Origin of the sequence: Vibrio artabrorum (genome assembly GCF_024347295.1) — a bacterium.
Lineage (GTDB): Bacteria > Pseudomonadota > Gammaproteobacteria > Enterobacterales > Vibrionaceae > Vibrio > Vibrio artabrorum.
On sequence record NZ_AP025458.1, the window covers coordinates 1,670,040 to 1,900,725 of the forward strand.

Sequence of the window (230,686 nt, forward strand, 5' to 3'; positions counted from 1 at the left end):
AAGCTGTTTTCACTCTTATGTTTTACTGGTTACCCCCTTTTGAATACCCGTTTTTGTAACCTTGTATTTTGGAGTTTGAATGAGTGTATTTCTCCGTACGACGGCCCTAATGCTTTTGGTATTGAGCCGAGCGCCTGCATTCGCAGCCGCACCAGTTTCAACGAATTCAACAGTTCAATCGCGCACTCCAGCGCAAAACCAAGTGTCATCAAACGTATTTCGCCACAGCCTGAGTGGCTTATACGGTATCAAAGCATTCGACTCACGTCCGACGCAACCCTATTCTGATTTCGATATCCTTTACAGCAAAGCACACCAAGCACAAGCTGAATTGGAAACTATCTGTAGAAGTACCGCCCTACTGACTCACTCTGAAGCACTATTCGCAGGGGTGAAATCTCAATCTCGTGCAAAAGAGAAGATCGACTTAGAGTTGGATGGCAATGTCACAAGAATTACCGACTTAGCCCGCGCAACCATTATTGCCAATGATGTGGAAAGTTTGGTTGAAGTTTACGAAGCACTAAGCCGTGAAGCGGATGTCGTAAAAGTAAAAAACAAGTTTAAGTCCCCAGCGGATTCAGGCTACCGTGACCTTAACCTATTGGTTCGTTTGCCAAAAACCAACATCATCGCAGAGGTTCAACTTCACTTGAAAGCGATTGCTGATGTAAAAAGTGGCCCAGAGCATGAGCTATACGAAATCATTCAAGGTATTGAACGCCACGCTATTGCAGAAAAACGCCCGGTTAACGACATAGAAGCCGCGCAAATTAATAGCTTGAGACGTCAATCTCTTGAACTTTACCAACAAGCATGGCAACCCTACATTACAACGCACATTAAAGCCGCGTGATACATTGAGGCCGACGAGGGTACCCATCGTATACGTCTCTGTTGTAAAAAATTTAAACTTGAAGGGCTGCATGAATCGCAGCTCTTTTTTTTGATTCTTCAGATATAAAAAGACCACGCTAGGCGTGGTCTATTGCTTGGCTATTTCTCGATTTTAATATTTTCGACTCGAGCCTTCAGTTTCTGACCCGGTCTAAAAGTCACAACACGTCGAGCAGAAATGGGAATGTCTTCACCCGTTTTTGGGTTACGACCCGGTCGCTCGTTTTTCTCGCGAAGATCAAAGTTACCAAAGCCAGACAGTTTTACCTGTTCGCCATTTTCAAGTGCTTTACGAACTTCCTCGAAAAACACTTCAACCGTTTCCTTGGCATCCCGCTTGCTATATCCGAGTGTATCAAACAGGTTCTCAGCCAAATCGGCCTTCGTGAGTGCCATAAAACTTTCCTCAAAGCTATGTTAAACATTGCTACTATCGCAGTAGCGCCAAAGCATTTACCCTATTCAATCAATGAGATAAGGTCGTTCACAACGAAAGTGTATGCCAAGCTTCTGATTTTCGCCAACTTTTTTATCTTAACTATTAAATTATTATTTATAATCAGCAAGATAACCCACTCCCAATTTCACATATATAGCGAAATAAGCTCCACACAAACACCCCAAAAAGAGTTATATACCAGTAATGTTAAAAAATACAGAATTTAGAACTTTAAGTGCTCGATGTTAAATTTTTAATCTTTAATTCTATATCTAATAAAATCAGTCACTTGATTTGATGTCAAACTCAACAGAGGTTACTTAACCACCAGCACAAGCAAGCATCTCCGTCTCATTTTAGTATTTAGTTCTAATGAAAAGCTAACCGTCAGCGACACCGAAACCACGCATTGTCTCGTGACTATCGCAACTAAGGTTTGTGTATACACTCCTCTTATTAAGAGGATACAAAAAAGCGACGTAATTTACGTCGCTTTGGGTGTTGCTAGCCACTAACTCGCCGATCAAACATCAACGAACAATGCCTTTAAGCAAGCTTAAACGTTGCAACTTTGTCACTCAGACCTGCCGCTTGGTTCTTAAGCTCATTCGACTCAGTTAGGCTTTCTTGTGACCCGGCCACCAACTGATCAGTCACATCTTTAATCGATGTAATGTTTTGAGTAATTTCACCCGTCACATGAGTTTGCTCTTCAGCTGCGGTAGCGATTTGTGTCGCCATATCGCTGATCAATGCAACCGCGGTATTGATCTCTTCTAATGCGTGTGAAGCTCGGTCTGCATCTTCTACGGAATGTACAGCAAGCTTAGAGCTACTTTCCATGAGTTCAACCGCTTGACCCGTTGTTTTCTGCAGAATATCAATCGTCGACTTAATCTCCTCAGTTGAGGAGTGAGTACGCTGAGAAAGAACGCGAACCTCATCGGCTACGACGGCGAAGCCACGTCCTTGTTCACCCGCACGAGCCGCTTCTATTGCAGCATTAAGAGCAAGTAAGTTCGTCTGTTCAGCAATACCTTGAATCGTCGCTAACACTGTTGAGATCTCTTGAGCGTGTTTATTCAGTTCACTGATCACTTTACCCGCTTCATTCACTTCATTTGCTAGGTTATTGATCGAACCTTTTGTATCGACAACTAACGCATGACCGCTATTGGTACTCGACGCGGAATCTTGCGCAGCCTTTGCCGTTTGCTCGGCATGGGATGCGATTTCTTGCGTTGCACAGGCCATTTCAGTGACAGCTGTCGCGACCATCGTGATTTCTTGCTGCTGATGGTTAAGTTCATCAACAGAGCGGTTCGCACGCTGAGTCGTTTGCTCTGATTGGCTATTTAACTGTTCAGACTGACCACGAATATGACTAATCAATTGCTGTAAGCTGTCAACAAACGTATTGAAGTTATGCGCTAGCTCCCCTACTTCATCTTGGTTTTCAACACGAATACGTTGAGTTAGGTCACCACTGCCATTGGCAATTTGAGCCAACGCTTTCGAAACATGATTAAGCGGGCGGAATAGCATAGTACACAACAGGTTAAACAGCACGATACAGACAAGTACAACAAGTAACGTCGCTAACACTTGGCCGGCTACCGCATCAAATAACGGTGCTACCAAAGAGTCATGATTGACCACGCTTACCGAAATTAGATTCGTTCCCTTTATCGCGCTCGCATAAAGAATATAGTCATCACCATTTAACTCGATGGTTATCTCTGTTTTGCTCGCGAGCGCCTTTTGAACATCAGCAAAATCTAGCCCTAAAGAGCTAATATTCTTATTCAATAACTTAGTATCTGGATGCGTGTAAACGGTGCCTTTATTGGTCGCGATAAACATATAGCCTTCACCAGGAAGAACCACTTTTGTCAGGCTATCAATAATGTCGGTAATCTCGACATCCGCACCCAAAACAACTTGCTCACCATGCAACTGCATTGCGCTACCTAGTGAAACAACATTCGCCCCAGTCGCCGCAGCAACCGTTGGGTTATCCATGAACACTTTACTTGGATTCGCTACGGCATTGGTGTACCAACCCCATTGTCGAGGGTCATCATTACCCGGTGGTAACACGACGCCATTTGCGTTTTGCTGAGAACCATCAGCAAATGCTAAGAACACATTATCAAAAGAGGCAGAATCACGAACTTGTTTAAGGTGAGTCACTAAACTCTCTTGCTTTAATTCCTGCGGAAGCGATGTCAGCGCGCGCTCTTTAGATAATATCCAGTCCGCTACGTATTGATTGTAAGAAGCAGACGTGCCTTCTAAGCGTTGTGCAACATCAGTATCAAGGCGTTCCAATGATGAACGAAAAGAAAGAGCTTCGACCAAAATCCCCCCGAGGATGATGGCTATACTAGCTGATATCGCCAGCTTATTTTTAAGCGAGAGTTTCTTTAACATGAGGAAACCTATAATTGAGAAGTAATGACCATGGCATAACGATTTCGTTGCCAATATGACTGAACGTTGTATATATTTTATGTTTTAAAAGAAATGAATAAACTAGTCAACCCGTTGTATTATCAATATCTGTATTCAGAACACGTACAACCGTTCATTCATCGATCACATTGTCATACTAAATCGGTAAACGAACGCTTAAATCGGGCATGATATATATTCAAAGATGTCGTTAGTGTCACATGTCGTTACACAGCACGATACCTTAAGGCTTTACATCTTGGGCGAGGTAAACAACAATCCCTGAGAATAAACCCATAACACAATGTATTTAGAAATTATGAGTAATACAGAACAAAAAAAATCGAGTCCTCTTTTCGAAATCATTTTTAACGTCTTTCTCCCTTCATTTATCTTAATGAAATTCAGCGGAGAAGAGCATCTCGGGACAGGATTAGCACTGCTTGTCGCCCTTGCCTTCCCTATAGCTTACGGTGGCATGGAGTTAATACGCAACAAGAAGTTCAACTTCATCGCAGCGCTTGGCTTTGTGAGTGTGTTATTGACGGGCGGGATTGGCTTCTTCGAGTTAGATACGCGTTGGTTAGCTCTAAAAGAAGCATTAATACCTGGCCTAATTGGCTTAGCGGTTCTTGGCTCAACCTTCACTCGCTACCCGTTTATCCAAAAAGTTATCTTCACCCCCGCTCTGTTAAACATCTCTCTTATTGAAGAGCGCTTAAGAGAGTTCGGTAACCAAGCAAAATTTGATCGTTGCTTAATGACTTCAAACTATTTATTCGCGAGTACTTTTGCGTTCTCTTCTGCGATGAACTACTTCCTCGCGACTTGGATCGTAACAAGCCCTGCTGGCACCGCGGCCTTCAATGAAGAACTTGGTAAATTGACGCTTTACAGCTATCCGGCAATCGCTATCCCAAGCATGTTGATGATGCTCGGCATTTTCTACTATATTTGGCGTCAAGTCCGCGCGATGACATCACTAGAAACAGAGAAAATATTCATCACGAGATAACACTCTACCTACGCATCTCCCATTACCATCAAGCCCAGTTCAATACTGGGCTTTTTTGCTTCAACTTTCTCGTTAAATCAAGCGATGAAATACCAACTTATCATTGGTGATACCAATAGACTCAATCATTCAAATTATCGCTCTCATGTTCTCAGAAATAACCCCCCTCAAAATAACCAATAGCTAAAGAATTGCATTCGGTTATAATAACTGGTGAGTTCACGCTCAATTTTGTTGATTAATTGACAAAGTTTTATCCAGATATTAACACTATTTCAGCTCTTATTGATAAGATGAAACACGCTCGGACGTGAAGCAAGCACTATCTGCGACTGTTGAGGGTGTTTTTTCGATTTAGCAAAGAGGCATGAGGCCGCTATCCTTGGGTTTAGCCACTTCAAAAGTAAATTCCCGTGCTGATCGTACTGACCATCACCCAAGAACTGGAGAAAAAATTCAAGTTTCAACATTATAAACACCCGCGTTTATAAAGCACTAAAAGTGTCATGTAACACATCGTGCAATGACGAACTCAACGTAGAATCCAAGGAAGATTACAATGTCTATAACGAAAGCAAAAACTTCAGCTAGCCGCAGTAAAAAAGCGGCTAAGCCCACGAAAACAATGGTCGAAGCGCCTAAGACTCGTCAACGTATTGAAGAGATCCTTGAACAGCGCGAATTGGCCAAACTGTTAGAGTTATAGTTTGTTATCGTTCGAATGCCACTACACCCTGTAGTGGCATTTTCGATTTAGAGAATAAAATCTAGCAGAAATTTCATCCAACACCTTTCAATCAAACATCATTCCAGCTCTAGCAGTAAGTAACGGACTTGCTTACATACCCATACATACCCATACATATCCAAATTGCGCTTTTCGCTATCATCAGCAGCACTAATATTGATGAAATAGAAGAAGCGATTCGCAGCATATATCTGCCCGTGTAACGCTTCTTGTTTTGAGGTGATTATGAATGTAATTCGTATGGGGATTGACGCGAATATCCACAAGAATAAAGGCAAATACAAAGCAATAGCTAAGTTTACTGTTCGTGCGCTGTTTTATTATTCAGAAACAAAAAAAATGAGTGAGAACTTCAGTTCTAGTGAGAGAAAACTTTTATTTAAAAAACAGCCTAACTTTCTGTCTAAATTTATCACCCCTTATTTGTGTGTCGATTTTAAAAAAAATGAAAAAATCGATATACTATCAAAGCATTACGATTGGTTTGAAGATAAGTTCACCCAAGTCGCTCGCCATCAAATAGTTAATGAGACACTCAATCTTTTAACGTTAGAGATAAATGAAGACACCTATTTATTGAATCTGAGTTTCGAGCGAAATGCGAGAAAAGAAGGTGAGCTGACCCTTTCCCTAACTGACGCGATGTTGAATAAAATGTACACCATCTCATTTACTGTGTTTAACAATGATATCTATATTGGTGGGGTGCAAGGAGCAGCCAATGACAATGGTTTCAGCCGAACATTCACAAAGGCCTTTTATGGGTTGAGACCAAAATCATTCATGGTTGAAAGTCTGCGATTGATCGCCTCCAGCTTGAGCATCAACCATATTTACGCAGTTAACGAATCTGGACATATATACAATGCTTTGCGCTATGGTAAGAAAGCAAAAACAATCAGTCTTCGTTATAATGAATTGTGGGAAGAGCACGAGGGACAACAACATACCAAGTGTTTCTATATTCTCCCCCTCAAGTCCACAAGAAAAGATCTTGAACCACTTAAGCGCCAGAAACGAAAATTGTATCGTGAACGCTATGCTTGGTTGGATCAATACGAGCAAAATCTACATATCGCGATCAGTCGTCACATCAATGCCTCTTTTGATATAGCGAAAGCTTGCTAATTACGCGAGCGCGTGCGGACGAATTATGCCCAAAGGTTTAACACTCAACACAAGATAACCTCTGCGATTCAAACCGACGCCCTCGCCTATCAAAATGCCTCTCCATTGAGGCATTTTCGACATTCAGCACTGCACTTTGACTCATTTTCTTGCAACAACGGACCTTCCAATCAAAAACACAACCAAAATCACAACGTGTTGATCCATACAATTAATATTAGACAAAGCTAATATTCAACTTTATAATCAATGGGTACTTTAGAAACCACTTAATGGTCGGCGACTAGACAGCAACAACACAAGATAAAGCTCTATGCTCGGCAATGGGTATCGTTAAACTTAGAGACAACAATAGGTAAACAAATGACTAAAATTGTAATCATCGGAGGCGTAGCTGGAGGTGCATCAACGGCTGCACGTGCACGCCGCCTTAGCGAAAATGCAGACATCATCATGTTCGAACGAGGTCCCTTTGTTTCTTTTGCCAACTGCGGATTGCCGTATCATATTGGTGGTGATATTCAGGATAGAAGTAAGCTCCTCCTGCAAACGCCAGAAAGCTTCTTAGCTCGCTTTAACGTTGATGTTCGTGTTATGAACGAAGTCATATCTATCGACCGACACAATAAGCAGGTTATGGTTAAGAACCTACTGGATAATAGTGAGTATACGGAAAGCTACGACTTCTTGCTCCTTAGCCCTGGCGCTGGCCCTATCGTTCCGCCAATCCCTGGTATCGATAACCCGCTGACGCACTCGCTACGTAACATTCCTGATATGGATCGCATCATTCAAACCATCCAGATGAACAAGCCAGAACACGCAACCGTTGTTGGCGGCGGGTTCATTGGCCTAGAAATGATGGAAGCCTTCCATCAGTTGGGAATTAAAACCACGCTTATTGAGATGGCTGACCAAGTGATGACCCCTGTTGACCGAGAAATGGCGGGGGTTGCTCACGCTGAAATTCGCGAGAAAGGCATTGACCTTAAACTAGGCGTTGCGCTTCAAGCGGTTGAGTACGTTCCAAACGAACATATTGCCAACATTGGCTCTGGTGAAGATACCGAACACCAGCATATTGAAGGTGAGTTAAATCTGACTCTCAACAATGGCGAGTCGTTAACCACCGACATCTTAATCATGGCTATCGGTGTACGTCCTGAGACTAAGTTAGCAAAAGAAGCAGGACTACAAATTGGTGCACTAGGTGGTATTTACACCAATGAAATGATGCAGACGAGCGATCCTAGTATCTACGCCGTCGGTGATGCAGTGGAAGAAAAAGACTTTGTCACAAGTGCACAAACTCTGGTTCCGCTTGCTGGCCCTGCCAACCGTCAAGGTCGTATGGCTGCCGACAACATGTTCGGACGCAATGAAACCTATCAAGGTACACAAGGCACCGCTATCTGTAAGATCTTCGACCTAGCAGTAGCCTCAACGGGTAAGAACGAGAAGCAACTTAAACGTGATGGTATAAACTATGAAAAAGTTTACGTTCACACCGCTAGCCACGCGAGCTACTACCCTGGCGCTGAGATTGTCTCGTTCAAAATGTTGTTCGATCCAAAAACAGGCAAGATCCTAGGTGCGCAAGCGGTGGGCAAAGATGGCGTCGATAAGCGAATTGATGTAATGGCGGTAGCCCAACGCGCGGGCATGACCGTCGAGCAACTTCAACACCTAGAACTGACCTACGCGCCGCCATATGGCAGTGCCAAAGATGTGATCAACCAAGCGGCCTTTGTAGCAAACAACATCATCAAGGGTGACTCAACTCCGATTCACTTTGATGAAATGGACTCTTTGACTGACGAGCAAGTGCTGCTTGATGTACGTAACCCTGGCGAGCTTGAAAATGTTGGCTTTATCAAAGATGCCATTAACATCCCTGTCGACCAACTGCGTCAACGAATGAACGAACTGCCAAAAGACAAAGAGATTGTGATTTATTGTCAAGTTGGCTTACGTGGCAACGTGGCATACCGTCAGTTAGTCAACCACGGCTTCAAAGCCCGTAACCTGATTGGCGGATACCGCACTTACAAGTTCGCCACTGCTTAAGGTAAGCCAAACACTGCCCTTTTTCTTTGGAGCACTCTATAGTGCTCCTTTTTTTTGGTTATCACTATGTAAGTGGTCAATGAAAGGTTTAAAAAGGGATTTAGACAAAGTCATTCCTCTTAATGTCTTGAGAGGGATACTAACAAATCCGCTGTATTACATTGATAACAACAAAGACCAATAATATTTGTTAAAATTGCAACAGTCTAAACATGATCCCGTCATGGTCTGGTTAGATGTCGATGTATCATCGACTTTTATAGGTCTCTGTTTTGTCCAAGATGTTCGAAGAAATAGGCCAAGCGAGGTAAGAAGTTACCTCGCTTTAAACGAACTACAGATCCAGATTCGGCTGAATAAAATCAATGAAAGCAGAGATCCTCTTGGCAACGGAGGAGGACTTATAGTAAACCGCATTAATTTGCTCTCGGCCAAAATGACTGATTTTTTCGCCTTCTAATAATGGAATTAATCGCCCTTCGGCAATGTCTTTCTTCACCATGAAACCGGATAGACAGGCGATACCATTTCCCATCAAAGCAAGCTGTCTCACCGTTTCACCGTTACTTGAGGTCAGTGTTGGTATCAGCCCGGAGAATCCTTTCAGAGGCCATTCATTAAGTGTTTTTGGTGTTGAAAACCCGATGGTATCGTGATGTTCCAAATCACGACTTTTACTCGGAAAGCCACGCTTTGCTAAATAATCAGGTGAAGCCACAATGTAAAGTAAACTTCTGCCCAGAGGCTTCGCATGTAATGTTGAGTCACTCAAAGCACCGATACGAATAGCGATATCGGTTTTCTTTTCTAGTAAATCAACAAAACCTTCATTAGAGGTCAACTCCAACTCAATATCAGGATAGGCTTGATTAAATGGCTGAACGAGTGGGACTAACTGATGAAACACAAACGGACTAGCGGCATCAACACGCAGCCGCCCTTTGGGTAATTCTCCACGGGATATGAGCTCATCTTCCGCTTGCTGTAGTTGCATCAGCCCTATTCGCACCGTATCAACGAATTGCCGCCCCTCATCCGTTAATTCAATCCGTCTTGTGGTTCGGTTTAATATTGTCACGCCAAGTTGGCTCTCAACCTTACTCACCGCTCGCGATACCCGCGCCACCTGTATATCTAAACTCTCTGCTGCCGCTGTAAATCCGCCGGTATCGACCACGGTAAGCAGAATTTCTAAATCATCCGATTTTGTACGCATAACGCCTTACCATCTTTCTATCCGCTCACGTTTAATTATTGCATTTATAACAAATATCATTTGTTAAATAACCTATTTTTTGCAAAGTAATTTTCACGCAGAATACTCTCAACAAATCACGACACAGCAACACCTTGATAAGCACATTCGCTGCTGTGTCGTTGAACCTAACAAACAAGAGAGTAAATGATATGCCATTAGCACTTCTCGCATTGACGCTCAGCGCCTTTGCTATCGGAACAACAGAGTTTGTGATCGTGGGGCTACTCCCAACCATGGCTTCTGACTTAAATGTCTCACTACCATCAGCAGGACTGTTGGTCAGCCTTTATGCATTGGGTGTTGCGATTGGCGCACCTGTTTTAACCGCACTAACTGGAAAATGGAACCGCAAACATGTCCTGTTGAGTATCATGGCGCTGTTTGTCGCTGGCAACTTATTGGCATGGCAAGCACCCGGTTACAACACCCTGATTATCGCTCGTATTTTGACTGGTTTAGCTCATGGTGTGTTTTTCTCCATAGGTTCAACCATTGCGACAGGACTGGTCGCCAAAGAAAAAGCCGCCAGTGCGATTGCGATTATGTTCACAGGATTAACCGTTGCGCTAGTGACCGGCGTGCCACTCGGCACTTACATCGGTCAAACCTTTGGTTGGCAATCGACTTTTCTGATTGTGGCGCTGTTGGGACTGATTGCGTTGATCGGTAGTGCTTTCTTAGTGCCAAATAACCTGAAACAACCCGCCGCAGCTAAACTATCATCACAGTTAAAAGTGTTAACCCAACCAAGGCTACTACTGGTTTATGCGATCACGGCACTGGGCTACGGTGGTACATTTACCGCTTTCACTTTCCTTGCGCCAATTTTGCAACAAGAAACAGGATTTAGCGCGAATGCCATTAGCCTAATCATGCTGGTATACGGTGTATCTGTTGCGATTGGTAATATTTTAGGTGGCAAAATGGCTGACAAAATGGGGCCAATTAAAGCGCTGACGATTATTTTTGCAGGACTCGCGACAGTATTAGTGGTATTTAACTTTACGGCTGTGAATCCTATCGCAGCGGTGGCGACCATCTTAGTTTGGGGGGCTTTTGCATTCGGGAATGTTCCTGGCTTGCAAGTTTATGTAGTGAAGCTCGCTGAAAAATACACCCCTGATGCTGTTGATGTGGCATCGGGTCTAAACATTGCGGCGTTTAACGTTGGTATTGCTCTTGGTTCTTGGGGTGGCGGTATGATTGTGTCTGAAATGGGATTGATGCATACCCCTTGGATTGGTGCCGTAGTCGTACTTGTTGCGCTGGCTCTAACTCGAATAAGTGGACGCTTTGATAAACGTGCAGAAAGTCAGGGTTTAAAACAAACTGTACTGGTAAAAGAAGCCTCTTAATTTCTATTCGAACGGGTCAATACTCAACATTGACCCGTGCATTCTTATTTAGCATCAACTTAGGCACTACACTATGAAAACGGTTTTTATCACTGGAGCAAATCGAGGTTTAGGACTTGAGCTTATTAAACAATACGCTCAGCGTGGCTGGAATGTCATTGCCTGCTGTCGTGAGATTAACACCGATCACGCATTGACCCTCTTGGTACAAAATTATCCAACGGTTGGCATTTATTCGTTGGACGTTCTCACCCAAAGTTAAGGGGCTATCTCCATCTGAACGATAACCTGCGCTCTTAAACGAAGCTGCTTCATCAACAGAGGATAATGGTACATAAACCACACTCTCACTCAAAAGCATAATTGAAACTAATAATGAAAATATTTTTGCTCTGGCTAATACGTTATCACTAATATAAAAAATACAACATCGTTGAGATAACACGTACTACAAAGGTTTTTCCAGTCGCGGCATTATCAGTAAACTCTTTTTGCTATTCGTATGAATCAATGAAGGCTTGCAGTGCATGTCGGTCGATAACTTCTAACCCCTGTAGGCCCTTTCTAATAAAGCCTTTATCGAGTAGATCTTTGACGGCTCTTCGATACACTCTGCTCGATGTACCAAACCGTTCAGCTTCTTGATTCACTTTATCGAAACCGCCTAACACCGTATTAGCCTGGTTTTGGACCAGTAAATCGTAAGCAATGTTGTAGGTAATTGAGTGTAAAAGACGGTTCGTATAAATACCCATCGAGTCTTGATAATCTTCCGCCAATCCCGAAGCAAAGAAAAACATCATCTCTGGATTTTGATGCAGTGCTTCTGCTAGTTTCTGAATGCAAATGACATCAACCTGCATGTGTTCATCAGCCACTACGTTCCACTGGCAAGAAGTCTGAGTGAAAAATTCCATCTCACCGAAAATATGATAATCACAATTCACCTCACCCAATTGAAATCGTCGCCCATTAGCGGCTGAGATACTCATCGAGACTCGGCCAGCCGGTACGACATACAGAAATGGGAGCTGTTCTCCTTGACGCAGAATTTCATCATTTTTATCAAAATAACGCGAGCTCACTTGATGTTGGTAGATAAGGTCCTTAAATTCTGAGCTTTTTTGTTCTAGATAGTTTTTAAAGCGTCCGCTTGAGTATGGTGCGATCTTCATACCGGTAGTCTCTCATTGCATTAACTTCGGTTGATGTTACCTGCGATTGTAACGACTTAAACCACAGGAGAGAACCCAATAAAAAAGCGACGGTCTCCCATCGCTTCTACTTTCTATCCTTATTCAGGATCTCATTGAGCAATTAGTGCTTCCAGTGCCGCTAATGATGCTAACCGTTCTCCTTGCATCATTGCCTCTGCCTCATCAACATACTGCCCAACCCCCTCTTTAACATCTTGTTCGTACAAGACAACGTTATTCAAGATGGAAGCAACGTTAAGCCCTCTCAAGCGGCCCACGGTAAACAGTGCCGATGTTTCCATGTCTGCACCCAAAATACCTTTACCATTCCAGTACTGACAAAGTGCCTGTTCGTCATCGGTATAAAAACTGTCGTGTGAACGTACAGTGCCTAAATAATAAGGTGTTGTTTGCTTCTGCAAGAACTTATCTAGCTCTTTCAGTAAACAGAAACTCGCATAAGCCGGATACGAAGATCTAACGTAAGCCGCAGAGCCACCTTCATCGCGAACCGCGCCCTCTGCGACAATAAGCTCACCAAGCTCGATATGAGATTGCATCGCACCTGCTGACCCAACTCTGACAATATGAGTCACACCACAAAACTTAAGCTCTTCTATCGCAATAATCATTGAAGGAGCACCAATGCCGGTACTGCAAACCGATATCGCTTTCCCTTGATAGCTACCAGTGAAAATTCGATACTCTCGGTTCTCAGAAACCAGTTCAGCGTGCTCAAGCAAACTTGCTATCCGATTTGCTCTATCAGGCTCACCACAAACAATAGTTAACGGAGCAATTTGCGTTTCATCAACGCCGATATGAGGTTGCTTTACCATCTTCACTCCTAAGACACTGTTGCTTGAGTCAGTGATTTATCACTGTTTCGTTTTGCAGTTCTCGCCCACTCACGAGTACCGTTTGCCGCAATAAACATTAAGATTGCGTATTGAACAGACATTGCGTAAACGCCCTGCGTCGCATAAATACCAACGCTGATAATATTAATCACAATCCAAAGTATCCAGTTTTCAACATATTTACGTGTCATCAGAACTTGAGCAACAATAGATAAAACGGTCATCGTTGCATCCCAAAATGGGAACGCATCCGGCTCAAGTACAGGCTCAGCTAAATCCGAACCAAAAAGATTCAAACTATCAACCGCGATGTGTGCCAATGCAAAAAAGAACGGGTCGATATACATAGTAAGTAGTGCAATCGAAATCACACTTGCAGCGGCGGTTGCCACAAGTTTATTTTGGCTCAACCAACGAACTTCTAGTGTTTCACCTTGCTCATTAGGGCGTGTCCATGCGTACCAACCGTATATGTTGGCGCAAAAGAAAAAGAGTTGAAGAAGTAACAATCCATATAACTGAATTTGGAAAAAAATAACCGCAAATAGGGTGACATTCAGCAATCCAAATAAGTAGTTTATGGTTTTTTCTTGGCTCGCAAACCAAATACAAAGCAAGCCAAACACAGTTCCGAAAGCTTCAATCCAACTCATTGCATAGCCATCCCCTATTGGGATATTGACTAAGGTGTTATTAATATCAAGTAGGGCGAATAGGTCCATAAGGGAGTCCTTTATTATTTGTTTTTTGTAGCGCCTATCTTATTGCGCTACTAGAAACAAAAAGGAGGACATTTGTCCTCCCTAGATTGCATGCGATCATAAATCAGAATAATAATTCTGGAAAATCAAATTCACTGGACGATGTCATCCCCTCCCAGCGCTCTTGAGAGCGAAACGCCACCATCAGAGTAAACTACTTTCAAAAACGAAACTTTAGCTTACTGGCTTAAAGAGAATATCGCGTTGACGAGCACGTTCGAGAAGCGCATGCTTTTCCTTCCGAGCAGAATCCCTCCTGGCGACACGATTAAAGTAAGCGACCATGAATTCGTTCTGTAAAATACAACTCATTGAAAGGCCAATCGTATGAATAAAGTTATCATCTTTGTAATGGGGCTGTTTTTTACCAGTCGATTATTTGCGAGTATTGTGCCGCACGTTAATAAACTAGAACATGACGCACCCATTCTCATTCGCTCCGCATTGATTGTTGGTGTAGCCGCTTATGTAATTTGGACTGTCATCAAATACTTTAAAAAGAACAAGGCTACGGATTCCGATCAGCTCTAGGGACGGGCTTATGAATAAGCCTCTCATTTCGATTACTGATCAGCGAAATAATCGGCCAATATTTTACGCCACTTTCGTGACTCTCGAATCTTCAACAGTGCGCGGTTAATCTCTTCTTCGTACTCGTTATTTTCAGTGATAATAAAGCCATAGTTCTGCTTTTCTAGCTGATACGGCAGTACCTCCAGATCTTCAAACTGCCCGCTTATTCTGCCATTACCAATCATATATTTGAGCACCACATCATCAGCAACAATCGCTTCTACTTCACCATCTTCTAAAGCCGCTAGAAGCCTTGGCATATCGACATAACTCTTGTGTCGAATACCGAAGCTTGTGAGCATCAAAGAAGACGTCGTTGCAACTTTTGCGCCTACCTCCACATCCGCAAGATCATTGATGCCTTCAATATGGGATGAGCCTTGGCTGAGAGTCAGTTTGCTGGCTAATACAGCGGTTATACTGGCGATAAAAAGCATACTAAACACACCAATGAACACCGTAGCAATTCGGCGTTGTTGCGTAATTCAATGGAACTAAATCAAGAACCTACGATCTGAGCAGCTACGTCCACTCTATCTCGTAGCCCTATGCCTAAACCACGTTACAAAACAACTAACTGGAAGCAATACAACCAATCACTCATTAACCGTGGTTCTCTGACCTTTTGGATTGATGAAGAAGCAATAAGCGGATGGGCGCAAAGCAAACAGAATAAGCGCGGGAGGCCGCGTCGGTTCAGTGATTTAGCTATCACGACAGCACTCATGGTCAAACGAGTTTTTTCTATGCCATTGAGAGCGCTGCAAGGATTTATCGACTCGATATTTAGGTTAGCCCATGTACCGTTAAGTTGTCCGCATTACACCTGCATCAGTCGTAGAGCCAAGCAAGTTGAGGTTTCATTTAAGACTAAAACGAGAGGAGCGATACAGCACCTAGCTATTGATGCTACTGGCCTTAAGGTTTATGGCGAAGGTGAATGGAAAGTCAAAAAACATGGGACGGATGGCAAGCGTAGAGTCTGGCGAAAGCTGCATATTGCAGTCGATACCAACACTCATGAGATCATTGCCGCCGAGCTAAGTTTATCGACGGTTACAGATGGAGAAGTACTCCCGAACTTACTGAAACAAACACGCCGAAGTATCCTTAAGGTGTCTGGTGATGGCGCTTACGACACGAGAGCGTGTCACGCTGCTATTAAGATTAAGGGAGCTATTGCGCTTATTCCCCCAAGAGAAGGGGCTGCCTTTTGGGAGCGTGGTCACCCTCGAAATCTCGCCGTGGGTTGCCAGAAATTATACGGCTCAAATAAGTATTGGAAAGAGCGGTATGGATACCACAAACGTTCACTCTCAGAAACAGCGATGTATCGAGTTAAACAGTTGCTAGGAGGGAAACTGAGCTTAAGAAATTACAATGCCCAGGTGGGTGAAACTTACGCGATGATAAAAGCGTTGAACAAGCTTACTGGGTTAGGTATGCCTGAAACTTGTCGCATTGACTAAGAAACAAGCGAAACGGGTTGGCTCTATCTCTAAATTTAATTACGCAACAAAGCCTAGCAATTCGTCCAGTTAAACTATTAAACTCAAAGTAATTAAATGGGCCGCGTGTGATGAAAAGTAAACCCATAATAAAGCTTTCCAGCCAACGTCCCGTTCGGCTTTTCATCGAGTAGAGTTTTTCATTCTTACCATGCTCCAATAGATAGAAAAACGCGCCTATTACGCCAGAGATAAAGACGACGGCACCAATGATCAGCCACAGCGCGGGATTGAAAAAAATGGCATGTAAGGTTTGAAGATAGCCTTGTTTTTTAACTGCAACGGCGAGGTGAGTTTCATAAAACGAATGAGAAAAGTCAGCAAACAGTTCTCGCTCTGGAGTGATTGAAATGCAAGACACTCCGACGTCGATCTGCTCGGCTTCAATCGAATTGAGTAAGTCATCTAAGCGGTGAGTCTCGAGCGTGTACTCAATGTTCATCTCTTTGGCGATTTGCCCCCACAGCTCGACACTCAGGCCACTCCACTCGCCTTCCATAGAGCTGATGACAAAAGGAGGACATGGATAAACACCGACTTTAAGCGGGGCGGAAGAAGCATCGCTACTGAAGAGTGGAAAAAGTAAAAGGATTGATAGAAAACAATATTGGAATGTCGATTTGAAGAATTTTGGCATCAGCAGCCCTCCGGAAAAAGGCAGAGATGAATTGAGTACGGAAAAACTCCCTCAAACGAACGGGGTCAAGCGTTGTCTGGCGCTAAAAGGTGGATAAGAAACTCAATACTGCCCTACTCGTTTTATTCGTAATTATATTAACTATAGAAAACCTCTATTTATTGTGCAAAACAGCGGAATCAACAAACTAGCACCACCTAGGCTACCGCTCGATAGCTAGGGTGATGACATAAACTGGCTTTGTGCCGACGAACTTAACTTTCCGCACTGCGTAATTTGGCTTTCTAGGAAGTAGATATTACGTTTCGTTTTGACCCATTGAGCGCAAACTTCCAGTTCTTGACCAATCAAAATCGGATGATGAAAACGAGACGTTAAACTCACCGTCATCGCCTTGATACTGTTCTGAAATAAGCAATGCAGCATCGCACTGTCATGTAATGCGGTAACAATGCCACCCTGCATGATGCCATCGTAGCCCTCGGCTTTATCTGTTGGTACAATCTTGGCGCTGGTTTTATATTTAGCTACTGCCTCATGCTTAGTTAAAGTCTCATGCTCGGCAACCGCTTCAAAACGAATGGGACTGCCTGTGAATAAACCTTGGCTGCACACTTGGCAACGCCGATGATTGTGTGGAATGAAAACCTTCATACTTACCTTTACCCTTAGATTCCTAGAGATTGATATGGCTCGACCAAAAAAACATCGCCAGTTATGCACCCGTGCGGCTTACTCTTGTTTTAAGCCTAATGGTGTTCCTATGGACGAGCTTCACCAAGAAGAACTGCTATTGGAAGAGCTCGAAGCCTTACGCTTGGCTGATCAAGAAGGGCTGAGCCAACTTGAAGCGGCTGAACAAATGCAGGTGTCTCGCCAAACATTTGGCAATATCATCAAGCGTGCTCGAACTAAAGTCGCCAAGTGCATCGTCAACGGCCACGCATTGGTGATTCAAAGCCGTTAATTCACGTGTTCGCCCGACGTTATTTAACTCAGCGAGCGTGAGTTCTTGATGCTTAGATTGATACTGAGTTCGATACTTAGCTTGATGGCTCTGTAATCTGATACAACTTTCGGCTTTGCCCTTCACACAAGTCCTTGCAATTGCATTCACGCTCAATATTTAACTGCGCCAGTCCGCCACAGCTGCCTTTGATTGGCTTGTGCGAAAAAATCACGCCTATCGCCATCAGTGTCACGACTCCGACAAATCCCAATAGCGTCAACAAGAAAGTCATTTTCGAAAACCTCGAATAGCGCCTAGCTGATTAGGCTGTGGCATTAGAATCGAAGTTTGTTTTTTGTGCCCTTTCGCGCCGCACGTTTTATTGCCACACCCGCTATTTCGCGGCTCGCGGCCATAATCGAGATCGGTCACTTCGCGTAGATTGTCGAAATCCAAAGTCCCGATTTCTGCCTTACCTGTCGATGCCAAGACTCGAATATCGTTATTAAACAAATGCGCCAACATCTTCTTCCCGATGTGACGAACCACCACAGCCTCTACATCGTAAGAACGGAGAACAGAGATCCATTGCTTCTTTTTATTACAAGAAGTGTCGGACTCAACCAAAGGAACAATCTGCTTTATTTGTCGTTGTTGATCGACAATCGCGATCTCAGGAGAACGAGCAAAATGGTTGCCGACATGAAGGTCGCGGCAAGGTACTGCGTATAACATAGTAACGTCCTGTTATTGATGATCAGGAGTTCAGCATACGCCTCATTATTGGCATATGCCAATAATCATCTTATGAAAAATAAGATTTACTGGATCGATAGATAAGATCAAAAACCACCAAACTGACCATAATGTCCAACCAATCCCACCTGTCTTCTCAATAACCACATAGACTAACGGATAGTTTTTTAGCATCGATATAGTCTGTTGACACAAGCCAAGGTCAGACACCATAAAAAAGCTGGGTTCACTCGTTCCGCATACATCAAAATCTCGCAATCACGAAACCTTCATTTCAGTCACCATTTAATCTCAATTCAGGTAACAAGTGGACTACGCTAAGCGCAAACCCCGTTAGTATTATTGGTTTACAAAAGAGCATCGAAACCGCTAAAGAAAAGCGCTGAGAAGCGATACAATGCTCAAGTTGCGAGATCGCAGCATGGAATACCCATTCACAGAAAGCTCACTCACAGAAAAGATTAAAGTAATCACCTATGACTAAAGATTTCGATTTCACCACTGAGTACACCCTCGACAAGCCTTTTTTTGCTGAGTGTTATGATCAAACTAGCCTGCCAGCGCCATTTCCAAAACCTTACCTAAAAGGCCTATTTTTTCTTGTTTTTGGTGTAGTTTTATTAAAGTTAGAGCTGTTACCTAGCGGATATGTTGGTTGGTTCTTTATTGTTTTGAGTGTGATTGAAGCACTCAGTGTTTACTTTAAGAGAAGCTGGTGGTTGTGGCGACAAACAACCAGTACAAGCTTTGGTAGCAAGGTGGGATTTCAGGTGGACTCTAGCGGAGTGAGTTATAAAAATGGTAACAACAGCCGAAATATCACTTGGAATGAGATCGACCAACTTCAACAAACCGATCTAGGCCTTATCTTTCATATAGGTAAACAACGCCAATATGTGAGTCAATCTTGTTTAAGTGATGCAGCAATCGCATTCATTGTCGAACAGCACGCCGCATCAAAAACGAACTAACGTCCAGAATGAAAAAGGCCTCGTAAACACGAAGCCTTTTCATCATGGCTCACTAAAAGCATACAACTTCAGTTGAACACAAGCGATAGCTCGAAAACTGGAAACTTATCGGCGTGTTACTTACATAATTAACACAATTAGCGGCGAGATAAGAACAGTAACCACACCTGAAAACAGCATAATCAGACTTGCAATGGTGCCCGCCTTGGTGTGAATGCCATAAGCAATAGCCGTACCTGAACCATGCGCAGAAGCACCAAGCCCCGCTCCTTTACCGTGCCGAGAACGAATTCGAAATAAGTTCAACATCGTATTGCCGACGACAATACCAAAAACACCGGTCATGACTACGAATATTGAGGTGAGATCCGGTTCACCGCCAATCGCTTTGGAAGCCACTACCGCAAAAGGTGTTGTGATTGAGCGAACGGCTAAACTTTTCTGTAAAAGATCGGATAAGTGGAGACCTTTACTCAGCAAAATAGTACTGAATAACGCTGTAACAACCGCGACCAAAACCCCAATTGAAATAGACAACCAATGATTTTTCAGAAGTTTTTGGTTTTCATAAACGGGTATCGCAAACGCGACCGTAGCGGGACCTAACATCCAAATTAGCCAATGTGATTCTTCGATATAATCTTGATAGCTAATATTCAGCAGCAACAACGCAGCCACAATCAGCACGGGTACAGAAACTAAAGGGATCAACCAAATTTTGTTAAACCGACGGTACAGTGATTTAGCACTGTAATAACCCAAGATCGTAAAAACTAAACATGAGATAGATAAATAAGTGTGCATTATCGGCGAGCTCTCAGTTTTTTAATCTCGTAACCATAGACGATATCGACCACCAATGCTGTCATAGATAAAACGAACATTGTGCTCAAACCAATCACCAACATAATCTTTAACCCTTGCTGTTGAAAAAGGCTTTGATAATTAACGATGGCAATGACTGCCGGAATAAAAAATAACAGCATCTCCGCAATCAACCAGTTAGAACCAGCTTTAAGCCAGTGCACCTTGACGACCTTAGTCAGCAATAGTATCAACAGAAAAAACATTCCAAACACATTCGACGGTAACGGTATATGCAAAGCCGATACAAGCTTGTCGGAAAATAGCCATACAAGGCACAAAAATGACACTTGCGCGATGGTCATGCCAATATGTTTAAAGTTTAGGGGTTTCATTAAAAAAGGGCCATTAAGTCAATTATGATTTAAATTATCAGACATTGAACAACCAACATCAAATGAATAAAATGAACACTAAGTATTCCAAAAGTGAATGTAGAAAATGACCATGAAAGAGCTTCAGTATTTTGTCACTTTGATCCGCAGCAATAGCTTCACAAAGGCTTCAGAGCAACTTTATGTCACTCAACCAACGATCAGCAAAGCGCTTAAATCCTTAGAAACTACTTATGGGCAAGCACTCATCTATCGTAATGGACGCGACATCTCCTTGACAGAAGCTGGTGAAATTGTTTTTGAATATGCGCAATCAATACTCTTTCAACAGCAAGAACTTGAGGTCCGCCTCAATGATCTTCAACAGCTTAAAAGTGGCAAAATCACTCTAGGAATTCCACCTATGGTGGGGCATTTATACGCTCACCTTATCCAGCGCTTTGCTTTGCAGTACCCTGATATTGAAGTGTCTATCGTAGAAAGCGGTAGTCGTAAGTTGGAGGCGGCCGTACTGGAAGGCAAAATCGACATATCAATAACCATGCTCTACGAGCCAAAACCCAAGTTCAACACATGGGCCATCGGAAGCTATCCGATTTTTGCGGTGCTGCCCAAAACCGAACAATGGCTGAATGTCAAAGAGCTGGACATTGCTGAGCTCCGCCAGTTTACATTTTATCTATATAGCCCTGAATTTATTCTCTCAGAAGCCATCACTGAGATGTGTTTGGCACACGGCTTCTCGCCAAAGATAGGTGTAAGAAGCAGTCAATGGGATTTTCTTGCCGCGATGGTAAAAAGCGGTTTAGGAGTGAGTTTTATGCCTGAACCAATATGTAACAAGCTCAACCCCAACGACTATTGTTTTATTCCCATGAAGCAACATATACGCTGGGAACTGGCGGCAATTTGGAGTAAAGAGCATTATGTATCAAGAGCCTGTCAAGCCATGCTCGACGTGATTCATAGCTCGGAACACAAAGACACCAAGTAAACGCGGTTACATGAAAACTACGAGGCTAGAGGTAGAGGTCGCTAGTTAAAAAAAGCGCCAATGCAAATCATTGGCGCTTTATCTTTATTTTACAAATTGTTATCCATTAGAACACTGGTGTTCACTAACGAAACTTAGCTTCTAGAGGAACTTCTGCGTCTGGTTCGCGAGTCCAACGGTTACGAAGGTCTCTTCGAATAATTTCAATCGACCAGAACCAAATTAGATGCCCAACAATTTCAGAAATCCATTCGTAAGCAGGAAGGTCAAGTAGCGAAGGAGTCAAATTCATTAATGGGAATGTCACCATATGTACAAAGAATTGAGCCAACGCACCGGCTAATAAACCCTGCCATAACTTAAATTTTGGAAAGACTTCAACAACAACACAGTAACCCACACCAAAAACAATAGAGAATAGAATATGAGTAACACCAACCCAGTTGAAAGCGTGTCCCGCAAAAGTGTAAACAACTGAATTTGGATCAGCGATGTGTAACCAATCGCGAAGAAATACATATGGAGGGTTCAAAAAGTTGCGAGAGCAATCAATTTGACCGGCTGCGCGAATAAGATGTTCATTAACACAACCCGCCTGCCACATGTCCATCGGGCTACGAGGTGCCAACGGTACTTCAGCTCCCCATTTTACAAATGCAGAAACAACGCCTGTAATCAGACCAATAAGTCCAGCTAATCCATAACGTCTACGTTTAGGATCAGTTTGAACGAAAAACCACTTTAAAAATGCCATCAAGGTTTCACTCTATTATTTAAATAAGGCGTGCAGTATAAATTTAGATTTTTTAATGAAAAGCGCCAAAAATGAGAACTAACATTGAATTTTGACAAAGATAGCTTCACTATTTGCTCTATTTAGTATCTACATTTATCACTTTATCAAACAAGACTGTATAAAAACCAACCAAACAAACTCAAAGAAAACGATTGCTTACCCACAATCCTGCATCTCACTTCGCAATAGATTTTGTTATTAATCATTTGCTCATTTACAAAGCCCACACACAAATTGCTGTCCAAAAAAGGGAGAGTGATCGATTCTGTGTCAGAACCTGCACACAAAAAGGCCTCACAATCGCGAGGCCTTAGTTTTTCTATCAAGGGTTAATAGCCCTACTTCACTGGCTTTAATTCATTCGGGTAATGAAGGTTTGCTCGTCATCGACAAAAGCCACGTAGCCGCCGTGATAGATGTTCTGCTAATAACAAAAATTTATCAATATAACATTTTATGTAATAAAAACATTAATTTACCGTATATCAACTCAGCAATATTAATTAATAATTTTTTAATCACTAACTATGGTTGATATTAGTGTATTTTTAAGGATGTTATCAATGAGGTCAGACTGGCTAACAAATTTCTCCCTGTTATCAAATGTGATTGCCCACCCTCTTAGAGTGCGATTGTTCATCCTTATTGAAACGCATTGCTCTGATTATTCACTTTTCCAGTAGAATGTATCAATACCCTCAACGATGATAAATTGGTCTTGCTCTCTAATTTTATGTAAGAGATTGAAAAGTGATAGCTAACCTTAGTTCAAAATTCAATATGTACCCTATCAATAAACTAAATTATGCAACAAAGCCCCCAAACCGATTTCCCCCTCTCAACATTTGATGTAAGTACACAAAAATATTCGCAGAGAAAATCACATAATCAGCTGAAATCATTGTCCATACAGGAGTGAGTGAGGGGAGCCTAATCGAAAAATAATTGGCGAATTAGCAAATTTAGAAATAATTACGATACTGTTTTTATATCTATTTTTTATATCTATTTTTTATATAACCGTACTTATGAAAATTATTTTACTTTGTCTTTTAATCGTTACCCCATATGCCATATCAAGTTAAAACCTTTGACTAGCTACGTACAACTAAAAATTCCTATCTGCTTGTATGAACAAGGTACATGTCATTAGTTATCAAAGCGTTATAAACAATCTGAACGCTGATGTTGTGGCACTGCAGGAAGTTAGAGATCGGTACTCTGTAGAGCGATATTTCCCCGCAACAGATTGGAACATAATTATCGATGATGACAGCACAGATGATATGAATTTAGCGTTCGCCATCCGAAAAGGTTTTCAATATAGATTGGATTCTGGGAATTTGAAGTGCGTGGATAAAAACATAGACTTTGCCTTTCTTAAGTCGAACCCAAAGTTTATTGATGAAAGAAAAGTTTTAAATTATTTATCTCGTATAAAAGTAAAGAAATTTTATTGTTAAATCATCATGCAAAATCTCGTTATAACGGTCGAATGATTACGGATGAGCAGAGGACAAATGCAGCATTAGACCTTATTGATTATATATATCAAGCTCCTACTGAATATGTTGCTCTTTTAGGTGACTTCAACGACACACCAGACGATAGATCGCTTAACACATTAGAACGTGGCATCACCTCCCCTATACTAATAGAGAATGTTAATGGCAGTTTTCTTATTAACATTACCGAGCCATTAACGTTAAAAGCACATGTTTCATTTGGTCTAAAAAGCCTCGATAAGACAGATTCTATCGTAAGATTAGTCAATCCATCGATACCAGGTTCAAGAAAAGAAAATATTGATAATTTCTTAAACGACATACCAGCAAGAAAGGCTTTGTACTACCCAATCTTAGTTTCACCCGCTTTAATTACTCTTTTCAGTCAACCTACCGCAGCCAAAATATTTGATGAAGTCGTTGGTATTGATGGAAATGATGACACGCAAGCTTCAGACCACCTTCCTGTTTATGTGGATTTTCACTGCTCTGATTCTGATGCACCTAAGTTAAGAATCACAGCGTTGCTCTCTAACCCTTTAGGCTCAGACTCGGGTAACGAATTAATCCAAATCCAAAATTTCGGTATAGTTTTCAAGGAAAAATTATTATCCAAGATGCTTCACTTAAAAATGAAGTAATTGAAATCGCTCTAGCTAAACAACAAACAATTATTCATAAAATTCAATCAGGAGTAACACTAAACAACAATGCTGACACTATAAGAATACTAAATAAATATGAATAATTATTGGATGAAGTAACTTATTCATCTTCTAAGGAACAAATGGAAATTTTCTTTTAAGGACATAGTGGTTTATGAAAAACAAGTTTATTCAGTTCGGCATTCTACTTTCGATTTTTAGTTTGCCTAACGTCGCCCTTTCAGCCGAAGAGTGGGATGAAAAGAAAGTATACAATTCTGGTGATGTTGTTCAGTGGAAAGACTTGACATATATATCGTCGCACTGGACTCAAGGCACTGAACCTTTAAATAACAAAGTAAACTGGGACGGTTGGATAACAATCAATACTGAGGAGATTGAAAGTTGGCAACAATCAACCCCGTACAATGGTGGTACTGTTGTTGAATATAATGTTGGGTATTATATTGCAAAATGGTGGAATAATAATTCGATTCCTAGTGATTCAGCAGAGTGGCAAAGATTGGATCTCGATGTTGGGGGAAAACCTAGCCCAGACCCTACTCCTGACGACGGAAATGTAATTGGTAAAGATAGCGATGGCGATGGCTTACGTGACGACTATGCAGTTACCGTCGAAGAGACTTATACAAATACACAAGAAGTTGCACTAGCTACTCAGGCTGGTAAAGAGTTCGGAAAACTTCTCGAATTTAGTGAAAATAACATTGAAATTACGGTAGAAGATGCTCAGTTAATGGCAATTGATGGTATTACAATTCAATACTGTATTGATATTTACAAGCAAACCAACCCTGACTTTGTAAACCCTATCGACTTATATTACGACACAATCGAACGTGCAATTGCAAGTAACGAAGCATCAACTCAGCTGTATAAAGCTTTACAAGGAAACGAGCCTGATATTTATGATATTGATTGTAATGTGTTCTTAGAAGGGGTTTCAAAATGAATAAAGTATTAGCATCAATATTTATCACACTTTTTTCTATTAGCTCTTCTTACGCAGCATCTTGTGAGGAAAACGTAGATAAAGTTAAAATATTCTACGTGAACGGGATGTTTACCAATTATCAAAAATTCGGTGCGAATAAAGCCCATTTGATGGGCTTTCAAAAGAAGTACTTAAAAAGTGATTTTGATTTATATCCATTTGTAGATGGTAGTTATAACAATACAGAGGTTTTCTACCAACAGTTTCAGCAAGTGGCTTTGCAGAAATATGAAGAAGCTGGACCGATCGAGAAAGAGATCATCAAAAAATTACTTCGTGGCACTGTCGATGCTTTTAATGACCAAGATAGTGAAGTATCAAAGTTACTAATCACTAAAATATTTAGCGAGCTAGATAGATAGATAGATAGATATGTAATCGTTGGCGATAGTGATTTTTCCACCGCTAAAGTAAGGCTGACTTCAAATCTAAACCAATGTGCTCGAGTGATCCTTGTTGGTCACTCACAAGGTAATTTCTACTCAAACGGTTTACTCGAAAGTTTATACAATGAATATATGCATAAAGATGGAAGTAGCATTTCAACCTATCCGATGCTTTCATATATGGGAATTGCCTTACCGACAAGCGTAGCTGGCGGTTCAGTTGGTGTTGCACGACCAGACCTAATCGGGCACATCACAAACGATAATGACTACATAATGAGTGCAGTCCGAAACAACATCGGAGCTGTTCCGGCAAACTATGACGCTTCATTCAACTTCAGCGATTGGACGGGGCATGGGCTTACGGAATCATACTTAATTCCATCAGGACAAGCAGCTGTGATTTCGAATCACATGAAGCGAATTGCTTCGAACTTAGTTCCGCCTTCATTACATAAGCAAGTGTCGGTAAGCAGCTCAGCAATCAACAGCATGGGGTATTCGAAAATCAGTCAGGTACTGGATGTAGAGTTTTCTGATAATGATGTGTATCGGTATGAAGGTGTGCCTGAAAATGTTTGGAACAATTTTCAGTCTGCTTCGTCAAAAGGTAAATTCTTTAATATAAATATCAAAAACTCATACTCTTTTACCAAATTGAATTAAAGAATGAAGTAGTAACTGATAGTACCACTAATGCAACTTAGCGATACACATGAGTAATGACTGTTGTCATTATCGGAGCTTGGGTTTAAATGGGAATGATGTCGAGAATTAAACGCTTACACTCGACTAAAAGGTTTAAAGAATTGGTCGAGAGATTGCTGGCCTTGTCGTATCTCATGAAAATGCCAGCATTGTTAGGGTGTGCCTCAGTGATCTGCACCTGAGAAATTGGACACTGAACAAACGACTTTTCCATATTTAAAGTTATCCGCATTTCCCTAGTTTACGTGATTACCCTTAGTAGCTTTTGTCCAATTTCGTGTTAAATAGAGAGCTAACCACCGCGATGTCAATTCCGTAATTTCAATGAACTGATCAAAGCTCAATCCATTCGGGTAATGAAGATTTGCTCGTCATCGACAAAAGCCACGTAGCCGCCGTGATAGATGAACACCCGACCTCGTCCTTCTACGATACACGCAAGCTGCGGGTTCAAATCTTCTTCAAGGTCTTTACTTTGGTACGTGCCAGTATCGGTGATCACGCCGCGAAGTGTCGGCAAAAATCCACAGCGGCGCTTGGCTTGATCAATCAGGCTTAATTCACTGTTAATAGAGAAGTAAGACGGGATAGGGCCAGCATCTTCGATAAACATCGGTTTCAGTTCTTCAAAAGCTGTAATCACCAGCCAGTCGATGCCGTTCACATGATGGATAAACATTGTTTGTAAATACCTAGATTCTCGATAGTTCTGATGCGGGGATTCTATCACTATCAAGTGTAGAACGTGGGAGAAATTGAGTTTTGCTCGGAACACAAGAAGGCCCCGTATTCACTAGGCCTTGGTTTTATCTTCTAATGGCTATAACTATCTTTTAATAACTACAGAGCCCGACTTCACCTGCTTCAAAGCTTTCACCAGAGTAATGTTGAATTGCTGAGTTGTGCTAACAATGGGAAATGATCAGTGAGATAAATGAGTGTCACTATTGTTTCTGTAGCCTATCGAATCCATTAATCCACTGATGAAGCTGCGTACCCATAGTCAACGACACAAACAGGCTAATCAAAGCAATCACAGATCCTGTAACAAACACCCATTGATAACCAGACATCCAGATGATTCCCAACAAAAATGGTAAGAACACCGCTGCAATATGGTTGATAGTGAATGACAAACTCGCCGTTGAAGCCACTTCATCTTCCCGAATTGTCTTTTTAAAGTAAGTGTTTAAAGCTAACGCAAAACTAAAAATGATACTGTCGATAACATACAGCCCCGCTGCCGCATAATGATCGTCCACAAATGCGTAAGATAGGAACACCAACACTAACGCGGCATACTCAATGATCAAAGCAAGCCTCTCTCCTACTCGATCGATAAACCTCCCAACATACGGTAGAGCAAGCGTCGCAGCTAAGCTGGAGACCATAAACAGAGCGGCCATCATCGAGATCGAATACTGAAATTTGGTCACCATCAGTAAGCCAGCAAATGCCACAAAGATCTGTCTTCTTGCCCCACTCAAAAAGGTAAGAATGTAATAGGTGGTGTACTCGCGTCGTATAATGAGTTTGGTGTGTTGCTTCACCTCTGTGGAAGTATCTTGAAACGTGACTAAGTAAGCCGCCAGCGAGAAACATATTAGTCCACAAGTAAAGAAAATGACCTTATCTGAAACATCAAACAGATAGCTAGCAACCATAATGCCAAGAAAAGTCACCATCGAGAAGAAAGAGGCAGCAGATCGAATTTTCCCCATTGATTCACTGAAGTTCTCAGTCGCTAACAACTGTGTTGAGAGTGATTTGTTCACCGCTTCTAAATAATGGAAACCAATAGACATGATCGTCGTGCTGAAATAGAAGCCATAAATCGAAGGCAAATACCCAGTCACGGCAACACCTAGCCCTAATGTTGCAACCGAAAGTACCGCGACTCTTTGTTCTGAAGCGATGAACAACAGAAACAAAACAGTAAATGAGAGTAAGCCTGGGATTTCCCTAACACTCTGCAATGCACCCACATCAGCACCGGTCATACCAACAGTATCGACAGCAAAGTTATTCATCACAACTCGCCATCCAGTATTCGCTATCACTGACGCGATCGCGATAATAACCAACATCGCGAATGAGCTTCGCGATGTTAAAAACCTAAGCCAAAGAGTCATTTAAGCCGCCGATTTTAAAAGAAAATCTTGAATATGATCGCGCATAAATAAAGCCGTTATGAGTTTTCCGTTCATATTCAAATCCTCAAAAATAATGGTGTATTCTGAACTTGGTAACTATATGTATGCTACTGAGACAAAGAACACAGAGACAATACAACTCGCCAATAAATTGTTACATGATCGTTTTTAGAATGTTACTTCTTGAGATTGGTAAGCATTCAGAGAGATTTTACTTATTTGAGACATTCATTGGATATTGTTATTTATCAATGAACATACAGCCGCATTGGCAAAGAGCGGTATGCAGTCCCCCCCCCTTTTTCCGTTACCAATAAGAGATTGGAGGTGTCAACCAAGGGGCGGTTAGGAGGGTATTGGTTATCTATTCTCACATGTATCTACGACTTTGTTTCGCTCGATCTACAAAATACAAAAAGGCCTCGCACACACGAGGGCCTGTTTTGCTGAATTTCAACGAACGAGCAGCTAGCAATTTACGATGGTAAACCAAATTAACTGGAGAGCCATTCGTCCAATACTGTGATGAATTTAGGGTTGATGAGATAACCGATGGAAGCGTGCGGATTGCTTTTTCCGTTGCGAATATTGAGATTGTAAATCGGGTGGATGTCTTTCATTCCGCCGGGTATCAGATCCAGTTTGAGCATATCCTTAAAGTCATTTCTAATTTTGCTGTCATGAGAGATAAAATCATCTTCTGCCGATATGTTTATCCATTGCTGAATGTTTAAAGGGTACTTCTTCTTGATCCGCACCAAAAGTTTTGGACACTGAGTTAAGTGAGTACAATCACTAACGAGGTGAACAATGACAACTAAGAAAATACGAATCAAACATGCTCCTGAATTTAAAGCTGAAGCACTTAAGTTAGCAGAGAAAGTGGGGGTCGCTGCGGCTGCACGGCAGCTATCGTTATATGAATCCCAGATCTATGGATGGCGTAAAGCCGTCAAAAAAGACGCGAAAGTCAGTGATAGAGAAAGAGAGCTCGCCACCGAAAATGCCAAACTCAAACGATTATTGGCAGAGCAAGCTGAAGAGCTAGATATCGTAAAAAAGGCCGCCACCTACTTCGCGAAAAATCTAAAGTAGATTGCTATGAGTTTATGCTCAAACACCTTATGCAATATAGGATTGTCCGTATGGCTAAGGTGTTTGGGGTTTCTCGAAGTGGGTTTTATTACTGGATTGATAATCGCAATAAAGTCACTCAACGAAACGAGCACCGCAAGCAACTTGATATCAAAGTTCGCGAAGTCTTTGATGATAAAAAGGAACGTGATGGTGCAAGGCGTATTCAAAAAGAACTTGAAGAAAATGGTAATAAGCACGATGTAAAAACCATCGCCGCGAGCATGAAGCGTCAGGGACTCGTTGCGAAGGCCGCCCGTAAGTTCAAAAGCACGACAGACAGTAAGCATAGGCTTCCCGTTGCCCCGAACTTGCTTGACCAAGACTTTAATGCGACAGCCCCAAATCAAAAATGGGCTGGAGATATCACCTATCTCGCGACTAGCGAAGGCTGGATGTATTTAGCTGTTATTATCGACCTGTATTCACGGCAAGTCGTTGGTTGGTCAATGAGTACAAGAATGACCGCAACTCTTGTCTGTGATGCGCTATCAATGGCTTTGTTCCGCAGAGGCATGCCAGAAGGAATGATTATCCATAGTGATAGAGGCAGCCAATATTGCTCAAAAGACTACCGAGACTTAATCGCAGCTCATAATTTAAAACAAAGTATGAGTAGGAAGGGAAATTGCTGGGATAACGCCTGTGTTGAAAGCTTTTTCCACACAATGAAAGTAGAAGCCATCCAATACGAGCCGATAATGACGCGAGAAGAGATGCGCCAAGCGCTTTTTGAATATATCGAAGTTGATTATAATCGAACAAGAAGGCACAGTGCTCTTGGGTATCTAAGCCCAGTTAACTTTGAAAAACAATATGTCGCTTAATGCGGTGTCCAGTCTGACTGGAGCAGATCATCTCACCTTTCAAGCGACTCCCCTTTAGCCTATCTTTTACGTTTTCGTCTCCTAACGGTGATCCAAGCGTCAGCAATAAGTTGACCTTCTTATCCGCACCATAGTCGTGTCTATACTCTCCGTAATGAGACAACTTCCATAACACGTCATAACTGATCATCGACCCTAGACTGTGCGACACAATCATCACATCATCCTGATTAGCAAGCGCTTCCTTCAGCTCAACCATTAGCCTATGCCTGACATCGCTACCAAAATAGGTATCTTCATACCAATAATGCGCCATATCCGGCGCGACCTTGGTTATGAGTGTCTCAGCCACTCCCAGCTTTCCAAATAGCGATGAAAAAGTATCTGCTAACACCTCTTTTAGAAAACCAATTTTAGATACCTTGTTATACGTTGTTTTATTGAACTGGCTTGTCTTGTACTTTTTGAGTTCAGACAGCGCTTGTTGTCGACTTGCAGGGTCTTCCGTTGGTTTCTCTAATAATGTGTTTGATAGTTCACCGTAATAGACAAACCGTTTATCGACATCTTTAAAAGCTTGTAACGAACTTGAGTCTCCACAATCCCGCTGCAAGCCATGCTCGATAGCCTCGTACCAGAGTACTTGAAGGGAATCTTTATCGGGCTTTTGATCGCGACCATGAATAAATATTATTTTCTTAGCCATAGCAGGACGTCCTAAACACATAGTTAAAGTGATTATCAGTAGAAAGCACCACTAGATTTGGTCAGCTATTACTAATAACAGTTGTGCTAATTACTTATCTAGGGGGGGTGATAGAGCATTTATATAACTATGAGGCCGTCGTTTAAGGACCATAAACGAATGAACGATGCGATCATTACTCGCACATTGGGAATGAAATTAGCTAGCAAAACCTCCAACTAACAAAAAGACCCCGCAATCGCGAGGCCTTAGTTCTTCTATCAACGGTTACCACTATCATTTAACAACGACAGCGCCCTACTTCACTGACTTAACCGCTTTCATCAACATTGTGTTGAACTGCTGTGGTTGTTCAAGCATTGGGAAATGACCTGAGTCTTCAATGTAGTAAATGCTGTAATCCTAATGTGTTGCTTGTTCACTTCTGAATCCGTTGGCCATAGGAGAGCGTTCACTAAAATTACTGGTACATTCACGTTCTCATACACGCGGTGTGCTTCGCCTGTTACATATTGACTTAGATAATGGCGGAACTGGTTTATCGCGATAGCTGGCGGTGCTGATGCCATGTCTTGTGTTACCCAGTAGAGTAAATCTGTGTCTACGTCTTTTGGTAGCGAGTCTTTCACGAACATGGTAATGCCGGCTTGGAAGTCTGTTTCAAAGGGTTTGGTCATTGCATCTAGGTCGCTTTGTGAAACGGCTAGTGAGACGTTTTGCGATGTGTCGACACCAATAATGCCCTCCACTCTTTTTGGCATCAGTTTAGCGGCTTCTGCAATAACACCACCTGCCATCGAATGACCAACTAAGATGACGGATTCGAGTTGTTCTTTTTCGATGACTGTTTTGATGTCTTCAGCGAACGCAACCATGGTGTACTCTTCGCGATTAAACGACGAGTTACCGTGCCCAGCTAAGTCCATAGTGATCACTTGATACTGCTTTGAAAACTCACTCACTTGGTTTTGCCACAGCCTGCTGTCTAAGCTCCAACCGTGAATGAAGATCAGTGCCGTATTCCCGCTCCCACTTTTGCCATACGCAATTTGCTCACTATCGTGAGATATTGCAATACCGTACTTAAGCGTTGAATCATGAGCCATGGCACTAATGCTTCCAAGCGTCATGAATACCAAGAGTGTGATGTTTAGAATTAAACGTTTCATAGTGCCTCTCTACTTACTTTAGAGGGAACACAGAAAGCGCCCCTCTCACTCAATGTAGCCACTATAAAGTGTGAAGTTGTAGACAGGTCAAGGGGAATTTAGAACATAAATGACCCTTCACAATACACGTAAGCTGTGGGTTTAAATCTTCTTCAAGATCTTTACTTTGATAGGTGCCTGTATCGATGATCACACCGCGAAGTGTCGGCAAAAAACCATAGTTGTACTTGGCTTGCTCAATCAGACTCAACTCACTGTTGCTAGAGAAGTAAGATGGGATTGGGCCAGCATCTTCGATAAACATCGGCTTCAGTTCTTCAAAGGCGGTAATCACCAGCAGTCGATGCCATTTACATGATGGATAAACATTGTTTATAAATACCTAGGTTTTCGATATTTCTGATGCGAGGATTCTACCACTATCAAGGGTGAACGCAGTAGAAATTGAGTTACTAAAGGCTATAGTTCAGTGGCATTAGCTAAGCTGACTTAAAACACGAGTTTGACCCAAACGCATTGCACCCCAAGACCAGCGTTCCAATAATCAGCTAGCGTTTAAATTACAAAGTCACCCTTGCTACATGCGGATTCGTCAACTGAAATTGCTTGTTTGCCTGCTCCAAGTTTAAAACTTTTTGATATTTTCCGCTTCCAGCTCGAAGAAATAGTTCAGTGTCTTGACTTTCAGTTCCTGGGTGGCTGACGCATCGCAGACGATCACTGTTTTAGGGTGTAATTGCAACGCCGATACCGTCCATAGATGGTTTACCGGCCCTTCCACGGCAGCTTCCAATGCCAACGCCTTGTTATGACCGGTGATAAGAAGCAGGATTTCCTCGGCGTCCAACAAGGTGCCGACACCAATTGTCAAGGCTGATTTTGGCACTTGATTGATATCCGAATCGAAGAATCGCGAGTTAGCGATGCGGGTCTCTTCAGTAAGAGTTTTCACCCGTGTCCGCGAAGCAAGTGAAGACGCCGGCTCATTAAAAGCAATGTGACCATCGGTACCTACCCCGCCCATGAACAAGTTAATCTTGCCGTAGGACTTAATCTTAGCTTCATAACGCCGGCATTCTGCATCGTTGTCACCGGTATTACCGCCGAGTAAGTTAATATTTTCTAGTTGAATATCAATATGATTAAAGAAATTGTCAAACATGAAAGTGCGGTATGACCGCGGGTGAGACGTGGAGATCCCCACGTACTCATCCATATTGAAGGTAACGACATGCTTGAAGCTAACATCCCCTTTTCGGTTCATTTGAATCAGCTCACGGTAAGTCGCCAGCGGCGTACCGCCAGTCGGTAGACCGAGTACAAATGGACAGTCTGCCGTTGGTTGAAACTCATTGATGCACTGAGCAATGTATCTTGCCGCCCACTTGCTAACTTGGCTGGCGTTTTGTAGTGGTATCAATCGCATTGTACTCTCCTAGTATAATTTTCTGGCATGGTTTTCTCGACCATTCCCTAATAATTGATGGAAATAAATCGTTATTGCGGCAATAAGAGGTGGTGACGGTTCAAAACTGTTCTAGCGATAACCTTAAGCAATATCAAAAATGTTATTACTAATAGACTGTGTCCGAACCAGAGCGGAGCACCGGTTAAATAAGCATACTTGTAGGTTGCCGTCGTGAACGCTGCCATTGGAAAGGTAAGGGCCCAATAAGCCATACTAAAGTTGGTTGTAATAATTTTTCTTATATTGAAAAATAGCGCTATCGATGCGATAACTGCCCAAGCATAGTAACCCACACCTACGACCGATAATCGAATCGCGTAAGTTTGCAGCCCCAAGAAAAACATTGACGGTGTTGCCATCATGATAAAGTAAGTCGGATATAACGGTTTGGCGATGAATACTTTTTTAACTAAATGTAAAAATAACATCAAATAAATCCCTCCCCCAACCAATGTACCGACTAAATACATAAAGTAACCGAATCCTTTCAACCACTCAGGTACAAAGATGGCACAGACCACATTTGCCAATGGCGGGATCAAGAATGTTGGATTGAAGTTAGTTAGTAGGTTTTTATAATTGTATATCCAACATGTAAGGATAATAATAAATAGTGGGACTTGAATTGCCACGCCAAGCACCCAAAGAGTTGTGCTATTAAACAGCCCAGAAAGTAAGAACAGGGAAATCGTTCCACATGATAGAAAATGGCGACTAACCACACTCGCCATTTCATCAAAATATTGTGTCGATTTTTTCATATACCTTGCACAAAAGCTCAAGGTAAAGATCAGCAACATGACCATGGCACCTGTCGCTACCAAAGTGACGGTAGGGGCGAGAAAGCTGATTCCAGATGCTTTAGCAGCGTTAGCCAGCCCTGCAACCCCCATCACTGATGACATCAGAATTACTGGTAAACGTAAAAGTGCGTTACTAGTCATCATCTTCCTTAAGCTTTTTTCATTAGTAGGCTGATAGACTCAGCTTGAGTGCCAACAATAATCTGTAGGTTCTTCTCACCCACATGGACGATACCCAGTGAACCAAGCGCCTTGATTTTGTTGTCACAAACCAGCGACTTGTCTTTAACAGAAAGACGCAGACGGGTGATACAAGCATTGATTTCCGTTAGGTTATCCTTACCTCCAAGAGCTTCAACATACGAGTTAGCAAGCTCGTCCAAATTGGATACCGCCATCGCTTCAGCCTGCAATTCAGACTCGTCTTCGCGGCCCAGCGTCTTCAAGTTGAACTTAAGAATCGCAAAGCGGAAAGTGATAAAATAAATAAAACCGAACATCAAGCCCTGCGGTACTAGCATATACCAGTTGGTTGCCAGCGGATTTCGTGCTTGAAGCACTAGATCTACCAAGCCAGCAGAGAAACCAAAGCCCGAAATCCACTCCATTGACGACGCGATATACATCGACAGCCCCATCAATAATGCATGCAGAACAAACAGCATCGGTGCTGTGAACATGAACGCAAACTCAAGCGGTTCGCTCACACCAGTGAAGAAAGAAGCAAAAGACGCCGCAATAACCAGTGAAGCAACACGAGTTTTATTCTTCTTATGGGCTGTGACATACATCGCCAGACCTGCAGCAGGTAGACCGAACATCAATATAGGAAAGAAGCCGGCCATATAACGCCCTGTCACACCCGGTTGCGCCGTTCCATCAGCAATAGATTGGGCACCACCAAGAAAGGTTGGCATATCATTGATACCGGCAACGTCATACCAGAATACTGGATTGATGGCATGGTGAAGGCCAGTTGGGATCAGCAAGCGGTTGAAAAAGCCAAACAGGCCTGCACCGATAGAATCCTGAGCATACATCCAAACACCGAAGTTGGTCATCGCAGTGAACATACCATTCCAGATTTCAATCAAGACTCCCGAGATAAAGATACCCGCAACAGCCGATAGGATAGGTACTAGTCGCTTACCGCTGAAAAACGAGAGCGCTTTTGGCAATTGTGTCTCGGAGAAGCGGTTATAAATAGCAGCAACAACTACACCGACAATGATCGCCACAAACTGGTTGTCGACCTTATTAAATGCCTCTGGAATATCAGCAACATCCATACCTTTGATCATTGCCATGGTTGTGGGTTCAAGCAACGCCATCACCACCAGCCAACAGACCAGTCCGGAAAGTGCCGCCGCGCCGTCACGGTCTTTCGACATACCAAAAGCAATACCGACAGCAAACAAAATAGGTATATTCTTAAGAATTGCACCGCCGGATTTAATTAAGAAGGCCGCGATTTGGCTATCATGACCCCAACTGACGGGATCAATCCAGTAGCCGATACCCATTAGAATCGCCGCAGCAGGAAGGGCTGCAATCGGGATCATCAAGGCTTGTCCAATTTTTTGCAGGTACCCAAAAACGTTGATTTTCATTATTTGATTCCTTTGAAGTCGATGAGTTCTATTTCTTGCACCTGTAACCAGATTTTGATTTCTTCTGATAACAAGACTCTCAGTTCATGTTCACGTTGTGTTGTATATGATGACAGGTAGTTAAGCTCATAGTCTGAATAGCCTGGATGAGCCATAATTTCGATGGTAGTCTTGTTGTCGCTATCTTTTAATACGCGAATGGTCTCTTTTAAACCTTCGATATTGGCTCGATCGCCGTAAAACTGGGCACTGAATTTATCCGTTGTTTTCACTTCAAGTGCCTGAAGATCATCGATATAGTAATCGGCTCTGCGAGACGCCAAACCTATTTCATTAGCAAACTTAATAAAGCCATCTCTCAAGTTAGGTAAAAAAGCGGCAAAGTGATGGGAATCGAAGTGATCAATTTCGACACCATAAAACTTAGCTTTCAGATATTGATTCATGGCCTCAATATATACGTGCTCTGCATTGACTTGCTCAGCATTATTCGCTAGGTAATTGCGGCTATGAAATTCACCGTTACCATCAACTAGACTTGGAATGTCTTCCGGTTTAGAAATCGACTTTCCCAACGTCAAATTAACGTGCAACCCGATATTTTCCAGCTTGTGTTTATGGATCAAATCAATAGCATCAGCAGTGCCTAACTGATTCACCATTAGCGTCGTAGATGTCACGACCCCATTTTTTATAGCTTCGACTATGCCGGCATTGACTCCTTTAGTCAGGCCAAAGTCATCGGCATTAATGATCAGTTTCATGATTACCCCTGTAAAATTTCAAAGCTTTCAGGTTTGAATTGAGGGAGCTGATGGGCATTTTGGATAAGCATATCTTTAAGCGCACGCTCAAGCTTCACACCAGTCCCAACAATCGGGTTGATCGTAAGAGCACGTAAGCCGGTTTCGACATCGCCTTTCATTGCCGATTCAATTGTCAGTCTTTCAAAGGTCTTCATGGTCTGAAGCAAGCGAAGCGTATCTTCAGGGAACGCCGAGACACTAAGCGGGTGCGCGCCCGACGAGCGGATAATCGCGCTGACTTCGACCGCACAATCGTCCGGCAGGCCATCGATCGCACCGTTGTTAACGGTGTTGACATGCATGATCTCACCAGTGTTGTTATGGATGGCATTCATAATTTTGCACGCCGACTCTGAATAGTACTGACCACCACGAAGCTCAAGCTCTTTCGGTTTTTCGTTCAAGTTTTCGTCTTTGTAAACATTAAATAGCCTTTCTTCGATCGCTTTTACGACATCAGCCCGGTTTACCGCTTCGCTATTTTTAGCAATCTCCTTTTCGAGGATATCTTCGCTTGCATAGTAGTAACGCAAGTACGAGCAAGGCAACATATTCATATTCTTCAGCAGGGCTTCTGACCAGGTGAACTGCGCGATATTTTGTGGACGCATCTTGTCGTTTCCCGCCAACACCTCGTTGATAACAAACTGCATTTTGTCCTGTTTTTTATGGATGATTTGACGCGCCCACACCAAGTGGTTCAAACCAGCAATCTGAATAAAAAAATCATCATTGTCAGCGTCCAACAACTCCTTCGCACCGCGTTCCATATTGACCGGCACATTACACAGTCCTATAGTTTTAGTCGTGCTGTTACGCAAAATGGCCTCTGTCACCATACCCGATGGATTGGTGAAGTTAAGAAGCCATGCGTTCGGGCAGAGCTCTTCCATCTCGTAGGCAATTTCTAGCGCTACAGGAATAGTGCGACAAGCATTGGCATAACCAACAATGCCGTTGGTTTCCTGGGCTATCATGCCATGCTCGGCTGCAATGCGTTCGTCTCGGATGCGGCTTTCTAGACAGCCAGCTCTAAACTGCGAGCAGACAAAATCCGCATCTTTCAACGCATCCGCGCGATTGGTGGTCAAGTGGATCTGCATCTTACTTCCGACTTTGTCAGCCATACGCTTGGTCAGACCGTAGATAATTTCCGCTTTCCACCAGCTATCTTCAATATCAACTAGCCACAACTCGCCGATTGGCATCGTTTTAACGCGTTTTAGCAGACCTTCTACTAATTCAGGTGTGTAACTCGAACCAGCACCGATTACGGCAACTTTCAATAACTTTTTCATGTTTGATTACCATTTAGTGATTAGATGCATTAGTTTTTCACATTCAAATTGGGTTAACAAATCATAAAAAATACGCTATAAATTAACTGAGTTAATCCATAACGGTATCGTAATATGCTCCGTACCAGTGCCAACCACAATAATATTTACCTATTCCTCGCTACAGCAGAAACCCTGAGTTTTACCGAAGCAGGGAAAAAATTCGGTATAACTCAAGGAGCTGTGAGTTATAGAATAAAACAGCTCGAAGATGAAATCGGCAGTAAGCTTTTTATCCGTCAGATCCGACGAATAGTATTAACCCCTGAAGGCAAACAGCTATATGTTGCAGTCAAGCACTCCTACAAAGTCATTGATAATGTGATCTCTGATCTGAAAGACCCAACGCCTACCGGTGAATTGCGCATTGGCGCATCCCCGTCGTTTGCATCGCGCGTGCTCATTCCCGCACTGCCGAGCTTTCTTGAACAATATCCGCAAATGAATGTTCGCGTGGTCACGTCGAGCGTTTCGCAGACCTTCAACGACGAGTCGATGGATTTGGCGATTGTCTATGCCGACAGGGTTAGTGAGTTTCATACCGAGCCAGTGATACGCGAGAGTATTGTACCCATCTGCAGTCCAGCCTATGCTCGCAAACACAAGCTCTTATTCACGAACCAAACTTTATCGGAACTAACCTTAATAGATAACGTCAACTCGTCGAACTGGATGCAGTGGCTAAACAATAGCGACTACGTTGCGAGCAACAACAACCGGTTCCTAGTCGATAACTTTCACAGCACACTCTCTGCCGCGACGTCGGGGATTGGTCTAGCCATCGGGCGTTGGACCCTTGTCAAGGATCTTATCCTGTCAGGCGAGCTAGTCGCACCTTATCAAGCAGTACTGACAAACAAGCACTATTGGTTGGTTTCGGTAAGGGGAATGGAACACAGGGCCAGCTACAAACTGTTTGCTAGCTGGGTCAACAGTAAGGTGTTTGGAAAAAATGCGGAAGCTACGAGCAAGATACCTCACCGCTAACGCCATCACTTTTCCACGAGATAACAAAATTGATTCTTATTAGTATAATGGAGCCATAAATTTAGCCGACCACATGCAGGCAGGACGCAAATCCGAAAAGTCAAAGTACTCTATGGATCGTAACTCAACATTGTCCAATTCTCAGTTAGCCCCCGACTCTACCGATAAAAACAAAAAAGGCCTCGCAATGCGAGGCCTTTGGTTTTTCTATCTATCAGAAGAGATTAGTCGCGAAGTGCTGCGCCGAATTTCTCTGAGATTGAAGCTACGATAGCATCTACTGAACCAGCGATGTCTGCATCTTCAAGTGTGCGCTCTACAGACTGTAGGCTAAGTGCGATTGCTAGGCTCTTCTTACCTTCTTCAACGCCTTGACCAACGTAAACGTCGAACAGTTTAGCGCCTGTTAGGAATTCGCCACCCGCTGCGATACACGCTTCTACGATGTCGCCAGAAGCGACTGCTTCGTCAACAACAACTGCGATATCACGACGGTTTGCAGGGAACTTAGATACGGCTACGGCTTCTGGAAGCACGCGAGTGTTGATAGCTGCCCATTCGATTTCGAATACGATAGTACGGCCGTTAAGACCAAACTTACGCTCTAGCTCTGGGTGAACAGTACCAATGATACCCACTTCTTTGCCGTTAGCCATAATCATTGCTGACTGACCTGGGTGAAGTGCTGGGTTGCGCTCTTTTGCTTCTGAAGAAAGAGCTTTGAAGCTGTATGCGATTTCGTTTGCAGAAAGCTCAAGAACGGCTTCTAGGTCACCTTTAAGATCGAAGAAATCGACAGTGTTCGTTGCCATGTCCCAGTGCTCTTCACTACGAGCACCAGAGATAACGCCCGCAAGCATCATTTCTTGACGCATGCCGTTTTCAGCCGTTGCTTCAGGGATGAAACGTAGGCCTGATTCGAACAGACGAACACGTGGCTGTTGACGCTTCTGATTGTGAACAACAGTGTTTAGAAGACCTTGGATTAGGCCAAGACGCATTGCTGACATGTCCGCAGAGATTGGGAATGGCAGGATCAGCGGCTCAACATCTGGAACGATCAGTTTTTGCTGCTCTGGCTCAACGAAGCTGTATGTGATTGCTTCGTGGTAGCCACGGTCTACAAGAAGGTCACGAACGCGCTTAAGCGGTTGGTTAGCTTCTTTGTGGTCATTCATTTTAAGTGCCGCTTTAGGCGCTTGGTTTGGAATGTTATCGTAACCGTAGATACGACCTACTTCTTCAATTAGGTCTTGCTCGATTGCGATATCAAAACGCCAAGATGGAGACGTTGCCGTCCAACCTGCATCAGTGCTTTCAACTTCACAACCTAGGCGAGTAAGAATTTCCACTACGTCTGTAGATGGGATTTCGTGACCGAGTAGGCTGTCTAGCTTAGCGCGACGTAGAGCAACTACGTTTGCTTTAGGAAGATCAGCTTCAGATTCGCTGCCGTTTACTGGCGCAACTTCACCACCACAGATTTCAACGAGAAGCTGTGTTGCACGCTCCATTGCTGCTGCTTGAAGTGTTGAATCAACACCACGTTCGAAACGTAGAGAAGAATCTGTGTGAAGGCCGTAAGCACGTGCGCGACCACGGATGTGATCCGGTGCGAAGAATGCTGCTTCAAGAAGTACGTCTGTCGTTTCAGTCGTAACACCTGAATCTTGACCGCCAAAGATACCAGCGATAGCTAGTGCTTTGTTGTGGTCTGCGATAACAAGTGTGTTGCTGTTAAGTTCAGCTTCGTTGCCATCGAGAAGTGTTAGTTTTTCGCCCTGCTCTGCTAGACGAACCACGATACCGCCTTCGATCTTAGCCAGATCAAATGCGTGCATTGGTTGGCCTTGCTCTAGCATCACGTAGTTTGTGATGTCTACCACTGGGTCGATTGAACGGATACCACAACGGCGCAGTTTTTCTTGCATCCAGATTGGAGATTCCGCTTTCACGTTTACGTTCTTAACCACACGGCCAAGGTAACGTGGACAAGCATCCGTTGCTTTGATTTCAACAGAGACTGTGTCTTCAATGCTTGTTGCAACAGCTTCAACTGCTGGCTCTGTAACGTCTGCGCGGTTGAGTACGCCAACTTCACGAGCAAGGCCACGGATGCTGAAGCAGTCTGCGCGGTTTGCTGTTAGGTCTACGTCGATAGTGACGTCGTTAAGCTCAAGAAGCTCACGTACGTCCAACCCTAGCGTTGTGCCTTCAGGCAGCTCAAGGATGCCGTCAGACTCTACGTCGATGCCTAGCTCAGAGAAAGAACAAAGCATGCCGTGCGATGGAACGCCACGTAGTTTTGCTTTCTTGATTTTGAAGTCACCAGGCAATACTGCGCCAACGGTTGCTACTGCGACAGTTAGGCCAAGACGACAGTTAGATGCACCACAAACGATATCTAGCAGCTCTTCTTCGCCGATATCAATTTTTGTAACTTGTAGTTTGTCTGCGTCTGGGTGCTGACCGCACTCAACCACTTTACCTACTTTAACGCCGGTGAAAACACCCGCTACAGGTTCTACATCGTCAACTTCCAAACCAGCCATAGTGATTTGGTGAGCTAGCTCTTCGCTGTTAATTGCAGGTTTAACCCACTCGCGTAGCCAAGATTCACTGAATTTCATAGTTTTGACTGCCCCGGATTACTTGAATTGTTTAAGGAAACGAAGATCGTTCTCGAAGAACGCACGAAGGTCATTTACGCCGTAACGAAGCATCGTTAGACGCTCTACACCCATACCGAATGCAAAACCAGAGTATTTCTCAGGGTCGATGCCAACAGCGCGAAGTACGTTAGGGTGAACCATGCCACAGCCTAGAACTTCTAGCCATTTGCCATCTTTACGTTTCACGTCAACTTCAGCTGAAGGCTCTGTGAACGGGAAGAATGAAGGACGGAAACGCACTTCAACTTCTTCTTCAAAGAAGTTACAAAGGAAGTCGTTAAGAATGCCTTTAAGTTGTGCGAAGTTTACGTTCTCATCCACTAACATACCTTCCACTTGGTGGAACATTGGCGTGTGAGTTTGATCGTAGTCGTTACGGTAAACACGACCCGGAGCAATGAAGCGGAATGGCGGTTTGCCGTTTTCCATCGTACGGATTTGAACACCAGAAGTGTGCGTACGTAGCATGAGATCAGGGTTGAAGAAGAAAGTATCGTGATCAGTACGAGCTGGGTGATCGTCTGCGATGTTTAGTGCATCAAAGTTGTGGAATGCATCTTCGATCTCAGGGCCAGACTCAGTGCTAAAGCCAAGCTCACCAAAGAACTGTTCGATACGCTCAACGGTGCGAGTCACTGGGTGAAGACCACCGTTCTCAATGCGACGACCTGGTAGGCTCACATCGATGGTTTCTTCAGCGAGTTTCGCTTCAAGCTCTGCACGTTGTAGTGCGTCTTTACGAGCTGCGATCGCTTGTTGAACAGCACCTTTCGCTTTGTTGATCTCTTGACCAGCAGTGCGACGCTCTTCAGGTGGAAGTTTACCTAGGCTTTGTAGTTGAAGAGTTAATTCACCCTTCTTACCTAAATACTGAACTCGCACTTCATCAAGTGCGACTAACGAATCTGCTGTATCAATAGCAGTCGTTGCATTAGCAATGATCTCTTCTAGATGTTGCATCATTTCCTCATCTACCAGTTGGTAGTGTCCGTATCGGATGATTAGTTTTTTTAGATAGCTACACATACTAATCAAACACGCTAACAATGCCAAATTGAATCGTTAAAAGAGACTGTTATTGGCTAAAAACACGGCAATTTTAATGCTAGAAAACCCAAAATCATTCAAATGGGTGATGCCAATAGTCAAAAGACCCAACTGACCTTTAGCCATTAAAGCTAACTTTCTCTGTTTGGCCTCTGGTTACGGCTAATATTTGCCTAACCGACCCCGTTTTCTGTTAAGTTGCTATAAATTCAGTAAGGGGTGACTTACAATAGTGACAACGACTTACCTTTTTTTGAGAACACAACATTGAGCGCCAAATATTCTTATTTAGCCTGGCAAGTGCAGACGTCTAGCCCGGCAGAAAAGCTGGTTTTATTGATGCTTGCAGACGGTGCTGACGAGTTCGGTTACACCAATGTGTGCTTGCAAACAGCAGGTGAACTGTGTGCTCTCTCTACATTTGGTTTAGCAGACTGCTTGAAATGCTTAGTCGACCAAGGTTTACTCGATAAGGTGAAAGTGGATTATCGAGATAAAAAAGAGATTCACGTTTTCAAAATGCTGATTGAACAAAAGCAAGCGGTGGAGCACGTTGAGGCTCAACCGGTCAATAGTATACCGGTCTACTCGACTGCACCTGCGCCTGCGCCTAAGTTTCAACCCGCGCCGCCGGCAATGCAAAATATGCAGCCGCCCCCTCGCCCTCAAGGTCGAGGTTCAACCAACAGTAATACCGTTTCGACGCATGACCTGAACGAAGAAGAGATACCATCATGGGCAGAGCGTGCGTTTAAATTCTCCGGCCTCGCCGGTGACCATAATTTAGTATGGAAGAAATTTGTCCTCTGGTATAAAGCCAAAGCCAATGAATTAATGCCACTATCTAGAATTGAATCCAAGCTACAATACTGGCTAGTTAACGAGAAACAAAATGAAAGACAACACCAGAAAACCTCTCAATATTCAGGAAATGCAGGACAAGCTCAAGGAAATGGGTATCGACAAAAGCTTAGCCCATCTGAACGCTTCAGGCAGCAGCTCATTCAAAAAGGCAAAAAGCCAACCTTCTGAGCCAGCGCCAATGGTTGAGTCCCATGCGCCAATACAGAGTGAAGTGATTGCCGCACAAACAACCGAAGTCAGAGTGACAACACCTAACGCGACTGACTCTGGTAAGTCTCAGCAAGTGCCTGTCGTTGATCAAGATCCGGCAGAGCTCGAGCTGACAGATTGGTGTATCCATGTGTTCGGTTCTTTCCTGAGCGTGTACGAAACACAATGGGAATACCAATACGGCAGTGAGCCAAGTGGTAAGTTCATTGAGTTTGCCCACTCTGTCGATTCTGATGGCCTCAATCGAGTGCTAATGCACTGTCATGAGCGAATTCAACTCGGTAACAGTTGGCCGCCTCAAATGGGTGAACTTTGGATTCTGAAAGACTCTTTAACTGAAGAAGAGTTATTAGATAGCCGCATTCGTGTATTGTCGCGCACAGCGGTGAACAAAATCGAAAAATGGCTGATTCAAAACAAACTGTATGACTTGAAACGCACAGCAGAGAACAAACTTGATGGGCTATTTAAAAAGTATTACTTGGAAGCGAAACGTTTAGAAGAGAAAGGGATGCTTGAAACTGAATTACCACAATTCTTGCTTGCCGCTAACTCGGTGAAGAACCTAAACGATTTAAAACGTGAAGAGTACGAAAGCCAACACGGTAAAGCGATTAATCCAAGAATTCAGCGTATTCTAAACAGCAAGAAGTAATACTAATGGTGATACATAACCGGCCATCCTAGCTTGTTAAAAACCTCGATAACTTCGTTAGACTGTTTGCTTGTAAAATAACGACTTATCGAAGCTGCTTGTCGAAAAGAGCGGCCTTGTTCTCAAGCTTTTTTCCTGCGCTATTTCTGAACAATTACTGACTGTGATTTTGGTATAACCGTCCCTCTTTAGATATTACCCGAACATCAGAGACAAAAATGCCAGCTATCAAGCTGGCATTTTTTATCAATTCTAACGAACTCTTTAACGACTATCCGATCGTTACTTACGATCGCCTGACTGATTAATTACAGTAGGTGAATAGTGGCATTTAGCGTAAATACGTCTGAGTCGTCATCTTTCATTTTAAATTTTTGGTAGCTAGCACCAACAGAGACAGGGCCAAATACGAAGTATTCTGCGCCGACACCGTACATAATATCAACTTCGTCTTGCTTGAAGCTGTCTGCCTTTAGCTGGTAAGAGTGAAGACCACCCTTCGCGTATATGTGCAGAGGACCGATGTCGATACTTGGCTTAATTGCTGCGTATACGGTGCTTGCATCCATGTTAGTTAGGTTACGATTACCGTATTTGATGTTATCAAAAGAACCAAGATTCCAGTAACCCGCTTCAACACCGATCAATGGAAGAATACCGGTACCTGCATGAATCCCCACCGCCATTTCATTTTCGCCGGCAAATGAGTTTTGACCACCCATAACACCACCGTATATCCATGAATCAGCCATTGCTGTTGAAGATGCACCTAACAGTGCGAGTGCCAATAACGTTTTTTTCATATTCAACCTTTTTATCCTAATAGCCGACCTTGTGTGGTAATAAATTGCCACCAAGTCGCCCGGTATGTAATCACTATTCAATTAATCATTATACTAGCAAGATTTATACCCAAATCATGCCACTACGTCTAGTTTTATTCCCTTAACAAGCATCAATTGCATTTTTAACTCGCTTGTCTGAAACAGGATAAGGTGTACCAAGTTGCTGTGCGAAGAAGCTTACACGAAGCTCTTCTATCATCCAACGCACCTCTTTTACGTTTTCTGGAACCGCGATCCCTTTTGGAATTTTATTCAGCAGCTCTTTGTAATCATTCATTACGGACTCAACTTTGATCATGTGCAATCGATCTTTATTTGGGTCAATCGGTAGTTTTTCCATACGACGCTCAATCGCTTTCATATAGCGTAGAATATCTGGCAGGCGTTTCCAACCACATTCCGTGGCAAACCCTTTAAAAATCAAGCCTTCTACTTGAGCTTTGATGTCTGAAAGCGCAAAAGCCATGGAAAGGTCAACTCGCCCTTTTAACTTCTTACTGATATTGAATGCCGTGGTTAATATGGTTTCAACCTGTTGAGCTATTTCAACAACCGTATCACCCAACTCTGCACGTACGTGTTCTTTCAATGCTTCAAACTGCTCAGGTTCCCAAACTAAACCGCCCTTCTCTTCGATCAGCTTATCAATACCACAAGCGATACAGTCATCGATAAGATCGAGAACCTTGCCATATGGGTTGAAGTACAAGCCAAGCTTGGATTTGTTCGGCAAATTCGAGTGCAAGTATTTGATTGGCGACGGCACGTTCAACAAGATTAAACGACGCTGACCCGATTTCATCGCAGAGATCTGCTCTTGCTCGGTTTCGAACAGTTTGATCTCTACGCTGTCTTTGGTATCCACCAGCGCTGGGAAAGCTTTAACATCGTAGCCACCACGCTTCTGCTGGTAGACTTTGGGTAATTCGCCAAAACTCCACGTATGCAGGTTCTGCTGTTCAATATCATCGTCAGCAACCTTAGAAAGCGTTTCTTGAACCTTGTCTTTTAGGCTCTCTTTCAGCTCATAGAGGTCTTTCTGTTCCTTGAGCTTACGCTTGCGATGATCCACAGCACGGAATGTTACCTTTAAGTGCTCTGGTATCTGGTCTAACTTCCAATCATCACGCACCACTTCAACACCCGTCATGCGGCGTAGCTCTTTTTCAAGAGAGTCCAATAGCGGCGTTTCTAACGGAGTGACGCGAGCTAAAAACGCATCAGCGTAGTTCGGCGCAGGAACAAAGTTACGACGCAGTGTTTTCGGCAGCGACTTAATTAGGCTAATCACCAGTTCCTGACGAAGGCCCGGGATCTGCCAATCAAACCCGTTTTGATCAATCTGATTCAAGATAGGCAGCGGAATGTGTACCGTGACACCATCGTTGTCGTCGCCCGGTTCAAATTGGTAACTCAGCTTGAGCTTGATACCGTTTTGGTGCCAGAAGTTCGGGTAATCCAGATCGGTAACGTGGCTGGCATCGCCTCGGAACAGCATCGATTTTTCAAAGTTAAGCAGCTCAGGGGTTTTCTGACTGGTCTTCTTCCACCAAGTATCAAAGTGACGACCAGAAACCGCCTCTTCGCCCACACGCTGGTCATAGAAATCGAACAGTTCGTCATCATCGATCAAGATGTCACGACGACGCGATTTATGCTCTAACTCTTCGACTTCTTGCAGCAGCTTACGGTTCTGCTTGAAGAAAGCGTGTTTGGTTTCCCACTCACCTTCAACAAGCGCGCTGCGTACAAACAACTCACGGCTGACGGTGGCATCAATCGCGCCGTAGTTCACAAGGCGTTTAGGTACGATTGGGATCCCGTAAAGCATCACTTTTTCGTGCGCCATGACCGCCGCTTGTTTCTTCGACCAATGCGGTTCGCTGTAGCTGCGCTTAATCAGGTGTTTCGCTAGCGGTTCAATCCATTCAGGTTGAATTTTAGCAATTACACGGCCCCACAGTTTTGAGGTTTCCACCAGCTCAGCAGACATGATCCACTTAGGCTGTTTCTTAAATAGGCCAGACGCAGGGAAGATATGGAAGCGCGCATTACGTGCACCCTGATATTCATTCTTCTCTTGGTCTTTCATACCGATGTGCGACAACAGGCCTGATAACAGGGACATGTGAATGCCATCGTAGCTGCCCGGTTCCGTATTCAGCTTAGTATCCAGTTCACGCATTGCTTGGTGAATTTGGAAGTACACATCTTGCCATTCACGGATACGCAAATAGTTGAGGTAATCTTGCTTACACTGTTTGCGGAACTGATTACTCGACAACGCTTTTTGTTGCTGCTTAACGTAATCCCACAAGTTCACAAACGTGATGAAGTCAGATTCTTTATCGAAGAAACGCTTGTGCTTGTCATCAGATGATTGTTGCTTATCTGATGGACGCTCACGCGGGTCTTGAATCGACAGCGCAGACGCAATCACCATCACTTCGTGTAGGCATCGGTTACGTGGCGCTTCAATCACCATACGCGCTAAACGTGGATCAATCGGCAGCTTCGCCAGCTTACGACCAATCGCGGTTAGCTTCTTCTTATCATCGCCGTGGTTGTTGTTTTTGTTCGCTGACGGTTCGACTGTCGCGATCGCACCCAACTCTTCAAGCAATCTGACACCATCTTGAATGTTGCGCTTATCGGGTGCTTCAACAAATGGGAACGCTTGAATGTCGCCTAGGCCTAGCGCTGTCATCTGCAAGATTACCGATGCTAGGTTAGTACGAAGGATTTCTGGGTCAGTAAACTCTGGACGTGATTCGAAATCTTCCTCGGAGTAGAGACGAATACAGATACCTTCCGCAACACGACCACAACGACCTTTACGCTGATTGGCACTCGCTTGAGACACGGGCTCAATCGGTAGGCGCTGTACCTTGGTACGGTAACTGTAGCGACTGATACGCGCCGTACCCGGGTCGATAACATACTTGATGCCCGGAACCGTTAACGAGGTTTCTGCCACGTTGGTTGCCAGAACGATGCGTCGACCAGTATGAGACTGGAAGATACGGTTCTGCTCACCCGCCGATAGACGTGCGTAAAGCGGCACAATTTCAGTATCACGCAGGTTACGTTTACTTAATGCATCGGCGGTATCACGAATCTCTCGCTCACCGTTCATGAAGATCAAGATATCGCCAAGGCCTTCATCACACAGCTCATCAACCGCGTCGAAGATGCCTTCAATTTGGTCGCGGTCTGAATCACTTTCATCACCACCTAATGGGCGGTAACGTGTATCCACAGGGTAAGTACGGCCAGAGACTTCAATGATTGGTGCATTGTTAAAGTGCTTCGAGAAACGCTCTGGGTCGATGGTTGCCGACGTGATGATCACTTTCAGATCAGGACGCTTTGGCAGCAACTCTTTCAGGTAGCCCATGATGAAATCGATGTTCAGGCTACGTTCGTGCGCTTCATCGATGATGATGGTGTCGTACTGATTTAAGAATCGGTCGTGCTGAATTTCCGCCAGTAGAATACCGTCGGTCATCAATTTGATTTGGGTGTTATCAGAAATTTGGTCGTTGAATCGAACCTTATAACCAACGAACTCACCCAGCTGTGTTTCCATCTCTTCAGCAATACGGTTGGCAACCGAACGCGCCGCAAGACGACGCGGCTGAGTGTGACCAATTAAGCCAAAGCGGCCGCGGCCAAGTTCAGAACAGATTTTGGGTAACTGAGTGGTTTTACCCGAACCCGTTTCACCCGCGACGATAACCACTTGGTTTTCAGCGATGGCTTTCGCGATGTCTTCGCGCTTTTGGCTAACCGGTAGAATTTCTGGGTATTCAATCGTCGGTTTCTGTGCCGCACGCTGTGTGGCTGTCATCATCGACTTAGCTATGTCTAACGCAATCTCATCAAAGACAGCGTGCTTAGCTTGTTCATTCTTAATTTTGCTCGCACCCGCAATTCGCTTACTCAAACGGAAGCGATCGCGCATCATACATTCATTGAGCGCTTTACGAAGAGAGGCTGGGCTATTCTGAGATGATTTGTTGTTTGTCGCTGATTGTTCAGCTTGTTTGTTCTTTGATTGTTCAACAGATTTTTTCGATGCAGCTTGATTGGGTTTCGCTTGGCTCTGTGAAGAACTTGGCTGTGCTGCATTCTTGTTGTTGTCTGCTTTTTCCGGAGACGAAGTCAAAGCGTGTCCTATTGTTGTACTTATTAAACTCGCGCGATTATATCACAAGTCTCAAACAAAAAAGCCTGACAGCAAAGGGAAAACCTTTTGCTATCAGGCTGATTAATCACGCTAGCACTCTCAAGAGCGATGAAAGCGCGGTCAAATATAAGTTGTACTGAGTAAACTCTGGTTTAAAGATAACGTTAAAAACTGCGCTTAAAACTCATATTGGAAGTAAACCGTGTTGTAGTTACTGCCGCCTTTGATTCGTCCAAACTGAGAGGCTTTTTCAAAGATCGCAGAACGGTGATGCAATGAATAACCCAACCATAAGTTGTTCAAGTCATTCTTACCGATCAAGTCGCCCACATTCACATCAAATGAGAAATCTAAGTAGTTCAAAAGATGGCTTGCTGTATACCCTTTACGATCCATTTCAGTACCTTCAATGTAGGTAATCGAATCGATGTAAGACATCCCTTCCGCAACACCAAATCGCCACTGTGCTGGCCAATTGAACGTGTAATAAGCTTTGATCGCAACAATGTATTCTGTGCTGCTTGATTGAACATCGGAACGCCAGTGATGGGCAATACCCGGCGTAAGATACAGGTCCAATGGCAAACCAAAAAGCTCATCGGTTAACGGATGGCCGTAGAACAATGAGGTCAATTGATTGTTGTATTCATCTTTCTCGGTATTGAACTTCATGATGTCGCCAATGTTCGATGGCGTTGCCCAACCATGTGCGACCCGTAAATAGGGGGCATTACTCAGTTTCGGTTTCGGTGCTTTTTCTTTGTCGTTGAAGAAACCAAAACCCAGGTACAACTCACCTTGATAACGGTCTTCGACAATCGACGAATCATAAGCATTGTCGTCCAATCGAGTCACACTGGTTGAACCCAACAAGTACAAGTTTGAAATCACGTGGTAACGCGCTTCAACACCGACGTTCAGATCGACTCCCGCCCCTATCGACTCGCCAGCGGCAGCATAATAGGCGCTATTAAAATCGGCACTTTTGTAACGAAGTGTCGCTGTCGGAGTAAATTCCCAATCGCCGATATCATACTTTGTTTTAGCATGCAGATTACCGTGAAAATTGTACTCACTGTCGCTCATGATCTCGGTTTCGAACGTCCACTGTTCATTCCATTGATAACGGATTTGCGCACCAAAATCGGCGGTATCGCCCTCAATCGCATTTTGCTCCGAAGCGGGAATATCAATAAATCGCGTCCGAGAAATCGCGTTTAAAGACCATTTGTCATCGTCAGTTTGATAGAGATAAGCCCCCATTTCAGTGCCATCAATGAATACATAGTCGTTCTTGAAAAATAGCATAGGAACAAAAGAGCTAACCGTTTGATCGCCACCAGACGTGTCATAAGGGATGCTGGCAGTTCGGTACATTGCGGCGATACCCCACTCTTGTTCTTCCGCGGCCAACACATTCGTGCCTAGGAAAGCGCTGCTGAGTAAAATCACGCCAGAGGCAGTGAGAGTCGATAAATATTTGCGCTTCATTCTTATGTTATTACTCTTTGTCATGAATATGGTGTTACTGGATAGACAGTTTTAGGCTATTTCAGAAAACTAATTTTAGGTTTGATCTGCATTGGCCGTTACAATGAAGAATATTATCAGTGAAATAGAAGCATTGTGAAAGTCTCAGAATTACAATCCATTATAGACCACTTACCCAGTGATTCCGACCCAGATGTTGTTATGGGTGAAGCGTGGTTGCCCGAGCGTTTGGTGAATACTAACCTAGACGGTGACCTGTTTTTTCTTGAGTTTGATAACGTCCCCGACGACCATCAAGGGGACGAGGAAGGAAGAGGTTTTGTTGAGCACGAGATTACGATGATTCGCGAAAAGCTTGAACAAGTGTTAGACGACCCTTCCGACACCAAAACCAAAGCCGATGCCCTATTAGCAATATTTTTAATGGGTCATGAACTGTCTAGCTCTGAAGTTATCGAAATACTTGAGGCTACTGAGTCTGAACACGCTGCGCTCGAAACAAAAACACTCGACAACTAACCCCACCGCTGATGATCTCGCCCGCGCTCAATGTTGAACGACTTCGCCATACATAAGCGCGCGAATCGAGAAGCGACGTCCTAGCAATCAAAACTTCTATCGCCTTGCAAAGCGAAGTGGGATTGGTGAACGAAAATTAGGTAGCGATGGCCAAACTACAAGCAATTGCAACGCTAAGGGATAATGGAGAAGTCACGCACTTTCCAAAACCCGATTTAAAAGTGCTCCTTTCTGCTCGCCTATTCGTAATGTCAGTTTTAAGTAAAGAGGCTTGCGATCACACTCTGTAGGCCTAATAGTAATAATATTCACCATAACTGGAATGCTCTTATGTTTAACTCACTTACCTCGTTATTTAAACAATTAGTCGAAGGCTCTGATCTAGGCAAAACGTCCATCGCCTCTCCGAATTTAGCGATTGCCAGCTTGTTATGCGAAGTCGCTGGTGCAGACCACGCGATAAATGACTCAGAACAAGAGGCTAAGATACAATTACTTCAACGTTTATTGGACATAACCGAAGAAGAATCAAAAGCTTTATTGGCGCAAGCTGAGCCTCAAGTTGAACAATCTGTTTCTCTGTACGACTTTACCTCTCAACTACGCGAGCTTTCACAGCCGGTTCGCATAGACTTGATTAAAGCAATGTGGGAAGTCGCGCATGCTGATGGAGAGATTGATCCACTTGAAGATTCCGTGATCCGAAAAACCGCAGAATTACTTTATGTTGACCACAAAGATTTTATCAAAAGTAAGCTAAATGTGTTGGGCGAAGATTAAACGCTGAATAGGATCAACAGCGACAGTTCACATACTCATCGCTGTCGATTAAATAACAGTGAAGCCCATTGCCCATCAGGTTGGAATGGACTTTGATTACGAGCACTGGTCATTCGCCGGTTTGATTGCGGAAAAGATAAGCCTCTAAAGCATGGTCAAAGTAAGCTTTGCCAAGTTATAAGCATCGACATAACCTGAATGCTGACGACCTTCCCACTCAATATTTTTCGCTTCTTGAGCGGCGCGATGGCCTATGCGCTTGTCTTTCAATCGATTCTGAACCCGATAAAGTGTTGCGATATTGATAAACTCGCTAAAAGGAGGCTCGATGCCTTTCTCGATACACTCTTTGCGTAAGATAAGGTCGTCACGCCCCCACGCTGCGTAGATTTTTTTAGGGCCGCCAAAGTTTTTAATCATCGACTTAATCACAGATTCTAATGAACGCCCCTGCTTTTCGATTTTACGTGGTGTAATACCCGTTAGCTCTGCACAAAAAGGAGATATCTCATCTTTCTCCGGCTTAACGTAGTATTGTGCTCGCTTCACGATAGTCCCAGAGAGAAGATCAATCTCAGCAAGCCCCACTTCGATGATCTCGCCCGTTGTTCCTACACCATCTTCACTCCAACAGCACATTTCCAAATCGAAACACACCACTCGATTGTGATTCATACGTCGCCTAATTATCTCTTTAAATATTTTGTAAAATTGTACATGAGCCCAATAAAGAACTCGACCTTAGTTGTATCAAGTGTTCATTTAGGCTGCAATTGTGACTCTATTTCGACCATTGATCTTACTTTGATAGAGCATACTGTCCGCTTTTTGCATCAGTTCTTCGCTGTTCTCATTATCACGAATAACCGCACCAATACTCAAGGTGCAGTTAAGGTCTCGGTCTTTATGTTTACAATGAGAGTGGCTCACCGAATTTAAAATACACTCTAAGTAAGTCTTCAACGCCTCATGATTTGTGACATTAGAAATAATACAGAACTCATCGCCACCGACACGAAACACGTCATCCCCTTCTTCTAAATTCATCGAGATCACTTTGATGACATGTATCAGCAAACTGTCGCCAGCAGGATGGCCAAATTGGTCGTTAATACCTTTGAACTCATCGATATCAAACCCGATGAGACTGAAAGGTTTGTTTGTCTTAATGGCGCTATCGATGCTTTTATTGAAAGCACGTCGGTTATAAACTTCGGTTAAGCTATCGTGGTCAGCTAAAAAACGAAGTTCTTCTGTCCTTTTATCCAGCATTCTATACAAGCGTTCTTTTTCACGAATTTGTAGGTTTGCGATATAGGCCAGCAAGAATGATATGGTGGTGCCAACCAAAGCAATACCCACTAATACAAGGTAACCATTAAATGTGATGTATGAATCTATCTGGTAATCGATCTGCCAATTTCGGTTAACCAAGTTAATCATTTTGGTCGAATGGTGTCCCGACACGTTTCCAAAACCGTCGCTTTCAAACAAAATAGGCGCGTCTTCTGCTTCAAAACCTATATCAGTAACACGGATATAAACGTCAATATCATTGATAGCCGACGCAAAGAGGTTGTCAAAGTAATCAGCAGTATGAACCACACCAATCACTATCCCGAGTAAATTATCACTTTCACCTTCAAAAACAGGGTGATAGACCAATATCCCCTTTTTAGGAATGCTGGGTTCTAATCCATCTTGTATTAAACGAACGTTGTCTGAAACATTCGCTCGACGTGTTTGATAAATATTGTCTAAAACTCGCCTAAATCGCTCTCGAGACGAATAAAAGCCAAGTACTCTGTTATTCTCTTCCGTGTTTGGATAAACATCTGTCGCGATAAAAGCAGGCTCACCATCTAAGATGTAACCCGTGGTTTTAGGTTCGTGCTTCGGTATGGTGTACACCTCATAGGATGGGTACACCTCTTTCATCTTCGCCATATGTTCCGCCACTTCATCGGCCGGCACTTTTTGCATCCACTGTAAGCTGATTAAGCTTTTTGAATCTTTAATAGTTTGTTCTGCAAATCGATCGAATCCAACCCAATGTTTAAAATCGTTAGCATAAAAATAATTGGCACCAGATCCGATATAAGCGATGTCATTGTCAATAAAGGCTTTCAGACTTAAGGTTCGATTTTTAGCAAAGTGCTCCAAATTTGTGCTCAAGGCACGATTTTGGTTGAGGGCGACTAACGCAAAGCACAATGCCGTAATCAGAAAGAAGGCAAAAAAAACAACTAATGGTAAAGTTTTTCTCTTCAACCCTGTATACGAGTCGATAATATGAGGCATACATATCCCATGTTGAATTCTGTAGACAATTAAGTATATAACGTAAACGAAATAGGCTCCATGCGTCTTTATAACTAAAACTGATACAAAATAGGCACTCGTTTACCTTCCCAGCATACCAATGGTTGTTATTCAATCAAATCTCGACGAATTTTTACAAAACACACCAAAATCCCACTTGATTAAAAACATTAAATACTGCTCTACGCCTTGAATATGCTAGTATTCATCCATATTTATAGCTTGAAAGAACCCGTATTGCCTGAGGGTTTCAGAGTTTTCTTTCCAACCCGTATATTCAACGTAACCAATGAATATACTGTTAAGTCATTTTAAAGAGAAAATCACTATGATCGTTGATTTGAACCTAATCCCACAGACGTTTGATATGCTTCACGCAGGCCTCACTGCATCAAGCGTTTTACTACTGCTTATCGCCATTTCTCGTAAAACCAAAGTGGTTGAGAAAGTCGTTGAAAAACCAGTAGAGAAGATAGTTGAAGTTGAAAAGCCAGTTGAGAAGATTGTCGAAGTTGAGAAAGTGATTGAAGTTGAGAAAGTGATCGAAAAAGTCGTAGAAGTTGAATCAAAACTAGCAACAGCAACGACCGATTCGGCAATGCAACTTCTGTCTATCATGCAACAAGAAGCGCGCCTAATTGATTTCCTAAAAGAAGATCTAACGTCATTCTCTGATGAAGAAGTTGGCGCAGCAGCACGTGTGATTCACACTGGCGGTCAAAAAGTATTGACAGACTACGTAACGCTGTCTCACATCCGCACTGAAGATGAAGAAACACGTATCACGGTTGTTGAAGGCTTCAATCCACAAGAAATTCGCCTAACAGGCAATGTAACGGGTAACGCGCCATTCAACGGTACACTGGTTCACAAAGGTTGGAAAGCCACTGACATGAACCTGCCTAAGCTTGCTGAAAACTACGATGCATCTGTGATTGCACCGGCAGAGGTGGAGCTATAATGGAACACCAAAGTCATTCAGCTCAAGAGCTATCTTCTCAAGACCGAGAGCATTCACAACAGCAGCAAGCACCTAAGTTCAGTGTTGGCATCGATTTAGGCACCACTCACTGCGTGTTGTCTTACATCGACACAAGCAATGAAGACGCCCGCGTAGAGGTGATGCCAATCCCTCAACTGACCGCGCCAGGTACAGTAGAAACTCGCAGCCAACTGGGCTCGTTCCTATACCAACCGCACGAACATGAAATGAATGCCGGCTCTCGCGTTCTGCCTTGGTCTTCAGAGCCAAAAGCGCTAGTGGGTGCGATTGCTCGTAACCTGGGTTCTAAAACCCCTATCCGTTTGGTAGCAAGTGCAAAATCTTGGTTATGCCACGGTGGTGTTAACCGTCGTGATGCTTTCCTTCCTGCGGGCAGCCCTGAAGAAGTTGAAAAAGTCTCTCCGCTTAAGACAACTGAATTGTACCTTGAGCACCTTAAAGACGCATGGAACCACGCAAACCCAGAACACAAACTGGCAGACCAAGATGTAACGATCACGGTTCCAGCTTCGTTTGATCCTGCGGCTCGTGACCTAACAGCAGAAGCGGCACGTAATGTTGGTTTCACTCACCTAACGCTTCTAGAAGAGCCACAAGCTGCGCTTTACAGCTGGATTGATAACAGCAACGACACATGGCGTGATGAAGTCAACGTTGGTGACATCGTTCTTGTTGTCGATATCGGTGGTGGTACAACCGACCTTTCGTTAGTTGAAGTAACACAAGATGACGGTAACCTAAGCCTGAATCGTATCGCAGTAGGTGAACACATCCTACTTGGCGGCGACAACATGGACTTAGCACTGGCTTACCGCCTGAAAATGAAACTGGCTCAAGAAGGTAAAGAGTTGGCGCCTTGGCAGGTTCAAGCAATGACTCACGCCTGTCGTGATGCGAAAGAAGCACTGCTTAACGATGCTGAATTGCAATGTGTGCCTATCGTTGTACCTAGCCGTGGTTCTAAGCTACTGGGCGCAACACTGAAAACAGAACTGACTCAGCAAGAAGTACAACAAACATTGGTTGATGGCTTCTTCCCGAAAGTCGCCGTGACTGAGCACCCAGTTCAAAAGACGCGTGGCGCACTGACTCAAATGGGTCTGCCTTACGCTCAAGATGCAGGTATCACTCGTCACATTGCCGCATTCCTTTCGAAGCAAGCAAACGCGCTTTCTGGAAATAGCGAAACGGCTCAGCAAGATTTCAACCCGTTTGCAAACATGCCGGGTATGCCGGGTGCAGAAGCGCCAGCGGCTGACTTCATCAAACCAACCGCAATTCTGTTCAATGGTGGTGTTCTAAAATCGAACCTACTTGCGGATCGTCTTTCAGATACCATCAACGAATGGCTGATCAATGCGGATGCAGAGTTTGCAAAACAACTTTCAGGGTTAGACTTAGACCTCGCTGTGGCGAGCGGCGCTTCTTACTACGGCGCCGTTCGTCGTGGCCAAGGCGTTCGTATTCGTGGTGGTATCGCTTCTTCTTACTACGTAGGAATTGAAAGCGCGATGCCAGCAATCCCAGGTATGGCTCCTCCAATGGAAGCACTGTGTGTTGCACCATTTGGTATGGAAGAAGGTTCAAGTGTACAAGTTCCTAGCCAAGAGTTCGGCCTAGTGATTGGTCAGCCAGTCCACTTCCAGTTCTTCGGTTCAACCACTCGTCGTGAAGACGTAGCGGGCACGCATTTAGATCACTGGGCACCCGAAGATCTGGATGAACTTCCAGAGATTCAAGTGACGCTGCCTGTTTCTGAAGGCCGTCGCGAAGGTGAAGTGGTTCCTGTCACTTTGGCTTCTCGTGTTACTGAGCTTGGTACCTTATACCTAGAAGCGATTGCCACTGACAACGGTCAGAAGTGGCACGTTGAGTTCGACGTTCGTGAAGATTCGAACAACGACTCAAACGACGAAGCATAATGAATCAACGGCACCTTAGCGGGTGCCGTTATTTTATCAATACCGCTCCCAATTCAGTCCTACCTGTTTCTCAGGAACGACGTATACGAATAACAACAATAAGACCAAAACTATCAACAAACTGGTCATCACTTTGTCAGAATAAGGTTTTGTATGGCATCTCCTCGTTTTTTAGTCGGCATTGACTTAGGCACAACCAATACTGTGGTTGCCTACTGTGAAATTAACGACGACCTACAACACGCTCCCGTTTCCCTTTTCGAAATCGATCAGCTTATCGGCCCTGGTGAAGTGGTTCGTAAGCCTCTACTCCCATCGTTTCGTTACCACCCTGCACAAGGTCAAATCTCCCCTTCAGACCTAACTATGCCGTGGGAACCAAACCCAGTTGAAGGCGATATAAAGAATGTTATCGTCGGTGAGTGGGCGCGTGAATTGGGTGCTAAGGTTGAAGGTCGCCAAGTATCGAGTGCTAAAAGCTGGCTGTCACACCAAGCGGTGGATCGTAACTCCGACATTCTGCCTTGGGCTGGCGCAACTGACGTCGATAAAGTGTCCCCTGTTGTGGCAAGTGCAAGCTACCTCAACCACATTCGCCAAGCATGGAACTACCGTAACCCGAGCAACAAGCTAGAAGACCAAGATGTTGTGGTTACCGTTCCTGCTTCTTTCGATGAGACCGCACGTAAGCTAACACTCGAAGCCGCAGAACTGGCGGGCTTAGGTAATATTCTATTACTCGAAGAGCCTCAAGCGGTATGTTATGACTGGTATGCCCGTCACCAACAAACTGCAGCAGATGAACTTCAACAGATCCCGCTGATTCTAGTATGTGATGTTGGCGGTGGTACCACCGACTTGAGCTTAATTGAAGCCAAATTCGATGCGAATAGCGACGGAAATACCGAGCTCGCACTTGACCGTATCGGCGTCGGCGAACACTTGATGTTAGGTGGTGATAACCTCGATTTAGCACTCGCTCACCTTGCTGAGCAACGCTTCAATCAAAACAAAAAGCTCAATGCCTCTAGCCTAACTAAACTGATTCAACAAACTCGCGCCGCCAAAGAGAACCTGCTTTCAAGCAATGCACCCGATGATGTGAAGATCACCATGCTGGGCAGCGGTTCAAAACTGCTTGGCGGTACTAAGAGTATTGGCTTAACCAAAAAAGAAGTTCATCAAATCGCATTGGAAGGTTTCTTCCCGCTTTCTGAGTTTACGGAAGTGCCAGACAAACGCCGCAGTGCTGTGGTTGAGTTTGGTCTGCCTTACGTAGCTGACCCTGCGGTGAGTAAGCACATTGCAGAATTCCTAGCAACACATCAACAAGTGTCTAAAGCGGCATTGGAAAATTCAGACTCGATTGAGTTCGATGACACCAAACCTGCCATTCCAGTTGGCGTGCTACTCAATGGTGGTGTGTTTAACAGTGAATTGGTCACTGAGCGAATCACTCAGCTACTGGGCAACTGGAACGGTTCTCCAATCACAGTGCTTGATAACCCTCATCCAGATTGGTCTGTTGCATTGGGTGCGGTGGCCTTTGGTAAAGCTCGCCGTGGCGCACAACTGAAAATTGGTGGCGGTGCCGCTCGTTCTTACTTCTTACATTTGCAAGAAAAGAACAAGATGGGTAAAGCACTTTGCCTACTCGCGAAAGGGACTGAAGAAGGCCAAGAGATACGCTTAAACAGCCGTCGTTTCTCACTGACTTTAGGTGAGCCGGTACGATTTAATCTACTGACTTCCACTCACGATCAAATCGCTCACGATACCGTTATCCAAAACGGCATGATGGTCAATGTCGATGCAGACTTGTTCTCCCCTCTTCCACCGTATATTTCTACACTGGAAAGTTCCGGTACTACAGAACTTCAAGCCAACCAAAAAGAGCGTGTTGAAGTACTGCTAGCCTGCCAGCTAACCGAAGTCGGCACCCTAAAAATGGAGTGCGTAAGTACTGAAGATGACGCTAAGCGTTGGTTGTTGGAGTTTGAAGTCAGAAACAAGCAAAGCGATGAATCTGATACCTCCACACTTCATCCAAGATTGAGCGAATGCAAGGAACTGATTTCTCGCCTGTATAGCGGTAACAAGAAGAGTGCAGAGTCGAAAGAGATCAAAACACTTGCCAAAGATCTTGAGAAACGACTTGGCAAACGTGACGAATGGGATTTCACAACCCTTCGTCACCTGTTTGATACCTTCTCTTTAGGCCGCAAGCGTCGTCGTCGATCAGAAGCACACGAGAAGAACTGGCTGCGTTTAGCGGGATACTCGCTACGTCCTGGGTTTGGTGATCCGACAGACTCATGGCGTATCGAACAGATTTGGGGCCTTTACCAACAGAACATTCAGTTCAAGAACCACCAAGGCTGGACAGACTGGTGGGTATTCTGGCGCCGTGTCGCTGGCGGGCTTAACCAAGAGCAACAAGAAAGTATCTTAGCGGACATCGCTAAGTACCTTCACCCAGGCGCAATGAAGAACCCTAAGACAGCCAAAGATGCACAAGACAATGGTTATGAAGCCATGGTTCGTTTAGCAGCGTCACTTGAGCAACTTGAGGTGGAAGACAAAGTGCTGCTGGCAAGTTGGTTCTTAAGCAAAGCGATCAACCATAACCAATTTGAACAAGCGCACTGGTGGGCGCTAGGTCGACTGGCTTCAAGAACGCCTTTGTATGGTAGCCAACACAGCGTGATTCCTAGAGAGCAAGCTGAACAGTGGTTACCGAAACTGCTTGATCAGAACTGGCATAAAGAGCAGATGATCGCCTTTGCAGCGGTGATGATTTGTCGTAAAACCGGTGACCGTCAGTTTGATATCTCTGACGACTATCGCAATCAAGTGATTGAGAAGCTTAAACAAAGCAAGGTCCCTGATTCATGGTTAACATTAGTGAGTGAAGTGACTGAGCTTTCTGAAAGTGAGTCTAAACGCGTGTTTGGCGATGCATTACCAAGCGGATTGAGCCTAATTAATAGCTAGTTTTAAAAGCGGTGAGTTTGACAGACGATCCATTTTAGTCACCAATTAGAAAAGAAAAAGCCACTTTCGATTTGTTGAAAGTGGCTTTTTTATTGGTGGCTTAAGGCTGGTAGGTTTAATCGACTTATCGCTGTTTGGTTAATAGCCTCAGCCGTGTTGCTGTTGATCATGGTTAATGTTTGGTTCCAGTTGGGTTGATAGGGAAATCCGTATTTTCATAAATATCAGATAGTTTTTTCGGTTTCTTCTCTTTTGCTCCTTTATTTGGTTGATTATGAGTTTCGCTTAAAAGCCATTGCTCATGCATTTTTGCTGAATCCAAAAATTCTGGATCCTCCATTGCTTCCTTGCGAAGTTTATTTACACGTTCGAGAGTCTCCCAAATCATAATACTTCACCTCCACTAAGGCAGTATTATTAATATAGCTAAAACTCAAAAAACTTCAAGTAAGCCAATGAGATAGCGATCTCAATTTAGTAAACTATCAGTATTTAACAGCCTGAAATTTTCATCAACCATCGAAGCCAAATACCAGTCACTCCTTATGCATCTCGAAGATCATCACGTACAAAAAAAGCGAGCTAAATACTCGCTTCCTATCGATACCGTCAACACGCTACCCGTTTCATTCCCTCACGCTTGACTTGGTTATATCACGCTTAACTTATGCACGGTTGCCAATTTTCACCGTGCCGTTGGTAGCGAACCAAAGCGCTTCAGAACGACGGCGCCCCAACAAAATAGGACCATCATCATAGAACAAAAAATTCTTCCAATGTTTTTTAAACACTGACCACTTCGTTTCAAGGATGTTGTATTTTTCGTAACAAAAATAAACCGTTACGTCATCTTGCCAATCGATAAAGTTAAGGATCTCTTCTGGCATGTCCGGTTCGTCGGCTTCCCAATTTGCCATCCAGCTGATCTCTTCTTTCCAGTTAGACGCTTTGCGTGGCCAGTCTTGTGAACTGAGTCTCTCTGCGTCTGGGCTTTGAGGGCTTACGTTCTCTTTCCAAAACTGAGACGCTCTTGCCTGTGTCATTGGCTTAATTTTTTCCAAGTCCTCTATTGGCAAAGGCATCGACTGGTGAGTAAAAATCCATTTTCTTTGGTATTCGTCCAAAGTGGTGTATGACATCAAATTTCCTCAAATATCTTCTCAGGCGAATGGATAACCATGCCTATCTGTTCTTTTTGGTGCAGCGGCGACTTGAGCATCGTTTAGATATTCGCTGCCGCTAAACCTGTATTTCGGTTGAACGGGTATTTACGTCTAATGACGCTTTATGTCTAAAGAACGCGCTTGTCTTGCCAATTTGGGTTAACTAACGCCGTCAATATATGGTCTTCCCATTTACCGTTAATCTGCAAATAATCTTTAGCAAATCCCTCACGGACAAAACCTAAATGTGCCAACACACCTGCACTGCGCTCATTATGAGGCATGTAAGTTGCAATAAGGCGATGCATATTCTGCACATTAAACATGTAGTCTTTTGCCATTCTCAAGCCTCTGCGCATGTACCCTTGGCCCTGTGCGCGTTCAGCCAGTGAGTAACCCACACTACACGCATAGAACGGGAATCGAGACAAATTGCCTAAAGATATTGTGCCAAGCATCTCATTAGAGTCAGCATTGATCAGTAAACAGTAATAACCGAGCCCCATTTTATGAAGCTCGCTTAACTTAATCAGTCGTTGCGCCCAACCTTCTCTTTTGAAGAACGCCTCTTCACGAGTAGGCTCCCATGCTTTAAGGTGCTCTTTATTTATCTGAAAGTACTCACTGATCATACTTGCGTCTTCGATTTCCGCAGTACGTAGAATGAGGTTCCCATCGCGCATGTAAACGCGTTCTGGTGTACTTAAATCTTCCATTTGTTGTTTCTTAACCCGTTAACTTGTTCGGTTTCATCCGTTCTTTCTGATCCCATAATCACGAAGCTTGTTCGCAATTGAGGTATGAGAGACGTTCAAACGTTTTGCCAATTTACGGCTCGATGGGAACGACTGATAAAGCTTCTCGAGTATCTGCGATTCGTAATCCTTCATGATCTCGTCAAGCGAGCCGTTTAAGCTTAAGTTCGCCATTCCAGCCGTCATGGTATCAAGCTGTGGCAAATGAAACTGCTCAACGGTTAACGTATCTGAATCCAACTCGGTGAGTGCACGTAAGACCATGTTGTCCAACTGACGGATGTTACCCGGCCATTGATAATTACTGAGCTGGTCGATCAACTCTTGAGTGAGTTTAGGCTTAAGCATGCCGAGCTGCTGCGAGTATTTCGCAACAAAAAGTTCCAACAATGGCGCGACATCATTAGAGCGTTCACGCAAAGCGGGGATCGATAGAGTCAATACATTCAAGCGGTAGAACAGATCTTCACGAAACGAACCTGAATCTGCGAGTTCAGAAAGGCGGTGACGCGTTGATGCGATAATACGAACATCTGCGTGCATCTCTTCTTCTTCCCCTACACGACGGAATGAACCATCTTGCAGAAAGCGCAGTAATTTGATTTGTAGATGTGGGCTCATTTCACCAATTTCATCTAAAAATACTGTACCGCCATTGGCTTGTTCAAAGATGCCTTTGTGGCCTTGTTCATGATTGAACGAACCCGGAGCATGACCAAATAATTCCGTTTCAGCGACGTCATCCGGCATCGACGCACAGCTTAGAATCAGAAAAGGGAATGAAGATCGATTTGAACGGTTATGACACGCTTTCGCCAACATCTCTTTACCGGTTCCGGTATCCCCTTCAATAAGCAGAGGCTGATCTAGCATGGATAGCTTTTTCGCTTGACTGATCAAGACCTTATGACGATTAGAGACACCAACAAAATGTTCAAACCCTAGATTATTCTGTTCTGGGATAACATCTGTCGCGTTCATCTCTTGGTTGCAAGAGCGAATCGTCATGACGGCACTCGCTAGCACCGCTTCGTTGACGTCGCCGCCAAGATAAATCGGCAATATCTCTATAGAAAAATCTAAGCCGTTTAGCACCACAACTTCTCGATGGCGTGCTACATTGCCTTCGATCCAGCGAGCAAAATTAAAGCTAGGAACGAACGTTGCCAATGGTTCGCCGATCACTTCCTCTTCTTGCTTACCAAAGAGGTTCAGTGCCGCGTGGTTTGCCATATCGACAGAACCCTTCAGGTCAATCGCAATCACGGGATCAGGTAAATTTGCGAGCAGTGCAATCAGTTCGGTGTTATGCCTTTCACTCGGCATAAATTGGATTTTACGCACATCCTTAACACCTGAAATTCGGCGGATCTCAGCCATAAGTTCACTAAAAGCATCAAAATGAATATCTGGGCAGTTAAGATAAATAATGCCTTTAATATCAATCTCAATGCCTCTTAAATCGATGCTTTTTGAGGCCAAGATATCGAGCAACTCACGTGTTAAGCCGAGTCTGTCTTCACACAATACTTCAAGACGCACAGATAGTCCTATTATAGGTGTCAGGATAAGTTGACAGTAGTGTGGATTAAGCTCTAAGTTCAGTCAAGAAGAAGAGTAAACATATGTTTACTCTTGCTGATTAAACGGCTTAAGTCTCATACACTTATTTCAACGCTATGCACTTTTATTTCAAAGTAATACGCTTTATTTCAGAAAGGACAGCTCTGCGGAGGTCTGATAACTTTACTTTTCGATCCTTATGCCAAGGTATCGGACGAAGTAACGTCATGGCTTTTAAACCTAATCGTGCAGTTAGAATACCGACACCTAAGCCCTGTCCAGCCCTTGCAGAGACTTTACCGGCAAGGTCCATTGAGACCAGGTCCATGCTTGCATCTATCGCCAATTCACTGGCACCCGCAGCGGCCATGTTGATCAAGACCAACTTGAACAACTTAATGCGCGACCAGTAACCAAGCTCAATACCATAGACATCAGCAAGCTTGTCTATCATCGTAAAGTTGCGCCACGCCACCAGCAACATGTCGGCCGCCGCTAACGGGCTAACCGCAACCAAAGCCGCAGATTCCGTTGAGAATTTAGTGACGATTTGAGTCGCGAGCTTATCTTGCTGACTCACAACGAGCGCATCATACATATCCAACACTTCCGCATCGCTATGTGCAGGATTGATACTGTTTCGCCATTTATCATACGCTGGAGACTCGGCAACAATACCGCCCTGTTTAGCGATATTTTCACAAAATGCTTTGCCTTTACCGACACTTTGACTTCGTAATAGCTCTTCGCTCTGTTGTTGCACAGTGAAGTGGTCTTTCAGTGAACGCAGCTTCCACAATTCTTTGCCTATTGCGCCCAAGCCCAACGAAGCCATCGCAGCAATGAAACCAGCCCAACCGAGCGCAAGCCAGTCTGCTGATTGAATCGCGGTGATGACTGAGTCAATCGCTTGCCAGCCAACTAAGCCTGAAAACGCGATCAACAAACCAGAAACAAAGCGCTTTTTCTTCTTACTTGGACGAATCACTTGTTCCAGTTGTTGTTCGGCTTCACCATCGAGTTCCGTTTCAACTTGTGGTGCAACTGGTACGAATTTTTCTTGTTCGGAGAATAGCTGCTGAGCGCCCAATTCCGGGCTAACTGTGCTCTTGTCTTGCTCATCAAAAGAGGCCTTCAACGGTTCATCAAAGACCTGTTTCGTTTTTAATTCACTCATATTGATTACCTCGTTTACTTCAACTTATCGCCAATGAGATACTCTATAACTTTGTCGACTCTTAGATGCTGGCAAGGTTCATCAGAGTGTTGTTCCATCGGCCTAAAGCTTGTGAAATCAAATTGGTTGGTTTCCCAATACTGTTTATTCGGCAGTTTGCGTGGCACCTCACCGGGATACATGGTTTGAGGGACATTATCTAAAGTCACACCTTGCAGCGCAGGGACGTTTGACGCACCTGATGAAATATACCCTGCACTTGTCGCTTGAATAGATGCGATGCTCATGCAACTCATATCGATGTGCTCGAACGCAGCCTGTTGCCAAGCCGGATGCACCATCTGTTGTAACAGTGACACCAAGTTCGGATGTTGATCCGGTGTCACGTGATCGGCTTTGGTCGCGGCAAACAAGATCTTGTCGATCTTCGGCGCAAATAGACGTCTTAATATATTGCTTCGACCATATTTAAAGCTCTTCAATAACTGTTCTAACGCACCACGCATGTCCATGAAAGAGTCATAGCCCGCGTTGAGTGGTTGCAAACAGTCCACGAGTACGATTTGTCTGTCAAAGGTCGCAAAGTGATTCTTGTAGAACGCTTTGACGACCTTCTGTTGGTACTCTTCATAACGCGCTTTCAGTACCGCATAGTTGCTGGTTTTAGAAAATCGCTCCTCAGGCGCCACACACGGGAAAAATTGCAGCACAGGCGCACCTTCAAGCTCACCCGGTAATACGAAGCGCCCTGGTTGTACCCAATGCAAACCATGGCGCTTGCACGCATGAAGATACTGAGTGTAGCGATCCGCAATGGCGGCTAATTTCTTTTCGTCGACTTCTGCCAATAAATCAATCTCACCGCGCAGGGTATTCCAGTCTCGCGAATAAGTTTCTCTATCGCCTTTCAATGCCGCAAACTGAGATTGGCTCCAAGTATCAAAATCCATATCCAACAGAGGCAAGTCAAGCAGCCACTCGCCCGGATAATCAACAATATCGAGATACAACGTTCTGTTTTTAACCAGTAGCTTCTTGGCACCTTTCGCTGGCTTATATTTGATGGCTAAACGAATTTCACTGACATCACGCGTTGGCACGGGCCACTCTGGAGGCTGCGTGTTTAATGACTCCATGGCTTCGTCATAAGAGAAGCGTGGGATCATCATATTATGTTGTGGTACACGCTTTGCTCCAATAATCCGGCCATCTCTAGCCGATGCAAGAAGCGGCAAATTTTTGTGAGTAGAAGTATGAAGAAGCTGATTAACCAACGAAGTAATAAACGCTGTTTTACCCGCACGAGAGAGCCCCGTAACCGCGACTCTAAGGTGAGAATCCGTTCCTCTACTGATAAAGTCACTCATTTCTTGAGCTAGGTGTTTCATTTGAACGACTCCGTAATAGTTCAGTTAACGAGTATTAAAAGTTGCAGCGTTAACCGACTGACTGCTCCCTCAAGGGATTGTTGAATATTGGTGGTTTTGCTGATTAGTATGCAATACACATTCTTAATGTTAGATGAATAAAAGCCCCCGACTACATTCATAATCAGGGGCTTTAGAATTTCTTACGATATCCGACTTTTAATCGTCTTCAATCAACTTGTAGATAACAAATAGTGCTATCTCTGCAATTAACCACAGCGCACAAGTAATTGTCACGTATTTATTATCAAAGATACTGATCCCTTTCAAGATCAGGTCGTAACCAATAAAAGCACCTATCACCACTGCCAAGATAATCTGTAGGATCCGAATAAAACGAGGCATTCCTCTCTCCTATGTTCTTATATCAAACGATGTGTTTATCACTATATCATTGATAATATGACAAAAGTGCAGATAATGCTGCATTTTTATTCTTCACTTTCAGTCCTGTTTTACAATTCAAACACTCAAAACAGGATAATTTGCATGTTTTCGGCGTTCGTTAATTACGCTTTCTCAGCTTCTGCAATTTTCACTTTCCAAGTGTCAGGGCCAATTTGGTGTGCGTTCACACCATGAGAATCAACTGCCACGGTGACTGGCATGTCTTCAACTTCAAACTCGTAGATAGCTTCCATACCGAGATCTTCAAACGCGACAACACGGGCTTTTTTAATGGCTTTTGCAACAAGATACGCAGCGCCACCAACCGCCATTAGATACACCGCTTTGTGCTCTTTGATTGATTCAACGGTTGCAGGGCCTCGCTCTGCTTTACCGATCATGCCCATGATGCCGGTTTCGTTCAGCATCATATCCGTGAACTTATCCATACGTGTTGACGTGGTTGGACCCGCAGGACCGACCGCTTCATCACCGACGGCATCTACAGGACCCACGTAGTAGATAAATTTGCCTTTGAAATCAACGCCAGCGGGTAAGCCTTCGCCATTTTCAAGCATGCCTTGAATACGCTTATGAGCGGCATCACGACCCGTTAAGATCTTACCCGACAGAAGAACCGTTTCACCGGTCTTCCACTCTTGTACGTCTTCTTTCGTCACTTCATCAAGATTCACACGACGTGTATTTTCGCCCGCTTCCCAAGTGATGTCTGGCCACTCTTCTAGCTTAGGTGGTGTGAGTTCGGCTGGGCCGCTACCGTCTAATGTGAAGTGGATATGACGCGTTGCCGCACAATTCGGGATCAAACATACTGGTTTAGAGGCTGCGTGCGTTGGTGCTGTTTTGATTTTCACGTCAACAACCGTTGTTAGGCCACCAAGACCTTGTGCACCAATACCCAGCTTATTGACACGGTTGAAGATATCTAAACGAAGCTCTTCTTCTGCGTTTTCAGGGCCTTTCTCGATAAGCTCTTGGATATCGATATGTTCCATAAGAGACTCTTTTGCAAGCACTGCGGCTTTCTCCGCTGTACCGCCAATACCGATACCTAGCATACCCGGAGGACACCAGCCAGCCCCCATTGTTGGTAACGTCTTCTCAACCCATTCTGCAATATCATCAGAAGGGTTGAGCATCACCATTTTAGTTTTATTTTCTGAACCACCACCTTTAGCGGCGATTTGAATCTCAACTTTGTTACCTGGCACCATATTAATGTGCACAACCGCGGGTGTGTTGTCTTTGGTATTAATGCGTTTACCTGCAGGGTCCATTAAGACAGATGCACGCAATGGGTTATCTGGGTTGTTGTAAGCTTGACGAACGCCTTCATCAATCATCTGTTGTACTGTTTGATCCGTTTCCCACCGAACATCCATACCAATATTCACGAAACAAGTAACAATTCCTGTATCCTGACAAATGGGACGATGACCTTCAGCAGACATGCGAGAGTTGATCAGAATCTGAGCGATTGCATCTTTTGCTGCTTGGCTCTCTTCTTTCTCATACGCTTTGCCTAGGGCTTGGACAAAGTCTAAAGGGTGATAATAAGAAATGTATTGAAGTGCATCAGCGACACTGCTGATCACATCTTGCTTACGAATAACCGTCATTGCATGCCTCTTTATTGTTCTGGTTCCATGTGAGCTCTTAAGTTGACGGCTTTGTTTTGCCAGAGTCGTCCACTTGGCTTTTTATTCTATTGAGCTGTATTTCGTTGCCTTTGCAATGACTTGCATAGCTTTAAACGAAATCATAAGCTGACGCCGTTCTGATCAAGAGCCCATTTTATTTCCAATTTATGATACTCTTGCTTCCTCCCACACGCCATGCAGTGATCGAACTCTTTGTCACAAATTAAACAAATGAATAACAACGAATTTCGCTCTATCCAAATCAAGCCGCTTGAATATCAATCAACTTTATCTAAACAGTTGTTTTCTCATATTGAAAACCTACCGTGGGCAATGTTATTACGCTCTGCCTCAGAATGCCATGTAGACAGTCGATACGACATTTTGGTGGCTCAACCTATCGCCACCTTCGAGACAGTCGGCATCAAAACGACCATCACGGTTAACGGAAAAAGCGAAATATCAAGCGCAGATCCTTTTGATCTGCTCAATGAATATCAACAACAGTTACTGCCATCAATCAAAGCGCACCCTGAATTACCGTTCATTGGCGGGGCTTTAGGGTATTTGGGTTACGATTTAGGGCGCAGAGTTGAAAAGCTCCCAGCCCTTGCTGTGCGCGATATTGACGCCCCTGATATGGCAATAGGCTTATATGAATGGGCGATTGTAGTCGATCACAAACGACGTACTGCATGTATCGTTGGACAAAATATTGATTCCCATTGGGCTTGGCTATCTCAACAGCAAGAGAAAAATAGTGAAGAGATAACCGCCAACCATCAAGCTTTTGGATTAACCACGCCATGGCAGTCCAACATGAGTCAACCGAACTACGCCGACAAATTCGATAGTGTTCAAGAGTATTTGTTGTCGGGAGACTGTTACCAAATCAATTTAGCGCAACGTTTTCATGCTCAATACAAAGGCAGCGAGTGGCTAGCATACGAGAAATTAGAGCAAGATAACTCGGCGCCATTTTCTAGCTTCATCCGTTTGGCTAACTGCGCAATCATCAGTGTTTCGCCAGAACGTTTCTTAGAGCTTAAAGATAATCTCATTGAAACAAAGCCAATTAAAGGAACGCGCCCACGTTCAGACGATCCTGAGATTGATGATGCCTACGCTCAAGATTTGACTTGTGCAGAGAAGGACTTAGCAGAAAACCTGATGATCGTTGACCTACTGCGCAACGATATTGGGCGAGTGGCGAAACCGGGAACCGTTCACGTGCCGAAACTCTTTGAAGTCGAAAGCTTTCCAGCCGTCCATCACTTGGTGAGTACCATCCGGGCTGACCTTGATCATCGATATTCGGCAACCGATTTGTTAAAAGCTTGCTTCCCTGGCGGTTCGATTACGGGCGCACCAAAAATTCGTGCGATGCAGATCATTGAAGAGTTGGAACCACACCGACGTTCAGCGTATTGCGGCAGTATTGGTTACATCAGTCGAAATAATAGAATGGACACTAGCATTACCATTCGTACATTAGTCGCAGAGAACAACACGCTTTATGCTTGGGCTGGCGGTGGTGTGGTATTTGACAGTGATTGCGCTTCTGAATATCAAGAAACACTGGATAAGCTGAGCCGTATTTTACCGGTACTTGAAAACAGCTAAGTACCACAGCTTAACGACTGGCAAAAACACGGTATGAAAAGAAACCGAAGGATCGCAAGAGCCTTCGGTTTTTGAGCTTTAATTAAGAGTATTTAACTGACAACGCTTTGTTCACGTGTTTAAGCGACCTTAACAGCAGAGACACCCCATTTAATAAGTGCCTCTTTAAGATCGATGGCGGTATAAGGCTTACTAAGAATGTCATCCATTCCACACTGAATACAACGTTCCCGTTCCTCAAGTGTCGTTCCGGCAGTCAAAGCGACTATAGACTTGGAATAGCCTTCCTTTCTTAGCTTCTCTGTGGCTTCAAATCCGTCCATGATAGGCATTCTGCAATCCATAAATACAATGTCGAACTCATTGTGTGACGCGAGCTCAACCCCTTCGACACCATTACTTGCAATGGCGGGTTCAATCTCATGTTTGCGTAACATTTGTTGGATGATGATCTGGTTCATCTTAATATCATCAACTACCAGTACTTTAAGCTGTGACAATTCAGCCTCTGACTCGAAGTCTTTGCCTACACGATCACTCTCAACGGGGACGTCGACAACTTGTAGAGGCATCGAGATAGTAAATTTGGTGCCTGAACCAACGACACTGGTCACGCCAATATCGCCATTCATCAGCGCCACCAGCTTGCGACAAATCGCTAATCCCAGCCCTGTGCCTTCATAATTTCGACTACTTGAATTATCCGCTTGCGTAAAAGGTTCAAACAGCGTTTTATGCGCCGATTCTGCAATCCCGACCCCGGTATCTTCCACAGAGAAAACAAACTGGTTTTTGTGCCACTTGATATCAACGTTCACATACCCTTTTTCTGTAAATTTAATCGCATTACCGATTAGATTCACAAACACCTGGGTGATGCGTTCCAAATCGCCTTGAAAATGTGAGGGAACGTTTGCTGCAACACTGATATTAAATTCCAGCTGCTTCTCTATTGCGCGATTAACGAAGATACTTTCAATTGTATTTCTTAAATCACCCAACGCAAATTTCTTTGGAATAAGCTCCAACATCCCTGCATTGATTTTACTGAAATCAAGTAAGTCATTAATGATGGTTCTAAGAAACTCTCCAGATTGACTTAAGTTATTCACTATCTCACGTTGAGAGCTGTTCAGTTCGGTATCACTGAGCAATTCTGCACTGCCGAGTAAACCATTAAGTGGCGTTCTTAACTCATGGTTAATCATGGCCACAAAGTCACGCGTAGCCCTTTCAGACTCTTCCGCTCGTTGACGTGATTCAATATTGCGGTTAATCGCAAGTTGATGGGTTAAAGCACTGCAGATGAGGTCCGTGACTAACAACAATTGGCTTTCGATAAACTCGTAGTCTTGGTCTAATAACCTGACTTTCACGATTAACGCGCCGACGATTACTTTTTCAACCTCTAAAGGCACGGTCAGTAGATTGGCTTGCCAATGCGGCTCTTGAATGTCTTGCTCTAACACTTCAACGGTTTCGTCGCCATAATCATAGGTGTGTAACTGAGGGATGAGCTTGGGGGGTAAAATTAAACGACTGGCTTCGATCAAATAGCTATTGGTCACATTCGTTGTTAACTCAGAGAGCATGACATCATCCAGATCATTTCTTAGAAACGCGCGTCCAAAATCAATCAACAGGTTGTCGATTTGTTCTTGGAATTCAATACGGCGTATATTCGCATTGGAGCGCTTTTCTAACTGACGCAAAGCAAGCTCAAGCTGTTGGTTAGCCTCAAACAGTTCGAGGCTCTTCTGTTCCAACAATCCTTCAGCCGCTTTCCTTGCCGCGATTTGACGCTTAAGCTTCTTCTCTAGGGCAGATGCCAGATCCATATTACTTTTCTACTTTGAGATGAAACCTAACCACGCTTTGGTCATCATTTTGCGGTGTCATCTCCACTGCGATAGATTCACCGTGGTATTCAGCGCACCCTTCTATAAGTCCTAAGCAGACATGAGACATACACCTTGCGCTTTTATAGTCAAAAACAAGTTGTGCTTCGGTCGTGGTGATAAAACTGAATTCAGGTGGCTCAGCATCCGGATAGAGCTTCTTCACTTCCACGTGAATGTAGCGCTCTACGTGCTGAATAAATTGAAAGGTGGTATTGCTGTGAGCAAGGCTCGCTTTATTCGGTAAAGAGGCCAGTAAGTTCTTAAATACAGACTGGCCAAACACCCGTTGCAAGCTTGCCGCATCAATATCGGTTTTCTTACTCAAGTTGATAATCAACCTAACAAGATCTTTGTGGTCGTAACTGCCAACCGACGTATAAATGCCTTCATCTTCTGACATTTCTAGAACTTCTTCCAAAAGCTCTAACCCAAACTTGTCTTCGACAAGATCTAAAAACTCGGTGAATATGATTCCTTTCATCGCATACCTTTCCTGTTATTTCTTTTTAGAATGGTCCACTAAGTTGTTGTTATCAAATTCTTAAACAAAAAATCGACGTTTCGTCACCCAATTTTATGACCTAGATAACGCTACTTGCCTATATGCAGATAATTAAATAGAGAAAAAATCACCCTTTTGAGGAGGTTGATCGATAAAGTGGCACTCATGACGCTCCATTCATGGCGAAAGAGACAAAGTAAATGAAGAAAAACTCAATATTGGTAATCAGCTCACGGTTATGTCTATACTTAAAATCAAAATAATCAATATATTGGATTGATATGAATAAAGAAAACTTCCTTCAACAATTCCAACTCATCCCTACGGTTGGCTATCATCCCGAGTCAATAGAACGTGTTTCGCATATCAGTGGCGATCAATTGCGTAAAGCGGCTGTGGTGGTCGGTTTAGTGGAACGAGAAGATGGTTTACATGTTATTTTTACGAAAAGAGCTGCTCATTTAAAGCATCACCCCGGTCAAGTCAGCTTTCCCGGAGGTAAACATGAACTCTCTGACCCTTCTTTGCAATTCACTGCTCTCAGAGAGCTCCACGAAGAGGTCGGAATTCGTTCGGATCAAGTTGAGATTGTAGGACAATTACCCGCTTTGAGTACCATAAGTAAATTCTCAGTGACCCCCATTGTTGTAATGGTCGATCCTGATTACCAAGCGATTATTGATGAGAACGAAGTTGCCTCTATTTTTGAAGTACCTGCCTCTTATGTTTTAGACCAAGCCAAGCTTCATAGCCATACCGTCAATTTTAAGAAAATCAAACATCGTGTTTTTGCAATGCCCTTCCAAGAGCACCTCATTTGGGGCGTTACGGCGCAAATTATTCAATCTATGCAGCAGCACGTATTGCAACCAACCACATAGCAACTACATTTTGTTTGATATCTGTTAACAAAACCCAGACTTTCTATAGAACAAATTTATTAATGCCATTTTACGCAACCGTTTCCTTCTTATAAAGCCACTCAATTTCATCTCTCACATAAATAAAACTAATAACAAGCATTAACATAAATCACCTGTGGCACGCTATTTTCGTGATCAAAAATCCGTTTTTCGCATATCATGTGACACGCCATTTCATTACATGATTTAGATCTATTTTTTGTAGAAGAAAATTCTGCAAAATCAGCGCCAACTTATTTCCTGTTCCCAAAAAATGAGTAATTTAACATGAACACAACAACTTCTTCGGCAAATGCCGTTAATGATTCAAGCAAGTTTAACTATAAAGATTTTACCTGGTGTTTATCACTATTCGGTACAGCCGTTGGTGCTGGCGTACTATTCCTTCCAATCAAAGCAGGTGCGGGTGGTTTTTGGCCATTAGTTATCCTAGCGCTAATCGCGGCACCAATGACTTGGTTCGCACACAAATCTCTGGCTCGTTTTGTCTTGTCTTCTAAGAACCCAGAAGCCGACATTACAGATACAGTTGAAGAACACTTTGGTAAGACTGGCGCCAACCTTATTACTTTTGCATACTTTTTTGCCATCTACCCAATCGTTCTTATTTACGGTGTTGGTATCACCAACACCGTTGACTCTTTCCTAGTAAACCAAATAGGGATGGCAGCCATTCCACGCCCTCTTCTTTCTGGTGCACTTATCTTGGCGATGACAGCCGGTGTTGTCTTCGGCAAAGAGTTGATGTTGAAAGCAACTTCCGCGATGGTTTACCCACTGGTATTCATCCTACTCGCCCTGTCTTTTTACCTAATCCCTGATTGGAACACTTCAATGATGGAAACAAGTCCTGAATGGTCAGCAATGCCTTCTATTATTTGGCTTGCTATTCCAATCATCGTGTTCTCTTTCAACCACAGCCCAATCATTTCACAATTCTCTAAAGAGCAACGTCGTGTATACGGTGAAGACGCAGTTAAGAAAACGGACGCGATCACTGGTGGTGCGGCAATGATGCTGATGGGCTTTGTCATGTTCTTTGTGTTCTCTGTCGTACTTTCTCTATCTCCAGAGCAACTCGCTACAGCACAAGCGCAAAATATCTCTGTTCTTTCGTACCTAGCTAACGTTCATGAGTCGCCACTTATCTCTTACATGGGGCCTCTAGTCGCGTTTGCAGCCATTACTTCTAGCTACTTCGGTCACTTCCTAGGCGCTCATGAAGGTCTTGTTGGCCTCGTCAAGTCTCGCTCAGGTTCATCAATCAGCACGATTGAAAAAGCGTCTCTTGCGTTCATCGTTGTTACTACTTGGATTGTTGCTGTCGTTAACCCAAGCATCTTAGGCATGATTGAAACCATGGGTGCACCAATGATTGCCGCTATCCTGTTCCTAATGCCGATTTTCGCGATGCAAAAAGTCCCAGCGATGGCTAAGTACAAAACATCAGCTCCTGTACAAATCTTTACAGCTTTATGTGGTTTAGCCGCTATTAGTTCTGTAATCTACGGCGCGCTTTGATCTCAAGCCTTTTATAAGATGACACCCATCTTATATCGCGAGATTAGACAAAAAATATAATGATAATAAATGAGCCTCCCTACTCCCCTTGGGAGGTTCTCTTTTGAGGTAATCGCTATGATTAGTGTATTTGATATCTATAAAATCGGTGTTGGTCCATCGAGCTCACACACAGTTGGACCAATGAAAGCGGGTAAAGAATTTATTGATGACCTACGTTCAATGGGAAAATTGCGCGACATCACTAAAATCACCGTGGACGTATATGGATCATTATCACTGACAGGGAAAGGTCACCACACAGATATCGCAATCATCATGGGTCTTGCTGGCAACACCCCAGAGAAAGTCGATATCGATTCGATTGCGGGCTTCATTGCTCGCGTAGAAGAAACTGAACGCCTTCCTGTTGGCATGCACTGTCATACCGTATCGTTCCCACGCGATGGCGGTATGAACTTCCATACCAGCAACCTTTCTCTACACGAGAATGGTATGAGCATTCATGCTTGGGTTGACGACGAAGTTTCATACTCAAAGACTTACTACTCGATTGGTGGCGGCTTCATCGTTGACGAAGAGAACTTCGGCAAAGAAGAACAAAATCCAATCAAAGCGCCTTACGAATTTACCACAGCGGAAGAGCTGGTTAATCAATGTAAGGAGAGCGGGCTTTCAATTAGTACATTGGTGATGAAAAACCAAGCGGCTTACCATTCAGACGAAGAGTCTCGTACTTACTTCGCGAACATCTGGAAAACGATGCGTGAATGTATGGATCGAGGTATGAATACTGAAGGCATCCTGCCGGGTCCACTGCGTGTACCTCGTCGTGCCGCTTCACTGCGCCAACTTCTGATCACTTCAGAAAAAACAACCAATGATCCAATGACGGTTGTTGATTGGGTGAACATGTTTGCGTTCGCAGTAAACGAAGAAAATGCAGCAGGTGGTCGTGTCGTCACCGCTCCAACAAACGGTGCATGTGGCATCATCCCTGCAGTATTGGCTTATTACGATAAGTTCATCCAAACGGTCACAGAGAAGGACTACATCCGTTACTTCGCTGCTTCTGGCGCGATCGGGGGTCTTTACAAGCGGAACGCTTCTATCTCTGGTGCTGAAGTGGGTTGTCAGGGAGAAGTAGGCGTGGCATGTTCTATGGCTGCGGCAGGCCTTGCAGAGCTGATGGGTGGTAGCCCTGAACAAGTCTGTATGGCGGCAGAAATCGCAATGGAGCACAACTTAGGCCTGACCTGTGACCCTGTTGCTGGCCAAGTACAAGTACCATGCATCGAGCGTAACGGTATTGCCGCAGTAAAAGCCATTAACTCAACGCGTATGGCACTGCGACGCTCTTCTGCTCCTACTGTTTCTTTAGATAAAGTGATCGAAACAATGCTAGAAACAGGCAAAGACATGAACGCTAAATACCGAGAGACTTCTCAAGGTGGATTAGCGATCAAGGTTGTTTGTTAATCGCTTAACGGTAAATCTCTATTTAAAAGTCTAAGGGACACCTTAGACTTTTCTTCCAAAAAAGCGTGAGCAGAACGAATTGTGGCAGTCAAATTCGATAAGTGTGGAGCACAAGTAAGAATAGCACTTTGTTTGCTCAGATCGGAGGGAAACTATTTACAATTGTATAACTAAACCGTTATCATTTTTCAGTTACCCTTTCTCCCATATTAGGCATCTAATGAACAACGATAAACGCCCTCTGTATATCCCTTATGCAGGTCCTGCACTATTAAGCACCCCTCTTCTGAATAAAGGCAGCGCATTCACTGCTGAAGAGCGTAGCTCTTTTAACCTTGAAGGTTTGTTACCGGAAACAACCGAAACAATCCAAGAACAAGTAGGACGAGCATACAAACAATATTGTAATTTCGAAAATGATATGGATAAGCATATCTACCTTCGTAATATTCAGGATACCAATGAAACCCTTTTTTATCGTTTAGTTCAAAACCACATCTCTGAAATGATGCCTATCATTTACACGCCAACGGTTGGCGCAGCATGCGAGAACTTCTCAAATATTTATCGTCGTGGTCGGGGGCTATTTATTTCGTACCCGAACCGCGAACGTATCGATGACCTACTGAATAATGCGACAAACCACAACGTTAAAGTTATCGTGGTTACGGACGGTGAGCGCATTCTTGGTTTGGGCGATCAAGGCATCGGCGGCATGGGGATTCCAATTGGTAAGCTAGCTCTTTACACCGCTTGTGGTGGTATCAGTCCTGCCTACATGCTGCCAATTGTACTCGATGTGGGTACTAACAACCCTCAACGTCTTGCTGACCCAATGTACATGGGCTGGCGTCACCCTCGTATTACAGGTGCTGACTACGATGCGTTCGTTGAAGAGTTCATCCAAGCCGTTCAACGCCGCTGGCCCGATGCTCTGGTTCAGTTCGAAGATTTCGCACAAAAGAACGCCATGCCGTTGCTTGAGCGTTACAAAGATCGCATCTGTTGTTTTAATGATGACATCCAAGGCACGGCTGCTGTGACGGTTGGTTCTCTGCTCGCAGCATGTAAAGCTGCAAACAGCAAACTTTCACAACAGCGCATTACCTTCTTAGGTGCAGGCTCTGCGGGTTGTGGTATTGCAGAAGCTATCATCGCACAAATGGTGTCAGAAGGAATCAGTGACGCACAAGCTCGTTCTCAAGTTTACATGGTTGACCGTTGGGGTCTGCTACAGGAAGGCATGCAGAACCTGCTCGATTTCCAGCAACGCTTAGTACAAACCAACGCAAACACCCAAAATTGGGAAAGCGACGGCTCAGGTTTCTCTCTACTAGACGTTGTTCGTCATGCTAAACCAACGGTATTAGTGGGTGTTTCAGGTGCGCCAGGTCTATTCAGCAAAGAAGTCATCAAAGAGATGCATCTGCACTGTAAGCGCCCTATCGTATTCCCACTGTCTAACCCAACGAGCCGTGTTGAAGCGACACCAAACGATATTATTCGTTGGACGGATGGCCAAGCGCTGGTTGCGACAGGCAGCCCATTTGAACCAGTCACTCATAACGGTACGACTTACCCAATCGCTCAGTGTAACAACAGCTACATCTTCCCAGGCATCGGCCTAGGTGTGCTGGCTGTGAACGCTTCACGCATCACGGATGAAATGCTGATGGAATCAAGCCGTGCATTGGCCACGTGTTCTCCACTCGCCATCAATGGTTCAGGCGCACTACTGCCGCCGTTGGAAGAGATCCACACCGTATCGAAGAAGATTGCGCTTGCCGTTGGTAAGAAAGCGATTGAACAAGGTGTTGCACTAGAGATCACAGAAGAAGCATTGCAACAAGCGATTGACCAGCACTTCTGGCAGCCGGTTTACCGTCGCTACAAGCGTACTGCATTCTAATTAATCGGACGAACCTTTCTTAACCTGAGCCTCTGCAATTGCAGGGGCTTTTTTCTTTCTGCTGTCTGTCTTTTTAACTGATTTTTCTCATTTTTATTTGGTATTATCGAACCCTCAAAAATTAATGCTCAGCCAAAAGGTCATGCCGAGAGTGAAATCTGATTCTCATAGTTACCGTAAATACTTACTAAAAACTTATCCAAAGCTAAAAACGTGTCTGTTTGGCGCTTTTCTGGTGTTCTTAGTTGGCTGCGCGTCGGTTATTGCCATTGATTACTGGGTTTCATGGCAGGCAAAAGATCGTATTATCTATGATATTGATGACGTGCCTAAGGTGGAAGTTGCTGTCGTATTAGGCACCAGTAAATATTTAGGGAGAACACTCAACGACTATTATAAATACCGAATTGAGTCCGCGATTGAGTTGTTTGAACATAAGAAGGTCAATCAGTTCCTACTCAGTGGTGACAACGCCCATCGTTCTTACAATGAACCTTGGACAATGAAACGTGATCTCTTGAGAGCGGGAGTTCCTGAGGAGCGCATCAACCTCGATTATGCGGGCTTTCGAACTTTGGATTCAATTGTTCGAGCTAAGAAGATATTTGATACCGATAACTTCCTGATCATTACTCAGAAGTTCCATTGTGAAAGAGCCCTGCTCATCGCAAGCTCTTACGATATTCATGCTCAATGTTTAGCCGTTTCAGGGCCGACTCATCATTCAGGATCAACCATACGTTTACGTGAAGTCTTTGCGCGCACCAAAGCGTTTCTTGATCTGTATATTATGGGGACGACACCAAAGTTTCTTGGTCCTAAAGAGCCCATCCAACCAAATCCAAAGCAGGAGCCGTTGCCAATTCCTAATCCTATTGCTGACCCCACTGCAAACCCTATTGCACACCCAGCCGAGACCGATATATAGAAAAAGACCTATGTGGAATTTGTTGCCCCACACTTCCCCCATTGTTAAGCAAAAATATACCAATACGCCTTAATTAACTTGGGTAACATTCTTCTAATAAAGTCTGACCCGGCATCAAATCAATATACCTCGTACCGAATAAGCACCACTCTTGATGTTAGGGCACCAATAAAACGAGGCTCTCAAATCGTACTTGGCATCAAACGCGTCCAACCTAGCAGCAACATTGAAGCACACAATATCCACACTAAGGTCGCTAACGAAAGTGTCGATACTAAGTTATAGCGATAACTAAACAGATACACAGCGCTAAGATAAGCGGCATAGGGCACTAGCGAAAACAGGCCAAACAGTGCTGTTGTGCGCAACTCCACCATGGTTTGTTCCGTGCCAACAATGTAGTGAGCAATCAGAGCAAAGGTCGGAAACAGCGGTACTAAACCAGAGATGTAAAAGCTCTTACTCTTCGACAGCAACGCAATCAATAAAACCGCGGCCGCACCCAGCAGGCATTTAAAGAACAACGAGATCATTTTTGTACGTTATCCACACAAATAAACAAAGGCGACTCAACCAGTTGCCATAAAAACGCCACACGTCAGATGTGTACGCGTGACTCATAAACGAATCGAAACAATGTTCAGATTAGTGACTCACGAACACCTGATTTCGCCCTGAGCGCTTGGCTTGGTATAGAGCCTCATCAGCGCGCTCAATGGTGTCAGCCACTCTATGGGGCTCCATCTCGGCAACGCCAATGCTGCATGTCAGCGGATCACCGTGTATCCAAAGGTGTTGGCAAATCAACAATCGAATTTTTTCCGCTTTCATCTGCGCTTCATCCACGCCGACTTCAGGGCAAAAAACGATAAACTCTTCCCCCCCCCAACGCACTAACTTGTCTGTTGTGCCAATGGAACGGCCTACCACCATGCTGAACTCGCGTAAAATATCGTCACCCATTTGATGTCCGAATTTGTCATTCACGCTCTTGAAGTAATCGATATCCATATACAACACCGTTAGCTTACTATGACCGAGCTTAACGTATTGCGACTGCACACCTAACCAATCTCGAATTGCATGTCGATTAAGAGTGCCCGTTAATTCATCATAGTGTGCCATTTCAGAAAACTCATCATTCTGATCTCTCAGATATTGATTCACATTTTCCAAATGGTGATGCCTTCTCTCAGCGATAATCATACGTTTACGTGCACTGTTCAGCTCTGAAAGTAAAAACACAATACCCGTGCTGACCCAAATGAACAGTAAGCCTAAGAACAGGTTTTCTGCGGTAATGTACGAACCTTCAAACTCAATGCTGTCTATCACAATTCGGTGATGACCAAGTTTAGCTCCAGAGGCTGTAGCGAACTCAACCATGTTAACGTTTGAATATTCAGGGGCTGAATGCTCTAGTGAAATATTATTGTCGGCTAACCACCATGTCATCACCTGAAGATTAGCGATAGGGATTTCAATCACTCCACCATCCCCGTCAACAGAAAACTCTAGCCCATTGTACTTATGCGTGTACTCATCATCAGGAACAGAGTAAGCAGGGTTATAATTACGCAGATAAGTTCGTAAACGGCGACGAGAGTCACCCTCTGCTTGATACTCAATGTTGAATCTAAAGAGGTGGTATTGGGAAAGGTCAAGGCCGCGGGTAATATCAGGATCGATATGAATCGATAGGCCGCAATAAGGCCAAGGATAGTCCGATTTTTTAAGTTCACAATCGAGAACATATTGGCCATTTTCATAGGACAATTCGGACGTGCTGGCTCCGTTATTAACTTGATCGTTGGTCGCCATAAATTTGTAATCATCCGGCGTAATCTCGGTTACCACACGATTCCCGTTCACACGGTAATACTGCACAATGGCAAACGTTGCGATAACTAAAAAGATAACTATCTTATGGGTCCATTTCACGTCTAAACTTCCAGATCAAGGTCCCAAAACCAGGGATTGAACGATATAAAACAAGTCAAGTATGTCGACATTTCTCATACTAATGATTCACTCAATAACGTTATACCATGCTTCAACAAAATGTCATACCTTCATCTAAGGCGAGTGCTTACCATAACAACAATTCGGTAATATAGCGTATTAAATCAGGCTCTATTTGTTATACTCATCGCAAATCATCGTTAACCACAACGCTTGCTTACAACGTATGTTAGTCGACGAAATAATAATCAAAATACAACGAGTAATGTCATGTCTTTATTAGCAAAAGGAACACTCAAGAAAATGAGTGCTTCCCTCGATGGTACGGTTACCTACCGTTTACCAATCGGTGAAGAGTTTGTCGAGCTAAACCCTCTGATGGGTAAAACCATCAACCTCACCCATACCGGCAATATTTTTTGTTGTTCGTGTGGTAAGAAAACCAAGAAAAGCTACTCTCAAGGCCACTGCTTTGTGTGCATGAAAAAGCTAGCAAGCTGCGACATGTGCATCATGAAGCCAGAGACTTGCCACTATGATGAAGGCACTTGTCGTGAGCCTCAATGGGGTGAAGAGAACTGCATGGTTGATCACTTCGTTTACCTATCGAACACATCAAGCCTTAAGGTCGGTATTACTCGTCACACTCAAATCCCTACCCGTTGGATTGACCAAGGCGCGACTCAAGGCTTGCCTATCTTGAAGGTAAAAACACGTCAGATTTCTGGCCTGATCGAAGTAGAGTTGGCAAAGCACATTGCTGACAAAACCAACTGGCGCACGCTGCTTAAAGGCGACGGCGACGATATGGAGTTGGTAGAAAAAGCCAAAGAACTATTGCCGTTGGTTGAGGATAAAATCCAAGAGATCAGAGCGAAGTTTGGCGACGATGCAATCGAGATTCTTAGTGAGAACATCACTTCACTGAGCTACCCAGTTGAGCAGCACCCAGTGAAGATTGTGTCGCATAACTTTGATAAGAACCCTGAAGTGACAGGCGTACTTCAAGGCATTAAAGGCCAATACCTTATCCTAGATACAGGTGTGATTAACATCCGTAAATTTGGTTCTTACGAAGTGGAAGTGTCTGCATAACTTGTAGAACTTAAACGTTTCTTATAGTTAGAAGCGTTTCTTATAGTTAGATGCGTTTAGTGAATAGCCAAAAACTGAAATGCCCTCAAGTGATGACTTGAGGGCATTTTTCGTTGTCGATTCTATTCGCCATTGGATAATGGTTATAAGCATTAAAGCGCAACCACATCTCCGTCTACACAATTCTTGCCGTTGGCTTTCGCGCGATAGAGAGATTGATCGGTTAAATTCACGAGTGCATCGATCGTGACACCGTCTTCACAGGCTTGGCTATCACTGATTCCGATACTGACACTCGAATTAAATCGTAACTGTTCATCGATTTTGAACTCGACTTGATGGAACTGTTGGCGAACCCCTTCTGACACCTCGTGTGCTGTTTCAAGAGACGCATTTGGGATAAATATAATGAACTCTTCACCACCCCAACGGCCTGCGACCCCACCGACTTTCTCGGCATTGCGCTTGGTAATATTAGCCAAAGCACAAATGACCTCATCACCAACCATATGACCGTAAGTGTCATTAATCGACTTAAAATCATCGATATCCAGCAGCATACACACAAGGTAGTTGTTAGATGACATGTGCTCTCTCAACCACTCATAAATCGCTCTGCGGTTAAGTAAGTCGGTCATTTCATCGTAGTTCGCTTGGTGAACCAACTGCTTTTCCAACATCACCTTTTGCGTCACATCTTCGAGTACAACCTGAACGGCTGGCTGACCTTTCCAAGTAATCGCATTGTCGTAAATATTAAAAAATCGATGAATACCATCGAAGCCAATGTTTTCAACAACGGTACTCGTTCCCGATAACTCACCAGAGATAATGGCTTGGTAATGTTTGCGGATGTCATTGGTATTGTTCTGTGGAATAAGATCGAGGATAGAGTCTAGCTGTAAAGCTTGCTCAATAGATTTTCCGCCTTGGAGTTTTACCCATGAGGGATTGGCCATTAACGGCTTGAAATCTCGGTGAACTATGATGCCCTGTGCTGACTGCATGATCATATCGTAGTACATTTGATCTTGCTTACGCACTAAATTTTGCAGCTCAATCGCAGGGGAAAGATCAATGACCGTCACTTGCAGTGCAGGCCGACCTTGCCACTCGGTCAGATGATCGATAGTAAACACCGTGAACTCTCTACCATTGCGATCAACATTGGTGTAAGTATGCCCTCTCGGTTCACGTTGTCCCGACATGGTGTCTCGGTAATTTTGACACGCCGCAACGTGATAATCTTCTGATATCAAATCCAGAAAGCTATTGCTATTGGTAAGCAGATCCTCAGGTGACTGATACCCATAGATGCGAGCATAATTAGCATCAACGCTAACAATATTCATATCTTGAATAATGATGACACCGTACGTGGATTCGAAATCTATTGAAGGCATTGCCAACTCCGCACTCTAACTACACTTCATATACTGGAACGTAACAACACAACCTGCCAACGCTATTACACTACTTCTCATGCGTTAGAGGCATTAATATTGCATGTAGTATATCGTACTGTTGCACACTTCTCTACAACTCAATCGCTATACAATGTATTAAAATCAGACAAGATTTTTATTGCCATTATTCGGCTCACATCTCAAAAATAAAGCATCTGGCGTTAAATGAGATTCCCGAACCAGTCGCAATCAAACGAACGATTCGCTTTCTGCCACTGATCCTAATTCAATAACTGGACCAAAACGGATCCCGAAATCAGCCCACAGATCTGATACATGAACTTTCGTGAAATAGTTGTTTTAATGAGACCACGCTTTTAAAAGGGGCGATTAATAACGGGACGAGCTAGATCGGGGAGTTAAATTAAAAAAGAGCCGACTTCCTACTCAATATTCATGAGAGACGTCTGCTCTTTGTTCGTTTTATTAGTGTAAAGGCGTTAGCGACTTCTTAAAACACTCTCCAGTACATTGAACAATAAGTCGATCTCTTCAATCGAGTTGTAATGCATACAACCAATACGCACCACCCCCTGCTCTTCAATACCCAGCTGTTTCACTAGCCCTAACGCGTAGAAATGCCCATTCCACACACAGATATTATGCTCGCCTAACTTCTTGGCGATGAACTCTGGCGAGTGATCATCAAATGTCACCGCAAAGGTAGGTGTTCTTAGATTCGAGTCAAACTCCGTCTTCCCATAGAGTTTGACCCCTTCGAGATCAGACAAGCGTTTTAGAAAATACGCACTGAGTTGGCTTTCGTGTTGATTGTAAAGCGCGTAGCTTTGCTCTAAACGAGCACGTAATGAATCCGTTGGTTCGCCTAATTGGGCCAAGTAATCCACTGCAGCAATCACGCCAGCAAGACCTTCGAAGCTTTGGGTTCCCGTCTCAAATCGGCCTGGGCCAATATTGGTCGCAGGCTCTACCTTGTAAGGCTTTAACGTTTGCAGCCATTGAGGCGCAACATACGCGATGCCCACATGCGGGCCGAAGAACTTATACGCCGAACACGCTAAAAAGTCGCACTTCAGTTGTTGGACATCGATCAGATGGTGTGGAGCGTAATGCACGGCATCGACATACACCAGCGCGCCATGTTGGTGTGCAAGCTCAATAACTTTATCCATGTCGACAATCGAGCCTGTCGTATTCGAAGCAAACGTGACTGCGACAAGTTTGGTTTTCTCGTTAAGTAGTGACTCAAAATGCGCCATATCCAAACTGCAATCCGACTCGTCTACGCGAACTTGGCGAACAATCGCGCCTTTATCGTCTGCCGCTTGCTGCCAACTCGATACATTTGAGTAATGGTCTAACGCGGTGACGATAACTTCATCACCCTCTTGCCAATCGCGACTGATCGCTCGACTCAGTTGGAAAGTCAGCGAGGTCATGTTCGCGCCGAACACAACGTTGTCAGAAGATTCCGCATTCAGTAGCGCTTGAACCGACTCTCGAGCTTGCTGCATCAAACCTGTCGTTTTCTGGCTAGAAAAATAGTGACCGCCTAAGTTGGAATTAAAATGCCCTAGGTATTCGCTCATTGAAGCTAAAACATTCTCAGGCACTTGAGCACCGCCTGGGCCATCAAAGAAAGTAACTGGCTTGCCATTGTGATATTGGCCTAACGCGCTAAATTGCTGGCGTACATTATTAAGAATGAAGGACATTGCGCGCATCCTTAGCCGTTAGTACAAACACATCCATGTAACCCATCTCATCGTGGTCTATGGTGCGAATCGGTTGTGCGTTGTGCCACAGCTTACTGTCAGCAAGCATCGCCACTTCGCCATCTTCAAGTACTTTTCTAAAAAATGGCGCTTCGTGGCTATCTTGGTACAGCATCACTTCACCACCAACGATGTTGTGGCGAGTAACACCAATGATCGCGATGTGGTCAAAACCATCTTGATGGACACCTTCGGGTGCAACCTGTGTCTCTTCAAAAATAGCGGCAATACGAATTTGATGAATTTCGATTTCTTGCCCGTCTTCAAGCCCATTGGTTTCAATAAAAAGCTCACACATCTCTTGCATACCTTCGCTGCTGAGAATTTGTGCTTCAATCGGCTCGAACTGGCGAACAACGTCACCTTGAAAGTGATTAATGTCTTCAGACTGAACAAAGTTATGTTTGTCTAGCTCAACGACTTGTCCATGACTGAATTCAACCACTGAGTACCTTCTCAATCTGAACTGGCCATCCGCATGCTCTGTGCTTGGTAGCTTAGAGAATGAAGGTGACAACTCCTTAACCGCGTGGTTACTGAGGTGGGTAATATGTAGGGTATTTTCGTGAGCATGTAACATCATCGACTCCTTAATGATTGTTAATTAACTTTCGATATTTAACATTTTATTTACACTAAGGATACTTAAAGATCTTGCCAAATCAACATAAAACAATCATTTATCCCGTCATAATTAATAATTCAGACACTAAATCCAGTAGATAAATAAAAAGCAGTGTATGACACCAGAATAAAAGATGACCAACTCTTAAAACTAGCACAGTCCACTAGCTAGTTATAAATACCTAAAATTTCAAATATAGCGACATTATTAACTGTATGTCGTGTTTTGTTTTGTCTTCCTGATATCAAAAGCAAACATAACTGATCATCACAACGAGTTAGGACGTAAAGGTGGGTAAAAGGAGAAAACAATATGACCACCGTCTATGTCAGCATCGGAAGCAACATTAACCGTGAACATCACATCACAGAATCTCTCAACGCATTGAATAGTCGCTTTGCACCTCTACACATTTCTAATTTCTACGATTGTGAGCCTGTTGGTTTTGAAGGGGACAACTTTCTGAACCTAGTCGTTGGCTTTGAATGCAATCTCCCTGTCGCAGAGCTGGCGAAGGCTTTACATCAAATCGAACTCGAGAATGGTCGAAAGCGTGAGACCAAAGCGTATGCTTCACGAACCCTAGATATCGATATCCTTCTTTATGGTAATCAAGTGGGTATTGTCGACGGAGTAGAACTGCCTAGAGGTGAAATCACCGAGTACGCTTTTGTGCTTCGACCGTTAGTTGATGTTGCCGCGCACCAACATCATCCCACTCTAGACATCTCTTTTCAGCATCTTTGGAACAACTTCGATCAGCGGAGTCAGAAAACCGAACTTATCCCTGTCAAGATCAGTTTCATTTAGACCCTACAACGGCTTTAAACAGAACGTTTGAGCTTTATTGATCTTTTCCTCTAACAGGCACGTAACTCACTCTACCTTCTAAGGATCGGAAACCGTTATGAATCACAATGCGATTATCACCATCACAAATCTCAGATTAAGAACCTTCATCGGCTTCAACGAAGAAGAAAAAACCAAGCAGCAAGACATCGTTATAAACGCGGAGATCCATTACCCCGCAAACAACCTCTGCCTCTCTGATGATGTGGAGAACGCACTTAACTACAAAAATATCTGCAAAAAAATCATTCAACATGTCGAATCTGGACGGTTTCTACTTTTAGAAAAGTTAACTAGCGACGTGCTCGGCATTTGTATCGACCATTCATGGGTTCGATACGCTCAAGTGAGAATTGACAAGCCTCATGCTCTACGTTTCGCCGATTCCGTCTCGCTCACCCTGAGCTATGAAGCAGAACTCGAAGATTAATTCATAAGGAGCGACTCAATGCTAACCACAGAAGCTGAAAAAGTAAGAGAAGCTTTGCTCGAAAAGGGATTAGAAACCCCGATGACATCGAGCGAAATGAATCCTGACCAGAAGTACAACCGTATTAAAGGACTTTTGACCGAAGTTGTCAGTACGCTTGGCCTGGATTTAACCGATGACAGTCTTGCTGAAACACCTCATCGCATTGCTAAGATGTACGTTCACGAGATATTTTCAGGACTCGACTACAATAACTTCCCCAAAATCAGTGTTATCGACAACAAAATGTCAGTTGATGAAATGGTTAAGGTATCGGATATAGATTTAACGTCGACGTGCGAACATCACTTCATCACCATCGATGGTTTAGCACAAGTGGCTTATATCCCTGAATCCAAGATTCTCGGGCTGTCTAAAATAAACCGTATTGTTCGATTCTTTGCTCAGCGTCCACAGGTTCAAGAGCGCCTTACTCAACAAATCCTGGTCGCGATACAGGCTCTGGTTGAAACCGAAAATGTGGCTGTGACGATTAAAGCAACTCACTACTGCGTTAAATCGAGAGGCGTGATGGACGCTAACTCTGAAACCACAACCACCGCGCTGGGTGGCAGTTTCAAAACTAACCCTCAAACAAGAGCTGAGTTTTTACGATGAGTGAGACGATTCTAATAACCGGTGTGGGAAAGCGTTTAGGATTCGCTCTGGCGCAGCAACTTTTATCGGACGGATACAACGTGGTTGGCACTTACCGAAGTGACTATCCCCAACTGCAATTACTGCGCGACCGTGGAGCCGACTTGCAACAGGTAGACTTTTATCAACAAAGCAGCCTAGAGCGATTTCTTCATTACGTCGGTCAAGAATATAAGACCCTTCGAGCCATCATACATAATGCTTCCGATTGGCAGCCAGAAAACAAGAAAAACCCCAGTGAAAACGCATCGCAAATCATCAATCGAATGATGACGGTTCACGCCTGCGTGCCTTATCTGGTTAATCTGACGTTTAAAGACCAACTAATGTCTGGCGATAAAACGTCGGACATCATCCACATCAGTGATTACGTTGCGGAAAAAGGCAGTAAAAAACACATCGCTTACGCGGCCAGCAAAGCCGCACTCAACAACCTGACGCTATCGTTCTCAGCGATGCTGGCACCCAAAGTGAAAGTCAATACCATCTCTCCAGCTATGATTAAGTTCAATGAACATGACGACGAAGCGTACAAAACCAAAGCTTTGCAAAAAGCCCTGATTCCCACAGAGGCGGGCTATGATGAAGTGATCGATGGCATCAAGTTTGTTTTGGCTAGTCACTACATGACAGGAAGGACCCTGCACCTTGATGGGGGCAGACATTTGAAATGACGCTCACTGGATGCACTGACCGTAATCTAACCGCCACTCCAAAGCACCATGATCCTTTGGAGTTTTGACTGTTCTTTCAGCCAAGAAAACGTTTGTCTTCATTAAGTTCTAACCTATAACGATTAATTACACTTCTCCCCTTGTTTACACTTTTATTGCCTCCATATTTTCCATACAATCCTAAGCGATTATAAATAAAAACAATTTCAATTTCGGAGTCCTCATGAGCGACGTAAAGCACTGTAATTTATTGATTCTTGGTTCTGGCCCTGCTGGCTATACAGCTGCAGTTTACGCTGCTCGTGCAAATCTAAATCCAGTACTGGTTACCGGTATGCAGCAAGGTGGTCAGCTTACCACCACAACAGAAGTAGAAAACTGGCCGGGTGATGCTGAAGGTTTAACGGGTCCAGCACTGATGGATCGCATGAAAGAGCACGCAGAGCGCTTTGAAACAGAGATCCTGTTCGACCACATTAACGATGTCGACCTATCAAACCGCCCTTTCCGTTTGAAAGGCGATTCTGGCGAGTACACGTGTGATGCTTTGATCATCTCCACGGGAGCATCAGCTAAGTACCTCGGTTTAGAGTCTGAAGAGGCATTCAAAGGCCGTGGTGTTTCGGCTTGTGCAACGTGTGATGGTTTCTTCTACCGAAACCAGAAAGTGGCGGTTGTTGGTGGAGGTAACACGGCGGTTGAAGAAGCGCTTTACCTGTCTAACATCGCATCTGAAGTTCACCTAGTTCACCGCCGCGACACGTTCCGCGCTGAAAAGATTCTAGTGAAACGTTTAATGGACAAAGTAGAGAACGGCAACATTGTTCTTCACACTGATCGCACGCTAGACGAAGTTTTAGGCGACGACATGGGCGTAACGGGCGTTCGTATTAAAGATACTCAGTCTGATAAGACAGAAGACATCGAAGTAATGGGCGCATTCATTGCTATCGGTCACCAACCAAACACTGAAATCTTCAAAGGCCAAGTCGACATGAAAGATGACTACATCATCGTACAATCTGGTCTTGAAGGTAACGCAACACAAACCAGCATCCCTGGCGTGTTCGCGGCTGGTGATGTAATGGATCACAATTACCGCCAAGCCATTACTTCAGCGGGGACAGGTTGTATGGCTGCACTGGATGCTGAGCGCTACCTAGATAGCCTAAACGATAAGTAAATCTGAGATTGCAGATTTAAATATCGAAGCTCTCGCCTCAGTAGATGCCGGGCGTCATAATAGTTTATTGTAAATCCCTAGAGCCCGGTGGTATATCCATTGGGCTTTCTTTTGTATACTAGCCGCCCTCAACGAATAATAATTATCATTAAGCCTTCATAATGGATAAGAAAAAACAACGCAGCTTGAACAAGTGGCTCAAGCAACAAAGTAAGTTAGCAAAACGCTGGCTTATGATTGCGATTAGCCTTGGTGTACTTTCAAGCGTGTTCTTAATTGCTCAAGCAGCGCTTCTCGCCTCTATTCTTCACCAGTTGATCATCGAGAATGTCGATAAATCTGAACTGGTTGGTCATTTCATAGGTTTGGCATTCTCGGTTGTTGGCCGTGCTGGATGTACATGGGGACGTGAAATCGCGGGTTACCGATGCGGTGAACAGGTTCGTATATACATCAGGCAGCTAATTCTCAATAAATTACGTGAGCTTGGCCCGGCTTATATCAAAGGTAAACCTGCCGGTACGTGGGCAACCTTGCTGTTAGAACAAGTAGAAGACATGCAAGATTTCTTCTCTCGCTACTTACCTCAGATGTCTCTATCGGTGATGGTTCCATTTATCATCCTTGTGGTTGTATTCCCTGTAAACTGGGCGGCAGGTTTAATCTTCTTGATTACCGCACCACTGGTGCCGCTGTTTATGGCACTTGTTGGCATGAAAGCCGCAGACGCCAACCGTAAAAACTTTAAAGCGCTTCAACGCCTATCTGGTCACTTTTACGACCGTCTTCAGTCCATGACAACCATTCGTTTATTCGATAGAACAAGCTCAGAAACGGAGGTACTTAAAGGTGCATCGGAAGTATTCAGAACGCGCACTATGGATGTATTGAAAATCGCTTTCTTATCGTCTGCGGTGCTTGAATTTTTCACTTCAATCTCAATTGCAATGACGGCGGTTTACTTCGGTTTTACTTATATTGGCGAACTGAACTTTGGTCATTACGGCGCTGGCATTACACTATTCGCCGGTCTATTTATTCTTATCTTAGCGCCTGAATTTTACCAGCCTCTGCGTGACCTAGGTACTTTTTACCATGCCAAGCAACAAGCCGTCGGGGCTGCTGAAAGTATTGTTGAGTTCTTAGAAACGGATATTACCAAAGTAAAATCGGGCAATACTCCACTCGATTCCGATCAAGGTGTCGGTATTGTGGCTCAAGATCTCAAGGTGATCAGTCCGGAAGGCATTCAACTGGTTGGCCCTGTTTCGTTTGCATTGAACACCCACCAGTCGACGGCACTGGTCGGGCCAAGTGGCGCAGGTAAAACGAGTTTGATCAACGCTATTCTTGGTTTCATGCCTTATGAAGGAAGCTTGAAAATCAATGGCATTGAATTGCGTGACCTCGATTTAGCCTCTTGGCGTAAAACCATTAGTTGGGTTGGGCAAAACCCCTTGCTACTGCATGGCACAATTCGTGACAACGTCACCCTAGGTAAGCACAATATCACCGACCAAGTTGTTGAGAATGCACTTGAGCAATCTTTTGCTAACGAATTCGTAAACGAGCACGGCTTGAATTATATGATTTCTGATCGTTCTGGCGGCCTGTCTGTTGGTCAATCTCAACGTTTGGCACTGGCTCGCGCCATGATTCAAGATGGCCAGTTCTGGTTACTCGATGAACCCACTGCCAGCCTAGATACTCGTAGTGAGCAGCTAGTAATGAGAGGCATCAACAGCAACATTGAAAACCGTACTGCCCTGCTTGTGACGCACCAACTGGCTCCTCTTCAATCGGTCGATAACATTATGGTTATGCGCGATGGTGGTCTTGTGGAACAAGGTCATTACTCTCAGCTTTCAACTGCAGGTGGTTTATTTGAAGAGATGCTAAACGCGAACTTAGCTCAACAAGACAATAAGGGTAATTTAGATGCGTGATTTACTGCCTTACCTGAAACTCTATAAAAAGCATTGGTTTGGCCTATCGCTAGGCATGCTATTGGCTTTTGCTACTCTGTCGGCTTCTATTGGCTTGCTAACGCTATCGGGTTGGTTCATTTCAGCTTCTGCGGTTGCTGGCCTAACGATTGCCCGCGAAACGTTCAACTACATGTTGCCGGGCGGCGGTGTCCGTGGTTTGGCGATGGGGCGCACTGCTGGGCGTTGGGGTGAGCGTGTCGTTAGCCATAATGCAACCTTTAAATTATTAACGGATTTACGGATTTTCTTTTTCAAGAAACTGGCTCCGCTCATTCCTGGACGCATTTCAAACCTTCGTGACGCGGATCTACTGAACCGTTTGGTTGCCGATGTCGACGCAATGGATCACGTATACTTGCGTTTAGTCAGCCCTGTCACGGTTGGTGTGCTTGGGATTGTCTTCCTAACACTATTCTTGATGTGGTTCGATACTTCGCTCGGTTTGATCTTAGGCTCTATTCTTCTGATTATGCTGTTGGTTTGGCCGATCTTGTTCTACAAACTGGGCAAGCGTAACGGTGGCGAGCTGACACAGAACAAAGCGGATCTTCGTGTGACGACACTGGATTGGATTGAAGGCTACAGTGAGCTGACTCTGTTCGGTGCTGAAGAGCGTTATCGCAATGCCATACTAGAGACTCAACAAAAACTGATGGCGAATCAGTTTGTGAATGCCAACCTAACCGGTATGGCGTCAGCTGTGCTAATGCTATTCAACGGTTTGACACTGGTTCTTATGCTTTGGCTTGCGGCTGACGGCGTGGGTGGTAATGCACCGGACCCGTTCATCGCACTCATGGCCTTCGCAACCATGGCAAGCTTCGAGCTATTAATGCCAATTGCAGGCGCGTTCCAGTATTTAGGTCAAACTCTGTCTTCTGCTCGTCGCTTGAACGAAGTGATTCTGTCGGAGCCTGAAGTCCAGTTCTCCGAAGAGAAGCTCGACATCAATAAGCCGCTTGATATTACGTTCTCGAATGTGACCTTCAGCTACCCTGATTCAGAGCGCAGTGTTCTTAACGCAATTGACCTGACTATCTCTGCTACGAATAAAGTCGCAATTGTGGGTCAAACAGGTTCTGGTAAATCGACTCTGATTCAGCTTCTGACTCGCTACTGGGATCCTAAGAAAGGTTCTATCTCCATCGCAGGCATTGAACTGACTCAGTGGAATGAATCACAGCTTCGCGAATCAATCAGTGTCGTAAGCCAACGTGTCGATATTCTAAATGGTACTTTGCGTGACAACTTGCTGATTGCAAGACCAGAGGCAACCGATGATCACTTAGCAAATATCCTAAGAGACGTAGGCCTAGAAAAGCTGCTTGAGAACAACGCGCTTGATAGCTGGTTAGGTGATGGTGGTCGTCAACTGTCTGGTGGTGAGAAGCGCCGTATTGGCATCGCACGAGCCATTCTTCATGATGCCCCTATCCAGCTTCTCGATGAGCCAACAGAAGGCTTAGATAAGCAAACTGAGCAAAGCATCATGACACTGTTCGAGAAGCACTTCGAAGGCAAGACGGTCATCTTCATCACGCACCGTTTGATTGGTCTGGAGTCGATGGATTCCATCGTTCTAATTGAACAAGGCGAGATTGTTGAAAACGGTTCTCATGAGAAGCTGTTAAATCAACAAGGACGTTACTTCCAACTTCGTCAGGCCATTTAATTCGCCTACTTTCACTGTCATCAGTAACACCATTATCAGCCCGAGTTTGTACTCGGGCTTTTTGTTGCTAACGCCCGAACTAATCCGCCACGTCCGGATAGAATACGGATATTGCCTCAATAGCGACTCTCTACTCTCTACTCTCTACTCTCTACTCTCTACTCTCTACTCTCTACTCTCTACTCTCTACTCTCTACTCTCTACGAGCATGTTATGATCAAATGGATGAAGCAACCCTCTTCTTCTCATACTGATTTAAAAGCCAAATGTCCTGACTCAGACAAGCACACCGCCTAGCGCAACGGTCCAATCTCAGTTGGTTGGCTTTATAAGCCTCTGGGTGACAGACACAAAAAAGCCGAATGTAATCACATTCGGCTTTTGTTTACGCTTTAGCGTATTAACAGCTTAATACGTCTAGCACTATTTGATAGCTATTCGCTTATGCTTAAAGCTTGAAGCGGCTAATTTCATTTTCTAGCTCATTAGATAGCTCAGAAAGCTGAGCAGCTTGTTCTGCGGCTTGATTCGCTTCGTCTGCTAGCTCGTTAGATACGTCACGGATTCCCTCAGTATTGCGAGTAATCTCAGACGTTACCGACGCTTGCTCTTCTGCAGCAGAAGCAATCTGTGTCGCCATGTCGCTAATACGCTCAACAGCAGCATGAATTTGCGTTAGGCTCGCCGCCGCTGAGTTCGCATCATCAACACTGGTCTCAGCAAGCGTACGGCTATCATTCATAATGCTAACCGCTTTACCCGTTGTACCTTGTAGCAACTCAATCGTTTGTTGAATCTCTTGTGTTGAACCATGTGTACGTTGGCTCAGGACGCGAACTTCATCTGCAACAACAGCAAAGCCACGGCCTTGTTCGCCCGCTCGTGCCGCTTCAATAGCCGCATTCAGTGCAAGTAAGTTTGTTTGCTCAGCAATGCCTTGAATGTTAGACAAAATAGCATTGATACTATTACCATGCTCTTCAAGCTCTAGAATCACATTCGTTGCGATTTGAACTTCTTGCGCAAGGTTTTGAATTGAACTCTGAGTCTGTGTTACTTGACCCGCTCCATGCTCGCAAGCGCCAACGGCTTCAGAAGAGTTCTGTGCGGTATGGTCAGCGTTACCAGCAATCTCTTGTGTTGCTGCCGCCATTTCGTTAACGGCTGTTGCTACCATGTTGATCTCATCTTGTTGCATCTGGATTCGAGCGCTACGTTCTTCAGCTTGTGAAGCCGTTTGACGAGCTTGATTACCCAATGCAGCAGACACATCACTTAGCTTAATAACCATAGTATGCATATTGCCTACAAAACGGTTGAAGTTTTCAGCAAGCTTACCAATTTCGTCGTTACTCTTAGGCTCAAGGCGTTGAGTAAGATCCCCTTCTCCTGATGCAATTTCTTCAAGTGCGGCAGAGACACGATTTAGATCGCGGAATAGGAAGCTAACCAACCAAGATACCAACAAGATTACGATTAACGTAATTACAACCGCTGTTGTGATCAACTGAGTGAGCAACGCAGAGTGATTCGCTTCTTCTGTCGCTTTGTCCATATGAATCGCGAAGATCCAGTTAGTATTTGGCACTTTCGTAAAGTAAAGTAGTTTCTCAGCACCTTGCTCATTGATCGTCTCGATGCTGCCAGTGCGTAACGCATTTTCAATAGTCGACATTGAAATATCGTTTGAAAGCTGGCTAACAGGCTTGAGACTTAATGCTGAATTAGGATGTGCTAGAAATGTCCCGTCTGAGCTATCGATGAGCATTGCGTATGCATTGTCACCAACGTCTAAGCTGATTACATCATTAACTAATTGATCGATAAGTACATCAGCTCCGACAACACCAACGAGTTTACCATTATGATGTACAGGTTCTGCAATCGTAACGAGCAATGCTTTCGTGATCGCGTCTTGGTAAGCCGTTGTGATAATTTGCTTACCCGCTGCATTTGCTTCTTGATACCAAGGACGTTGACGAGGATCGTAATCTGCACGATTACGTTCAGGGTGTGAACGGTACATTCCACCTTCTGGAGTACCTAAAAAGATATCGTCAAAGCCACCCGCTATACGAGCCTGCTTAAGGAAAGGTACAACATCATCCTCTCTTGAAAAGTCATTAAATGCTGACGCGATATTGGTGCGAATATCGACCCAGTTTTTAATACCTTCAGACGCGGCTTCTGATACGCTTTCTGCTCGCAGGTAGACACCATTGCGAGTTTGTTCAAATAATTGGTTGGCGGATAACCAAGTCAAGGCTGTTGCCATAACAACAACAGCAGATAAGCTTGCACCTATCAACTTCTGTTTGAGTGTTAGTTTCATTTTAGTATCACGAGTGGTGGAAAACTTGTGCACACTACCCTATAACCACTTTAAATTCGAGAAATTTCATAGCTTAACACCAGAATAGAATATCAAATTAACCATAAGTTCAAGTTATGCCAATTTATTGTCACTCCGCCAAATTTAAGGCCACCATTAACATAAAACTATTACGCTATATTTTGGGTTTCACACCGTCAATGAACAAAAAAAAGCAGGTGAGTTACCTCACCTGCTTTAGCATTATTGACCACTCGACCTCATCTATAACGCCGTCGACGTCATTTAGAGATGCTAGCGTTTTTCTGTACGCATCCCCATTAACAAACTCACGCACATCAGTAATAGAATGATGGTAAATGGCAACGCCGTTGAGATTGCACCGGCTTGCAAAGCTTGCACCGCTTGAGTACCACCAACCCACAATAACGCAACAGCGATCGCACCTTCAAGAAAAGCCCAAAATACACGTTGAGGTACTGGAGTATCCACTTTACCACCAGCAGTAATACTATCGATTACTAATGAACCAGAATCAGAAGACGTAATAAAGAATACGAGAACTAAAACAACTGCAATCACAGATAACAGGGTGCCAAATGGTAGCGCATCAAACATTTGGAACATCGCTAACGACACATCAGTAAGACCATCTTGACCAAGCATACCAACATTATTCACAATTTGATCAATCGCCATACCACCAAATACCGACATCCAAATGATAGTTACTGTTGTAGGAACAATTAGCACAGCAGTAATAAACTCACGAACAGTACGACCTCTAGAAACACGAGCGATAAACATCCCCACAAATGGCGACCATGAAATCCACCAAGCCCAGTAGAATACCGTCCAGCCGTGCATCCAAACTTCATCTTCACGACCATAAGGATTGCTCAAAGGAATGATATTCTCGATGTAAGCCATCACCGTTGTAGGGATTGTACCCAAAGTAACAGCATAACCAATAAGCGCGACTAGAATCAGTAGCAAGAAAGCCACGAGCATGTTGATATTACTGATAACTTTAACGCCACCATCAATACCACGCATAACGGATACCACGGCAAGCAAAGTAACAACGACGATAACAATAATTTGCAGCCCTAGTCCCGCTTCAATGCCGAATACATGATGAATACCACTTGCTGCTTGTTGCGCCCCTAAGCCCAGCGAGGTAGCCAAACCAAAGAGGGTCGCCAATACCGCTAAAATATCCACGATATGCCCAGCCCAACCCCAAGCTCTATCACCTAAGATAGGGTAAAAGATAGAACGAATCGAAAGAGGTAAACCTTTATTATAAGAGAAGAACGCAAGCGAAAGTGCGACTACGCCATAAATAGCCCAAGGATGTAAACCCCAGTGATACATAGTTGCACCCAATGCTACTTTGGCCGCTTCCGGAGTGAACGCTTCCACATTTAGTGGCGTCTCATACCAACCGGTGTAGTATGCAGCGGGCTCTGCAACACTCCAAAACATCAAGCCAATACCCATCCCTGCGGCAAACAGCATCGATAGCCAAGATATGTATGAGTAATCTGCCGTCGCATCAACACCACCAAGGCGGATTTTACCATACGGAGAAACAATCAAACCTAAGGAGAAAATAACGAAGATATTTCCTGACCAAATAAAAAGCCAATCAAATGAATTGATAATCTGACCTTTCACACTATCAAGAGCTGCTTTTGCTGAGGCGGTATCTGTAATCAGAACACCGATCAAAAATAGAGCAATGAGTCCTGCACTAATTCCAAATACTGGGTTATGAACATCGAACCCCCACTTCTGGACGTTATCTTGACCAACAGTGTAATCTGTACTGTCAATACTGTATTTATCTATACCTTTAGTCATTATCCCTCTCTATGGAATATTACTAATATCCCTGACTGACTTGTGACGAAATCACAAACTCTAACGTACTACTCAAGCAGTACAAGCTGTTGTCACTATAATTCAAACACTTGAATGCATGAAGTTTAGCAGGTTAACTTATTACTTTCAGTAACCTCGAATCAGTTCGCTGAATTTTCAAACAAAAACAACCAAACCACCCAAATGAACGTACAAAAAACCATCATCTCAATAAATTCATCATCCAATATTACTTTCAGCTCAAAGCATTTTACTATTTGATCTTCGAGCGTTGTTTATAATTCAACATAAGAGTGCACTGTAATGAAGCAGCAAGATATTAGGGAGAGCACGCACACTTCTGGGGCCGAATGTGAGTATGGATTAGCGGTCGCATGATCCGTCAGATACAAAAAAGCCTCGAAAATCGAGGCTTAAAACTTAACAAAGCGAATGTCATTCCACAGGACTAGATCGCTTTGTAGATAACCTTGTTACCGGTAAGCTGCTCTTTCGCTACCAAGTTTTCTTCAAGAAGTTTTTTCAATGCGCCTGTTGCCCATGAAGCGGCTTTCGCGTCTTCTTGACCAGCTGCTAGGCCAATACCTTTAGGGTTAATGCCTTCAGCATTGCTAACAACGATGTCTAGAACTTGTTGTTGCTTAGGAGTCAGTGCGACGGCAACTTCTTTCGTTGCGGCTACTGTTTTCTCTACCGCTGGCTTTGCTGCTACAGTTTTTTCTGCTACAACTTTCTCTGCGACAGGCTTCGCTTTTTTCGGCGTTGCCACGGCTTTAACAACAGTCGCTTTCGTGCGTTTCTGCAGTTTAGCCTGCACCTTACGCTTATGAGCAAGTCTCATTGAATATTTCTCCAGTTCACTGCTCTTTTCGCAGTGGTGAAAATTTGAAGCGCGATTTATACCAAAAAACAGGAGCTATTTGTAGAGTGAAGCGCCGAAAGTCGACGAAAAATACTGATATTGTCTACTAGCGTCTATTATTTAGGCATCAACTTATTAATTTAGGGTCATATATACTGGTTATCCATCCAGAAAGAAATATGAAAAATTGGTGTTGCCTATGGACACTCGTCACCTAACAAATATCTCTGTGCCTATCTTCACACGCTCGTTTCGAATGGTCGCCGTCATTTTAGGGTTTATTGTCTTGCTTATTGCCCTCTATAGCGACAACGCAAAATTACTGATCGTGGGTGCATTTTGCAGTATAGCTCTTCTGGGGGCGGGGTACTATTTAGTGTTGCGCAGCAGAGTCATGTTCACTCTCACTCCCACTCATTTTCAACAACATTTCTACAAAGGCGGTTGGGTTTTAAAATGGAGCAACATCCAGAAAATTGGCCTGTGTACTTACCAGCAAGAGGGATGGCATCAGCCGCTCCCTTGGGTGGGTATTAAAATCAAAGATTACTCACCTTACCTCGATGCTATCTGTCCCAAAATTACTTGTGAATTATTACTGAGCCAACGCGCCCTTTTGTATCTAGGAGCCAAGCAAGCTGGCAAAGAGTCTCACTTCGAAGATATGGTCCTCGATTCATCGCATTACCATGCGCGTTGCACTGACAGCGGATGTGTGGAGCTGAGCCAGCACAAAGAGTCGAATATCAAGGACGTTGATGTCAATAATAACCAATCACAGGATAACCTTGATTCACCGAATGAAACGAACAGTCAAAACGCGGTGATTAAAGACTATTCAGGGCTGCAGGCGATGCTTGCCAACAGGATGAAGTATCAACGGGGCTTCCACGGTTATGACATTTTCATATCAACTCATGACTTGAATATGAGTGGGGAAGAATTTGTTGGACTGGCGCGACGCTACTTGGCTGCGGCTGAACATCTATCTGATTAAAGCCAACACGTTTAAAATTAAAGCGTTAGGTTTAAATAAACGAAAACTTGAGATTAAAACAAACACGCAATAAAAAAGCTTAACTTTCAGAACACAAGCTAAGCTTCATTTCAATTAATCACAACACGAATAATCGTATGTCAATCAAAGGCTTAATCAGTATAGAGGCATTTCGTCCGCTACGAACGGATTTGATGCGCGCTCGCGACCAAATGTCGATTCAGGACCATGGCCAGGAACAAAGGTTACGTCATTGCCTAGTGGCCAAAGCTTAGTTTTGATTGAATCGATCAGCGTGTTGAAATCACCTTGAGGGAAGTCAGCACGACCAATTGCGCCGTTAAACAGTACATCACCGACAAAAGCGAGACGTGCTTGCTCACTGTAAAGCACAACGTGACCTGGAGTATGGCCCGGAGTGTGAATCACATCGATGACTTGATTACCAAACGTCACTTTGTCACCTTCTTCTAACCAAGTATTCGGTTCGAAAGCTTTACACAGTGGGAACCCAAACATTTGGCTTTGATTCTCTAGACCTTGAAGCCAAAAGTTATCCGCCTTATGGGGACCAACAATATTGACTTTCAAGATCTCAGCAAGTGGTACCGTGCCGCCAACGTGATCTAGGTGACCGTGCGTCAATACCAAGTCCACCACTTTAACACCTAGCTCTTCAATGATCGCGGCTAGTTGCTGAATATCACCACCGGGATCGACAACAATGCCTTCCATGGTTTCATCACACCACACAATCGAGCAGTTTTGAGAAAATGACGTTACAGGTACAACTTGATACTTAAGAGACATACACAAACCTTAGAGAGCGAATCTGGTTTACAACATAGAATATCACTTTGCTATTGGAAACAAGCCAAGCTATTGGTGATAAATCAGATTATTAAAGCAAACCGAATTATTAGGACAAACTGAAATTGGAGCAAACTATGACATTGGATGTCTACTTTGACAAGTGCCTACCGATTTGTATAGGAACCCGGCCCTGATCTACCAGCTGCGAACTGGACCAGTATCAATATGGATAAAGTTGCTACGCGCATAATAGCCCACACCGCCTGCGTTCAAGCTTTTGGCTACGTCTCTTAATTCCTTTAGATTAACGCCATCAATACGGAAATCGATCGCTCTACCCAACATATGGTAGCTCTTTTTCGCAACACCATTCGACTTAGCACGTAACGCTTCATTTGTCGCTGGAGAGCGGTAACCTGAAATGATCTGAACTTCTTTTTGAATACCTAAAGCATTTTGAATTTGAGTGATCTGGTCAAACAATTTCTTGTCCATTGGGTGAATTTCATTACGACGGAAATCTCGACACAGTTTGCTTAGTCGAGCCATCTCATCACCCACATAATGAGTGCCATCGAAATAGCAGGTTTCTAATCTTTCACCTGTGTGTAGATTGTTCATACTGATCGTTCTTAGTTTATCTGGGTATGAAGCAAAAGCGATAGAAGGCGTGAATGAGGCGACAACAGCGGTGCCACCAGCGTAAGTCAGAAACTGACGGCGAGAAAATAAACCTTGAGACATACAGCAACAAAACCCGTTAAATCGAACAAAAAATGCACGATACATAATGTCATTTGCTGCGTCAACGTACAAAACATTTCAAAAAGGTTAGTATTTGTAACCTTTACACGGTTAGTTATTGATACACATTATAATTTTATCAATAGAAACTGGAGTGTCATTTTTTGGTCAAGATCACCATTATTGATTATCCCCCCTCTTTATCGTAGTGGTAAATATCGCCACGGTACTGTATCCCTCCTTCTTCAAACAACACCGTTTGATAAATGATGTGTACTGGAATCCGCTCCTTCAGACGAACCTTTGTATTCGGAGCGAGGTCATCATTTGGTTTCGGTACCTTCCTTACTTTGGTGGCAAACAACAACTCAGCCAGCTCTTCTGCATGCTCAACACGTATGCAACCTGAGCTATAAGCACGAAAATCGTCATTAAACAGACCTTTACTGGGAGTATCGTGAAGATAGATCGCACGTGCATTGGGCGTGTTGAATTTATACAGCCCTAATGCATTACCAGAGCCGGCCCTTTGACGCATTCGATACGGGAACGAATTGAAATTGATGGTTTGCCAATTGATCTCTTTCGTGTCGACGGTTTTCGTAGAGCGCCAACCATCTATCACTTGGAAATTATGTGTATCAAGATAGCTTGCATCCTCTTTTACCTTAGGCAAAATGTCCTTGACCATGATTTTCCATGGCACATTCCAAGTCGGGTTTAGAATAACCGAATCGAGTTTAACCTCTAATAGTGGGGTTTTTCGCGACTTTCTGCCTACCACGACTTTGGACTCAAACACCTCTTCACCATCTTCCCAATACTTCAGGTCAAAACCGGGAACGTTGACAACGATCAGAGAATCTCTTTCTCTCGGCCACAAGCGAACACGTTCTGCGTTCAGAGCCAAAGAGCTCAACCGATCATCAAAACCCATATTGATCCATTTGATCGTATCTGGCCCGATGATCCCGTCATCCGTAAGACCATGCATGCGTTGGAAAGATTTAATCGCCGTTTGAAGATCACGATCGAACTCAGGGGAATCGAGCGCGATCATCGAGGTATCAACGCCGACCAAGGCAATACGCTCAACCAAAGTCACTTTGTCTGAAAGCTTATCACCCAAACGTTTTAAGCTTTTCTGCCGATATTGTTCAACATCCATCTTAGACGCGGTGTTTAAAACAGAATAGGTCGCTTTAAATCGGTCAAAGTCTCCAACCGGTGGTGCGTAAGACAGTACCATCTCCAATAGATAATCATTGGCAACACTACTTTTTAGTCTCATGAGAATATGAGGTGAAGGTGCAGGCAGTTTAGAGTGTAACTGACCTGAGAAGTACCACGCCTTACCGGCTATTGGTGCACTCTCAACGTAACTCAGATAATAGATGAAGGTATCGGTGAGTAATATATCCAACTCTTGCCACTGCTTACGAGATTGATACTGACGGATCTGCCTGAGCTGTCGTTCAAAAAGCGGTGCCATCTGCGCTTGTTCTAGAAGCGACAATTGGAATTCAAACGCCTTAACAAGCTCAGGAGAGTCCCACAAAATAGGCAACGAAGAGTCTTGATAAATACTCTGAGTGAGTTCTGGATAAATCAGCATAAAAGAGAGTTCTGAATCAGCCGGAATAAATCGGTCCTTGTCAGAACTCGTGTAGCCCCATGTATGCACAGAAACTAAAACTAGCAATCCACAGAAGTATTTCGCGAACATGCTTAACTCCATCACCAACCATCCAATAAGTATGGCAAAGAAATAGGAGTAAGCGTGTTATTTTTAAGCGGCTTTAAAAATCAGATTGAACTCCAACGGTTAACCCACTGGACCAATAATTGCGGACTGGATTTTTCATAAGGCTTGGGTTGAGCACAACAAAGTAGGCGAATCAAATATCCAGGTTGTGCTTACCGTGTGAGACTTTCGCCCTTAGGTAGCTTTCGTTACCCGACTTAATATGAGCGGAGGTATTCACGACTTCTTCAATCTCAATACCAAAGGATTTCAGCTCGTTGATCTTTTTAGGGTTGTTGGTTACTAAACGAATTTTCGTGGTCCCTAAAGCGCGTAGCATTTCTGCTGCTTCCGTAAAATCACGTAAATCGTCGCCAAAACCAAGATGGTTATTCGCTTCGTAGGTATTCATACCTTCGCTTTGCAGACGGTACGCATCGATTTTATTATACAGACCAATACCACGACCTTCTTGACGCAAGTACAAAATTATCCCACCGGTTTCGCCCATCATTCTAATGGTTTCATCGAGCTGCTCGCCGCAATCGCATCGAGACGAATGGAAAACATCACCAGTAAGGCATTCAGAATGCATACGAACAAGGGGTATGTCTTGTGTCTTATCTGCGGACTTAAATATCACAGCAACATGCTCTTTATCTGTTTTCAACCCACGAAAAGACAGCAGCTCAGCATCAATGCTGCTTGTTGCTCCAACTTTAAAATCTATTCTGGCACGCACTTCCGCCATAGCTATACTCACTTGAAAATTCATTTTATTTAACGATACTACATGATATCTCTAGGCAATATTTTGTAGCAAACTATCTAATGATAGACACTATGAGGCTGTTAACCATTTTTTTCAAGGTTGACCGCGCACAAATTGTTATATTATAACAATAATTTTTCAGGTAAGAAAAAACCCCACATTGAAATAGTCAATATGGGGTTATAAATTAATCATTTACGCTTAAAAGAACACTTGTACAGAACGATTAACTTGTTTGAGTTCGCTTCCAAATCACAAGTTGAACCCAAGCGTTCTCTAATTCTGCCAACTCTTCAGGAGTAAGAGTCGAAATGCTCGACTTAGCACTGTATTTTTCTGCCCAGTTATCAGATTGGACATGAGTATGGAACTCTTTTTTTAAATTTAAGATTACCTTGTCCATAAATACATCCTTATATAACAGTGCTTAGCCTTAACAATCTTTTATATGGTACAAAATACAGGTCAATTGGTAAACAGCAATACGTCATTTTTATGACTTCTTTCCAATATTCTAATGATAAAGATATAAATAGTTGATTCAAGATCAACAGATCAATAATTTGAACTATTTCAATTTTAAGTTGAAGGACGTCGATATATATCTGAATAGAGAATACTGGCTTAATGGGATAGAACAGGATTAAGAAAAGGCCACACCATTCCACCCATTTGATGTTTGCCCTTTTCACCCAACAGCACTTTAAGGAACCACAATGAAAACCTTACCTTCACTCTTAACACTGTGCGTTGCACTATTCTGCTCAGCGCTTCAAGCATCTGAACGCGCTGACATAGGTTGGACATTAATAGAGACTGGCGCGCTAGTGGTTGATGTAAGGACACCCGCAGAGTTTGAAGTTGGGCATCTAAATAATGCCATAAACGTCCCTCTGTCAAAGTTATCACAACATTTTTCTAATAAAGATAAAGATCGAGCGATCGTATTATATTGCCGTAGTGGAAATCGCTCTGAAAAAGCTTATCAATTTCTTAAACATCAGGGATTTACCAACATTCATAATGCCGGTGGTTTTGTGGAAATGCAGGAAAGCCATAAGCCATAAGCCATAAGCCATAAGCCATAAGCCATAAGCCATAAAATTTAATGGCCGTTCAACACATCAAACAAACGCTCAAGTAATAAAAAACCGAGCGCTAAGGCTCGGTTTTTTCAATGGTAAGCTTAATTACTTAGCGTAATCGAGATTACTCTGTATCTTGCTCGCTATCACTTTCAGAGTCAGAAGCATCTGATGCTTGCTCTTCACTTGATTCAGCAACGTCAGCGTTAATAGTTTCAGCTTCAGCTTCGCCTTCTACAATCTCAGCTTCTTCTACTTCGTCGATACGTTGTAGACCTACAACATTCTCGTCTTCAGCAGTACGAATCAGTGTTACACCTTGAGTGTTACGACCAACTTGGCTGACTTCCGCTACGCGAGTACGTACTAGCGTACCTGCGTCGGTGATCATCATCATTTCATCGCCTTCTTCAACTTGAACAGCGCCAACAACTGGGCCATTACGTTCAGAGACTTTGATAGAGACTACACCTTGCGTTGCACGGCCTTTCGTTGGGTATTCTGCTAGCTCAGTACGCTTACCGTAACCGTTTTCAGTCACAGTTAGGATATCACCTTCGTTAGAAGGAACAATCAGTGAAACTACTTGATCGTCTTCTGGAAGCTTCATACCACGAACACCCGCGGCAGTACGGCCCATTGCACGTACTTTGTCCTCGTTAAAGCGAACAACTTTGCCCGATTTAGAGAACAGCATGATATCGCTATCACCGTTAGTGATATCAACGCCAATCAGTGAATCGTCGTCACGTAGGTTAACTGCGATTAGGCCGTTAGCTCGTACGTTTGCGAATTGGTCCAGTGATGTCTTCTTAACTGTACCGTCACCCGTTGCCATGAAGATGAATTTCTCGGCAGAGAACTCAGAAACAGGCAAGATAGCCGTAATACGTTCACCATCTTCTAGAGGAAGAATGTTAACGATAGGCTTACCACGAGCAGTACGACTTGCTAATGGTAGTTGGTAAACTTTCAGACGGTATGTTTTACCACGCGTAGAGAAACATAAGATATTATCGTGAGTATTAGCAACAAGCAGACGCTCAATGTAATCTTCATCTTTCATCTTAGTTGCACTCTTACCTTTACCACCACGACGTTGAGACTCGTAGTCGCTGAGGATTTGGTACTTAACATAACCTGCGTTAGAAAGCGTCACTACAACGTCTTCTTGAGCAATCAGCTCTTCCATGTCGATGTCATGAACTGCCGCTGTGATTTCTGTACGACGCGCGTCGCCATAGATTTCACGTACCGCTTCAAGTTCTTCACGGATAACTTCCATCAAACGCTCAGTGCTTGCAAGAATGTGCATTAGCTCAGCGATTTCTTCTAGCAGTGCTTTGTACTCGTCTAGAATCTTCTCGTGCTCAAGGCCAGTTAGGCGGTGAAGACGAAGTTCTAGAATCGCTTGTGCTTGTGTTTCCGTTAGGAAGTATTGGCCATCGCGGATGCCGTATTGGTCTTCTAACCAATCAGGACGAGCCGCATCAGTACCAGCACGCTCAAGCATTGAAGCAACGTTACCAAGATCCCAACCGCGTGCAACTAGGCCAGCTTTTGCTTCAGCCGGTGTTGGAGCGTTACGGATAAGCTCAATGATTTCGTCGATGTTAGCCAGTGCTAGAGACAGAGCTTCAAGGATGTGTGCACGGTCACGTGCTTTCTTCAGTTCGAAGATAGTACGACGTGTCACAACTTCGCGACGGTGGTCTACGAAGCACTTAAGCATGTCTTTGATGTTGAACAACTGTGGTTGACCGTTGTTCAACGCAACCATGTTGATACCGAAAGTCGTTTGCAGTTGAGTTTGAGCGTATAGGTTGTTTAGAACCACTTCGCCTACTGCATCACGCTTACATTCAATAACAATACGCATACCATCTTTGTCAGATTCGTCACGCAGTGCACTGATGCCTTCTACTTTCTTATCTTTAACCAGTTCAGCAATCTTCTCGATCAAACGAGCTTTGTTTACTTGGTAAGGAATCTCAGTAACGATAATGGTTTCTTTACCATTTTTCTCTACTTCAATATTCGCTTTTGAACGCATGTAAACTTTACCGCGGCCAGTCTTATAAGCATCAACGATGCCTTTACGACCACTGATAAGCGCTGCTGTTGGGAAATCAGGACCAGGAATGTAGTCCATTAGCTCATCAATCGTGATCTCTTCATTATTGATGTAAGCCAAACAGCCATCAACAACTTCACCCAGGTTATGGGGTGGGATGTTGGTAGCCATACCTACTGCGATACCGGAAGCACCGTTTACCAATAGGTTAGGAATTTTGGTAGGAAGTACTGCTGGAATTTGTTCTGTACCATCGTAGTTCGGTACGTAATCCACAGTTTCCTTATCAAGGTCAGCCAGTAGTTCGTGCGCAATTTTCGCCATACGAACTTCGGTATAACGCATTGCAGCCGCGGAGTCGCCATCGATAGAACCAAAGTTACCTTGGCCATCAACTAGCATGTAACGCAGCGAGAACGGTTGAGCCATACGAACAATAGTATCGTATACCGCACTATCACCATGCGGGTGGTATTTACCGATCACATCACCTACTACACGAGCAGATTTTTTATATGGTTTGTTCCAATCATTTCCTAGTACATTCATCGCGAACAAAACGCGGCGGTGTACTGGTTTTAGGCCATCACGCACATCTGGAAGGGCACGACCAACGATGACGGACATCGCGTAGTCTAGGTATGAACCTCTAAGCTCATCTTCAATATTTACGGGCGTGATCTCTTTCGCTAGATCGCTCATAGAGCCATTTTCCCTCTATAGTCAGATCGTATTTTTGAATACGTATAAGACCGAAAAATATAACACAAATTTACCTACGGAGGCATCACTTTCCCTCTCCTTTTACCATCTTGTGACCCTTGTAGCCAATCAATTGATGAGAAATTGCATCTCCGTATCATATCTTGCTGAAACATGGTCACTTTACATCCAATAAACTCGCAAAATTGTAGATCTTCTGGTCAGCAGGAAAAGGCAAGTTATAATGCTTGCCACTTCATGGATGCATTATTTAACTTGGAAATGCCGATTATGACTAAATCACAGAATGTAGACCCAGCAGAAATCAAAAAATTCGAAGACATGGCGTCACGCTGGTGGGATCTTGAGGGTGAGTTTAAACCCCTACATCAAATCAACCCACTGCGACTAAATTACGTGCTAGAAAAAGCCGAAGGTTTATTTGGTAAAAAAGTACTTGATGTTGGTTGCGGTGGCGGCATTTTAGCGGAAAGCATGGCGGTTGAAGGCGCGATAGTGACTGGCCTAGACATGGGTAAAGAACCGCTAGAAGTAGCACGCCTTCACGCATTGGAAACTGGCACCAAACTCGATTACATCCAGAGCACCATTGAAGATCATGCAAAACAAAATCCACACACTTACGATGTAGTGACATGCATGGAAATGTTGGAACACGTTCCTGACCCACAGTCGGTTATCTCGGCTTGTTCAAAATTGGTTAAGCCGGAAGGCCATGTATTCTTCTCTACTTTGAACCGCAACTTTAAGTCTTATCTTTTTGCTATTGTTGGAGCCGAGAAACTACTGAAAATTGTCCCAGAAGGTACTCATGACCACGACAAATTCATTCGACCCGCTGAACTCATCAAGATGATTGATAATACACCTCTACAAGAACTCGGCATCACTGGACTGCACTATAACCCTTTAACGGACACTTATCGCTTAGGGTTAAATGTTGACGTAAACTACATCGTCCATACACAAAATTTCGCAGATTAAACATCGTTATCACTGATGGACGTTTTTTCTAAGAAAGGCCAATAAAAAAGGTTGCAAATAAGATAATTTTGCAACCTTTTTTCAGTCTTAACTTCATTTTCTTGCTTCCTTTTTCGCCATCTGATTTAAATTTAACCGCCTAAAATCCGTCTTCCATTTTGTCCAAAGATCAAGAGATTTTTTTTTATAAGCATGCAAAAATAAAGCATCACCAAAAGCCAACTTTTACACAATCAAGTGACATCTATCTTCCTCAGTTAGTGATTACTTACAGTTTTTTTCAATCCACCACTTATCCACAAGCACTCCCCCTTTCTTTACCTTGAAAAAATTCGCTTGTAGCACTATCTTGTAACCCAACAAACAAATGACCCCTATATGTTGTGTTTGAACTACAATATATAGGTAGACCAAGATCACAAAGCCGACCTGTAATTTACAAGAATTACATCTAAATACACAAAAACACGGCCTTGTTCAGTTTTGTTAGGGAAATTAAGCAGAATGAACCAACAACTTACTGTTACCAAGCGTAACGGGCGCAAAGAAACGATCGATTTAGAGAAAATCCATCGCGTGATCACATGGGCAGCTGAAGGCTTGCACAATGTTTCTGTATCACAAGTCGAATTGAAAGCTCACATTCAATTTTACGATGGCATCACCACGACTGACATTCATGAAACTATCATCAAGTCAGCTGCGGATTTAATCTCTGAAGAGACTCCGGATTACCAATATCTAGCAGCACGTCTATCTGTATTCCACCTACGTAAAAAAGCGTACGGCGAATACGAGCCGCCAGCACTGTATGACCACGTAGCAAAACTGGTTGATATGGGTAAATACGATAGCCACCTAATGGAAGACTACACGAAAGCGGAATTCGAAGAGCTTGACGCGTACATCGACCATAAGCGTGACTTAAACTTTTCTTACGCAGCGGTTAAGCAACTTGAAGGTAAATACTTCGTGCAAAACCGTGTAACAAAAGAGATCTACGAGAGTGCTCAGTTCCTTTACATTTTAGTTGCTGCGTGTCTGTTCGCGAAGTACCCGAAATCGACTCGTCTTGATTACATCAAACGTTTTTACGACGCATCGTCTACGTTTAAGATTTCTCTGCCTACACCGATCATGTCTGGTGTACGTACGCCTACTCGTCAATTCAGTTCTTGTGTACTGATCGAGTGTGGTGACAGCCTTGATTCAATCAACGCAACGGCAAGCTCAATTGTTCGTTACGTGTCTCAACGTGCTGGTATTGGTATCAACGCAGGTCGTATCCGTGCGCTAGGTTCTGAAATCCGTAATGGTGAAGCGTTCCACACGGGCTGTATCCCTTTCTACAAATACTTCCAAACAGCCGTAAAATGTTGTTCTCAAGGCGGTGTTCGTGGTGGTGCTGCAACCGTGTTCTACCCACTATGGCACGGTGAAGTTCAGTCTCTGCTCGTTCTGAAAAACAACCGCGGCGTTGAGGAGAACCGTGTTCGTCACATGGATTACGGCGTACAGCTGAACAAGCTTATGTACTCTCGCCTAGTTCAAGGTGGTAACATCAGCCTGTTCTCACCTTCAGACGTACCAGGCCTTTATGATGCGTTCTTCGAAAACCAAGATCGTTTTGAAGCGCTATACGTTAAGTACGAAAACGATCCTTCAGTGAAGCGTGAAACAGTTAAAGCGGTTGAGCTTTTCTCTCTGCTAATGCAAGAGCGCGCTTCTACTGGCCGTATCTACATTCAGAACGTTGACCACTGTAATACGCACAGCCCGTTTGACTCTGAAGTCGCACCTGTTCGTCAATCGAACCTGTGTCTAGAAATCGCGCTTCCTACTAAGCCGCTTTCTAACGTAGAAGATGACGAAGGCGAAATTGCACTGTGTACGCTTTCAGCATTCAACCTTGGCGCAATCAATGAACTGGACGACCTAGCAGAGCTTTCTGAACTGGTTGTTCGTGCGCTAGATGCACTGCTGGATTACCAAGACTACCCGCTTCCAGCAGCCTACAAATCGACCATGAACCGTCGTACTTTAGGTGTCGGTGTAATCAACTACGCATACTACCTAGCGAAGAATGGTGTTAAGTACTCTGATGGCAGCGCGAATGGCCTGACTCACCGTACTTTTGAAGCAATTCAATACCACTTGCTAAAAGCATCTGTTGAACTCGCGAAAGAGCAAGGTCGTTGCCCATCTTTCCACGAGACCAACTACGCGAAAGGCCTACTGCCAATCGATACTTATAAAAAAGATATCGACTTAGTATGTGAAGAGCCACTGCATTACGATTGGGATTCTCTACGTGAAGAGATCATGGAGCACGGTCTGCGTAACTCTACGCTAACAGCGCTTATGCCTTCTGAGACTTCGTCTCAAATCTCGAACGCGACTAACGGTATCGAGCCACCACGTGGTTACGTATCAGTGAAAGCATCGAAAGACGGTATCCTAAAGCAAGTAGTTCCAGATTTCCTAAATCTTAAAGAGAACTACGAACTGCTTTGGAACATTGGTACGAACGACGGTTACTTGCACTTAGTGGGTATCATGCAAAAATTCGTTGACCAAGCTATCTCTGCAAACACTAACTATGATCCAAGTGTTTACGACAGCGGTAAAGTACCAATGAAACAGCTGCTTCAAGATCTACTCACCGCGTACAAGTACGGTGTTAAAACGCTTTACTATCATAACACTCGCGATGGTGCTAAAGACGACCAAGGCGATGCCGTTCAAGTGCCGGAAGAAGATTGTGAAGGCGGCGGTTGTAAGATCTAAACCACAATCAACATTAAGACCCCAGAGAAGTTATCTTCTCTGGGTTTAAAGCATTAACAGGGTTCGTTTTATTACGGGTCTTTAAAAGATTTGAGGCATTTATGGCTTACAGTACTTTTTCTCAGCAAAAAAATGACCAACTAAAAGAACCAATGTTCTTGGGTCAGTCGGTAAACGTTGCACGTTACGACCAACAAAAATTCGAAATCTTCGAAAAGCTAATCGAGAAGCAGCTTTCTTTCTTCTGGCGTCCAGAAGAAGTAGACGTGTCTAGCGACCGTATCGACTACAACAAGCTTCCTGAGCATGAAAAGCACATCTTCATCTCTAACTTGAAGTACCAAACGCTTCTAGATTCTATCCAAGGCCGCAGCCCTAACGTTGCCCTACTTCCATTGGTATCTCTACCAGAAGTAGAAACTTGGATTGAGACTTGGTCTTTCTCTGAAACGATTCACTCTCGTTCTTACACGCACATCATCCGTAACATCGTGAATGATCCAGGCGTAGTATTCGACGACATCGTTGAAAACGAAGAGATCCTGAAGCGCGCGAAAGACATTGCTTTCTACTACGACGATCTCATCAAGCTCACGGCTGACTACCACCGCTACGGTGAAGGCAACCACAACATCAACGGCGAAGACGTTAAGATTTCACTTCATGATCTGAAGAAGAAACTTTACCTATGTCTAATGTCTGTAAACGCTCTAGAAGCGATTCGTTTCTACGTAAGTTTTGCATGTTCATTTGCATTCGCTGAGCGTGAGCTAATGGAAGGTAACGCGAAGATCATCAAGCTAATCGCTCGTGATGAAGCACTCCACCTTACAGGCACTCAGCACATGATCAACTTACTGCGTAACGGCCAAGACGACTTCGCATTCATGCAGATTGCAGAAGAGTGCAAGCAAGAGTGTTTCGACTTATTCAAGCAAGCGGCTGAGCAAGAGAAAGAGTGGGCAGAATACCTATTCAAAGATGGCTCAATGATTGGTTTGAACAAAGACATTCTTTGCCAATACGTAGAATACATTACCAACATCCGTATGCAGGCGGTTGGCTTAGGGACGGCTTATCCAGAAGCAACGTCGAACCCAATTCCATGGATCAACGCTTGGTTGTCTTCAGACAACGTTCAAGTTGCTCCACAAGAAGCAGAAATCAGTTCTTACCTAGTTGGCCAAATCGACAACGAAGTAAAAGCTGACGACTTTGAAGGATTTGAGCTGTAATGCCAACAATCAAAATCAACAAGCTGACTTCAATTGAATCTAACCCTTCAAACACTCTGTTGGAAACAATGGAACAAGCGGGCTTAGAGCCAGAATACAACTGCCGAGATGGTCACTGTGGCGCTTGCCGCTGCACGTTGGATTCTGGTGAGGTCGAGTACGTTGGTTTTGCTATGGCTTACACCCAAGTCGATGAGATTTTGCCATGCATCTGCAAAGCAAAAACTGACTTATCGCTGAGCAATGTGATTCATCGGAGTAAGCAGAAGCGCGCCTAGCTTACTTTTTCTTTGATATCTCGGCTCTTTAACGTTGTTGTTATTCAAAGCTGCTGAAAATGAAAAAGGCCTCACAATCATATTGATGTGAGGCCTTTTTATTTATTCCGTTGAAGCTGAATCGTTTAGTGAGCCCAAAGAGACATTTACTTAATATTAGCCGAAGGAATAAACATATCTTTCACTCGTTTTAATGAAGAGTAATCACCAAACATGGGCTTATTGTCTAAGTGTCTTCTTAGCATATCTGCCGCGACCGTTTTAATAATAGTACGTGCATCTTCGCGATTGTATTGGCGGTAAAACTCAAGTACCTGCCCCCACTCGCCCGCTTCGCTCGACAGTGCAACGCTGAACGTACTACCGTCTAACTTACCCGTAACCAACGCTAATTCAGTGCCGCATTTTTCTCTTGTGGCACCGGCCAGTGCAAAAGTAGCGGCCAATGGATCACTCTTTTCTAGTTCCGTCTCTTTTGGCTCGGCCATGACCCAAGAGTGCCCAAAACAATCTTCAATCTGTTCATTCGATTGTAACCAAGCTGATAACGCACCTTTGGTTGACACTTCAGAGACCGATAAGGTATTTTTTCTCACCGCCATAATGTGACCAATACGATCAATCATCGGCTCATCGACACTTACTACATTTTTTTCTAACAGTTTAAACACCATTTGTAATAACTTGACGCGAGTTTCCAAGCCAGACTTAGGTCCAAACAGTTTTACCTCAATGAACGGCAAATAAGAGCGGTAACCCAACTCATACCCTTCAGGCAGCTTCAATTCATCCAACACATCAGAGATTCCCGATTCAGATAAACCAAAGGTAAAGAGACGACTGCACTCAGAAGCAATCACTTGAGGGTAAGTGCGAGCTAAATCAGGAAGGATCTCAAACGTTATCATACGCTTAAATTCGCTCGGAACACCAGGCGTAAAATAGAACGTTGCATCATTGATTTTCAGCTTAAAGCCACAGGCAGTACCGACTGGATTATCAACGATCTCAGCACTTGCCGGCAACAAGGCCTGTTTGAGGTTACTATCAGGCATCGGCACGCCACGACCCGAGAACATCTCTTCCATACGAGCCAACCATTGAGGGAACATGACCAATTTCTGATCGGAAGCAGCAGCAGCGGCGGCAGCGCTCATGTCATCCGTGGTCGGCCCCAACCCTCCATTGACGATAATCACATCGTAGTTAAAGCTCAGCATTAACAGCTCTTCAACCAGGGTATTCATTTGATCACCGACCGTAGAACGCTTAGCAAGAGCAAAACCATTCTGGTAAAACTCAGCAGACATCCAAGCCGCGTTTGTGTCGACAATGTCTCCATGAAGAACTTCTTCACCAGTACTTAACATTGCGATTTTTGTCATATTTATATCCCTTGCTGCCCTTTAAGACACGGCGTTATAAGTAAACTGGTCTACGGTAAAATTAGAGATATGTTACCTTTTCACCAATATTAATAATTTTAAACCTAAGATTTTCTTAAAAGAATGGGGTAATTATTAGTTCCCTAAATTAGGTATTTAATAGATAATTGTGATTCTGATCAATTATTAACATATCATGGAGACCCTTGTGGCCAAATCACCGTTACTAACAAAGGTTACTGCTGCACTTTCAATACTGCTCTCAGTTAACTCGGTTGCAAGTCAATATGACTTCGACCAACCAATCAACCTTTCTTACACGGATGAATGTACTCAAGATTACTGTGTTAATCAAAACTTGTACACCTACAAGCCAAACAATAACTATGCTCTAAGTGAATCAAGTGATCAGTACGACCTAACGATTGACAAACAACCAATCTATCTTACGGTGAGTGATGATAGAGATTGGGATTACCTTATGGGTCAAACCTACACGATCCTTGGCTTAAGTGTCGCAACCGTAGGTCTAATGACTCTGTTGCCTGAAAGTATCACTAAATGGGATGATGACCAACGTGATATCAGTGCTCTAGGTAAAAAATGGAAGGATAACGTTTCCAAAGGCCCGGTATGGGATCGCGATGAGCACTTCCTAAACTACGTTATGCACCCATATTTTGGCGGTATTTACTACACCGCAGCTCGACATGCTGGTTACGATGAATTTGAATCTTTCTTATACTCTTGGACAATGTCAACATTCTTTTGGGAATACGGCGTAGAAGCCTTTGCTGAAGTGCCATCATGGCAAGATCTGTTTGTCACACCTTTCTTCGGCGCGGTTGTTGGTGAGCTAATGTTAGACGCAGAGCAAGATATCGTTGCTTCTGGCGGCGAAGTGATGGGCTCAGAGATAATGGGTGATGTTTCGCTATTTTTCCTTAACCCCGTAGGCCACATCCACTACTGGGTTAGTGATGCTTGGGGCGGCGACGCAGAAGTTAACCTGAATACTAACCCTTGGTGGGATAATCAAGACGCCGCTAAGTTCGCTTACGACGCTGGCGCAAAATACGATTCTCAGTTTGTTGGTATGAACTTCAAGGTAACATTCTAAACCCGCTTGCGAATCCCCTAACAATTTTTCTAAAAAGCGGCTTTCGGGCCGTTTTTTTGTACCCAGCGCTTTATTCTCCTTTTTTCGTCGTATCTTAGTTTCAAAAATTGATGTAGGTCAAACATTGTTTGATGTAACGTTCTACACTGAAACAAAAGAACTTTATTGCATAATATCAAACATTTATTGAACAATGATTAATTGAAACTTTTGGGGGGCTGATATGAACAGTACATTTATCGTAAACTTTATTGGGAAAGCGTCACCAGCAACAATCAAACAACTTGCTGCGGTGACTCATGAAAACAACGGCAAATGGCTCATCAGTAAAGTAAACTTTATTGAAGACCAAGTCGCAGGCGTACTTAAGGTTCAGCTTCCAGCCATTAACGAATCCATTGTTAAAGAGGCCTTCAACGCTAACCCTGATCTCATCGTTCAGTTTGTCGATTCAGACCAAACTCACAATGTTCAAGAGACGATCCATCACCTAAGGCTCGACTCGAATGATCGAGCAGGGATCGTTAACGAAATAACCCATGTGCTAGATAGACAAGGGATCAGTATTCTAGATATGGATTGCAATCGAGTCTTCATCGCTGGCGGCGGCGGTGTTAGCTCAAGCTTATTCACCTCTAAGATTGCTATTAAACTGCCCGTCGAAGTAAAAATTGACGATGTAGTAAACGAGCTAGAAACACTAAGCGAAGATACTCGCGTGGTGATTGAGGGGTAACTCAGTTATCACTTAGTTGAGCAAGATCCAACGATACAAAAAGAGCAGCTCATTCGCTGCTCTTTTTATTATTTTTCATAATCAATTCAGCTATTTGACCGACCATTGTGACAATGAGCGTTTAAAATCTTCATAGCCAAATTCGTTCAGCTTTTGAATTTCGCCAGTACTGCGCTCGCAATAGATAGATGGCATTTTTAAGCCATTAAACCAATTCAGTTTCACCATGGTGTAACCCGCACTGTCTAACAGGTGCAGCTTTTGACCCATCTTAAGTGGCTCATCAAACCTTGCTTCGCAGAACTGATCGCCTGCAAGGCATGAACACGAACCAATCACGTAGTTATGGCGACCATTTTCAGACGCTTCCAACACCGATGCTGGCTCGTTGTAGATAAGCGTATCAAGGCGGTGTGCTTCTGTTGCCGAATCTACAATCGCTGTTTTCTTCACGTTCTCAACAATATCGACCACAGTCACAACTAGGTCTGTTGTTTTCGTGATAATGGCTTCACCCGGTTCCAAATACATTTGAACGCCGTGTTTTTCAGAGAAGGCTTTCAGCGCAAGGCCAAGTTTTTCGATGTCATAGCCAGGCCATGTGAAGAACACACCGCCACCCATACTTACCCAATCTAGCTTGTCGAGATATTCACCAAACTGCTCAGAGATAGAATCTAGCAAGCCAATAAACGCATCCACATCTTTGTTTTCACAGTTCATGTGGAACATCACACCATTAATCTCATCGAAGATTTCTGGTTTGATGTGATCCGCCTGCACACCCAAACGCGAGAATTGACGTGCTGGATTAGCCAAGTCTTGTCCTGCATAGCTCACACCAGGATTTAAACGCAAACCCAGTGAAGCCTTACCTTCAACAATATGACGGTAAGCAGCAAGTTGGCTTTGAGAGTTAAAGATCATCTTGTCACAGATGTCAGCAACTTCTCTCACGTCATCTTCGCTGTAGCCGACACTGTAAGCGTGCGTCTCACCACCAAAGGTTTCGTGACCAAGCTTCACTTCGTATGGACCAGAGCTTGTCGTGCCATCGAGGTAAGGTTTGATGATGTCAAACACACCCCAAGTCGAGAAGCACTTGAGTGCCAATACCAGCTTTACACCTGAAATCTCTTTCAGCTGTAAAGCTATCTCTAAATTCGCAATCAACTTATTTTCGTTGATCATAAAGTATGGGGTTTTAAGTTCGCTCTTTTGCATTATCTATTCACCATAAAGTCGAACAAAGCCGACGCTACTGCATCGGCTTGATAAATGTAGATAAACTAAAAATCTCAAAACGCTTTTAGAGATTCCGTATCACGCTCGTACCTCATTGTACGGAATGACGACGCTAACCCGTCATTCCCGATAGGGACGAAGGACCGTAGTTGGGAATCTCATGCGTATTATAGAGATTATTTGTTCAGCTCATGAATTAAAGGTAAACCTTGACCAGCTTCCAGCTCTTGAACGTGCCAATCTAGACCGATTTCCGGCATGGTTGCTAGGAACGGGTCTGGGTTGAGCTGTTCCATGTTGAATACGCCTTTATCCGCCCACTCACCACGGAAGAACTGAAGCGCTGCCGTGATCGCAGGAACACCCGTTGTGTAAGAGATCGCTTGATGCTCTACGTCTTCGTAAGCCACTTCATGGTCGGCATTGTTGTAGATGAATACACTACGATCTTTTCCGTCTTTCTTCCCTTGAACCCAAGTACCAATACACGTTAAACCTGTGTAACCCGGAGCGAGAGATGTCGGGTCTGGCAGCAACGCTTTAAGAACATGAAGCGGCTGAACCACGGTACCATCGTGCAGTGTTAGCGGATCTGGGCTAAGAAGACCGATATCACGCATGCAGTTAAAGTAATTTAGGTACTTATCACCAAAGCCCATCCAGAACTCGATACGTTTCGCAGGGATGAACTCTTTCATTGAACGAACTTCATCGTGCGCCATTGAGTACACCTTGTGAGAACCGCAGTTTGGAAAATCAAACTCAAGCATACGAGAGTGACAAGGCACTTGCTTCCACTCTTCATTTTCCCAGTAGAAAGAATCGCCTTGGATCTCCAACATGTTTGTTTCTGGATCGAAGTTAGTTGCAAACTTCTTACCGTGGTCGCCAGCGTTCACGTCCATTACATCAATGGAATCAATCTCATCGAACAAGTGCTTAACCGCGTATGCCGCAAATACCGAAACCACACCGGGATCAAAACCCGCACCAAGAATACCTGTAATGCCCGCTTCAGCGAACTTCTCACGGTAGCCCCACTGCCAATCATAAGCTTGTGGTACTTGTTGGCCTTCAGAGCATAGGTCAACCGCGACTGATGTATCTAAGTAAGAGACTTTCGCTTGATAACACGCTTCCATGATAGCCATGTTTACCCAAGGAGGACCCGCGTTAATCACGAGATCCGGCTGAACGTCTTTAATCAGAGCAACAAGCGCATCAACATCATCAGCGTCTACTGAACGTGCTTCTAGTTTCTTAGTTGAATCTTTCAGGTTATTTTTACCCTTAATCGATTCGATGATTTTTTCACACTTCGCGATGGTGCGAGAAGCGATGGTAATATCACCCAGTACTTCGTTATTTTGCGCTGCTTTGTGTGCAACAACCCAACCGACGCCGCCTGCACCAATTTGTAGAATAGCCATAGTTTAAATTATCCTTGTTGTTCTGCTAGCTCAATCGCTAAAGTTTGAATTTTGTTAATTAGAGATTTGAAATCTGATGTCGTTAAGCATGGATTCAAGATAGTGAATTTCAGTGCACTTTTACCGTCGACGACCGTTTCGCCAAGTACAGCGATACCACGAGTCAGCGCTTCCAGTCTTAACGTTTGATTCAGTTTATCTAAATCAATAACGCGGTTTGCTGATTGCTCATTACTCGGCCGCGAGCGGAACAGCACAGTAGACAGTGACGGCTCAGCAAGCAGTTCAAAATCGTCATGCTTCTGAATAAGATCGGCGACTTGAAGCGTCTGCTCTAAGAGATGATCGTACATATCACCCAGCTGCTTTGGCCCAACACTTTGCATCGTCATAAAGACTTTCAATGCATCGAAGCGCTTGGTAGTCGCAATAGATTTATCGACTAGATTTGGCAGTTCATCGTGTTCGCGATTTAAGTAGTCCGCGTGATGCAATAGGTACTTAAAGTTCGCTTTGTCTTTGAGAAGCACAGCACCACAGCTGATGGTTTGAAAGAACAACTTGTGGAAATCAACGCTCACTGAGTCCGCTTTCTCGATGCCTTTCAGGCGAGCTTTATGGCTACTTAAAATAAGTGCACCGCCGTATGCACTATCGACATGGAGCCAAAGATCTTGTTGATTTGCGATTTTGGCTATCGCTTCAAGATCATCGATAGCGCCATGATCGGTTGTACCCGCGGTACCAACCACAGCAAAAGGAATCAACCCTTGGGCTTTCAGCGCTTTCACTTCTGCGTCTAACAAATCCACTTTGATGGTACCGTTAGCGTTAGTATCCACACAGCACACGGCGGCTTCGCCGAGCCCCATTAAAGAGGCCGATTTTTGAACCGTGAAGTGAGATTTCTTTGAACATAAGATACGAAGCTTGCTCGCGTATTCTGGTAAGCCAAGCTTTTGGATAGAATGACCATTATGCTTATCGGCAACCCAGTCTCTCGCCAGCAATAAACCCATTAAGTTACTTTGCGTGCCGCCGCTAGTGAAAACACCATCAGCTCGTGCGCCAAGTTGGTATTTGTCGCACATCCAATCCACCACACGCTGCTCGACATACGTCGCCGCAGACGCTTGGTCCCATGAATCCATTGATTGATTCAACGCCGCAATCATCGATTCCGCCGCGACCGAAGCCATAAGAGGAGGCGTGTGAAGGTGTGCAATACAATCTGGGTGTTGCACGAAGATGGAGTTAGCCGCGACAAGGTCTGCTGTGCTATCAACAACATCAACCAAAGCGTGTTGGTTGTTATCGAGGTCAACAGCCTTGATGGCGGCTTCTAGCACTTTAGGGTCTAAACCTGAGTATGGGGTTTCAACCTGTTCAAAAACAGATTTCATCGCTTGCGTCGTTTGGTTCATCACGTTAACGAATTCGTCGCTGCCACCGAAACCTGTCTGGATGAAATGCTTGTTCCATTCATGGTTACCTTGTTCACTTGAAGCTGGAGCTTGTTGCAAACCACCACCGGCTGCGACGATCGCATCTTCCATCACGCGGAGTGCGAAGTCGATCTGCTCAAAAGAGATAATCATTGGTGGAAGGAAACGAATCACCGAACCATCACGACCACCCTTTTCAACCATCAAGCCACGCTCTAATGCGGCTCGTTGAATCGCTAGGGTTAATTCGCCGTCTGATTGTGGTTCGCCAAACTTATTAAGCTCACCATTGGCTTTTTTTATCTCAGCACCAAGCATCAAGCCTTTACCACGCACTTCAGCAATACAGCTCACACGCGATTGAATCTTCTCAAGCCCATGACGTAAATATTGGCCTGCGACGTTCGCGTGCTCAACTAGACCATCACGCTCGATGATTTCCAGAGCTTTAGCACCTGACACCATGGCTAATTGGTTACCACGGAATGTACCGGTGTGCTCACCCGCTTTCCATGTATCAATGCTCTTATCGAACACAAGCAGCGACATAGGCAATCCGCCACCGATCGCTTTAGACAAACATAAGATATCAGGGTTAACGCCTGCTTCTTCAAATGCAAATCGATGACCCGTTTTACCCACACCACACTGAATTTCATCAAAAATCAGTAGGATGCCGTGCTCGTCACAAATACGACGTAGGCCTTGCAACCAAGAGGCTGGAGCAGGAATCACTCCGCCCTCACCTTGCACAGGTTCAACGATCATCGCAGCAGGTTTCATGATGCCCGACTCATCATCATTTAACATACGCTCAATGTAACGAATGCTCGCGTTAGCTCCGGCTTCGCCACCGAGACCAAACGGACAACGAAGGCTGTATGGAAAAGGCATAAAGTGAACGTCTGACATTAAGCCACTACGACGCTCTTTAGTTCCGAGATTACCCATCATGCCCATAGTGCCGTTCGTCATGCCATGGTAAGCACCACGGAAAGCAAACATGGTATTACGACCGGTGGTTTGCTTGGCGAGTTTGATCGCCGCTTCCACAGCGTCAGCGCCCGATGGGCCACAAAATTGAAGCACCGAGTTCGTTGAAAAGTCCTGAGGAAGAAAGGCTTTTACTCGCTTGATAAACGTCTCTTTTGCTTGAGTCGTAATATCAAGAGTTTGATAAGGTAAACCTGAATCGAGTTGATCTTTAAGAGCTTGATTGATTTCAGGATGATTATAGCCCAGAGAAAGAGTCCCCGCCCCGGCTAAGCAATCAAGAAAGAGTTGGCCACGGGTGTCTTCAACTAAAGCACCACATGCACGTTTAATCGCAATCGGTAGGCGTCTTGGGTAAGAGCGAACATCCGACTCATGCTGCTCTTGCTCCAGCAAAATGGCGTCAGGTGTTAGGTCATACGTTCCCTCTAAGATAGGAACCATGGTTGAAAATGAATTTGCGATAGTATTGATATCGACTTCAAAGGCGGTAGTCATAAAAGTCCCCTTGAATGTGTTCATACTCACTTCCATTAGGCGCAATGATCCACTAGCTCCCTCTTTAAATTGGCAGAGAGTTCATCGTGAAGCACAGGTATGTTAGAAATGAGAGATAGCGTTACGCTCGCATAAGTCAAATGACGAATACGAAATTAGGCCGTCTTAGGACAGCAAAAATTAGTTAGCGTGAGCTCAAGGTTCAGTAATGCTACTGTTTTGAAGAATTGGACATTTTTGCAGGATTGGACAGCGATGAGGAGCTGGTCCCTTTGGAAATGCAGAGCTGATTAGCAATGTTGTAATTAGTGTGTTCAATGTTGGGTTTCCCATTAACATGGCGAACTGCGCCATAAGTATCCCGTCTATCAGCTAAAGGAATAGCCGATACCTACCCTACGTAATGTCCCAATCAGCAAGAATGGTCATTACGCGTCTCCCCCAGAAGCAATCGCTGCTCTTTTTAAGCATCGTTCATTCCGAGATTGCGCAGAAAAGTAACATAGAGTGAAATGAACGATCAATAGTTTTTAATCATAGTTTGATAAATAGCAGTGGTGGCTAAGGGATTGCTGAAAATATCGTTAATACTACCGTAGGGGAATGAGACTCCGATTCATGCGTTTCTCCAGCCCAAGGATGATGAGATAGGTATACACGCGGTGTTAGTGATGGCTTTGCGGCTATTGCGCCTTTCCGTCATTCCCTAGCGCGAAGAATGAGTTCATAGGGAGTCTCACTTTTAAAAACTAACTTGATTGCGAAATTTTGAGTGCGGGTTCAAACAAGAAGAGTAATTACACACAAAAGCTAAACGCCAGAAACCAAAAAGCCCGAACATTTCTGTTCGGGCTTCTTAATTTGGAGCGATACATCGGGTTCGAACCGATGACCTCAACCTTGGCAAGGTTGCGCTCTACCAACTGAGCTAGTATCGCATTTGCTTTACCGAAATAAAGACTTAAATAGATGGTGCCCCGGGCCGGACTTGAACCGGCACAGCGCGAACGCCGAGGGATTTTAAATCCCTTGTGTCTACCAATTCCACCACCAGGGCACGCAATTCTTTATTGCGATGCCGATTACTGAAAAGTAAAACACCATCTTAATGCTGATGCCAATCAACATTACAAAATTTGGAGCGATACATCGGGTTCGAACCGATGACCTCAACCTTGGCAAGGTTGCGCTCTACCAACTGAGCTAGTATCGCATTTTCATTCTTATTATCTCTTAACTTATCAAACTAAGAGAAAGAATGGAGGCGCCTCCCGGAGTCGAACCGAGGTCCACGGATTTGCAATCCGCTGCATAGCCACTCTGCCAAGGCGCCTTAGTATCTCCAACAGTATCGCTCAAAGCCATCCTCTTGGGTACGGGATGCATTCTACGGATTAAGACGATTGAGTCAATAATATTTTTTGTATTTTTAATTCGTTTGAATAAATTTCATACGAAACAGGCCAAATAGCTGACTTTATAGGCAAAACATACTGCAAACGTGTTATTCAAAGGAGACCTAAATCACATTAGATACCGATTATTAATCACTTCACCGAAAGTTAAAGATCAAAAAAGCGAGCCTCAGCTCGCTTCTCTATCAATGGTGTTTTTCGTCCAGCAAATCGTCTTTGGCTGCCGTCAAGTATTGCGCCATAGACCAGTAAGTTAGAATTGTTGCAATGTAAAGTGCGATGTAGCCAACCCAAATCATCCAATCGTCATAACGCCAAATCAGCACCCACAACGCGAACATTTGAGAAAGGGTTTTCACTTTTCCAACCCAAGAAACCGCAACACTTGCGCGTTTACCAATCTCAGCCATCCATTCGCGAAGCGCTGAAATGATGATCTCACGAGCTATCATGGTGACCGCTGGGATCGTGATCCAAATCGAGTGGTAATGCTCAGTGATCAAGATAAGAGCCGTAGCAACCAACACTTTGTCAGCGACCGGATCAATAAATGCACCGAAGCGAGAGGTTTGCCCCAACTTACGAGCTAACATGCCATCGAGCCAGTCAGTAAAACCTGCTACCCAAAAAACCATCGCAGCAGCAAAAGGAGCCCATTGATAAGGTAAGTAAAAGACGACAACGAATACTGGGATCAGAAACAGTCTCAGTAAGGACAAAATATTAGGTATATTCAAACGCATATTATTAGGCTCTTATTAATTGCGCTTCAATGGTGCGGGATTTTTACTATTGTTTCAATGCTTGATAAATGTTTTCTGCCAAAGAATGACTAATACCCGGCACTTTGGCTATTTCTTCGACAGTTGCACGCTTAAGTTCTTGTAAGCCACCCATATATTTGAGCAGAGATTGACGACGCTTCGGTCCTACACCTTCAATTCCTTCCAATGCACTGGTTCGACGAGTTTTACCTCGTTTGGCTCTGTGCCCAGCTATCGCATGATTATGGCTCTCATCACGAATGTGTTGGATAAGGTGCAGTGCGGGTGCATCACTTGGTAGATTAAACTCTTCACCTTCAAGGGTCACCAAGGTTTCTAAACCCGGCTTACGTGTTACCCCTTTCGCTATCCCCATCATTCTTGGTCTAAATGGCCAATCCCCCCAATATTGAGAAATGATCTCATGCGCGCGGTTTAACTGACCTTTGCCACCATCGATAAAGATGATGTCTGGAATTTTGTCGACATCGAGTTGCTTCGAGTAACGTCGTTCAAGAACCTGTGCCATCGCCGCATAGTCATCACCACCAGTAATACCCGTGATGTTATACCGGCGGTATTCAGCTTTAACCGGGCCTTCTTGATTGAATACCACACAAGAGGCAATCGTACTTTCACCCATGGTATGACTGATATCAAAACATTCCATCCGCTTGATAGAGTCTATCGATAGCACTTCTTGAAGCGCTTTGAAACGCTGATTAATCGTCATTTTGTGATTAATCTTAGTCGTGATCGCCGTCAATGCATTGGTATTCGACAACTTAAGATAACGGCTTCGGGTGCCTGAAGGGTGCGTATTGAAGTGAATCTTACGCCCGGCGACGTCACACAAAGCTTGTTGAATCGGTGTAACATCTTCCATCAAATCCGCATTCAGAATCAGACGCGTCGGGATGGTTCTGGCTTCATTATGTGCTAGATAATACTGGCTTAAAAAGCTCGAAAAGACCTCTTCTCGCACCGTATTGTTGGGAATTTTCGGGAAATGACTTCGACTGCCTAAAACCTTGCCTTGGCGAATCATCAAGATATGAATACAAGCTACGCCATTCTCTTGAGCGAATCCGAGCACATCCATATCTTCCATTGAATCATCAGATACATACTGTTGCTCTTGTACACGTCGAATCGCTTGAATTTGGTCACGGAAAGCGGCCGCCTGTTCAAAACGCAGCTCTCGACTTGCCTTGTCCATTTTACCGATGAGCGTCTCAAGGACTAATTTGTCTTTCCCTTGTAAGAATAAACGAACGTAGTCGATAAGTTCACGGTACTCTTCATCAGAGATAATAGAGCTGACACATGGCGCTGCACAACGACCAATCTGATACATCAAGCATGGACGGGTTCTGTTGGCATAAATGGTATCTTCACACTGGCGGGCAGGGAAAATCTTTTGGATGAGGTGCAGCGTCTCACGCACAGCACCGGAATCAGGGTAAGGCCCGAAGTATTCGCCCTTTTTCTTCTTAGCACCACGATGCATCGACAAACGAGGATGCTTATGACCACTAATGAAAATATAAGGGTACGACTTATCATCACGCAGAAGTACATTATATTTAGGCAAGTACTGTTTGATGTAATTGTGTTCAAGAATGAGTGCTTCTGTTTCCGTGTGCGTAACGGTGACATCAATTTTATCGATATGACCGACCAAAGCGCGTGTTTTTTCACTGTCGACTTTTTTACGGAAATAACTGGACAAGCGTTTTTTGAGGTTTTTAGCTTTACCGACGTAGATAACAACAGCCTCGGCGTTATACATACGATAAACGCCGGGCTGCTCTGTTACTGTCTTGAGGAATTCAACTGAGTCAAACAAGTTGGTCACGATACGTTAAAGGGTCTCAGTGTCTAACATTCCATGTCTAATCGCTAAGTGAGTCAGTTCCACATCACCACTGATATTCAGTTTGCTAAACAAACGGTAACGGTAACTATTGACGGTCTTAGGACTTAGATTGAGTTGTTCCGAAATATCCGTCACTTTCTGACCCTTCGTAATCATCATCATAATTTGAAGTTCACGTTCAGATAAGTCTGCGAATGGATTTTCAGATGCAGGCGAGAATTGGCTTAAAGCCATCTGCTGCGCAATTTCTGGTGAAATGTATCGCTGGCCACTATTGACCATTCGAATAGCATTGACCATTTCATCCGGACCTGCACCTTTAGTAAGGTAACCCGCAGCCCCAGCTTGCATCACTTTAGTCGGAAATGGATTTTCCGTATGAACCGTTAAAACGATAATTTTAATATCAGGATTGAAACGTAAAATTTTCTTGGTTGCTTCTAAGCCACCAATACCTGGCATATTCATATCCATCAAAATAACGTCAATATTATTAGTACGACACCATTTGACAGCATTTTCACCGCTTTCAGCTTCCCCTGCTACGTTCATTCCACGGACGTCTTCAATAATACGTCGTATCCCTGTGCGAACCAGCTCGTGATCATCTACAAGGAAAACATTTATCAAACTTGTATCTCCACACTATTAATTGGCCCTGCAACCACTGTGTCATTTCGTCTGTTTACAACAATTAAAGAAAAGAGCAGTGGGTCACAGCATTGAGTACATCTTAACTTAATTAGTATAAAAAAGCTTTGTTGAATATGTGCTGAAACAAGAACTTTAGCAAGTACTTATTTATAAACAAGTCAACTAAAACAACAAGCTTTTCGTAAAAATCAAAGAGTTAAAACAGCGCACAATAAAATTACACAAGATAAAGATATTTTCAATACTATTGAATAGCCATTCATGACAATTTCGCTTTTTTGCTTATACCGTCCCGTTATGGGTCACCTTTGACGGCCGTAGGTTGGCTTTATACCGCCATTTTTCACATTCAAGGCCCAAGGTTGCACAGAGCAAACACCTCCCATCGCTTTAAGACGCTGCTATTTAGCTGAACTTTTGAGCTTCCTTTGTTAATGAAGTTCATTACCCTGATATGACTCTTAACACAGAGTAATTCAATCTGATTTTGTAATTTTATTTCACAAATAACGAATCCATAACAAGAATATTCCGAACCGTCTCATCTCAAACTCATACAGGTAATATTTACTTTCAAAATCTAACACTTAAAAACACGGTAAGACATATCGAGACAATTTATCGCGCTCATTTTTTCACTTAAATTGATATAAATCATGGCCACTGTGGACTTGAATGACCTTTCTTTTTAGCAAACCAATCCAAACCACGGAATATTTCGTAATAAGTTTACATAAACTCTATTTACAACATAGCCAACTATTGAGGAACCACGATGTTAGACACCCTCATGCTGTCTCGAATTCAGTTCGCGGCCAATATCAGCTTTCACATTCTTTTTCCTACCATCACGATAGCCCTAGCTTGGATTTTGGTGTTCTTCAAATGGCGCTATAACCGCACACAAGAGACGGTATGGTTAGACCTTTATTATTTCTGGGTCAAGATCTTCGCATTAACTTTTGCTTTAGGCGTTGTATCGGGTATCACCATGAGCTTTCAGTTTGGAACGAACTGGCCAGGCTTTATGGAAAAAGTCGGTAACGTGGCAGGGCCTCTTTTAGGTTATGAAGTGATGACGGCGTTCTTTATGGAAGCGACCTTTCTTGGCGTCATGCTATTTGGACGAGGACGCGTACCGGAATGGTTCCATACATTAGCCACGGTTTTAGTCGCCTTCGGAACCAGTATGTCCGCATTTTGGATTTTGGTGCTTAATAGCTGGATGCATACCCCAAGTGGCTATGAGTTAATCGGAGGCATTGTTCACGTGACCAGTTGGAAAGAGGTCATTTTGAACCCTTCACTGCCTTACCGGCTCGCCCATACATTATTGGCATCAGCATTAACGGCAAGCTTTCTGATTGCGGGAGTATCGGCTTACCAAGTCATCAAACGGCCCACTCATCGTTCAGCTAAACTCGGTTTAAAGGTCGCTCTCCTGACTGCCGCTGGCTTCATCCCTATACAAATTTTTATCGGTGATTTACATGGTTTGAATACCTTAAAACATCAGCCGGCTAAAGTGGCCGCGATGGAAGGAGTTTGGGACACTCAAAAAGGCGCTCCACTACTGCTATTCGCAGTCCCAAACGAAAAAACACGCAGCAATGATTTGGAATTAGGGATCCCTAAACTCGCGAGCCTGATCTTAACGCATGAACTGGATGGCGAAATTGTTGGACTTAATGAATTTGCCCCAAACCATCCTCCCGTAAAACCCTTGTTTTTTGGTTTCAGAGTGATGGTTGGCGTTGGTGTTGTCATGCTAGTGGTCAGTTGGTTTGGAACGGCAAGGTTAGCGCGTAAACAATCACTACCGAAACCTTTTCTATATATCGTATTCGCGATGACCTTTTCCGGTTGGGTCGCAACATTAGCGGGCTGGTATGTGACTGAAATTGGCAGACAGCCTTGGCTCGTAAATGGTGTGTTAAGAACGTCGGAAGCCGTTACTACCGTCGCCAGTAGCAGTGTAATGATATCCCTGACCATGTATTTAGCTATCTACGCCACCTTGTTAGTGGCCTACATTCACACCCTGTTCTATTTAGCACGCAAAGATATTGGCGCGCATCAAGTAACACAGACAAAACACGAGGTTTAACCATGCTTGATTATCTACCCGAAATATATCTCCTGTTACTTGGGTTTACTGTCTTTATGTATGCCATTTTAGACGGCTACGACCTGGGTGTTGGCGTACTGCTGCCGAGAGATAATGAAGCTCAACGCGATAGGATGATTGCCTCGATTGGCCCTTTTTGGGACGCCAATGAGACTTGGTTAGTACTGGCGGTCGGTATTTTGTTGATCGCCTTTCCTACCGCTCACAGCTTGATTCTGACTGAACTCTATATGCCGACAGCAATCATGCTTATCGCTTTGATTATGCGAGGGGTTGCGTTCGATTTTCGCGCTAAAGCGAACGCCGATCACAAGCCTCGTTGGGACTGGTGCTTTAAAATAGGATCTTTAGTAACGGCTTTGACACAAGGTTACATGGTCGGCCGCTACATTATGGGCTTTGAACAGAGCAATCAAGCGTTTGGCTTCGCCTGGTTAAGCGCTCTCTGTGTCACCGCAGCGTACGTTTACATTGGTGGTGCGTGGCTGGTGTTAAAAACCGAAGGTGAATTACAAGCCCGATCTGCGCGCTGGTCACGGAGAGCCGGCTGGTTGGCCGCATTGGGGATTTTAGCTGTCAGCATTGTCAACCCCATCGTAAATCAACAAGTGGCACAGCGTTGGTTTAGCTTTCCAGAGATCTTACTGCTCACTCCGATTCCGTTAGTAGTACTGGCAACGATCTTTTTAGTTGATCGTTATTTGCGTCAGGTTCCCGTGGTGGATGACCTTGGCGCACGTTGGCCATTTTTTGGGGTAACAGTGATTTTTGCACTGAGCTTTTTAGGCCTTGCTTACAGCTTTTTTCCAGAAGTCGTTCCGGGGATCATGACAGCACAAGCCGCCGCCTCTTCGCCTGCAACACTTATCATTGTGGGTTATGGCGTGATGATAGTGATGCCGATGATTTTGCTGTATACCTTTGTCGTGTATCGTATCTTTAAAGGCAAAGCGACTGAATTAAGCTATAAGTAAACCGAATCCAACGCACCGCTCCATGGGCGGTGCGCTAACCATTCAATGGCGAATTCAAACACAACGCGCAACCGAGTGTGCGAAAAAGCACACCAAGTGGTAGAATTCGGCTCCCCTGATCAATAGGTTACCACATTGGATATTCAGCAAGGCTTTGTGCTCACAAGACAATCGAGAGATTTTTCAGGGCGTACACAAATCGATTTATGGCTCAGTACCCCTCAAGGTCCCACTCTACTGAGTATCCAAGATGAGAAACCGGTATTTTTTATCGCCCAATCTGATGTACAAGCCTGTCGAGCCATTGCAGAAAAGGAAGCGATTGACTGTCAATTTAAATCTTTAGAACTTGTCACTTTTGAGCAGACGCCTCTGGCCGCGTGCTACACATCTCTGTCGAGAAGTAGCTTTGGTTTAGCGCAAGCCTTTCACAACCAAGAAATCCAAACCTTTGAAAGCGATATTCGACTCGCCGATCGATTCTTGATGGAACGTTTTATCAAGGGCAGTATTGAGTTCACTGGATCTGCTGTACAAAAAAATCAGCATCGTCGAGTCTCAAAGGTAAAATGCCGAGCGGGTGACTACCTACCCTATCTATCAGTGGTCTCGCTTGATATTGAGTGTTCAGAAAAAGGCGTGCTTTATTCAATTGGCCTAGACAGCCCGATGGATAACCGAGTGATCATGGTCGGCGAAGCACAACCCGCTGAAACGAATATCCAATGGGTTGCCAACGAGAAAGCGCTACTCGAAGCTATGATAGCTTGGTTCTCTGAATTTGATCCTGACATCATCATTGGTTGGAACGTTATCGACTTCGATTTTAGGCTGCTGCACAAACGTTCAGACTGGAACGAAGTGAAGCTCAACATCGGCAGAGACAACCAACCGAGCTTTTTTCGCAGTTCCGCGCAAAATCAGCAAGGCTTTATCACGATTCCGGGGCGCGTTGTCTTGGATGGTATCGATATGCTTAAGACTGCGACCTACCACTTCCGTTCTTGGTCACTTGAATCGGTATCGCAAGAACTGCTTGGTGAAGGCAAAGACATCCATAACGTGCACGACCGTATGGATGAGATAAACCGAATGTTTAAGTTCGACAAACCTTCACTCGCTAAGTACAACCTTCAAGATTGTGTGCTAGTCAACCGCATCTTCGAGCACACTCATCTACTCGACTTCGCGATTGAGCGATCTCGATTAACCGGTGTCGAGCTGGATCGGGTTGGTGGCTCTGTTGCAGCCTTTACGAACTTATATCTGCCCCAAATCCACAGAGCGGGTTATGTCGCACCGAACTTAGAGCCGGAGAATTGGATGGCGAGCCCCGGCGGTTATGTGATGGATTCAATTCCCAACTTATACGACTCGGTGTTGGTACTCGACTTTAAGAGCCTGTACCCATCAATCATTCGCTCGTTTCTCATAGACCCTATGGGACTCATTGAAGGCTTAAAGTTGGAACTGGGGCCAGCAGACAACCAAGCCGTTGAAGGATTTCGAGGGGGGCAGTTTCACCGCACTAAACACTTCTTACCCGAGATGATTGAAAATCTATGGGCTGCACGAGATGTGGCGAAGAAGAACAACGAAAAGGCATTCTCTCAGGCGATTAAGATCATCATGAACTCATTCTATGGTGTGTTAGGTTCGTCTGGCTGTCGTTTCTTTGATACCCGATTGGCGTCTTCGATTACCATGCGCGGGCATGAGATCATGAAACAAACCAAAGTTCTGATAGAAGATAAAGGCTATCAAGTGATTTACGGCGACACCGATTCAACCTTCGTGTCTCTGAACGGCCGTTATGACCAGCAAAAAGCCGATAAGATCGGGAATGAACTGGTCGCTTACATCAACGATTGGTGGGCGAATCACTTAAAAGAGGCCCACAACTTAACTTCTATCCTCGAATTGGAATATGAGACTCACTATCGCAAATTTCTCATGCCGACGATTAGAGGTTCAGAAACAGGTTCAAAGAAACGTTATGCGGGATTAATCAATCAAGGTGACCAAGAGAAGATCATCTTTAAAGGGCTTGAGAGTGCACGCACCGATTGGACCCCTCTCGCCCAGCAATTCCAACAAACCTTGTATGAGATGGTTTTTCACGATCAAGATCCTAGTGATTACGTTAGACGGTTTGTTGATGAAACCTCTGCAGGCAAACATGATGATTTATTGGTGTACCAAAAGCGCTTACGCCGCAAATTACACGAATACCAAAAGAACATTCCGCCGCAGGTTCGCGCAGCTCGTATGGCCGACGAGATAAATACTCAGTTAGGACGCCCTCTTCAATATCAAAACAAAGGACGTATTGAGTATTTGATTACTCTGAGTGGTCCTGAGCCCAAGGAGTATTTAAAGAGTGGTATCGATTATCAGCACTATATCGACAAGCAGATCAAACCGGTCGCAGAGGCAATCCTACCCTTCATCGGTTTAGATTTTGAAAGAGTCAGTGGGCAGCAGTTGGGGCTGTTCTAACACTTTACTCAATATACTCATTAAACAAAAAAGCAGAGACATGCTCCTCCGCACGCTCTGCTTTTTAGTATCAATTGATCGGTTATCAATCTCTATCCGATTCTGAACTCGGTTTTCTGGTACTGCTTAACCAACCATTCGCCAAATCCATCCAGAATGCCAATCACTGAACGTTTAGGAATGGGACGACCTGAAAGTAAAATGCCCAGCCTTTGGATTTCGACTTCTCTGTCCGGGTGATATTTCAAGAACTGCTGACCACATTCGACCGGATCATCAAACCAATATTTATCACGGTACATCACCAACGAGTAGCTCGCTCGCAAAAGCTTCTTAGCGATAATCACCTGTGCAGCGACCTGCTGTTCTGGCGTTGTCGCTCGTGCAATTTTGTTGCGATACACGGCTAACCAGTTTTCCACATCCATATTCCAATGCTTAGCGATTTCCCAACTAGTTTCAAAATCACCATAGCAATCCGATAAGTCTTCACCATATACACACACGGCTAAATGCTTAAGCATAAACCCCCAAGTAAAGATGTTGTCAAAATCGACTATCTCACTCACCAATGTCGTTTTTATTGCAACCTGAGTGACCTGCGGAAAGCTCTTTTGAAAGCGCCACTTAATGGTGTTCAATAATGTGGTGCGTTGGTCGGGGAAAGGACGATGAGTCACCACAATCACATCAAGATTAGAACGAGCGACCACAGCTTGCTTACGTGCCACGCTGCCATAGATATAGACACTGTGCAAATTAGAGCCTAACCCCCCCTTCAGAAAGGTGATCAGATCGTTAACTACAGGTTGAAATTCAGATTGAAAAGGCTGTGTTGGATCAATAATGGGTAACTGCATAGGTCGTTTCGGTAAATAAAATAATGATTTAACTATAACGCTATGATCGCCTAGGTGACTTTATGATTCAAGCTATTCCTATTTATAGCATCTCCGAGATATAATCAGCGGATAGACCCACTAAGGACAAACACAAAATGCCTAGAGCAAGTGAAATTAAAAAAGGTTTTGCGATCGACGTTGATGGTAAAACAGTACTCGTTAAAGATATCGAAGTAACAACACCAGGTGGCCGTGGCGGTCAAAAGATTTACCGTTTCCGTGGTAGCGATGTCGCCACTGGCGTTAAAACAGAAGTTCGCCACAAGGCTGACGAGATCGTTGAAACGATTGAAGTCACTAAGCGCGCTGTCATGTTCTCTTACGTCGATGGCAACGAGTACATCTTTATGGACAACGAAGACTACACACAGTTTATCTTCAACGGTGAAACGATCGAAGACGAACTGCTGTTCATCAACGAAGAGACCCAAGGTGTGTACGCAATTCTTATCGATGGTAACGCGGCAACTCTTGAGCTTCCTTCTTCTGTTGAACTTGTTATCGAAGAAACTGACCCTTCAATCAAAGGTGCATCAGCGTCTGCTCGTACTAAGCCAGCTCGTCTGTCTACAGGCCTTACTGTTCAAGTTCCTGAGTACATCGCAACTGGCGACAAAGTTGTTGTGAACACAGCTGAACGTAAATACATGAACCGCGCAAGCTAAGATATTGATTATGACCGAAGCTAACAACCTAATCTCTTACGACGATGCTATTGATACTGCATACGACATCTTTCTAGAGATGGCGCCTGATAACCTTGAACCTGCAGACGTAATCTTATTTACGGCTCAGTTTGAAGATCGTGGCGCAGCAGAACTTGTTGAAACTGGTGACGATTGGGTTGAACATGTTGGCTTTGACGTCGACAAAACGATCTACGCTGAAGTACGCATTGGTCTTGTCAATGAAGCTGACGATGTCTTAGATGACGTATTCGCTCGTCTGCTGATCAGCCGAGACCCTGAACATAAGTTCTGTCACATGTTGTGGAAACGCGACTAGGCTCTTCTCAAACCAGCTCAGACTACTGAGCTGGTTTTTTTACGACTTGATAGCCTCATCACTTTACCAAACAGTAACTCTACAAAATTATGACCAAAGCAAAAACCGATACCTTATCCAAGGGCTATGCCTGTGTTGGATTAGTCAATCCCAAAACGCCTGAAAATGTTGGCTCAGTAATGCGCGCGGCTGGTTGCTACGGAGTAAACTCTGTATTTTATACGGGTACCCGTTATGATCACGCTCGACAGTTCCATACCGACACCAAAGAAAAGCACCTTGAATTACCATTAATCGGTGTGGAAGACTTGAAAGATATTATTCCGGTTGGCTGTGTACCTATTGCCGTTGACTTGATAGAAGGTGCGAAACCACTGCCTGATTATAAGCACCCACCACGTGCTTTTTATATCTTTGGCCCAGAAGATGGGACGTTGAAAAAAGAGATCACAGATTTCTGTCGTGAAACCATCTACGTCCCAACCAATGGTTGCATGAACCTTGCAGCGGCGGTCAATGTTATTCTGTACGACCGAATGGCAAAAGGTGATAACTTCTCTAATCATTTGAAAGTGACCTAACCTACTCGTTAGGCACTTCCATATGATGTGAATAACACCATATTCTAGATAGAAAAAAACCTGCTCAGTCAGCAGGTTTTTTAGTATTCAGTGCTTTTAGCGAATCAAGCTTTAAGCATAACAACTTAAGTCATTACTGACGTGTTCTTGGCTTAGCCGGTTTAGCTGGACGACCGTTGTTCAGTTTAGGCTTGCTTTTGTTAGCCTGAGGTTTGCCTTTGTTTGCAGCTGGAGCGCTACGACCTGAATCCGGTGTTGTCGTACCGCGAGTTGCAGGCTTCTTGCGTTTAGTTTGGTTGCTACGGCCTTTTGGTGCGTTTGCACGCTCTTCGTGACGCTTAACAGCGCGACGAATTTTTTGGCTACGAGAACGCTCACGCTTACGAGAAGTGTTTGAAGGATCAAGATCCAACAGTGTCTCTTTCTCAGGCTTAAGCTCAACAAGCTCACGCAGGTAGTTAACTTCTTGTAGATCGAGCTCTTTCCAACCGCCACGAGGCAGTTTCTTATCAAGGTAGATATCACCGTAACGGACACGTTTCAGGCGACTTACTGTCGTTTCTTGAGATTCCCAAAGACGACGAACCTCACGGTTACGACCTTCGTTAATCGCTACGTAGAAAGTATGGTTCATACCTTCGCCACCAGCGTAAACCACATCTTCGAAGCGCGCCATGCCGTCTTCCAGTTGCACACCGCGAGTAACGTTTTTAACTTTCTGCTCAGTCACTTCACCGAATACACGTACCAAGTACTCACGCTCAACCTGACGGCTTGGGTGCATTAGACGGTTTGCAAGCTCACCATCAGTCGTGAACAGCAAAAGGCCTGATGTGTTTGCATCAAGACGACCCACTGAAATCCAACGAGAACCACGGATCTTAGGTAGACGATCGAAAACAGTACGGCGACCTTCAGGATCGTGGCGAGTACACAGCTCACCTTCAGGTTTGTAGTAAGCAAGCACACGACAAACCACTTCTTCAGAAGCCTTGCCTGAAACAGTGTGGCCATCGATACGGATCACTGAGTTCTCGTCTTCAAGACGCTCGCCCAGTTTCGCAACTTGACCGTTAACACTTACACGACCAGATTTGATCAAACCTTCTAGTTCACGGCGAGAACCGTGACCAGCTCGCGCTAGAACCTTCTGTAATTTTTCGCTCATTTACTCTTTTCTACCTAATTGTCGTCTTCACAGACGTCGAATGAATTTTTCGCGACCAAATCGCGGTCGCGTATTATGGCAAAAAAAACACCCAAAAGCACTTGTTATTTACCGTGGCAGGTTTGCAGTATCGTTACAGACTGTTAATCAATAAAGCGATTATTCAAACGGTGTTGGATCGCCTGCACCATGACGTAAAACCACGGCATCATCATCACTGAAATCAATAACCGTGGTCGGTTGTTCACCTAAATAGCCACCATTCAAAATGACGTCAACCGCATGCTCTAGGCTGTCACGAATTTCTTCTGGATCCGACTCAGTCGTCTCGTTACCCGGAAGAATCAGTGATGTCGACATCAATGGCTCACCCATCGCTTCCAACAGGTCAAGTGCAATTTTGTTGTCTGGGACACGAATACCAATCGTTTTACGCTTGGCGTTCATTAAACGCTTTGGCACTTCTTTGGTTGCTTTAAAGATAAACGTGTAAGCACCGGGGGTGTGTGCCTTCAGCAGACGAAAAGCGACGTTATCAACGCGTGCATACAGTGATAATTCAGAAAGATCACGACATAATAACGTGAAGTTGTGCTTGTCATCGATGCGACGAATTTTACAGATGCGTTCAAGTGCTTGTTTATTTTCAAGTTGACAGCCCAGCGCATAACCGGAATCTGTTGGATAAACCACAACGCCGCCGTTACGAATAATTGCAACCGCTTGAGTAATTAAGCGCGCTTGTGGGTTATCTGGGTGTACATAAAAAAACTGGCTCATTGTTGATCCTCGTTATCGAATCTCTCGACTCTATCATCAGAAGGAGTTGGTTCACCTAAATACAGTCATCGGTATCAGTTGGTAAAACCGTTTGAAACTCCCAATCTTTCCATACTTCTTCGACCCCAGAAGGTAGCCAGAGATTACGTCCAAGTTCCATCCACGGAGATGGGTAATGGAAATCACTGCCTTGGGAGGCTAATAGTTTGTATTGTATAGCATAATCCGCGAGTGTGCGTCTTTCTTGTTGCGCTTGTTGAGGTTGAGCGACTTCCATCGCATCCCCTTTCGCTTCAACAAATGCGGCTAGCAGGCGCTTAACCCACTTGGCAGTTAGGCCGTATCGCCCAGGATGAGCGAGTACGGCTTGACCACCAGCGGCATGAATGGCGGTGACAGCATCACTCATCGAACACCACGTTGGCGGCACATAGCCTGGGTTATTGCGAGTAAGAAACTTTTTAAACACTTGCTGCAAGGTTTTCGCGTAGCCGTTATCGACTAACCACTTAGCAAAGTGAGCACGAGTAATAGGCGCATCACCCGCAATCAATTTAACTTCTTCTAGCACCCCTTCACGCGTCGCTTTCTCAAGACGTTGAGCAATCATCTCAGCACGTCCAATACGGTGTTGCTTCTGTTGCTCAATGAGCGCTTTAAGCTCGGGTGACTCAGGATCAACGTTTAACCCAACAATATGGATATCTTTGTTTTGCCAAACAGTCGAAATCTCAATGCCGTTGATCAGCTGGATGGGAAGATGGTTATCAGCAATATAGTTGCGTGCTTCAGCAAGCCCATCCGTCGTGTCATGATCTGTAATCGCTAGCGCTTCGATGTTAAAGCCCAGCGCTCGGTCAATTAGCTCAGGTGGAGTAAGTCGGCCATCTGAGGCTGTTGTATGACTATGTAGATCAATTCTCATATATTCTTTTTCATTGTTTTCAATTTTTATCGTTATATTTGTGTCAACACACTTGACCCGCAAGCGGAAAACTAGTTAACTAGTACGCAAATACGAAGTATCACATTTGATAGGTTCACCATGTTACAAGAATTTAACCAAAACCATAAAGATAAAGTTTTAGAACTTTCTTCAGTAGAAGCAAGTTCAGAGCTTAATTGGTGGCGCACTTGGACAAGTTCTTGGTGGGCTAACGTGTACTTCTAGTTAAACAGTTTGTTTATAAAAAAGTCATTACTAAGCCCGCTTTCAAAGCGGGCTTTTTTAATTTGTCGAACATCTCACATTCAACTGGCGAACAAATCAACGAATTGACCACATTCTAGATTGGGTGAACAGTCTCTTTATGCGACTATGTGCGACAGGAAATTTAAAGAATCATAAAGGAGGTCTTGTGAACAAGGCCATTGAAATCAAAAAGCTGGGAACTATTGAGGTTATCAATACTTCCGTTCCTTACTCGCAAGATCCGACCCGTGTTTTTCATAGTTTGTGTGAAAACAAAACGGATAGCTTGCTGTTGGAGTCCGCTGAGATTGAATCCAAGCAGAACCTGACAAGCCTACTCCTTATCGACTCTGCTGTTCGCATCGTATGTCGCGGACATGAAGTCACCTTTCAAGCATTGACTGAAAACGGCCAAGCGCTTATCGAACATCTCACTCAAAACGTGAAAGCAGAAATTCCATCGGATCTTACTGATAACGTTTTGACGCTGACTTTTGTCGAACCAAGCAACGAATTAGATGAAGACTCACGTTTAAAAGAAGCCTCTTCTTTCGATGCGTTGCGTTTGGTTCAACACAGTTTTGAACAAGATGCTAATAATAAGCACGCGTTATTCATGGCAGGCTTATTCGCTTACGACATCGTGGCGAATTTTGAACCGCTAGGAGATGCCCAAGCAACCAATAATTGTCCTGATTTTGTTTTCTACGTCGCTGAAACACTCTTGCGTTTCGATCACCAAGCGAACGAAGGCCTACTTCATGCGAGCGTGTTCGCTCCCGATGACAGTATCAAAGTGCAATTAACGGAGCGTCTAGCGGACATTCAAACACAGTGTCAATCACTGAAAGTTATCACAGAAGTTACGCCGCTCGACAACGTTGAAGCGGTACCCAGCGTTTCAGACGAAGACTTCTGCCAAACGGTTCGTGACTTAAAAGAGTATGTCGTTAAAGGTGATGTATTCCAAGTGGTACCTTCACGCCGCTTCACTCTACCTTGCCCTGCGCCACTGGCGGCTTATAAAGAACTCAAACAAAGTAACCCAAGCCCTTACATGTTCTACATGCAAGATGAGCTATTTACTCTGTTCGGAGCTTCGCCAGAAAGTGCACTGAAATACGAAACTGAAACCAACCAAATTGAGATCTACCCAATTGCGGGTACTCGCCCTCGTGGTAAGCGCCCAAATGGCCAAATCGATTTTGACCTAGATAGCCGCATCGAGCTTGAACTGCGTACCGATAAGAAAGAAAACGCGGAACATATGATGCTCGTCGACCTCGCGCGTAACGATGTGGCACGTATTGCCGAAGCAGGTACTCGCCACGTTGCTGACTTACTGAAAGTTGACCGCTACAGTCATGTAATGCACTTAGTTTCTCGCGTTGTTGGTCAGCTGCGTGAAGATTTGGACGCCCTGCACGCTTATCAAGCTTGTATGAACATGGGCACGCTAACGGGCGCACCAAAAATCCGCGCAATGCAGCTTATTCGTGATGTAGAAAAAACACGTCGTGGTAGCTACGGTGGTGCCGTCGGTTATCTAACCGGTGAAGGGACTCTGGATACGTGTATCGTGATTCGCTCAGCTTACGTTGAAAATGGTGTGGCCCAAGTTCAAGCCGGCGCTGGTGTGGTATTCGACTCCGACCCACAAGCAGAAGCCGATGAAACTCGCGGCAAGGCACAAGCGGTCATCTCTGCGATTCAAGCCGCTCACACTAAGAGCTCTGCTAAAAATCAACACTCATCAAATAAGAAGGAGTCGTAATCATGGCTGATATTGTATTCATCGATAACTTCGACTCATTCACTTACAACCTTGTAGATCAATTCCGCTCATTGGGTCACAACGTAAAGATTTACCGTAACAACATCTCTGCCAAGGTAGTGGAAGCCGCGATCAACGAACTCGACAACCCGGTAGCCCTACTTTCACCAGGCCCAGGAGCTCCAGCGGATGCGGGCTGTATGCCAGAGCTGATTCAGCTGCTCAAAGGCAAAGTACCTATGATTGGTATTTGTTTAGGCCACCAAGCGATCGTTGAAGCTTACGGCGGCACCGTTGCAGGCGCCGGCGAAATCATTCATGGTAAGGTGTCGATGATGGAACACCAAAATCATGCGACTTACCAAGGCTTACCTTCACCACTGGCTATTGCTCGTTATCACTCATTGGTTGCCACGCATGTATCCGATAGTCTGACGGTTACCGCTGAAGTCGATGGTTTGGTGATGTCTGTGGTTCAAGAACAAGACAAGGTTTGTGGATTCCAATTCCACCCTGAATCAATTATGACGACCTACGGTGCAACGCTTCTAGCGAACGCTATCGAATGGGCTCTTGAGAAAAAGACGATATAGGAAACGATCATGGAACAGATTAATAAACTTTACGAACAGCAGTCTCTTACTCAAGAAGAAAGCCAACAGTTGTTTGATGTGATCATCAAGGGCGAACTTGACCCTATCTTGATGGCTTCTGCGCTGACGGCACTGAAAATCAAAGGCGAAACGCCCGATGAGATCGCAGGTGCAGCGAAAGCACTGCTGGCCAATGCAAACCCGTTCCCACGCCCTGATTACGATTTCGCAGACATCGTCGGTACCGGCGGCGACGGTCACAACACCATTAATATCTCGACGACGTCTGCATTTGTTGCCGCAGCGTGTGGCTTAAAAGTCGCCAAGCACGGTAACCGCAGTGTATCGAGCAAATCAGGCTCTTCTGACCTACTGGATTCGTTTGGTATCAATCTAGCGATGACAGCTGAAGATACACGTGCGGCTGTTGATGAGCTTGGCGTCGCTTTCCTATTTGCTCCGCAGTATCACGTTGGTGTACGTCACGCGATGCCGGTACGTCAAACCATGAAAACGCGCACTATCTTCAATATTCTTGGCCCACTGATTAACCCAGCTCGCCCGAACATCGAACTAATGGGGGTTTACAGCAAAGAACTCGTTCGCCCTATCGCAGAAACCATGCTGCAAATGGGCATCAAGCGTGCTGCGGTTGTTCACGGTAGCGGCCTAGATGAAGTGGCGATTCACGGCGAGACTATCGTTGCTGAAATTAAAGATGGCGAGATTCACGAATACACAGTGACACCGGCTGACTTTGGTTTAAACACCCACCCTCTTGAAGCGATTAAGGGCGGCGAGCCAGCAGAGAACAAAGCCATCACAACCGATATCCTGACCGGTAAAGGCAGTGATGCTCAAGTTGGCGCCGTCGCGGTCAACGTTGCGCTACTGATGCGCCTATTTGGTCACGAAGATCTAAAAGCCAATGCACAACAAGCGATTGATGCAATGAACTCAGGCAAAGCATACGAGCTGGTACAAAAGCTTGCTGCACACGCCTAACGAACGACGAGACAAAGAACATGACACAGACTACCGATAAACTGTCGACCCACGTTTCAGTCAAAGATACTGAAATGGCGGAAGTATTAGCCAAAATCGTTCGAGATAAATACCAATGGGTTGAAGCGCGTAAGCAGGCTCAACCATTGGGCGAGTTTAAAGCATCATTAACCACGACAGACCGCAGCTTTTATGATGCTCTGAGCAGCGAACAAACGGTTTTCATCACTGAATGTAAAAAGGCCTCTCCGTCGAAAGGGTTAATCCGTGACGAGTTTGATTTGGACTACATCGCATCGGTGTACAACAACCACGCCAATGCGATTTCAGTGCTGACCGACGAAAAGTACTTCCAAGGTGACTTTGAGTTTTTACCTAAAGTTCGCAGCGTTGCTAAGCAGCCTATCCTGTGTAAAGACTTCATGGTCGATACCTACCAAGTGTACTTAGCCCGTCACTATTCTGCTGACGCCATCTTGCTGATGCTATCGGTATTGAATGACGAAGAGTACCAAGCGCTGGCTGACGTTGCTCACTCACTCAACATGGGGATACTCACCGAGGTCAGCAACGAGCAAGAACTTCACCGTGCTGTCGCTTTAAATGCAAAAGTAATCGGCATTAATAACCGAAACCTTCGTGACCTTTCGACGGATTTAAATCGCACTAAAGCGCTGGCACCGCTGATTCGTGAACTGGCTCCAAACGCAGTGCTGATTTCAGAGTCTGGCATCTACACACATCAACAAGTTCGTGACCTTTCAACGTTTGCAGATGGCTTCCTAATCGGTAGCTCTCTAATGGCGGAGAAGAACCTTGAACTTGCGGTGCGTAAAGTCACGCTGGGCGAGAACAAGGTGTGTGGCCTAACCCACCCAGACGATGCAGCAAAAGCGTATCAAGCTGGTGCGGTATTCGGTGGTCTGATTTTCGTTGAAGCATCTAAGCGTTATGTGGATATCGAAGCGGCTCGTTTAACCATGAGCGGCGCACCCTTAAATTACGTCGGCGTGTTCCAAAATCACAGCGTAGCAGACGTGACGAAAACGGTGTCTGAGCTCGGTCTGTTTGCTGTGCAACTGCACGGTGACGAGTCTCAAGCGTTTGTCGATGAACTAAAACAGTCACTACCTGAATGTGTTGAGATTTGGAAAGCTTACGGTGTTGATGCTGATGCTGATGCTGATGCTGAAGGCTCGCTGCCAGAATTACTGGAAAGCAACGTGACTCGCCACCTGTTAGATACTAAAGTGGGAGCTCAAACGGGTGGTACAGGCCAAGCATTCGACTGGAGCCTCATCAACAATCAAAGTGCAATCATGTTGGCGGGTGGTCTAAACCCAGACAATGCGAACCAAGCGGCTAAATTGGGCTGCTTAGGGTTAGACCTCAACTCTGGCGTTGAATCTGCGCCAGGTAAAAAAGATGCAGACAAGCTGCAACGCGCTTTTGCCGCGATTCGTAATTACTAAGCTTTTATACATTACGAGCCTAATAACTAGAAAACGATTTGTGGGCTTTGCCTTTTGCGAAGCTCAAACCAGATTAAATGACTTGGTGTAAATGCACATCAATAAAATTGAAGGAATAACACAATGGCTAAACTTGATGCCTACTTTGGTGAATACGGTGGTCAATACGTACCGCAGATCCTAGTACCAGCACTAGACCAACTAGAACAAGCGTTTATTGATGCACAAGCCGATCCTGAGTTCCGCAGCGAATTCATGACTCTCCTGCAAGAGTACGCGGGGCGACCAACGGCACTAACGCTCACTCGCAATCTGACTAAAGGTACAAAAACGAAACTGTACCTAAAACGTGAAGATCTCCTTCACGGCGGTGCTCACAAGACAAACCAAGTACTCGGTCAAGCGCTGCTTGCTAAACGTATGGGAAAAAATGAAATCATTGCTGAGACTGGCGCGGGTCAGCACGGCGTTGCAACCGCTCTAGCTTGTGCTCTACTCGGCCTTAAGTGTCGTGTTTACATGGGTGCAAAAGACGTTGAACGTCAAAGCCCAAACGTGTTCCGCATGAAACTCATGGGCGCAGAGGTTATCCCTGTTCATTCTGGCTCTTCAACGCTAAAAGACGCATGTAACGAAGCGCTACGTGACTGGTCTGCAACTTACGAAAAAGCGCACTACCTACTGGGTACTGCGGCTGGCCCTCACCCATTCCCAACGATCGTTCGAGATTTCCAGCGCATGATTGGTGAAGAAACCAAAAACCAGATCCTAGCGCGTGAAGGTCGCCTTCCAGATGCGGTTATCGCTTGTGTCGGTGGTGGTTCAAATGCTATCGGTATGTTCGCTGATTTCATTGAAGAAGAGTCCGTTCGTCTAATCGGCGTAGAGCCTGCTGGTAAAGGTATCGATACCGACCAACACGGTGCGCCACTTAAGCATGGTAAAACAGGCATTTTCTTTGGTATGAAAGCACCACTGATGCAAGATGAAAATGGCCAAGTAGAAGAATCTTACTCAGTCTCCGCAGGGCTTGATTTCCCATCCGTTGGTCCGCAACACGCTCACCTAAATGCCATTGGCCGCGCTGAATACGACAACGTAACCGATGACGAAGCACTGGAAGCGTTCCAATTGATTGCACGTAAAGAAGGTATTATTGCTGCGCTAGAGTCGTCCCATGCAGTGGCTCATGCCGTTAAAATGGCCCACGCTGATCCAGAGAAAGAGCAGCTATTAGTGGTTAACCTATCTGGCCGTGGTGACAAAGACATTTTCTCAGTACATGAGATTCTTAAAGAGAAAGGAGAATTATAATGGATCGCTATCAATCACTCTTCACTCGCTTAGCGGAAAAGAATCAAGGCGCATTCGTACCATTCGTAACGGTTGGCGATCCTAACCCAGAGCAATCACTTAAGATTATGGAAACCTTAGTTGAAGCTGGTGCTGATGCGCTAGAGCTTGGTATTCCATTCTCTGATCCACTGGCTGATGGCCCAACAATCCAAGGCGCAAACATTCGTGCGTTAGAGTCAAAAGTCACACCCAATGTGTGCTTCGATCTTATTGGTCAAATTCGCGCTAAATACCCAGAACTGCCAATCGGCTTACTGATGTACGCAAACTTGGTCTATGCGCGTGGTATCGAGAACTTCTACCAGCGTTGTGCTAATGCAGGTATCGATTCAGTATTGATTGCGGATGTACCCACCAACGAGAGCGGCGAGTTTGTTGCTGCAGCTAACAAGTTTGGCGTTCACCCAATCTTTATTGCTCCACCAACAGCAAGTGATGAGACGCTTCAATCGGTGTCTGAGCTCGGTGGTGGCTACACCTACCTACTTTCTCGTGCTGGCGTAACGGGTGCCGAAACCAAGGCAAACATGCCCGTAACGGCGCTGCTTGACCGCTTAAACCAGTTCGATGCACCACCAGCACTGCTTGGATTCGGTATCTCTGCTCCAGAGCAAGTAAAAGAAGCAATCGAAGCGGGCGCTGCCGGGGCTATCTCTGGCTCAGCAGTTGTGAAAATCATTGAAAACCACATTGAACAACCAGACGCGATGCTTAAAGCATTGGCTGAATTTGTGACGCCAATGAAAGCCGCAACGCAGCAATAAGCAATAAGCAATAAGCAATAAGCTCCCACTCGTGCGACGATTTGCACTGTGGGAGTTTTTCTTTAAACATACGCTCCCCCTATTAATTGTTACAGACTTGATCTAAACAGCACTTCACACAAACCCACGGCACGCCAATAACACCTCATCAAAACATAGTTTCAATTTATAAATCATAATGGTAAATCCACAAGCAAACGTTTGCCTTGAGCAATAAAACACCGGCTCATTTCGGATTATCGACTTTTAATGATATTTCACATTCGCTGATATTGATAAATGTAAAGGATACGTGTAAAACTCTTCGCGAAATATTTATCCAATGCGAAATCATACGTTGGTGAGTAATTCTGGGATTTTTATATTTAGTAGCACGGAGGTTATGGAAGTGTTAAAAGAAAAGAATTTACTAAGCAACATCGGCATTCAAGTCGTGATTGCTATGATCATCGGTACCGCAGTTGGTGCGATGATGGGCCACAACGCAACAATGTTCGCTCCTCTGGGGGCTATCTTTATCAACTTGATCAAGATGCTGGTCATTCCGCTTGTGGCGGTTGCGCTAATTTCAGGTGCCGCAGGTCTAGGCAATAGCTCATCAGCCGGTAAAGTGGGGATCGCAACACTGGGTTACTTTGCACTGACGTCTGCGCTTGCTGTCGCACTAGCGCTAGTCATGGGTGAAGTGTTCGAACCGGGTCATGGTATCGATGTAACGGGTGTTCAAGGCATGTTCTCTTCTGAATACGCTGCGAAAGGTGAACTTCCAACGTTCTGGGCAACCATCACAGGCATGATCCCTACCAACGTTTTTCAATCATTGAATGAAGCAAACATTCTACAAATTCTCGTTTTCTGCTTATTCTTTGGTATCGCAATTTCTAAACAAGCGAAAGAAAAACGTGATCCAATCATCAATGGTGTAAACACGATTGTTGACGCTATGGTTTGGATGATTAACAAAGTTATGATCATCGCTCCACTTGGCGTGTTCGGCCTAATGGCAGAAGCTGTGGGTACATTCGGTTTTGGCGCGCTTATGGTTGTGTTCAAACTGTTCGTTGTCTACATCGCTGCGATTGCGATCTTCGGCTTTGTGGCTTACCCACTGATGATTCAAATCTTCACTAAGACTTCTGCGAAAAAGTTCCTTGTTGCAATGAAGAAACCTCAAGCGGTTGCCCTATCAACAGCTTCTTCAATGGCGACGCTGCCAGTAACAATGGACACCGTTGAAAACGAGCTTGGTGTAAGAAAATCTACGGCTTCATTTGTTCTACCACTTGGTGCAACAATCAACATGAGTGGTAACGCAATTTACTACGGTCTGGTTGCTGTCTTCTTCGCACAACTGTTCAACATCGACCTATCGTTGGGTGCTTACGTTGCTATCATCATAACCTCTACACTGGGTGCGGTTGGCCAAGCCGGTGTTCCTGGTCCTTCATTCTTAGTTGTTGCGGTACTACTTGCAGCCGGTATTCCAATCGAAGGTCTACCTCTTCTATTCGCTCTAGACCGTATTTTCGATATGATCCGTACGGCTCTGAACATCACGGGTGATGCAGCATGTGCAGTGATCGTTGATTCTCTAATCAAAGACGATGTGAAAGAAGCTGAACTGCAAAAACAGCAAGCGTAATAATTAAACGCTAAGTGGGTGGTGGCTTAAATTGGCACCACCAACCATGAATGAAAAATCCGAGAGCTTGACCGCCCTCGGATTTTTTTTATTTTTGGTATTGCCACTGGTTAGGCATTCATCTATAGACCAATCCGCGCCAAAGATATCAAACGTGACGTAATTAGAGATTGTCTTATCATCAATGTACAGTCGATCGTCAGAATGAGAAATTCACTATTCTCAAAATGAAACTATTTTATCTCTGTTACGTATTGATTGTCAGAGAATAGAACCTACCTTCCTTTAACTATATGAAAAGAAATTCAATTTTATTTGGTCGGGAATTTGTTCTGTTCCGTTGGAGAAAATGGCATTCGAATTGCTTTGTCATAGGTAACCCAACCAATCTTAAGCAGGTTGCACCGATATCACTGCAGCTTGTCACGGAGGATAGGCTATGACCTTACAAAGACATACGTATTACGGCTTAATTCACCATGGAATCAAAACCCTGTTAATGGACAGAATTGGCCACTTCACTGAGCGTGAATATCACGAGTATCTTGACCTTACAACCGGTAAATCGACGTGTTTCGCGATGAGTGAGCAAGAGCTTGAAAACACCTTAGACAATTTGAAGAGCGAAGGTTACCTTGAAGATATCAAGAAGCTGATACCTCGTTATCAAACCACATCAATGCGATAACACGTTCCGACACGATAAAGCGGTTAGATGTAATTAATTGGCACCCAATTGTCTCGGGCTATTTTGCATCGAGACAAATTTGGTTAGACTGTCTGCAACTCAACTAACTGGATATTCAGTGCCACATGAAACAAATTCTTGATTTCATACCTCTCATTATTTTCTTTGCGCTTTATAAGATGTACGACATCTATACCGCAACCGGTGCTTTGATCATCGCATCCGCAGTACAAATTGTTTTGATGTACTTAATTTATAGAAAAGTAGAAAAAATGCAGGTGATCACTTTCCTAGTGGTCGCCGTGTTTGGCGGCATGACCATTTCCCTGCATGACGATAACTTCATAAAATGGAAAGTCACCATCGTTTACGCACTGTTTTCTATCGGCCTGACAGTCAGCCATCTTATGGGTAAATCAGCAATTAAAAGGATGTTGGGCAAAGAGATTACACTGCCCGACGTCGTGTGGAGCAAAATTAACTGGGCATGGACCCTATTTTTTGCTGTTTGTGCACTCCTCAATATTTACGTTGCTTTCAACCTTCCTCTCGATGTTTGGGTGAATTTCAAAGTCTTCGGCTTGCTGATCGCGACCTTTGTGTTCACTTTGCTGACGGGAGCTTATATCTATAAGCATGTACCTAAAGATCAGTTTCAGCCCAAAGATCAAGATCAGCACCAAAACGAGCAACAAGCGCTCTCAGATCAAAATACTAAAGAAAAATAGCCGATTGCTAGCAACATTATCAACCGGCTATTTGGCCAATGATGCTCATGTTCATTGGCCCGTGATTTATTTTTGTTCGCAGAAGACATGAAAGGCAAGACCGCTGCAAGTCTGATAAACACCTCTATTTTTAATTGAAAACAATCAATACCATTAAGAGTACAACAATGACTATTCAATCAACTTTAAACCCGATTGGTTCTTTACTTCTTCGCACTTTAGCGATGCCCTCTGATACCAATGCAGCAGGCCAAATATTCGGCGGTTGGATAATGTCTCAACTGGATCTGGCGGGTGGTATACTGGCGAAAGAGATCTCTAACGGCAAGATTGTCACGGTTTCAGTATCGAGTATCGAGTTCAAACAGCCAGTGTTAGTGGGTGACGTTGTGTGTGTTTATGGTGACTGTACTAAGATTGGTCGTAGTTCGATGAATATTGACTTAGAAGTATGGGTTAAACCTGTACTTGACCACGGCATCGGCGATCGTTACAAGGTGTGCGGTGCGACATTCAACTATGTCGCTGTCGATGAAAGTGGTAAGCCTCGTCCAATCAAAAAATAGTGTGTCTCATCGCGCTAGCGCATTCTAAGGTCTTTAGTCATTTTCATTAAAAAACGCTGAAGACCTTGCTCCTCTCCCACCTCATTTCACAATTTCTTCTTATTCCCTCTTCCAATAGCCATTAGTTCGCGTAAATTAACCAGATAGCAAATTTAATCGCTGTCATTCAGTGAAGTAAAATAAGGATATCTCAACATGTGGTACGTAATTTTTTCTCAAGACGTCGAAAACTCATTAGCAAAGCGCCAAAGTGTTCGCCCACAACATTTAGAACGCCTGCAAACACTTCACGATGAAGGTCGACTTCTCACAGCCGGCCCTATGCCTGCTATCGATTCCGATAATCCAGGTGAAATGGGGTTCACTGGCTCGACTGTGATTGCTGAGTTCAATTCTTTAGAAGACGCGCAAACATGGGCTGATGCAGACCCATACGTTGATGCCGGCGTCTACCAAAACGTCATCGTTAAACCATTCAAGAAAGTGTTTTAACGTGAAAAAATGGATTATTGTCTCAGTCGCTGTTGCGCTACTCTCTGGCTGTGCTTCAGCGGAGCGTGAGCAGCAAAGACAGCTGGAAATGATGGCACAAAACCGAGCGGGGGTTCTCTCTGCCGGCTTGCCGATCGAGTATGGTCCATTGTCGATCATGCGCGTGCTAGCCAAAAGCACCGTTATCGAACTTATGATGATCTACAACCAAGATGCCAAAGGGGCGAAACCTTTAAACCAAGTTGTAGAGATGAGTGTGAACAGCTATTGCACTAACTCTGAAGTAAGATCACACCTAGATATGGGACTGGCTTACAACATCAAGATTCGTAACACTCGAGGACAGTTGATGGTTGACAAGCTGATCACTAAACAGACGTGTCAGAGCAGCTAGATTCGAGATTCGAGATTCGAGATTCGAACAAGCATCAATCCCGAAGGCCTCGCATCGCGAGGCCTTTGTTTTTAGGGCGTTACATTCTAACGAAGTTATCGAGGTTTTTAACAAGCTAGGATGACCCGTTATTGACTACGATTAGTATCAAGCTTCTGCGACGGCCCACTCTTTACGTAGCGCTTTAGTGGCTGCAACTAAATTAGCAAGTGCGGCTTCTGTTTCTGCCCAATTCCGGGTTTTAAGGCCGCAATCAGGGTTTGCCCATAAGCGTTCCACCGGAATTTTCTCAGCGGCTTTCTTAAGCAAGTCGATGATCCACTCTTCTGATGGAATGTTTGGTGAGTGAATATCATAAACACCAGGTCCAATCGCATTCGGATAGTTAAACGCTTCAAACGCTTTGAGCAATTCCATATTCGAGCGAGAAGTTTCAATGGTAATCACATCGGCATCTAGCGCGGCCACAGAATCAATGATCTCATTAAACTCGCTGTAACACATGTGGGTATGAATTTGCGTTTCTTGCTTAGCGCTCGCGGCTGAAATTTTAAAGGCATCGACCGCCCACTCTAAGTATTCTGCATGGTCACGCTTTTTCAGCGGCAAGCCTTCACGAATGGCAGGTTCATCAATTTGAATAATGTTGATCCCTGCATCTTGTAGATCAGACACCTCATCACGCAGCGCAAACGCCAGTTGGTTGGTGATCTCTTTGCGAGAAATATCTTCACGTGGGAATGTCCAGCACAAGATAGTCACAGGCCCAGTCAGCATCCCTTTCATCTGCTTAGCTGTTAATGACTGAGCATACGTCGACCACTCTACTGTGATCGGTTTTTCACGTTCGATATCTGCGACCACAATCGCCGGTTTTACGCAGCGTGAACCATAGCTCTGTACCCAACCAAATTGAGTGGTTTGGAAACCAGCTAAGTTTTCTGCAAAGTACTCCACCATGTCATTGCGTTCCGCTTCGCCGTGTACAAGTACATCCAAATCTAACGCTTCTTGGCGCTTAACTGCATCGGCTATGTGACCTTTCAATGCCGTGTTGTATTCCGCTTCACTCAGTTTGCCAGTGCGGTAAGCACTGCGTTGAACACGGATCTCCCCTGTTTGTGGAAACGAACCAATGGTTGTGGTTGGTAACAACGGTAAGCCGAGTACTTCAGACTGATGCGCGGCACGTTCTGCGTATGGAGCACTGCGCTCTGCTAATGCTTTAGTTACGGTATTGATTCGAGCTTGCACTTGCGGCTTGTTCACATGTGTGGCGCTCTTGCGTGCAACAATCGGTTGGCTGTAAGTCTCACACGCCAAAATGGCATTTTGATCGCCATCCAACGCGGCCCCCAATAAACTCACCTCAGTGACTTTCTGTTTTGCAAAGGAAAACCAACTCTTCACTTCTTCGCTGAGTGTATCTTCGAGTTCAAGGTCAACCGGGCTATGCAGCAACGAACATGAACTCGCGACCCACAATTTGTCTCCCAGCTTCTCTTTGACTGGTTGCAGTTTCTCTAGTAATGCCGCTAAATCAGCTCGCCAAACATTGCGCCCGTTGATTGCCCCCGCCGATAGCACCCAACCTTCAGGTAGCTTATTCACCACTTCATCGAGTTGTTGTGGTGCCGCAGCCAAATCAATGTGTACGCCATTCACTGGCAACTTTACGATTTGATCTAACGTATCGGTCACCGAATCAAAGTAAGTAGTAAGCAATAGTTTTACATCGCCTTGAATCACTTGATACGCCAGTTTGAATGAATCGGCCCACCGGCTTTCAAGCTCTAGAGAAAGGATAGGTTCGTCGATTTGCACCCACTCAACGCCCAACTTAGTGAGTTTTGCTAAAATCGCTTGATAAGCGGTGAGAAGACGCGGAAGCAGAGACAAGCGATCAAAACCCGCTTCCACTTCTTTACCTAAGTATAAGTAAGACAGTGGGCCGAGAAGAACTGGCTTCACCTTATGCCCCGCTTTAATCGCTTCACTCACTTCGTCAAACAGTTGTGGCCAGCTCACTTCAAAGGTGTCGTCTTTACTGAACTCAGGAACAATGTAGTGGTAGTTAGTGTTGAACCACTTAGTCATGTCGGAAGCCGCAGCACCATCTTTAGCGCTTTCAGATCCATGTTTACCACCACAACAGGTGGATTGTGTTTGAGATTGTCCACGCCCAACTCGAAATAAAGTATCTAAATCTGGGAAGGCTTTTTCATCTTCTGATCCACCAGCATGACGTTTCGGCACATGACCGAGAAGCAGAGTCGTTGTTAGAACATGGTCGTACCATGCGAAGTCACCCGCCGTTGCAAAACTTAGATTCGCGTCGGCTTGTACCTTCCAGTTACGATTTCTCAATTCGCTGCCGAGCTGCTTGAGCTCAGATTGGTCAATCTCACCGCGCCAGTACTTCTCTAGTGTGAATTTAAGTTCGCGTTTTTCGCCGATACGTGGGTAACCTAAAATATGCGTTGTTGTCGTCATGAACCTGTTCCTTATTCAATAATTTTAATATCCAGTCAGACGGCCTATCCGATTAAATCTTTTCAAAGAAGGCGTCTGGATGGCTAAACTATCTACCTAATCTGAACGATGAACAACGTCCAAATATTCATCTTGTTTATTAATAATTTTCATTTTGAATAATCTTAAGATGAACGATTAGAATTCATTTGGACATCTAGACGTTTACAAGAGAGTGAAAACCCCGTAGGGTGATTATTAAGAAATATTGAATTGGCTTAGGGAATATGAGGAATACTCATGATAGAGCTTAAACACCTTCGAACATTAACCACCTTGAGAGACAGCGGCTCGCTAACGGCGACGGCAACTTCTCTCCATCTGACTCAGTCGGCACTTTCTCATCAATTGAAAGATCTTGAAGCACGTATTGGCGGCCAGCTTTTCCTCCGTAAAACTAGGCCCGTAAAATTCACCTCTGAAGGGGAGATATTGCTTAAGCTGGCAGATGAGATACAACCCAAAGTCGCGAAAGCAGAAAACGAGCTCGCGAGCCTAAAGGAGGATGTGAATGGTCGGTTGCACATGGCGATCGAGTGTCACTCGTGTTTTCAATGGTTGATGCCTGCCCTGAAAGAGTACCAAGTGGCATGGCCAACCGTCACGCTTGACTTTTCATCAGGCTTTGGCTTTGAGCCCCTACCTGCGTTAATGGCTGGCGAATTAGATTTGGTGATTACCTCTGATATCCAGCCGCGTTCTGAGGTGCACTACGAACCGCTGTTCGATTTTGAAATGCGCTTGATTACTGCTATTAACTCACCTTTAGCGGAAAAGCAGATCATTGAGCCGCAAGACCTGAGTGATATCACCATGCTCTCCTACCCTGTTCAAAAGCAGCGGCTCGATGTTGTGAAGCACTTTTTACAACCCGCAGGCGTCGACCCTAAAAAATGGAAACAGGCAGACAACACGTTAATGTTGGTACAAATGGTATCGGCAGGCTTAGGGGTCGCTGCACTACCCAACTGGGCGATCAGTGAGTTTTCAAGGCAAGGGTTGATCGCCAGCAAACCATTGGGCAAAGGGCTATCAAGACGCCTATTTGCAGCAGTCAGAAATTCAGAAAAAGACAAACGTTACCTACAAGCTTTTTTTAGCACCGCAAGGCAGCAAAGTAAGAGTCACTTAGATGGGATTAAGGTTGTTTAACAGATTTCGTGTTGGGCGAGTTTGAGTAGTGTTAGCTTCACTAGGCAGCCGTCAGAAACAAGAAAGTCACAGACCATCTGTGACTTTTTTATTATCAATACAGACAATAGCGACACTTTTTCATTCACGATAGCTGATGCACTCGTCCGCTATTTATCTTGGGTAAGACTTAAACTGATTCGTCAATGGATCGTATTGGTAGCCAAGCATATCAAGCTTACCCACGACACTCTCTATATCCATTTCATACATACTGATCAGTTCTTCAAAGCTATCGCATTCTAAACGAAGTTTTTCATTCACGATGCCCAGCAAAATAATGCTATCGAAACCTTTAACGTTGCTTAAATCCATCTCGAACTCCTTACGAACACACCGACTAGAGTTAAGTTTAGAACGCTTACCCGCGCCACGCTAAAAAACCGATCACACTTCTTGACGAAAGTGAGTGATTAAAGTGCCCAAACTGGCGTTAAACCAACGACGGCCGCCAATAACATCAGCAACGAAATCGTCAACTGTAATTTTTCAGGCGTTTTAACGAACAATAAATGCCAACACCACACCACGATAGACGAGATCAACAAAGCAAAACTAAATAACAATGTTGAAATCACCGGTTCCAGTTGTGCCTCAGGCAGTGAATAAACATTGATCACGGTGGCTAGCACCACCAGCATGCCACTGAGTATACCCACAACAGGGAGAACACGATGAAAGGCTTGTAAGCGCGTTCTTGCAATTGTCAGCAGAAGATGGCTGAACACTGAGCCCAACAATACCACGAGTAACAAGGTCGTGATCATACCAACCGTGGTTGCTTGTTCTGTTGCTTGGATAGCTACGTATGACAGCGCTAAACCACAAGCTAGATACATCACCCAAATGGGGCCAGCGTCGCGTGTTTTGTTAGTCTGAACTTGAGAATAGAAATAGAAGATCGCAAATACGACCAGAAAAGCTTCGATCTTAAGAGAAGAAACGGCGAGCCACAGTACGCCAATCGCGGGTAACATCTTGTGAATGCGGCCACGTTGACCTGGGCAAATGTCCCCCTTCACTAAGATTAAAGTTAACATCAGTTGAGCTCCCAATAACATCGGAGCAAATTGCATTAGTAACGTTTCGACCATTATGGATCTACTTATTCAGAGATATTTTCGCGAATAATATCAAAATCTGCCCTGAACACTAATCAAAATCGCAAATTAGCGGCGTCATTCATGGCTTCAACTCGGCTTTTGTATAGCGATTTTATCCGTAAGATCACCCAAACGTCGAAAGACATCAGTACGAGCAGGGGCATGTTCTACTGGCTAGTCTAGCTTCATGCCGCTATAATTCCCGCCTCAAAAATCAGAGGTTGAAATATGTACAGCGATATCACTCCTATTCACGAACACAAAAAATACTGGGCCGAGTGTTACGGAACAGCACCCTTTCTGCCGACCAGTAGAAAGGAGATGGATGCGCTTGGATGGGATAGCTGTGACATTATTATTGTAACGGGCGATGCCTATGTCGATCACCCGAGCTTTGGTATGGCGATCATCGGCCGTCTGCTTGAAGCTCAAGGTTTCCGCGTGGGCATTATTGCTCAACCAAAGTGGGACAATAAAGATGCCTTCATGAAGCTAGGTAAACCTAACCTATTCTTCGGCATCACAGCGGGTAACATGGACTCCATGATCAACCGCTACACCTCTGATCGAAAATTACGTCACGATGATGCTTACACACCGAACAATGAAGGTGGCAAGCGTCCTGACCGTGCAACTCTGGTTTATTCTCAACGTTGTCGTGAAGCTTACAAAGGCACGCCAATCGTACTTGGTGGTATTGAGGCGAGTTTGCGTCGTGTGGCTCACTACGACTACTGGTCGGATAAAGTTCGTCGCTCTGTATTGTTTGATGCAAAAGCGGACATTCTTCTTTTTGGTAACGCTGAGCGTGCACTGGTTGAAGTGGCACACCGCATTGCCGATGGCGAAGACATGTCTACGCTGACCGATATTCGTGGTACTGCTATCAATCTCCCTGCGGCCCCTGAAGGCTTCAAGATCATTGACTCTTCTCGTATCGAAAAGCCGAACAAAGCGTACGTTCCGGTAAACCCATACGAAGTTGAAACCCAGTGTGATACCAAGAAAGACGAAAAAGAAGAAGTAAAAGCGCAACCTATTACTATTCGCCCTTCTCGTCACGATGCAAAAACAACAGCGGTGCGTATCCCAGGTTACGAAAAGCTAAACAATGACCGTATTCTTTACGCTCACGCTAGCCGTATTCTGCACCTTGAGACAAACCCGTACTCAGGTCGTGCTCTGATTCAACGTCACGGTGATCGCGAGCTTTGGGTTAACCAAGCGCCCATTCCATTGACTACAGAAGAGATGGATTACGTGTTTGGCCTTGCTTACAAGCGTGTTCCGCACCCAATGTACGGCAAAGCGAAAATCCCGGCATACGACATGATCAAAACCTCGGTGAACATCATGCGTGGTTGTTTTGGTGGTTGCTCTTTCTGCTCAATCACAGAGCACGAAGGTCGTATCATTCAGAACCGTTCGAAAGAATCCATCTTGGATGAAATCGAAGAGATTAAAGATAAAGTACCGGGCTTCACAGGCACCATTTCTGACTTGGGCGGCCCAACGGCGAACATGTACCGGTTAGGTTGTTCTGATCCAAAAGCTGAAATTAACTGTCGTCGTCCATCGTGTGTGTTCCCGAAAATCTGTGAAAAGCTAAACACAGACCATCAACACACCATCGACCTGTACCGCTCTGCGAGAAAAGTGCCGGGCGTTAAGAAGATCATGATCGCTTCTGGTGTACGTTACGACTTAGCGATTGAATCTCCAGAATACGTTCGTGAGCTTGTGACTCACCACGTGGGTGGTTACTTGAAGATTGCTCCAGAGCATACTGAAAAAGGCCCACTGGATCTGATGATGAAACCGGGCATGGGCACTTACGATCGTTTCAAAGAGATGTTCGAGAAGTACAGCGCTGAAGCCGGTAAAAAGCAGTACCTAATTCCTTACTTCATCTCTGCTCACCCGGGCACAGAAGATGAAGACATGCTTAACCTTGCAATGTGGCTAAAAAAGCACAACTACGAGTGTGACCAAGTACAAAACTTCTACCCATCGCCAATGTGTAATGCCACGTCGATGTACTACTCAGAGACTAACCCTCTGAAACGCGTGAAATATAAGAAGCGTGAAGATGTTCCTGTACCAAAAGGTGATCGTCAACGTCGTCTGCATAAAGCACTGCTTCGTTATCACGATCCTGAAAACTGGAAACTCATCCGTGAAGCGCTGATCAACATGGGCAAACAGCACTTAATTGGCGACAAAGCAAACTGCCTAGTACCCGCAGAAGACTTTGATGCACAAACGCCAGCACAACGTCGTAAATCTGGTCGTCACGGCTCACAGCGCTTTGCGACGAAACACAGTAAGTCGCAGCCAGGTCTGGGTGGCGAAAGCCCACGTAACCATAAACCCGGTGGCAATAAGCCTAAATCGGGCGGCAAAAAGCCAACGGGTAGCCAAGGTAACGGCAATCAGGGCAACGGAAAGCAGCACGGTAATGGTAACGCGAATAAACCAACGACTGGCTTCATTAAGAAAGGTAGTCAGCAATCGCAAGGTAATGGCAGCGGAAACGGTAAACCAAACCGTAACAAAGCGGGCAACGGCCAAGGTGGCAAACCTGCGAGTAACGGTAAAAACCGCCAGCGTGCAGCACAGCGTTAATCTGTGTTCATTCCAGTAAAAACACAAAGCGCAGCATCTCGCTGCGCTTTTTCCTATTCTGCACTTTTATCTCTCTACTAACGAAAAAGCCAATAGACTCGTAGTACCAAGTTCAATATTCAACGAAAACTTGATTTAGTTGGTTTACAGCGCTTGCAGGCTACTGGATACTTGTGCGTCCTATTTGATATGAAAATGCTGGCTCTTAAGTCAGCATTTTATATAAGTGCGATGAAACTAAATAATAGCCCTGTAACTCAGCATCAATATAACGACCACACCTTTTTCTTAAAGCGTGACGACCAGCTTCACTCTCATTTTTGTGGCAACAAAGCCAGAAAGTTTATGAAGCTACTGGAAGACGAGTACCCAAACACCACCACTCTAATCAGCTATGGTTCCGCTCAAGCTAACTCATTGTTCTCGCTCGCTGCACTGGCAAAAATTAAAGGCTGGACGCTTGAATTTTACGTCGACCACCTACCCCAATGGTTACAAGAACGCCCAATAGGCAACTACCGTGGTGCCATCGAGCTTGGGGCTAAGGTCATTTCAGTCAAAGAAATCGGCTCTGAGCTTCATCCACAAGCGTATATTGAACAAGTAAGACAGCCCAACTCTCAATGCATTGTATTACCTGAAGGTGGACGTTCTCAGCTTTCTGAATATGGTGTGAAACAACTGGCGATGGAAATACTCGGCTGGACACGTTTCCAAAACAAGAACGATTTCGTGGTGGCTCTACCAGCAGGCACCGGCAGTACCGCTCTGTATCTGCACAAACATTTAAAAGTTCACGACATCCCGGTATTGACCTGTGCGTGTGTGGGTGGCAGTGACTACCTAACGCAACAATTTAATGAACTGGGTGAAACCGATCACCCACATATCTTACCGCTTAACGCCAAGCACCACTTTGGTAAACTGTATCAACAGGACTATCAAACTTGGTTGGATCTGCAAGAGCAAACCGACATTGAATTTGACCTACTTTATGATCCATTGATGTGGCAATGCTTAGAACAGTGGCAACAAGACAACCCAGATAAAACCATCATCTACATCCATCAAGGTGGCATCTTAGGTAATGAGTCGATGTTGCCACGCTATCAACGTAAGTACCCAGAACTTCGAAATAGCCACGCCAGTAATAACGCTGCTAACACAACTTGGTAGTAATCCGTTCTTTTCTACTCTAAAACCCCGCATCTCTGAGAACTGAGAATTTCTTAGCGCATAATGAATAGCCATCGCCCTTATCTCGATGGCTGTTTATCAGCTATTCCCCCTCTTGCTATCACACATTTCAAGTAAACAACAGAAACCTGGCGAGGATCATCACGTTATCTATACTTTCATATTGGAACGTCAATAGTCACCGAAAGGAAGAACGCATGCGAAAACTCACAACGCTCGGCCTGTTTTCAGTTTTACTGCCCTTCTCTGCGATTTCAGGGGAAAACGTCACTTACCAAATCGATGGGATGGATTACGAAGGTTATTGGAGTGAAGCCAGTGATCAAGCGCCTTTGGTGCTGCTAATACACGATTGGGATGGCTTAACCGATTACGAAAAGAAACGCTCTGAAATGCTCAACGAACTCGGTTACAACGTATTCGCCATCGATCTATTCGGTAAAGGCATTCGCCCGACGGAGGTGAAAGACAAAAAGCAACACACCGGTGAGCTGTATAAAGATAGAGAGAAAATGCGTGCGCTGCTTAACGCAGGAGCAATGGAAGCGAAACGACTTGGGGGTAACTTAGATAACAACGTGATGATGGGTTACTGCTTTGGCGGAGCCGCCGTACTGGAAGCCGCTCGCGCCGGTATTCCATCGAAAGCTTATGTGACCTTTCATGGTGGTTTATCAACACCCAAAGGGCAAAACTATTCTCAAACCAAAGCGCCCGTTGTTGTATTCCACGGAACGGCTGACGCCATGATCTCTATGCAAGACTTTGGCAACCTCGCAGCTCAACTTGAAGCGACCAAAGTTCCGCATGAAATGATCACTTATAGTGGTGCGCCACATGCCTTTACCGTATTTGGCTCAAACAATTATCAACAACAAGCTGACCAAAAGTCTTGGGAACGCTTTACTCAGTTGTTAAAAACCACCACCAGATAAAAGATTCTTTATCTTCGATGTTGTGCGCACGGGCCATATTTTGATAACGCATTAAGCTATCCCAGTACACCGATATAAAAGCGGGGCATTGAACAATGCTAGGAGTTTGGCTAAAACGAGAAAACCCCAGCATTTCTGCTAGGGTTCTGAATAGTGGTGGAAGGATGGGGATTTGAACCCCAGATACGCTATAAACGTATACTCGCTTTCCAGGCGAGCGCCTTAAGCCACTCAGCCATCCTTCCACAAATTGTGTGTTGAGCTTGTCACTCAACGAGGCGCTACTTTATTGATTATGCTTGCTTTGGTCAAGAGGCATTATCAAAAAAAGTGCCTTTTTCAGTTTGTTCGATTACAAATTAACTCATTAGATCAAAAACAAACCAAATTTTATTCTATCGCTATACTTAAGCTTGCTGATAATAGCCGGGCACTCGAAACCATTTACGACACATGTCGAGAAAGTAACCGTACAGTACGCCCATACCACAAGAGATAACCGCATTACTGGTTACAGCCGTAACGATCTGGTCGCCTGAAGCACCAACCGCCCACAGAATACCGATATAGACAGGTGACTGAAACAACACGTAAGCCATAAGATCGGACAAATTTTTCATCAATGAACTTTGCGAAAGCTTTGCACCGTTGCGCAAGAACCAATCACGAAAGACACCATAAGGCCAAGCAATAGCAATGTTGACCGGAATAGATAATGTTCGAGAAGCAAGAGATTGCTCAAACGTCATACCCGAAATAAACACTTCTACGATCATGCCCGAAATAAAACAAAAAACGACCATAGCAACGGTATCCGCCAATGCGTTTCGAATACAAAATGGACCACGAGTTTTCATTGATGCCTAACCCAAAATATATCACTAACCAATTAGCGACTAGGTAACATATAACCGAGGCATTCTCACACCTCACCAGATAATGTCACCATTAAACCACAACATAAGTAGTCATACATTCCAAATTAAAATTCAAGTGGTAAGTTTACAACCAAAAACCCAATTAAAAACAGTCACTATCACCAAAAAAACACATAGAGGTCAAACATTAAACAGTTCATCCTTTTTATTTAGTAATTAAACAACATCTTAGTCGTGTTTATCCTCTTTCGAGATCTTCGTTTCGTGATACTGATAGAGTTTATTCGAATAGCGAAATAATGCATCATCGAGCTCACGCTCATCAATTGGTTTAGCAATAATGTAATCAACACCGGCACCGAGCAAACGCTCACGAGTCTCTTTAAAAACATCAGCAGTACAACCAAATATCAATATTGATGAAACATCGCCAAGTAAAGCGCGAATCGCGGTGGTTGATTCAACGCCATCCATCACCGGCATATGGTTGTCCATCAACACTAAATCAAAGTGCTCAGCGACGATAGCTTGTATCGCTCGCTCACCATTTTCGACGCTTTTACACACAAACCCTTTACTGCTCATGAAAGTTTCCATGATGACAGTGTTGGTTCGGTTATCCTCAACAATCAACACTTTTAGGCCAGAATAATCCTGCTTTTTATGCGGTAAGGTCTCTATCTTACCCGGCTGACATGGCAGTATCTTTAATTGAACAATGAAGCTGGTACCTATCCCTTCTTCACTGCTCACGGTAATGCTCCCATTCATGAGCTGAGCGATCTTTTTAACGATGGCTAAACCTAACCCTGTACCGCCAAACCGTCTTGTCGTCGAAGATTCCGCTTGTTCAAAAGGTTTAAAAATGCGTTTTTGGGCTTCTCTAGAGATACCAATTCCGGTGTCACGAACCTTAATGCGAAGGTAAGTATTGTCATCTTCTACCACCTCCTTAAAGTAAACCTCGACAAAACCTCTAGCGGTAAACTTCACTGCGTTGTTCAATAAATTGAACAAGATTTGGCGTAAGCGTGCTTTGTCTGAGAAGTACCAACGGCCTGAGGGGACCTCGGAGTAGACTTTGAATTGAAGCCCTTTCTCAGAAGACAGTGTGTAGTAAATACTATTAATACTGCCAATAATCGAATCAAGCGGAAATCGAGTTTCATCGAGATCAAGTCTGCCCTGCTCGATTTTTGAATAGTCCAAGATTTCATTGAGCAATGTCATCATATGATCGCCAGATTCATACAAACTCTTGAGGTGCTTCTCTTGCTCAATGTTTAAAGGGGTTTTCAGTAGGATTTGAGCGGTACCCAGAACCCCATTCATTGGGGTACGAATTTCATGTGATAAAGTCGCTAAGAACGCTGTTTTCGCATTAGTTGACGCTTGAGCTTTGACTTTTTCCGCTTCCAAATAGATCGTCTTTTCATTAAACGTTTTGATCAGATGGCCAATTTCATCATCACTCGAATAATCGACATCAATAATATCCCCAGCTCGAGAACCATCAATTTTTGCCGCGATGGTTGTAATCGGACTGATCAAATAACGATTAAGTAAGTAGTAACCCGCCATCACGCATAACAATAAAAGTGGGACAATACCGCCTTCAATACTCATTACCTGGCGAAATACCTCATCGGATACCAGTGACTTTGAGTTGACGACATCAACTTGCCAACCAAAATCACCAAATTGATTATTGCTGATGTATATCCCTTCAACGAGATTGAAGTTATATGAAATCAACACTTGATTGAACTTATCTCGCAGTACGATACCTAGATCATACTCTTCAGCATGATTCTTAATAAAGCCCAATAACTCTTCAAGAGAAAGGTCCACGGTCACCACACCCGCGAAAGTTCCGTCGTCATAATAAGGCGAAGAGGCGGTGATCATTCTAACGTGCGTGTAGGGATCGATATACACCCCACTCCACTCGACGTCGCCTCGAGCTTGGTTCGCGGCAGCGATGTACCAACTTTCTTGGTGATAAGGTACATTTTTGGGGTTGTTGTAAGAAAAAATCTGATCAATTTTGCCATCGTCAGCTTTATTGAAAAAATAGCTGTTGAGAAGCTTATTGGAGTCCAGTGAATAAGGTTCCGGCCAAATACCAGCACTGACGATCATATCATCACTTGCCGCCAACATAGACTTGCATAGCGGAGTAACGTCATCGCCATGACTATGCGCCTGAGCAAGACCCACTAAACCATCAACAAAACCTTTCGAACTGTTGAACGGTTCGGTAATCAATGCAGACAACAGTTGTGTACGTAAGTCTAGATTCTGTTGCAGTTTGTCGCGTACAGGGGACTCGACAACGTAATAAGTCACACTGCCGATGATGGCAATAAACGTCGCGAGGTATAAACCAAGCGCTACCATGCTTTTTTTCTTTAAAGACGATCGTATCTGCATAATTTATTGTTGTTTTCTTTTCTATTGAACTGAATTTTTATCATTAATGATATCAAGCCTTTTTAGATTGAAGCTTGATTGGTGCAAGTTCATTGGTACTATAAGCGCAAATATATTCCCTTTACGGTACCTCACTTTGACTTTACAAGATATTCTTGCGCTTCCAGAGTTGGAAGGAAAACTAATTACAGAACACAAAACCATGGGATTTGTCACTGCAATGGCAGCAGCCCCTAATGTGTTAACCCCTCATGAGTGGTTACCCTTCCTTTGGGGGGGAGAACACGTTGCTCCGTTTACTGATGGTGAGCAACTTGAAAACTACATTGAAGTTATCATCACACTTTGGAATAAAACTCGTCCCGAACTGATTGAAGGTACTTGGGCTTGGCCTGAAGCTTGCCAATTAGACGATGAAGAAGTCGTCAACTCGGCCGCTCGCGATTTTTGCGAAGGCTTACTTCAAGGTTGGCAGGTTACCCGTGACGACTGGGAAACCTTAATGCCTGAAGAGACTGAAGATAACGCTCTTATTGGAGGCGTACTCCTTTCACTGAGCATGCTTTTTGACCCTGAGACCTCAATTGCGACATTGGCAGAGCAAGGCATTGAAGGACTTGAGCAATTTGAAGAAATCTTTAACGCGGTTCCTGTGATGCTATGTGGCTTAACTCAGCGCGGTATCGCATTGGCCGAAGCGCAATAAACACGGTCCAAATTTTTAGAATAATAAGGCCTCTCTGAGGCCTTATTGATTCACACAAATCCAATCACCTTTCTACAAGTCTTTCCAATCGAAGTCATCAATCCTCTCATCGGCAATATAAAACAACTTAGTACCGCTAGTGACCACTTGATCCAGTTCTGGATTGAGTTCAATACCACGACCTGAATCGATTGCGATCAACGTAGCTTGATACTTCTCTTTAAACGCGGAAAAGATTGGTGCAACGGTGACACTCTCTGCATCTTTGGGGTAATACGTCGAATATTGGGTCATCCCCCTTGTCGAACTCAGCAACTCTTGATGAAGGGCACTTGACCCCGGATCAACTGCCGCTTTCGCGAGCATTTCAGCGCCAACAGCTGGAATGCATTCGGAGTTAGGACAATGCTTATTCAGTAAATCACTCAATGCTTCATCTTTAAAATACACCAAAAGATGCGCCTGGGGATTTCGGCTCGCGCAATAAAGAGCTGCAGATAATGTGATGTCATCTTCAGGAGTATCAATCAGGATGCAACTTGCGGACTCAATGCCCGCCTTTTCCATCTCTTGACCGTCAGTGTAGCTGTTTACTTTGACGAAATTAATTTCGCCAGGTAACGGATTCTCAATATCAGCGCGACAGCACAAAACGATCGGTCGTCTGCCCGTTTCTTCATGTTGCAACATACGAATGAGATGAATGGTTCTTTGCTCATTCCAACCAAGCATCAAAATATGGTTATCCACTCTTATTCTCCTTTTCCCTAGCAAGCCAGCTCGCCAATATTCAACGCCTTCTGTGGCAACTTTACCAAGCAACGCAGCAAAAAGACTGAGTCCACCGGGGATAACAAACAGAATAACAATCCATCGACCGGCTTCGCTCGTAGGTGCTAAATCACCATAACCAACCGTAGAAGCCGTCACAACTAAATAGTAAGCGAACGTGGTGAACGAACTCGTTAAGTGCGTTTCACCCGCCAAATACAATGTCGACCATGAAATAAACACATAGCCTAGGAGAGTAAACAGTAAGTTTTTGCCATTCAGAACAAAGACATTCGCTTTGACCCAACGTTTGAGTTGTAACCAGATTATCATTCAAGCCTCTAATTATTGTCTCTTAGACAAATGCTAGAAAAAATCCAAGATGTCAACAAGGTATATCTTCCATAAGGACATATAATCACAACATAGATATCACGACCTATGTTTAGATATAAAAAAACCAGCGACAGGCTGGTTTCTCTATTAGTGTTCAAAGCACGGCTAGCAAAAAAAGCACAACCACTTGATTAAGCATTGCCTTTCACTTGCAAATTAAGCTGTTCTGCAAAATCGAGCATACGGTTCAATGGGATAAGAGACTTTACACGTAACTCATCAGAAACGAATATCTCGTGCTCATCACCACCATGTTCAAGGGCTTTTTCAATCGCTTGTAGACCATTCATCGCCATCCAAGGGCAGTGTGCACAGCTACGGCACGTTGCACCAGCACCCGCGGTAGGTGCTTCAATCAATTCTTTTTCAGGAACCAATTGCTGCATTTTGAAGAATATGCCCTTATCTGTCGCAACAATCATCTGAGGATGTGGCAACTCTTTCGCTTTCTTGATCAGTTGGCTTGTTGAGCCGACAGCGTCAGCCAGTTCAACCACACTTGCTGGGGATTCTGGGTGCACCAAAATAGCCGCTTCTGGGTATACCGATTTCATTTTCTTCAAAGCATCAGCTGAAAACTCATCATGTACAATACACTCGCCTTGCCAAAGCAACATATCGGCACCGGTTTGGTTCGCAATGTAAGAACCGAGGTGACGATCTGGGCCCCAAATAATAGATTTTCCTTCCGCGTCTAAGCTCTCAACGATTTCTAACGCGATGCTCGACGTCACAACCCAGTCTGCACGAGCTTTAACAGCCGCTGATGTGTTGGCGTATACAACCACTGTATGATCAGGATGAGCGTCACAAAACTCTGTAAATTTATCAGCAGGGCAGCCTAAGTCGAGAGAACATTCAGCTTCCAACGTTGGCATTAGGATGCGCTTTTCCGGAGTAAGAATCTTTGCAGATTCGCCCATAAAACGAACGCCAGCGATGATTAAAGTACTTGCTGAGTGACGGTTACCGAATTTAGCCATTTCTAATGAATCGCCAACGAAACCACCGGTGTCTTCAGCCAGAGCCTGAATTTCAGGGTCTGTGTAGTAATGTGCAATTAGAACTGCATCTTTCTCTTGAAGCAGTTTTTTAATGTTTGCGATGTGAGCCTGTTTCTGAGCATCGCTCAATGGAACTGGCTTAGGCGGAAACGGATAAACTGTATCGATTTTATCTAGTATATGGCTCATTGCTTTTACTCTACGCAACTTCTTCCGAGGATTAGAGTATTCTACACAGGACAGCGATTGGGATCAAAGACGATCGGTTTTAAGTAGGTAAGACTCCGCTGTAAAGCAGATAAAAAAGAGGCGCCTAAGCACCCCTATTGTTATTACAAGTGGGTTTTAGCCACTTTTGCCGAAGCACTGTTTGGGTGTTCGGTGACAACTTGTTGGTAATATTTCTTAGCTTGCGCTGCGTTATTGTTACGCATAGCAATATCACCAAGCTTAACCAGGGCATCTGCTCGTTTGTTCGAGTCTTTATACGACACAACAGCGGCAAAACTCTTCACAGCTTCTTTGTCTTGTTTCTTAGCGAAATAAAGCTGTCCTAACCAATAATGTGAATTAGGGGTAAAGGTAGAGTCTGGAAAGTCTTTTTGAAACTTTTTGAATGCTTCGATAGCACCTTTATAGTCTCGCTGCTTTAGAATCATATCCACAGCGTTTTGATAAGCCGTTTGCTCATCGACATCAGTACTGAACGTACCAGAAGCACTTTTAGAGTCCTCACTCGCGGCCACTGCGACTGTTGCCGTTTCTGCGGCTTTCACCTCACCTCTGATACGATCCAGTTCAATGAACAATTCACGTTGGCGCTCTAGCGTTTGCTTCATATCGTAGCTATTTCGTTCTAGCTCACCACGAAGTTCACTGATTTCTTGTGCCATATCGTCGATTTGCTGCTGCATTTTAAGCTGAACAAGGTTTCGATTTTGAAGCAGGCGCTCTAGACGCTCAATATCTGATTCGCTAGATGCTGATCGAGTGGAAGATGACGAATGAGTTGCGGTGCTATTGAGATCGGATACTGGAGCTGGTGCAGCGAACGAGACGTTCGCTGCACTCGCCAGTAACGAAAGCAAAATCACTCGCTTTGTGTTACTGAACATGAGGTAATTCCTCAACTATATAGTCTACTAAAATTAGTAAACAAGTACTGCACGACGGTTTTTAGCGTACACATCTTCAGATTGACCTAAAAGAAGTGGCTTCTCTTCACCGTAGCTTACGATAGAAATTTGGTCTGCTTGAACACCTAAAGCTTCTAGGTATTTCGCTACAGCTTGTGCACGACGCTCGCCAAGTGCGATGTTGTACTCAGGTGTACCGCGCTCATCAGCGTGACCTTCAATTGTCACTTTCATGTCAGCATTATTGCTTAGGTAAGCAGCGTGAGCAGCTAGAACTTCTTCATAATCGCTAGCGATAGTTGAGTTATCGAATGCAAAGTAGATGGTTTGAGTTTCGCGTAGCGCTTGCTCTTTAAGCTCTTGCTCCGACAGTTGACCATTTGCGTCAATTGGCGTTACAACCGTTGTATCTACATTGCCTTCTGTACCTGACGTTGTTTGGTTGCTTTCAGTACCAGGTGTTGCAGATGTTGCTTCATCAGTTGAGCTACATGCCGTTACTGCCATCACTGGTAGTGCAATCATCAAGCCTTTAAGAACTTTGTTAAGTTGCATCTTTTTTTCCTTACGTTATCAAACTTAGTTTCTATAGCCCGCTAAGTGCTATAGATAGTTAATTGCCACAATAGTAAACACTATCAATGACTAATAAAATGTGAAGCGCTCGCTATAAAAACGGTGACCATGATGGCGCTCTTACACGTCCGTTGGTCGCCGGTAATCTAGCTTTAAAACGACCATCAATGGAAACCATCGATAATACGTTTGTTTTATTGTAAATGGAGCTATAGATAACCATACCTCCATTGGGTGCGATGCTAGGAGATTCATCTAACAGTGTTTTAGTGAGCACCTGAACCGCACCGGTTTCCAAATCTTGCTTAGCTAAGTTAAAGCCTGAATTACTGCGATTCACCATGATCAGGAATCGACCGTCAGGAGTGATTTGACCACCTAAATTTTGACTGCCTTGCCAAGTAATACGAGACGTCGCTTTATTGGACAAATTTACATTATAAATCTGAGGTTTACCACCACGATCCGATGTAAAAATAAGAGACTTGCCATCTGGATGCCAAAACGGTTCGGTATTATTCGAACGACCGTGGGTAATTTGAGTCAGCTTACGGCTTGCTAAATCAAGCGTGTATACCTGAAGACTGCCTGTTTTCGATAATACCAATGCCAATGTTTTACCATCTGGCGAGAATCTTGGCGCACCATTATGACGAGGGTATGACGTCACCTTTTCACGTTTGCCCGTGTAGATATTCATGATGAATATTTCAGCTTGGCCATTTTGAAAGCTTACATAAGCGATTTTTTTACCATCAGGCGACCATGCGGGTGACATAAGAGGCTGCTTAGAACGAAGAACCAGGCGCTCGTTGAAGCCATCATAGTCCGCAACACGAAGTTGGTATGGGTACTTGTCTTTATCATTCACTACCACGTAAGAAATACGAGTAAGAAACGCACCTTTCTCCCCCGTGAGCTGTTCATAAACTAAGTCAGAAATACGGTGCGCATACTCTCTCAAGCGTTTACCTGGAACCGTCGCTTTCTTATTGAACAATACGTGGTCTTTAGAGAGTACCAATTGGCCTTCATCGCTTAGTGCACGGCTTTGTCCTTTAGTCAGTTGACCACGAACAATGTCGATCAATTGGTAATTGACCACATACTGCCCTTCGGCATTCTTAGTGATGGTTCCGGTTAGCAATGAATCAACGCCTAGGTTCGTCCAAGCATCAAAATCCACCTCAGCTTCGCTGTAAGGCGTCTGAGGCATTTTGCTTATCGCAACTGGGCTGAATTTACCACTGCGCTGTAAATCAGAAGCAATCACTGCGGATACATCGTGTGGCAATGGCTCTGCACCTTCCCAACGGAAAGGCACAATCGCGATAGGTCGTGCCGAGTTAATACCGTCTGTAATAACCAGCTCCAGTGCTGCATGTGCAAACTGGCTGCTTGTCGCTATTAAGAAAACAAAACTCAGTAATAGTTTCTTTAACACAAGTTCGTCCTTTTACTCTGGTGATACCGTTAAGTTAATGTTTTTTAGTGATGTCACAATGTCGGGGTCTTTAGGTAAGGGGTAAGACTGTACCTGTGCCACGGCACGCTTCGTTGCTGCGCATAAACGACTATCACCATCCAAAATACTCAAACTGCCCAAAATTGCGTTAGAGCCCGTTGGAATCAGTTTCAGGTTCACTCGGCATGAGCGCCCTCGAAAGCTGTCCTCTAACAATAAATTTTGCTGAATAAGTTGGGTATAAATAGCACCATAACGCTGCACTTCATCACCAATAAATTTTTGCCTTGCTGAAGAGTTTTGAGTCGCTTCCGTTTCAAGCCCAGCAAAGATGTCGTTCAACGCTGCCTCTTGCTGTTTACGCTCTTTTTCGGCCCTTGCTGCTGCCTCTTTCGCCTTACGAGCTTTCTCGGCTGCGACGGCCGCTTCTTTCTCTTTTGCTATACGCTGCTTTTCTGCGCGTTCAGCGGCCTCTTTTTGCTTGCGCGCTTTATCGGCAGCCTCTTTCGCAGCCTCTTTCGCAGCCTTTTCCTTTGCTACGCGCTCTTGTTCCGCTTTAGCGATTGCCGCAGCTTTAGCTTTACGCGCACGCTCTACTTTGGCTAACTCAGCTTCTTTCTGTTTGCGAGCTGCTTCTGCTTTCGCGGCTTTCTTTTTCTCTTGCTGTACACGCGCCTCTTCAGCTTTACGTTGTTGCTCTTTTTGAATTCGACGTTTTTCAGCTTCACGCGCCGCTTTGGCTTCTTTGGCTTGTTTTTCTTTCAGTTTGCGGATGTTTTCTTCTTCCGCTTTACGGTTCTTTTCAAGCCGTTCACTTTCACGACGTAACTTATCTAACCGTTCTTGCTCTTTCTTACTCGCCGCTTCTCTTTGCTGACGGATCTGCTGAGCTTGCTGACGAACTAACTGAGGGTCAATCACAACAGCCTGAACCATTTGACCGGTTGGCTTTTTAGGTTCTGACATCGTGAAATCCGCTCCCCAAATAAGAGCGACGAATAGAATGACATGCAGCCCGATTGAAATTAGAAGCGGCGCTTTCAAACTCTTTGATTTTGTATTATTCGCTTTCATGAATGCTACGGAGCTATTCCCTTATATCCGTTAAAAGGCCAACCTTAGGCACGCCTGCACGGCTTAATTCATCAAGTAATAAAACCACTTTGGCATAAGGCGTTGCGGCATCACCACCAACGGCGACTGGCGAGTTTGGTTTTAAAGACAATTCAGCTTTCACCCGAACGATAATCTCTTCAAGTGACAGGCCATGTTGAACTTCTTCATTGTTAACACTCAAGCCAAGTTCACCATCTTTATTCACTTCAACAATAATAAAGCTCGCGTTATCATCGCCCAATAACTCTTGTGCTGATTTCGCGGTTGAGGCTTTTGGCAATTCAACATCAACACCTTGAGTCACAAACGGTGACGTCACCATAAATATGATCAGTAAAACCAACATAACGTCGATGTAAGGTACAACGTTAATCTCTGCGGTCATTTTGCGTTTTTTAGGTTGGTATCCTGCCATCTATTATTCCCTGCCAGCCATCGCTTGACGGTGAAGAATACTGTGGAACTCTTCTGAGAAAGTCGCATAGTTGTGTTCGAGCTTACCGACTCGACTACTAAAGCGGTTGTACGCCATTACCGCTGGGATAGCAGCAAACAAACCCATTGCAGTTGCAATCAGTGCTTCTGCAATACCAGGAGCAACCATGGCTAAAGTCGCTTGCTTAACTTGCCCTAGGGCTATGAATGAGTGCATGATGCCCCAAACCGTACCAAACAGGCCGATGTATGGGCTTATAGAACCCACTGTCGCTAAAAAAGGCAAACTGGTTTCGAGTTCATCAACTTCACGAGCAACGGCTACACGCATTGCACGGCCAGTACCTTCCATAATAAAGTCCGGAGAGGTTGCATTTGATTTTCTAAGACGTGCGAACTCAGTAAAGCCTGCGTAGAAAATCTCTTCGGTACCAGAAAGCTCCTCTTTTCGCTTATTGCTCTCTTGATACAGTTTTGCAAGGTCAACACCTGACCAAAACTTATCTTCAAACACATCCGTTTGTTTAGAAGCTTGTGAAAGCACTTTGCTTCTTTTAATGATCATTGCCCAAGAAACGACAGACATGCCCATAAGAATTAGCATGACCATTTTAACTAGCAAACTAGCTTCTAAAATTAGGCCTAAAATTGAGATTTCAGCAGTCACTATGCGTTAGCTCCGTAATAATAAATGTTGGCATTGCCGTTGGCTTCATTTTTTGATTATCGATACATGCTACCTTAACCATTGCTTTACACAATGCTTTGCCATCAGGATTTACGATCTCTTGACAGAAGACCAAGGTCGCTCGCTTCAACTCGTAAATGTTTGTAATAACTTGTAAACGTTCATCAAGACGTGCGCCTTGAATAAAATCAATATCAATATGTCGAACGACAAAACCGATGTTTTTTTCGAGTAACAAGTGTTGAGAAACACCTACCGAGCGTAACATCTCCGTTCGAGCACGTTCAAAAAACTTGAGGTAATTGGAATGATACACAAGCCCACCAGCATCGGTATCTTCGTAATAGACAGTTACTGGCCACGTAAACGTTTTAGATAATCCCTGCAAATTGATACCACATCCCAAAATGATAAAGGTCTCACTATAACCTAACTCCTTATCTTAAGTCGTATATCGCGGTTAATTTTTTGAATTTAGAGACAAAAAAAAGGCCATCTGTATAAGATGACCTCTTTTTGACTAAAAACCCTACGACGATAACGGTTTACTTTGTAATAAACCCAAAACCTTACCTTTTAGATAAAGCGCAACGCCGTTAAGTAGAGCAAAATCGTGAGTGAAACGTATGGGCTAAACAGCAATTGCCATACCCAAGCTCTGGGCTTAAACCCAATCCCATAAACCATGCTCGAGCATACTGCCCAAATAAACATAGGTCCAATAATCGAGTTAAAGCCACCAATGCTTGTCGCATACGCATCAGGATCCCACATAACTAAACTTACGTGCACAAAACCCAATATTAGGGATAAAACTCTAAATAGAGTCTTATCCATAGGTTGATGCAGCTTAGCCACTTGCTCTGCGAGGTTATTCACTGTCTTTGTCCATCATTTCTGAATGCTCAAGCCATAGAGCATTGATGATGCCGAATGCACATGCTAGAAGTACACCCAAAATCCATGCGAAATACCACATAAAATTTCTCCTAAGTTATTTAACTTCTAGCTTAGTAAGCTGAAACGTCGTTATCTTCGATATGTTTCTTATCTATACGACCGAACATTTTGTAGTATGTCCAAGTTGTGTAGCCAAGAATCACAGGAACCATTACCGCCGCAACTGCCGTCATCAGGCCAAGCGTAAGTTCGCTTGCTGTTGAATCCCACATAGTCAAACTATGATTTGGGTTTAGGCTTGATGGCATTACGAATGGGAACATCGCAAAACCTGCGGTTAGAATCACACCAGCATTAGACAAACTTGAGAATAAGAAAGCAAAACCACCACGCTCAAAGCGAGATGCAATCACAGCAAGCAGTGGCATTACTACACCTAGAATTGGTGCAGCCCACATTGCTGGATACGTTTCGAAATTTGTCAACCAAGCACCAACTTGAAGTGCAACTTCTTTGTTTAATGGGTTTGAGTCAGCAAAGTTGTCAATCGTACTTGTTAATACGTAACCTTCCATCGATTGAACCCAGAAACCACCAATCACGAACAGTGCAATAGCAACTACGCCAGTAATTTGAGCAACGTTACGAGCCCGAACGTGCAGATCTTCTGTTGTTTTCATTTGAAGCCATGTAGCGCCCTGCATAACAAACAACATCAGAGCCAACACACCACAAAGCAATGCAAACGGGTTAAGCAGCGCAAAGAACGTACCGTGATACTGAGACATCATGAGTTCGTTCAGTTCGAATGGTACACCCTGGAGTAGGTTACCGAATGCAACACCAAAGATAATTGGTGGAACCGCACCGCTAAAGCAGATAGCAAAATCCCAAACTTTACGCCATCTTGGGTCTTCAACCTTAGAACGATAATCTAGGCCAAGTGGACGCATCCATAAGGCAGCCAACGTCACGAACATCGCAAAGTAGAAACCAGAGAAAGACGTTGAGTAAACCAGTGGCCAAGCAGCGAATAGTGCACCACCAGCTGTGATCAACCAAACTTGGTTACCATCCCAGTGCGGCGCAATCGTGTTAATCATGATACGGCGTTCAGTGTCGCTCTTGCCGATAACTGGCACCAGTGCACCAACACCCATATCAAAACCATCAGTTACAGCGAAACCAACCAGCAGAACACCGATTAATACCCACCAAATAAGTCGTAAGCTTTCGTAATCAAACATAATATTCCCTCACTTATACTTCGACTGAACGGCTAACTTTGTCTTCAACAGAGTTATCGTTTTGTTCAAAGTGGTAACGGCCGGTCTTCAAGCTACTTGGACCTTTACGTGCAAATTTCAGCATTAAGTAAACTTCAGCAATCAAGAATACGGTGTACAATCCCAGAATCGTGAATAGAGAAGCCCAAAGCTGTCCAGTCGTCAGTGCTGATGCTGCAACATTAACCGGTAGGATTTCACCCACAGCCCAAGGTTGACGACCAAATTCAGCAACGAACCAACCCGCTTCGATCGCAATCCAAGGCAGTGGGATTGAGAATAGCGCAGCTTTAAGAATCCACGGTTTTTGTTCGATCTTCTGACGACACGTCTGAATAAATGCAGCTCCGAATACGAATAGCATAATGAAGCCACACACAACCATGATACGGAATGAGAAGAATAGTGGCAGAACGGTTGGGATAGAATCGTCCGCAGCCATTTGGATTTGGTCTTCTGTTGCGTCAACAACCTTATCGGTATAACGCTTAAGAAGAAGGCCATAACCGAGGTCCACTTTCACTTCATCAAAAGCGGCGATGTTTTCTTCAGACTTATCACCAGAACGTAGCTTTTCAAGCAATTCGTATGCATACATGCCCGTACGAATGCGTTCAATGTGTTGTTCACGTAAGTCGCGTAGACCCGTAACCTCTGTATCAAGGGAACGTGTTGCGATGATACCCATGACATAAGGAATCTTAATCGCGTAATCCGTCTGCATAGTTTCTTGGTTTGGAATACCAAAAACAGTAAATGCAGCTGGTGCTTCTTCGGTGTTCCACTCCGCTTCTACAGCAGCAAGCTTCGATTTTTGAACATCACCAAGCTCGTAGCCAGATTCGTCACCTAGAATGATTACTGACAGGATTGCCGCCATACCAAAAGATGCTGCGATCGCAAAAGAACGACGAGCGAACGCAAGATCACGTCCTTTCATGATGTAGTATGAACTAATACCAAGGATGAACATTGCACCCGTTGTATAACCTGACGCTACTGTGTGTACAAACTTAACTTGTGCGACTGGGTTTAGGACAACTTCAGCGAAGCTCACCATTTCCATACGCATCGTTTCAAAGTTAAATTCCGCACCCACTGGGTTTTGCATCCAGCCGTTAGCAACCAGAATCCAAAGTGCAGAGAAGTTAGAGCCAAGAGCAACTAACCAAGTCACCGCCAAGTGTTGGCGCTTTGACAATCTGTCCCAACCAAAGAAGAAAAGACCAACAAAAGTAGACTCTAGGAAGAATGCAACAAGCCCTTCGATAGCTAGCGGAGCACCAAAGATGTCACCAACATAGTGCGAATAATAAGACCAGTTAGTACCAAACTGAAACTCCATGGTTAAGCCTGTCGCTACACCAAGAGCAAAGTTAATACCAAACAATTTACCCCAGAACTTGGTCATGTCCTTGTAAATTTGCTTGCCAGTCATTACATAAACTGACTCCATAATGGCAAGTAGAAATGCCATACCTAAAGTCAGTGGAACAAATAAGAAGTGATACATCGCTGTAAATGCAAACTGCAATCGCGACAGATCAACAACATCAATCATGGTAACTCCTTTGTGTCGGCTGAATGACACTTGTGTGATTATTCACCGCAAAAATCCATTTAATAACAACTCACTGAATTGTTATTAAAAATCAATATTTGTAGCGAAAAAGTACCGTTTTAGTTAGATTATTGTTAAGAACTAGCTAATATAGCTAGCGCTAATATTACTGGTAAATTCAATATGTTTCAAAAGATTTATAGGCGAATTCTGTGTTGATTTATATCAAATTTACTCGGGTAAATTTGAGCTGCTTTTGTACAAAATGGCGAAAATCACACCAAGATGGCTTCTGTTATTCATCACACTCGATATCTGCGACAAAAGGCTCGCACTAACTCAACATGCGAATCACAAATAAACGAAAGATTTTAACAAAGCGCACCATATTCCATTTCATTTGCTGCTCGTGAAATTAAAAATGGAATCACAGTTTTCATTTTCGAGGGGCTATATCCGACCTTTTTACCGATTAGCTCAAAGAGTTGTTATTCATTAAATAGCTAAGTCCAACGCTAATATAGGTGAGATCGATAGAATGAATAATTTAACGATGCGACGGTTTATCGATTCCGAAATGTAGATAGGCTCTGTCGGTCGCGATTCGACCTCTTGGCGTTCTTTGTAGATAACCTTGTTGAATCAAGTAAGGCTCTAACACATCTTCAATGGTATCTCTCTCTTCACCAATTGCCGCCGCCATATTGTCGATACCAACAGGGCCACCACCAAACTTCTCCATGATCGCAAGCAATAGCTTTCTATCCATATAGTCAAAACCTTTGGCGTCGACATCCAGCATGTTGAGCGCTTTGTCAGCCACGTCAGGAGAGATGTGTCCATCGCCTTTTACTTCCGCGTAGTCACGAACACGACGAAGTAAACGGTTGGCGATGCGTGGTGTACCTCGAGCACGACGAGCCACTTCTAACGCTCCTTCCGGATCCATAGAAAGACCAAGGCAATCAGCACTGCGCTGAACGATGTTTTGTAAATCTTCAACCTTGTAGTACTCAAGGCGTTGGGTGATCCCAAATCGGTCACGTAAAGGAGAGGTGAGCGAACCAGCACGAGTGGTTGCGCCAATCAAAGTAAAAGGAGGCAGATCGATCTTAATAGAACGTGCTGCTGGCCCTTCACCAATCATGATATCCAGTTGGTAGTCTTCCATCGCAGGGTACAAGACTTCTTCAACCACAGGGCTTAAACGGTGGATCTCATCAATAAATAGGACATCATTTTCTTCAAGATTGGTCAGCAACGCCGCTAAGTCACCCGCTTTTTCTAATACAGGCCCTGAAGTCGTACGAATGTTGACATCCATCTCATTGGCTACAATATTCGCCAACGTGGTTTTACCCAAACCGGGTGGACCAAATATCAAAAGATGATCGAGCGCCTCACTACGCAATTGTGCCGCTTTGATGAAAATTTCCATCTGGCCACGAACGTGATCCTGACCTTGATAGTCGGCAAGAGCTTTAGGGCGTATTGCACGATCAATGACATCTTCATCTTTGAATACTGGGTTGTCCGGTGCAATAAGGCGATCGGCTTCAATCATAAATTCTGCTATTCCTAACTATGCGTTTCTTAACTCTGCGCTTCTTGACTCTGTGTAAAGGCAAAGTAAATGAGTCTATTTTGTAGAACAAGTATATTGAGTATTAAACCATCGATTTCAGAGCTTCGCGAATCAACTGTTCGCTGGTCATGCCATCTTTAGCCACTTGAGAAACCACCTTAGAAGCTTGAGTCGGCTTGTAGCCTAATGCAAGCAGTGCACTGACCGCTTCTTCTTCCGCGTCGTGAGCCGTTGGCATAGAATCAATCGGAGCTGCGTCCGTTGCTGGAGTAAACAGGTCACCCGCGCCCCACCCTTTCAGGCGGTCTTTCATTTCAACAACCAGACGTTCAGCGGTTTTCTTACCCACTCCTGGAAGTTTAACCAGCGTAGAAATATCTTCACGTTCAACACTCTGAACAAACTGACTAGCCGTCATACCCGAAAGAATGCCAAGGCCAAGCTTAGGGCCTACTCCGTTAGCTTTGATGACTTCGCGGAACAGCGCACGCTCTTTAACCGTATTAAAACCATAAAGTAACTGGGCATCTTCACGTACCACAAAGTGCGTGTAGATGATTGCCTCTTCGCCCACGTTAGGTAATTCATAAAAACAGCTCATTGGCATTTGAACTTCATAGCCAACACCACTCACTTCGATTAGTAACTCAGGGGGTTGCTTTTCTATTAATGTACCGCGTAAACGTCCGATCACAACTTGCTCTCTTGATGGAATATATTTTGTGGGACAGAATATAAAAGAACTGGATACTTATCCAGTTCTTTGTGTTTGTTCTCGTGATTTATTTAGACTTATTCAGCCCGACATCAAAAGATTAAAAGTGCCCTATTTAAATTCAAAGCAGCGTAGTGATGGTGTGATTTTTAACTAACGGTAACGCCCTTTTCTCGCGCCTGTCGCTTTACCTGCAAGCGCTATCAAAGTTTTATTGGTGTTAGCATGCGTGATCGCGACACCTAGAGCATCGGCTGCATCGGCCTGTGGTTTGGCAGGTAACTTAAGCATACTCATCACCATATTTTGAACCATCGACTTGTCCGCACCACCATTGCCGGTCACCGCTTGCTTGATTAACCTTGCTGCGTATTCATGTACTGGCAAATCCGCATTTACCGCTGCCACTATCGCACTGCCGCGCGCTTGGCCAAGCTTAAGTGCAGAATCCGCATTCTTCGCCATGAAGACCTGCTCAATCGCAAACACATCTGGCTGAAACTGAGTGATGATTTCGCTCACACCGGCGTAGATTTGTTTGAGTCGGCCCGGCAGTTCTTTTTCAGAGGTGCGAATACAACCGCTACCTAAGTAATATAGATGGCGACCATTTTGACGAATCACGCCATAGCCGGTAATACGCGAGCCAGGGTCAATCCCTAAGATAATAGACATAACTTGAATACTGATTATTTATACATGCTTTATGAGCTTAGTATATCGAACGCAAAAAAAAATGCCCGTCAAATTAACGGGCATTTTCTAATTTACTGGCAAGTCTGGCTCATAAATTAAAGAGCTCTCTATCAACTAGGATCTCTTTATCAACAACAAAAGATAACAGGCTTACGCTTGCTCTTTTTTCTCTGCCAATTTAACTGCGATGGCTAGCTCTTCCAGTGATGCTGGGTTCGCTAGGCTTGGCGCGTCTGTTAGTAGACATGCTGCAGCGGTTGTTTTCGGGAATGCGATAACGTCACGGATGTTCTCAGTACCACAAAGCAGCATTGCTAGACGGTCAAGACCGAATGCTAGACCAGCGTGTGGTGGCGTACCGTACTTAAGCGCTTCAAGTAGGAAGCCGAACTTCTCTTGTTGCTCTTGTGCTTCGATACCTAGGATACCGAATACCGCCGTTTGCATTTCTGCGTTGTGAATACGTACAGAACCGCCGCCTACTTCGTAGCCGTTGATGACCATGTCGTATGCATCAGAATTTGCTGCTGCTGGGTTCGCTTTAAGCTCTTCCGCGTTCACACCGAGTGGTGATGTGAATGGGTGGTGCATCGCGTGTAGGTTACCTTCGCCGTCTTCTTCGAACATTGGGAAGTCAACAACCCACAGTGGAGCCCATGCAGATGTGTCTGTTAGCTCTAGATCCGTACCCAGTTTAAGACGAAGTGCGCCCATGGCTTCAGCAACGATGCCCGCTTTGTCTGCGCCGAACAGAATGATATCGCCAGATTCAGCTTGAGTGCGATCGAGAATACCGTTGATTACGTCTTCGCTTAGAAACTTAGCCACTGGAGATTGAATACCTTCCATGCCTGCAGCACGGTCGTTAACCTTCATCCAAGCTAGGCCTTTCGCGCCGTAGATGTTTACGTATTCAGCGTAACCGTCGATTTGCTTACGAGTTAGCTTAGCACCACCTGGAACACGGATAACCGCTACGCGACCTTTTTCGTCGTTAGCTGGGCCAGAGAATACTTTGAACTCAACGTCTTTAACCAAGTCAGCAACATCAACGAGCTCTAGTGGGTTACGTAGATCTGGCTTATCAGAACCGAAACGACGAATCGCTTCAGAGAAAGGCATTACTGGGAATTGACCAAGTTCAACATCGAGAAGTTCTTTCCACATATCGTGAACAAGCTTCTCAGTCACGTTACGTACTTCTTGAGAAGTCATGAAAGATGTTTCGATATCGATTTGAGTAAATTCAGGCTGACGGTCAGCACGTAAATCTTCATCACGGAAACATTTAACGATTTGGTAGTAACGGTCGAAACCAGACATCATCAGCAGTTGCTTGAACAGCTGAGGAGATTGAGGAAGTGCGTAGAAGCTACCTTTGTGAACACGGCTTGGTACTAGGTAGTCACGAGCACCTTCTGGTGTCGCTTTCGTGAGTACTGGCGTTTCGATGTCTAAGAATAGGTTCTCATCTAGGAAACGACGAACGAAGCTAGAAGCACGTGCACGAAGCTTGATACGGTCGCTCATTTCTGGACGACGAAGATCGATGTAACGGTACTTAAGACGCTGCTCTTCAGAGTTCGTTTGGTTGAAGTCTAGTGGAAGCGCTTCTGAACGGTTGATGATCTCTAGACCCGTCGCGTAAAGTTCTACTTCACCAGTAGCCATGTCTTTATTTACTTGGCTGTCCGGACGAACACGTACTTCACCAGTAAACTTGATACAGAATTCATTACGCAGTTGGTTAGCGATCGGGAAGATATCTTTCATATCTGGATCGACAACAACCTGAACGATGCCTTCACGATCACGCATATCAATAAAGATAAGACCGCCTAAATCACGGCGACGGTTTACCCAGCCGCACAATTCTACAGTTTGTCCCGCCAGGGACTTGTTCAGGTTACCACAGTAATGGGTACGCATAATGAATTTCCCAATCTCTTAATTATTTACTAGTTTCCAAGCTGTCAGTGGTCATTCCACACAACAGAGCAAAGGAACATTTATACGCGGAAACTCGCTTAAAATCGACCTTCCACATTCGAATTTATTGTGTTTTATCTGGCTTTGCTGCTTTTTAGCTCATCAAGTGCACAAAGATTCATCAAAACAGAAAAAATTGCGATAATTATATCTCGAAAGTACCTTAATCAGCAAAGCTCTCGTACAGTAGATTTTAGGCCGCGTTGACCTTTCGTCGTTAAATTTTGTTCGAGATAAAAGCGTTTTAATCGCGGCGAGGGGGAAGTAGCCGAGTCATTCTAAGCAAATATCTGAAAATACGTCATTATTATTACCCAATCTGGCTCAGTTTCCGGCTCAAAAAGGCAATCATCAAATCTCGATGTTTTGATCCTTCTGTTATCACTCCACTCGCTCTAATCCTGAGCCTAATCTCAGTTTTCGTGACAGTGACGCTTTTTTTACGTAAAATATGTCCCCTTTTATTTGGTACGAATTTTGTGCCGATTACGCTGACTGTCGAGAGAAAATGCCATGAGCAACACAGACAATATCTTTTCCGCTCCTATCGATAAAATTGGAGACTTCACCTTTGATGCAAGGGTTGCTGAAGTATTTCCGGATATGATTCAACGTTCGGTGCCTGGCTATAGCAATATAATCTCTGCAATCGGCATGCTGGCTGAACGCTTTGTAAAACCACATTCCAATGTTTACGACCTTGGCTGCTCGCTTGGTGCTGCGACACTGTCTATGCGTCGTCACATTCAGCAAGAAGGCTGCACGATTTTCGCGATAGATAATTCAGAAGCCATGGTTGAGCGCTGCAAATTGCACGTTAATGCTTACCGCAGTGACACACCGGTAGACGTGATTGAAGCCGACATCCGTGAAGTGGAAATCAAAGACGCTTCTGTCGTGGTGCTTAACTTTACGCTGCAATTTCTTTCTCCAGACGATCGATACGCTCTGCTTGAGAAGATTCATGCCGGTTTACGCCCAGGCGGGATCTTAATCTTGTCAGAAAAATACGTCTTTGAAGATGAAAGCGCCAATGAACTGCTTATCGACCTGCATCACGACTTTAAGCGCGCCAACGGATACAGCGAGTTAGAAGTCAGCCAGAAACGCAGCGCAATTGAAAACGTGATGCGTCCAGACTCGATCCCGGTTCACAGAGAGCGATTTGATAAGATTGGCTTCTCAAGCAACGAAGTCTGGTTCCAATGTTTCAACTTTGGTTCAATGTTCGCGATAAAGTAAACATTTTCGATTACGTCATAGTCGCGACACCGTTAGCACGTACTAAAATGTCATCCTCAAGAGCGAGGAACGAGCGAGTTGGGGATCTCTTATCAAACACGATAAACGAGACTCCCTAGCCTGTTTGTCTACACTCTTAATCGTGTGACAAATTTAATTTCTACACCACCAACTCAGTGAAAACCTATGTTTAATTTTGCCAATTTTTATCAACTTATTGCCCAAGATACTCGCCTTCAGCCGTGGCTCAATGTTCTGCCACAACAACTGACCGATTGGCAAAATGCAGAGCACGGCGATTTCGATCGTTGGTTACGTGCACTAAACAAGATTCCACAAGGTATGCCAGATCAAGTTGACCTGAAAAATTCAGTGACGGTTGGCAGCTCAACACCGTTTCACACCGGCGAGCTTAAAAAGCTAGAAAGCCTACTAAAGACCTTCCACCCATGGAGAAAAGGACCTTACACGGTTCACGATATTCATATTGATACTGAGTGGCGCAGTGACTGGAAATGGGATCGTGTGCTGCCACATATCTCTCCTTTGAAAAACCGTTCGGTTCTCGATGTCGGTTGTGGCAATGGCTACCACATGTGGCGCATGCTGGGTGAAGGTGCTCGCTTAACGGTTGGTATTGATCCTTCCCACCTATTCTTGGTTCAGTTTGAAGCGATTCGTAAGTTGATGGGCGATGACCAACGAGCTCACCTATTACCGCTTGGCATTGAGCAACTGCCAAAGCTTGAAGCCTACGATACGGTATTCAGTATGGGGGTACTTTACCACCGTCGTTCACCACTGGACCATTTGATTCAACTGAAAGACCAATTGGTCTCAGGCGGTGAACTGGTGCTTGAAACTTTGGTTATCGAAGGCGACGAAAATGCGGTACTGGTACCGGTTGATCGCTATGCGCAAATGAGAAACGTCTACTTCTTCCCTTCTGCTCGCGCCCTGAAACGCTGGCTAGAGCAAGTGGGTTTTGACGACGTACGAATCGTTGACGAAAATGTCACGACGATTGGTGAACAACGCACAACAGAATGGATGACACACAACTCTCTTCCAGATTACCTCGATCCGAACGATCCAAGTAAAACCGTTGAAGGTCACCCTGCACCAAGACGTGCGATTTTGGTCGCAACAAAGCCATAAGATTGATTCACTCAACGACCATTTTTTGTATTAACTTTGAGTCTAAATACACGTTAATTGTTTAAAAAACGACTGGTGTTTAATAAGTGAACAATTTGAATGCGCAATAATTGGCGTAACGCTCACATTGCGATTCAATATAACCAGACTCTTACAATAGGATGCTTCACGCATCCTTTTTTGTGAGATAAAATCCTAAATAGTCTGAACTATTATCAAATTCTCTAAGGTTTTTTTATGTTTAAGCGATTATCGCCAATTGTGGCGGTGGGTTTGCTCTCTGGCTGCACCCTCACAAATGGTGCAACCTACCACCAAGAAACTCTCGACGCTCTTTCTCGCTCAGAGACAAACATCGCAAATAGGGTTCAAAACCTTGAACTGAAAATAAGTAACCAAAATGACTATATTGAAAGTTTAGAAGGTGAAATTACGGCTCTGTCTAACCAATTAGATGTCCATCTCACGAGAGTCGAAAATAAAGTCACGCAACAGTTAGAGAAAAAGAAACCCATGACCGTTGCTGTCGCTCCTATTCCACCCACTTCACAACCCACTATCCTAGGCGGAATCGAAAAGGTGTCTATCGACTTAATAGCACAAAGCTTTGATGCTCGAGTTGATACCGGCGCAAGCACTTCATCTTTAAACGCTGTCGATATCAAAAAATTCGAACGTAATAGCAAGAACTGGGTTAAATTTCACCTAGACGACAAAGCCCAAGCAGCAGAAGACAAAAAGTGGATTGAAGCGCCAATTCTTCGTTATGTGAAAATTCGTCAGTCAACCAATGCTCAGACAGAGCGTCGAGCTGTCATTGAATTGTGGGTAAAAGTTGGAAATATCCATGAAAAAGCGCAATTTACATTGGCGGATCGCTCTCAAATGACTCACCCTGTATTACTGGGACGTGAATTTATCAAAGATATCGCGTTAGTAGATGTAAGCAAAAAGTACGTACAAACGGAAGCTAAATAACAATAGTAGGGTAAGCTATGACATCCAGAATTCCATTTTATATCTCTATTTTGCTACTCATTGTAGCAGGTATAACACTCAGTATATTTAGACATATGACCTACGGGGTACCGTGGACCCCAGGAGAAACCAAACAAATCTGGGACGTTGAAGCTCGAGTCGAGTTCAATGCTGTAGGCAAAGAAGCAAAAGTTTCGTTAGCGGCTCCTCACACTCAATCTAACTACACACTTATTGGCGAGTCAGCTTCCTCACCGGGTTACGGTATTTCTTATTTAAATACGGAGTCTGGTCGCCGTGCAGAATGGTCGATTCGCTATGCCGACGGCCCGCAAACCATCTACTACAAAACACAATTTTTAGTCGACAACCAAGCCAAAGTGGAGCATATCCCTCCAAAAGGTGAAATTGTACAGCCAAGCTTTGACGGCCCAGAAGAAGCTGCGGCTCTTGCGTTGATTGATCGAGCAACCAAACGCTCAGCAGATAACCTCACATTTACTCGTGAGCTAATCAAAACGCTTAACGATCCCGATAGCCAAAATTCAGCACTCATTCTGAACCACATGACCAAAGTAGAAGCCACACACAAGCTACTTTCAGCCGCAAAAATCCACAACAAAGTGGTTGGTGTTATCGAACTCGAGGATGGACGTCGTCGTCAATCAATTCAAAACATGATCCAGATTTGGGACAATGAACAATGGATTCTATTTTCTCCTGAATCAAGCCAACAACAAATTCAACCAAATCTACTTATCTGGGATGAATCAAACGTCTCTTTATTGGATGTGGTTGGTGGTCAAAACAGTAAAGTGCATTTTTCAATGATTGCCCAAGAAGTTTCACCAACGGAAGCAACCAACAGCAAAATTTCTTCGGACCAGCTATTGAACTTATCCATCCACAGTTTACCGCTAGAAGAACAAGCGATGTTTAAAACCATCATGCTGATCCCCATCGGAGCACTGATTGTTGTATTCTTACGTGTCATCATTGGTTTGAAAACGTCCGGTACATTCATGCCGGTTTTGATTGCGGTCGCCTTTGTACAAACACAATTGGTAACGGGTATTGTCGGCTTCCTATTGATCGTGGGGACCGGCCTTGTTATACGAAGTTACTTGTCCAAGCTCAATCTCTTACTGGTTGCCCGAATATCGGCGGTGATCATTACGGTGATATTGATTATTTCTGTGTTTACGGTGGTGGCGTTTAAGATTGGCCTAACAGAGGGGCTATCCATTACATTCTTCCCAATGATTATTTTATCTTGGACTATCGAACGTATGTCTATCCTTTGGGAAGAGGAAGGAGCGAAAGAAGTTGTGCTGCAAGGTGGCGGGTCTCTATTTACCGCAGTGCTTGTTTACTTAGGTATGACGAACCCCTTCATTCAACATTTAACGTTTAACTTCATTGGTTTACAACTGGTTATTTTAGCAACCATACTGTTACTGGGTAACTACACGGGTTACCGTCTGACCGAGCTTCGTCGATTTAAGCCGCTAACGGAGGACTAAATTATGTTTGAGCAATTTACTTCACCGTTTAAGTTGAAAGACAAAGGCATAATGGGAATGAACAAGCGTAACCATAGTTATATTGGTCGCTATAATGATCGTTCTAAATATCCACTCGTTGATGACAAGCTTAAGACTAAAATCATCGCTGAACAGGCTGGCGCGACGGTTCCAAAACTGATTGGTGTTATTAGTCACCAAGCTGAAGTAAAAACAATACATAAGATGGTTAGAGAGTGGCCTGGTTTTGTAATCAAGCCGGCTCAAGGCAGTGGTGGGAAAGGTATCCTTGTGATCACGTCTCACAAAGATGGCGTTTATACTAAGCCATCCGGTTCGACCATTAATAAACAAGATGTAGAGCGTCACATCAGTAACGCTCTGGCTGGTCTTTTTTCACTTGGTGGTAAAAACGACGTCGCCGTGGTTGAAAACCTCATCAAGTTTGATGAATGTTTCGACGGCTTTAGTTACGAAGGTGTGCCTGACGTTCGGATCATCGTGTTCAAAGGCTACCCTGTCATGGCAATGATGCGTCTATCAACTTCCGCCTCGGACGGTAAGGCAAACTTGCACCAAGGTGCTGTAGGCGTCGGTATTTGTATCGCGACAGGTAAAGCCGTTCGGGCCGTTCAGTTCGACCATCCAGTCACTCATCACCCAGACACAGGAAAAGAGTTAGCGTTACTCAAAATACCACATTGGGAGAAACTACTGACGCTTGCTTCAAGCGCTTGGGAAATGACAGGCCTTGGTTATATGGGCACAGACATGGTTTTAGACCAAGAAGAAGGTCCTATGGTACTGGAGCTTAACGCACGTCCAGGGTTAGCAATCCAAATTGCAAATGGCGCAGGTTTACTGCCTCGCTTACACCATATTGAAAACCTTGGCATACCCGCTGAATATCCAAAACCGACAGAACGCGTCGCGTACGCCGCGAAACAGTTTGGTGTTCACGGCAATGAGCTTGCTTCAGACTAAAAGACTGACTACGTCATTGATTGCTGACGAATTGAGCTAAATAAAAAAACCGCATAACTCTGAGAGTTATGCGGTTTTTTAATGCGTGTCGTTAATTAGCTTAACGCTCGGAACTAAGCTTCTGTTGTTTCGGCTTCAGACTCTCGAATGGGATCAATGCGAACTGCCGCTACTTTAAACTCTGGGATCTTAGCATGCGGATCAGTTGCTGTCGTAGTTAAGCGGTTAACTGGAGATTCGACAAAATGGAATGGAATAAATACCACCCCCTTTTGCATTCGCTTAGTTACAAATGCTGCGATTTCAATCTCGCCACGACGGGTTGATACTTTGAGTATCTGTCCATTCGAGATACCTAACTCTTCAGCATCCTGAACACTGACCATTGCACGAGGCCCTGCCAAATTGTCAAGCCCTTGGGTTTTGCGTGTCATAGTTCCGGTGTGAAACTGCTCAAGAACACGTCCTGTGGTCAACACCAATGGGTAATCTTCATCGGGTAATTCTGCTGCATACCTAAACGGAATCGCCGCCATTTGACCGCGCCCACGAGTAAATTGGGTTTGGTGCATAATACGCGTGCCGTTTGGGTTATTCTTATTACTCGGCCACTGAACACCATTCGCGGTAATATTCTCCCAACGTAACCCTCCATACTGCGGTGTTACACGAGCGATCTCATTGGTGATGTCAGCAACCGTATTATATGTCCAGTCGCCTCCCATGGCATTCGCCAATAGTTGAATAATCACCCAATCTTCTTTTGCTTGACCCGGAGGATTAACCGCTGGATTAACACGTTGAACTCGACGCTCTGTGTTGGTGAAGTGACCGGATTTTTCAGCAAACGAACAAGATGGTAAAACCACATCAGCATACTGAGCCGTTTCCGTTAAAAAGATATCTTGCACCACAAGGAAGTCTAGAGTTTCTAGAGCTTCAATCACGTGAGATTGGTTAGGATCACTGAGCACTGGGTTCTCACCCATGACATACAAAGCACGTACATCGCGATGACAGGCACCATCAATGATCTCAGTCAGCGTTAACCCCATTTCAGCAGGCAGCTCAGAAACACCCCACTCCATGGCAAACTTTTGACGAACCAGTGGGTTATACACTTTCTGATAACCCGGAAGGTTGTTGGGTAATGCGCCCATGTCGCACGCCCCCTGAACATTAGATTGACCGCGCAATGGGTTAATACCACCACCTTCAATACCAATATTGCCACACAAGAGTTGCAGGTTAGCGATTGAGCGAACATTATCGTGCCCAGTCGTGTGTTGTGTAATACCCATGGAATAATAGACAGCCGTACGCTCTGCCGTACCGATCAAACGTGCCATCGCAAAGATATCTTCGGCTTTAACGCCTGTCACCAACTCCACCTTGTCGAGTGAATAACTTGGTGACATGACCTCTTGAAGCAAAGTATCAAAGCCGTCCACACGATCTTCAATATAATCTTGATCATACCAACCATGTTTAATAATCTGCTGCATCACACCATTAATCAGCATCACATCGGTTCCCGGTCGATGTGCTAAATAAAGTTCAGCATGATCGGCAATATCGATCCTTTTCGGGTCAGCCACAATAAGCCGAGCCCCGCCATGCCTAACCGCTTGCTTGATATGCGAACCGATAATTGGGTGTGCCGCCGTGGTGTCTGACCCAATAATAAAGATCACATCCGAGTGTTTGATACTTGGAATATCATTGGTCATTGCCCCACTACCTAGAGAAGCTTCCAAACCTGTTACTGTTGAAGCATGACAAAGGCGAGCACAGTGATCGACGTTGTTGGTGCCGAGTTCACGACGAATGAATTTTTGAAAAGCATAGTTATCTTCATTGGTCGTTTTTGCTGACGAGAACCCCGCCAATGCATTGCTACCAAAATCTTGCTTAATTGCGGTGAATTTATCAGCAATAAGCGTAATCGCTTCATCCCAGCTCGCCGGTTGTAACTGGCCATCTTTGCGTATTAATGGCGTGGTTAAACGCGCATCACTTCCGACAAAGTCAAAGCCGAAGCGCCCCTTAACACACAACATGCCCTCATTTACTGGGGAATCACCGCCTTCGATATAACGGATTTTATTTTTCTGCTCATCGACATGCATGGTTAGCTTACAGCCAACACCACAATAGGTGCAGATGGTATCGACTTTCTTAAGTACATCGGTGTCACCCTGTTTTCTATCACGAGCATCCACCATCGCACCAGTTGGACACGCCTGAACACATGAGCCACATTGAACACAGTTCGAGTCACCCATTACGGTCTTGTTTGCACCAAAATTAGGTCGACATTCAGGTCTTGATGCTGGCTTGCCATCGGATTGCTTCATAAAGCTCAGAACACCATGGACACTCTGCTCGCGACACGCTTGGATACACTGACCACAACTGATACAGCGGTTGGCATCAAAAATGATAAATTCAGAGCTGTCATCGACCACGAATTTCTGCCTTGTAATGCCGTTCTTCGCTTCTTCAGCACGAATCGCCTGCCAACTTTCATTCGATGAGACATCGATTTTGTATTCTGGATGTGTTTGCGTCGCTTTATATTCCGTCGAGTAATCACGTAGGTCACAGTCGGTATTAGCTTGGCAGCCACACTCTAAACATCTTGCCGCTTCTGCCATCGCATCGGCATTATCAAAACCGGTTTCTACCTCATCGAAGCTCTGCTCACGCTGCTCAGGGGTTAACTCTGGCATGATTCTGCGAGCCATACGTTGAATGGATTGATACTGCTCAGGGTCAACTGCTTTTAGCTGCTTTTCCTTTCTTGAATTAAAGGGTTTCGTTGGGATATCATCCATATCACCATGAAAGAATCGGTCAATCGCTTGTGCAGCAATGCGCCCATCGCCCACCGCTTCTACTGCGGTGGCTGGGCCACGTCGGAAATCACCAATACTGAAAATATTCCCTGTTCCGGTATGCATAGTTTGTGGATTAGCATCAGCCGTATTCCAACGCGTTAAGGGAATTTCCAGTGGCTCATTATCCATAAAGCTCAGATCGGGCTTTTGTGACACGGCAGCAATCACCGTATCGAACGCCTCAACAAAGAACTCGCCAGTAGGTTGCGGACTGCGACGACCTGAAGCATCCGCCGGCCCCAGAGCCATACGTTCCAATCGAACTTCAGAGACACGACCATTTTTATCGGCTATGTTTTCTGCTGGGTTGGTTAAAAAGTGGAACTTCACGCCTTCATGTTCAGCTTCTTCGATTTCATAATCTTCCGCTGGCATCTCGTCTCGCGTCCGACGGTAAATTAGCGTGGTATCAGCCCCGTCACGAACGGCGGTTCGAGCGCAGTCAATTGCAGTATTACCACCGCCAATCACAGCCACTTTTTGACCCGTAACATACTGCTTATCGGTCACGTAATCTTTTAGGTAATCAACGCCAAGATAACAACCACCAAGCTCACTACCTGGATAGTTCATTTCAACCGCTTGCGATGCGCCAACCGCTAAACAAACCGCATCAAAATCTTGACTCAAATCAGACAGTGTAAAATCGACACCGAGCTTTTTACCGCACTCAATATCCATTCCATTTCGACACATCAGCTCGATTTCTTTATCGAGTATCGACTTAGGTAAACGATATTCAGGAATACCATATCGTAGCCAACCACCCGCTTGGGGCATCGACTCATAAACACAGACATCGTAACCTTCGTTCGACAGGTAATACCCAGCGGTAAGGCCACCGGGCCCACTACCAACAATCGCAATGCGCTTGCCTTTATTAGGTTTCTTTTCGGGTTTATAGCTCTCTTGAGCGGCTAAATCAGCGTCGGCAGCATGTCGTTTCAATTGGCGAATCGCGATGGATTCATCAACCAAGTTACGACGACATTCGGTTTCACAGAAAGCCGGACAAACACGACCAATCGAAAGTGGCATCGGCAGTGTTTTTTTGATCACTTCTATCGCTTTAATGTGATCATTTTGCGCAATATGATGAAGGTAAGATTGAATATCGACGCCTGCTGGGCAAGCCGTTTGACATGGCGCCTCACAGTCGGCGTAATGATCGACCATAATCCGGTTCAGAGCTTGTTGGCGATGGGTCGTTAATTGTTTTGACTGAGTATTGATATTCAATCCATTAGACACCTCTAGCTCACAAGAGCGTGTCACTCCCATCCCCTCGACTTCGACCACACACAAATCACACGGTACTTTATCCGCTGTTTTATTCAAACCACATAAAGATGGAATCTCTAAACCGCATGTTTTTGCCGCCTCAAGAACGGTCTGTCCTTGTTCGACAATCCGAAACTTACCATCAATGACGATCTGAATCATAACTAAGTCCTGCCTATATCTTTCACAAATTCGCGAGTTATCTACAACTGAGATTAAGTAATACAATATTTTTTAATATTATTAAATCTATATCAATACCATACATTGATTCCGGTTTTGTGCGTGTGACCTCAAACAAGTTCCATTGATATTCGCCACAAGGTATGAGTGGTCCTATCAGTCATCAAAAATGCGCTCTGCGCCGTCGAATTAATGCTTGAAAGTAGAACCCATTGGAGAAAGCAAGATTCTAGGTACAAAAAAGCCCCCAATAGTTAGGGGCTTTGAATCGCGACCATGGAGCCGTTTTCGAACTTATCGCTCAGGCATCAAAGTTACAGCTCAGCTTCTTCGACAAGCTCTTGCACTGGAGAGGCGGGTTTATTTTGAGCAAAGCCACGTAAGCCAACCACATGCACGTGTTCGTGATCTTTAAAGACCTTACGTACCAGTTTGTAGGTTGTGCCTTTCTCTGGGCTGATGTTCTCTGGGGCTGCAATCAGAAGTTGCATACCTAGGCGGTCACACAGCTCAAACAGCGTAGAAATAGATTTCGCATCCAAACGTGCGGCTTCATCAAGGAACAGCAAGCGACATGGCACGATGTCTTTACTACGAAGTCGACGAGACTCCTCTTCCCAACTCTGAACCACCATCAATAGGATAGACTGACCTGTACCGATCGCCTCACCCGTAGAAAGCGCGCCAGATTCCGCTTGTAACCAACCGTCTGAGCCACGATTAACTTCAACACTGAGTTCTAAGTAGTTACGGTAATCCAGTAGCTCTTCACCCAGCACTTGCGGAGAACGTTGACCCATGTCGATGTGTGGGTTCACACGTTGGAACAACTTCGCCATCGCTTCAGAGAAGGTGAAGCGAGTCGTCTCGAACAAGTCTTTATGCTGCTCTTGTTGAGTCGCTAAGCCCGATAGCAAGATTTCGTGGCTTTCACGGATCTTAACATTCAAACGTACGCCTTTAACCTGACCAAAGTAAATGTTCGACAAGCCTTGGTTCAGCATACGAATACGGTTCTGCTCACGCTGAATCGTCTTCTTAATGATGCTTGCTACCGACTCAGAGCTGATCGCTAGGCGGTTTTCACGCAGCGTCAGCTCTTCTGTTAATCGGGCTAACTCAACTTCCATCTCTTCGATGGCTTCAACCGGATCATCCGTATGAATGATGTCTTGGCGAATACGCTCGCGAAGATGTTGGTAAACCGCAATATAGAATAGAACCTTACGCTCTGGATGTGCGTTATCTTCAGATAGACGCAGCGAATCACGTAGATCTTCATTGTCAGCCACAGCCAGACGCAGTGCACCCAGTGATTTATCCGACATTGAGCGAAGTTCGCCCGCCGTTAGGTAAGCCAGTTCACGCTTGTGTAGACGACGTTCAACGTCATTCTCACGAGCTAAACGCAGTACTGAACACCAACCTGCTTTTGCTGCAACAACGAAGGTACGAAGCTCTGTGTACTCTTTCTGTACTTTCTTAAGACGCTTAGCCAGTGCTTTCATCTCAAGTTCAGTTGAGGTGATCGTACGTTCGTATTCGCTCTTACGGCTACGAGAAGTATGCAGACGCTCTTGTAGCTCGTCACGACGACGTACAGCACGCTCTTCAGCACCTTCATCAGCGTTCACACCGAACTCTTGCAGCTCTTGTTTGAACTCTTGAACCGTCTCTTGCTTCGCTTGGTGCGAGCTCTTCAGCGCTGCTAATACTTGGTTGTACTGGTTCATCTGTTCGCGAGCTTGCTTCAAGCCATCGCGGCCTTTCGCTCGAGCTTGTTCTGCTTGAACCAGTTTCGCTTTCAGTTGCTCACTCAGTTCACTGCTCTTATTAAGCAGGTCAACTGAGTCTGCGTAAGCAAAGTAGTGACGACGCTCAATTAAATCAGACAGTGCAAACACTTTACCTTTTAGGTTTTGTAGAGCTTGGTCAGCGTGTTGATATTCCGCTTCTAGCGCTTCAAATTGCTCTGGGTCAGCGTCTAGTGCAGAAACGATTTGCTCTAATGACGCAAGCGCTTTGCCATGAGTGTTCAGGTAAGACTTCGCTTCGCTTAAACGCTCAAGTTGTGCTTCTAATTCAGCAAGGCGCTCAGTCAGAGTTTCGTCTTCTAGAATACGCACCATTGGCGCTAATTTATCGAGAGCACTGAGTGCCTGCTTACTTTGTTGAAGCTGGCTACGTTGCTGTTGCTCTTTAGAATCAAGCTCAGCCAAAGCACGAACAATGTGATTACGCTTATCACGAATCGCAGCAAGTGCTTGCTCTGGATCAGCGTTAAACGCAACGTGCAGGTGCTTCGCAACAAAGCTGTTGAATGCTTGATACAAACGATTCAGTTTTTGAGCATCAAACGCGGCTTTCGCATGGTTCTCGACCACAACGTCACGCTCTTCACGCAATTTATCAAGACGCTGTTCACGAGCCGCACGACCAAACAGCGGGATCTCAGGGAAACGAGAGTAACGCATTTGACGATCGTTTAGCTGAACGCATACTGCACCTTCCAACTCATCAGCATTGAACGAGCTGTCATCAAATGCATCAACATCACCTTCAAGGATGTAAAGGTCGTCTGGGCAATCTTCAAGATCCACCAGCTTCTCTTTAATACCATCAAGGTCAGACACTACAATAGCGTGACGAGCCGGGCCGTACATCGCACTGAAGTACGGTGCATCACCAATCGTGATGTCATCGTAGATCTCAGAAAGCAGCACGCCACCAAGCGTATCCGCTAGGCCTTTCAGGCGAGGATCGTTAGAACCGCCTGGCGAAGCTAAACGCTCAATCTCTTGCTCAAGTTCAGCACGGCGCGTTGCCAACTGATCTTTTGCTACCGCTTGAGATTTCTCGTCTTCAAGTACTTGCTGCATTTGAGTCATGACCGCTTGGCTATCTTCTAGCTCAGCGTCTGTTTGATCTCTTAGTGCTTCAAGGGCATCGTTGGCCGTGATCCACGCAGGAGCAATGGACTCAAGCTTGTGGATCTCTTGATCGTAGTTCTGTTGTACACGACGCTGCTCGCTCTTCGCTTCACGCAGTTCTTCTTGAGCGTACTCAAGAGACTCGATCTGCATGGCGTGACGTTCACGCTCTTCATCGAAAACCGCTTCGTCAGTCAGTAAGACGTTGTGTTGTTTTTGGTATTCAGTCGCCAGCTCGTTCGCTTGACGCTGTTGCGCGACATCACGCGCCATGTCGCGGTGTTGGGCACGCCATTGCTGTTCGTTTTCAACAACGTGTTTTGCGTTACGGCCTTGTTCTAATGCTTGTTTTGCGCGGTGAGATGCGTCTTTACGCTCAACATCGCCCACAATACTCTTAACAAGAGACAATGCTTTGTCGAACTGCGCAGAAGCAGCAGAAGACATGTCTAGTTTATGCTTGGTCGACAGTAGCGTTTGAGTGCTTGATTCTTCTTGTGCTTTTAGCTCAGAAACCAGAGTTAGTGCGCTTTCTGCGGTAATAGCTTCATCACCAAGTAGCTGCTTAGTTTTTTCTAATGCTTGAACGGCTTGCTGGTATTGAAGTGCACGAGTCTGCTGAACGTCCAACGCTTGTTGGTAGTCAGCGAGCTGAGTTTTCAGACTATCCACTTCTTCTTCAGTCATGGTTGCCTGCTCTTCAGCAAGAATGACGCGCTCTTGAGCTTCTTCAACCACCATCATCTGCTCTTCTAGACGCTCATTAAGCTCTTCTAGGTCTTCGCTGTAGCGAGCAATTTTCTCTTGCTGACGAAGTGCAGTTTGAACCAATTGAAGGTGATCCGAAGCCGCTTGATAATCTTGCTCTAGTGCCGATTCTTGATCGACAAGTAACTCTAATTCTTCTTGAACGCGGTTCAACAAGTTGTTTTGATCAAGCAAGGTTTCACGAGAACCAAACAGTTCACCACGGAACTTCATGGTTTGATCAAGCTTGTTACGACGATCGTTGGCATGACGCATGTAATCGGCTGCCACGTAGTTCGTAGATTCAGTAATCAAATGTTTGAACAAGTCACGATCCGACTGCGTGGTTTTGATCACTTCTAGCGTCATGCGGTTTTCACGCAGTGCTGATTCCATGTCTTGGAATGCTTTCTTCACACCACCATTTTGCGGTAGGAGGTAATCACGCAGAGAGCGTGTAATCGCACTTGAAATACCACCATAAAGCGATGCTTCGATCAAACGGTAGAACTTAGAACGGTCGCTGCTGTTACGCAGTTTCTTCGGTACCACACCGTACTCAAACATTTGCGAATGGTAATCAACAATCGAAGAGAAGGCTTTAAAGTGAGCGCCTTCGTATTGCGCGACTGCCGCTTTCACGTCGTTCAACTGACAGACACGAGCGTGGCTGTCTGACACGTTCTGAATCAACACATCTGTTGGTTTCACATGGCTTGGAAGGCCTTGAATAACGAACGGTTTGATGTCGACTTTCTTATCACGACCCGCTACTTGCTGCAGTTTTACCGCAAACAGTAGACGCTGATTACGAGAGTTCACCACATCTAGCGCGGCATAACATGCGCCTGGCTGAAGCTTACCGTAAAGGCCTTTATCACGAGATGACTGTGAGCTACCCGCTTCCGTTGTGTTACGAAAATGCAGAAGGCTTTGGTCAGGGATCAGTGCTGTGATGAATGCCGCCATTGTGGTCGACTTACCGGCACCGTTACCACCAGAAAGTGTTGTAACCAATCCATCTATATCAAAAGTACGCGCAAAAAAGCCGTTCCAGTTGATCATGGTTAATGATTGATACTTACCTCTTTCAATCATGCTTCACCTTCTATTTTGTTCTGCTCGCCAGAGTTTGATTCGTCATCAACACCGGCTTGATCGTTAAAAATGTCATGCTGACTGTTTTCGGTTGCATCTAATTTGGCTTCTGCTGGCTCTTCATGCAACAAGCTGCCTTGATTTGGCTCTTGCGTATGCACTACTGCTTCGCCATCACGGATCAGACGTAACTGAGCTTCTTTCATGTCGTCGCCAACACGAACATCGGCACCAAAACGAAATACCGCTTCACTGATTCGGAATTTGCCCGTTTCACCAATCGCAATCAGCATTCCGATACGACGTAAACGACGTAAAGAGGTCCGCACTTTTTCAAATAGCTTTTCTTTATCTAAGTCAGAACCTGAAGCTCGGTGAGTTGCTAACTTCATCAGTTTCTTCTCATCAGCCAGCGCCATAAGCTCTTCAAACAACTCTTGGTTAGTGAAGATGCCTTCATGCGCTAAACGTTCTGGACTCAAGTATAAGAAACACAATACCTTGCCAACCAACATGTCTAGCTCAGACAATACACTACGACCAATCAGAGACGTAGAACGCGGACGCAAGTAAAAGAAACCTTCCGGCGCTTTTACCAGTTCCGTATTGTAGCGTTGGTAGAAATGCTGAAGCTCAACTTCAAAATCGGACAGCAACGCGTGGTTATCGAGATCTTCTGTTGAAACATGCTTACCTGAACGCAGCATGCTGTCTAGCGCAGGGAACAGTGGGTTCGCTATCGCTTTTACCAGTTTCTCTGGCATGTAATCATCAGTACTTGTTAATGACATTTGCTTGTACCTTTGCACCAAAATCGTTAATTGCCTGCCAATCTGGCTGAATAGCCTGATAGTCAGACTCTGAATAACCTAAGCGCACGGCTTGGTCGACAACAATTCTGGCTAAATCAAAATGGTGTGTGCGAGGGTGTGCTGCGAGGTAATCGCGTAACACAAGACCAAGGTCAATTGGCGCACCTTGCTGTTTGTGAGCTTTTAACATCTCTGCGATTCGGTCTGAAAGCAGATCATTCACTTGCTCAAATTCTTCGTACTCGACATCAATTGGCGCTTGCCCCATCACTTCGTCATCACGAAGCACCAGCGCTTCATCACGAAGATCGGTCAGTTTTTCAGCATCCGCGTAAGTCAGTAGCCAAGGTGCATCAAAGTAATCGGTAACGGATTGACGTAAGCGCTGGCTAAAGGCACGGTTTTTATCCATATCGATGGCGGTACGGATGAACTTATGAACATGGCGGTCGTAGCCAATCCATAAATCGATCGCTTGCTGGCCCCAGCTGGTGATTCGATCGAGCTTCATTTGCAAACCAAATAAGGTTTCACCAACGAACTCGAGCTCATCGTCACCGTAAACAATTTCTTGAATATCGAGGATCTGTGTTTGCAGTTCATCTCCCGCCGCTTGCAAGGTGTCTTGCAACTCTTTTAGCGTCGCTGAGGTTTCTGATAGCAAAGATTCACAGTTGTTAATCGCCTCTCGCCAATCCTTATTTAAAAGGTCAGCAATTTGCTGCTTAACAGTTTGCTGCTGCTCATCCATGACACGTTGGTTAAGATCGATTTGATCGAAAATTTCACCTACAGAGTACTTAAGCACACCGTAAACGTTCTTTCTCCAATGTCCTGGCGTGCCGCCCTTTTGCGCCGCTTCAATGGCTTTTGCCATCTCACCCGCGACCATCGAAAGTTGGATAGACAGTTTTAATTTAGAAAACTGACGGTGACGTAAGTAATAATCGGAAATACCAATCGCTAATGGCGATAAGCGATAAATGCTCGCACCATCCGTTATCTCACTGGTAAAGCGACTAACCAACTTCTGTTTAACAAGCTCATTGATGGCATTGTTGGCTCGAAACGCTGACGCTTCGCCAGTATCTTCAAACAGACGAGTGACAATAGTAAATGCATCGTGCAATTCACCTTCGCCCAACTCTTCATCGAACCTTTCATGGCTTAGTACTGCGATAGCAATTAAAAATGCTAATCGCTCTGGCGGCAAGTTTAATGAAAAATCATGCTGCTTGACCCAGCCCACCAACTCATCAATTGGCTGCTCTTCGGCAGTTTGAGTCATTTCACTCATTGTGGTTCCTGTTACTGTTCTTAGTCATATCAAACAACAAGTCTGATATAACGCCTATTTTTAATACGCAGCTTCATACTATTGCATAACGCGTGTTGTGACATCTTTTACCACATCCATCGCCGTTATGGCTTAGGTTTTTGAGCCCAAACATGAATGTAGCGGCCTAGAGACAAGTATGGCTCTTGGCGGCATAGCTGCTTTTCTAGTTCCAGCACATCTTCAAATTGGTAATCGCCCATGTACTCCATATTGCCTATGTAATCACTGAAAGAGCGAATGCCTGATTTACCGCAAATATCAAGACCTGCATCTTCGATCCATTGGTAAACCTCTTCAGGCTTCAAGCCTTTTTGTGGTTGCAGCTTAAACCGTTTTCGGTGTGGCATCCCATTCAATACATGAGGAATGTTGCCACAAATCACATTTTTCAGGACTAAACCATGGTGGTTATAAAACATAATCGAGGCCACACCACCCGGTTTTAGTTGTTCAAGCAATAAATCAAGCGCCTCTTTCGGGTTGGCTAGCCACTCCATCACGGCGTGAAACATCACCAAATCGACTTGATCATCGAGATGTTCTGCGACTTTTTGCACCGGAGAATGGATAAACCGATATTGTGTTAGTAAACCCGCTTCTGTAATTCCTTCTTGCGCTAGTTTAAGCATCTCAGAAGAGAGATCACATAAAGAAACATTATGCCCAAGTGCGGCGATTCTTTGCGACATCTGTGCAAGTCCGCCCCCGGCATCAAGAACATGCAGCGGTGAAGGACAGCCTTCTAATTGGGTTAAAGCTTGTTCTAAATCTTCCCAAACGATGCTCTGACGGATCTCTCCTTTGTCAGACCCGTAAATATTTTTTGCAAATTTGTGGGCAATATCGTCGAAATTACGGTCTTCAGTCACGGCTACTTGAGTTATTATGTCCTATCATGCCTGCTATTCTGTCACAGGAATTTCAGGAATAAAGAGGCGATGTCTCTTTTTACTACTAAGTGATGTTTTTTCGGACTATTCGGATATGTTTGAGCTGAAAAAAGTAGTGTCTTCGTTATTGATGCCACTACCAGCAATGTTAATTCTCGCTTTTCTGGGTTTAGCCCTAGTGATGTTTACTACCAAAAGGAAGACCGGTTGCCTAGTTACCCTTTCAGCCCTTTGTGGTATTTTCCTGATCGCTTTCCAGCCAGTTTCTAGTCAACTTTTAATGCCCATGGAAAGGCAACACACCGCATTTTTACCTATCGATGATACCGTCGATTACGTTATGGTTCTCGGAAGTGGTCACGTCGTCGACGATCAAATACCGCCAACGTCAGAGCTTAGCCGTACCGGTTTGATGCGTTTAACGGAAGGGATTCGTATTCTACGACTTTACCCAGGAGCCAAACTCATTCTCTCTGGCTACGGGGGGGGTACGGAAGTCAGTAATGCAAGAATGATGGCCAAAGTCGCCTTATCACTCGGCGTGTCAAAACCCGATATCATTTTACTTGAAACCGCAAAAGACACCTGGGAAGAAGCTCGTCAAGCCGCCGCATTTGTTAAAAATAAAAAGATGATTTTAGTCACGTCTGCTAGCCACATGAGCCGTGCACTGAATGAGTTTCATAATGCCGGCATCAACCCATTACCGGCACCCACCAACTACCTTGCACAAGAAGGCATTGTTGAACCTTGGAATAAATACATGCCAAAGGCGCTCTACCTTGAGCAAACTGAACGTTACTGGCACGAAAGAATGGGGTTAATTTGGCAAGGTCTACGCGATTGGCTAGACACCAGTAATAACCATTCAGAAGAGCCTGTTGTTATCCCTACACCTTCTATCTTAGAAGACGATGATGTTACCGCGGCCCTGCCATAAAGCTTTCTCACTTGGTCATGGACTTTGGGAAAGCAATAAGTGAATGACTGAAAAAAATGAGCCGTTATAAAAAAAGCCGAGACATATACTCTGTCTCGGCTTTTTTACGCTTATTGTCTCGTTGCTGATTAATTGTCTCGTTACTGATTAAACGCCACTAAAAACTTTAATCACCGGCGAACATGTAACCTTCACCATGCACCGTTACAAAAATTTGTGGATTCTTAGGGTCAAACTCCATTTTGGCACGCATGCGACGAATCAGTACGTCGATGGTACGATCATTAGGCGCATCCACTCGGTGGCTGATCATGTTCAGAATACGTTCGCGACTTAATACCTGATTAGGGTAAGAAGATAGTGCGACGAGTAACTCATACTCGGCCTTAGTTAATTTCACCGGTTCGCCATTTTTGCTCAGCGCTCGGCGAGGAATATCAAACGTCCATTCACCGAAACGAACAACGGATTCATTGTCATCTTGCTCTTCGTGCCCCGTCGCCGTTTTGCGAGCGGCAGCAATACGCCAAAGTAAGTTTTTAACTCGAACCAACAGTTCGCGTAGTTCAAAGGGTTTAGTCACATAGTCGTCTGCACCCATTTCAAGGCCTACGATTTTGTCGATGCTATCCGTACGCCCAGTAACTAAAATAATTCCAATGTCTGATTGACTGCGTAATTCGCGAGTTAGCATCAATCCATCTTCACCGGGTAAATTGATGTCGAGCATAATGAGGTCAACGCTGTTTTCTTTCAAAACGTTTCTCATTTGAGCACCGCTCTCTGCTTCACTCACGGTGTAACCTTCATTCTGGAAATATCCAACCAGTTTACTGCGGGTTACCACATCATCTTCAACGACCAATACGTGATAGCTCATCTACACCACTTTTCTTATTTAATAGTTTCATTGACTATTCTATTCATAACTAGTAACAATTCTAGTCGTACAGAAGATAAAAGCCAGAAAGATGATTTTTTTTTGATACAAGACAATCTTAAACCTTGCTATTTATCGCTCATCGCAATTCAATATAGGCATTATTGCTAGCGAGTGACGTTGTACTCTACAAATATCACGGTTAGTTAGCCTTCGTAGCCAAGCAATACGAAAGACGATATTAGGATTAATCAAATGAAAGATACGAAAGCGTTCAACGAACAAAGAGCAGAAATATATTGGTGGCTATCAAGCTTATTCGCTAAAGAACTCACTCAAGAAGAGCTTGATCACTATCATTCTGTCGAAATTCGTTCCTTTCTGACTGGTTTAGGGGAAAATGAAACACTTAAGCCAGCAATCGACAGCTTGGTAGACGCGCTCAACCGTTTACAAACTCGTGAAGATGCACAGTTAGAGCTAGCAGCTGACTTCTGTGATCTATTTTTAAAAACGGATAAGCATGGCGCCCTTCCTTACGCTTCAATGTATATCGGTGAGACGGGGTTATTAAACGATAAACCTGCAAAAGATATGGAAGAGATCATGGCGAAACACAATTTAGTCGTGAATCAAGATCTCAAAGAACCAGCAGATCACATTGCCATCGAACTCGACTTTCTTGGCAACCTGATCATCCGCTCTAACGACACTGAGTGTGAGGATGAGCTAGAGAAATCGTTTGCTAGTCAGCAGCAATTTATCGAACAAACACTGCTGACTTGGTTACCAAAGTTCAATGCAAAATGTCACGACATCGATTCATTCGGTTTCTATGCATCGGTTTCATCCCTACTTGTTGCTTTCTGTAACCTAGACACTCTATATTTGGCGGGTGAATAAACGGGCAGTATGACTCGGTCAATAAATTCAGATAATGTGACAATTCACCCGGATTTCTGGGTGAATTTTGTTGCGAGTAATTTCTAGTCAGTTTAAAATTGTGACCGCAAACGATAAAATATGAAATGCTCACGAAATGCTATGCTTATAAAAATTCAGAGCATTTTAGTGTTAAGACAAGCCGCTCAATAGCGGTTTTTTGTTTTTTAGCACTTAGTACCCAAAGAGCCCTACAACTATAAGCTCTTAATTAGGTAGCTTAACGGCTACTTCATCCCATACTTGGGAAAGTAGCTTCTAATAGGATAAAACCATGGCCACTATAAAAGACGTCGCTCGCTTAGCCGGCGTATCGACAACGACCGTATCTCATGTAATCAACAAAACACGTTTTGTTGCAGAAGCAACTCAAGAGAAAGTCAATCAAGCCGTAGACGAATTAAACTACGCACCAAGTGCTGTCGCACGGAGTTTAAAGTGCAATACAACACGCACTATTGGTATGTTAGTAACGCAATCAACGAACCTGTTCTTCTCTGAAGTTATCGATGGTGTTGAGAGCTACTGCTATCGTCAAGGTTACACTTTGATATTGTGTAACACCGGCGGTATCTATGAGAAGCAACGAGACTACATTCGAATGCTTGCAGAGAAACGTGTCGATGGCATCTTGGTGATGTGTTCTGACTTAACAGAAGAGCTAAGAGAGATGTTGGACCGTCACGCTGATATCCCTAAAGTGGTGATGGACTGGGGGCCTGAAAGCTCTCAAGCCGATAAAATTATCGATAACTCTGAAGAAGGTGGCTACCTAGCGACAAAATACCTAATTGATCGCGGTCACACTGACATAGCTTGTTTAAGCGGCCACTTAGACAAAGCGGCCTGTATTGAACGCATCGCTGGTTACAAACGTGCGCTCAATGAAGCACAGATTTCTGCTGATGACAGCATGATCATTGAAGGTAACTTCGAATGTGATACTGCCGTTCTCGCGGCAGATAAAATCATCGAAATGAAAAAACGTCCAACAGCCGTATTCTGCTTTAACGATACAATGGCTCTTGGCTTAATGAGCCGACTACAAGAAAAAGGAATTCGTATTCCTGAAGATATCTCTGTCATCGGTTACGACAACATCGAACTGGCTGAGTACTTCTCTCCACCGTTGACTACGGTTCACCAACCGAAGCGTCGTGTTGGTAAAAATGCATTTGAAATTTTATTAGAACGCATTAAAGATAAAGACCATGAAAAACGTGTGTTCGAAATGCACCCTGAAATTGTTGAGCGAAGCACCGTTAAAACGTTAAATTAATGGTTATATTCTCATCTAATCGTGCGCTCCTTTGGGGGCGCCTTTTTATCAACACAAAAACCTAACTTAGATGCATATAAGAAAGAAGATTAATTGAAGCAGTATCACACTTTTGAATAGCAAGTGTGAGCTTCATTCAACAAAAACTTTATTCTATTTAATCAGTCACGCACAGGGCAAATCACTCGAAAGAGTGAGACGCAAAGCTTCCGGCCTAAACCACTCGTTGGTATGGTAGCGGGGCTACCGATGGCAAAATGCAGTAGTTGCTAATAATTTAGTAATTTACGGCTTATTGACAATTTAGTTGCAACATTTTGCTAATCTCTCGGACCTGCTTATTTGGTGGCGTAGTTCAAATACACCGAGATGAATAACATGGATAAACCGATACTAAAGGACTCAATGAAGTTGTTTGAGCCCTTAGGAAAAATAAAATCACGCTCAATGTTTGGTGGCTTCGGGCTTTTCGCTGATAACACCATGTTTGCCCTAGTGGTAAATGACCAATTGCATATACGAGCAGACAAAAGCACAACGAATCAATTCGAGCAGCAAGGATTTCAGCCTTACGTCTACAAAAAACGAGGGTTCCCTGTTGTTACCAAATATTTCGCTTTGCCCGAGAGCCTATGGCAAGATCAAAAGGAAATTTTGCAACTGGCCAGTGCTTCTTTAGGGTATGCTAAAAATGAAAAAGCTCAGCAATCCTCAGCTAAGCCAACTCGATTAAAAGATCTTCCTAACCTCAGACTCGCGACTGAGCGTATGTTAAAAAAGGCTGGGATAGAATCTGTAGAACATTTATATGAATCAGGCTCTGTAAACGCATTTAACGCCATCAAAGAATCACACGCCTCTTCTGTCAGTATCGAACTGCTTTGGGCGCTAGAAGGTGCTATCAATGGCACACACTGGTCTGTGATACCTCAACAGCGTCGCGAAGAGCTGAGCAATCGAGTTAATTAACATTATCACCCTATGACTAAGCCGCATTTTTGCGGCTTTTTTTATATGTGCTGAAAGTTAATTGACGTTTTGCCTGTCTATACTCAAGTGATGCATTAAAAATTATAGGAAATCGCAATGAGTAAAAAAGTCATATTGGGTCTGGCATTGATCGCCACTATCCTTTTGTTAGGTCTTAACTTTAGCCAATACCTAACACTTGAGAATGCCAAAGATCAACAAGCCGTTTTAAATGACTACATTGATAGCAATTTCATTGCCGCCGCCGCAACCTATTTTGTCGTATATATCATGATTACCGCTTTCTCGATTCCAGGGGCTGCTGTCGTGACGCTGTTAGGGGCTGCGTTGTTTGGATTCTGGAACAGTTTGCTATTGGTGTCTTTCGCGAGTGCCATTGGGGCGACTCTCGCTTTTCTCAGTAGCCGATACCTCTTACAAGACTGGATACAAAGCAAATTTGCTGACAAATTAGTCACGATAAACAAAGGCATTGAAAAAGACGGGTCATTCTACTTATTTTCGCTCCGTTTAATTCCTGTCTTCCCATTTTTTATTATTAACTTATTAATGGGCTTAACACCAATGTCGATCACGCGTTATTACCTGACGAGCCAAATTGGGATGTTACCAGGCACTGCTGTTTTCTTAAATGCTGGAACTCAACTGGCAGAAATCGACTCACTGTCGGGGATTGTTTCACCTTCGGTACTATTGTCGTTTATCTTGCTGGGTGTATTCCCAATAATTGCTAAATGGTTGATGAACAAGTTTCGTTCTGCCCCTGTCGCCGGATAAGGTCTATTTCCATGAAAATCTTTAGTGCATCGAATCCGACAGAAGCTCATATCATTTGTGGGTTACTAGAAAGCGAAAATATTGCGTGTGAAGTCCGAGGAGAAGGGTTATTTGGTTTAAAGGGAGAAATCCCTTTCACAGAAGATACAGACCCTTACGTTTGGCTATGTGAGCCAGAAATGACCGACAAAGCACGTTTAATTGTTAGTGAATACCAAAAGCAGCAAGATTCCATCATCTATGAAGAATGGCGTTGCAGAAAGTGTCATGAAATCAATGAGGCTCAATTCGGGTCTTGTTGGCAATGTGGTACCGCCTCTCCTGAATAGAAACTATTCATTACAGCTAAAATCCATCTGACAAAAAAGCGGGGCTCAAAAAATGGGAAGCTAATGTTCACCTCCCATTTTTTCGGCGTTCACGTTGAGCTTGTTGTCGCCGTTACTTTGAGGCATATGGCGAATGTAAATCGCTTTTTAAGATTTACTGCAGTTGCTTTTGAATAAAGGCAATCGAACGTTGGTTAAACTCTTCAGGGTTTTCCACGTTGCATACGTGTCCGCAATTCGCTATTTCGACCAACTCACTCGCCTCATGTGCTTCCACCATTTCTTTTACAGGCTTAATGAACATGTAATCGCGCTCTCCCATCAAATAAAGAGTTGGGATCGGTAATTCTCTATCTTTAAAGTACTTCATAAGAGGGTTCACATCAGCGGTTAGAATAAACCAGCGTTTAAACTCTTTTTGACACAATTTTTTGGCTTCGCGGATAAATAGATGACGCGACTCTTTCTGGTTTTTTTGTGGCATGACAACATAAGCAAAAAGGCGGTATAACCACATGTATGGAATGATGTGCTTGCTTAAGTTACCCAGCTTTATCAATACTTGAGAGCGAGTATTGAGCTTTGTCACCGCCCCACCGAGCACCATAGAACGCACCCGCCCTGCGGCTAACTCTGCAACATTACGAACAATAATGGTCCCCAACGACATGCCCACGAAATGCGCTGAACGGATTTTTAGATGATCAAGGACTTTAAGGATATCGAGTGTGACCGCTTTAAACGTATAGCGATTCGCTATCAGCTCTTTGAGTATATTGTCTGACTTGCCGTGCCCTCTCAGATCGATAAGAAGCAAGTTAAAATGCTGTTTATAAGCTTTAATTTGCTTAAACCAGATCGAGGAACTGCCGCCTGCACCATGCACAAATACCACCCATTCATCGCTCGTAGGGTGAGTAAATGTTTTATGAAATAATAAACTCTCAGACATACCTATCACTTTAATTAATAAAATGGAGCTCAGCCTCATCACAAGGCTATACTTAAGGATATCACGCAATCCTGAACTTTAAATGATAATAGTGTTAAAGTTCATGTCCGTCAGATAAATCGTTGCGCCACCTTTCCTTCCGGAGTGATATGAGTGTGCAAACTTTGTCTTTGTCCCCCCCCTGATTGAACGGACGAAAAAACAAAAAGGCCCTCTACTGCTAGAGCGCCTTTCATTATCACAAATCATTGCCGTTCATTGGCTAAATTAATAGACTAAGTCAATGCCTTAAAGAGCAGAATGATACATCGACAGATACTCTTTTGCCGCGCATTCCCAACAAAAATCTTGCTGCATCGCATAAAGCTGAACTCGCTTAATTTCAGAGGGGTTTTGTGCGTAAAGTAGTAATGAACGATGCAATACCGCGAGCAACGCTTGCGGTGTCGGCTCTTCAAAAGCAAAGCCCGTCGCGAGGCTAGGATCCTGATCATAATCATTCACACTGTCTTTTAAACCACCAACAGACCGCACAATAGGTAAAGTCCCATAAGCCATGCTGTAAATTTGATTTAAACCACAAGGTTCGAATTCAGAAGGCATCAAGAAGAAATCAGAGCCAGCTTCAACCAAATGTGCTAATTCGTTATTGTACGCTTCAACAAATGAGAACTTTTCTGAATGAAGTGCTGAGATCTCTTTCAACTGACTAGCCAAAACCGGATCACCAGTACCGACAATCACTATCTGAAGATCGTTTTTCAAGAACTGCTCAATAATGGGCAATAAGTAATGCACGCCTTTTTGATGGGTCAAACGACAAACCATACCGTACACCGCACAATTCAGGACCGGAAGACCAACACTCTGTTGTAATTTTTGTTTACAAGCTGATTTTCCGCGAACCATGCTGTGTTTGGTCGCTTTGTATTTGCGAGGAAGGAATGCATCAGTTTCCGGATTCCATGCCCCGTAATCACACCCATTCAAAATGCCGAACAGATCAGCTGATCTATGTTGGAATTCTGCAGCCATACCGTGGCTACCTAATTCCGTTTTCAACTCTTCTGCATAGGTAGGGCTGACAGCATTAATTTTATCAGCGCACAACACACCGGCTTTTAGCATAGTGACATGCGTATCACTCACCGCAGCTTCAGGGACGTTGTAACTGTGCATTTCAGGCAAGCACTGCAATTCGTCATAGGAGAATACCCCCTTGAAAACCGCATTATGAATTGAGATTACACTGCGTGTATTTTTAAAGAAATCGTTCTCTTGGTAACGAGACTTAAGTAAGAAAGGGACAAAGCCAGTATGCCAGTCATTCGCATGAACGATATCAGGCTGAAACCCTAGCTTCGGCAACATATCCAGACAAGCTGCGCTAAAAAACGAGAAACGCTCTCCATTGTCGATATAAGCTTGATTGTTCTCGGCATACATTTCAGGGCGATCGAAATATTGAGCACACTCAATGCCAAAAACTTGAACGCCTTCAACACTCAACGTCTTCACCTGATAAGCCGTATACGGCCAATGAGCGAGCTCAGTTGATAAAATGACTTCTGCCGAATCAATATTGGGAATATTTCGATAAGCAGGAATCGTCACTCGTACGTCCTGTTCGAGTGTTTGTAACGCTTTAGGCAGTGCCTTGGCTACATCAGCCAAGCCACCACTTTTAATCAATCCTTCAACTTCAGATGCTACAAAAAGTACCGATAAAGTCTTAGTAACCAATTCGAGCTCCTTTCTCAATAACGACCACACCGTCCTCGGAAACGTGGTAATGCTTTTTGTCTTCTCTCAAATTGACGCCAATCTGTGTGCCTGGGGCAATATCAGCATGTTTATCAACGATGACACGACGAAGCACACAACCCTCACCCACTTTAACATCACCCAATAAGATACTCTCGCTAATATCACACGCTGATGCAATATTACTGCGAAAACCGAGTACGCACTTCTCAATACGAGAGCCACGCACGTAGCTACCATTACATACGAGACTGTCGATGATTTGAACTCGACCATTTGCGGAATCAGTGAACGTCGCAGGTGGTAGCGGCGGGTAATAAGTGTGCAGTGGCCACTTGCGGTTATAGAGCGAGAATGGCGCATCTTTCTCCAGAAGATCCATATGCGCTTGCCAGTAAGCATCAATCGTACCGACATCACGCCAGTAAACCTCTTCTTTTTCACCGGTAATGCGGTTAGTACTGAAATCGTAAACAAACACATCACCACGTGGAAACATGTTTGGGATAATGTCTTTTCCGAAATCATGAGAAGAATCAGGTTTATCTGCATCTTCCGTTAGTTCAGCAAACAGTTCTTTCGCTTCGAATACGTAATTACCCATTGAAACAAGCGCTGATTCAGGATCCCCTGGGATCGACTTTGGATTTGCAGGCTTCTCTTCAAAGCCAATCATACGGCCTTCAGCATCAACTTCAATAACACCAAACTCAGAAGCTTCTGAAAGTGGCATACGCAATGCTGAAACCGTCAACGCGGCTTGCTTTTCTTTATGAAAATCAAGCATCTGTTTGATATCCATTTTATAGATATGGTCAGAACCGAAAATACAAACGTGATCAGGTTCTTCTAACTCCATAAAGCTCATATTTTGGTAAATAGCATCTGCGGTGCCTTCATACCAACGCTTTCCTTTACGCATTTGCGCCGGAATTGGGTCAATAAAGCGATCTGTTATACCACTGATATTCCAGCCTTTTTTCATATGGTGGAACAAAGATTGTGATTTGAATTGTGTTAGAACATAGATCTTCATTAAATCAGCATTAACGAAGTTGTTCAAAGCGAAATCAATCAAGCGGTAGCTACCGCCGAAAGGTACCGCGGGTTTGCTGCGAGATTCCGTTAAAGGTCTTAAGCGCGAGCCTTCGCCACCGGCAAGAATCATACCCAATACACGAGCCATTTTATTCTCCATATAATTTATAGTCGATGCCAGAGCTCATAGAGGTATCTTCCTCTGAGAGGATGAGCACTAACACTTATTTCGGTACTTAGAGAATATCCATTCATATTTCGTGAAAATTACCCTAAGCCAAACGTTGTAATACATGCATTATTAGTTGCACTTAGTTTTATATACGTTATCGACTTTTTTGCCGATTTCAATTTTTAATACGCTATTCTGCGCTTCGTAAACCGATGGCCTTCCCAAGGCTTAGGGCAGGTCACATTACACCGCCCAAATGAAACATAACATTAACACCGACCGCACATTAGGTATACAACTAAACACACAACCAACCACTACATTATTTTCCTTAGGTTACATTCCCGTTAAAGTTACATAAGAAGAGATGATTAATTTTTGTCATTTATTTCACTGTGTGAATTTAATAAGCTCTCGCCGGCAACGGGACCAACCAAGCTGTTGCATATTTAGTCATATTCTGTTCAAAAAAAAACAGCCTAGTGGCTGTTTTTTTCAATCAATGTGTCCGTTATTTCTCTTTCGGCTTTTTACGTTTATCTGTAACTTCCCACTTACCGTCGATATACAACGCTGTCCAACCCGAAGGTTTTCCATCGACTTCAGTACGAACGTAGTTTTCTTTCGTCTTACGACTAAAACGTACCACTGTCGGCTTACCATCAGGATCAGCAACTGGCGCTGATGTTAGGTACTGGAATTTAGGTGAGATACGGTCTTTAAAACGAACTAGTTCTTCCACTAATGGGGCACGTGTTTCTCGTGATTTAGGGAAGTTGCTCGCGGCCATAAATAGACCAGACGCACCGTCACGAAGCACAAAGTACGCATCTGAGTTTTCACAAGGCAGTTCAGGGAAATGCACTGGATCTTCTTTCGGTGGTGCGACTTCGCCATTTTTCAGAATCTTACGCGTGTTCTTACAATCGTCACTCGTACAATCCATGTATTTACCAAAACGACCGTTCTTCAGAACCATGTCAGAACCACATTTATCACACTCAACAAGTGGACCATCGTAGCCTTTCACTTTGAATTCGCCGTGCTCAACCACATAACCTTCACAGTTCGGGTTGTTGCCACATACGTGCATCTTACGCTTATCATCAATCAGATAAGCGTCCATTGCCGTTTCACAAATAGGACAACGCTTTTTAGCTCGAAGTGCAGCGGTTTCAACGTCTTCTTCAAGCACATTGATAATGCCTTCTTCATCACCAAGGTTAATGGTTGTCTTACAACGCTCTTTTGGTGGCAGTGCATAGCCAGAACAGCCAAGGAATACGCCTGTCGAAGCCGTGCGAATACCCATCTTACGGCTACAAGTCGGACACTCAATATCGGTTTCCACGATATGATTTGGCTTCATGCCACCCGCATCTTCGTCTAAGTCTGCTTTTTCCAAATCGCCTGTAAAGTCTTCGAAGAAGTTATCGAGCACGCCTTTCCAGCTTGCTTCACCTTCTGCGATTTGGTCCAACTTCTGCTCCATACGAGCAGTGAAGTCGTAGTTCATTAAGTCATTGAAGCTGCCGTCTAGACGGTCAGTAACAATTTCACCCATCTTCTCAGCATAGAAACGACGCTGTTCAACTTTTACATAACCACGATCTTGAATCGTCGAGATGATTGATGCGTATGTTGAAGGACGACCAATACCACGCTTCTCAAGCTCTTTAACTAGCGCCGCTTCAGTGAAACGAGCCGGTGGCTTAGTGAAGTGCTGTTTCGGGTCTAGCGCGATCAGATCCAACTTATCGCCGATCTGAACGGCAGGAAGGATCGTATCTTCGTTCTTGCCCATTGGACGCTGAACACGAGTCCAACCATCAAATTTAAGAATACGACCTTTCGCTTTCAACGTGTACTCATCAGCTTTAACGCTTACTGTCGTTGAATCGTATTGAGCTGGCGTCATTTGACACGCTACGAATTGATTCCAAATTAGCGAGTAAAGCTTGTGTGCGTCTGCGTCTACGCCGTTTAAGTCTTCCGACTTAACATCTACACTTGAAGGACGAATCGCTTCGTGGGCCTCTTGAGCGCCCTCTTTGCTGCCGTATACAAGTGCTTTAGGTGGAAGATATTGCGCGCCGTACTCAGAACCAATGTATTCACGAGCGGCTTCAACAGCTTCTGAACTCAAATTGGTTGAGTCAGTACGCATATAAGTGATGTAACCCGCTTCATACAAGCGTTGAGCCAGCATCATGGTTTTCTTTACGCCGTAGCCCAGACGTGTACTCGCCGCTTGTTGCAGCGTCGATGTGATGTAAGGGGCAGACGGCTTACTCTTGGTTGGGCGGTCTTCGCGTTTACACACTTCATATTGCGCTTTTTCTAAAACACTAACAGCCGCTTGAGTTTGCGCTTCGTTGTCAGGTTTAAACGCAACACCGTTTTTCTGAGCAACTTGCAGTCTGAAAGCCGTTTTGTCGCTTGTTTTAGTGTCGGCATGCACATCCCAGAACTCTTCGGGGATAAAGGCGTTAATTTCGCGCTCACGTTCAACCAGTAACTTTACGGCTACCGATTGAACGCGACCAGCAGATAAACCTCGAGCTACTTTTTTCCAAAGCAGCGGTGACACCATAAAGCCAACAACACGGTCCATAAAACGTCGTGCTTGTTGTGCGTTTACGCCATCGATGTTTAGCTCACCTGGGGTTTCGAAAGCTTGCTGAATAGCATTCTTGGTAATTTCGTTAAAAACCACTCGTTTGTATCGCGTTTCATCGCCACCGATGATCTCACGAAGGTGCCATGCGATAGCTTCTCCTTCGCGGTCCAAATCGGTTGCGAGATAAACATGATCTGCGTTCTCAGCCAGTTTTTGCAATTCAGCAACGACTTTCTCTTTACCCGGTAGAATTTGGTAGTTCGCTTCCCACTCATTGTATGGGTTAATACCCATTTTTTTAATCAGAGCTTTGCGATCTTTTTCTTTCTTGATACGAGCTTTATCTTCTGGGCTCATACCCTTTGTTGAAACTGCTGCAGCCTTTTTACCAGTACTTTGACCCGCCGTTGGTAAATCACGTACGTGACCTACACTGGACTTAACGACAAAGTCTTTGCCAAGATATTTATTGATAGTTTTAGCCTTGGCTGGCGACTCCACTATAACGAGCGATTTACCCATATTGACTCTAACGTCCTTAATCACGATGCTTTAACACCAACAATTCAACTTGTGGGCTTTTACGCATGATATTCTAAATTCATTGCTTCTTTTTTTACTATTGTGCGAGATTACTAGAAGATCAACCGCTTTTTTCAAAATTAGATCTGATTGCTCGACAATTCGACGACTCCGAAGATAAAAGGGCCACAATATAAAGAAGCGCGAAAGTATCTATTCAAAATACTTGCAAGAGCCTATTCATCAGGCATTACGTAGAAACGTGGTCATACTAATCTTGTCCACGAATCTAACGCGAGCCTCATTCCATTATTTTTGCCGTGAATCACAAAATAAATTGTGTAAATCCCAAAAGACGCTCTTAATCGATTGTAAAACCATTGAATTTCTACTGGGACACCATAAACTCAACATTATGTTCAGTTATCAGAGATAAACTCATGACAAAGAAAGTAATAGCAGAATTTGATTTACTACTTATCGCAAACCAAATTATCCAGTCACATGATGACTACATTGAAGGCATGCGCGCAAACAGCGTCGTAGAAAAAGATGATGTACTCGTATTCAAAGGCGAATATTTTTTAGACAACAATGGACTGCCAACTGAAAATACAACCGCGGTATTTAACATGTTTAAATACTTAGCGCACCATCTTTCGAAAGAGTTTACGCTTCAATAATAATGAAAAAGCTTGCCATTTAGGCAAGCTTTTTCACTTTATCCACTTTTATTGACTCAACATTTTCAGCTTGTCAAAGTAATCAGGGAATGTCTTTGACGTGCAACCCGGATCATTGATAGTAACCGGAGTATCACTCATGGCAACCAAAGAGAAACACATCGCCATACGATGGTCGTCATAGGTATCAATCGCCGCGTGTTTGAGTTCAGCAACCGGGTTAACAATGATGTAGTCTTCACCCTCTTCCACTTCAGCGCCAACTTTACGTAATTCTGTTGCCATCGCCGTTAAGCGATCTGTTTCTTTAACACGCCAATTATAGACGTTACGGATGACCGTTTGACCTGTAGCAAACAGTGCCGTTGTCGCAATAGTCATCGCCGCATCAGGGATATGGTTATAGTCCATATCGATGCCTTTTAGATCACCTCTGCGACAGATAACGTAATCGTCGCCCCATTCGATTTCTGCTCCCATTTTTTCGAGCGCGTCAGCGAATTGAATATCACCTTGAATGCTATTTTTACCAATCCCGGTGACTTTTATCTCACCACCTTTGATGGCTGCAGCAGCAAGGAAATATGACGCCGATGATGCGTCACCTTCAACCAGTAAATCGCCCGGCGCCGAGTAAAATTGCCCCGTAGGAATCACAAACTCTTGGTAGTTATGATTGATCACATCCACACCAAATTGTTTCATAATATGTAGCGTGATATCGATATAAGGTTTAGAAACCAAATCACCATTAATTTTAATCGTGATTTCACCTTCAGCCAAAGGCGCTGCCATCAAAAAGGCCGTGAGGAATTGACTCGAAATTGAACCGTCGATAGAAACCGTACCACTTTTAAGACCTGTACCAGTGATCTTCAACGGCGGATAGTTTTCGTTTTCTAAGTATTCAACGTCGGCACCGGCTTCTCGCAATGCTGTGACTAAGTGACCGATTGGACGCTCTTTCATGCGCGGCTCACCAGTAAGAACGTATTCGCCACGACCTAAACAGAGTGCAGCAGCAAGCGGGCGCATCGCTGTACCGGCGTTACCTAAGAAAAGATCGAGCGCTTTGTCACTTGAAAACACTCCCCCTACTCCCGTCACTTCACAAACGGTTCTGTCTTCAGAGAGTTGATAATGAACACCTAGCTGAGTTAGAGCATTCAACATATGGCGAATGTCATCACTGTCGAGTAAGTTTGTTAAACGCGTTGTTCCCGTTGAAAGTGCCGCCAAAAGAAGGGCACGGTTAGACACGCTTTTTGAGCCAGGTAAGTTAATTTCCCCGCTCACTTTTTGAATTGGTTGTAACGTAAGGCTTTCCATTAATTCTTATTGTCCTTGTACCACCCGAAGCCACTGGTGCGTATTCATTTTCGGGTGATGAATAATTCTTCGTACTTGCAGACTAACGAAATTTTTCAATGAACTCCAGAGCTAATCCCCCGACAAAAGACGATTAATTAGCCAACCAAGCGGATTTACCCACTAGTACACAAGGTCAACTCGAACACCATCAGAAAAGTAGAGAATTCTCACATCATCCCCCCGATTAAAAAGCATTGAATTATCGACGTCTTGAATAATATTAACTAATTTATCATCTTTAGTTTTAATCAATAGCTCAACCAATTTATATTCCACTTTGTATTGTGTGTTACCTCGATGATGAGCAATCCCGGCCCCCGCCACAGCACCGACAGCCGTTGCGACTTCTTTGCCAGTACCGCCGCCAAATTGATTACCTATCAAGCCACCAATAGCCGCACCTAATAAGGTTTCCCAACCATTCGCTTTCGACTCTACGATCTCTTGTTGAGTAATGTATCTAACCGTGTCAACCTCGCCGTAAACAACATCATTCACTGGGCGAGCTTGGTTGCGGTTATAAGCGGCATTTGCCAACATTGGCAAAACAAGTAAAATCCAAAGTAACTTCTTCATAGTAAAATTCCTAGAGACCTTTTGGTCAGTGATGAACCTGTAAACCGGTACTTATGACGATATATTTAACCGAACTTGATATGACTAGTATAGAGTTTCCGTCGCCCTTTGATGCGCTGGATGAACCCAACGGTCTGCTCGCCTTCGGGGGGGATTTGTCACCCTCGCGAATTTTAAACGCTTATAGCCAAGGGATATTTCCATGGTATGGCCCAGGAGAGCCTATACTTTGGTGGAGCCCTGCGCCACGAGCGGTATTTAATCCTAAGACATTCGTGCCATCAAAAAGTCTTAAAAAATGTCAAAAAAAGCATCGTTACCGTGTCAGCATCAACCAAGCAACGGACAGAGTCATTGGTTATTGTTCTTCACTCAGACCCGAGCAAGAAACCTGGCTAAACAGCGATATGCAGTCAGCCTACCGCAAACTCGCTTCATTAGGATTCTGTCACTCGGTGGAGGTTTGGCAAGATGATGAGCTGATCGGCGGGCTTTACGGCTTACAAAGAGGCCTAGTCTTTTGTGGTGAATCGATGTTTAGCCTGAAGAGCAATGCCTCTAAAATCGCGCTGTGGTACTTTTGCGACCACTTTACGAAGTTCGGTGGCAAGCTCATTGATTGCCAAGTAATGAACCCTCATTTGGAATCATTGGGGGCTGTAGAGATCGAGAGAGATGAATTTCTAAGCTCTCTGCAATTACTCAAAGAAACCCCTATTGACGATGCATGCTTTGAAAAACAATGGCTAGAGGAAATGCCGTAATGAATCCAAATTTACAACAAATCAGAATTGGATTGACAGACAATCACCCTTGTAGCTATTTGCCCCACCTCGAAGAAAGAGTAGCCGTCACGCTTGATGAAGATATGCACACCTCAGATAACTATGAACTGCTGCTTGCAAACGGGTTTCGACGCAGTGGAACGACGATCTATAAACCTCACTGCGATCATTGCTCGGCTTGCCAAGCGATTCGGCTTTCGATTCCCGAATTTAAATATTCAAAAAGTCAACGACGAGTTTTGAACAAAGCCAAAACATTTCATTGGGAACTGAAAGACATGATGGATGACAATTGGTTTGACTTATACAGTCGCTATATCACCGCTCGTCACCGTTCCGGAACCATGTTCCCACCCAAGAAAGAAGAGTTTCTACAATTCTCTACAAATGATTGGCTTACCACAAAGTTCATGCACATCTATGATGAGAACAAGTTGGTTGGCATCGCCGTTACCGACATCATGTCTCACTGTACAAGCGCGTTTTATACCTTCTTCGATCCTGATATAGACATTTCTATGGGAACACTTGGCGTTCTATTTCAGATCAAACATGCCCAGAAAGAACAAAAACAGTGGTTATATTTGGGTTATCAAATCGATGAATGCCCGGCGATGAGCTATAAAGTACGATTTCAACGTCATCAAAGGCTAGTAAATCAACGGTGGCAAGGGTAGAATACGCGACAACTTTACATATTTTGATTTTAACGGCACAATCAAGCCGTTGAAAACCGCCAAATTTCGAAAGAGGATTAGATGGCTAAAGAAGACGTAATCGAGATGCAAGGCACAGTCCTTGATACTCTACCAAACACAATGTTCCGTGTTGAGCTTGAAAATGGTCACGTAGTGACAGCACACATCTCTGGTAAAATGCGTAAGAACTACATCCGTATTCTTACTGGTGATAAAGTCACTGTTGAGATGACTCCATACGACCTTTCTAAAGGCCGCATCGTCTTCCGTGCTCGTTAATTTTTAATTATCGAATACGATAAAAAACGGAGCTCAATGCTCCGTTTTTTATCGCCTAAACTTTTCTACTGCTCAAGTAACATCAATCTCGCAAGCATAAAAAAACGCACAACCTGAGTCATGCGTTTTATATTTGCACCCTTATCACTTCATTAGTGCATAACCTCTTCTTTAGCACCAACATAGACGAAATCCAATGCGTCTTTTTTCAGGGATACTTTCACCGTACCACCATCCACCAAGCTACCGAACAGTAACTCATTAGCAAGTGGTTTCTTAAGCTTGTCTTGAATCACGCGTCCCATTGGACGAGCGCCCATGGTCTTGTCGTAGCCTTTGTCAGCCAGCCAATGACGAGCCTCCTCAGAAACCTCTAAAGAAACCCCTCGGGCGTCCAGTTGAACCTGAAGTTCAACGATAAACTTATCGACCACTTGGCTAATCACACTTGGATCTAGACTGTTAAACCAGATGATATTATCAAGGCGATTGCGGAACTCAGGTGTAAATACTTTCTTAATTTCACCCATCGCATCTGGCGCATGATCTTGTTGGATTAAACCGATCGATTTCTTCTCAGTTTCAGCTACACCTGCGTTGGTCGTCATCACAAGAATTACATTACGGAAATCGGCTTTACGTCCATTGTTGTCCGTTAGTGTGCCGTTATCCATCACTTGTAATAACAGGTTAAAGATATCTGGGTGAGCCTTCTCAATCTCATCAAGTAGTACCACTGAATGTGGGTTTTTGATCACAGCATCCGTTAATAAACCGCCTTGATCGTAACCTACATATCCAGGAGGAGCACCAATCAAACGGCTTACCGAGTGACGTTCACCATACTCCGACATATCAAAGCGCAGAAGCTCAATACCCATCAATTTCGAGAGTTGAACGGTCACTTCAGTTTTCCCCACACCGGTAGGGCCAGCAAACAGGAAGGAACCAACCGGTTTATTGTCCGCCCCTAACCCAGCACGAGTCAGCTTAATCGCTTCACTCAATACGTCGATAGCTTGATCTTGTCCGAATACCAACATTTTCATGCGGTCATCCAGTTTCTGCAGTGTATCTTTGTCTGAAGAAGAGACTGATTTTTCTGGAATACGAGCCATTTTCGCGACCATTGACTCGATATCAGCAACACTGACCGTTTTCTTACGACGGCTTGCTGGGGTCAAGCGACTACGAGCACCCGCTTCGTCAATAACATCAATCGCCTTATCAGGAAGGTGGCGTTCATTAATGTATTTAGCTGAAAGCTCCACAGCCGCACGCAATGCTTTATTGGTGTAACGCACTTCGTGGTGAGCTTCGTATTTTGACTTCAAGCCAATCAGGATCTTGGTTGTGTCATCGAGAGATGGTTCAACAATATCGATTTTCTGGAAACGGCGAGATAGCGCACGCTCCTTCTCAAAAATACTGTTGTATTCTTGATATGTCGTTGAGCCGATACAACGTAATTTCCCACTGCTTAAAAGCGGTTTAATGAGGTTGGCGGCATCCACCTGCCCACCTGACGCTGCACCCGCACCAATAATGGTGTGAATCTCGTCGATGAACAGAATTGCGTCTTCTTCTTTTTCCAGTTGCTTGAGAATCGCTTTAAAACGTTTCTCAAAATCACCGCGATATTTCGTTCCAGCAAGCAGTGAACCTATATCTAAAGAATAGATCACACTGCTTTGAATGATGTCAGGCACTTGCCCTTCAACAATGCGCCATGCAAGACCTTCCGCGATAGCCGTTTTACCTACACCGGCTTCACCAACCAACAGAGGGTTATTCTTGCGTCGACGACATAAAACTTGAACGGTACGCTCAAGCTCTTTATCACGCCCGATCAGTGGGTCGATATTACCTTGCTTCGCCACTTCGTTGAGGTTGATTGCGAAATTTTCGAGGCGATCTTCTGAACTCGCCTCTTCAGCACTCTCTGCACCACCAAATGAATCAGACGGTGATGAACCATCACTTTCATTACTGGCTTTGGTAATGCCATGAGAAATAAAGTTAACAATATCTAAGCGGCTAATGTCGTTCTTTTTGAGTAAATACGCCGCATGAGATTCTTGCTCACTGAAAATAGCCACAAGTACATTTGCACCTGTCACTTCACTGCGACCTGACGATTGAACATGGAAAACAGCACGCTGAAGCACTCGTTGGAAGCTCAACGTAGGCTGAGTTTCGCGAGTCTCGTCGCTTTCTGGGATAAGTGGGGTCGTTTGGTCGATAAAAATATCGAGCTCATTGCGAAGAGCATCAAGATCAGCCTGACAAGCTTGGAGCGCTTCCTTGGCCGCATCATTTTCTAATAATGCTAGTAGGAGGTGTTCGACAGTCATGAATTCATGTCGCTTGTCTCGCGCACGAGCAAATGCGCCATTTAAACTCGTCTCTAATTCTTTATTTAGCATAAGTACCTCCTAAGGGAACAACAGTGTTGTTCGAGCAATTTATACTTGCTCCATTGTACATAGTAGCGGATGCTCATTTTCCTTTGAGTACATCGTTACCTGCGCTACCTTTGTTTCTGCTATTTCAGCACTGTATGTGCCGCATATAGCTTTACCTTCATAATGAACCTTGAGCATCACTTCCGTTGCTTTTTCGATATCTAGTGAGAAGAATCGCTCTAGGATCTCGATTACAAAGTCCATAGGCGTGTAGTCATCGTTATTCAACACAACGTGATACATTGCCGGTGGCTTTACTTTTGTTGTCTCTTTCTCCAGTAAATCTGAGCCTGGAGATGCCCATTCAAAGTTTCTGCTCATATTGGCTTTGCTAGGGGTTACTTTTCGGAATTGATGAACGTTCAGTTAACTCAAATTTACCACATTCACACATGACGGTGTACTAAGAAACTGCACCAAGAAACAGTACCAAAAAATATTCCTCTATACTGAGCCTAATCCACCATTTCCATCGCTGCAAATAAAAGTTCTCGATTAACAAGATTAACATAGGTGATTGATTAAAAAAGACACCACAACCATTCACCCGCCCAATAAACCCTCCAGTAAGTTACAAGTCTGTTAATAGCTTACAGCAAACCTCGAATGTGATTTGTTATTAAAGCTGATCACTTTTATAGCAATTTACTATTGACTGTGCTCAATCATTAGCTACATTGGAGCTAAACGGCTATTTTTAATACAACTGATTAACACGATATCAAATATCACAACAAGGAATCATCACGCAGGGTCGCGTTAAATTCCGTAAGCAATGTATGTAATTCAAGCTATCAGCTGAAATTCTTTAGTTGGTAGGAATGATATCAATCGGACTTACAACAATTGATATAACAACGTTAGTAACAAAATGCATGAGGGATGTATAGCATGGCTACAGGTACAGTAAAATGGTTTAACAACGCCAAAGGGTTTGGCTTTATTTGTCCAGAAGGTGAAGAAGGTGATATTTTCGCCCACTACTCCACAATACAAATGGAAGGTTATCGAACCTTAAAGGCTGGCCAGCAGGTCGACTATGAAGTAGAAAGTGGCCCCAAAGGCTCGCATGCGAGCTCTATTGTTCCTGTAGAAGGTAGCGCCGCTAAATAGGCGACGGTCAAACCATGTTGACCTACATGAGTTCACTTTAAAGGCTCACAGGTAAGCAAAACATTAAAGCCGCTCATTTAATTGCTGTAACAATAGGCTTAAATGAACGGTTTTTTCTATTTTTATTCATTGGTTCCAGCGCCCTTCCCCAAAAAATAATTTTACGGGTATTAGGCCAAAGAAATAGAAAATAGAGGTTTCATCTCACTGGCTGATAGCCACTCATAAAAAAGGCACTTTAACGTTATCGTCAAAGTGCCTCACATTTTGCTTTAACCAACCAAGAACAGTATCGCTTGGTTACAAGTCACGAGCAGCCCATCCTTGACTGCTCGCCCCCTCAAAGCTACGCATCAATAAGTGCATTGAATGTCGCACTTGGACGCATGAGATTTGATACAAGCGTATCATCAAGCAGGTAATAACCGCCTAAATCACCAGCGACGCCTTGCGCGTTATTCAGTTCAGCAACGATGGCTTCCTCGCTTTCAGCCAATTGGCTTGCAACAGAAGCAAACTCCGCCGCTAAATCGGCATCAACCGTTTGCTCAGCCAGTGCTTTGGCCCAATACGTGGCGAGGTAGTAGTGGCTACCACGGTTATCAAGCTCACCCACTTTACGCGAAGGAGACTTGTTGTTATCTAGGAATTCACCTGTCGCTTTATCAAGCGCATCAGCCAGTACTTGAGCTTTCGCATTACCCGTGACTACACTTAGGTGCTCTAGCGAAGCCGCTAATGCCAAGAACTCACCAAGAGAGTCCCAACGTAAGTGGTTCTCTTTCTCTACTTGTTGCACGTGCTTAGGTGCAGAGCCGCCAGCCCCAGTTTCAAACAGGCCACCACCGTTCATCAGTGGAACAATCGATAGCATTTTAGCGGATGTACCCAGCTCTAGAATCGGGAACAAATCGGTTAGGTAATCACGTAATACGTTACCTGTAACCGAAATCGTATCTAAGCCTTCTTTGAGTCGAACCAATGAATACTGAGTCGCTTCAAGTGGTGCCAGAATCTTAATGTCTAAACCGTCTGTATCGTATTCAGGAAGGTAAGCTTCTACTTTCTTAATCAACTGTGCATCATGAGCACGTGATGCATCTAACCAGAATACCGCAGGGACACCTGAAGCACGTGCACGAGTCACGGCGAGCTTAACCCAATCTTGAATGGGTGCATCTTTCACCTGACACATACGGAAGATATCGCCTTCTTCTACGTCTTGCTCTAAAAGCACAGAACCTGAAGCATCAACAACTTGAACCTGACCAGCAGCTTCGAGAATGAACGTCTTATCGTGAGAACCGTACTCTTCTGCTTTTTGAGCCATTAGACCTACGTTTGGTACGCTACCCATCGTTGTTGGGTCAAAAGCGCCGTTCTCTTTACAGAAATCAATGACTGCTTGGTAGATGCTCGCGTAGCTACGATCTGGGATCATGGCTTTCGTATCTTTTTGCTTACCTTCTGGATCCCACATTTGGCCAGAAGAACGCAACATTGCCGGCATAGAGGCATCCACAATGATATCGCTTGGTACGTGTAGGTTAGTAATACCACGGTCCGAATCAACCATCGCTAGTGGTGGCTGCGTCTCGTATACCGCTTGCAGGTCAGCTTCGATTGCTTCTTTTTGATCTTGAGGAAGCGCAGCAATCTTCGCGTAGACATCACCGATGCCGTTATTTACATCAACACCTAGCTCTTCAAACAGCTGACCGTGTTTAGCGAATACGTCTTTGTAGTAAACCTTAACCGCGTGACCAAAAATCACTGGGTCAGACACTTTCATCATCGTCGCTTTCATGTGAAGAGAAAGCAAAACACCTTGCTCTTTGGCTGATGCGATCTCTTTTTCGAAGAATGCAACCAAAGCGGCCTTGTTCATCACTGAGGCATCAATGATCTCTTTATCTTGCAGTGCAAAAGAAGGCTTCAACGTTTTTCTCGCACCATCTTTGCCGACAAAGTCAATGCTGACTTGCGTCGCGCCTTCCATCGTTACCGACTTTTCGGTACCGAAGAAGTCTTTGTCGTCCATACTTGAAACGTGCGACTTAGAATCGGCCGACCAAGCCCCCATTGAATGTGGGTTTTTCTTCGCGTAATTTTTCACTGAAAGTGGCGCGCGACGATCAGAGTTACCTTCACGTAGAACTGGGTTTACTGCGCTACCTTTTATCTTGTCGTAGGTCGCTTTGATGGCTTTCTCTTCATCGCTCTTTGCTTCTTCTGGGTATTTAGGAAGTGCGTAACCTTTCGACTGAAGTTCTTTAATTGTCGCTTGAAGCTGAGGTACAGATGCTGATACGTTGGGAAGCTTAATAATGTTTGCTTCAGGTGTCTTAGCCAATTCACCGAGTTCTGCGAGTGCATCACCAATACGTTGCTCTTCATTTAAATACTCAGGGAAGTTGGCAATAATGCGCCCTGCAAGTGAAATATCGCGAGTATCAACGTCAATACCAGAAGAAGCAGTAAAAGATTGAATAATAGGCAATAGAGAGTAAGTTGCTAGCGCCGGAGCTTCGTCTGTAATGGTGTAGATGATGGTTGGTTTTTCAGTAGGCATGAAATTTCCCTATAGTTTTTTACAAACTCACCAAAAATAGTGAGATGTTATAAATTGACCAGTAAGCGACTCTGAGAGTGAAACAGCTTACTCGATAGTCGTACTCTATCTTATTTTTCACGCCATCTTAATGACGGCATGAACCAAATCCGTGAGTGCGTTGTTATAATAAAACACGAAGGTATAATTAAACAAATCAGGCTTAAGAGTCCATCAACTTGTTCTATTTTGTGTCATTTAGGCGCGCAAATGATAGCTCAATTCCGTTTCAGTGAAAACTTTCCACCACACTTCGTTTACATTTTTGCAAGGTAGTTAACATGTCGACTCGCTCACACAGCGCATCTCACTCAGACAAACCGGCTCGTTCTGGGGTCAAATTAAAACAAAGCCGTCATAAACAGGGCCGAAATAGTGATAAAAATAACAGCGCGACTTCGCATAAAAAACCTCACTCAAGTAAACACCGTTACAAAAACAAACCGGCGAATACCAAGCCTAAAGTGACACCTGAAGAGCGCAAAGTTATTCTCTTCAACAAACCTTTCGATACTCTCAGCCAGTTCACGGATGGTGATGGTAGAAAAACACTAGCGGATTTTATTCCAGTAAAAGAGGTTTATGCCGCGGGTCGACTCGACCGCGATAGTGAAGGATTAATGGTCTTGACCAATGATGGCATCTTTCAAGCGAAACTGACTCAACCCGACTCTAAATCACCCAAGACTTACTGGGCGCAAGTTGAAGGTGCGCCTTCTGAAGAAGATTTAGATAAATTGAGAAAAGGTGTCGAACTAAAAGATGGCATGACACGGCCAGCTAAAGTCGAAGTCATGCCCCAACCCGAGGTGTGGGATAGAACGCCTCCAGTGCGCTTCAGAGCCGCGATCCCGACAACATGGCTATCGATTACTATTATCGAAGGACGTAACCGTCAGGTGAGACGAATGACAGCCAATATCGGTTTCCCTACCCTGCGTCTTATCCGCTATTCAATCGGCAACATGAACGTGGGTCAGCTTCAGCCCGGTGAGTGGAAAGAGATTTAAACGAATTCAATTCTAAAAAATGGCCACAAACATTGTGGCCATTTTTATTTATTACTGCGCGCAAAAGCAAAAAAGCCAGTCATATGACTGGCTTTTACAACGTTACTTAACTAAAAATCAAACGATTAGAAGTAGTAGTAAGCCGCTGCGAATACGTAAGTATCTTTGTCACCTTTAGGTACGTCAAGTTCTTGTTTAACATCGATACCCATATCAACTTTTTCGCTGTAAGTGTACATTACTGCAACGTTCATGTAGCTGTTATCAGCGTCAGCTTCATTCTTCTTCTCAGTAGTGTTTGCACCGTAACCAGCAGCAACAGTCAGTTGCTCAGTCGCAGCGTATGAACCAGATAGGTAGTAACCAGTATTTTTCAGCTCATCAGCATTAACACCTGTTAGATCCTTCGCATCGCCGTCATCAATCCAAGCGTTAGCACCCAGTTTCACTTTATCTAGCGTTACGTTACCAGAAAGCGATGTAGTCGTGAACTCAGAATCTTGGCGAGCTTCGTAACCAGCATAGATGTTGAACATGTCTTGCTCTACACCAACATAACCGTTGTAACCCATTTCGCCTTTTTCACGGTTATCATCAGTATCAAAAGCAGAGATGCCGTAAGCGATACCAGAAGTCGCGCCTTCGAATTTAACAACGTTGAAAGCATCAGATGCATCACCAGCAGAAGCGCCAAACTCGTAAGTCATGTCGCCAGCACCGTCAACTTTATCTAAAGCTGTATCGTTTTCCCAACCGAAAGATGCGACACCAACACCCGTGTCAAAACCTAACCAAGCTTTATCTACGTCTGTAGCAGGGCCTGATTGGATGTCTTTTTTTGCTTGCTCATCAGAGTTGTAGTTCATCATTAGGTCAGTTTCAAAGTAACCAATCCAACGGTTGTTTTTGTAGTTTACTGCAACAGTAAGACCCGTTGCCCAGTCGTCGTAAATCGCTTTTGTATCTGTATCGTAGTAACCACCAAGACCCCATGAACCAGATACTGAGAACTGATCTTTCTGCATGCTGTCAAACTCAAACATTGGTTTAGAGTTTTCAGAGTTAGTTTGTACTGCAAATGCAGATGTAGATACTGCTGCGATTGCTAGCGCTAGAATAGTCTTTTTCATAATAAGTCCACTGCCTTTTCTAAGAATGGGAGATCCTTGCCCGGTTCCCTTTTATTTTTTATGACTGCTGATTACCACTCTATGTTGGCTAATCAGCGCCACTAAATTTCGAAGCCTAGATTGCAAAATATTATCCTGCGTGTCAAATAAACTAAAAACACACCCAAAAAAATATAAAAACCAACAAAATCAATGATTTACATAAAATTTCACCATTTTACGAGTAATGTAACCTTTCTTTTATCAAGAAATTTCACAACCGTATAAAACAATAAATTAGAATAAAACACCAATAAATACCTAAAAAAACCATTTAAATGAAATTTAAAACCTGCAATATGATTATTTTTGATATTTATATTTCACAAGAGAGGTGTATTCGTTAAGTTCTTGATGGTTCAGTTTTTTTTTGTGAAGAAGATCTACCTTTGATTCAAAAGCAAGCTATTTTGTCTTAAATGTACCGACTAGTGATATGTGCTACTATCTTCGCTCCGTTACGTAGGTCACAGTATGCTAACTACTAAAATTCAAAACTCTATTCGCACCAGTTATCAAAACCTCCAAGATCAGTTGGACAACTTCGTCCCGCGACGTGCTCAAAATTATCTTGTTGCAGAAATTGCCAAGACACTTTGTGGTCAATACCACAAAAGTCATCGCATGATTGTTGCTGAAGCAGGAACAGGGATTGGGAAATCACTGGCGTATTTAATGGCCACAATTCCTGTCGCGGTGATCAATAATCGAAAAATCATCATTTCGACAGCGACGGTTGCTCTACAAGAACAACTCGTCAATAAAGATCTCCCTCTATATAGAAGGCTCACTGACAGAGAGTTCTCATTTATACTCGCGAAAGGCAGACAACGTTACTGTTGCTCAGAGAAACTGGCCGCTGCGTGTGGTGTTGATGGCGGGCAAATGGCGATGTTCGAATCCAAACCAAAGAAAAAGGATATCGAACAACTGCAAACCATGTACCGTAGTTTGGCTCAAGGAAAATGGGATGGCGACCGCGACTCATGGCCGAAACCCATCGACAACATGATTTGGCAAATGATCGTAAGTGATAAGCACAGCTGCAACAATAGTATGCCAACACATAGAGATTGCCCTTTCCAAAAAGCCCGTTCAGAGCTAGATAAAGCAGACGTCATTATTGCTAATCACAGTTTGGTGATGGCCGACGCTGACTTAGGTGGCGGCGTTATTCTTCCAGAACCAGAAAATAGCATCTATATATTCGATGAGGCGCATCATTTACCTCATGTCGCGCGAGATCACTCGTCCGCAGCAGCGAGCTTGAAAGGCGCGGCTTCTTGGTTAGAGCGCTTGAATCAATCGATCACTAAGCTTTCGGGTTTAGCGGACGAAAAACGCGTCCATCGATTTAGAAATGAGTTGCAGGATTCTGTGCAGCAATTGATCCCTACCCTAAACCAGCTAAGTAAACAGTTTGACGCGACCCATTTTGAAGAAGGACTTTACCGCTTCGAACATGGTGATCTGCCAGAGTGGCTTGAAAACGAATCGAAAGACCTTAAACAGCTCACTCAAAAGGCGAGCCAAGCCGTCGCGAAAATCGCTGATCTTATCGCTGAACGAGTCAAAGACGGCGAACTGTCAGCCAAGCTGGCCGAGCCAGCTCTGGCTGAAATCGGCTTCTACATACAAAGAACCGAAAATCTGGCTCAAGTTTGGCGTTTAATGGCTGAACCTAAACGTGAAAAAGGCGCTCCTTTGGCGCGCTGGTTGGAATTGAGTAAAGAAAACGAGGGCGACTTTGTTGTCAATGTCTCTCCGTTAGAGGTTGGTTGGCAGCTAGACCAACAGATTTGGAGTCGCTGTGTGGGCGCGGTATTAGTTTCAGCAACAATGAGAGCCCTTAACTCCTTTCATTTTTTCTGTCATCAAGCCGGTATCAGCCAAAAAACAGAAGATGGCGTGCAATTTCTGGCTTTAGCATCCCCGTTTGATTACCAAAATCAAGCGGAGCTGGTCGTTCCAGCAATGAAATACGAGCCTCAAGCACCGCAGTTTACCGAATATCTTATTGAAATATTGCCCGAGGTGATTGAGGACAACAAAGCCAATCTGGTTCTATTCTCATCGTATTGGCAAATGAACAAAGTTGCCGAAGCTTTGGAAGCCGATTTCGTGAAAAAGTCTTGGGCGTTACAGGTCCAAGGTGACACTTCACGCACAGAAATCCTAAAAAAACATAAAAAGCTGATCAAATTGGGGAAAACCAGTGTTCTTTTTGGAACCGGTAGCTTTTCTGAAGGTCTTGATTTACCAGGAGAGTTGCTTGAAAACTTGATCATCACCAAGATTCCATTTGGTGTACCTACATCACCGGTAGAGCAAGCCCATTCTGAATATATCGAATCACGAGGAGGCAATCCATTCATGCAGATTACGGTACCAGAAGCGAGTAAAAAGCTTATTCAATCTGTCGGACGATTACTGCGTAAAGAACGAGATTCTGGTAAAGTCACCATCCTTGATCGGCGCATCGTCACGAAGCGATACGGTAAATCTTTACTCGACTCGTTACCGCCGTTTAAAAGAACGATAAAATACTAATTTAGCCATCGTATCGGTGGCTTTGGGTCTCACATCGCTTGACCCTTGCATTCACAACTGTGCATGACTAACCCAAAGGTTACTCATGCCGCTGCCCTATCAGCACATAATGAGAACAATAGCTATTTATGGACATGATTGAACCAACCATGTTGGTTGTACTTGCTTTGGTTGCTTTTGCAGCCGGCTTTATTGATGCCGTGGCTGGTGGAGGCGGAATGCTAACCGTCCCTGCTTTACTATCACTTGGCCTACCGCCGCATATTGCACTGGGGACCAATAAGCTCGCAGCAACGTTTGCTTCATCAACGGCAGCCTTGACCTATTACCGTAAAAAGCTATTTAAGCCTCAATGCTGGATCAACGCGTTCATCGCCACACTCATCGGTGCAACCATTGGTACATTAACCGTCGACGCCATCAGCACCGAATGGCTAGAGAAAGCACTACCACTCGTAATTTTAGCGGCTGCCGTCTACACCATTTTTCACAAGACGCCAGATGCAAACAACAATGCGTCACCGAAACCGTGTCCGATACTTAAGAGAAAGCAAAAGTTTCAAGGGTTGATATTGGGGTTTTATGATGGTGTTGCAGGCCCTGGAACCGGGGCTTTTTGGACGGTAAGTTCGATGGCTCTGTATCGCCTAAATATCTTACTGGCTTCTGGCCTATCAAAAGCGATGAACTTTACCAGTAACCTCACCTCTTTAATCACTTTCGCGATCCTCGGACATATCGATTGGGTACTTGGTTTAACCATGGGTGTATGCTTAATGGCAGGCGCATTCGTAGGGGCACACTCTGCTATTCGTTTTGGTGCCACTTTTATAAGGCCGGTATTTGTCACCGTTGTGAGTATTCTCGCGCTCAAGCTGGCATACGAAGCGTGGTTTGTGAACTTATAGCCACCAACATTTGGGCGAAGAGATGAATCATTTTTCAAAATTAAAAAGCGTCATTGATACCTTGGTTGGCCATTGTTCTCAAGTCGACATAGGGCGAGGAGCATATCACCAAGCCTTGTTCGACCGCACTTTATTTAAGTCGAGAGCGTTTACTTTGCTGCCCTATGCACTCGAAGCGCAAGCGACTTATCACACCATATTGCGTGAACAAACCACCAATCAGCTCACCGCATCAAGAGCAAACTATCTGACGGAAAAGTTAACCAATCAGATAGGTGCCATTCAAAGAGAGCTTGCCAATCATGATTTACGTCTAGATCGAAAAAGTAAGTCCGGGAAAAACCTAAATGACTTATATAATGAACTCGCACAGCACCAAGATTGGCAAAAGCGGTTGGTCGATTTGGTACGAATACGAAAGTTAGCGTTTGATTCTGCGCCTCGTCACAGTAAGAAAAAAGCGGAAGAGGCTTGGCAGTTAGCCAAAGAACGACTAGAACGCTGTGAAGACTCAATGAAAAATATTGAGAGACTGATTAACTTAGAGAACCCTAAGCGAAATGAACACTGATCACACTCCATCACCACTGAATAATGCACCAGAAGAGGTGAAATTAGCGGTCGACCTGATCTATCTGCTCGAAAGCAACGACATTGACCCAAAGGTCGCGTTGGCGGCCATTAAGATCGTCCAACAAGATTTACAATCCAAACTAGCATCTAGCATCTAGCATCTAGCATCTAGCATCTAGCATAAAAATATACAGGATTCACATGTACCAACTTAGCTTTTCTATGCCCGAGTTTCTTGACAACTACTGGCATAAAAAACCCACCATCTTAAAAGGTGGCTTCCAAAACTTCGTCGACCCAATGTCGCCAGAAGAACTGGCAGGTTTATCGATGGAAGAAGAAGTGGATTCTCGCTTTGTCTCTAACCTCAACAACCAATGGACGGCAGAACATGGTCCATTTTCCGAAGAGAAATTTGCCAATCTCACTGAAACTCATTGGCAATTGATCGTTCAAGCGGCGAACCACTGGCACCAAGGTGCAAATCAGTTAACAGAAGCGTTTCAAGTGTTACCAAACTGGTTATTCGACGATCTCATGATTTGCTATTCGGCACCAGAGGGCGGTGTGGGTCCGCACATTGATCAATATGATGTATTCATCATCCAAGGCCAAGGTAAGCGTCAGTGGAAAGTGGGGGCGAAAGATGTCGGTCAATATAAAGAGACAATACAAGCGTCTGCACTTCGTCAAATAGAAGGTTTTGAGCCGATCATTGATGAAACTTTAGAGCCGGGCGATATCCTTTATATCCCACCAGGCTTCCCGCATGAAGGTAACACGCTAGAGCCGTCAATGAGCTACTCAATTGGCTACCGTTCTCCTAAAGAACAAGAGCTGATCAGCAACTTTGCCGATTTTGTGCTTGCTCATGATATGGGTGACGTACACCTGCACGATCCAGAATTCAAAATGCAAGAAGGCTACGGAAAAATTCGTTCATCGGATTTAAGCAACCTAACAGGCATGTTGAAATCGGCATTAGAACAACCAGAAACCATCCGTGAATTCATGGGGTGTTTGCTGAGCCAATCCCGCCACCAGCTTGATATTGTTGCGCCTGAGCCATTATGGACTGAAGAAGAAATCATCCAGCACTTGGAGTCAGAAGGTGAAATTCACCGAGTATCAGGTTTAAAAGCACTCTACCATGAAGGCGACAGCAACACGGCTTTCATCAATGGTGAAGTCGTGAACGTTGAAAAAGCGGACGCATCGCTACTCAACGTACTTTGCGATGATACTGTCCTGAATTCAGCAACGCTCCTGACGTCTTCCGGCGTAACAATAGTGACGGATTTGGTCAACAAAGGTTACTGGTTTATCGAAGACTAACTGTGTTGACTGGTTGCGACAAGCCTTAGAGCCTAGAACGTTAACACGATAAAAAGGGATAAATGAAGATCTTCGTTTGTCCCTTTTTCTGTTCAGAGGTGACTCAACCTTAAATACCCAAACCTTGAACTAGCCACCATTTTCAGATTAGTTTTTATAATCCAAGTTATAGATTTTTATCTTGCTCAACTTCACACTTTTTGATTGCTAAGCTCGCAATCAAGCTCTAATATCTCGCGCCTAGATTCCCTGAACACTTTATTTATTTAGCTCTCCCTAATGGAGTGCTAAGGCTTTTTACGTCCTATTTTTGGAGAGATACGCAAATGTCCGCCTCGTTTCCATTAGCGAAACTGACCTTTTTAATCGCTATTCTGACAGCCGTAGGTCAAATGACTCAAACAATGTATGTGCCTTCTATCGGTCACATGGCGGGTGAGTTCTTCGTTTCGGCGTCTTCACTTCAAGCTGTGATGGCATGCTACTTAATCCCTTATGGTCTGTCGCAATTTGTCTATGGACCGCTTTCTGATCGCCTAGGCCGTAAACCTATCATCATTGCTGGTTTGATCATCTATATCATCGGTACTTTGGTCGCATTGTTCGCTAATGATTATGAATGGTTCTTAATGGGTAGCTTTATCCAAGGTTTGGGCATCGGTTGTGGCGGTGCAATGTCTCGTACGCTGACTCGTGACTGTTTTGAAGGCGTAGAATTGCACCGTGCCAACAGCTTAATCAGTATGTGTGTGATTTTCTCGCCGTTGATGGCTCCGGTTCTGGGGGGATACTTAACCGAAGCTTTTGGTTGGCGATCTAGCTACTTATTCCTTGCGCTCTTTGGTATCGCGGTTGTGATCACCATGATGACAAGCATGATGGAAACACTGCCGAAAGAACGACGTAAGCATGAATCGGTCGCTAACAGCTACAAATTCGTTCTGTCTGACAAACGTTTCCAAGGTTTCTTACTGGTATTAGTCGCCACATTCGCTGGTGTGGCCGTCTTTGAAGCTGCGGCAGGCGTGTTACTGGGTGGTGTACTTGGCTTACCGGCGACCACAGTAAGCTTGTTGTTTGTCTTGCCGATACCGGGTTATTTGGTCGGCGCAGGCTTATCGAGTTACATCGCACAACGTGGCTCTGAGCGCCGTGTACTG

192 protein-coding genes, 5 tRNA genes, 8 pseudogenes, 1 riboswitch and 1 other annotated feature (1 of these 207 running past the window's edge) are annotated in these 230,686 nt (G+C 44.3%); of the genes and pseudogenes, 95 read left to right on the forward strand and 110 right to left on the reverse strand.

What is annotated here, in order from left to right:
- The first annotated feature begins 79 nt into the window (after positions 1 to 79).
- Positions 80 to 856 carry a RelA/SpoT domain-containing protein gene (locus tag OCU36_RS07515; RefSeq protein ID WP_261837439.1) on the forward strand — a complete coding sequence of 259 codons (777 nt, stop codon included), beginning with the start codon at positions 80 to 82 and terminating at the stop codon, positions 854 to 856.
- Between the two features lie 140 nt (positions 857 to 996).
- On the opposite strand, the gene ihfA is transcribed toward OCU36_RS07515, so the two are convergent.
- Both ihfA and OCU36_RS07525 read right to left on the reverse strand, forming a co-directional pair.
- Complete coding sequence (gene ihfA / locus OCU36_RS07520; RefSeq protein WP_261837440.1) at positions 997 to 1,293, reverse strand: integration host factor subunit alpha; 297 nt, start codon at positions 1,291 to 1,293, stop codon at positions 997 to 999.
- Positions 1,294 to 1,882: 589 nt separating this feature from the next.
- Positions 1,883 to 3,769: a methyl-accepting chemotaxis protein gene (locus OCU36_RS07525; RefSeq protein ID WP_261837441.1), complete on the reverse strand. Its 1,887-nt coding sequence runs from the start codon at positions 3,767 to 3,769 to the stop codon at positions 1,883 to 1,885.
- Between the two features lie 340 nt (positions 3,770 to 4,109).
- Between OCU36_RS07525 and OCU36_RS07530 the strand changes: the two genes are divergently transcribed.
- From OCU36_RS07530 to OCU36_RS07545, 4 genes are all read left to right on the forward strand, one after another.
- Positions 4,110 to 4,805, forward strand: coding sequence for a VC0807 family protein (locus OCU36_RS07530; protein ID WP_261837442.1), 696 nt, complete (start codon positions 4,110 to 4,112; stop codon positions 4,803 to 4,805).
- A 559-nt stretch (positions 4,806 to 5,364) separates the two neighbouring features.
- Positions 5,365 to 5,511, forward strand: a complete 147-nt coding sequence (locus OCU36_RS07535) for a hypothetical protein (protein ID WP_261837443.1) — start codon at positions 5,365 to 5,367, stop codon at positions 5,509 to 5,511.
- Positions 5,512 to 5,778: 267 nt separating this feature from the next.
- Complete coding sequence (locus OCU36_RS07540) at positions 5,779 to 6,681, forward strand: VirK/YbjX family protein (protein WP_261837444.1); 903 nt, start codon at positions 5,779 to 5,781, stop codon at positions 6,679 to 6,681.
- A gap of 363 nt (positions 6,682 to 7,044) precedes the next feature.
- On the forward strand, positions 7,045 to 8,748 hold the full coding sequence (locus OCU36_RS07545) for an FAD-dependent oxidoreductase (RefSeq protein WP_261837445.1): 1,704 nt from the start codon (positions 7,045 to 7,047) through the stop codon (positions 8,746 to 8,748).
- A gap of 334 nt (positions 8,749 to 9,082) precedes the next feature.
- On the opposite strand, the gene OCU36_RS07550 is transcribed toward OCU36_RS07545, so the two are convergent.
- Complete coding sequence (locus OCU36_RS07550) at positions 9,083 to 9,964, reverse strand: LysR family transcriptional regulator (RefSeq protein ID WP_261837446.1); 882 nt, start codon at positions 9,962 to 9,964, stop codon at positions 9,083 to 9,085.
- Between the two features lie 191 nt (positions 9,965 to 10,155).
- On the opposite strand from OCU36_RS07550, the gene OCU36_RS07555 reads away from it, so the two are divergent.
- Together OCU36_RS07555 and OCU36_RS07560 are read left to right on the forward strand one after the other, a co-directional pair.
- The gene (locus OCU36_RS07555; protein ID WP_261837447.1) at positions 10,156 to 11,361 is read left to right on the forward strand and encodes an MFS transporter; all 1,206 of its coding nucleotides are present in this window, start codon (positions 10,156 to 10,158) and stop codon (positions 11,359 to 11,361) included.
- Between the two features lie 73 nt (positions 11,362 to 11,434).
- Positions 11,435 to 11,623 carry an SDR family NAD(P)-dependent oxidoreductase gene (locus OCU36_RS07560; protein ID WP_372065830.1) on the forward strand — a complete coding sequence of 63 codons (189 nt, stop codon included), beginning with the start codon at positions 11,435 to 11,437 and terminating at the stop codon, positions 11,621 to 11,623.
- 232 nt (positions 11,624 to 11,855) lie between these two features.
- Here the strand turns inward: OCU36_RS07560 and OCU36_RS07565 are convergent, their stop codons facing one another.
- The 3 genes from OCU36_RS07565 to pnuC all read right to left on the reverse strand — a co-directional run bounded on the left by OCU36_RS07565 (position 11,856) and on the right by pnuC (position 14,139).
- Positions 11,856 to 12,536 carry a Crp/Fnr family transcriptional regulator gene (locus OCU36_RS07565; protein ID WP_261837448.1) on the reverse strand — a complete coding sequence of 227 codons (681 nt, stop codon included), beginning with the start codon at positions 12,534 to 12,536 and terminating at the stop codon, positions 11,856 to 11,858.
- Between the two features lie 131 nt (positions 12,537 to 12,667).
- Positions 12,668 to 13,396: a nucleoside phosphorylase gene (locus OCU36_RS07570; protein ID WP_261837449.1), complete on the reverse strand. Its 729-nt coding sequence runs from the start codon at positions 13,394 to 13,396 to the stop codon at positions 12,668 to 12,670.
- An 8-nt stretch (positions 13,397 to 13,404) separates the two neighbouring features.
- Positions 13,405 to 14,139, reverse strand: a complete 735-nt coding sequence (gene pnuC / locus OCU36_RS07575) for a nicotinamide riboside transporter PnuC (protein ID WP_261837450.1) — start codon at positions 14,137 to 14,139, stop codon at positions 13,405 to 13,407.
- 366 nt (positions 14,140 to 14,505) lie between these two features.
- On the opposite strand from pnuC, the gene OCU36_RS07580 reads away from it, so the two are divergent.
- On the forward strand, positions 14,506 to 14,709 hold the full coding sequence (locus OCU36_RS07580; RefSeq protein ID WP_261837451.1) for a hypothetical protein: 204 nt from the start codon (positions 14,506 to 14,508) through the stop codon (positions 14,707 to 14,709).
- A gap of 32 nt (positions 14,710 to 14,741) precedes the next feature.
- Here the strand turns inward: OCU36_RS07580 and OCU36_RS07585 are convergent.
- Positions 14,742 to 15,221 (reverse strand): annotated as a pseudogene (locus tag OCU36_RS07585) (ABC transporter substrate-binding protein); the annotation flags it as partial.
- 78 nt (positions 15,222 to 15,299) lie between these two features.
- Between OCU36_RS07585 and OCU36_RS07590 the strand changes: the two are divergent.
- On the forward strand, positions 15,300 to 16,220 hold the full coding sequence (locus tag OCU36_RS07590) for an IS5 family transposase (protein ID WP_261837391.1): 921 nt from the start codon (positions 15,300 to 15,302) through the stop codon (positions 16,218 to 16,220).
- Positions 16,221 to 16,275: 55 nt separating this feature from the next.
- On the opposite strand, the pseudogene OCU36_RS07595 reads toward OCU36_RS07590, so the two are convergent.
- Positions 16,276 to 16,896, reverse strand: a pseudogene (locus OCU36_RS07595) (substrate-binding periplasmic protein); the annotation flags it as partial.
- 216 nt (positions 16,897 to 17,112) lie between these two features.
- Entirely contained in the window at positions 17,113 to 17,550 is a 438-nt protein-coding gene (locus OCU36_RS07600) for a PaaI family thioesterase (protein WP_261837452.1), read from the reverse strand.
- Positions 17,551 to 17,584: 34 nt separating this feature from the next.
- Between OCU36_RS07600 and OCU36_RS07605 the strand changes: the two genes are divergently transcribed.
- Positions 17,585 to 17,863, forward strand: a complete 279-nt coding sequence (locus OCU36_RS07605; RefSeq protein WP_261837453.1) for a DUF134 domain-containing protein — start codon at positions 17,585 to 17,587, stop codon at positions 17,861 to 17,863.
- 76 nt (positions 17,864 to 17,939) lie between these two features.
- On the opposite strand, the gene nqrM is transcribed toward OCU36_RS07605, so the two are convergent.
- Together nqrM and OCU36_RS07615 are read right to left on the reverse strand one after the other, a co-directional pair.
- A complete protein-coding gene (nqrM, locus tag OCU36_RS07610; protein WP_261837454.1) occupies positions 17,940 to 18,137 on the reverse strand; it encodes a (Na+)-NQR maturation NqrM in 198 nt (65 codons plus the stop codon).
- Entirely contained in the window at positions 18,134 to 18,580 is a 447-nt protein-coding gene (locus OCU36_RS07615) for a NifB/NifX family molybdenum-iron cluster-binding protein (RefSeq protein WP_261837455.1), read from the reverse strand. Before OCU36_RS07615 ends, nqrM begins: the two co-directional genes overlap by 4 nt.
- Positions 18,581 to 19,077: 497 nt before the next feature.
- On the opposite strand from OCU36_RS07615, the gene OCU36_RS07620 reads away from it, so the two are divergent.
- Positions 19,078 to 19,572, forward strand: coding sequence for a YcxB family protein (locus tag OCU36_RS07620; protein WP_261837456.1), 495 nt, complete (start codon positions 19,078 to 19,080; stop codon positions 19,570 to 19,572).
- 120 nt (positions 19,573 to 19,692) lie between these two features.
- On the opposite strand, the gene OCU36_RS07625 is transcribed toward OCU36_RS07620, so the two are convergent.
- Entirely contained in the window at positions 19,693 to 20,379 is a 687-nt protein-coding gene (locus OCU36_RS07625; RefSeq protein ID WP_261839707.1) for an LrgB family protein, read from the reverse strand.
- Positions 20,376 to 20,741, reverse strand: a complete 366-nt coding sequence (locus tag OCU36_RS07630) for a CidA/LrgA family protein (protein WP_261837457.1) — start codon at positions 20,739 to 20,741, stop codon at positions 20,376 to 20,378. Before OCU36_RS07630 ends, OCU36_RS07625 begins: the two co-directional genes overlap by 4 nt.
- A gap of 142 nt (positions 20,742 to 20,883) precedes the next feature.
- Here OCU36_RS07630 and OCU36_RS07635 point away from each other — a divergent pair, with 142 nt between their 5' ends.
- Entirely contained in the window at positions 20,884 to 21,765 is an 882-nt protein-coding gene (locus OCU36_RS07635) for a LysR substrate-binding domain-containing protein (protein ID WP_261837458.1), read from the forward strand.
- Positions 21,766 to 21,889: 124 nt separating this feature from the next.
- Here the strand turns inward: OCU36_RS07635 and OCU36_RS07640 are convergent, their stop codons facing one another.
- The gene (locus tag OCU36_RS07640) at positions 21,890 to 22,519 is read right to left on the reverse strand and encodes a YagU family protein (protein ID WP_261837459.1); all 630 of its coding nucleotides are present in this window, start codon (positions 22,517 to 22,519) and stop codon (positions 21,890 to 21,892) included.
- A 1,498-nt stretch (positions 22,520 to 24,017) separates the two neighbouring features.
- Between OCU36_RS07640 and OCU36_RS07645 the strand changes: the two genes are divergently transcribed.
- The 4 genes from OCU36_RS07645 to OCU36_RS07660 all read left to right on the forward strand — a co-directional run bounded on the left by OCU36_RS07645 (position 24,018) and on the right by OCU36_RS07660 (position 26,777).
- Positions 24,018 to 24,707: a hypothetical protein gene (locus OCU36_RS07645; RefSeq protein ID WP_261837460.1), complete on the forward strand. Its 690-nt coding sequence runs from the start codon at positions 24,018 to 24,020 to the stop codon at positions 24,705 to 24,707.
- Positions 24,708 to 24,885: 178 nt separating this feature from the next.
- A complete protein-coding gene (locus tag OCU36_RS07650) occupies positions 24,886 to 25,683 on the forward strand; it encodes a hypothetical protein (RefSeq protein WP_261837461.1) in 798 nt (265 codons plus the stop codon).
- Positions 25,680 to 26,087 carry a hypothetical protein gene (locus OCU36_RS07655; protein ID WP_261837462.1) on the forward strand — a complete coding sequence of 136 codons (408 nt, stop codon included), beginning with the start codon at positions 25,680 to 25,682 and terminating at the stop codon, positions 26,085 to 26,087. The genes OCU36_RS07650 and OCU36_RS07655 overlap by 4 nt, the downstream gene beginning before the upstream one ends.
- Before the next feature lie 84 nt (positions 26,088 to 26,171).
- On the forward strand, positions 26,172 to 26,777 hold the full coding sequence (locus OCU36_RS07660) for a KTSC domain-containing protein (protein ID WP_261837463.1): 606 nt from the start codon (positions 26,172 to 26,174) through the stop codon (positions 26,775 to 26,777).
- 382 nt (positions 26,778 to 27,159) lie between these two features.
- Here OCU36_RS07660 and OCU36_RS07665 read toward each other — a convergent pair whose 3' ends face one another.
- The 3 genes and pseudogenes from OCU36_RS07665 to OCU36_RS07675 form a co-directional block, all read right to left on the reverse strand.
- Positions 27,160 to 27,498 (reverse strand): cytosolic protein, encoded by a 339-nt coding sequence (locus tag OCU36_RS07665; RefSeq protein ID WP_261837464.1) that lies wholly within the window; start codon positions 27,496 to 27,498, stop codon positions 27,160 to 27,162.
- A gap of 265 nt (positions 27,499 to 27,763) precedes the next feature.
- Positions 27,764 to 28,951 (reverse strand): MFS transporter, encoded by a 1,188-nt coding sequence (locus tag OCU36_RS07670; RefSeq protein WP_315972660.1) that lies wholly within the window; start codon positions 28,949 to 28,951, stop codon positions 27,764 to 27,766.
- 515 nt (positions 28,952 to 29,466) lie between these two features.
- Positions 29,467 to 29,721: pseudogene (locus OCU36_RS07675) on the reverse strand (hypothetical protein); the annotation flags it as partial.
- Between the two features lie 61 nt (positions 29,722 to 29,782).
- Here OCU36_RS07675 and OCU36_RS07680 point away from each other — a divergent pair.
- A protein-coding gene (locus tag OCU36_RS07680; protein WP_261837465.1) for an IS3 family transposase occupies positions 29,783 to 30,933 on the forward strand; the annotation gives its coding sequence in 2 pieces (ribosomal slippage) (positions 29,783 to 30,026 and positions 30,026 to 30,933; 1,152 coding nt in all).
- A gap of 31 nt (positions 30,934 to 30,964) precedes the next feature.
- Here OCU36_RS07680 and OCU36_RS07685 read toward each other — a convergent pair.
- From OCU36_RS07685 to OCU36_RS07720, 8 genes and pseudogenes are all read right to left on the reverse strand, one after another.
- Positions 30,965 to 31,639 (reverse strand): annotated as a pseudogene (locus OCU36_RS07685) (hypothetical protein); the annotation flags it as partial.
- A gap of 297 nt (positions 31,640 to 31,936) precedes the next feature.
- Positions 31,937 to 32,808: pseudogene (locus OCU36_RS07690) on the reverse strand (alpha/beta fold hydrolase).
- A 112-nt stretch (positions 32,809 to 32,920) separates the two neighbouring features.
- A pseudogene (locus tag OCU36_RS07695) lies at positions 32,921 to 33,177 on the reverse strand (cytosolic protein); the annotation flags it as partial.
- Positions 33,178 to 33,433: 256 nt separating this feature from the next.
- Entirely contained in the window at positions 33,434 to 34,234 is an 801-nt protein-coding gene (gene nagB, locus OCU36_RS07700) for a glucosamine-6-phosphate deaminase (RefSeq protein WP_261837466.1), read from the reverse strand.
- A gap of 71 nt (positions 34,235 to 34,305) precedes the next feature.
- Entirely contained in the window at positions 34,306 to 35,223 is a 918-nt protein-coding gene (locus OCU36_RS07705; protein WP_261837467.1) for an SLAC1 family transporter, read from the reverse strand.
- A 5-nt stretch (positions 35,224 to 35,228) separates the two neighbouring features.
- On the reverse strand, positions 35,229 to 36,683 hold the full coding sequence (gene nagE, locus OCU36_RS07710) for an N-acetylglucosamine-specific PTS transporter subunit IIBC (RefSeq protein ID WP_261839709.1): 1,455 nt from the start codon (positions 36,681 to 36,683) through the stop codon (positions 35,229 to 35,231).
- Positions 36,684 to 36,688: 5 nt separating this feature from the next.
- Complete coding sequence (locus tag OCU36_RS07715; RefSeq protein WP_261837468.1) at positions 36,689 to 37,453, reverse strand: ChbG/HpnK family deacetylase; 765 nt, start codon at positions 37,451 to 37,453, stop codon at positions 36,689 to 36,691.
- Positions 37,454 to 37,455: 2 nt separating this feature from the next.
- A complete protein-coding gene (locus tag OCU36_RS07720) occupies positions 37,456 to 38,793 on the reverse strand; it encodes a 6-phospho-beta-glucosidase (protein WP_261837469.1) in 1,338 nt (445 codons plus the stop codon).
- 114 nt (positions 38,794 to 38,907) lie between these two features.
- Here OCU36_RS07720 and OCU36_RS07725 point away from each other — a divergent pair, with 114 nt between their 5' ends.
- Positions 38,908 to 39,819 carry a LysR substrate-binding domain-containing protein gene (locus tag OCU36_RS07725; RefSeq protein ID WP_261837470.1) on the forward strand — a complete coding sequence of 304 codons (912 nt, stop codon included), beginning with the start codon at positions 38,908 to 38,910 and terminating at the stop codon, positions 39,817 to 39,819.
- Positions 39,820 to 40,043: 224 nt separating this feature from the next.
- Here the strand turns inward: OCU36_RS07725 and pheT are convergent, their stop codons facing one another.
- Both pheT and pheS read right to left on the reverse strand, forming a co-directional pair.
- A complete protein-coding gene (gene pheT, locus OCU36_RS07730) occupies positions 40,044 to 42,449 on the reverse strand; it encodes a phenylalanine--tRNA ligase subunit beta (RefSeq protein WP_261837471.1) in 2,406 nt (801 codons plus the stop codon).
- Positions 42,450 to 42,467: 18 nt separating this feature from the next.
- Positions 42,468 to 43,451, reverse strand: a complete 984-nt coding sequence (pheS, locus tag OCU36_RS07735) for a phenylalanine--tRNA ligase subunit alpha (protein ID WP_261839710.1) — start codon at positions 43,449 to 43,451, stop codon at positions 42,468 to 42,470.
- A 354-nt stretch (positions 43,452 to 43,805) separates the two neighbouring features.
- Here pheS and OCU36_RS07740 point away from each other — a divergent pair, with 354 nt between their 5' ends.
- Together OCU36_RS07740 and OCU36_RS07745 are read left to right on the forward strand one after the other, a co-directional pair.
- Positions 43,806 to 44,570 (forward strand): hypothetical protein, encoded by a 765-nt coding sequence (locus tag OCU36_RS07740; RefSeq protein ID WP_261837472.1) that lies wholly within the window; start codon positions 43,806 to 43,808, stop codon positions 44,568 to 44,570.
- Entirely contained in the window at positions 44,491 to 45,267 is a 777-nt protein-coding gene (locus tag OCU36_RS07745; protein ID WP_261839711.1) for a hypothetical protein, read from the forward strand. Before OCU36_RS07740 ends, OCU36_RS07745 begins: the two co-directional genes overlap by 80 nt.
- A 308-nt stretch (positions 45,268 to 45,575) precedes the next feature.
- Here the strand turns inward: OCU36_RS07745 and OCU36_RS07750 are convergent, their stop codons facing one another.
- The 3 genes from OCU36_RS07750 to OCU36_RS07760 all read right to left on the reverse strand — a co-directional run bounded on the left by OCU36_RS07750 (position 45,576) and on the right by OCU36_RS07760 (position 51,792).
- Complete coding sequence (locus tag OCU36_RS07750) at positions 45,576 to 46,070, reverse strand: porin family protein (protein WP_261837473.1); 495 nt, start codon at positions 46,068 to 46,070, stop codon at positions 45,576 to 45,578.
- A 142-nt stretch (positions 46,071 to 46,212) separates the two neighbouring features.
- The gene (gene hrpA / locus OCU36_RS07755; protein ID WP_261837474.1) at positions 46,213 to 50,280 is read right to left on the reverse strand and encodes an ATP-dependent RNA helicase HrpA; all 4,068 of its coding nucleotides are present in this window, start codon (positions 50,278 to 50,280) and stop codon (positions 46,213 to 46,215) included.
- A gap of 198 nt (positions 50,281 to 50,478) precedes the next feature.
- The gene (locus OCU36_RS07760; protein ID WP_261837475.1) at positions 50,479 to 51,792 is read right to left on the reverse strand and encodes a MipA/OmpV family protein; all 1,314 of its coding nucleotides are present in this window, start codon (positions 51,790 to 51,792) and stop codon (positions 50,479 to 50,481) included.
- A gap of 132 nt (positions 51,793 to 51,924) precedes the next feature.
- Between OCU36_RS07760 and OCU36_RS07765 the strand changes: the two genes are divergently transcribed.
- Positions 51,925 to 52,311: a VC1380 family protein gene (locus tag OCU36_RS07765; protein ID WP_261839712.1), complete on the forward strand. Its 387-nt coding sequence runs from the start codon at positions 51,925 to 51,927 to the stop codon at positions 52,309 to 52,311.
- Positions 52,312 to 52,641: 330 nt separating this feature from the next.
- On the forward strand, positions 52,642 to 53,091 hold the full coding sequence (locus tag OCU36_RS07770) for a tellurite resistance TerB family protein (RefSeq protein WP_261837476.1): 450 nt from the start codon (positions 52,642 to 52,644) through the stop codon (positions 53,089 to 53,091).
- A gap of 144 nt (positions 53,092 to 53,235) precedes the next feature.
- On the opposite strand, the gene OCU36_RS07775 is transcribed toward OCU36_RS07770, so the two are convergent.
- Both OCU36_RS07775 and OCU36_RS07780 read right to left on the reverse strand, forming a co-directional pair.
- On the reverse strand, positions 53,236 to 53,766 hold the full coding sequence (locus OCU36_RS07775; RefSeq protein WP_261837477.1) for a 3'-5' exonuclease: 531 nt from the start codon (positions 53,764 to 53,766) through the stop codon (positions 53,236 to 53,238).
- A gap of 87 nt (positions 53,767 to 53,853) precedes the next feature.
- Positions 53,854 to 55,392 (reverse strand): sensor domain-containing diguanylate cyclase, encoded by a 1,539-nt coding sequence (locus tag OCU36_RS07780; RefSeq protein WP_261837478.1) that lies wholly within the window; start codon positions 55,390 to 55,392, stop codon positions 53,854 to 53,856.
- Between the two features lie 349 nt (positions 55,393 to 55,741).
- On the opposite strand from OCU36_RS07780, the gene OCU36_RS07785 reads away from it, so the two are divergent.
- From OCU36_RS07785 to OCU36_RS07795, 3 genes are all read left to right on the forward strand, one after another.
- Positions 55,742 to 56,374, forward strand: a complete 633-nt coding sequence (locus OCU36_RS07785; protein ID WP_261837479.1) for a DUF2760 domain-containing protein — start codon at positions 55,742 to 55,744, stop codon at positions 56,372 to 56,374.
- Positions 56,374 to 58,338 (forward strand): Hsp70 family protein, encoded by a 1,965-nt coding sequence (locus tag OCU36_RS07790; protein WP_261837480.1) that lies wholly within the window; start codon positions 56,374 to 56,376, stop codon positions 58,336 to 58,338. Before OCU36_RS07785 ends, OCU36_RS07790 begins: the two co-directional genes overlap by 1 nt.
- A gap of 153 nt (positions 58,339 to 58,491) precedes the next feature.
- Positions 58,492 to 61,332: an Hsp70 family protein gene (locus tag OCU36_RS07795; protein ID WP_261837481.1), complete on the forward strand. Its 2,841-nt coding sequence runs from the start codon at positions 58,492 to 58,494 to the stop codon at positions 61,330 to 61,332.
- Positions 61,333 to 61,504: 172 nt separating this feature from the next.
- Here OCU36_RS07795 and OCU36_RS07800 read toward each other — a convergent pair whose 3' ends face one another.
- From OCU36_RS07800 to OCU36_RS07835, 8 genes are all read right to left on the reverse strand, one after another.
- A complete protein-coding gene (locus tag OCU36_RS07800) occupies positions 61,505 to 61,720 on the reverse strand; it encodes a hypothetical protein (RefSeq protein ID WP_261837482.1) in 216 nt (71 codons plus the stop codon).
- 277 nt (positions 61,721 to 61,997) lie between these two features.
- On the reverse strand, positions 61,998 to 62,471 hold the full coding sequence (locus OCU36_RS07805; RefSeq protein ID WP_261837483.1) for a DUF2947 domain-containing protein: 474 nt from the start codon (positions 62,469 to 62,471) through the stop codon (positions 61,998 to 62,000).
- A 152-nt stretch (positions 62,472 to 62,623) separates the two neighbouring features.
- Positions 62,624 to 63,211: a ribosomal protein S5-alanine N-acetyltransferase gene (gene rimJ, locus OCU36_RS07810; protein ID WP_261837484.1), complete on the reverse strand. Its 588-nt coding sequence runs from the start codon at positions 63,209 to 63,211 to the stop codon at positions 62,624 to 62,626.
- A 33-nt stretch (positions 63,212 to 63,244) separates the two neighbouring features.
- Complete coding sequence (gene tyrR / locus OCU36_RS07815; RefSeq protein WP_261837485.1) at positions 63,245 to 64,792, reverse strand: transcriptional regulator TyrR; 1,548 nt, start codon at positions 64,790 to 64,792, stop codon at positions 63,245 to 63,247.
- Positions 64,793 to 64,937: 145 nt separating this feature from the next.
- A complete protein-coding gene (locus OCU36_RS07820; protein WP_261837486.1) occupies positions 64,938 to 65,990 on the reverse strand; it encodes a YcjF family protein in 1,053 nt (350 codons plus the stop codon).
- Positions 65,991 to 66,004: 14 nt separating this feature from the next.
- A complete protein-coding gene (locus tag OCU36_RS07825; protein WP_261837487.1) occupies positions 66,005 to 67,378 on the reverse strand; it encodes a YcjX family GTP-binding protein in 1,374 nt (457 codons plus the stop codon).
- 198 nt (positions 67,379 to 67,576) lie between these two features.
- The gene (locus tag OCU36_RS07830) at positions 67,577 to 67,762 is read right to left on the reverse strand and encodes a hypothetical protein (RefSeq protein ID WP_261837488.1); all 186 of its coding nucleotides are present in this window, start codon (positions 67,760 to 67,762) and stop codon (positions 67,577 to 67,579) included.
- Positions 67,763 to 67,926: 164 nt separating this feature from the next.
- Positions 67,927 to 69,444, reverse strand: coding sequence for a fumarate hydratase (locus tag OCU36_RS07835; protein ID WP_261837489.1), 1,518 nt, complete (start codon positions 69,442 to 69,444; stop codon positions 67,927 to 67,929).
- 252 nt (positions 69,445 to 69,696) lie between these two features.
- Between OCU36_RS07835 and pabB the strand changes: the two genes are divergently transcribed.
- Positions 69,697 to 71,088: an aminodeoxychorismate synthase component I gene (gene pabB, locus OCU36_RS07840; RefSeq protein WP_261837490.1), complete on the forward strand. Its 1,392-nt coding sequence runs from the start codon at positions 69,697 to 69,699 to the stop codon at positions 71,086 to 71,088.
- Positions 71,089 to 71,207: 119 nt separating this feature from the next.
- Here the strand turns inward: pabB and OCU36_RS07845 are convergent, their stop codons facing one another.
- Positions 71,208 to 72,926 (reverse strand): ATP-binding protein, encoded by a 1,719-nt coding sequence (locus tag OCU36_RS07845; RefSeq protein ID WP_261837491.1) that lies wholly within the window; start codon positions 72,924 to 72,926, stop codon positions 71,208 to 71,210.
- A 1-nt stretch (position 72,927) separates the two neighbouring features.
- The gene (locus OCU36_RS07850; protein WP_261837492.1) at positions 72,928 to 73,470 is read right to left on the reverse strand and encodes a heme NO-binding domain-containing protein; all 543 of its coding nucleotides are present in this window, start codon (positions 73,468 to 73,470) and stop codon (positions 72,928 to 72,930) included.
- A gap of 302 nt (positions 73,471 to 73,772) precedes the next feature.
- Between OCU36_RS07850 and OCU36_RS07855 the strand changes: the two genes are divergently transcribed.
- The 5 genes from OCU36_RS07855 (at position 73,773) to OCU36_RS07875 (ending at position 80,251) form a co-directional block, all read left to right on the forward strand.
- Positions 73,773 to 74,372, forward strand: coding sequence for a CoA pyrophosphatase (locus OCU36_RS07855; protein WP_261837493.1), 600 nt, complete (start codon positions 73,773 to 73,775; stop codon positions 74,370 to 74,372).
- 309 nt (positions 74,373 to 74,681) lie between these two features.
- Complete coding sequence (locus OCU36_RS07860; protein ID WP_261837494.1) at positions 74,682 to 75,935, forward strand: aromatic amino acid transport family protein; 1,254 nt, start codon at positions 74,682 to 74,684, stop codon at positions 75,933 to 75,935.
- Between the two features lie 117 nt (positions 75,936 to 76,052).
- Entirely contained in the window at positions 76,053 to 77,414 is a 1,362-nt protein-coding gene (locus OCU36_RS07865) for an L-serine ammonia-lyase (protein ID WP_261837495.1), read from the forward strand.
- A gap of 220 nt (positions 77,415 to 77,634) precedes the next feature.
- Positions 77,635 to 79,323, forward strand: coding sequence for an NAD-dependent malic enzyme (locus OCU36_RS07870; RefSeq protein WP_261837496.1), 1,689 nt, complete (start codon positions 77,635 to 77,637; stop codon positions 79,321 to 79,323).
- A gap of 151 nt (positions 79,324 to 79,474) precedes the next feature.
- Entirely contained in the window at positions 79,475 to 80,251 is a 777-nt protein-coding gene (locus tag OCU36_RS07875) for a SanA/YdcF family protein (RefSeq protein ID WP_261837497.1), read from the forward strand.
- 182 nt (positions 80,252 to 80,433) lie between these two features.
- On the opposite strand, the gene OCU36_RS07880 is transcribed toward OCU36_RS07875, so the two are convergent.
- Positions 80,434 to 80,784 carry a GlpM family protein gene (locus tag OCU36_RS07880; RefSeq protein ID WP_261837498.1) on the reverse strand — a complete coding sequence of 117 codons (351 nt, stop codon included), beginning with the start codon at positions 80,782 to 80,784 and terminating at the stop codon, positions 80,434 to 80,436.
- Positions 80,785 to 80,896: 112 nt separating this feature from the next.
- Positions 80,897 to 82,192 (reverse strand): GGDEF domain-containing protein, encoded by a 1,296-nt coding sequence (locus OCU36_RS07885; protein WP_261837499.1) that lies wholly within the window; start codon positions 82,190 to 82,192, stop codon positions 80,897 to 80,899.
- A 291-nt stretch (positions 82,193 to 82,483) separates the two neighbouring features.
- Between OCU36_RS07885 and OCU36_RS07890 the strand changes: the two genes are divergently transcribed.
- On the forward strand, positions 82,484 to 83,308 hold the full coding sequence (locus OCU36_RS07890) for a DUF2797 domain-containing protein (RefSeq protein ID WP_261837500.1): 825 nt from the start codon (positions 82,484 to 82,486) through the stop codon (positions 83,306 to 83,308).
- Between the two features lie 152 nt (positions 83,309 to 83,460).
- Here the strand turns inward: OCU36_RS07890 and OCU36_RS07895 are convergent, their stop codons facing one another.
- The 3 genes from OCU36_RS07895 to OCU36_RS07905 form a co-directional block, all read right to left on the reverse strand.
- The gene (locus OCU36_RS07895; RefSeq protein ID WP_261837501.1) at positions 83,461 to 84,711 is read right to left on the reverse strand and encodes a sensor domain-containing diguanylate cyclase; all 1,251 of its coding nucleotides are present in this window, start codon (positions 84,709 to 84,711) and stop codon (positions 83,461 to 83,463) included.
- A gap of 503 nt (positions 84,712 to 85,214) precedes the next feature.
- Entirely contained in the window at positions 85,215 to 86,450 is a 1,236-nt protein-coding gene (locus OCU36_RS07900; RefSeq protein WP_261837502.1) for a cysteine desulfurase-like protein, read from the reverse strand.
- Positions 86,434 to 87,090, reverse strand: coding sequence for a 2OG-Fe dioxygenase family protein (locus OCU36_RS07905; RefSeq protein ID WP_261839713.1), 657 nt, complete (start codon positions 87,088 to 87,090; stop codon positions 86,434 to 86,436). The genes OCU36_RS07900 and OCU36_RS07905 overlap by 17 nt, the downstream gene beginning before the upstream one ends.
- Positions 87,091 to 87,447: 357 nt before the next feature.
- Between OCU36_RS07905 and folK the strand changes: the two genes are divergently transcribed.
- The 7 genes from folK (at position 87,448) to cydC (ending at position 94,627) form a co-directional block, all read left to right on the forward strand.
- Positions 87,448 to 87,945, forward strand: coding sequence for a 2-amino-4-hydroxy-6-hydroxymethyldihydropteridine diphosphokinase (folK, locus tag OCU36_RS07910; RefSeq protein ID WP_261837503.1), 498 nt, complete (start codon positions 87,448 to 87,450; stop codon positions 87,943 to 87,945).
- A gap of 97 nt (positions 87,946 to 88,042) precedes the next feature.
- Positions 88,043 to 88,414, forward strand: coding sequence for a dihydroneopterin triphosphate 2'-epimerase (gene folX / locus OCU36_RS07915; protein WP_261837504.1), 372 nt, complete (start codon positions 88,043 to 88,045; stop codon positions 88,412 to 88,414).
- 18 nt (positions 88,415 to 88,432) lie between these two features.
- Positions 88,433 to 89,071: a GTP cyclohydrolase I FolE gene (gene folE / locus OCU36_RS07920; protein ID WP_048611743.1), complete on the forward strand. Its 639-nt coding sequence runs from the start codon at positions 88,433 to 88,435 to the stop codon at positions 89,069 to 89,071.
- On the forward strand, positions 89,068 to 89,784 hold the full coding sequence (folM, locus tag OCU36_RS07925) for a dihydromonapterin reductase (RefSeq protein ID WP_261837505.1): 717 nt from the start codon (positions 89,068 to 89,070) through the stop codon (positions 89,782 to 89,784). Before folE ends, folM begins: the two co-directional genes overlap by 4 nt.
- Before the next feature lie 223 nt (positions 89,785 to 90,007).
- A complete protein-coding gene (gene trxB / locus OCU36_RS07930) occupies positions 90,008 to 90,967 on the forward strand; it encodes a thioredoxin-disulfide reductase (RefSeq protein WP_261837506.1) in 960 nt (319 codons plus the stop codon).
- Positions 90,968 to 91,128: 161 nt separating this feature from the next.
- Positions 91,129 to 92,913 carry a heme ABC transporter permease/ATP-binding protein CydD gene (gene cydD, locus OCU36_RS07935; protein WP_261837507.1) on the forward strand — a complete coding sequence of 595 codons (1,785 nt, stop codon included), beginning with the start codon at positions 91,129 to 91,131 and terminating at the stop codon, positions 92,911 to 92,913.
- The gene (gene cydC / locus OCU36_RS07940) at positions 92,906 to 94,627 is read left to right on the forward strand and encodes a heme ABC transporter ATP-binding protein/permease CydC (protein ID WP_261837508.1); all 1,722 of its coding nucleotides are present in this window, start codon (positions 92,906 to 92,908) and stop codon (positions 94,625 to 94,627) included. Before cydD ends, cydC begins: the two co-directional genes overlap by 8 nt.
- 448 nt (positions 94,628 to 95,075) lie before the next feature.
- Here cydC and OCU36_RS07945 read toward each other — a convergent pair whose 3' ends face one another.
- The 3 genes from OCU36_RS07945 to OCU36_RS07955 form a co-directional block, all read right to left on the reverse strand.
- On the reverse strand, positions 95,076 to 96,959 hold the full coding sequence (locus tag OCU36_RS07945) for a methyl-accepting chemotaxis protein (RefSeq protein ID WP_261837509.1): 1,884 nt from the start codon (positions 96,957 to 96,959) through the stop codon (positions 95,076 to 95,078).
- Between the two features lie 294 nt (positions 96,960 to 97,253).
- On the reverse strand, positions 97,254 to 98,825 hold the full coding sequence (locus OCU36_RS07950) for a BCCT family transporter (RefSeq protein ID WP_261837510.1): 1,572 nt from the start codon (positions 98,823 to 98,825) through the stop codon (positions 97,254 to 97,256).
- Positions 98,826 to 99,294: 469 nt separating this feature from the next.
- Positions 99,295 to 99,687 (reverse strand): MarR family transcriptional regulator, encoded by a 393-nt coding sequence (locus tag OCU36_RS07955; RefSeq protein WP_261837511.1) that lies wholly within the window; start codon positions 99,685 to 99,687, stop codon positions 99,295 to 99,297.
- Between the two features lie 220 nt (positions 99,688 to 99,907).
- Between OCU36_RS07955 and OCU36_RS07960 the strand changes: the two genes are divergently transcribed.
- Positions 99,908 to 100,705: a DUF2982 domain-containing protein gene (locus OCU36_RS07960; protein WP_261837512.1), complete on the forward strand. Its 798-nt coding sequence runs from the start codon at positions 99,908 to 99,910 to the stop codon at positions 100,703 to 100,705.
- 156 nt (positions 100,706 to 100,861) lie between these two features.
- Here the strand turns inward: OCU36_RS07960 and OCU36_RS07965 are convergent, their stop codons facing one another.
- From OCU36_RS07965 to OCU36_RS07985, 5 genes are all read right to left on the reverse strand, one after another.
- A complete protein-coding gene (locus tag OCU36_RS07965; RefSeq protein WP_261837513.1) occupies positions 100,862 to 101,515 on the reverse strand; it encodes an MBL fold metallo-hydrolase in 654 nt (217 codons plus the stop codon).
- A gap of 198 nt (positions 101,516 to 101,713) precedes the next feature.
- A complete protein-coding gene (locus OCU36_RS07970) occupies positions 101,714 to 102,262 on the reverse strand; it encodes a DUF882 domain-containing protein (protein WP_261837514.1) in 549 nt (182 codons plus the stop codon).
- Positions 102,263 to 102,449: 187 nt separating this feature from the next.
- Positions 102,450 to 103,988, reverse strand: coding sequence for a L,D-transpeptidase family protein (locus tag OCU36_RS07975; protein ID WP_261837515.1), 1,539 nt, complete (start codon positions 103,986 to 103,988; stop codon positions 102,450 to 102,452).
- Between the two features lie 172 nt (positions 103,989 to 104,160).
- Positions 104,161 to 104,757, reverse strand: a complete 597-nt coding sequence (locus OCU36_RS07980; protein WP_261839714.1) for a GTP cyclohydrolase II — start codon at positions 104,755 to 104,757, stop codon at positions 104,161 to 104,163.
- A gap of 247 nt (positions 104,758 to 105,004) precedes the next feature.
- Entirely contained in the window at positions 105,005 to 105,181 is a 177-nt protein-coding gene (locus OCU36_RS07985) for a hypothetical protein (protein ID WP_261837516.1), read from the reverse strand.
- 313 nt (positions 105,182 to 105,494) lie between these two features.
- Here OCU36_RS07985 and OCU36_RS07990 point away from each other — a divergent pair, with 313 nt between their 5' ends.
- Positions 105,495 to 105,845: a rhodanese-like domain-containing protein gene (locus tag OCU36_RS07990; protein ID WP_261837517.1), complete on the forward strand. Its 351-nt coding sequence runs from the start codon at positions 105,495 to 105,497 to the stop codon at positions 105,843 to 105,845.
- Between the two features lie 142 nt (positions 105,846 to 105,987).
- Here OCU36_RS07990 and gyrA read toward each other — a convergent pair whose 3' ends face one another.
- A complete protein-coding gene (gene gyrA, locus OCU36_RS07995; protein WP_261837518.1) occupies positions 105,988 to 108,639 on the reverse strand; it encodes a DNA topoisomerase (ATP-hydrolyzing) subunit A in 2,652 nt (883 codons plus the stop codon).
- A gap of 258 nt (positions 108,640 to 108,897) precedes the next feature.
- Between gyrA and ubiG the strand changes: the two genes are divergently transcribed.
- The 4 genes from ubiG to yfaE all read left to right on the forward strand — a co-directional run bounded on the left by ubiG (position 108,898) and on the right by yfaE (position 113,944).
- Positions 108,898 to 109,644, forward strand: coding sequence for a bifunctional 2-polyprenyl-6-hydroxyphenol methylase/3-demethylubiquinol 3-O-methyltransferase UbiG (gene ubiG, locus OCU36_RS08000; protein WP_261837519.1), 747 nt, complete (start codon positions 108,898 to 108,900; stop codon positions 109,642 to 109,644).
- A gap of 504 nt (positions 109,645 to 110,148) precedes the next feature.
- A complete protein-coding gene (gene nrdA, locus OCU36_RS08005; protein WP_261837520.1) occupies positions 110,149 to 112,431 on the forward strand; it encodes a class 1a ribonucleoside-diphosphate reductase subunit alpha in 2,283 nt (760 codons plus the stop codon).
- Between the two features lie 101 nt (positions 112,432 to 112,532).
- On the forward strand, positions 112,533 to 113,666 hold the full coding sequence (gene nrdB, locus OCU36_RS08010; protein ID WP_261837521.1) for a class Ia ribonucleoside-diphosphate reductase subunit beta: 1,134 nt from the start codon (positions 112,533 to 112,535) through the stop codon (positions 113,664 to 113,666).
- Complete coding sequence (yfaE, locus tag OCU36_RS08015; RefSeq protein WP_261837522.1) at positions 113,666 to 113,944, forward strand: class I ribonucleotide reductase maintenance protein YfaE; 279 nt, start codon at positions 113,666 to 113,668, stop codon at positions 113,942 to 113,944. Before nrdB ends, yfaE begins: the two co-directional genes overlap by 1 nt.
- A gap of 146 nt (positions 113,945 to 114,090) precedes the next feature.
- Here yfaE and OCU36_RS08020 read toward each other — a convergent pair whose 3' ends face one another.
- Positions 114,091 to 115,329, reverse strand: a complete 1,239-nt coding sequence (locus tag OCU36_RS08020; RefSeq protein ID WP_261837523.1) for a CinA family nicotinamide mononucleotide deamidase-related protein — start codon at positions 115,327 to 115,329, stop codon at positions 114,091 to 114,093.
- Positions 115,330 to 115,537: 208 nt separating this feature from the next.
- On the opposite strand from OCU36_RS08020, the gene OCU36_RS08025 reads away from it, so the two are divergent.
- Positions 115,538 to 116,449: a DUF3943 domain-containing protein gene (locus OCU36_RS08025; RefSeq protein WP_261837524.1), complete on the forward strand. Its 912-nt coding sequence runs from the start codon at positions 115,538 to 115,540 to the stop codon at positions 116,447 to 116,449.
- Between the two features lie 223 nt (positions 116,450 to 116,672).
- Entirely contained in the window at positions 116,673 to 117,185 is a 513-nt protein-coding gene (locus tag OCU36_RS08030) for a glycine cleavage system protein R (protein WP_261837525.1), read from the forward strand.
- 90 nt (positions 117,186 to 117,275) lie between these two features.
- On the opposite strand, the gene nspC is transcribed toward OCU36_RS08030, so the two are convergent.
- From nspC to uvrY, 10 genes are all read right to left on the reverse strand, one after another.
- Positions 117,276 to 118,409 (reverse strand): carboxynorspermidine decarboxylase, encoded by a 1,134-nt coding sequence (nspC, locus tag OCU36_RS08035; RefSeq protein WP_261837526.1) that lies wholly within the window; start codon positions 118,407 to 118,409, stop codon positions 117,276 to 117,278.
- Positions 118,410 to 118,606: 197 nt separating this feature from the next.
- Positions 118,607 to 119,860 carry a carboxynorspermidine synthase gene (locus OCU36_RS08040; protein WP_261837527.1) on the reverse strand — a complete coding sequence of 418 codons (1,254 nt, stop codon included), beginning with the start codon at positions 119,858 to 119,860 and terminating at the stop codon, positions 118,607 to 118,609.
- Positions 119,861 to 119,868: 8 nt separating this feature from the next.
- Positions 119,869 to 122,820 (reverse strand): pyridoxal phosphate-dependent class III aminotransferase, encoded by a 2,952-nt coding sequence (locus OCU36_RS08045; RefSeq protein WP_261837528.1) that lies wholly within the window; start codon positions 122,818 to 122,820, stop codon positions 119,869 to 119,871.
- 838 nt (positions 122,821 to 123,658) lie between these two features.
- A tRNA-Gly gene (locus tag OCU36_RS08050) sits at positions 123,659 to 123,734 on the reverse strand.
- 32 nt (positions 123,735 to 123,766) lie between these two features.
- Positions 123,767 to 123,853, reverse strand: a tRNA-Leu gene (locus OCU36_RS08055).
- 80 nt (positions 123,854 to 123,933) lie between these two features.
- Positions 123,934 to 124,009 (reverse strand) — tRNA-Gly (locus OCU36_RS08060).
- 46 nt (positions 124,010 to 124,055) lie between these two features.
- Positions 124,056 to 124,129: transfer RNA gene (locus OCU36_RS08065), tRNA-Cys, on the reverse strand.
- A gap of 267 nt (positions 124,130 to 124,396) precedes the next feature.
- Entirely contained in the window at positions 124,397 to 124,954 is a 558-nt protein-coding gene (gene pgsA / locus OCU36_RS08070; RefSeq protein ID WP_261837529.1) for a CDP-diacylglycerol--glycerol-3-phosphate 3-phosphatidyltransferase, read from the reverse strand.
- Positions 124,955 to 125,000: 46 nt separating this feature from the next.
- A complete protein-coding gene (uvrC, locus tag OCU36_RS08075) occupies positions 125,001 to 126,833 on the reverse strand; it encodes an excinuclease ABC subunit UvrC (RefSeq protein WP_261837530.1) in 1,833 nt (610 codons plus the stop codon).
- A gap of 6 nt (positions 126,834 to 126,839) precedes the next feature.
- Positions 126,840 to 127,484 carry a UvrY/SirA/GacA family response regulator transcription factor gene (gene uvrY / locus OCU36_RS08080; RefSeq protein WP_261837531.1) on the reverse strand — a complete coding sequence of 215 codons (645 nt, stop codon included), beginning with the start codon at positions 127,482 to 127,484 and terminating at the stop codon, positions 126,840 to 126,842.
- A gap of 799 nt (positions 127,485 to 128,283) precedes the next feature.
- Between uvrY and OCU36_RS08085 the strand changes: the two genes are divergently transcribed.
- The 3 genes from OCU36_RS08085 (at position 128,284) to OCU36_RS08095 (ending at position 133,109) form a co-directional block, all read left to right on the forward strand.
- The gene (locus OCU36_RS08085) at positions 128,284 to 129,615 is read left to right on the forward strand and encodes a cytochrome ubiquinol oxidase subunit I (protein WP_261837532.1); all 1,332 of its coding nucleotides are present in this window, start codon (positions 128,284 to 128,286) and stop codon (positions 129,613 to 129,615) included.
- A gap of 2 nt (positions 129,616 to 129,617) precedes the next feature.
- Complete coding sequence (locus OCU36_RS08090) at positions 129,618 to 130,610, forward strand: cytochrome d ubiquinol oxidase subunit II (protein WP_261837533.1); 993 nt, start codon at positions 129,618 to 129,620, stop codon at positions 130,608 to 130,610.
- A gap of 135 nt (positions 130,611 to 130,745) precedes the next feature.
- The gene (locus tag OCU36_RS08095) at positions 130,746 to 133,109 is read left to right on the forward strand and encodes a DNA polymerase II (RefSeq protein WP_261837534.1); all 2,364 of its coding nucleotides are present in this window, start codon (positions 130,746 to 130,748) and stop codon (positions 133,107 to 133,109) included.
- A gap of 92 nt (positions 133,110 to 133,201) precedes the next feature.
- On the opposite strand, the gene OCU36_RS08100 is transcribed toward OCU36_RS08095, so the two are convergent.
- Entirely contained in the window at positions 133,202 to 133,969 is a 768-nt protein-coding gene (locus OCU36_RS08100; RefSeq protein ID WP_261837535.1) for a nucleotidyltransferase domain-containing protein, read from the reverse strand.
- Positions 133,970 to 134,106: 137 nt separating this feature from the next.
- Here OCU36_RS08100 and efpL point away from each other — a divergent pair, with 137 nt between their 5' ends.
- The 3 genes from efpL (at position 134,107) to OCU36_RS08115 (ending at position 135,597) form a co-directional block, all read left to right on the forward strand.
- Positions 134,107 to 134,676, forward strand: coding sequence for an elongation factor P-like protein EfpL (gene efpL, locus OCU36_RS08105; RefSeq protein WP_261837536.1), 570 nt, complete (start codon positions 134,107 to 134,109; stop codon positions 134,674 to 134,676).
- Positions 134,677 to 134,686: 10 nt separating this feature from the next.
- The gene (locus OCU36_RS08110; RefSeq protein WP_261837537.1) at positions 134,687 to 135,016 is read left to right on the forward strand and encodes an HI1450 family dsDNA-mimic protein; all 330 of its coding nucleotides are present in this window, start codon (positions 134,687 to 134,689) and stop codon (positions 135,014 to 135,016) included.
- A gap of 89 nt (positions 135,017 to 135,105) precedes the next feature.
- On the forward strand, positions 135,106 to 135,597 hold the full coding sequence (locus OCU36_RS08115; RefSeq protein ID WP_261837538.1) for an RNA methyltransferase: 492 nt from the start codon (positions 135,106 to 135,108) through the stop codon (positions 135,595 to 135,597).
- Positions 135,598 to 135,730: 133 nt separating this feature from the next.
- Here the strand turns inward: OCU36_RS08115 and rluB are convergent, their stop codons facing one another.
- The 3 genes from rluB to rnm all read right to left on the reverse strand — a co-directional run bounded on the left by rluB (position 135,731) and on the right by rnm (position 138,470).
- The gene (gene rluB / locus OCU36_RS08120; RefSeq protein ID WP_017055112.1) at positions 135,731 to 136,765 is read right to left on the reverse strand and encodes a 23S rRNA pseudouridine(2605) synthase RluB; all 1,035 of its coding nucleotides are present in this window, start codon (positions 136,763 to 136,765) and stop codon (positions 135,731 to 135,733) included.
- 159 nt (positions 136,766 to 136,924) lie between these two features.
- Positions 136,925 to 137,545, reverse strand: coding sequence for an L-threonylcarbamoyladenylate synthase (locus OCU36_RS08125; RefSeq protein ID WP_261837539.1), 621 nt, complete (start codon positions 137,543 to 137,545; stop codon positions 136,925 to 136,927).
- A 55-nt stretch (positions 137,546 to 137,600) separates the two neighbouring features.
- The gene (gene rnm, locus OCU36_RS08130; RefSeq protein WP_261837540.1) at positions 137,601 to 138,470 is read right to left on the reverse strand and encodes an RNase RNM; all 870 of its coding nucleotides are present in this window, start codon (positions 138,468 to 138,470) and stop codon (positions 137,601 to 137,603) included.
- Between the two features lie 120 nt (positions 138,471 to 138,590).
- Here rnm and OCU36_RS08135 point away from each other — a divergent pair, with 120 nt between their 5' ends.
- The 13 genes from OCU36_RS08135 to OCU36_RS08195 all read left to right on the forward strand — a co-directional run bounded on the left by OCU36_RS08135 (position 138,591) and on the right by OCU36_RS08195 (position 150,211).
- Positions 138,591 to 138,716: a trp operon leader peptide gene (locus OCU36_RS08135; RefSeq protein ID WP_009848753.1), complete on the forward strand. Its 126-nt coding sequence runs from the start codon at positions 138,591 to 138,593 to the stop codon at positions 138,714 to 138,716.
- Positions 138,663 to 138,777: a sequence feature (Trp leader region), on the forward strand. Its footprint overlaps the gene before it by 54 nt.
- A gap of 126 nt (positions 138,778 to 138,903) precedes the next feature.
- Complete coding sequence (locus OCU36_RS08140) at positions 138,904 to 140,511, forward strand: anthranilate synthase component 1 (protein ID WP_261837541.1); 1,608 nt, start codon at positions 138,904 to 138,906, stop codon at positions 140,509 to 140,511.
- Positions 140,512 to 140,513: 2 nt separating this feature from the next.
- Positions 140,514 to 141,104 (forward strand): aminodeoxychorismate/anthranilate synthase component II, encoded by a 591-nt coding sequence (locus OCU36_RS08145; protein ID WP_261837542.1) that lies wholly within the window; start codon positions 140,514 to 140,516, stop codon positions 141,102 to 141,104.
- 9 nt (positions 141,105 to 141,113) lie between these two features.
- The gene (trpD, locus tag OCU36_RS08150) at positions 141,114 to 142,109 is read left to right on the forward strand and encodes an anthranilate phosphoribosyltransferase (RefSeq protein WP_261837543.1); all 996 of its coding nucleotides are present in this window, start codon (positions 141,114 to 141,116) and stop codon (positions 142,107 to 142,109) included.
- Between the two features lie 20 nt (positions 142,110 to 142,129).
- Positions 142,130 to 143,581 (forward strand): bifunctional indole-3-glycerol-phosphate synthase TrpC/phosphoribosylanthranilate isomerase TrpF, encoded by a 1,452-nt coding sequence (gene trpCF, locus OCU36_RS08155; protein ID WP_261837544.1) that lies wholly within the window; start codon positions 142,130 to 142,132, stop codon positions 143,579 to 143,581.
- A gap of 123 nt (positions 143,582 to 143,704) precedes the next feature.
- Positions 143,705 to 144,895 carry a tryptophan synthase subunit beta gene (gene trpB, locus OCU36_RS08160; RefSeq protein WP_261837545.1) on the forward strand — a complete coding sequence of 397 codons (1,191 nt, stop codon included), beginning with the start codon at positions 143,705 to 143,707 and terminating at the stop codon, positions 144,893 to 144,895.
- Complete coding sequence (gene trpA, locus OCU36_RS08165; RefSeq protein ID WP_261837546.1) at positions 144,895 to 145,701, forward strand: tryptophan synthase subunit alpha; 807 nt, start codon at positions 144,895 to 144,897, stop codon at positions 145,699 to 145,701. Before trpB ends, trpA begins: the two co-directional genes overlap by 1 nt.
- A gap of 382 nt (positions 145,702 to 146,083) precedes the next feature.
- On the forward strand, positions 146,084 to 147,343 hold the full coding sequence (locus OCU36_RS08170) for a dicarboxylate/amino acid:cation symporter (protein ID WP_261837547.1): 1,260 nt from the start codon (positions 146,084 to 146,086) through the stop codon (positions 147,341 to 147,343).
- A 439-nt stretch (positions 147,344 to 147,782) separates the two neighbouring features.
- The gene (locus OCU36_RS08175; RefSeq protein ID WP_108223933.1) at positions 147,783 to 148,031 is read left to right on the forward strand and encodes a hypothetical protein; all 249 of its coding nucleotides are present in this window, start codon (positions 147,783 to 147,785) and stop codon (positions 148,029 to 148,031) included.
- A 125-nt stretch (positions 148,032 to 148,156) separates the two neighbouring features.
- On the forward strand, positions 148,157 to 148,759 hold the full coding sequence (locus OCU36_RS08180; protein ID WP_261837548.1) for a septation protein A: 603 nt from the start codon (positions 148,157 to 148,159) through the stop codon (positions 148,757 to 148,759).
- A 167-nt stretch (positions 148,760 to 148,926) separates the two neighbouring features.
- Positions 148,927 to 149,325 (forward strand): acyl-CoA thioester hydrolase YciA, encoded by a 399-nt coding sequence (gene yciA, locus OCU36_RS08185; RefSeq protein WP_261837549.1) that lies wholly within the window; start codon positions 148,927 to 148,929, stop codon positions 149,323 to 149,325.
- A gap of 195 nt (positions 149,326 to 149,520) precedes the next feature.
- Complete coding sequence (locus OCU36_RS08190; protein WP_261837550.1) at positions 149,521 to 149,817, forward strand: YciI family protein; 297 nt, start codon at positions 149,521 to 149,523, stop codon at positions 149,815 to 149,817.
- 1 nt (position 149,818) lies between these two features.
- Positions 149,819 to 150,211 carry a GspS/AspS pilotin family protein gene (locus OCU36_RS08195; protein WP_261837551.1) on the forward strand — a complete coding sequence of 131 codons (393 nt, stop codon included), beginning with the start codon at positions 149,819 to 149,821 and terminating at the stop codon, positions 150,209 to 150,211.
- Between the two features lie 147 nt (positions 150,212 to 150,358).
- Here the strand turns inward: OCU36_RS08195 and metE are convergent, their stop codons facing one another.
- Positions 150,359 to 152,704 carry a 5-methyltetrahydropteroyltriglutamate--homocysteine S-methyltransferase gene (gene metE / locus OCU36_RS08200; RefSeq protein ID WP_261837552.1) on the reverse strand — a complete coding sequence of 782 codons (2,346 nt, stop codon included), beginning with the start codon at positions 152,702 to 152,704 and terminating at the stop codon, positions 150,359 to 150,361.
- A gap of 279 nt (positions 152,705 to 152,983) precedes the next feature.
- Between metE and OCU36_RS08205 the strand changes: the two genes are divergently transcribed.
- Positions 152,984 to 153,895, forward strand: a complete 912-nt coding sequence (locus OCU36_RS08205; RefSeq protein ID WP_261837553.1) for a LysR substrate-binding domain-containing protein — start codon at positions 152,984 to 152,986, stop codon at positions 153,893 to 153,895.
- A 153-nt stretch (positions 153,896 to 154,048) separates the two neighbouring features.
- On the opposite strand, the gene OCU36_RS08210 is transcribed toward OCU36_RS08205, so the two are convergent.
- Both OCU36_RS08210 and OCU36_RS08215 read right to left on the reverse strand, forming a co-directional pair.
- Positions 154,049 to 154,249: a DUF4250 domain-containing protein gene (locus tag OCU36_RS08210; RefSeq protein ID WP_004736508.1), complete on the reverse strand. Its 201-nt coding sequence runs from the start codon at positions 154,247 to 154,249 to the stop codon at positions 154,049 to 154,051.
- Positions 154,250 to 154,347: 98 nt separating this feature from the next.
- Positions 154,348 to 155,028: a hypothetical protein gene (locus OCU36_RS08215; RefSeq protein WP_261837554.1), complete on the reverse strand. Its 681-nt coding sequence runs from the start codon at positions 155,026 to 155,028 to the stop codon at positions 154,348 to 154,350.
- Positions 155,029 to 155,358: 330 nt separating this feature from the next.
- Here OCU36_RS08215 and OCU36_RS08220 point away from each other — a divergent pair, with 330 nt between their 5' ends.
- The 3 genes from OCU36_RS08220 to OCU36_RS08230 all read left to right on the forward strand — a co-directional run bounded on the left by OCU36_RS08220 (position 155,359) and on the right by OCU36_RS08230 (position 159,794).
- Positions 155,359 to 157,662, forward strand: a complete 2,304-nt coding sequence (locus OCU36_RS08220; RefSeq protein ID WP_261839715.1) for a YgiQ family radical SAM protein — start codon at positions 155,359 to 155,361, stop codon at positions 157,660 to 157,662.
- A gap of 231 nt (positions 157,663 to 157,893) precedes the next feature.
- Positions 157,894 to 158,838, forward strand: coding sequence for a pyridoxal-phosphate dependent enzyme (locus OCU36_RS08225; protein ID WP_261837555.1), 945 nt, complete (start codon positions 157,894 to 157,896; stop codon positions 158,836 to 158,838).
- 218 nt (positions 158,839 to 159,056) lie between these two features.
- Positions 159,057 to 159,794 (forward strand): dienelactone hydrolase family protein, encoded by a 738-nt coding sequence (locus OCU36_RS08230; RefSeq protein WP_261837556.1) that lies wholly within the window; start codon positions 159,057 to 159,059, stop codon positions 159,792 to 159,794.
- Between the two features lie 154 nt (positions 159,795 to 159,948).
- Here OCU36_RS08230 and OCU36_RS08235 read toward each other — a convergent pair.
- The 3 genes from OCU36_RS08235 to OCU36_RS08245 all read right to left on the reverse strand — a co-directional run bounded on the left by OCU36_RS08235 (position 159,949) and on the right by OCU36_RS08245 (position 163,105).
- Positions 159,949 to 160,039: transfer RNA gene (locus tag OCU36_RS08235), tRNA-Ser, on the reverse strand.
- 162 nt (positions 160,040 to 160,201) lie between these two features.
- A complete protein-coding gene (locus OCU36_RS08240; RefSeq protein ID WP_261837557.1) occupies positions 160,202 to 160,651 on the reverse strand; it encodes an L-alanine exporter AlaE in 450 nt (149 codons plus the stop codon).
- 249 nt (positions 160,652 to 160,900) lie between these two features.
- Positions 160,901 to 163,105 carry an ATP-binding protein gene (locus tag OCU36_RS08245; protein ID WP_446697403.1) on the reverse strand — a complete coding sequence of 735 codons (2,205 nt, stop codon included), beginning with the start codon at positions 163,103 to 163,105 and terminating at the stop codon, positions 160,901 to 160,903.
- A 136-nt stretch (positions 163,106 to 163,241) separates the two neighbouring features.
- Here OCU36_RS08245 and OCU36_RS08250 point away from each other — a divergent pair, with 136 nt between their 5' ends.
- On the forward strand, positions 163,242 to 163,811 hold the full coding sequence (locus OCU36_RS08250) for a UPF0149 family protein (RefSeq protein ID WP_261837559.1): 570 nt from the start codon (positions 163,242 to 163,244) through the stop codon (positions 163,809 to 163,811).
- Between the two features lie 72 nt (positions 163,812 to 163,883).
- Here OCU36_RS08250 and OCU36_RS08255 read toward each other — a convergent pair whose 3' ends face one another.
- From OCU36_RS08255 to aspS, 17 genes are all read right to left on the reverse strand, one after another.
- Positions 163,884 to 164,915, reverse strand: a complete 1,032-nt coding sequence (locus OCU36_RS08255) for an ion channel (RefSeq protein ID WP_261837560.1) — start codon at positions 164,913 to 164,915, stop codon at positions 163,884 to 163,886.
- Between the two features lie 194 nt (positions 164,916 to 165,109).
- Positions 165,110 to 166,171, reverse strand: coding sequence for a quinolinate synthase NadA (gene nadA / locus OCU36_RS08260; RefSeq protein WP_261837561.1), 1,062 nt, complete (start codon positions 166,169 to 166,171; stop codon positions 165,110 to 165,112).
- Between the two features lie 143 nt (positions 166,172 to 166,314).
- Positions 166,315 to 167,097, reverse strand: coding sequence for a tol-pal system protein YbgF (gene ybgF, locus OCU36_RS08265; RefSeq protein ID WP_261837562.1), 783 nt, complete (start codon positions 167,095 to 167,097; stop codon positions 166,315 to 166,317).
- Between the two features lie 33 nt (positions 167,098 to 167,130).
- Positions 167,131 to 167,673 (reverse strand): peptidoglycan-associated lipoprotein Pal, encoded by a 543-nt coding sequence (gene pal, locus OCU36_RS08270; protein ID WP_261837563.1) that lies wholly within the window; start codon positions 167,671 to 167,673, stop codon positions 167,131 to 167,133.
- Between the two features lie 112 nt (positions 167,674 to 167,785).
- The gene (tolB, locus tag OCU36_RS08275) at positions 167,786 to 169,138 is read right to left on the reverse strand and encodes a Tol-Pal system beta propeller repeat protein TolB (protein ID WP_261837564.1); all 1,353 of its coding nucleotides are present in this window, start codon (positions 169,136 to 169,138) and stop codon (positions 167,786 to 167,788) included.
- A gap of 12 nt (positions 169,139 to 169,150) precedes the next feature.
- On the reverse strand, positions 169,151 to 170,233 hold the full coding sequence (tolA, locus tag OCU36_RS08280; RefSeq protein ID WP_261837565.1) for a cell envelope integrity protein TolA: 1,083 nt from the start codon (positions 170,231 to 170,233) through the stop codon (positions 169,151 to 169,153).
- Positions 170,234 to 170,246: 13 nt separating this feature from the next.
- The gene (tolR, locus tag OCU36_RS08285; RefSeq protein WP_261837566.1) at positions 170,247 to 170,690 is read right to left on the reverse strand and encodes a protein TolR; all 444 of its coding nucleotides are present in this window, start codon (positions 170,688 to 170,690) and stop codon (positions 170,247 to 170,249) included.
- Positions 170,691 to 170,693: 3 nt separating this feature from the next.
- Positions 170,694 to 171,377 carry a protein TolQ gene (gene tolQ / locus OCU36_RS08290; RefSeq protein WP_261837567.1) on the reverse strand — a complete coding sequence of 228 codons (684 nt, stop codon included), beginning with the start codon at positions 171,375 to 171,377 and terminating at the stop codon, positions 170,694 to 170,696.
- The gene (ybgC, locus tag OCU36_RS08295; protein WP_261837568.1) at positions 171,367 to 171,804 is read right to left on the reverse strand and encodes a tol-pal system-associated acyl-CoA thioesterase; all 438 of its coding nucleotides are present in this window, start codon (positions 171,802 to 171,804) and stop codon (positions 171,367 to 171,369) included. The genes tolQ and ybgC overlap by 11 nt, the downstream gene beginning before the upstream one ends.
- 170 nt (positions 171,805 to 171,974) lie before the next feature.
- Positions 171,975 to 172,277, reverse strand: coding sequence for a cyd operon protein YbgE (gene ybgE / locus OCU36_RS08300; RefSeq protein WP_261837569.1), 303 nt, complete (start codon positions 172,275 to 172,277; stop codon positions 171,975 to 171,977).
- Positions 172,270 to 172,377, reverse strand: coding sequence for a cytochrome bd-I oxidase subunit CydX (gene cydX / locus OCU36_RS08305; protein ID WP_000270284.1), 108 nt, complete (start codon positions 172,375 to 172,377; stop codon positions 172,270 to 172,272). Before cydX ends, ybgE begins: the two co-directional genes overlap by 8 nt.
- 31 nt (positions 172,378 to 172,408) lie before the next feature.
- A complete protein-coding gene (cydB, locus tag OCU36_RS08310) occupies positions 172,409 to 173,545 on the reverse strand; it encodes a cytochrome d ubiquinol oxidase subunit II (protein WP_261837570.1) in 1,137 nt (378 codons plus the stop codon).
- Between the two features lie 13 nt (positions 173,546 to 173,558).
- Entirely contained in the window at positions 173,559 to 175,145 is a 1,587-nt protein-coding gene (gene cydA, locus OCU36_RS08315) for a cytochrome ubiquinol oxidase subunit I (protein WP_261837571.1), read from the reverse strand.
- A gap of 547 nt (positions 175,146 to 175,692) precedes the next feature.
- A complete protein-coding gene (gene ruvB, locus OCU36_RS08320) occupies positions 175,693 to 176,709 on the reverse strand; it encodes a Holliday junction branch migration DNA helicase RuvB (RefSeq protein ID WP_261837572.1) in 1,017 nt (338 codons plus the stop codon).
- A 103-nt stretch (positions 176,710 to 176,812) separates the two neighbouring features.
- A complete protein-coding gene (ruvA, locus tag OCU36_RS08325; protein WP_261837573.1) occupies positions 176,813 to 177,424 on the reverse strand; it encodes a Holliday junction branch migration protein RuvA in 612 nt (203 codons plus the stop codon).
- 174 nt (positions 177,425 to 177,598) lie between these two features.
- Positions 177,599 to 178,120 carry a crossover junction endodeoxyribonuclease RuvC gene (ruvC, locus tag OCU36_RS08330; RefSeq protein ID WP_008219936.1) on the reverse strand — a complete coding sequence of 174 codons (522 nt, stop codon included), beginning with the start codon at positions 178,118 to 178,120 and terminating at the stop codon, positions 177,599 to 177,601.
- Positions 178,121 to 178,291: 171 nt separating this feature from the next.
- A complete protein-coding gene (gene aspS / locus OCU36_RS08335; protein ID WP_261837574.1) occupies positions 178,292 to 180,070 on the reverse strand; it encodes an aspartate--tRNA ligase in 1,779 nt (592 codons plus the stop codon).
- Between the two features lie 340 nt (positions 180,071 to 180,410).
- Between aspS and OCU36_RS20155 the strand changes: the two are divergent.
- The 6 genes and pseudogenes from OCU36_RS20155 to OCU36_RS08360 all read left to right on the forward strand — a co-directional run.
- Positions 180,411 to 180,500: pseudogene (locus tag OCU36_RS20155) on the forward strand (DUF72 domain-containing protein); the annotation flags it as partial.
- 143 nt (positions 180,501 to 180,643) lie between these two features.
- A complete protein-coding gene (gene cmoA / locus OCU36_RS08340) occupies positions 180,644 to 181,372 on the forward strand; it encodes a carboxy-S-adenosyl-L-methionine synthase CmoA (protein WP_261837575.1) in 729 nt (242 codons plus the stop codon).
- Between the two features lie 186 nt (positions 181,373 to 181,558).
- Complete coding sequence (gene cmoB / locus OCU36_RS08345; protein ID WP_261837576.1) at positions 181,559 to 182,530, forward strand: tRNA 5-methoxyuridine(34)/uridine 5-oxyacetic acid(34) synthase CmoB; 972 nt, start codon at positions 181,559 to 181,561, stop codon at positions 182,528 to 182,530.
- 237 nt (positions 182,531 to 182,767) lie between these two features.
- Entirely contained in the window at positions 182,768 to 183,508 is a 741-nt protein-coding gene (locus tag OCU36_RS08350; RefSeq protein ID WP_261837577.1) for an ATP-dependent zinc protease family protein, read from the forward strand.
- Between the two features lie 17 nt (positions 183,509 to 183,525).
- The gene (locus tag OCU36_RS08355) at positions 183,526 to 185,031 is read left to right on the forward strand and encodes an inactive transglutaminase family protein (protein ID WP_261837578.1); all 1,506 of its coding nucleotides are present in this window, start codon (positions 183,526 to 183,528) and stop codon (positions 185,029 to 185,031) included.
- A gap of 3 nt (positions 185,032 to 185,034) precedes the next feature.
- Positions 185,035 to 186,015 (forward strand): alpha-L-glutamate ligase-like protein, encoded by a 981-nt coding sequence (locus OCU36_RS08360; RefSeq protein ID WP_261837579.1) that lies wholly within the window; start codon positions 185,035 to 185,037, stop codon positions 186,013 to 186,015.
- A 113-nt stretch (positions 186,016 to 186,128) separates the two neighbouring features.
- Here the strand turns inward: OCU36_RS08360 and fdhF are convergent, their stop codons facing one another.
- The 5 genes from fdhF to cmoM form a co-directional block, all read right to left on the reverse strand.
- On the reverse strand, positions 186,129 to 190,358 hold the full coding sequence (gene fdhF, locus OCU36_RS08365) for a formate dehydrogenase subunit alpha (RefSeq protein ID WP_261837580.1): 4,230 nt from the start codon (positions 190,356 to 190,358) through the stop codon (positions 186,129 to 186,131).
- Between the two features lie 335 nt (positions 190,359 to 190,693).
- The gene (mukB, locus tag OCU36_RS08370; RefSeq protein ID WP_261837581.1) at positions 190,694 to 195,154 is read right to left on the reverse strand and encodes a chromosome partition protein MukB; all 4,461 of its coding nucleotides are present in this window, start codon (positions 195,152 to 195,154) and stop codon (positions 190,694 to 190,696) included.
- Complete coding sequence (gene mukE / locus OCU36_RS08375; protein WP_261837582.1) at positions 195,151 to 195,945, reverse strand: chromosome partition protein MukE; 795 nt, start codon at positions 195,943 to 195,945, stop codon at positions 195,151 to 195,153. The genes mukB and mukE overlap by 4 nt, the downstream gene beginning before the upstream one ends.
- The gene (gene mukF / locus OCU36_RS08380; RefSeq protein ID WP_261837583.1) at positions 195,926 to 197,263 is read right to left on the reverse strand and encodes a chromosome partition protein MukF; all 1,338 of its coding nucleotides are present in this window, start codon (positions 197,261 to 197,263) and stop codon (positions 195,926 to 195,928) included. The genes mukE and mukF overlap by 20 nt, the downstream gene beginning before the upstream one ends.
- 125 nt (positions 197,264 to 197,388) lie before the next feature.
- Entirely contained in the window at positions 197,389 to 198,174 is a 786-nt protein-coding gene (cmoM, locus tag OCU36_RS08385) for a tRNA uridine 5-oxyacetic acid(34) methyltransferase CmoM (protein WP_261837584.1), read from the reverse strand.
- A 115-nt stretch (positions 198,175 to 198,289) separates the two neighbouring features.
- Here cmoM and elyC point away from each other — a divergent pair, with 115 nt between their 5' ends.
- A complete protein-coding gene (gene elyC / locus OCU36_RS08390) occupies positions 198,290 to 199,135 on the forward strand; it encodes an envelope biogenesis factor ElyC (protein ID WP_261837585.1) in 846 nt (281 codons plus the stop codon).
- Positions 199,136 to 199,301: 166 nt separating this feature from the next.
- On the opposite strand, the gene torR is transcribed toward elyC, so the two are convergent.
- Positions 199,302 to 200,015 carry a two-component system response regulator TorR gene (gene torR / locus OCU36_RS08395; RefSeq protein ID WP_261837586.1) on the reverse strand — a complete coding sequence of 238 codons (714 nt, stop codon included), beginning with the start codon at positions 200,013 to 200,015 and terminating at the stop codon, positions 199,302 to 199,304.
- A 255-nt stretch (positions 200,016 to 200,270) separates the two neighbouring features.
- On the opposite strand from torR, the gene torD reads away from it, so the two are divergent.
- From torD to OCU36_RS08420, 5 genes and pseudogenes are all read left to right on the forward strand, one after another.
- Positions 200,271 to 200,918: a molecular chaperone TorD gene (torD, locus tag OCU36_RS08400; RefSeq protein WP_261837587.1), complete on the forward strand. Its 648-nt coding sequence runs from the start codon at positions 200,271 to 200,273 to the stop codon at positions 200,916 to 200,918.
- A gap of 313 nt (positions 200,919 to 201,231) precedes the next feature.
- A complete protein-coding gene (gene purR / locus OCU36_RS08405) occupies positions 201,232 to 202,236 on the forward strand; it encodes an HTH-type transcriptional repressor PurR (RefSeq protein ID WP_261837588.1) in 1,005 nt (334 codons plus the stop codon).
- A gap of 165 nt (positions 202,237 to 202,401) precedes the next feature.
- A riboswitch (cyclic di-GMP riboswitch) is annotated at positions 202,402 to 202,487 on the forward strand.
- Between the two features lie 127 nt (positions 202,488 to 202,614).
- Entirely contained in the window at positions 202,615 to 203,205 is a 591-nt protein-coding gene (locus OCU36_RS08410; protein WP_261837589.1) for a TfoX/Sxy family DNA transformation protein, read from the forward strand.
- 12 nt (positions 203,206 to 203,217) lie between these two features.
- A pseudogene (locus OCU36_RS08415) lies at positions 203,218 to 204,003 on the forward strand (TVP38/TMEM64 family protein).
- Between the two features lie 11 nt (positions 204,004 to 204,014).
- Entirely contained in the window at positions 204,015 to 204,332 is a 318-nt protein-coding gene (locus OCU36_RS08420) for a putative signal transducing protein (protein WP_261837591.1), read from the forward strand.
- Positions 204,333 to 204,486: 154 nt separating this feature from the next.
- Here OCU36_RS08420 and OCU36_RS08425 read toward each other — a convergent pair whose 3' ends face one another.
- The 4 genes from OCU36_RS08425 to topA all read right to left on the reverse strand — a co-directional run bounded on the left by OCU36_RS08425 (position 204,487) and on the right by topA (position 211,400).
- Positions 204,487 to 205,284 (reverse strand): alpha/beta fold hydrolase, encoded by a 798-nt coding sequence (locus tag OCU36_RS08425; RefSeq protein ID WP_261837592.1) that lies wholly within the window; start codon positions 205,282 to 205,284, stop codon positions 204,487 to 204,489.
- A 288-nt stretch (positions 205,285 to 205,572) separates the two neighbouring features.
- Complete coding sequence (glgA, locus tag OCU36_RS08430; RefSeq protein WP_261837593.1) at positions 205,573 to 207,027, reverse strand: glycogen synthase GlgA; 1,455 nt, start codon at positions 207,025 to 207,027, stop codon at positions 205,573 to 205,575.
- Positions 207,017 to 208,234 (reverse strand): glucose-1-phosphate adenylyltransferase, encoded by a 1,218-nt coding sequence (gene glgC, locus OCU36_RS08435; protein WP_261837594.1) that lies wholly within the window; start codon positions 208,232 to 208,234, stop codon positions 207,017 to 207,019. Before glgC ends, glgA begins: the two co-directional genes overlap by 11 nt.
- 535 nt (positions 208,235 to 208,769) lie before the next feature.
- The gene (gene topA, locus OCU36_RS08440; RefSeq protein ID WP_261837595.1) at positions 208,770 to 211,400 is read right to left on the reverse strand and encodes a type I DNA topoisomerase; all 2,631 of its coding nucleotides are present in this window, start codon (positions 211,398 to 211,400) and stop codon (positions 208,770 to 208,772) included.
- Positions 211,401 to 211,840: 440 nt separating this feature from the next.
- On the opposite strand from topA, the gene OCU36_RS08445 reads away from it, so the two are divergent.
- Positions 211,841 to 212,083: a YciN family protein gene (locus OCU36_RS08445; RefSeq protein ID WP_261837596.1), complete on the forward strand. Its 243-nt coding sequence runs from the start codon at positions 211,841 to 211,843 to the stop codon at positions 212,081 to 212,083.
- Positions 212,084 to 212,131: 48 nt separating this feature from the next.
- On the opposite strand, the gene aroA is transcribed toward OCU36_RS08445, so the two are convergent.
- Together aroA and OCU36_RS08455 are read right to left on the reverse strand one after the other, a co-directional pair.
- A complete protein-coding gene (gene aroA, locus OCU36_RS08450) occupies positions 212,132 to 213,412 on the reverse strand; it encodes a 3-phosphoshikimate 1-carboxyvinyltransferase (RefSeq protein WP_261837597.1) in 1,281 nt (426 codons plus the stop codon).
- 162 nt (positions 213,413 to 213,574) lie between these two features.
- A complete protein-coding gene (locus OCU36_RS08455) occupies positions 213,575 to 214,030 on the reverse strand; it encodes an outer membrane lipoprotein (protein ID WP_261837598.1) in 456 nt (151 codons plus the stop codon).
- Between the two features lie 53 nt (positions 214,031 to 214,083).
- On the opposite strand from OCU36_RS08455, the gene aat reads away from it, so the two are divergent.
- From aat to infA, 3 genes are all read left to right on the forward strand, one after another.
- Complete coding sequence (gene aat / locus OCU36_RS08460) at positions 214,084 to 214,794, forward strand: leucyl/phenylalanyl-tRNA--protein transferase (protein WP_261837599.1); 711 nt, start codon at positions 214,084 to 214,086, stop codon at positions 214,792 to 214,794.
- Positions 214,794 to 215,492, forward strand: coding sequence for an arginyltransferase (locus OCU36_RS08465; protein ID WP_261837600.1), 699 nt, complete (start codon positions 214,794 to 214,796; stop codon positions 215,490 to 215,492). Before aat ends, OCU36_RS08465 begins: the two co-directional genes overlap by 1 nt.
- A gap of 81 nt (positions 215,493 to 215,573) precedes the next feature.
- Positions 215,574 to 215,792 carry a translation initiation factor IF-1 gene (infA, locus tag OCU36_RS08470; RefSeq protein WP_001040192.1) on the forward strand — a complete coding sequence of 73 codons (219 nt, stop codon included), beginning with the start codon at positions 215,574 to 215,576 and terminating at the stop codon, positions 215,790 to 215,792.
- A 152-nt stretch (positions 215,793 to 215,944) separates the two neighbouring features.
- Here infA and clpA read toward each other — a convergent pair whose 3' ends face one another.
- Both clpA and clpS read right to left on the reverse strand, forming a co-directional pair.
- Positions 215,945 to 218,218: an ATP-dependent Clp protease ATP-binding subunit ClpA gene (gene clpA, locus OCU36_RS08475; RefSeq protein ID WP_261837601.1), complete on the reverse strand. Its 2,274-nt coding sequence runs from the start codon at positions 218,216 to 218,218 to the stop codon at positions 215,945 to 215,947.
- A gap of 39 nt (positions 218,219 to 218,257) precedes the next feature.
- On the reverse strand, positions 218,258 to 218,578 hold the full coding sequence (gene clpS, locus OCU36_RS08480; RefSeq protein WP_261837602.1) for an ATP-dependent Clp protease adapter ClpS: 321 nt from the start codon (positions 218,576 to 218,578) through the stop codon (positions 218,258 to 218,260).
- A 570-nt stretch (positions 218,579 to 219,148) separates the two neighbouring features.
- Here clpS and cspD point away from each other — a divergent pair.
- On the forward strand, positions 219,149 to 219,370 hold the full coding sequence (gene cspD, locus OCU36_RS08485) for a cold shock domain-containing protein CspD (protein WP_261837603.1): 222 nt from the start codon (positions 219,149 to 219,151) through the stop codon (positions 219,368 to 219,370).
- A gap of 346 nt (positions 219,371 to 219,716) precedes the next feature.
- Here cspD and OCU36_RS08490 read toward each other — a convergent pair whose 3' ends face one another.
- Positions 219,717 to 221,942, reverse strand: a complete 2,226-nt coding sequence (locus OCU36_RS08490) for an NADP-dependent isocitrate dehydrogenase (RefSeq protein WP_261837604.1) — start codon at positions 221,940 to 221,942, stop codon at positions 219,717 to 219,719.
- Between the two features lie 320 nt (positions 221,943 to 222,262).
- On the opposite strand from OCU36_RS08490, the gene OCU36_RS08495 reads away from it, so the two are divergent.
- Positions 222,263 to 222,991, forward strand: a complete 729-nt coding sequence (locus OCU36_RS08495; protein ID WP_261837605.1) for a pseudouridine synthase — start codon at positions 222,263 to 222,265, stop codon at positions 222,989 to 222,991.
- A 125-nt stretch (positions 222,992 to 223,116) separates the two neighbouring features.
- Here OCU36_RS08495 and OCU36_RS08500 read toward each other — a convergent pair whose 3' ends face one another.
- Positions 223,117 to 224,121 (reverse strand): porin, encoded by a 1,005-nt coding sequence (locus OCU36_RS08500; RefSeq protein ID WP_261837606.1) that lies wholly within the window; start codon positions 224,119 to 224,121, stop codon positions 223,117 to 223,119.
- Positions 224,122 to 224,634: 513 nt separating this feature from the next.
- Here OCU36_RS08500 and dinG point away from each other — a divergent pair.
- From dinG to emrD, 6 genes are all read left to right on the forward strand, one after another.
- Positions 224,635 to 226,710 (forward strand): ATP-dependent DNA helicase DinG, encoded by a 2,076-nt coding sequence (dinG, locus tag OCU36_RS08505; RefSeq protein WP_261837607.1) that lies wholly within the window; start codon positions 224,635 to 224,637, stop codon positions 226,708 to 226,710.
- A 128-nt stretch (positions 226,711 to 226,838) separates the two neighbouring features.
- Positions 226,839 to 227,618 (forward strand): sulfite exporter TauE/SafE family protein, encoded by a 780-nt coding sequence (locus OCU36_RS08510; protein WP_261837608.1) that lies wholly within the window; start codon positions 226,839 to 226,841, stop codon positions 227,616 to 227,618.
- Between the two features lie 22 nt (positions 227,619 to 227,640).
- Positions 227,641 to 228,189 (forward strand): primosomal replication protein, encoded by a 549-nt coding sequence (locus OCU36_RS08515; RefSeq protein ID WP_261837609.1) that lies wholly within the window; start codon positions 227,641 to 227,643, stop codon positions 228,187 to 228,189.
- Entirely contained in the window at positions 228,179 to 228,349 is a 171-nt protein-coding gene (gene rsmS, locus OCU36_RS08520; protein WP_261837610.1) for a pleiotropic regulatory protein RsmS, read from the forward strand. Before OCU36_RS08515 ends, rsmS begins: the two co-directional genes overlap by 11 nt.
- A 43-nt stretch (positions 228,350 to 228,392) precedes the next feature.
- A complete protein-coding gene (locus OCU36_RS08525) occupies positions 228,393 to 229,526 on the forward strand; it encodes a ribosomal protein uL16 3-hydroxylase (RefSeq protein ID WP_261837611.1) in 1,134 nt (377 codons plus the stop codon).
- A 326-nt stretch (positions 229,527 to 229,852) separates the two neighbouring features.
- Positions 229,853 to 230,686, forward strand: the 5' portion of a protein-coding gene (gene emrD / locus OCU36_RS08530) for a multidrug efflux MFS transporter EmrD (protein ID WP_261837612.1). 372 nt of this gene lie beyond the right edge of the window; the window shows 834 of its 1,206 coding nt (coding positions 1-834); the start codon lies at positions 229,853 to 229,855; its stop codon lies beyond the right edge, outside the window.

Coding starts and splice junctions, on each gene's coding strand:
- OCU36_RS08220 (WP_261839715.1), top strand. CDS start 155,359: ATGGATGCGCTTGGATGGGATAGCTGTGACATTATTATTGTAACGGGC.
- trpA (WP_261837546.1), top strand. CDS start 144,895: ATGGATCGCTATCAATCACTCTTCACTCGCTTAGCGGAAAAGAATCAA.
- torD (WP_261837587.1), top strand. CDS start 200,271: ATGAAAGATACGAAAGCGTTCAACGAACAAAGAGCAGAAATATATTGG.
- OCU36_RS07845 (WP_261837491.1), bottom strand. CDS start 72,926: ATGGATCTGGCATCTGCCCTAGAGAAGAAGCTTAAGCGTCAAATCGCG.
- OCU36_RS08445 (WP_261837596.1), top strand. CDS start 211,841: ATGACAAAGAAAGTAATAGCAGAATTTGATTTACTACTTATCGCAAAC.
- OCU36_RS08360 (WP_261837579.1), top strand. CDS start 185,035: ATGTTTGAGCAATTTACTTCACCGTTTAAGTTGAAAGACAAAGGCATA.
- OCU36_RS08420 (WP_261837591.1), top strand. CDS start 204,015: ATGAAAATCTTTAGTGCATCGAATCCGACAGAAGCTCATATCATTTGT.
- OCU36_RS07895 (WP_261837501.1), bottom strand. CDS start 84,711: ATGCCTTCAATAGATTTCGAATCCACGTACGGTGTCATCATTATTCAA.
- infA (WP_001040192.1), top strand. CDS start 215,574: ATGGCTAAAGAAGACGTAATCGAGATGCAAGGCACAGTCCTTGATACT.
- cspD (WP_261837603.1), top strand. CDS start 219,149: ATGGCTACAGGTACAGTAAAATGGTTTAACAACGCCAAAGGGTTTGGC.
- OCU36_RS07620 (WP_261837456.1), top strand. CDS start 19,078: ATGACTAAAGATTTCGATTTCACCACTGAGTACACCCTCGACAAGCCT.
- OCU36_RS08180 (WP_261837548.1), top strand. CDS start 148,157: ATGAAACAAATTCTTGATTTCATACCTCTCATTATTTTCTTTGCGCTT.
- OCU36_RS07860 (WP_261837494.1), top strand. CDS start 74,682: ATGAACACAACAACTTCTTCGGCAAATGCCGTTAATGATTCAAGCAAG.
- folE (WP_048611743.1), top strand. CDS start 88,433: ATGCTAACCACAGAAGCTGAAAAAGTAAGAGAAGCTTTGCTCGAAAAG.
- nrdB (WP_261837521.1), top strand. CDS start 112,533: ATGGCTTACAGTACTTTTTCTCAGCAAAAAAATGACCAACTAAAAGAA.
- OCU36_RS08215 (WP_261837554.1), bottom strand. CDS start 155,028: ATGGTCGAAACGTTACTAATGCAATTTGCTCCGATGTTATTGGGAGCT.
- OCU36_RS07985 (WP_261837516.1), bottom strand. CDS start 105,181: ATGGACAAGGTAATCTTAAATTTAAAAAAAGAGTTCCATACTCATGTC.
- OCU36_RS07900 (WP_261837502.1), bottom strand. CDS start 86,450: ATGTCCTTCATTCTTAATAATGTACGCCAGCAATTTAGCGCGTTAGGC.
- OCU36_RS07550 (WP_261837446.1), bottom strand. CDS start 9,964: ATGCGTACAAAATCGGATGATTTAGAAATTCTGCTTACCGTGGTCGAT.
- OCU36_RS07640 (WP_261837459.1), bottom strand. CDS start 22,519: ATGGCATTTTTAAAGTGGTTTTTCGTTCAAACTGATCCTAAACGTAGA.
- gyrA (WP_261837518.1), bottom strand. CDS start 108,639: ATGAGCGATCTAGCGAAAGAGATCACGCCCGTAAATATTGAAGATGAG.
- rnm (WP_261837540.1), bottom strand. CDS start 138,470: ATGAGAATTGATCTACATAGTCATACAACAGCCTCAGATGGCCGACTT.
- OCU36_RS08030 (WP_261837525.1), top strand. CDS start 116,673: ATGAACAGTACATTTATCGTAAACTTTATTGGGAAAGCGTCACCAGCA.
- nagB (WP_261837466.1), bottom strand. CDS start 34,234: ATGCGATTGATACCACTACAAAACGCCAGCCAAGTTAGCAAGTGGGCG.
- OCU36_RS08350 (WP_261837577.1), top strand. CDS start 182,768: ATGTTTAAGCGATTATCGCCAATTGTGGCGGTGGGTTTGCTCTCTGGC.
- OCU36_RS08090 (WP_261837533.1), top strand. CDS start 129,618: ATGCTTGATTATCTACCCGAAATATATCTCCTGTTACTTGGGTTTACT.
- rimJ (WP_261837484.1), bottom strand. CDS start 63,211: ATGGAAGATTTAAGTACACCAGAACGCGTTTACATGCGCGATGGGAAC.
- OCU36_RS08190 (WP_261837550.1), top strand. CDS start 149,521: ATGTGGTACGTAATTTTTTCTCAAGACGTCGAAAACTCATTAGCAAAG.
- OCU36_RS07580 (WP_261837451.1), top strand. CDS start 14,506: ATGAATAAAGTTATCATCTTTGTAATGGGGCTGTTTTTTACCAGTCGA.
- OCU36_RS07530 (WP_261837442.1), top strand. CDS start 4,110: ATGAGTAATACAGAACAAAAAAAATCGAGTCCTCTTTTCGAAATCATT.
- cydD (WP_261837507.1), top strand. CDS start 91,129: ATGGATAAGAAAAAACAACGCAGCTTGAACAAGTGGCTCAAGCAACAA.
- OCU36_RS07770 (WP_261837476.1), top strand. CDS start 52,642: ATGTTTAACTCACTTACCTCGTTATTTAAACAATTAGTCGAAGGCTCT.
- OCU36_RS07715 (WP_261837468.1), bottom strand. CDS start 37,453: ATGAAACTGATCATTAATGCCGATGACTTTGGCCTGACTAAAGGAGTC.
- OCU36_RS07525 (WP_261837441.1), bottom strand. CDS start 3,769: ATGTTAAAGAAACTCTCGCTTAAAAATAAGCTGGCGATATCAGCTAGT.
- OCU36_RS07615 (WP_261837455.1), bottom strand. CDS start 18,580: ATGTTATACGCAGTACCTTGCCGCGACCTTCATGTCGGCAACCATTTT.
- OCU36_RS08255 (WP_261837560.1), bottom strand. CDS start 164,915: ATGATAATCTGGTTACAACTCAAACGTTGGGTCAAAGCGAATGTCTTT.
- folK (WP_261837503.1), top strand. CDS start 87,448: ATGACCACCGTCTATGTCAGCATCGGAAGCAACATTAACCGTGAACAT.
- OCU36_RS07745 (WP_261839711.1), top strand. CDS start 44,491: ATGGGTATCGACAAAAGCTTAGCCCATCTGAACGCTTCAGGCAGCAGC.
- OCU36_RS07790 (WP_261837480.1), top strand. CDS start 56,374: ATGGAACACCAAAGTCATTCAGCTCAAGAGCTATCTTCTCAAGACCGA.
- pheS (WP_261839710.1), bottom strand. CDS start 43,451: ATGCAACATCTAGAAGAGATCATTGCTAATGCAACGACTGCTATTGAT.
- ybgF (WP_261837562.1), bottom strand. CDS start 167,097: ATGTTCAGTAACACAAAGCGAGTGATTTTGCTTTCGTTACTGGCGAGT.
- nspC (WP_261837526.1), bottom strand. CDS start 118,409: ATGCAAAAGAGCGAACTTAAAACCCCATACTTTATGATCAACGAAAAT.
- trpD (WP_261837543.1), top strand. CDS start 141,114: ATGGAACAGATTAATAAACTTTACGAACAGCAGTCTCTTACTCAAGAA.
- elyC (WP_261837585.1), top strand. CDS start 198,290: ATGTTTGAGCTGAAAAAAGTAGTGTCTTCGTTATTGATGCCACTACCA.
- OCU36_RS08145 (WP_261837542.1), top strand. CDS start 140,514: ATGGCTGATATTGTATTCATCGATAACTTCGACTCATTCACTTACAAC.
- OCU36_RS07665 (WP_261837464.1), bottom strand. CDS start 27,498: ATGTTTATCCATCATGTGAACGGCATCGACTGGCTGGTGATTACAGCT.
- OCU36_RS08510 (WP_261837608.1), top strand. CDS start 226,839: ATGGACATGATTGAACCAACCATGTTGGTTGTACTTGCTTTGGTTGCT.
- yciA (WP_261837549.1), top strand. CDS start 148,927: ATGACTATTCAATCAACTTTAAACCCGATTGGTTCTTTACTTCTTCGC.
- cydA (WP_261837571.1), bottom strand. CDS start 175,145: ATGATTGATGTTGTTGATCTGTCGCGATTGCAGTTTGCATTTACAGCG.
- OCU36_RS07945 (WP_261837509.1), bottom strand. CDS start 96,959: ATGAAACTAACACTCAAACAGAAGTTGATAGGTGCAAGCTTATCTGCT.
- cmoB (WP_261837576.1), top strand. CDS start 181,559: ATGTTTAATTTTGCCAATTTTTATCAACTTATTGCCCAAGATACTCGC.
- rsmS (WP_261837610.1), top strand. CDS start 228,179: ATGAACACTGATCACACTCCATCACCACTGAATAATGCACCAGAAGAG.
- OCU36_RS07705 (WP_261837467.1), bottom strand. CDS start 35,223: ATGATGACTAGTAACGCACTTTTACGTTTACCAGTAATTCTGATGTCA.
- nadA (WP_261837561.1), bottom strand. CDS start 166,171: ATGAGCCATATACTAGATAAAATCGATACAGTTTATCCGTTTCCGCCT.
- glgC (WP_261837594.1), bottom strand. CDS start 208,234: ATGGCTCGTGTATTGGGTATGATTCTTGCCGGTGGCGAAGGCTCGCGC.
- clpS (WP_261837602.1), bottom strand. CDS start 218,578: ATGAGCAGAAACTTTGAATGGGCATCTCCAGGCTCAGATTTACTGGAG.
- purR (WP_261837588.1), top strand. CDS start 201,232: ATGGCCACTATAAAAGACGTCGCTCGCTTAGCCGGCGTATCGACAACG.
- OCU36_RS07805 (WP_261837483.1), bottom strand. CDS start 62,471: ATGTCATACACCACTTTGGACGAATACCAAAGAAAATGGATTTTTACT.
- OCU36_RS08135 (WP_009848753.1), top strand. CDS start 138,591: ATGTTACAAGAATTTAACCAAAACCATAAAGATAAAGTTTTAGAACTT.
- aroA (WP_261837597.1), bottom strand. CDS start 213,412: ATGGAAAGCCTTACGTTACAACCAATTCAAAAAGTGAGCGGGGAAATT.
- OCU36_RS08515 (WP_261837609.1), top strand. CDS start 227,641: ATGAATCATTTTTCAAAATTAAAAAGCGTCATTGATACCTTGGTTGGC.
- trxB (WP_261837506.1), top strand. CDS start 90,008: ATGAGCGACGTAAAGCACTGTAATTTATTGATTCTTGGTTCTGGCCCT.
- mukF (WP_261837583.1), bottom strand. CDS start 197,263: ATGAGTGAAATGACTCAAACTGCCGAAGAGCAGCCAATTGATGAGTTG.
- OCU36_RS07990 (WP_261837517.1), top strand. CDS start 105,495: ATGAAAACCTTACCTTCACTCTTAACACTGTGCGTTGCACTATTCTGC.
- folM (WP_261837505.1), top strand. CDS start 89,068: ATGAGTGAGACGATTCTAATAACCGGTGTGGGAAAGCGTTTAGGATTC.
- OCU36_RS08455 (WP_261837598.1), bottom strand. CDS start 214,030: ATGAAGAAGTTACTTTGGATTTTACTTGTTTTGCCAATGTTGGCAAAT.
- OCU36_RS08210 (WP_004736508.1), bottom strand. CDS start 154,249: ATGGATTTAAGCAACGTTAAAGGTTTCGATAGCATTATTTTGCTGGGC.
- OCU36_RS07570 (WP_261837449.1), bottom strand. CDS start 13,396: ATGGTAAAGCAACCTCATATCGGCGTTGATGAAACGCAAATTGCTCCG.
- OCU36_RS08045 (WP_261837528.1), bottom strand. CDS start 122,820: ATGAACACATTCAAGGGGACTTTTATGACTACCGCCTTTGAAGTCGAT.
- OCU36_RS07905 (WP_261839713.1), bottom strand. CDS start 87,090: ATGTTACATGCTCACGAAAATACCCTACATATTACCCACCTCAGTAAC.
- OCU36_RS07855 (WP_261837493.1), top strand. CDS start 73,773: ATGAATAAAGAAAACTTCCTTCAACAATTCCAACTCATCCCTACGGTT.
- OCU36_RS07825 (WP_261837487.1), bottom strand. CDS start 67,378: ATGAAACACCTAGCTCAAGAAATGAGTGACTTTATCAGTAGAGGAACG.
- OCU36_RS08240 (WP_261837557.1), bottom strand. CDS start 160,651: ATGAAAACTCGTGGTCCATTTTGTATTCGAAACGCATTGGCGGATACC.
- OCU36_RS08495 (WP_261837605.1), top strand. CDS start 222,263: ATGTCGACTCGCTCACACAGCGCATCTCACTCAGACAAACCGGCTCGT.
- yfaE (WP_261837522.1), top strand. CDS start 113,666: ATGCCAACAATCAAAATCAACAAGCTGACTTCAATTGAATCTAACCCT.
- cydX (WP_000270284.1), bottom strand. CDS start 172,377: ATGTGGTATTTCGCATGGATTTTGGGTGTACTTCTAGCATGTGCATTC.
- trpB (WP_261837545.1), top strand. CDS start 143,705: ATGGCTAAACTTGATGCCTACTTTGGTGAATACGGTGGTCAATACGTA.
- cydC (WP_261837508.1), top strand. CDS start 92,906: ATGCGTGATTTACTGCCTTACCTGAAACTCTATAAAAAGCATTGGTTT.
- metE (WP_261837552.1), bottom strand. CDS start 152,704: ATGACGACAACAACGCATATTTTAGGTTACCCACGTATCGGCGAAAAA.
- OCU36_RS08110 (WP_261837537.1), top strand. CDS start 134,687: ATGACCGAAGCTAACAACCTAATCTCTTACGACGATGCTATTGATACT.
- pheT (WP_261837471.1), bottom strand. CDS start 42,449: ATGAAATTCAGTGAATCTTGGCTACGCGAGTGGGTTAAACCTGCAATT.
- ubiG (WP_261837519.1), top strand. CDS start 108,898: ATGGATGCATTATTTAACTTGGAAATGCCGATTATGACTAAATCACAG.
- OCU36_RS08040 (WP_261837527.1), bottom strand. CDS start 119,860: ATGGCTATTCTACAAATTGGTGCAGGCGGCGTCGGTTGGGTTGTTGCA.
- OCU36_RS07890 (WP_261837500.1), top strand. CDS start 82,484: ATGTCTTTATTAGCAAAAGGAACACTCAAGAAAATGAGTGCTTCCCTC.
- ruvB (WP_261837572.1), bottom strand. CDS start 176,709: ATGATTGAAGCCGATCGCCTTATTGCACCGGACAACCCAGTATTCAAA.
- ruvC (WP_008219936.1), bottom strand. CDS start 178,120: ATGTCTATTATCTTAGGGATTGACCCTGGCTCGCGTATTACCGGCTAT.
- OCU36_RS08125 (WP_261837539.1), bottom strand. CDS start 137,545: ATGAGCCAGTTTTTTTATGTACACCCAGATAACCCACAAGCGCGCTTA.
- pabB (WP_261837490.1), top strand. CDS start 69,697: ATGAATAACAACGAATTTCGCTCTATCCAAATCAAGCCGCTTGAATAT.
- OCU36_RS07650 (WP_261837461.1), top strand. CDS start 24,886: ATGAAAAACAAGTTTATTCAGTTCGGCATTCTACTTTCGATTTTTAGT.
- OCU36_RS07560 (WP_372065830.1), top strand. CDS start 11,435: ATGAAAACGGTTTTTATCACTGGAGCAAATCGAGGTTTAGGACTTGAG.
- OCU36_RS07555 (WP_261837447.1), top strand. CDS start 10,156: ATGCCATTAGCACTTCTCGCATTGACGCTCAGCGCCTTTGCTATCGGA.
- pnuC (WP_261837450.1), bottom strand. CDS start 14,139: ATGGACCTATTCGCCCTACTTGATATTAATAACACCTTAGTCAATATC.
- OCU36_RS07835 (WP_261837489.1), bottom strand. CDS start 69,444: ATGACGGTTATTCGTAAGCAAGATGTGATCAGCAGTGTCGCTGATGCA.
- aspS (WP_261837574.1), bottom strand. CDS start 180,070: ATGCGTACCCATTACTGTGGTAACCTGAACAAGTCCCTGGCGGGACAA.
- OCU36_RS07630 (WP_261837457.1), bottom strand. CDS start 20,741: ATGACCATCGCGCAAGTGTCATTTTTGTGCCTTGTATGGCTATTTTCC.
- dinG (WP_261837607.1), top strand. CDS start 224,635: ATGCTAACTACTAAAATTCAAAACTCTATTCGCACCAGTTATCAAAAC.
- OCU36_RS07785 (WP_261837479.1), top strand. CDS start 55,742: ATGATCGTTGATTTGAACCTAATCCCACAGACGTTTGATATGCTTCAC.
- aat (WP_261837599.1), top strand. CDS start 214,084: ATGACGATATATTTAACCGAACTTGATATGACTAGTATAGAGTTTCCG.
- OCU36_RS07955 (WP_261837511.1), bottom strand. CDS start 99,687: ATGAGACTTGCTCATAAGCGTAAGGTGCAGGCTAAACTGCAGAAACGC.
- OCU36_RS08245 (WP_446697403.1), bottom strand. CDS start 163,105: ATGCAGATACGATCGTCTTTAAAGAAAAAAAGCATGGTAGCGCTTGGT.
- OCU36_RS07635 (WP_261837458.1), top strand. CDS start 20,884: ATGAAAGAGCTTCAGTATTTTGTCACTTTGATCCGCAGCAATAGCTTC.
- OCU36_RS08100 (WP_261837535.1), bottom strand. CDS start 133,969: ATGCAGTTACCCATTATTGATCCAACACAGCCTTTTCAATCTGAATTT.
- OCU36_RS07760 (WP_261837475.1), bottom strand. CDS start 51,792: ATGAAGCGCAAATATTTATCGACTCTCACTGCCTCTGGCGTGATTTTA.
- nrdA (WP_261837520.1), top strand. CDS start 110,149: ATGAACCAACAACTTACTGTTACCAAGCGTAACGGGCGCAAAGAAACG.
- rluB (WP_017055112.1), bottom strand. CDS start 136,765: ATGAGCGAAAAATTACAGAAGGTTCTAGCGCGAGCTGGTCACGGTTCT.
- OCU36_RS07600 (WP_261837452.1), bottom strand. CDS start 17,550: ATGAAGGTTTTCATTCCACACAATCATCGGCGTTGCCAAGTGTGCAGC.
- OCU36_RS07980 (WP_261839714.1), bottom strand. CDS start 104,757: ATGGCGGAAGTGCGTGCCAGAATAGATTTTAAAGTTGGAGCAACAAGC.
- efpL (WP_261837536.1), top strand. CDS start 134,107: ATGCCTAGAGCAAGTGAAATTAAAAAAGGTTTTGCGATCGACGTTGAT.
- mukE (WP_261837582.1), bottom strand. CDS start 195,945: ATGTCATTAACAAGTACTGATGATTACATGCCAGAGAAACTGGTAAAA.
- OCU36_RS07870 (WP_261837496.1), top strand. CDS start 77,635: ATGAACAACGATAAACGCCCTCTGTATATCCCTTATGCAGGTCCTGCA.
- OCU36_RS07545 (WP_261837445.1), top strand. CDS start 7,045: ATGACTAAAATTGTAATCATCGGAGGCGTAGCTGGAGGTGCATCAACG.
- OCU36_RS08500 (WP_261837606.1), bottom strand. CDS start 224,121: ATGAAAAAGACTATTCTAGCGCTAGCAATCGCAGCAGTATCTACATCT.
- OCU36_RS08020 (WP_261837523.1), bottom strand. CDS start 115,329: ATGACAAAAATCGCAATGTTAAGTACTGGTGAAGAAGTTCTTCATGGA.
- OCU36_RS07780 (WP_261837478.1), bottom strand. CDS start 55,392: ATGCCTCATATTATCGACTCGTATACAGGGTTGAAGAGAAAAACTTTA.
- OCU36_RS07960 (WP_261837512.1), top strand. CDS start 99,908: ATGGACACTCGTCACCTAACAAATATCTCTGTGCCTATCTTCACACGC.
- OCU36_RS08115 (WP_261837538.1), top strand. CDS start 135,106: ATGACCAAAGCAAAAACCGATACCTTATCCAAGGGCTATGCCTGTGTT.
- OCU36_RS07670 (WP_315972660.1), bottom strand. CDS start 28,951: ATGACTCTTTGGCTTAGGTTTTTAACATCGCGAAGCTCATTCGCGATG.
- OCU36_RS07605 (WP_261837453.1), top strand. CDS start 17,585: ATGGCTCGACCAAAAAAACATCGCCAGTTATGCACCCGTGCGGCTTAC.
- cydB (WP_261837570.1), bottom strand. CDS start 173,545: ATGTTTGATTACGAAAGCTTACGACTTATTTGGTGGGTATTAATCGGT.
- pgsA (WP_261837529.1), bottom strand. CDS start 124,954: ATGCGTTTGAATATACCTAATATTTTGTCCTTACTGAGACTGTTTCTG.
- OCU36_RS08085 (WP_261837532.1), top strand. CDS start 128,284: ATGTTAGACACCCTCATGCTGTCTCGAATTCAGTTCGCGGCCAATATC.
- OCU36_RS08490 (WP_261837604.1), bottom strand. CDS start 221,942: ATGCCTACTGAAAAACCAACCATCATCTACACCATTACAGACGAAGCT.
- tolA (WP_261837565.1), bottom strand. CDS start 170,233: ATGAAAGCGAATAATACAAAATCAAAGAGTTTGAAAGCGCCGCTTCTA.
- fdhF (WP_261837580.1), bottom strand. CDS start 190,358: ATGATTCAGATCGTCATTGATGGTAAGTTTCGGATTGTCGAACAAGGA.
- trpCF (WP_261837544.1), top strand. CDS start 142,130: ATGACACAGACTACCGATAAACTGTCGACCCACGTTTCAGTCAAAGAT.
- OCU36_RS08225 (WP_261837555.1), top strand. CDS start 157,894: ATGAAACTAAATAATAGCCCTGTAACTCAGCATCAATATAACGACCAC.
- OCU36_RS08230 (WP_261837556.1), top strand. CDS start 159,057: ATGCGAAAACTCACAACGCTCGGCCTGTTTTCAGTTTTACTGCCCTTC.
- OCU36_RS07750 (WP_261837473.1), bottom strand. CDS start 46,070: ATGAAAAAAACGTTATTGGCACTCGCACTGTTAGGTGCATCTTCAACA.
- topA (WP_261837595.1), bottom strand. CDS start 211,400: ATGGGTAAATCGCTCGTTATAGTGGAGTCGCCAGCCAAGGCTAAAACT.
- OCU36_RS07775 (WP_261837477.1), bottom strand. CDS start 53,766: ATGAATCACAATCGAGTGGTGTGTTTCGATTTGGAAATGTGCTGTTGG.
- tolR (WP_261837566.1), bottom strand. CDS start 170,690: ATGGCAGGATACCAACCTAAAAAACGCAAAATGACCGCAGAGATTAAC.
- nqrM (WP_261837454.1), bottom strand. CDS start 18,137: ATGACTTTCTTGTTGACGCTATTGGGATTTGTCGGAGTCGTGACACTG.
- clpA (WP_261837601.1), bottom strand. CDS start 218,218: ATGCTAAATAAAGAATTAGAGACGAGTTTAAATGGCGCATTTGCTCGT.
- OCU36_RS07975 (WP_261837515.1), bottom strand. CDS start 103,988: ATGTTCGCGAAATACTTCTGTGGATTGCTAGTTTTAGTTTCTGTGCAT.
- OCU36_RS07820 (WP_261837486.1), bottom strand. CDS start 65,990: ATGAGTGAATTAAAAACGAAACAGGTCTTTGATGAACCGTTGAAGGCC.
- OCU36_RS08205 (WP_261837553.1), top strand. CDS start 152,984: ATGATAGAGCTTAAACACCTTCGAACATTAACCACCTTGAGAGACAGC.
- OCU36_RS07720 (WP_261837469.1), bottom strand. CDS start 38,793: ATGAAAAAGTTATTGAAAGTTGCCGTAATCGGTGCTGGTTCGAGTTAC.
- OCU36_RS07535 (WP_261837443.1), top strand. CDS start 5,365: ATGTCTATAACGAAAGCAAAAACTTCAGCTAGCCGCAGTAAAAAAGCG.
- cmoA (WP_261837575.1), top strand. CDS start 180,644: ATGAGCAACACAGACAATATCTTTTCCGCTCCTATCGATAAAATTGGA.
- OCU36_RS07850 (WP_261837492.1), bottom strand. CDS start 73,470: ATGAAAGGAATCATATTCACCGAGTTTTTAGATCTTGTCGAAGACAAG.
- OCU36_RS07565 (WP_261837448.1), bottom strand. CDS start 12,536: ATGAAGATCGCACCATACTCAAGCGGACGCTTTAAAAACTATCTAGAA.
- OCU36_RS08175 (WP_108223933.1), top strand. CDS start 147,783: ATGACCTTACAAAGACATACGTATTACGGCTTAATTCACCATGGAATC.
- mukB (WP_261837581.1), bottom strand. CDS start 195,154: ATGATTGAAAGAGGTAAGTATCAATCATTAACCATGATCAACTGGAAC.
- OCU36_RS08525 (WP_261837611.1), top strand. CDS start 228,393: ATGTACCAACTTAGCTTTTCTATGCCCGAGTTTCTTGACAACTACTGG.
- OCU36_RS08425 (WP_261837592.1), bottom strand. CDS start 205,284: ATGTCTGAGAGTTTATTATTTCATAAAACATTTACTCACCCTACGAGC.
- OCU36_RS07515 (WP_261837439.1), top strand. CDS start 80: ATGAGTGTATTTCTCCGTACGACGGCCCTAATGCTTTTGGTATTGAGC.
- folX (WP_261837504.1), top strand. CDS start 88,043: ATGAATCACAATGCGATTATCACCATCACAAATCTCAGATTAAGAACC.
- OCU36_RS07970 (WP_261837514.1), bottom strand. CDS start 102,262: ATGTCTCAAGGTTTATTTTCTCGCCGTCAGTTTCTGACTTACGCTGGT.
- OCU36_RS07800 (WP_261837482.1), bottom strand. CDS start 61,720: ATGATTTGGGAGACTCTCGAACGTGTAAATAAACTTCGCAAGGAAGCA.
- OCU36_RS07540 (WP_261837444.1), top strand. CDS start 5,779: ATGAATGTAATTCGTATGGGGATTGACGCGAATATCCACAAGAATAAA.
- OCU36_RS08410 (WP_261837589.1), top strand. CDS start 202,615: ATGGATAAACCGATACTAAAGGACTCAATGAAGTTGTTTGAGCCCTTA.
- OCU36_RS07965 (WP_261837513.1), bottom strand. CDS start 101,515: ATGTCTCTTAAGTATCAAGTTGTACCTGTAACGTCATTTTCTCAAAAC.
- OCU36_RS07830 (WP_261837488.1), bottom strand. CDS start 67,762: ATGCCTCGTTTTATTCGGATCCTACAGATTATCTTGGCAGTGGTGATA.
- OCU36_RS07950 (WP_261837510.1), bottom strand. CDS start 98,825: ATGACTAAAGGTATAGATAAATACAGTATTGACAGTACAGATTACACT.
- OCU36_RS07725 (WP_261837470.1), top strand. CDS start 38,908: ATGCTCCGTACCAGTGCCAACCACAATAATATTTACCTATTCCTCGCT.
- OCU36_RS08355 (WP_261837578.1), top strand. CDS start 183,526: ATGACATCCAGAATTCCATTTTATATCTCTATTTTGCTACTCATTGTA.
- OCU36_RS07865 (WP_261837495.1), top strand. CDS start 76,053: ATGATTAGTGTATTTGATATCTATAAAATCGGTGTTGGTCCATCGAGC.
- OCU36_RS07590 (WP_261837391.1), top strand. CDS start 15,300: ATGCCTAAACCACGTTACAAAACAACTAACTGGAAGCAATACAACCAA.
- ihfA (WP_261837440.1), bottom strand. CDS start 1,293: ATGGCACTCACGAAGGCCGATTTGGCTGAGAACCTGTTTGATACACTC.
- pal (WP_261837563.1), bottom strand. CDS start 167,673: ATGCAACTTAACAAAGTTCTTAAAGGCTTGATGATTGCACTACCAGTG.
- OCU36_RS07880 (WP_261837498.1), bottom strand. CDS start 80,784: ATGATCTCGTTGTTCTTTAAATGCCTGCTGGGTGCGGCCGCGGTTTTA.
- OCU36_RS07795 (WP_261837481.1), top strand. CDS start 58,492: ATGGCATCTCCTCGTTTTTTAGTCGGCATTGACTTAGGCACAACCAAT.
- OCU36_RS08170 (WP_261837547.1), top strand. CDS start 146,084: ATGGAAGTGTTAAAAGAAAAGAATTTACTAAGCAACATCGGCATTCAA.
- torR (WP_261837586.1), bottom strand. CDS start 200,015: ATGAGCTATCACGTATTGGTCGTTGAAGATGATGTGGTAACCCGCAGT.
- OCU36_RS07655 (WP_261837462.1), top strand. CDS start 25,680: ATGAATAAAGTATTAGCATCAATATTTATCACACTTTTTTCTATTAGC.
- OCU36_RS08465 (WP_261837600.1), top strand. CDS start 214,794: ATGAATCCAAATTTACAACAAATCAGAATTGGATTGACAGACAATCAC.